Source organism: Acaryochloris sp. 'Moss Beach' (assembly GCF_021497025.1).
GTDB classification, from domain to species: domain Bacteria; phylum Cyanobacteriota; class Cyanobacteriia; order Thermosynechococcales; family Thermosynechococcaceae; genus Acaryochloris; species Acaryochloris marina_A.
Genome location: NZ_CP071717.1, coordinates 2,247,371 through 2,478,056, shown reverse-complemented (window position 1 = coordinate 2,478,056; position 230,686 = coordinate 2,247,371). Strand labels below are relative to the sequence as shown.

The 230,686-nt window shown below is 47.5% G+C and carries 208 protein-coding genes, 2 tRNA genes, 12 pseudogenes and 2 riboswitches (2 of these 224 cut by a window edge); of the genes and pseudogenes, 93 read left to right on the top strand and 129 right to left on the bottom strand.

The genetic code is table 11. The features are described from left to right. Nucleotides 1-1,816, bottom strand: partial view of a bifunctional serine/threonine-protein kinase/formylglycine-generating enzyme family protein gene (locus HRE53_RS11475; protein WP_235110574.1) — the 5' portion only. It extends 89 nt beyond the left edge of the window; only the first 1,816 of its 1,905 coding nucleotides appear in the window; the start codon lies at nt 1,814-1,816; its stop codon lies off the left edge, out of view. A gap of 341 nt (nt 1,817-2,157) precedes the next feature. Here HRE53_RS11475 and HRE53_RS11470 point away from each other — a divergent pair, with 341 nt between their 5' ends. Next, nucleotides 2,158-4,224, top strand: a complete 2,067-nt coding sequence (locus HRE53_RS11470; RefSeq protein WP_235110572.1) for an NACHT domain-containing protein — start codon at nt 2,158-2,160, stop codon at nt 4,222-4,224. A gap of 3 nt (nt 4,225-4,227) precedes the next feature. Here the strand turns inward: HRE53_RS11470 and HRE53_RS11465 are convergent, their stop codons facing one another. Continuing rightward, nucleotides 4,228-4,833, bottom strand: a complete 606-nt coding sequence (locus HRE53_RS11465; protein WP_235110571.1) for a hypothetical protein — start codon at nt 4,831-4,833, stop codon at nt 4,228-4,230. Between the two features lie 64 nt (nt 4,834-4,897). Between HRE53_RS11465 and HRE53_RS11460 the strand changes: the two genes are divergently transcribed. Beyond that, the gene (locus tag HRE53_RS11460; RefSeq protein ID WP_235110570.1) at nt 4,898-5,125 is read left to right on the top strand and encodes a DUF167 domain-containing protein; all 228 of its coding nucleotides are present in this window, start codon (nt 4,898-4,900) and stop codon (nt 5,123-5,125) included. Nucleotides 5,126-5,285: 160 nt separating this feature from the next. On the opposite strand, the gene HRE53_RS11455 is transcribed toward HRE53_RS11460, so the two are convergent. Further along, nucleotides 5,286-7,031, bottom strand: coding sequence for a glycoside hydrolase family 9 protein (locus HRE53_RS11455; protein ID WP_235110569.1), 1,746 nt, complete (start codon nt 7,029-7,031; stop codon nt 5,286-5,288). Beyond that, nucleotides 7,015-9,351 carry a glycoside hydrolase family 2 protein gene (locus HRE53_RS11450; protein ID WP_235110568.1) on the bottom strand — a complete coding sequence of 779 codons (2,337 nt, stop codon included), beginning with the start codon at nt 9,349-9,351 and terminating at the stop codon, nt 7,015-7,017. The genes HRE53_RS11455 and HRE53_RS11450 overlap by 17 nt, the downstream gene beginning before the upstream one ends. Before the next feature lie 13 nt (nt 9,352-9,364). Between HRE53_RS11450 and HRE53_RS11445 the strand changes: the two genes are divergently transcribed. The 3 genes from HRE53_RS11445 (at nt 9,365) to HRE53_RS11435 (ending at nt 12,126) form a co-directional block, all read left to right on the top strand. Then, entirely contained in the window at nt 9,365-9,691 is a 327-nt protein-coding gene (locus HRE53_RS11445) for a hypothetical protein (RefSeq protein WP_235110567.1), read from the top strand. Continuing rightward, entirely contained in the window at nt 9,603-10,700 is a 1,098-nt protein-coding gene (locus HRE53_RS11440; protein WP_235110566.1) for a TRAP transporter substrate-binding protein, read from the top strand. Before HRE53_RS11445 ends, HRE53_RS11440 begins: the two co-directional genes overlap by 89 nt. A 262-nt stretch (nt 10,701-10,962) precedes the next feature. After that, nucleotides 10,963-12,126: an NAD-dependent epimerase/dehydratase family protein gene (locus HRE53_RS11435; protein WP_235110565.1), complete on the top strand. Its 1,164-nt coding sequence runs from the start codon at nt 10,963-10,965 to the stop codon at nt 12,124-12,126. Nucleotides 12,127-12,224: 98 nt separating this feature from the next. Here HRE53_RS11435 and HRE53_RS11430 read toward each other — a convergent pair whose 3' ends face one another. Both HRE53_RS11430 and HRE53_RS11425 read right to left on the bottom strand, forming a co-directional pair. Further along, nucleotides 12,225-12,971 carry a PEP-CTERM sorting domain-containing protein gene (locus tag HRE53_RS11430; RefSeq protein WP_235110564.1) on the bottom strand — a complete coding sequence of 249 codons (747 nt, stop codon included), beginning with the start codon at nt 12,969-12,971 and terminating at the stop codon, nt 12,225-12,227. 112 nt (nt 12,972-13,083) lie between these two features. Further along, nucleotides 13,084-13,671, bottom strand: a complete 588-nt coding sequence (locus tag HRE53_RS11425) for a hypothetical protein (RefSeq protein ID WP_212663544.1) — start codon at nt 13,669-13,671, stop codon at nt 13,084-13,086. Between the two features lie 716 nt (nt 13,672-14,387). Here HRE53_RS11425 and HRE53_RS11420 point away from each other — a divergent pair. Further along, a complete protein-coding gene (locus tag HRE53_RS11420) occupies nt 14,388-16,715 on the top strand; it encodes a polysaccharide biosynthesis tyrosine autokinase (RefSeq protein WP_235110562.1) in 2,328 nt (775 codons plus the stop codon). Between the two features lie 188 nt (nt 16,716-16,903). Further along, complete coding sequence (locus HRE53_RS11415; RefSeq protein WP_235110561.1) at nt 16,904-18,106, top strand: glycosyltransferase family 2 protein; 1,203 nt, start codon at nt 16,904-16,906, stop codon at nt 18,104-18,106. Nucleotide 18,107: 1 nt separating this feature from the next. Here the strand turns inward: HRE53_RS11415 and smc are convergent, their stop codons facing one another. Continuing rightward, nucleotides 18,108-21,770 carry a chromosome segregation protein SMC gene (gene smc, locus HRE53_RS11410; protein ID WP_235110559.1) on the bottom strand — a complete coding sequence of 1,221 codons (3,663 nt, stop codon included), beginning with the start codon at nt 21,768-21,770 and terminating at the stop codon, nt 18,108-18,110. Between the two features lie 224 nt (nt 21,771-21,994). After that, the gene (locus tag HRE53_RS11405; protein ID WP_235110557.1) at nt 21,995-25,351 is read right to left on the bottom strand and encodes a zinc-dependent metalloprotease family protein; all 3,357 of its coding nucleotides are present in this window, start codon (nt 25,349-25,351) and stop codon (nt 21,995-21,997) included. Nucleotides 25,352-26,276: 925 nt separating this feature from the next. On the opposite strand from HRE53_RS11405, the gene msrA reads away from it, so the two are divergent. From msrA to HRE53_RS11385, 4 genes are all read left to right on the top strand, one after another. Further along, nucleotides 26,277-26,933: a peptide-methionine (S)-S-oxide reductase MsrA gene (msrA, locus tag HRE53_RS11400; RefSeq protein ID WP_212663539.1), complete on the top strand. Its 657-nt coding sequence runs from the start codon at nt 26,277-26,279 to the stop codon at nt 26,931-26,933. Nucleotides 26,934-27,209: 276 nt separating this feature from the next. Beyond that, entirely contained in the window at nt 27,210-27,779 is a 570-nt protein-coding gene (gene hemJ, locus HRE53_RS11395; RefSeq protein WP_235110556.1) for a protoporphyrinogen oxidase HemJ, read from the top strand. Between the two features lie 14 nt (nt 27,780-27,793). Continuing rightward, complete coding sequence (locus tag HRE53_RS11390) at nt 27,794-29,203, top strand: cell wall metabolism sensor histidine kinase WalK (protein ID WP_235110554.1); 1,410 nt, start codon at nt 27,794-27,796, stop codon at nt 29,201-29,203. 30 nt (nt 29,204-29,233) lie between these two features. After that, nucleotides 29,234-30,067 carry a prohibitin family protein gene (locus HRE53_RS11385; RefSeq protein WP_235110552.1) on the top strand — a complete coding sequence of 278 codons (834 nt, stop codon included), beginning with the start codon at nt 29,234-29,236 and terminating at the stop codon, nt 30,065-30,067. Between the two features lie 78 nt (nt 30,068-30,145). Here the strand turns inward: HRE53_RS11385 and HRE53_RS11380 are convergent, their stop codons facing one another. From HRE53_RS11380 to HRE53_RS11350, 7 genes are all read right to left on the bottom strand, one after another. Then, a complete protein-coding gene (locus tag HRE53_RS11380) occupies nt 30,146-30,631 on the bottom strand; it encodes a CYTH domain-containing protein (protein ID WP_235110550.1) in 486 nt (161 codons plus the stop codon). A 17-nt stretch (nt 30,632-30,648) separates the two neighbouring features. Further along, the gene (locus HRE53_RS11375) at nt 30,649-31,029 is read right to left on the bottom strand and encodes a response regulator transcription factor (protein WP_212663534.1); all 381 of its coding nucleotides are present in this window, start codon (nt 31,027-31,029) and stop codon (nt 30,649-30,651) included. A gap of 476 nt (nt 31,030-31,505) precedes the next feature. Then, complete coding sequence (locus tag HRE53_RS11370; RefSeq protein WP_235110548.1) at nt 31,506-32,363, bottom strand: PilZ domain-containing protein; 858 nt, start codon at nt 32,361-32,363, stop codon at nt 31,506-31,508. Then, a complete protein-coding gene (locus tag HRE53_RS11365) occupies nt 32,320-33,636 on the bottom strand; it encodes a glycosyltransferase (protein ID WP_235110547.1) in 1,317 nt (438 codons plus the stop codon). Before HRE53_RS11365 ends, HRE53_RS11370 begins: the two co-directional genes overlap by 44 nt. A 486-nt stretch (nt 33,637-34,122) precedes the next feature. Further along, the gene (locus HRE53_RS11360; protein WP_235110545.1) at nt 34,123-34,404 is read right to left on the bottom strand and encodes a hypothetical protein; all 282 of its coding nucleotides are present in this window, start codon (nt 34,402-34,404) and stop codon (nt 34,123-34,125) included. Nucleotides 34,405-34,448: 44 nt separating this feature from the next. After that, entirely contained in the window at nt 34,449-34,988 is a 540-nt protein-coding gene (locus HRE53_RS11355; RefSeq protein WP_235110543.1) for a hypothetical protein, read from the bottom strand. Between the two features lie 220 nt (nt 34,989-35,208). Then, nucleotides 35,209-36,174, bottom strand: a complete 966-nt coding sequence (locus HRE53_RS11350) for a protein kinase domain-containing protein (protein WP_235110542.1) — start codon at nt 36,172-36,174, stop codon at nt 35,209-35,211. A gap of 222 nt (nt 36,175-36,396) precedes the next feature. Between HRE53_RS11350 and HRE53_RS11345 the strand changes: the two genes are divergently transcribed. Beyond that, nucleotides 36,397-37,752, top strand: coding sequence for a GH1 family beta-glucosidase (locus tag HRE53_RS11345; RefSeq protein ID WP_235110541.1), 1,356 nt, complete (start codon nt 36,397-36,399; stop codon nt 37,750-37,752). On the opposite strand, the gene HRE53_RS11340 is transcribed toward HRE53_RS11345, so the two are convergent. The 4 genes from HRE53_RS11340 to HRE53_RS11325 all read right to left on the bottom strand — a co-directional run bounded on the left by HRE53_RS11340 (nt 37,749) and on the right by HRE53_RS11325 (nt 40,434). Next, on the bottom strand, nt 37,749-38,651 hold the full coding sequence (locus HRE53_RS11340; RefSeq protein ID WP_235110540.1) for an alpha/beta fold hydrolase: 903 nt from the start codon (nt 38,649-38,651) through the stop codon (nt 37,749-37,751). The two genes, HRE53_RS11345 and HRE53_RS11340, sit on opposite strands and share 4 nt — an antisense overlap. A gap of 323 nt (nt 38,652-38,974) precedes the next feature. Further along, complete coding sequence (locus HRE53_RS11335) at nt 38,975-39,259, bottom strand: hypothetical protein (RefSeq protein WP_235111312.1); 285 nt, start codon at nt 39,257-39,259, stop codon at nt 38,975-38,977. Further along, nucleotides 39,210-39,512 carry a type II toxin-antitoxin system HigB family toxin gene (locus HRE53_RS11330; RefSeq protein WP_235110539.1) on the bottom strand — a complete coding sequence of 101 codons (303 nt, stop codon included), beginning with the start codon at nt 39,510-39,512 and terminating at the stop codon, nt 39,210-39,212. Before HRE53_RS11330 ends, HRE53_RS11335 begins: the two co-directional genes overlap by 50 nt. A gap of 313 nt (nt 39,513-39,825) precedes the next feature. Continuing rightward, nucleotides 39,826-40,434, bottom strand: a complete 609-nt coding sequence (locus tag HRE53_RS11325) for a TetR/AcrR family transcriptional regulator (protein ID WP_235110538.1) — start codon at nt 40,432-40,434, stop codon at nt 39,826-39,828. Between the two features lie 111 nt (nt 40,435-40,545). Between HRE53_RS11325 and HRE53_RS11320 the strand changes: the two genes are divergently transcribed. Continuing rightward, entirely contained in the window at nt 40,546-41,619 is a 1,074-nt protein-coding gene (locus HRE53_RS11320) for a ubiquinone biosynthesis protein COQ4 (RefSeq protein WP_235110537.1), read from the top strand. Here the strand turns inward: HRE53_RS11320 and HRE53_RS11315 are convergent. After that, nucleotides 41,558-42,025, bottom strand: coding sequence for a type IV pilin-like G/H family protein (locus HRE53_RS11315; protein ID WP_235110536.1), 468 nt, complete (start codon nt 42,023-42,025; stop codon nt 41,558-41,560). The genes HRE53_RS11320 and HRE53_RS11315 overlap by 62 nt on opposite strands. A gap of 483 nt (nt 42,026-42,508) precedes the next feature. Beyond that, nucleotides 42,509-44,236 carry a succinate dehydrogenase/fumarate reductase flavoprotein subunit gene (locus HRE53_RS11310; RefSeq protein WP_235110535.1) on the bottom strand — a complete coding sequence of 576 codons (1,728 nt, stop codon included), beginning with the start codon at nt 44,234-44,236 and terminating at the stop codon, nt 42,509-42,511. A 128-nt stretch (nt 44,237-44,364) separates the two neighbouring features. Then, a riboswitch (cobalamin riboswitch) is annotated at nt 44,365-44,568 on the top strand. A gap of 32 nt (nt 44,569-44,600) precedes the next feature. Between HRE53_RS11310 and HRE53_RS11305 the strand changes: the two genes are divergently transcribed. Together HRE53_RS11305 and HRE53_RS11300 are read left to right on the top strand one after the other, a co-directional pair. After that, nucleotides 44,601-45,230 (top strand): HupE/UreJ family protein, encoded by a 630-nt coding sequence (locus HRE53_RS11305; protein ID WP_235111094.1) that lies wholly within the window; start codon nt 44,601-44,603, stop codon nt 45,228-45,230. Between the two features lie 126 nt (nt 45,231-45,356). After that, on the top strand, nt 45,357-45,584 hold the full coding sequence (locus HRE53_RS11300; RefSeq protein WP_235110533.1) for a hypothetical protein: 228 nt from the start codon (nt 45,357-45,359) through the stop codon (nt 45,582-45,584). 142 nt (nt 45,585-45,726) lie between these two features. On the opposite strand, the gene HRE53_RS11295 is transcribed toward HRE53_RS11300, so the two are convergent. Beyond that, nucleotides 45,727-46,440, bottom strand: coding sequence for a trans-aconitate 2-methyltransferase (locus HRE53_RS11295; protein ID WP_235110531.1), 714 nt, complete (start codon nt 46,438-46,440; stop codon nt 45,727-45,729). Next, a complete protein-coding gene (locus HRE53_RS11290) occupies nt 46,421-47,338 on the bottom strand; it encodes a PRC-barrel domain-containing protein (protein WP_235110530.1) in 918 nt (305 codons plus the stop codon). The genes HRE53_RS11295 and HRE53_RS11290 overlap by 20 nt, the downstream gene beginning before the upstream one ends. Nucleotides 47,339-47,440: 102 nt before the next feature. Here HRE53_RS11290 and HRE53_RS11285 point away from each other — a divergent pair, with 102 nt between their 5' ends. Then, the gene (locus HRE53_RS11285) at nt 47,441-48,295 is read left to right on the top strand and encodes an alpha/beta fold hydrolase (protein ID WP_235110529.1); all 855 of its coding nucleotides are present in this window, start codon (nt 47,441-47,443) and stop codon (nt 48,293-48,295) included. Here HRE53_RS11285 and HRE53_RS11280 read toward each other — a convergent pair. Continuing rightward, on the bottom strand, nt 48,278-48,904 hold the full coding sequence (locus tag HRE53_RS11280; RefSeq protein WP_212663517.1) for an acyltransferase: 627 nt from the start codon (nt 48,902-48,904) through the stop codon (nt 48,278-48,280). The genes HRE53_RS11285 and HRE53_RS11280 overlap by 18 nt on opposite strands. A gap of 150 nt (nt 48,905-49,054) precedes the next feature. Here HRE53_RS11280 and HRE53_RS11275 point away from each other — a divergent pair, with 150 nt between their 5' ends. Further along, on the top strand, nt 49,055-49,246 hold the full coding sequence (locus HRE53_RS11275) for a hypothetical protein (protein ID WP_235110528.1): 192 nt from the start codon (nt 49,055-49,057) through the stop codon (nt 49,244-49,246). 254 nt (nt 49,247-49,500) lie between these two features. Here the strand turns inward: HRE53_RS11275 and HRE53_RS11270 are convergent, their stop codons facing one another. Together HRE53_RS11270 and HRE53_RS11265 are read right to left on the bottom strand one after the other, a co-directional pair. Next, the gene (locus HRE53_RS11270) at nt 49,501-49,977 is read right to left on the bottom strand and encodes a type IV pilin-like G/H family protein (RefSeq protein WP_235110527.1); all 477 of its coding nucleotides are present in this window, start codon (nt 49,975-49,977) and stop codon (nt 49,501-49,503) included. A gap of 456 nt (nt 49,978-50,433) precedes the next feature. After that, on the bottom strand, nt 50,434-52,329 hold the full coding sequence (locus tag HRE53_RS11265) for a heavy metal translocating P-type ATPase (RefSeq protein WP_315876439.1): 1,896 nt from the start codon (nt 52,327-52,329) through the stop codon (nt 50,434-50,436). Nucleotides 52,330-52,501: 172 nt separating this feature from the next. Here HRE53_RS11265 and coaE point away from each other — a divergent pair, with 172 nt between their 5' ends. Beyond that, on the top strand, nt 52,502-53,104 hold the full coding sequence (coaE, locus tag HRE53_RS11260) for a dephospho-CoA kinase (protein WP_235110526.1): 603 nt from the start codon (nt 52,502-52,504) through the stop codon (nt 53,102-53,104). A 35-nt stretch (nt 53,105-53,139) separates the two neighbouring features. Here the strand turns inward: coaE and HRE53_RS11255 are convergent, their stop codons facing one another. The 7 genes from HRE53_RS11255 to HRE53_RS11225 all read right to left on the bottom strand — a co-directional run bounded on the left by HRE53_RS11255 (nt 53,140) and on the right by HRE53_RS11225 (nt 59,426). After that, entirely contained in the window at nt 53,140-54,132 is a 993-nt protein-coding gene (locus HRE53_RS11255) for a pentapeptide repeat-containing protein (RefSeq protein ID WP_212663513.1), read from the bottom strand. A gap of 5 nt (nt 54,133-54,137) precedes the next feature. Continuing rightward, nucleotides 54,138-54,905 carry a hypothetical protein gene (locus HRE53_RS11250; protein WP_235110525.1) on the bottom strand — a complete coding sequence of 256 codons (768 nt, stop codon included), beginning with the start codon at nt 54,903-54,905 and terminating at the stop codon, nt 54,138-54,140. Nucleotides 54,906-55,101: 196 nt separating this feature from the next. Then, nucleotides 55,102-56,886, bottom strand: a complete 1,785-nt coding sequence (recN, locus tag HRE53_RS11245; protein WP_235110524.1) for a DNA repair protein RecN — start codon at nt 56,884-56,886, stop codon at nt 55,102-55,104. Between the two features lie 367 nt (nt 56,887-57,253). Next, nucleotides 57,254-57,766, bottom strand: coding sequence for a hypothetical protein (locus HRE53_RS11240; protein ID WP_235110523.1), 513 nt, complete (start codon nt 57,764-57,766; stop codon nt 57,254-57,256). Nucleotides 57,767-57,936: 170 nt separating this feature from the next. Continuing rightward, the gene (locus tag HRE53_RS11235) at nt 57,937-58,341 is read right to left on the bottom strand and encodes a hypothetical protein (protein ID WP_235110521.1); all 405 of its coding nucleotides are present in this window, start codon (nt 58,339-58,341) and stop codon (nt 57,937-57,939) included. A 148-nt stretch (nt 58,342-58,489) separates the two neighbouring features. Next, nucleotides 58,490-58,837 carry a hypothetical protein gene (locus HRE53_RS11230; RefSeq protein ID WP_235110520.1) on the bottom strand — a complete coding sequence of 116 codons (348 nt, stop codon included), beginning with the start codon at nt 58,835-58,837 and terminating at the stop codon, nt 58,490-58,492. A gap of 28 nt (nt 58,838-58,865) precedes the next feature. After that, on the bottom strand, nt 58,866-59,426 hold the full coding sequence (locus HRE53_RS11225; protein WP_235110519.1) for a Uma2 family endonuclease: 561 nt from the start codon (nt 59,424-59,426) through the stop codon (nt 58,866-58,868). Between the two features lie 32 nt (nt 59,427-59,458). Between HRE53_RS11225 and HRE53_RS35150 the strand changes: the two genes are divergently transcribed. Together HRE53_RS35150 and HRE53_RS11220 are read left to right on the top strand one after the other, a co-directional pair. Continuing rightward, nucleotides 59,459-59,518, top strand: a complete 60-nt coding sequence (locus HRE53_RS35150; protein ID WP_396133450.1) for a hypothetical protein — start codon at nt 59,459-59,461, stop codon at nt 59,516-59,518. Between the two features lie 125 nt (nt 59,519-59,643). Next, a complete protein-coding gene (locus HRE53_RS11220) occupies nt 59,644-60,180 on the top strand; it encodes an ATP-binding protein (protein ID WP_235110518.1) in 537 nt (178 codons plus the stop codon). Here the strand turns inward: HRE53_RS11220 and HRE53_RS11215 are convergent. From HRE53_RS11215 to acs, 7 genes and pseudogenes are all read right to left on the bottom strand, one after another. Then, entirely contained in the window at nt 60,177-60,899 is a 723-nt protein-coding gene (locus HRE53_RS11215) for a pyridoxine 5'-phosphate synthase (RefSeq protein ID WP_235110517.1), read from the bottom strand. The two genes, HRE53_RS11220 and HRE53_RS11215, sit on opposite strands and share 4 nt — an antisense overlap. A gap of 39 nt (nt 60,900-60,938) precedes the next feature. Continuing rightward, complete coding sequence (locus HRE53_RS11210; RefSeq protein ID WP_235110516.1) at nt 60,939-61,523, bottom strand: N-acetyltransferase; 585 nt, start codon at nt 61,521-61,523, stop codon at nt 60,939-60,941. 18 nt (nt 61,524-61,541) lie between these two features. Then, the gene (locus tag HRE53_RS11205; protein ID WP_235110515.1) at nt 61,542-61,910 is read right to left on the bottom strand and encodes a c-type cytochrome; all 369 of its coding nucleotides are present in this window, start codon (nt 61,908-61,910) and stop codon (nt 61,542-61,544) included. A gap of 87 nt (nt 61,911-61,997) precedes the next feature. Next, the gene (locus HRE53_RS11200; protein ID WP_235110513.1) at nt 61,998-62,495 is read right to left on the bottom strand and encodes a GTP pyrophosphokinase; all 498 of its coding nucleotides are present in this window, start codon (nt 62,493-62,495) and stop codon (nt 61,998-62,000) included. 142 nt (nt 62,496-62,637) lie between these two features. Then, the gene (locus HRE53_RS11195) at nt 62,638-63,183 is read right to left on the bottom strand and encodes a hypothetical protein (RefSeq protein ID WP_235110510.1); all 546 of its coding nucleotides are present in this window, start codon (nt 63,181-63,183) and stop codon (nt 62,638-62,640) included. A 43-nt stretch (nt 63,184-63,226) separates the two neighbouring features. Next, on the bottom strand, nt 63,227-63,511 hold the full coding sequence (locus HRE53_RS11190) for a YkvA family protein (RefSeq protein WP_212663503.1): 285 nt from the start codon (nt 63,509-63,511) through the stop codon (nt 63,227-63,229). A 126-nt stretch (nt 63,512-63,637) separates the two neighbouring features. Continuing rightward, nucleotides 63,638-65,616, bottom strand: a pseudogene (gene acs, locus HRE53_RS11185) (acetate--CoA ligase). Nucleotides 65,617-65,991: 375 nt separating this feature from the next. Between acs and HRE53_RS11180 the strand changes: the two are divergent. From HRE53_RS11180 to HRE53_RS11160, 5 genes are all read left to right on the top strand, one after another. Further along, on the top strand, nt 65,992-66,705 hold the full coding sequence (locus HRE53_RS11180) for a hypothetical protein (RefSeq protein ID WP_235110509.1): 714 nt from the start codon (nt 65,992-65,994) through the stop codon (nt 66,703-66,705). A 339-nt stretch (nt 66,706-67,044) separates the two neighbouring features. Then, nucleotides 67,045-67,326 (top strand): hypothetical protein, encoded by a 282-nt coding sequence (locus tag HRE53_RS11175; protein WP_212663500.1) that lies wholly within the window; start codon nt 67,045-67,047, stop codon nt 67,324-67,326. A gap of 222 nt (nt 67,327-67,548) precedes the next feature. Continuing rightward, nucleotides 67,549-68,892: an FAD-binding oxidoreductase gene (locus HRE53_RS11170; protein WP_235110507.1), complete on the top strand. Its 1,344-nt coding sequence runs from the start codon at nt 67,549-67,551 to the stop codon at nt 68,890-68,892. Then, nucleotides 68,892-70,292 carry a (Fe-S)-binding protein gene (locus HRE53_RS11165; RefSeq protein WP_212663498.1) on the top strand — a complete coding sequence of 467 codons (1,401 nt, stop codon included), beginning with the start codon at nt 68,892-68,894 and terminating at the stop codon, nt 70,290-70,292. The genes HRE53_RS11170 and HRE53_RS11165 overlap by 1 nt, the downstream gene beginning before the upstream one ends. Nucleotides 70,293-70,322: 30 nt before the next feature. Continuing rightward, nucleotides 70,323-71,483 carry a DUF58 domain-containing protein gene (locus HRE53_RS11160; RefSeq protein WP_235110504.1) on the top strand — a complete coding sequence of 387 codons (1,161 nt, stop codon included), beginning with the start codon at nt 70,323-70,325 and terminating at the stop codon, nt 71,481-71,483. A gap of 85 nt (nt 71,484-71,568) precedes the next feature. On the opposite strand, the gene HRE53_RS11155 is transcribed toward HRE53_RS11160, so the two are convergent. Next, the gene (locus HRE53_RS11155) at nt 71,569-76,626 is read right to left on the bottom strand and encodes a C39 family peptidase (protein ID WP_235110502.1); all 5,058 of its coding nucleotides are present in this window, start codon (nt 76,624-76,626) and stop codon (nt 71,569-71,571) included. 416 nt (nt 76,627-77,042) lie between these two features. Between HRE53_RS11155 and HRE53_RS11150 the strand changes: the two genes are divergently transcribed. Then, entirely contained in the window at nt 77,043-77,357 is a 315-nt protein-coding gene (locus HRE53_RS11150; RefSeq protein ID WP_212663495.1) for a hypothetical protein, read from the top strand. A gap of 82 nt (nt 77,358-77,439) precedes the next feature. Here the strand turns inward: HRE53_RS11150 and HRE53_RS11145 are convergent, their stop codons facing one another. From HRE53_RS11145 to HRE53_RS11130, 4 genes are all read right to left on the bottom strand, one after another. Further along, on the bottom strand, nt 77,440-77,913 hold the full coding sequence (locus HRE53_RS11145) for a gamma-glutamylcyclotransferase family protein (RefSeq protein WP_235110499.1): 474 nt from the start codon (nt 77,911-77,913) through the stop codon (nt 77,440-77,442). A 14-nt stretch (nt 77,914-77,927) separates the two neighbouring features. After that, entirely contained in the window at nt 77,928-78,440 is a 513-nt protein-coding gene (locus HRE53_RS11140) for a pentapeptide repeat-containing protein (protein WP_235110497.1), read from the bottom strand. Nucleotides 78,441-78,511: 71 nt separating this feature from the next. Next, nucleotides 78,512-78,841, bottom strand: coding sequence for a YbjQ family protein (locus tag HRE53_RS11135; RefSeq protein ID WP_212666425.1), 330 nt, complete (start codon nt 78,839-78,841; stop codon nt 78,512-78,514). A 97-nt stretch (nt 78,842-78,938) separates the two neighbouring features. After that, nucleotides 78,939-79,415 carry a hypothetical protein gene (locus HRE53_RS11130; RefSeq protein ID WP_212663492.1) on the bottom strand — a complete coding sequence of 159 codons (477 nt, stop codon included), beginning with the start codon at nt 79,413-79,415 and terminating at the stop codon, nt 78,939-78,941. Between the two features lie 519 nt (nt 79,416-79,934). On the opposite strand from HRE53_RS11130, the gene HRE53_RS11125 reads away from it, so the two are divergent. Beyond that, nucleotides 79,935-80,405 (top strand): NADAR family protein, encoded by a 471-nt coding sequence (locus HRE53_RS11125; protein WP_235110495.1) that lies wholly within the window; start codon nt 79,935-79,937, stop codon nt 80,403-80,405. On the opposite strand, the gene HRE53_RS11120 is transcribed toward HRE53_RS11125, so the two are convergent. Together HRE53_RS11120 and HRE53_RS11115 are read right to left on the bottom strand one after the other, a co-directional pair. Next, on the bottom strand, nt 80,395-81,168 hold the full coding sequence (locus HRE53_RS11120) for a pentapeptide repeat-containing protein (RefSeq protein ID WP_235110492.1): 774 nt from the start codon (nt 81,166-81,168) through the stop codon (nt 80,395-80,397). The two genes, HRE53_RS11125 and HRE53_RS11120, sit on opposite strands and share 11 nt — an antisense overlap. A gap of 123 nt (nt 81,169-81,291) precedes the next feature. Beyond that, nucleotides 81,292-83,142, bottom strand: a complete 1,851-nt coding sequence (locus tag HRE53_RS11115) for a DUF3685 domain-containing protein (protein ID WP_235110490.1) — start codon at nt 83,140-83,142, stop codon at nt 81,292-81,294. Between the two features lie 132 nt (nt 83,143-83,274). On the opposite strand from HRE53_RS11115, the gene HRE53_RS11110 reads away from it, so the two are divergent. From HRE53_RS11110 to HRE53_RS11095, 4 genes are all read left to right on the top strand, one after another. After that, nucleotides 83,275-83,967, top strand: a complete 693-nt coding sequence (locus tag HRE53_RS11110; RefSeq protein WP_235110487.1) for a rhomboid family intramembrane serine protease — start codon at nt 83,275-83,277, stop codon at nt 83,965-83,967. Between the two features lie 23 nt (nt 83,968-83,990). Beyond that, nucleotides 83,991-85,199, top strand: coding sequence for a hypothetical protein (locus tag HRE53_RS11105; RefSeq protein ID WP_235110485.1), 1,209 nt, complete (start codon nt 83,991-83,993; stop codon nt 85,197-85,199). Between the two features lie 374 nt (nt 85,200-85,573). Next, nucleotides 85,574-85,999: an endonuclease domain-containing protein gene (locus HRE53_RS11100; RefSeq protein WP_235110483.1), complete on the top strand. Its 426-nt coding sequence runs from the start codon at nt 85,574-85,576 to the stop codon at nt 85,997-85,999. Between the two features lie 227 nt (nt 86,000-86,226). After that, nucleotides 86,227-88,533: a GUN4 domain-containing protein gene (locus tag HRE53_RS11095; RefSeq protein ID WP_235110481.1), complete on the top strand. Its 2,307-nt coding sequence runs from the start codon at nt 86,227-86,229 to the stop codon at nt 88,531-88,533. A gap of 95 nt (nt 88,534-88,628) precedes the next feature. On the opposite strand, the gene HRE53_RS11090 is transcribed toward HRE53_RS11095, so the two are convergent. Then, entirely contained in the window at nt 88,629-89,408 is a 780-nt protein-coding gene (locus HRE53_RS11090; RefSeq protein WP_235110479.1) for a transposase, read from the bottom strand. A gap of 170 nt (nt 89,409-89,578) precedes the next feature. Continuing rightward, the gene (locus tag HRE53_RS11085) at nt 89,579-90,286 is read right to left on the bottom strand and encodes an HlyD family secretion protein (RefSeq protein WP_235110477.1); all 708 of its coding nucleotides are present in this window, start codon (nt 90,284-90,286) and stop codon (nt 89,579-89,581) included. 119 nt (nt 90,287-90,405) lie between these two features. Between HRE53_RS11085 and HRE53_RS11080 the strand changes: the two genes are divergently transcribed. The 4 genes from HRE53_RS11080 to HRE53_RS11065 all read left to right on the top strand — a co-directional run bounded on the left by HRE53_RS11080 (nt 90,406) and on the right by HRE53_RS11065 (nt 93,659). Then, the gene (locus HRE53_RS11080) at nt 90,406-90,954 is read left to right on the top strand and encodes a PadR family transcriptional regulator (protein WP_235110475.1); all 549 of its coding nucleotides are present in this window, start codon (nt 90,406-90,408) and stop codon (nt 90,952-90,954) included. A 255-nt stretch (nt 90,955-91,209) separates the two neighbouring features. Further along, entirely contained in the window at nt 91,210-92,175 is a 966-nt protein-coding gene (locus HRE53_RS11075) for a hypothetical protein (protein ID WP_235110473.1), read from the top strand. Nucleotides 92,176-92,464: 289 nt separating this feature from the next. Then, the gene (locus tag HRE53_RS11070) at nt 92,465-93,412 is read left to right on the top strand and encodes a transposase (RefSeq protein ID WP_235108014.1); all 948 of its coding nucleotides are present in this window, start codon (nt 92,465-92,467) and stop codon (nt 93,410-93,412) included. A 10-nt stretch (nt 93,413-93,422) separates the two neighbouring features. Further along, entirely contained in the window at nt 93,423-93,659 is a 237-nt protein-coding gene (locus tag HRE53_RS11065; protein WP_235110471.1) for a hypothetical protein, read from the top strand. 168 nt (nt 93,660-93,827) lie between these two features. Here the strand turns inward: HRE53_RS11065 and HRE53_RS11060 are convergent, their stop codons facing one another. Genes HRE53_RS11060 through HRE53_RS11050 form a run of 3 tightly spaced genes read right to left on the bottom strand, consistent with a single transcriptional unit; the run spans nt 93,828 to nt 96,294 of the window. After that, nucleotides 93,828-94,307, bottom strand: a complete 480-nt coding sequence (locus HRE53_RS11060; protein ID WP_235110469.1) for an NADPH-dependent FMN reductase — start codon at nt 94,305-94,307, stop codon at nt 93,828-93,830. 42 nt (nt 94,308-94,349) lie between these two features. Then, nucleotides 94,350-95,018 (bottom strand): CIA30 family protein, encoded by a 669-nt coding sequence (locus HRE53_RS11055; protein ID WP_235110467.1) that lies wholly within the window; start codon nt 95,016-95,018, stop codon nt 94,350-94,352. 55 nt (nt 95,019-95,073) lie between these two features. Continuing rightward, nucleotides 95,074-96,294: a cation:proton antiporter gene (locus tag HRE53_RS11050; protein WP_235110465.1), complete on the bottom strand. Its 1,221-nt coding sequence runs from the start codon at nt 96,292-96,294 to the stop codon at nt 95,074-95,076. 241 nt (nt 96,295-96,535) lie between these two features. Between HRE53_RS11050 and HRE53_RS11045 the strand changes: the two genes are divergently transcribed. Both HRE53_RS11045 and HRE53_RS34790 read left to right on the top strand, forming a co-directional pair. Continuing rightward, nucleotides 96,536-96,862: a zinc ribbon domain-containing protein gene (locus tag HRE53_RS11045; protein ID WP_235110464.1), complete on the top strand. Its 327-nt coding sequence runs from the start codon at nt 96,536-96,538 to the stop codon at nt 96,860-96,862. Between the two features lie 99 nt (nt 96,863-96,961). Then, nucleotides 96,962-97,582, top strand: a complete 621-nt coding sequence (locus HRE53_RS34790) for an FHA domain-containing protein (protein ID WP_304518425.1) — start codon at nt 96,962-96,964, stop codon at nt 97,580-97,582. A gap of 39 nt (nt 97,583-97,621) precedes the next feature. Here the strand turns inward: HRE53_RS34790 and HRE53_RS11035 are convergent, their stop codons facing one another. Next, nucleotides 97,622-98,794 carry an MFS transporter gene (locus tag HRE53_RS11035; protein WP_235110463.1) on the bottom strand — a complete coding sequence of 391 codons (1,173 nt, stop codon included), beginning with the start codon at nt 98,792-98,794 and terminating at the stop codon, nt 97,622-97,624. A gap of 2 nt (nt 98,795-98,796) precedes the next feature. After that, nucleotides 98,797-99,426 carry a bifunctional phosphoribosyl-AMP cyclohydrolase/phosphoribosyl-ATP diphosphatase HisIE gene (hisIE, locus tag HRE53_RS11030; protein ID WP_212663477.1) on the bottom strand — a complete coding sequence of 210 codons (630 nt, stop codon included), beginning with the start codon at nt 99,424-99,426 and terminating at the stop codon, nt 98,797-98,799. A 161-nt stretch (nt 99,427-99,587) separates the two neighbouring features. Continuing rightward, nucleotides 99,588-99,671: riboswitch (Glutamine riboswitch) on the top strand. Nucleotides 99,672-99,763: 92 nt separating this feature from the next. On the opposite strand from hisIE, the gene HRE53_RS11025 reads away from it, so the two are divergent. The 3 genes from HRE53_RS11025 (at nt 99,764) to HRE53_RS11015 (ending at nt 101,301) form a co-directional block, all read left to right on the top strand. Beyond that, complete coding sequence (locus HRE53_RS11025) at nt 99,764-99,991, top strand: DUF4278 domain-containing protein (RefSeq protein ID WP_235110462.1); 228 nt, start codon at nt 99,764-99,766, stop codon at nt 99,989-99,991. Then, nucleotides 99,976-100,161, top strand: coding sequence for a hypothetical protein (locus HRE53_RS11020; RefSeq protein ID WP_235110461.1), 186 nt, complete (start codon nt 99,976-99,978; stop codon nt 100,159-100,161). The genes HRE53_RS11025 and HRE53_RS11020 overlap by 16 nt, the downstream gene beginning before the upstream one ends. 243 nt (nt 100,162-100,404) lie before the next feature. After that, nucleotides 100,405-101,301 carry an FHA domain-containing protein gene (locus HRE53_RS11015; protein WP_235110460.1) on the top strand — a complete coding sequence of 299 codons (897 nt, stop codon included), beginning with the start codon at nt 100,405-100,407 and terminating at the stop codon, nt 101,299-101,301. Nucleotides 101,302-101,322: 21 nt separating this feature from the next. On the opposite strand, the gene trxA is transcribed toward HRE53_RS11015, so the two are convergent. Both trxA and dnaG read right to left on the bottom strand, forming a co-directional pair. Then, nucleotides 101,323-101,640: a thioredoxin gene (gene trxA, locus HRE53_RS11010; RefSeq protein ID WP_235110459.1), complete on the bottom strand. Its 318-nt coding sequence runs from the start codon at nt 101,638-101,640 to the stop codon at nt 101,323-101,325. A gap of 143 nt (nt 101,641-101,783) precedes the next feature. Beyond that, the gene (dnaG, locus tag HRE53_RS11005) at nt 101,784-103,838 is read right to left on the bottom strand and encodes a DNA primase (RefSeq protein WP_235110458.1); all 2,055 of its coding nucleotides are present in this window, start codon (nt 103,836-103,838) and stop codon (nt 101,784-101,786) included. A gap of 613 nt (nt 103,839-104,451) precedes the next feature. Here dnaG and HRE53_RS11000 point away from each other — a divergent pair. From HRE53_RS11000 to HRE53_RS10980, 5 genes and pseudogenes are all read left to right on the top strand, one after another. Then, entirely contained in the window at nt 104,452-105,582 is a 1,131-nt protein-coding gene (locus HRE53_RS11000; protein WP_235110457.1) for an HlyD family efflux transporter periplasmic adaptor subunit, read from the top strand. Nucleotides 105,583-105,593: 11 nt separating this feature from the next. Then, nucleotides 105,594-106,847, top strand: coding sequence for an FtsX-like permease family protein (locus HRE53_RS10995; RefSeq protein WP_235110454.1), 1,254 nt, complete (start codon nt 105,594-105,596; stop codon nt 106,845-106,847). Between the two features lie 3 nt (nt 106,848-106,850). Further along, nucleotides 106,851-107,087: pseudogene (locus HRE53_RS10990) on the top strand (ATP-binding cassette domain-containing protein); the annotation flags it as partial. Nucleotides 107,088-107,148: 61 nt separating this feature from the next. Next, nucleotides 107,149-108,387, top strand: a complete 1,239-nt coding sequence (locus HRE53_RS10985; protein ID WP_235106803.1) for an IS256 family transposase — start codon at nt 107,149-107,151, stop codon at nt 108,385-108,387. 37 nt (nt 108,388-108,424) lie between these two features. Then, nucleotides 108,425-108,874: pseudogene (locus HRE53_RS10980) on the top strand (ATP-binding cassette domain-containing protein); the annotation flags it as partial. Between the two features lie 72 nt (nt 108,875-108,946). Here HRE53_RS10980 and HRE53_RS10975 read toward each other — a convergent pair. Both HRE53_RS10975 and HRE53_RS10970 read right to left on the bottom strand, forming a co-directional pair. Beyond that, nucleotides 108,947-109,159, bottom strand: a complete 213-nt coding sequence (locus tag HRE53_RS10975) for a type II toxin-antitoxin system HicA family toxin (protein WP_235110453.1) — start codon at nt 109,157-109,159, stop codon at nt 108,947-108,949. Beyond that, a complete protein-coding gene (locus HRE53_RS10970; protein WP_235110451.1) occupies nt 109,156-109,362 on the bottom strand; it encodes a type II toxin-antitoxin system HicB family antitoxin in 207 nt (68 codons plus the stop codon). The genes HRE53_RS10975 and HRE53_RS10970 overlap by 4 nt, the downstream gene beginning before the upstream one ends. A 135-nt stretch (nt 109,363-109,497) precedes the next feature. On the opposite strand from HRE53_RS10970, the pseudogene HRE53_RS10965 reads away from it, so the two are divergent. The 3 genes and pseudogenes from HRE53_RS10965 to lepB all read left to right on the top strand — a co-directional run. Then, a pseudogene (locus HRE53_RS10965) lies at nt 109,498-110,028 on the top strand (ATP-binding cassette domain-containing protein); the annotation flags it as partial. 218 nt (nt 110,029-110,246) lie between these two features. After that, nucleotides 110,247-110,921, top strand: coding sequence for a hypothetical protein (locus tag HRE53_RS10960; protein WP_235110450.1), 675 nt, complete (start codon nt 110,247-110,249; stop codon nt 110,919-110,921). Next, nucleotides 110,863-111,402: a signal peptidase I gene (gene lepB, locus HRE53_RS10955; protein WP_235110449.1), complete on the top strand. Its 540-nt coding sequence runs from the start codon at nt 110,863-110,865 to the stop codon at nt 111,400-111,402. Before HRE53_RS10960 ends, lepB begins: the two co-directional genes overlap by 59 nt. A 105-nt stretch (nt 111,403-111,507) precedes the next feature. On the opposite strand, the gene HRE53_RS10950 is transcribed toward lepB, so the two are convergent. Continuing rightward, nucleotides 111,508-112,833: a tetratricopeptide repeat protein gene (locus tag HRE53_RS10950; protein WP_235110448.1), complete on the bottom strand. Its 1,326-nt coding sequence runs from the start codon at nt 112,831-112,833 to the stop codon at nt 111,508-111,510. A gap of 95 nt (nt 112,834-112,928) precedes the next feature. After that, nucleotides 112,929-114,182 (bottom strand): DUF4331 domain-containing protein, encoded by a 1,254-nt coding sequence (locus HRE53_RS10945; protein ID WP_235110447.1) that lies wholly within the window; start codon nt 114,180-114,182, stop codon nt 112,929-112,931. 211 nt (nt 114,183-114,393) lie between these two features. Between HRE53_RS10945 and HRE53_RS10940 the strand changes: the two genes are divergently transcribed. The 3 genes from HRE53_RS10940 to HRE53_RS34340 all read left to right on the top strand — a co-directional run bounded on the left by HRE53_RS10940 (nt 114,394) and on the right by HRE53_RS34340 (nt 115,907). Beyond that, entirely contained in the window at nt 114,394-114,960 is a 567-nt protein-coding gene (locus tag HRE53_RS10940) for a sigma-70 family RNA polymerase sigma factor (RefSeq protein ID WP_235110446.1), read from the top strand. Nucleotides 114,961-115,112: 152 nt separating this feature from the next. Next, a complete protein-coding gene (locus HRE53_RS10935; RefSeq protein WP_235110445.1) occupies nt 115,113-115,721 on the top strand; it encodes a cupin domain-containing protein in 609 nt (202 codons plus the stop codon). Between the two features lie 54 nt (nt 115,722-115,775). Beyond that, nucleotides 115,776-115,907: a hypothetical protein gene (locus tag HRE53_RS34340; RefSeq protein WP_255801378.1), complete on the top strand. Its 132-nt coding sequence runs from the start codon at nt 115,776-115,778 to the stop codon at nt 115,905-115,907. 2 nt (nt 115,908-115,909) lie between these two features. On the opposite strand, the gene HRE53_RS10930 is transcribed toward HRE53_RS34340, so the two are convergent. The 3 genes and pseudogenes from HRE53_RS10930 to HRE53_RS10920 form a co-directional block, all read right to left on the bottom strand. Then, nucleotides 115,910-117,361 (bottom strand): ATP-binding protein, encoded by a 1,452-nt coding sequence (locus HRE53_RS10930; protein ID WP_235110444.1) that lies wholly within the window; start codon nt 117,359-117,361, stop codon nt 115,910-115,912. 48 nt (nt 117,362-117,409) lie between these two features. Next, nucleotides 117,410-117,532, bottom strand: a pseudogene (locus tag HRE53_RS34335) (PAS domain S-box protein); the annotation flags it as partial. 45 nt (nt 117,533-117,577) lie between these two features. After that, nucleotides 117,578-118,210, bottom strand: coding sequence for a PAS domain S-box protein (locus HRE53_RS10920; protein WP_235110442.1), 633 nt, complete (start codon nt 118,208-118,210; stop codon nt 117,578-117,580). A gap of 343 nt (nt 118,211-118,553) precedes the next feature. Here HRE53_RS10920 and HRE53_RS10915 point away from each other — a divergent pair, with 343 nt between their 5' ends. After that, nucleotides 118,554-119,114 carry a TetR/AcrR family transcriptional regulator gene (locus HRE53_RS10915; RefSeq protein ID WP_235110440.1) on the top strand — a complete coding sequence of 187 codons (561 nt, stop codon included), beginning with the start codon at nt 118,554-118,556 and terminating at the stop codon, nt 119,112-119,114. 190 nt (nt 119,115-119,304) lie between these two features. On the opposite strand, the gene HRE53_RS10910 is transcribed toward HRE53_RS10915, so the two are convergent. The 3 genes from HRE53_RS10910 to HRE53_RS10900 form a co-directional block, all read right to left on the bottom strand. Continuing rightward, nucleotides 119,305-120,669, bottom strand: coding sequence for a tetratricopeptide repeat protein (locus tag HRE53_RS10910; protein WP_235110437.1), 1,365 nt, complete (start codon nt 120,667-120,669; stop codon nt 119,305-119,307). A 612-nt stretch (nt 120,670-121,281) separates the two neighbouring features. Next, entirely contained in the window at nt 121,282-121,620 is a 339-nt protein-coding gene (locus HRE53_RS10905; RefSeq protein WP_235110435.1) for a hypothetical protein, read from the bottom strand. 16 nt (nt 121,621-121,636) lie between these two features. After that, nucleotides 121,637-122,998: a transthyretin-like family protein gene (locus HRE53_RS10900; RefSeq protein ID WP_235110434.1), complete on the bottom strand. Its 1,362-nt coding sequence runs from the start codon at nt 122,996-122,998 to the stop codon at nt 121,637-121,639. A gap of 574 nt (nt 122,999-123,572) precedes the next feature. On the opposite strand from HRE53_RS10900, the gene HRE53_RS34330 reads away from it, so the two are divergent. From HRE53_RS34330 to HRE53_RS10890, 3 genes are read left to right on the top strand one after another with little or no spacing between them, the layout of a single operon-like run. Then, nucleotides 123,573-123,707, top strand: a complete 135-nt coding sequence (locus HRE53_RS34330; RefSeq protein ID WP_255801375.1) for a hypothetical protein — start codon at nt 123,573-123,575, stop codon at nt 123,705-123,707. Nucleotides 123,708-123,716: 9 nt separating this feature from the next. After that, the gene (locus HRE53_RS10895) at nt 123,717-124,784 is read left to right on the top strand and encodes an Ldh family oxidoreductase (protein WP_235110432.1); all 1,068 of its coding nucleotides are present in this window, start codon (nt 123,717-123,719) and stop codon (nt 124,782-124,784) included. After that, complete coding sequence (locus tag HRE53_RS10890; protein ID WP_235110431.1) at nt 124,781-125,866, top strand: sugar MFS transporter; 1,086 nt, start codon at nt 124,781-124,783, stop codon at nt 125,864-125,866. Before HRE53_RS10895 ends, HRE53_RS10890 begins: the two co-directional genes overlap by 4 nt. A gap of 42 nt (nt 125,867-125,908) precedes the next feature. On the opposite strand, the gene HRE53_RS10885 is transcribed toward HRE53_RS10890, so the two are convergent. Together HRE53_RS10885 and HRE53_RS10880 are read right to left on the bottom strand one after the other, a co-directional pair. Continuing rightward, a complete protein-coding gene (locus HRE53_RS10885) occupies nt 125,909-126,685 on the bottom strand; it encodes an ATP-grasp domain-containing protein (protein ID WP_235110430.1) in 777 nt (258 codons plus the stop codon). Then, nucleotides 126,685-127,485: a class I SAM-dependent methyltransferase gene (locus tag HRE53_RS10880; protein ID WP_235110429.1), complete on the bottom strand. Its 801-nt coding sequence runs from the start codon at nt 127,483-127,485 to the stop codon at nt 126,685-126,687. Before HRE53_RS10880 ends, HRE53_RS10885 begins: the two co-directional genes overlap by 1 nt. Before the next feature lie 589 nt (nt 127,486-128,074). On the opposite strand from HRE53_RS10880, the gene HRE53_RS10875 reads away from it, so the two are divergent. From HRE53_RS10875 to purF, 5 genes and pseudogenes are all read left to right on the top strand, one after another. Continuing rightward, complete coding sequence (locus HRE53_RS10875) at nt 128,075-128,773, top strand: glutathione S-transferase family protein (protein ID WP_235110428.1); 699 nt, start codon at nt 128,075-128,077, stop codon at nt 128,771-128,773. Nucleotides 128,774-128,844: 71 nt separating this feature from the next. After that, a complete protein-coding gene (locus tag HRE53_RS10870) occupies nt 128,845-129,783 on the top strand; it encodes a HEAT repeat domain-containing protein (RefSeq protein ID WP_235110427.1) in 939 nt (312 codons plus the stop codon). A 45-nt stretch (nt 129,784-129,828) separates the two neighbouring features. Then, nucleotides 129,829-130,461, top strand: coding sequence for a Uma2 family endonuclease (locus HRE53_RS10865; protein ID WP_235110426.1), 633 nt, complete (start codon nt 129,829-129,831; stop codon nt 130,459-130,461). Between the two features lie 111 nt (nt 130,462-130,572). Continuing rightward, nucleotides 130,573-132,925 (top strand): annotated as a pseudogene (purL, locus tag HRE53_RS10860) (phosphoribosylformylglycinamidine synthase subunit PurL). Between the two features lie 84 nt (nt 132,926-133,009). After that, nucleotides 133,010-134,521: an amidophosphoribosyltransferase gene (gene purF, locus HRE53_RS10855; RefSeq protein WP_235110425.1), complete on the top strand. Its 1,512-nt coding sequence runs from the start codon at nt 133,010-133,012 to the stop codon at nt 134,519-134,521. A 208-nt stretch (nt 134,522-134,729) separates the two neighbouring features. On the opposite strand, the pseudogene HRE53_RS10850 reads toward purF, so the two are convergent. Then, nucleotides 134,730-135,563: pseudogene (locus HRE53_RS10850) on the bottom strand (formylglycine-generating enzyme family protein). A gap of 480 nt (nt 135,564-136,043) precedes the next feature. On the opposite strand from HRE53_RS10850, the gene HRE53_RS10840 reads away from it, so the two are divergent. Next, nucleotides 136,044-136,322 carry a hypothetical protein gene (locus HRE53_RS10840; protein ID WP_212663450.1) on the top strand — a complete coding sequence of 93 codons (279 nt, stop codon included), beginning with the start codon at nt 136,044-136,046 and terminating at the stop codon, nt 136,320-136,322. Between the two features lie 307 nt (nt 136,323-136,629). On the opposite strand, the gene HRE53_RS10835 is transcribed toward HRE53_RS10840, so the two are convergent. After that, a complete protein-coding gene (locus HRE53_RS10835) occupies nt 136,630-137,073 on the bottom strand; it encodes a hypothetical protein (RefSeq protein ID WP_235110424.1) in 444 nt (147 codons plus the stop codon). 143 nt (nt 137,074-137,216) lie between these two features. Here HRE53_RS10835 and HRE53_RS10830 point away from each other — a divergent pair, with 143 nt between their 5' ends. Further along, a complete protein-coding gene (locus tag HRE53_RS10830; RefSeq protein ID WP_235110423.1) occupies nt 137,217-139,343 on the top strand; it encodes a dynamin family protein in 2,127 nt (708 codons plus the stop codon). On the opposite strand, the gene HRE53_RS10825 is transcribed toward HRE53_RS10830, so the two are convergent. The 10 genes from HRE53_RS10825 to HRE53_RS10780 form a co-directional block, all read right to left on the bottom strand. Continuing rightward, complete coding sequence (locus HRE53_RS10825) at nt 139,340-139,990, bottom strand: Crp/Fnr family transcriptional regulator (RefSeq protein WP_235110422.1); 651 nt, start codon at nt 139,988-139,990, stop codon at nt 139,340-139,342. The two genes, HRE53_RS10830 and HRE53_RS10825, sit on opposite strands and share 4 nt — an antisense overlap. Nucleotides 139,991-140,707: 717 nt before the next feature. Beyond that, complete coding sequence (locus tag HRE53_RS10820; RefSeq protein ID WP_235110420.1) at nt 140,708-141,736, bottom strand: LamG domain-containing protein; 1,029 nt, start codon at nt 141,734-141,736, stop codon at nt 140,708-140,710. A gap of 465 nt (nt 141,737-142,201) precedes the next feature. Continuing rightward, the gene (locus tag HRE53_RS10815) at nt 142,202-142,573 is read right to left on the bottom strand and encodes a polysaccharide biosynthesis C-terminal domain-containing protein (RefSeq protein WP_235110418.1); all 372 of its coding nucleotides are present in this window, start codon (nt 142,571-142,573) and stop codon (nt 142,202-142,204) included. Between the two features lie 22 nt (nt 142,574-142,595). Further along, complete coding sequence (locus HRE53_RS10810; RefSeq protein ID WP_235110416.1) at nt 142,596-143,639, bottom strand: oligosaccharide flippase family protein; 1,044 nt, start codon at nt 143,637-143,639, stop codon at nt 142,596-142,598. Nucleotides 143,640-143,714: 75 nt separating this feature from the next. Continuing rightward, nucleotides 143,715-144,713, bottom strand: coding sequence for a sulfotransferase (locus HRE53_RS10805; protein WP_235110414.1), 999 nt, complete (start codon nt 144,711-144,713; stop codon nt 143,715-143,717). Between the two features lie 186 nt (nt 144,714-144,899). Next, nucleotides 144,900-145,181: an acyltransferase gene (locus HRE53_RS10800; protein ID WP_235110413.1), complete on the bottom strand. Its 282-nt coding sequence runs from the start codon at nt 145,179-145,181 to the stop codon at nt 144,900-144,902. Nucleotides 145,182-145,510: 329 nt separating this feature from the next. Next, on the bottom strand, nt 145,511-145,753 hold the full coding sequence (locus tag HRE53_RS10795; RefSeq protein ID WP_235110412.1) for an acyl carrier protein: 243 nt from the start codon (nt 145,751-145,753) through the stop codon (nt 145,511-145,513). Between the two features lie 14 nt (nt 145,754-145,767). Next, nucleotides 145,768-147,390 (bottom strand): HAD-IIIC family phosphatase, encoded by a 1,623-nt coding sequence (locus tag HRE53_RS10790; RefSeq protein WP_396133426.1) that lies wholly within the window; start codon nt 147,388-147,390, stop codon nt 145,768-145,770. Nucleotides 147,391-147,737: 347 nt separating this feature from the next. Next, the gene (locus HRE53_RS10785; RefSeq protein WP_235110410.1) at nt 147,738-148,721 is read right to left on the bottom strand and encodes an NAD(P)-dependent oxidoreductase; all 984 of its coding nucleotides are present in this window, start codon (nt 148,719-148,721) and stop codon (nt 147,738-147,740) included. Nucleotides 148,722-148,825: 104 nt separating this feature from the next. Then, nucleotides 148,826-149,287: a hypothetical protein gene (locus HRE53_RS10780; RefSeq protein ID WP_235110409.1), complete on the bottom strand. Its 462-nt coding sequence runs from the start codon at nt 149,285-149,287 to the stop codon at nt 148,826-148,828. Between the two features lie 124 nt (nt 149,288-149,411). Here HRE53_RS10780 and HRE53_RS10775 point away from each other — a divergent pair, with 124 nt between their 5' ends. After that, a complete protein-coding gene (locus HRE53_RS10775) occupies nt 149,412-151,016 on the top strand; it encodes a DUF6399 domain-containing protein (protein WP_235110408.1) in 1,605 nt (534 codons plus the stop codon). On the opposite strand, the gene HRE53_RS10770 is transcribed toward HRE53_RS10775, so the two are convergent. From HRE53_RS10770 to HRE53_RS10750, 5 genes are read right to left on the bottom strand one after another with little or no spacing between them, the layout of a single operon-like run. Next, on the bottom strand, nt 150,990-151,406 hold the full coding sequence (locus tag HRE53_RS10770; protein WP_235110407.1) for a hypothetical protein: 417 nt from the start codon (nt 151,404-151,406) through the stop codon (nt 150,990-150,992). The two genes, HRE53_RS10775 and HRE53_RS10770, sit on opposite strands and share 27 nt — an antisense overlap. A gap of 12 nt (nt 151,407-151,418) precedes the next feature. Next, the gene (locus HRE53_RS10765; protein ID WP_235110405.1) at nt 151,419-151,955 is read right to left on the bottom strand and encodes a metal-dependent hydrolase; all 537 of its coding nucleotides are present in this window, start codon (nt 151,953-151,955) and stop codon (nt 151,419-151,421) included. Nucleotides 151,956-151,957: 2 nt separating this feature from the next. Continuing rightward, nucleotides 151,958-153,661 carry a glycerol-3-phosphate dehydrogenase/oxidase gene (locus HRE53_RS10760; RefSeq protein ID WP_235110404.1) on the bottom strand — a complete coding sequence of 568 codons (1,704 nt, stop codon included), beginning with the start codon at nt 153,659-153,661 and terminating at the stop codon, nt 151,958-151,960. Between the two features lie 43 nt (nt 153,662-153,704). Beyond that, nucleotides 153,705-154,352: a glycosyltransferase family 4 protein gene (locus tag HRE53_RS10755; protein WP_235110403.1), complete on the bottom strand. Its 648-nt coding sequence runs from the start codon at nt 154,350-154,352 to the stop codon at nt 153,705-153,707. A gap of 22 nt (nt 154,353-154,374) precedes the next feature. Then, complete coding sequence (locus HRE53_RS10750) at nt 154,375-154,890, bottom strand: glycosyltransferase (protein WP_212666419.1); 516 nt, start codon at nt 154,888-154,890, stop codon at nt 154,375-154,377. A gap of 334 nt (nt 154,891-155,224) precedes the next feature. Between HRE53_RS10750 and HRE53_RS10745 the strand changes: the two genes are divergently transcribed. After that, nucleotides 155,225-156,226, top strand: coding sequence for a glycosyltransferase family 2 protein (locus tag HRE53_RS10745; RefSeq protein ID WP_235110401.1), 1,002 nt, complete (start codon nt 155,225-155,227; stop codon nt 156,224-156,226). A 177-nt stretch (nt 156,227-156,403) separates the two neighbouring features. Here HRE53_RS10745 and HRE53_RS10740 read toward each other — a convergent pair whose 3' ends face one another. From HRE53_RS10740 to HRE53_RS10720, 5 genes are all read right to left on the bottom strand, one after another. Further along, nucleotides 156,404-157,012 (bottom strand): peroxiredoxin, encoded by a 609-nt coding sequence (locus tag HRE53_RS10740; protein ID WP_235110400.1) that lies wholly within the window; start codon nt 157,010-157,012, stop codon nt 156,404-156,406. Nucleotides 157,013-157,197: 185 nt separating this feature from the next. After that, the gene (locus HRE53_RS10735; RefSeq protein WP_235110399.1) at nt 157,198-158,391 is read right to left on the bottom strand and encodes an NAD(P)/FAD-dependent oxidoreductase; all 1,194 of its coding nucleotides are present in this window, start codon (nt 158,389-158,391) and stop codon (nt 157,198-157,200) included. Between the two features lie 72 nt (nt 158,392-158,463). Next, on the bottom strand, nt 158,464-158,967 hold the full coding sequence (locus tag HRE53_RS10730) for a 2'-5' RNA ligase family protein (protein WP_235110398.1): 504 nt from the start codon (nt 158,965-158,967) through the stop codon (nt 158,464-158,466). Between the two features lie 55 nt (nt 158,968-159,022). Continuing rightward, nucleotides 159,023-159,259 (bottom strand): 50S ribosomal protein L28, encoded by a 237-nt coding sequence (gene rpmB, locus HRE53_RS10725; RefSeq protein ID WP_212663429.1) that lies wholly within the window; start codon nt 159,257-159,259, stop codon nt 159,023-159,025. 32 nt (nt 159,260-159,291) lie between these two features. After that, nucleotides 159,292-159,380, bottom strand: a tRNA-Ser gene (locus tag HRE53_RS10720). A gap of 193 nt (nt 159,381-159,573) precedes the next feature. On the opposite strand from HRE53_RS10720, the gene HRE53_RS10715 reads away from it, so the two are divergent. After that, the gene (locus HRE53_RS10715) at nt 159,574-160,206 is read left to right on the top strand and encodes a sigma-70 family RNA polymerase sigma factor (RefSeq protein ID WP_212663428.1); all 633 of its coding nucleotides are present in this window, start codon (nt 159,574-159,576) and stop codon (nt 160,204-160,206) included. 1 nt (nt 160,207) lies between these two features. Here HRE53_RS10715 and HRE53_RS10710 read toward each other — a convergent pair whose 3' ends face one another. The 4 genes and pseudogenes from HRE53_RS10710 to HRE53_RS10695 form a co-directional block, all read right to left on the bottom strand. Beyond that, nucleotides 160,208-160,813 carry a CPBP family intramembrane glutamic endopeptidase gene (locus HRE53_RS10710; RefSeq protein ID WP_212663427.1) on the bottom strand — a complete coding sequence of 202 codons (606 nt, stop codon included), beginning with the start codon at nt 160,811-160,813 and terminating at the stop codon, nt 160,208-160,210. A 79-nt stretch (nt 160,814-160,892) separates the two neighbouring features. Further along, nucleotides 160,893-161,908, bottom strand: a pseudogene (locus tag HRE53_RS10705) (DUF3326 domain-containing protein). A gap of 41 nt (nt 161,909-161,949) precedes the next feature. Next, on the bottom strand, nt 161,950-162,138 hold the full coding sequence (locus HRE53_RS10700; protein WP_212663426.1) for a hypothetical protein: 189 nt from the start codon (nt 162,136-162,138) through the stop codon (nt 161,950-161,952). Nucleotides 162,139-162,179: 41 nt separating this feature from the next. Further along, nucleotides 162,180-162,500 (bottom strand): 2Fe-2S iron-sulfur cluster-binding protein, encoded by a 321-nt coding sequence (locus tag HRE53_RS10695; protein ID WP_212663425.1) that lies wholly within the window; start codon nt 162,498-162,500, stop codon nt 162,180-162,182. Between the two features lie 344 nt (nt 162,501-162,844). Between HRE53_RS10695 and HRE53_RS10690 the strand changes: the two genes are divergently transcribed. Continuing rightward, nucleotides 162,845-163,600 (top strand): FHA domain-containing protein, encoded by a 756-nt coding sequence (locus tag HRE53_RS10690; RefSeq protein WP_212663424.1) that lies wholly within the window; start codon nt 162,845-162,847, stop codon nt 163,598-163,600. Nucleotides 163,601-163,604: 4 nt separating this feature from the next. On the opposite strand, the gene HRE53_RS10685 is transcribed toward HRE53_RS10690, so the two are convergent. Next, nucleotides 163,605-164,039: a ferredoxin gene (locus HRE53_RS10685; protein WP_235110397.1), complete on the bottom strand. Its 435-nt coding sequence runs from the start codon at nt 164,037-164,039 to the stop codon at nt 163,605-163,607. 534 nt (nt 164,040-164,573) lie between these two features. On the opposite strand from HRE53_RS10685, the gene HRE53_RS10680 reads away from it, so the two are divergent. Then, nucleotides 164,574-165,464: a M23 family metallopeptidase gene (locus HRE53_RS10680; protein ID WP_212663422.1), complete on the top strand. Its 891-nt coding sequence runs from the start codon at nt 164,574-164,576 to the stop codon at nt 165,462-165,464. Here HRE53_RS10680 and HRE53_RS10675 read toward each other — a convergent pair. The 4 genes from HRE53_RS10675 to HRE53_RS10660 form a co-directional block, all read right to left on the bottom strand. Beyond that, entirely contained in the window at nt 165,461-165,880 is a 420-nt protein-coding gene (locus HRE53_RS10675; protein ID WP_235110395.1) for a TerB family tellurite resistance protein, read from the bottom strand. The two genes, HRE53_RS10680 and HRE53_RS10675, sit on opposite strands and share 4 nt — an antisense overlap. A gap of 124 nt (nt 165,881-166,004) precedes the next feature. Continuing rightward, on the bottom strand, nt 166,005-167,477 hold the full coding sequence (locus HRE53_RS10670; RefSeq protein WP_235110392.1) for a WecB/TagA/CpsF family glycosyltransferase: 1,473 nt from the start codon (nt 167,475-167,477) through the stop codon (nt 166,005-166,007). 806 nt (nt 167,478-168,283) lie between these two features. Next, the gene (locus tag HRE53_RS10665) at nt 168,284-169,843 is read right to left on the bottom strand and encodes a DUF5691 domain-containing protein (protein WP_235110390.1); all 1,560 of its coding nucleotides are present in this window, start codon (nt 169,841-169,843) and stop codon (nt 168,284-168,286) included. Between the two features lie 6 nt (nt 169,844-169,849). Beyond that, nucleotides 169,850-171,163, bottom strand: a complete 1,314-nt coding sequence (locus HRE53_RS10660) for an SWIM zinc finger domain-containing protein (protein WP_235110388.1) — start codon at nt 171,161-171,163, stop codon at nt 169,850-169,852. Between the two features lie 203 nt (nt 171,164-171,366). Between HRE53_RS10660 and HRE53_RS10655 the strand changes: the two genes are divergently transcribed. From HRE53_RS10655 to HRE53_RS10645, 3 genes are all read left to right on the top strand, one after another. After that, nucleotides 171,367-171,439, top strand: a tRNA-Thr gene (locus HRE53_RS10655). A 25-nt stretch (nt 171,440-171,464) separates the two neighbouring features. Then, the gene (locus tag HRE53_RS10650; protein ID WP_235110386.1) at nt 171,465-172,466 is read left to right on the top strand and encodes a sulfurtransferase; all 1,002 of its coding nucleotides are present in this window, start codon (nt 171,465-171,467) and stop codon (nt 172,464-172,466) included. Between the two features lie 118 nt (nt 172,467-172,584). Further along, the gene (locus tag HRE53_RS10645; RefSeq protein ID WP_315876438.1) at nt 172,585-173,751 is read left to right on the top strand and encodes a cysteine desulfurase family protein; all 1,167 of its coding nucleotides are present in this window, start codon (nt 172,585-172,587) and stop codon (nt 173,749-173,751) included. A gap of 167 nt (nt 173,752-173,918) precedes the next feature. On the opposite strand, the pseudogene trmFO reads toward HRE53_RS10645, so the two are convergent. From trmFO to surE, 7 genes and pseudogenes are all read right to left on the bottom strand, one after another. Continuing rightward, nucleotides 173,919-175,314: pseudogene (gene trmFO / locus HRE53_RS10640) on the bottom strand (FADH(2)-oxidizing methylenetetrahydrofolate--tRNA-(uracil(54)-C(5))-methyltransferase TrmFO). A gap of 77 nt (nt 175,315-175,391) precedes the next feature. Beyond that, nucleotides 175,392-175,574 (bottom strand): hypothetical protein, encoded by a 183-nt coding sequence (locus HRE53_RS10635; RefSeq protein WP_235110385.1) that lies wholly within the window; start codon nt 175,572-175,574, stop codon nt 175,392-175,394. A 70-nt stretch (nt 175,575-175,644) separates the two neighbouring features. After that, nucleotides 175,645-177,177, bottom strand: coding sequence for a family 10 glycosylhydrolase (locus HRE53_RS10630; RefSeq protein ID WP_235110383.1), 1,533 nt, complete (start codon nt 177,175-177,177; stop codon nt 175,645-175,647). Between the two features lie 287 nt (nt 177,178-177,464). Next, entirely contained in the window at nt 177,465-178,394 is a 930-nt protein-coding gene (locus HRE53_RS10625; RefSeq protein ID WP_212663416.1) for a MoxR family ATPase, read from the bottom strand. Between the two features lie 19 nt (nt 178,395-178,413). Continuing rightward, on the bottom strand, nt 178,414-179,346 hold the full coding sequence (locus tag HRE53_RS10620; RefSeq protein WP_235110381.1) for a bifunctional riboflavin kinase/FAD synthetase: 933 nt from the start codon (nt 179,344-179,346) through the stop codon (nt 178,414-178,416). 34 nt (nt 179,347-179,380) lie between these two features. Next, nucleotides 179,381-180,331 carry an MBL fold metallo-hydrolase gene (locus tag HRE53_RS10615; protein ID WP_315876437.1) on the bottom strand — a complete coding sequence of 317 codons (951 nt, stop codon included), beginning with the start codon at nt 180,329-180,331 and terminating at the stop codon, nt 179,381-179,383. 77 nt (nt 180,332-180,408) lie between these two features. Further along, complete coding sequence (gene surE / locus HRE53_RS10610; RefSeq protein WP_212663414.1) at nt 180,409-181,200, bottom strand: 5'/3'-nucleotidase SurE; 792 nt, start codon at nt 181,198-181,200, stop codon at nt 180,409-180,411. 131 nt (nt 181,201-181,331) lie between these two features. Here surE and HRE53_RS10605 point away from each other — a divergent pair, with 131 nt between their 5' ends. From HRE53_RS10605 to HRE53_RS10595, 3 genes are all read left to right on the top strand, one after another. Then, nucleotides 181,332-183,335 (top strand): cation:proton antiporter, encoded by a 2,004-nt coding sequence (locus tag HRE53_RS10605; protein WP_212663413.1) that lies wholly within the window; start codon nt 181,332-181,334, stop codon nt 183,333-183,335. Between the two features lie 95 nt (nt 183,336-183,430). Then, on the top strand, nt 183,431-184,774 hold the full coding sequence (locus tag HRE53_RS10600) for a DUF3370 domain-containing protein (RefSeq protein WP_235110379.1): 1,344 nt from the start codon (nt 183,431-183,433) through the stop codon (nt 184,772-184,774). 13 nt (nt 184,775-184,787) lie between these two features. Further along, nucleotides 184,788-185,294, top strand: a complete 507-nt coding sequence (locus tag HRE53_RS10595) for a hypothetical protein (protein ID WP_212663411.1) — start codon at nt 184,788-184,790, stop codon at nt 185,292-185,294. Between the two features lie 116 nt (nt 185,295-185,410). Here the strand turns inward: HRE53_RS10595 and fusA are convergent, their stop codons facing one another. After that, nucleotides 185,411-187,495, bottom strand: a complete 2,085-nt coding sequence (fusA, locus tag HRE53_RS10590) for an elongation factor G (RefSeq protein WP_212663410.1) — start codon at nt 187,493-187,495, stop codon at nt 185,411-185,413. 391 nt (nt 187,496-187,886) lie between these two features. Here fusA and HRE53_RS10585 point away from each other — a divergent pair, with 391 nt between their 5' ends. The 3 genes from HRE53_RS10585 (at nt 187,887) to HRE53_RS10575 (ending at nt 190,729) form a co-directional block, all read left to right on the top strand. Then, complete coding sequence (locus HRE53_RS10585; RefSeq protein ID WP_235110378.1) at nt 187,887-189,182, top strand: tetratricopeptide repeat protein; 1,296 nt, start codon at nt 187,887-187,889, stop codon at nt 189,180-189,182. Nucleotides 189,183-189,314: 132 nt separating this feature from the next. Further along, a complete protein-coding gene (locus HRE53_RS10580) occupies nt 189,315-190,007 on the top strand; it encodes a hypothetical protein (RefSeq protein ID WP_212663408.1) in 693 nt (230 codons plus the stop codon). 5 nt (nt 190,008-190,012) lie between these two features. After that, nucleotides 190,013-190,729, top strand: coding sequence for a hypothetical protein (locus HRE53_RS10575; RefSeq protein ID WP_235110376.1), 717 nt, complete (start codon nt 190,013-190,015; stop codon nt 190,727-190,729). A 20-nt stretch (nt 190,730-190,749) separates the two neighbouring features. On the opposite strand, the gene HRE53_RS10570 is transcribed toward HRE53_RS10575, so the two are convergent. From HRE53_RS10570 to HRE53_RS10545, 6 genes and pseudogenes are all read right to left on the bottom strand, one after another. Further along, nucleotides 190,750-192,150 carry a protein kinase domain-containing protein gene (locus HRE53_RS10570; RefSeq protein ID WP_212663407.1) on the bottom strand — a complete coding sequence of 467 codons (1,401 nt, stop codon included), beginning with the start codon at nt 192,148-192,150 and terminating at the stop codon, nt 190,750-190,752. A 4-nt stretch (nt 192,151-192,154) separates the two neighbouring features. Then, nucleotides 192,155-192,922 (bottom strand): FHA domain-containing protein, encoded by a 768-nt coding sequence (locus HRE53_RS10565; RefSeq protein ID WP_235110374.1) that lies wholly within the window; start codon nt 192,920-192,922, stop codon nt 192,155-192,157. 345 nt (nt 192,923-193,267) lie between these two features. After that, entirely contained in the window at nt 193,268-193,999 is a 732-nt protein-coding gene (gene pgl, locus HRE53_RS10560; protein ID WP_235110372.1) for a 6-phosphogluconolactonase, read from the bottom strand. Nucleotides 194,000-194,003: 4 nt separating this feature from the next. Beyond that, a complete protein-coding gene (locus HRE53_RS10555) occupies nt 194,004-195,563 on the bottom strand; it encodes a DUF3370 domain-containing protein (RefSeq protein ID WP_235110370.1) in 1,560 nt (519 codons plus the stop codon). A 656-nt stretch (nt 195,564-196,219) separates the two neighbouring features. Next, a pseudogene (gene cbiT / locus HRE53_RS10550) lies at nt 196,220-196,820 on the bottom strand (precorrin-6Y C5,15-methyltransferase subunit CbiT). Between the two features lie 25 nt (nt 196,821-196,845). After that, nucleotides 196,846-198,300 (bottom strand): aminotransferase class I/II-fold pyridoxal phosphate-dependent enzyme, encoded by a 1,455-nt coding sequence (locus tag HRE53_RS10545; protein ID WP_235110369.1) that lies wholly within the window; start codon nt 198,298-198,300, stop codon nt 196,846-196,848. Nucleotides 198,301-198,425: 125 nt separating this feature from the next. Between HRE53_RS10545 and ychF the strand changes: the two genes are divergently transcribed. After that, a complete protein-coding gene (gene ychF / locus HRE53_RS10540; RefSeq protein ID WP_212663401.1) occupies nt 198,426-199,517 on the top strand; it encodes a redox-regulated ATPase YchF in 1,092 nt (363 codons plus the stop codon). A gap of 92 nt (nt 199,518-199,609) precedes the next feature. Here ychF and HRE53_RS10535 read toward each other — a convergent pair whose 3' ends face one another. Then, the gene (locus tag HRE53_RS10535) at nt 199,610-199,708 is read right to left on the bottom strand and encodes a PetM family cytochrome b6-f complex subunit 7 (RefSeq protein WP_212663400.1); all 99 of its coding nucleotides are present in this window, start codon (nt 199,706-199,708) and stop codon (nt 199,610-199,612) included. Between the two features lie 205 nt (nt 199,709-199,913). Here HRE53_RS10535 and HRE53_RS10530 point away from each other — a divergent pair, with 205 nt between their 5' ends. The 8 genes from HRE53_RS10530 (at nt 199,914) to bioD (ending at nt 203,865) form a co-directional block, all read left to right on the top strand. Then, on the top strand, nt 199,914-200,258 hold the full coding sequence (locus HRE53_RS10530) for a rubredoxin (protein ID WP_212663399.1): 345 nt from the start codon (nt 199,914-199,916) through the stop codon (nt 200,256-200,258). Nucleotides 200,259-200,366: 108 nt separating this feature from the next. Continuing rightward, entirely contained in the window at nt 200,367-201,380 is a 1,014-nt protein-coding gene (locus HRE53_RS10525; RefSeq protein ID WP_212663398.1) for a photosynthesis system II assembly factor Ycf48, read from the top strand. Between the two features lie 130 nt (nt 201,381-201,510). Next, entirely contained in the window at nt 201,511-201,762 is a 252-nt protein-coding gene (psbE, locus tag HRE53_RS10520) for a cytochrome b559 subunit alpha (protein ID WP_010476188.1), read from the top strand. A gap of 8 nt (nt 201,763-201,770) precedes the next feature. Then, on the top strand, nt 201,771-201,905 hold the full coding sequence (psbF, locus tag HRE53_RS10515; protein ID WP_010476187.1) for a cytochrome b559 subunit beta: 135 nt from the start codon (nt 201,771-201,773) through the stop codon (nt 201,903-201,905). 9 nt (nt 201,906-201,914) lie between these two features. Continuing rightward, a complete protein-coding gene (locus HRE53_RS10510; protein WP_010476186.1) occupies nt 201,915-202,031 on the top strand; it encodes a photosystem II reaction center protein L in 117 nt (38 codons plus the stop codon). Nucleotides 202,032-202,122: 91 nt separating this feature from the next. Then, on the top strand, nt 202,123-202,239 hold the full coding sequence (locus tag HRE53_RS10505) for a photosystem II reaction center protein J (protein WP_010476185.1): 117 nt from the start codon (nt 202,123-202,125) through the stop codon (nt 202,237-202,239). Nucleotides 202,240-202,700: 461 nt separating this feature from the next. Then, on the top strand, nt 202,701-203,147 hold the full coding sequence (locus HRE53_RS10500; protein WP_212663397.1) for a phosphate-starvation-inducible PsiE family protein: 447 nt from the start codon (nt 202,701-202,703) through the stop codon (nt 203,145-203,147). Between the two features lie 22 nt (nt 203,148-203,169). Beyond that, nucleotides 203,170-203,865 (top strand): dethiobiotin synthase, encoded by a 696-nt coding sequence (gene bioD, locus HRE53_RS10495; protein ID WP_235110367.1) that lies wholly within the window; start codon nt 203,170-203,172, stop codon nt 203,863-203,865. Between the two features lie 8 nt (nt 203,866-203,873). On the opposite strand, the gene HRE53_RS10490 is transcribed toward bioD, so the two are convergent. The 7 genes from HRE53_RS10490 to HRE53_RS10460 all read right to left on the bottom strand — a co-directional run bounded on the left by HRE53_RS10490 (nt 203,874) and on the right by HRE53_RS10460 (nt 211,775). Next, a complete protein-coding gene (locus HRE53_RS10490) occupies nt 203,874-204,377 on the bottom strand; it encodes a hypothetical protein (protein WP_235110365.1) in 504 nt (167 codons plus the stop codon). Between the two features lie 160 nt (nt 204,378-204,537). Continuing rightward, the gene (locus tag HRE53_RS10485; RefSeq protein ID WP_235110363.1) at nt 204,538-204,735 is read right to left on the bottom strand and encodes a hypothetical protein; all 198 of its coding nucleotides are present in this window, start codon (nt 204,733-204,735) and stop codon (nt 204,538-204,540) included. 107 nt (nt 204,736-204,842) lie between these two features. Further along, nucleotides 204,843-205,325 (bottom strand): hypothetical protein, encoded by a 483-nt coding sequence (locus HRE53_RS10480; RefSeq protein WP_235110361.1) that lies wholly within the window; start codon nt 205,323-205,325, stop codon nt 204,843-204,845. A gap of 116 nt (nt 205,326-205,441) precedes the next feature. Further along, nucleotides 205,442-207,538, bottom strand: coding sequence for an FAD-dependent monooxygenase (locus tag HRE53_RS10475; RefSeq protein ID WP_235110359.1), 2,097 nt, complete (start codon nt 207,536-207,538; stop codon nt 205,442-205,444). Nucleotides 207,539-207,780: 242 nt separating this feature from the next. Beyond that, the gene (locus HRE53_RS10470) at nt 207,781-208,950 is read right to left on the bottom strand and encodes a pyridoxal phosphate-dependent aminotransferase (protein WP_235110357.1); all 1,170 of its coding nucleotides are present in this window, start codon (nt 208,948-208,950) and stop codon (nt 207,781-207,783) included. Nucleotides 208,951-209,104: 154 nt separating this feature from the next. Next, nucleotides 209,105-210,682: a bifunctional pantoate--beta-alanine ligase/(d)CMP kinase gene (locus HRE53_RS10465; RefSeq protein WP_235110356.1), complete on the bottom strand. Its 1,578-nt coding sequence runs from the start codon at nt 210,680-210,682 to the stop codon at nt 209,105-209,107. 196 nt (nt 210,683-210,878) lie between these two features. Further along, a complete protein-coding gene (locus tag HRE53_RS10460) occupies nt 210,879-211,775 on the bottom strand; it encodes a peptidoglycan recognition family protein (RefSeq protein WP_212663389.1) in 897 nt (298 codons plus the stop codon). A gap of 429 nt (nt 211,776-212,204) precedes the next feature. Here HRE53_RS10460 and HRE53_RS10455 point away from each other — a divergent pair, with 429 nt between their 5' ends. Beyond that, nucleotides 212,205-213,119 (top strand): retropepsin-like aspartic protease, encoded by a 915-nt coding sequence (locus tag HRE53_RS10455; RefSeq protein ID WP_235110355.1) that lies wholly within the window; start codon nt 212,205-212,207, stop codon nt 213,117-213,119. 9 nt (nt 213,120-213,128) lie between these two features. On the opposite strand, the gene HRE53_RS10450 is transcribed toward HRE53_RS10455, so the two are convergent. From HRE53_RS10450 to HRE53_RS10440, 3 genes are all read right to left on the bottom strand, one after another. Continuing rightward, the gene (locus HRE53_RS10450) at nt 213,129-213,557 is read right to left on the bottom strand and encodes a peptidylprolyl isomerase (protein WP_304518423.1); all 429 of its coding nucleotides are present in this window, start codon (nt 213,555-213,557) and stop codon (nt 213,129-213,131) included. Nucleotides 213,558-213,643: 86 nt separating this feature from the next. Beyond that, entirely contained in the window at nt 213,644-213,835 is a 192-nt protein-coding gene (gene rpsU / locus HRE53_RS10445; RefSeq protein ID WP_010476171.1) for a 30S ribosomal protein S21, read from the bottom strand. A gap of 168 nt (nt 213,836-214,003) precedes the next feature. After that, nucleotides 214,004-214,291: an RNA-binding protein gene (locus HRE53_RS10440; RefSeq protein ID WP_235110354.1), complete on the bottom strand. Its 288-nt coding sequence runs from the start codon at nt 214,289-214,291 to the stop codon at nt 214,004-214,006. Between the two features lie 285 nt (nt 214,292-214,576). On the opposite strand from HRE53_RS10440, the pseudogene HRE53_RS10435 reads away from it, so the two are divergent. The 4 genes and pseudogenes from HRE53_RS10435 (at nt 214,577) to HRE53_RS10415 (ending at nt 222,874) form a co-directional block, all read left to right on the top strand. Continuing rightward, a pseudogene (locus HRE53_RS10435) lies at nt 214,577-217,916 on the top strand (valine--tRNA ligase). Between the two features lie 4 nt (nt 217,917-217,920). Continuing rightward, the gene (ylqF, locus tag HRE53_RS10425) at nt 217,921-218,796 is read left to right on the top strand and encodes a ribosome biogenesis GTPase YlqF (protein ID WP_212663384.1); all 876 of its coding nucleotides are present in this window, start codon (nt 217,921-217,923) and stop codon (nt 218,794-218,796) included. A gap of 961 nt (nt 218,797-219,757) precedes the next feature. Then, nucleotides 219,758-221,188, top strand: coding sequence for an alpha/beta hydrolase (locus HRE53_RS10420; protein ID WP_235110353.1), 1,431 nt, complete (start codon nt 219,758-219,760; stop codon nt 221,186-221,188). A gap of 501 nt (nt 221,189-221,689) precedes the next feature. Continuing rightward, a complete protein-coding gene (locus HRE53_RS10415) occupies nt 221,690-222,874 on the top strand; it encodes an AAA family ATPase (protein WP_235110352.1) in 1,185 nt (394 codons plus the stop codon). A 173-nt stretch (nt 222,875-223,047) separates the two neighbouring features. On the opposite strand, the pseudogene HRE53_RS10410 reads toward HRE53_RS10415, so the two are convergent. Next, nucleotides 223,048-224,287: pseudogene (locus HRE53_RS10410) on the bottom strand (IS256 family transposase). Nucleotides 224,288-224,595: 308 nt separating this feature from the next. Between HRE53_RS10410 and HRE53_RS10405 the strand changes: the two are divergent. Continuing rightward, a complete protein-coding gene (locus HRE53_RS10405; RefSeq protein ID WP_235110351.1) occupies nt 224,596-224,919 on the top strand; it encodes a hypothetical protein in 324 nt (107 codons plus the stop codon). A gap of 185 nt (nt 224,920-225,104) precedes the next feature. Beyond that, complete coding sequence (locus tag HRE53_RS10400) at nt 225,105-226,301, top strand: nuclear transport factor 2 family protein (protein WP_235110350.1); 1,197 nt, start codon at nt 225,105-225,107, stop codon at nt 226,299-226,301. Nucleotides 226,302-226,325: 24 nt separating this feature from the next. Here the strand turns inward: HRE53_RS10400 and HRE53_RS10395 are convergent, their stop codons facing one another. The 4 genes from HRE53_RS10395 to HRE53_RS10380 all read right to left on the bottom strand — a co-directional run bounded on the left by HRE53_RS10395 (nt 226,326) and on the right by HRE53_RS10380 (nt 230,155). After that, a complete protein-coding gene (locus tag HRE53_RS10395) occupies nt 226,326-226,859 on the bottom strand; it encodes a peroxiredoxin family protein (RefSeq protein WP_212663379.1) in 534 nt (177 codons plus the stop codon). 180 nt (nt 226,860-227,039) lie between these two features. After that, a complete protein-coding gene (locus HRE53_RS10390; RefSeq protein ID WP_255801367.1) occupies nt 227,040-228,305 on the bottom strand; it encodes a Y-family DNA polymerase in 1,266 nt (421 codons plus the stop codon). Beyond that, nucleotides 228,302-228,733 (bottom strand): LexA family transcriptional regulator, encoded by a 432-nt coding sequence (locus tag HRE53_RS10385; RefSeq protein ID WP_235110348.1) that lies wholly within the window; start codon nt 228,731-228,733, stop codon nt 228,302-228,304. The genes HRE53_RS10390 and HRE53_RS10385 overlap by 4 nt, the downstream gene beginning before the upstream one ends. 291 nt (nt 228,734-229,024) lie before the next feature. Then, on the bottom strand, nt 229,025-230,155 hold the full coding sequence (locus tag HRE53_RS10380) for a sugar phosphate nucleotidyltransferase (protein ID WP_212663376.1): 1,131 nt from the start codon (nt 230,153-230,155) through the stop codon (nt 229,025-229,027). Nucleotides 230,156-230,664: 509 nt separating this feature from the next. Between HRE53_RS10380 and HRE53_RS10375 the strand changes: the two genes are divergently transcribed. Next, nucleotides 230,665-230,686 carry the beginning of a hypothetical protein gene (locus tag HRE53_RS10375; protein WP_212663375.1) on the top strand. 458 nt of this gene lie beyond the right edge of the window, so the window shows 22 of its 480 coding nt (coding positions 1-22); it begins with the start codon at nt 230,665-230,667; its stop codon lies beyond the right edge, outside the window.

Sequence of the window (230,686 nt, the reverse complement as noted above, 5' to 3'; positions counted from 1 at the left end):
AGCTGTCGGGGGCATCATACCAAGACCCACCTCTCCAAGGATGGGGAGCCTTGCCTGCGATGGCATCGTCGTCTGGGGTGAACCAAATGCTGCCATCTATGGGAGCCCCTTGATAGTTGGCATGCCAATCATCGGCGCACCATTCCCAGACATTGCCATGCATGTCGTGGAGGCCAAAAGCATTAGCTTGAAAACTGCCTACAGGAGTGGTTTGGTTGCGATACTGACCTCTAGGGGCGGATCGATAGGTTTTCATGCCATGAAAATTAGCATGATCAGAGATGAGGGTCTCGCCACAGTGGAAGGGGGTGGTGGTGTTGGCTCGGCAGGCATATTCCCACTCTGCTTCGCTGGGTAGACGGTAGAGTCGATTGAATTTGTGGGTGAGACGGTCGCAAAACTCGACAGCATCTAGCCAGGAAATGCCTTCAACGGGATGATCGGCTCCTTTGAACTGTGATGGATCTAAGGAAAGGTCATGGTTGATGGCGGGAAGAGTAGCGATGGCTTGCCATTGAGCTTGCGTGATCAGGAATTGGCCCATGTAGAAGGAGGCAACTGAGACTTGATGTTGAGGTCCTTCAAATTTGCGTCTTGATATTTCAGTTGACGATGAACCCATGAAGAAACTTCTGGCCGGGATAACGAGCATCGAGAGGGAAATTCCGTCTCCTAGTTCTTCGAGATATTGTTGGGCGGTAAGGGTCTGAACCAAATGAGTTTGCCCCCTTACATCGAGGGTTACTACTTCAAACTGTGTTGTTTGTAAGGGTGGGTGTAACGCGGCAGAGGCGGATGAAGTCGAGATATCGCTTGTTGGTTCCCAGATGACGGCGGTACGGTCAGTGGTTGGAGCTAACTCAAGCTTGGGTTGTGGATGGGCAGGTGGCTGGCTGTGAGCCACGACTTGATTTTTGGGGGGAGAAGTTTGGGTGAGGGCTAAATCTTTGAGCACTGCTGCAACAGAGGTATAGCGATTCTCTAGTTGCAGTTGGAGCAGGGTGTCAAGAACTGAGGTGAGTTCAGGGCTGAGGGGCTGGGTGAGATGTTGTTGCCAGTTTTGGGTCCATGAATAACCGACCTGAAGCTGGAGTGATCTTGGATCATGGCCTGTCAAGAAGTGAAAACAGCTCACCCCCAAACTATATAAATCACTCGCGGGATGGGCCTGACCATATTGAAGTTGCTCGAAGGCGGCGTAGCCTTCGCTGCCTAAAACAGTGCCTGTGAGGTCTTGAGTATTGACTTGCTTGGTGACGCCAAAGTCGATGATGAAATAGCGATCATCGGCGGGGCGATACATGATGTTGTGGGGCTTGAGATCGCGATGAATGACGCCTTGGGTATGGATATAGTCTAGAACGGGCAAGATGCTACGGAGAAAGTGTCTCAGCTTGGATTCACTATATACCCCGTTGCTTTTCAGTTCTTGCAGAAGATTGGGACCTTCGATAAATTCTTGTACTAAATATTGATGCCCTTGTTCATGAAAGTAGGCTAACAGGTTGGGGATTTGAGGATGGGTGCCGAGCTGAAAGAGCTGTTGGGCTTCTTGGGTAAAGAGGTCTTGGACTTTTTGCTGCGATGCGAGGCTATCAGGGTTTTGATAGGCTAATTGTTTAACCACGCAAGTCTCGTTAAATCTCTCGATATCTTCGGCCAGATAAGTGATGCCGAATCCACCTTGTCCCAGTGGTTTGATGATGCGGTATCGATTGCGCAATATGCCGATCAGGGGCTGTCCGCATTGTTGACAGGTGTCACGCCCGTCTGGGTTTTGCGGATGGGTGCAAGAAGGGTTGAGACAATGGAGCATGCGGGATGGGGATAGAAGCGGAAATCTTGGGGTAGAACCTGAGCGAAACAGGTTGGCTGACCAATAAAAAGCTCCAACGTTACATCGCTTTATATTTAGGGTTCCCGTATCTTGGGCCTACTCACCTTGGTTGATAAATCTGGCTTACTGGGGAGGGGCAAGGGTGGTGTTGGATTATGCTGACCCAGGAGTTTGATTGGGCATGAGATCGTGCACCTAGATCGATCTCTGTCTTAACAAGAGCAACTCGGCAAAATTCTGGCTGGAAGGGATTTTTTATATAGATTGTGCTTGCAGTCTCGTTTATAGTCGGTTACAACTGCTTATTCTCGTAAATATCGATGACGCTTCAAGAACTGCTGAATGATCCAAATTTTCAGACGGTTGTGGTGCCTTTATTTATGGCATTGGTTTCCGTTGCGTTAGTTTGGTGCCTAGGGCAGATACCTGCTGTACAGAAGCAAGCCAAACGCTGGCGTCTATTCAAATTAGCTGTCGAGTCATCTGTTTTGGGGTTTATTGGCAAACTCTTTCCAGATGCAATGGCTACCTTTAAAAGTGATGCAGCTACAGCGAAGGTCATTGGATTGCTGTATGCCCTTGCACTGGTCGGCGTATTAGTCTTGATGGTGGCGGATGTTGTTCAACTTTTCAGTAAGCCATCAACGTTGACGGCGACTGAAATGGATGAGGCCCGGTGGCAAGACAATCGCCAAACCTTGATGGATAAGGCGGGGGTGAAATGGATTGATGGGGTGCTGAATAAGTCTCTCTACCAGCAGGCCCGAATTGCAGTGGGGTTGGAAGAGCGGCCTGAGATGGTGGGGGTGGAATGGCAAACGATGGGAGAAGAGAAACAGGTGTTGCCCCCTGGCACGCGGCTGTTAGATCGGTTTGCCAACTTGGGCGGCGGTGGGACATTGTTGGTACTGGGGGAACCGGGTGCCGGGAAAACGACGTTGCTGTTGGAGCTGGCTCAAGATTTATTGGAGGCCACTGATTTCCAAGAGCTAAAACAGCCTATACCGATTGTGTTGAATGTGTCAGCTTGGGGAACTCAGCAGTTTCCTGAAGATGGGACGCTGGCTTTTACCCAATGGCTGTTGGAGGAGCTATGGCAGCAATATCAAGTTCGCAAAGAAGTAGGACAAATTTGGCTGGAGAAAGAGAAGTGGACGTTACTGTTGGATGGATTGGATGAAGTCAAACCCCAATATCGCGATGCTTGTGTAGAAGCATTGAATCAGTTTCGGCAGAAATTTGGCAATATCGAAATCGTACTGTGCTGCCGGATTGTGGACTATCAGAAACTGAACACTCGCTTAGAAGGATTTCAGGCAGCAGTGTATGTCCAACCTTTGACTGATGAGCAAGTGGATGAGTACTTAAAACAGGGAGGGGGAGCGCTAGTTGGTATTGCCGCTGCTTTGGAGGTAGATTCTTCACTGCGGGACTTAACCCATACGCCGCTTTTTCTCTGGATTCTGACGTTGGCCTATCGCAATCGCCCAGCCCAGGAATTGCTGAATCTACCTGAGAACAAACGATTAACACTCCTGTTTGATCGCTATATCGAACGAATGTTTGTTCAACGACCTTTGTCTTCTGAGGAAGAGCAGCAACAAATGTTGCGCTGGCTGCAAGAGATAGCCAAGAAAACAGGATCGGGGAAAGAGTTTTTGATCGAACGAATGCAACCTAAAGATTGGCTGGAGACTGCTAGAGATCAATGGCTTTACCGGCTAATTTACGGGCTAATTGTCGGGCTAATTGTCGGGCTAATTTACGGGCTAATTGTCGGGCTAATTGTCGGGCTAATTTACGGGCTAATTGTCGGGCTAATTGTCGGGTTGATTGGAGGGCTAACTGGAGGGCAGAGCAATATTGTTCTAGTAGAAGCTTTAGAAATTTCAATGTCCCGCGAAGCAGGACGAGAGATGTTGATTTCCTTTAGAAGCTGGCTAATTGGAGGGCTAATTTTCGGGCTAATTGAAGGGCTAAAAGTCGATATTCCAGATCGGACTTTTCCTAATCAAGGTATTTGGGGATCTTTAAAAACGATGGTGATAACGGTTATAGTGTCGCTTGCTTTTACGATTATTCTTTATTTTCCCCTGGCAAATATTTTACCTTTGTTTCTAGAACCATTTTTAGTGAAAGCCATTATTAGTTCAGTCATCGGGTTACCAATCTTGTTTGGCATCACCAAAGGAGGAGGATTTGCCTGTATTCAGCACTTTTCAATGCGCTTAGTCCTCTTCCAAACCAAGCAAATCCCCTGGAACTTCGTCACCTTTTTCAAGCAAGCGGAAGATCGCCTATTTATCTACCGCACAGGCGGTAGCTACGTTTTCGTTCATCGCTACCTCCAAGAACATTTCGCCAACCTATCCTTCGACGAAACCTAACCCTCAAGCATTCCGTGCCCGACAAATTAAATTAGGCAGCTGTCTCCGCAAAAATGTATAGCCAAAGGTAAACCAGTAAAATCCATTCACCAACACCACCAACCCTTGGCCCCAAATATTACCCAAAATCGGAAACGTCAACACAGAAGTCCCCAACACCAGCAGCATCTCTACAAACGCCACTTGCCGACCGTAATGCTTTGGGTCCCAATAAGATAGGGGACTAATTAGTCGATATGAACTGAGGGGCAGAAAATGCTTATGGGCATCGTCATTATGAACGGGCAAATCTCCCAAAGAGTGGAGAATCATGCTGATAAAAAACAGTGCCGCAGGCATCCAGCCCAGTTGCCAGCAGCCCCAAGCCGCTAGCCCCGCCAATGGAATGGAATGGCATAAATCGATGCAGGTTTGCCAAAAAGGATGATAGTAAGCTTCCGTCCAGATTTGACCTTCTGGTAACTTCCGAATCCCCTTCACCCAGACATAAAACACAAACATGGGCAGATCTGGGGCAATGGCTCCCGCCGTCACCGCCAACACTGCTGGCTGCTCCGTCACATTCATGAGCAGAGCAAGGTTGATAATCGCGTGGCTAGGCGTATTCACAGTACTTTTGGGTTCGAGTATGCTTCAAGATAACATTTGGTGAATTGGCGCTTCACAGCCCCTGATGAAAAAGCGGGTCAAAGTTAAACCCAATGCTAAACAGCAGCGTCTGATCTATGCAGAAGATGGCAGTTTGACCGTGCATCTTAAATCTCCTCCGGTAGATGGCAAAGCCAATGCTGAGCTGATTCAATACCTCGCTCAAGAATTTGGAGTGACCAAAGCTTGCGTCAGCATCAAATCAGGTCATGCTTCTCGCCAAAAGTGGGTGGAGATTCAGGTAGAGGATTAGGAAAGATCTGGGGTTAAGGATTCACTTACCGCATTTGGCGCTCATTCAGCTAAGTCCACGTCGAAGCTCGGCCCCAATTCTGGGGGAGAATGCTGGGTTCTATCGATTTTTATCCAGAATGTCGCCTTCGGCACTCAAAAGAAAGGGTGTACGAGGTCAGCTAAGACGTTTCTAACAACATTCCCAAAAGGGTAATTAGGGGTGCGTTGTAGTCAATGGCATATTCATTGGTGGCATAGGACTTTTCGCTATCGAGATAGCTGCGAATGCCTAACCCTTTGGGAGCAATATTATCCTGGGCTCCATCATTAGGGCCGCCTACGACTAACCCCGGAATTTTAATTTTCTTGGCCCTAGCAAACAGATGGTTCACATTTTCTACGGGATGGGTGCCCACATCCGTGACAAAGGTTTGATCAAAATGATTGCGGCCCATCATGTAGTGGAGCTGATCGAGGGCGGCGGCTTTATATTTTGCGTCTTGGGTCAGGCGATAGGCATGGATTAAGGTAATGCCTTCTTCGACGGTCATTTTGTTGGAACCCCAAATAAAGCGATGGTTGGCGAGGCGATAGCCACTTCCTTCGACCCGTTCCATAATTTGATTGGCACGGGCGAGGAGCTTTTTGCGAATTTGGGGTTTGAGCTGGTTGGGGTCTGCTTTGGCATAGAGCAAATAATCCACCATCCCTAGGGTTGAGGCATCCTTCCACTCATAGAGGTTAAAGGGCATTTGGTCGAAATGGTCCACCAGGTATTGCTCATATTGTGAGTCTCCGGTGGTGAGGAATAATTCGGCGGCAGCCCAGTATCGATCGTCGATATCGGTTTTAAGACTGTCTTCGATGTCAATCTCGGACTGGAGATACTTGCCGGAACCGCTATCATCACCATCAATCCAGTTCTCTTGCATTTTGTCTTGGGTCTGCAAATAGTCCCAAGCCAGACGGGCTGAATCTAGATACGTTTGGGCTAGTTTGGGTTGGCTCTCTTCGTAAATCCGACCCGCCATGGCCATCACCGCCGCAAATTTTCCGGTTTCAGGCGTAGATACACCATATAAATAGCGGGGCTGCTTGTCTTCATGGGGAGCTTTGCCGATCGGCCATGCTTTGCCTGAGAGCTTGCGATAGACGCCGCCATCTTGGCGTTGAGTGGAGAGTAGCCAGTCCAGACCCACCTTCATCTCGTCTAGTAAATCGGGAACCTTGTTACCGCTTTCGGGAATATCTAGCTGACCATCCGTAAAGTTCTGGGGATATTGTTCGTATAGGCTGAATAAGCTACCAATGGTGACGGTTGTGGTCGCCACATACTTGCCATAGTCTCCTGCATCATGCCAGCCGCCCTGGCTTTGAACGGTGTCGCCTGCTTTGTGGAAGGCATCATCATGGGCTAACAAGGCATCTTTGATATGGCAGGGGGGGTGATAAATCCCGGTAATGGGGTCAAAGATAACGGTGCCGCAGCGCTGTAAATAATAGGTGCGCAGGAGTTTGGTAAAGGTGTCTTGATAAATATCTTTGCCAATTTGGAAGGGAACGGATTTTAAGTCCCCTGTTTGCAGGTAGTATTCACCGGATCTTTTGATCTTGGAGAAGTCTAGAGTTTGGATGCGATCGCGACTTTGTTCATCTAATTCAGCAGACCCAGCTTGGATCGTAGCCACGGTTTTCCCGGATTGGCGGTTAATGACCTTTGTTTTAATAGGTGCATTGTCTTCCGCATTGAGTAAAAAGGCCACCTTGTCCCAATTGGCGCGATATCCAACTTGGTTGAGGACAATTTTAGGTGCAAAGTCTTCAGCGAGCTGCTGGCTACAGACCCATTTGGCAATCCCAATCGTGAGGGCGACTGAGGCGACAAAACAGATCAATAGGGTCCTTAACTTACGACGACGACTCATTGGCTTGATCCCCCCGATCAATCACATCAAACGTAAACTGGTTTTCTCCTAATACCGTCCCTAACCGATCTTTGATGGTGGCTGTGACGGTGTAGTTGCCCAAGGTCTGGGGCTGGAAAAAGATCTTATCTACGGGCTGACTGCTATCCGCCGCTAAATCAATCCGACTTTTGCCAGATTTAAGGCGGTTTTGGCCTTGGCGGAGAGTATAGGTATAGGTGGCCTCTGGATAGTCCTTCCATAGATCGTTGATGGCCCAGAGTTCCAGCTCTACCGTTTCCTCCAAAGTCCAGGTCAGTTGAGGCCACGCAATGCTGGGTAAGACGGGCTGATAGGCCCATTTCAGGGCTTCATGACCGGGTTTGGGCTGTCGCCAGTAATCAACAATGCCCCAATTTACAGAAGGCCAATCCTCCACAAACATAAATTGAAAAATCGATGAGACGGGCTGATAACGCTGGCGGCGATAGGCTTCGGCGGCAAACTGAATCAGTTGAGATTGGTACTGCTGGGTATTATCGATAAACTCCTGGGTCGTATTCCCCATGGGCACCTTGGCAATATTGAAAGTTTCATGACGCTGAAAGTTGTGATACAGCCACTTGTCCCATTCCGCTTCTGTATCCGGCCATAGCTCGTCTTCCGTAAAGATGCGCCGTAGGGACTCTAGATGCGGTAAAGCTTGAGCGCCAAATTCGGAAATAATGGCTTCTGTGGTTGGTTCTGCATATTTATAGAAGGTGTTGGAATACCAACCAAACCAAGGATGCTCCCCGACGGTAGACACGGGATGTAAGAGGCGGGTGGGGTCTTCTCCCTGCAGGTTGGCCAATAGCTTGGCGTCTAACTCGCGATTTTGCTCTGGATCGTAGGTCTTGTATTTGTACTTCATCCAGTCCGCATCCCAGGGCGGCTCATTATGCAGACTCCAGGCCAGGATTGAAGGATGGTTATAAAGGTAGCCAATCATGTCCTTGGCTTGGCGGGTGGCTTCTTTGAGGAATTGGGGGGTATCTTCGTAACCCCACTGCAACGGAAAGTCCTGCCAGATGAATACGCCGTTGCGATCGCACAGCTTATAAAAATCCTTGCCGATAATATGGGCATGGACCCGCACCGTATTGATATTGGCCTCTTTCATCAGGTCAATATCCGTCTGGTACTTCTCCGGCGTCATTTCACTCAGCCATTGGGTGGCAATGTAATTGGTGCCTCGCAAAAATAGGCGGCGACCATTCAGTCGCCAGATCTTCTCTTCCGGGTCAAACTGAATGGTGCGAAATCCAAATACATCAGACGCCTTATCTAGCAGTCGACTGCCATCGGCTAACTGCACCGTGAGGCGATATAAATTAGGGTCTCCATGCTCCCAGGACCACCATAGCTTCGGATCATCTACTGGAATCTGGAGTGTCAGGTGATTAGCCCCTTGATGCAGGGTGCGTTTCACGCGAATAGGTCCAATGGGTAACCCCGAAAAATTCTCTGGCACCAACTGCACATGGGCATCAAGATTCGTCTTGCCCAGTCCTGGAGAATTGACTACTAGATCCACCTTAGCCGTGGCCTGTTGGTAGTCGGCGTCTAACTCCGGGGTGATTTGAATCGTTTCAATGGCGACCTGATCGGAGACTTGCAAAAATACCGGGGCCCAGATACCTCCGGTATTTTTCTCTTGGCCGCGATCGGTCCAAGCTCCACCTGGACGAGTATCGTGGTGACTAAAAATGCCTTTAATTAAGCGTTTGCGGAGGGACCAATCCTGGCCTTGAGGCTCCAAAGGGCTATTGACCCGCACCAGTAATTCATTCTGGCCCGTAAACATCAGAGCCTTAGACACATCAAAGGAAAAGGGCTGAAAGTAGCCCTCATGAAAGCCTAAATACTGACCATTGAGCCAAACGTCTGCGGTGTAATCGACCCCCGAAAACACTAGACGAGTCAGCTTCTGACGCCATCGCTCATTGGCGCGAAACTGATGGCGATACCAGACCACCCCCGATACATCTTGCCCTTGTAAGTACCAATTGGAGGGCACTGCAATCTCTTGCCATTGGCCCTGGGGAATAGGTGGAATATTGGGGCCACTGGGCTGCAGCACCAGCTTGTCGGCAGGGGGCTGTGGGTCAGCTTGAAATTCCCAGGTGCCCGCCAAAGAAGTTTGATCCACCGTCTGAGTGACGGTTGGAGTCCAGTAGGCTTGGGCATGGAACAGGTGAGGATTGGCGATCAGCCTAGGATGGGTGGCAGTTAAGAATCCTAGAAATATGCCAATCGCAAATAAGAGTAAAAAGGGTCGGTATCGTCGACTTTTCGACATCTGACTAACAGAGATGGGTCTATTTATGGCCCTAGAATGCCCTTCGTCTGGAATGAAGCGACAGTCTTTATTTACTCTTCTGCCTAAAAAATCAGTGGAATTGGGCGGGAATGACAACATTCTGTTGCGTTTTCCGGTAGCGAATCCATTTATCGGTAGGATTGGAGGCGGTCATCTCCCTACGGATTACCCTAAAGTCCGTCTGCATAACCGTTGCCGAGATGATACACGTAGGGTTCAGGAGCGAAAAGTTGAAACGACGCAAGTTATTACGGAATTCGGCAGTCGGTGCGATCGCAACCACCACCCTTGCGGCCTGTCGACGCTCCACTACCACTAGCTCAGGTTCCCTTCCCCGAGTTCGCTGGCGGATGGCCACCAGTTGGCAAGAATCCTTAGACACCATTTATGGTGGTGCCAAAACCATTAGCGATCGCGTCAGTGCCATGACCGATGGTCGGTTTCAAATTCAGGTGTCACCCGGTGGCGAAATTGCCCCACCCTTAGAAGTTTTAGACACCGTCCGCTCCGGTAGTGTCCAATGTGGCCATACCGCCAGCTACTACTACATTGGCAAAAACCCCGCCCTGGGCTTTGCCACTGCCGTGCCCTTTGGCCTTACCGCTCAGCAGCAAAATGCCTGGCTCTATCACGGTGGTGGTCTGGAAGCCATGCAAAAAGTCTATGCAGACTTTGGTGTGATCAACTTCCCCGCGGGTAACACCGGAGCCCAAATGGGAGGCTGGTTCAAACGCCAAATCAAAACGGCTAGCGATCTGAAGGGACTCAAAATGCGGATTCCTGGCCTTGGAGGCGAAGTGATGCGGCGGTTAGGGGTAAATGTCCAAGTCTTACCAGGGGGGGATATTTTCCTGGCTTTAGAGCGGAACACCATCGATGCCGCTGAATGGGTGGGCCCTTACGACGATCAGAAACTCGGCTTGCAAAAAGCAGCAAAATACTACTACTATCCCGGCTGGTGGGAGCCTGGCCCCACCTTAGATGTCCTAGTCAATCGCCAAGCTTGGGATAAATTGCCTAAGGAATATCAAGAAATCTTCAAAACCGCTGCCTACGAAGCCAATATCAATATGTTGGCCGCCTATGATGCCTTAAATCGTGACGTGATCTCTCAGCTGGTGGCGGGGGGCACGGAACTCACCCGCTATAGTGACGATATCCTCCAAGCTGCCCAGAAAATCTCTTTTGAGATCTATGAGGAGAACGCAGCAAAAGAAGCGAGCTTTAAAGAGATCTACGAACCTTGGAAAGCCTTTCGCGAGAAGCTTTACCAGTGGAATCAAGTCAACGAACTGAGCTATGCCAATTTCGTCACCCCTAAGGCCTAAAGTGGAAGTGGCGACTAGAAGCTGAACCTCTTCATTTTCAGGACTTATCTTGTCCCAGCTCTATACCAAAATACGATCTGATCATTGTCACAACCCCAAATCGTGATGGTCCCCGATTTGAGATATTCTTAAAGACTATGAAGCTGTTGTAAACGAGTAGCGTATCTAACGATTGCTGGGAAGGGTGTGTCGTTGACTGACTAGCAATTCTGAAGATTCGAATTCTCGTCTGTAATTGAGACATTCGGTTTAGGGACAAAGCATGAACATTGTAATATTGGGCGGTGATGGGTTCTGCGGCTGGCCAACTGCGCTACATCTATCCAAACTTGGCCATGATGTTGTTATTGTGGACAATTTATCCAGGCGCAACATTGATAACGAGTTAGAGACCAACTCGTTGACCCCCATTAGTCCGATTTCGATTCGCCTAAAAACCTGGCAAGACTTAACAGGCAAACATATTCAGTTCTATAACTTCGATATTGCGGCGGAATATGATCGGCTCTTAAATTTGCTGTGCACCTATCGTCCCGATGTGGTTGTGCATTTCGCTGAGCAGCGGGCTGCCCCGTATTCCATGAAGTCGTCTCGGCAAAAGCGTTATACGGTTAATAACAACCTCAACGCAACCAATAATGTTTTAGCCGCCATTGTTGAGTCTGGCCTGGATATCCATGTGGTTCACCTCGGCACCATGGGTGTTTACGGCTACGGTACTGCCGGCATGAAGATCCCTGAAGGCTATCTTGATGTTCAGGTGGTGATTGATACCGGTGAGGTTGTTGAAAAGCAAATCCTCTATCCTGCAGATCCGGGCAGTGTCTATCACATGACCAAAACCCAAGATCAGCTCTTCTTCTACTACTACAACAAGAATGACAAGATTCGAGTCACCGACTTACACCAAGGTGTGGTCTGGGGCACAAACACAGAAGAGACCAAACAGGATGAACGCCTGATTAATCGCTTTGACTACGATGGTGATTATGGTACGGTTCTTAACCGCTTCTTGATGCAGGCTGCCATTGGCCATCCTTTAACGGTGCATGGTACGGGTGGCCAAACCCGAGCGTTTATTCATATTCAGGACACGGTTAAGTGTATTCAACTGGCCGTTGAGAATCCCCCTGAAGCTGGAGAGCGAGTCAAAATCTTTAACCAAATGACCGAAACCCACCGCGTTAGAGATTTGGCCAAAATTATTGCAGATATTACTGGGGCTAAGATTGACCACTTAGAGAATCCCAGAACAGAAGCAGCAGAAAACGAATTATATGTTGAGAATAAGTGTTTTATGGATTTAGGCCTGCAACCGACTAAGTTAGATGTTGGCCTGATGAAAGAAGTGACTGAAATTGCAGCGAAGTATAAAGATCGGTGTGATCACTCCAAGATTCTCTGTACGTCTAAATGGCGTAAATAGATAGATTACCTGTTATCTAACTGAATTGAAACAAATAGCGACGGCCTTTCAAAAGCCGTCGCTATTTGTTTAAGGAGTAAAGCTAGCTTCCTTAATCGCTAGTCTTTTGATTTCTTTCTCCGTTTATAGATGCCGAATATAGCACCGCCAATGAGTAACCCAGCCATTGTAGAAGGCTCAGGTACTTTCTCTGGAGGCTTGGTAGGAGGCGGCGTTGGAGTGGGTGTTGGAGTGGGAGTCGGCGTGGGTGTTGGAGTGGGTGTCGGAGTGGGTGTCGGAGTCGGTGTCGGAGTTGGAGTTGGAGTCGGAGTTGGAGTTGGAGTCGGAGTTGGAGTTGGAGTCGGTTCCGGATCTCCACCCGTTGCTATAAAAGGAACTGCTGCTGCTGGTGCTAAAGCGGCCAGTACAGGAAAAGGAAAGCCACCCGGTGCAGCGCCTCCTGCTGGAGGTACGCCACCCAGTCCGCAAAATGCAGCATCCTCAAAGGCCGAAGGTCCACCAATGGCTGTGTCTCCAACCACACAGCAATCATCTAGGATGGATTGAGCAACTAAGGGCGACTCTGATGTGAATAAACCCGCATCATTCGCTGTCGCAATATTATTAGCAATGAGATTCGGTCCCAAGATGAGGGTTTGGGACGGATTAGAGACCCCATGATTAGACTGAGACGTTAAATTTGGATCCGGCTCTTGGGCACAGTTACTAATGGCCTCAGGAGTCGTTAGACTGCCCTCAGTTTCTGGCTGGTCAAAGTTGAGCTGAGCTGCATGCAGGGGCAGTGTCTGCATGACTCCTGCTAGGGTAATGGCGAGGCCAATCGTTGAAGATGGATGTCTACTCATTTTGTTCATTTGCTTGTACTCCCTGCTCCCCCAGGGTAAATCTGAAGAAGGGCTATAGCTTGATGGACAGACAGGCCTCAGCTGTTGCTTGAGGCGTTGAGGAGGAGTGAGCCTACCATAAGGCTGGGATGGGTTGAGGCGGTGCAGCAGTGGGTTCCGGGGGTAGGAGCACCGGAGGCTGTTGCGTAAACTTAGAAATACAGCATACTTTAGTAGCGCTCAGGCCCTCGTATTGAGTCACACTTAAGCCCTTTCCAGGAGATAGCTCTAGTCGATTAATGGAGTTAGCCGCAACGGTTGTGGTCAAAGAAGAACCGTCTGGAGCAACAACCGTAATTTGATTCCCTTGAATGTTAGAGATAGTCCCTTCAAAGATGCGAGCAATTCTAGGGGGCTGAAGTTGCGTTAACGTACCGCTGGCATCAGCATTGTAAGCGACAAAATCGCCTGGGCTCAGGGCCATAGAAGCCGTTAAATCGCTAGAAACAGAATAGGTCCGATAGCCACCACTCAAATGTCTAATTTCAAGAGTGTTAAGGCCTGTCGATCGAACAATACCGTAATTCTGAGGGGCTTGTCCTACTGCAGTCGTAGGAGAAATAGACTCTGCAGAGGCTGCTTGAGGAGTAACAATTGCTGGGCACAGGGAAACAACACCAACCACAATCGACAATTTAGCCACTCTTCTTAATTTATCCATGAGTGCTCTCGCTTGTAGAAAATATAGGTTTTAGTTAGGATGCCCCCCCACTTCTGTTTTGTAAAACAAGAAATGCTGTGATCTAAATTACACTCCATAAGGATAGCCAAAGAAAATAGAAGTGGCAACAAAAAGGAAATCAAATGAAAAGATTCTATCGAATGGAGTAATTCTAATATGAATCTTAGGGAAAAAAAGAAGTTAGATTCACTAAATAGTTTATACCCTACTTCCACACTCAATAAAATACCTTGTCACAAAACTACTCCCAGGGCATGAGATGTTTACTGATAATGAGTTGAGACAAATTATAGAAGTCTAAATATAATATTATTCACAAGAATTAAAAAATTTTCATTATGGATTATTGCACTGAGCATAAGGTGAGAAGTCTTAACCCATAAGGCTTTTAGAAATTTTAGTGGTTTTACTCTCTTGAAAATACCTCGTTATACTATGCATTAAACAATTAAGGGACACCTTTATCTCAGAAAGTAAGGAGCCAAGGGTAGACACGGGTAATGTTGAACCCCATCAAAGAAATATTCTCTCCAGAAAGACTCTAAGTGTTGATGTAAGCTGCGTGGAAACAGCAGATAAATCCTAAAATATGGTGTGCAAGAACTAACTCAGGCTTGTAAATTCATTTCCCCATCGCTTTGCAAGTTAGTATTTTGATGTGTGCAGGGTCCTGAGCCTTCTACTTTGAGGTCACGATGAAATCTGAACTTGATGAACAATCCTTATCTTTGATGCAGGCCTATGAGCAGTCAGAGTATACGCCTCTAGGAAGTCCAGAGAATCATCAATCTGGTGGCAAACAGGGACTGAATGTTCGTCCATTGTGGCGCTTGATCCGTCGCAATATTTTGCTGATTGGTGGGGTTAATGTCTTAGTGGCTGGGTTGACCATTTATTTAGTGCTCAGTCGCCCCTTGACCTATGAAGGGGAATTCCAGCTTTTGGTGGAGCCGGTGACGGCAACGGGTAGGCTGACAGATCCCTCTGTTTTGTCTCGTGATGGCAATATCCCCAATGAAGAAGGATTAGATTATTCAACCCTGATTCGAGTGCTCAGAAGTCCCAAAGTCTTGGCGGGCATTTTGAAGCAAATTGAACCGAAATATCCAGTGAGCTATAACGCCCTTCTGAAGGATATGAAGGTTGAGCGCATTGGTCAGGACGAGTTTGATAAGACAAAGCTGATTCGAGTCAGTTATGAGTCAGCCGATCGGATCAAAATCATCTATGTGCTCGAACAGCTAGCCAACGGGTACCTCAAATATAGTCTGGAAGATCGTAAAAGCCGCATTGGGGGTGGGGTGGCCTTTATTGAGCAACAGTTGCCAGAACTGAGGCAGCGGGTGAATAGTCTGGAAGGGCAGTTGCAAACTCTGCAACAACAAGAGCGTATTAGCGATCTTGAAAGTGAAGGCGTGGAATTGGCCAAGCAGGCGAGAGAACTAGAAACCCAGCGCCTAGAAACTCAGCGGAACTTGCGAGCCCAGCAAAAACTGTATGCCAATCTGCAAAAACAGCTCGGTCTAGCGCCCAATCAAGTGATTGCTGCATCGTCTCTCAGCGAAGATCCTCGTTATCAAGAACTTCTTACTCAGTTGAAGCAAATTGAGACTCAATTGGCGCAAGAACGGGCACGTTTTACGGATGCTAACCCGGTGGTTCAAGAATTGCGGGAACGGCAAAAAAATCTGCAGGCTTTGTTGAATCAGGAAACGCGTAAGCTCGTCAGCCAAAGTCGGGCTAGCACGTCTGGTGCCGCCTCTTTACCTCAGTTTCAAAATTCTATTCAACGATCTTTAAGTCAGCAAATGATCGATACGTTGAATGAAATTCAAGTCTTAGAAATACGCAATCAAGCATCGGTTCAAGCTGCGGCTACGGTGGATGCTCAACTGCGCCGATTTCCTGCGGTTAAGCGCAAGTATGAGCAACTCAGTCGTCAGCTAGAAATTGATACCACAACCCTGAATCAGCTGTTATTAAAACGAGAAGCCCTCAAAGTTGAATCAGCTCAAAGAGAAATTCCTTGGCAAATTCCGACTGAACCGCAGCTGAGAACCGATGATGAAGGGAACTTAGTCCTTCCGGAGCAAAGTCGGACTAAAAAAATTGCCTTAGGGGTAATGGGTGGCTTTTTGTTAGGTTTAGGGGCTGCGCTGCTGAGAGAAAAACATCGAGATGCCTTTTTCAGTATTGATGATTTGACGGATCAAACTCGGTTACCGTTATTGGGAAGTCTACCGTTCAACCAAGCAATTGAGGCGATTGATAAGAACCCGACTGGCAGTGAGTTTGGGGAAGCCTCGGTGGCGAATCATCAAAACCAAACCTTTTTGCAGGCAGCAGAGGCCTTGTATACCAAGATTCGGTTTTTGCCGATGGAACCGCCTGTACGATCCTTGGTGATCAGTTCTGTGGCGGCTCGGGATGGCAAAACAACGGTCGCTCTCTATCTGGCCCAATCCGCAGCCCGAATGGGACAACGGGTGTTGTTGGTGGATGCCAATACAGCGTTCCCCCAGCTCCATACCCGCTTAGGTGTACCCAATGCAGAGGGATTAAGTGATGTGATCGACAGCAATCTGGATCCAAATCAGTTGATTCAACGGGTGCCCTATCAAAAAAATCTGTCGCTGCTGACGGCGGGACAAACTGCTTCCAAGGCCAATAAGGCATCGGCCTCGAATCAGATGAAGTATTTAATGGAGCAACTCCAGAGTACGTTTGATTTAGTCATTTATGACACGCCTTATCTCCAGGGACATGCAGATGCTAATTTCCTATCGATCAATGCTGACGGGTTGTTGATGGTAGTAGGAATTGGCAAAACACAGCAGTCTAGCCTGATCAAAATGTTGAAGGAGCTACAGGCTTCGCGGTTGCCGATCCTGGGACTGGTCTCTAATTTCTCTGGCGAAGATGCGAGTGGTGACTCCCAGGAAGAATATGTCGATGATGACTATTTTGATGCTGAAGAACTGGAAGATGAGTTTGATATTTTTCGAGTCAGTTCTCGACAGTGAGGTATATCGTTGTTTGGCGGGTGTTCAGTGCCCTCTACCTAAATGAGAGAGGGGTAAATTGAGCGCCAAGGGCACACTAGGGGGAAGTCTCGTCTCAGAGACTGTTTGTTCTTCATTCATAAGGCGAAATTACTGTGTTGTTGAGCAGGCTGATTGCTCTTTTTAGTCATCTTCTACTGTGGAGTAGTGTGGTACTCCTTGTCATTCCCAGTATCGTTTTTGCTGTGGAATGTTTCGTCGGAGCTGCTGCAATCCAGCATGGGGATAAGGATGAGGGTGAGGTTCCGCCTCCACTTGACCTCAATATTCTCGTGCCAGCTCATAATGAAGCGGACAATATTCGGTCTACTCTGGAAGATCTGCTAGGGCAAGTTGCAGAGGCCTCTCAGATTATTGTCATTGCGGATAATTGTTCGGATCAAACCGCCACGATAGCACGCTCCTGTGGGGTTAAGGTTTTGGAGCGGGAGGACTTGATCTGTCGGGGCAAAGGATATGCCTTAGATTTTGCAGTGAAGCATATACAGGCGAATCCCCCAGAAGTGGTGATTATTTTTGATGCTGATTGTCGGCTGACGCTAGGAACGATTGCCCAATTAGCTCAGCAAGGGGTGCAGCAACAGCGCCCGGTTCAGGCGATCTATCTAATGGATGTGGAAGCAGAAAGTGGCATCACAGATCGTATCTCTGTCTTTGCCATTAAAGTACGGAATTGGGTGCGGTCGGTTGGCATTACTCAGCTAGGCTATCCCTGTCTTTTAGCGGGCTCGGGAATGGCCTTCCCTTGGGCTATTTTGGAGCAGGCTCCGTTGGCGGGCAGTAAGTGTGTGGATGATATGCAGCTGACGATCGATCTTGCGATCGCAGGTCATACTCCCGCTTATATCACCACTGGCCAAGTCACCGGACGGTTGATGCAAAACCAGGCGGCTCAAAGTCAGCGGTCTCGCTGGGAACATGGCCATTTAGAGGTGATTTTTACTCAGGTTCCGAAGCTGCTTGGGGAAGCATGGCGACAGAAACGATTGGATCTCGTGATGCTGGCTTTGGACTTATCCGTGCCGCCCTTATCTCTGTTAGTTCTGTTGTGGTTATTAACGTTTAGTCTTTCTGGCCTGTTCTGGGGGCTAGGTCTCGTCTCATGGCTCCCCCTTCTGGTGTTGGCTGTTGCTGGTAGTCTACTTAGTCTTGCCCTAGGTGCAGCCTGGATGAAGGTTGGACGAGAGGATTTGCCCGTATCGACTCTTTTATCTATTCCGGTCTATCTTCTGTGGAAATTGCCGATTTACTTCAAGTTTTTTGTTCAACCTCAGACGCAATGGCTCAAAACTGAACGAGATATTGAGCCGGAGCCCACAAAGAAAGCAATAGGCGTCTCTGATGATCTCTAATTTATGAGGCTTCTACAGGGGTGGCGGGTTCGGTTGCTGTAGGGCGAAGCTGGATGCCGATCACCTGAGTATGTGTTCCTCTAGCTTGAGTGACGCCGATGGTGCGATCAGAGGCTTCAATCATGGGACGACGCAGACTAACCACAATAAATTGCGCTTGCTTGGCCTGCTTTTGAATCATGCTGGACAAGCGTTCCACGTTAGCACCATCCAAGAACATATCGACTTCATCAAAGGCATAGAAAGGAGAAGGCCGATACAGCTGTAGAGCAAAGATAAAGCTGAGGGCAGTCAGAGATTTCTCTCCTCCAGACATGGATGCTAAGCGTTGGACGGGTTTGCCTTTGGGGTGGGCGACTAAATTGAGACCACCCTGAAAAGGATCTTCGGGGTTATCCAGCTGTAAATGTCCATCGCCATCGGAGAGTTCGGCAAAGATACTCTGGAAATTGATGTCAATGGCATCATAGGCTTCACGAAAGGATTGATAGCGCAGGGTGCGGAAATTCTCGATGCGCAGGAGGAGTTCTGTGCGTTCGGATTCCAGGGTCGTCAGCTTGTCCGTTAACTCAACCAGCCGCTCTTGGGTCCGTTCGTATTCCTCGATGGCCAGCATATTCACCGGCTCCATGGCCTGGAGGCGCTTTTGCAGCTTTTGCAATTCCTCACGAAGCTGCTCCAGGGTGAGGTCATCCGGAATTTCTGGTAAAGGATCGGGGAGTTCTGTTGCTTTGGCCTGCACTTGGATTTGTAACTGCTGAATCAGCTCCTGTTGCTCCTGCTGCTTATCTTGAGTTTTTTGGATTTGCCATAGCAATTGTTGATGGGCAGCGGTGCGTTCTTGTAGATGGGTCTCGACGCGATCGCGTTCTTGTTTCTCACTCCCTAAGCGCTCTTCCAATTTACCCAACTCGGTGCGGAACGTGGCGATGGTGGCCTCGATTTTCTGTTGCTGTTCTTGATTTTCGGTTTTTTGGGTGACCTGGGTTTCGGTTTGGGTGTGCAGGGTTTGGAGGGTGACCTCGGCCTGTTCTTGTTTCTCGTGCAGACGTTCTTGCTGGCTAGTCAGCTCTTGAATCTTTTGTTGGACTTCGCGCAGAGCCTGTTCTCGTCCGGCCACAATCGACTCTTGGCCCTGAATCTGGTTTTGTAGGGTCTTCCATTCACCGTGGGTTTGGGACTGTTCCAGTTCTTCTAGGGATTCTCGCAGCTGTTCTAACTCTGTTTCTTGTTGAGGCAAATTGGTTTGCAGAGTCTGGAGGCGATCCTGAGCGCCCTTTAAATCTAGGCCATAGGTTTGCTGCTGCTTTTCTAGGTGGGCTTGTCGGTCGGCCAACACCTTGAGTTCTTTCTGCAACTGTTCCGTTTTGAGCTGGGCCTCACGATGCTGTTGACGCAGGCCGCTTAACTCTTGATGTTTACTGGTTAATCGAGCTTGGGTCTGCTCAATTTTGTTTTCAATGGGCTGTAGCAGCGTCGCAATTTCCGACAAGCGTTGCTTCAACGCCATAATGGCAGCTGATTCTCCTGCTTCACCCGTACCAAAATGGAGGGTGTTATGGCGATTGCGGCTGCCTCCCGTCATGGCACCCGTGGGTTCCAGAAGTTCTCCATCCAGAGTCACCATCCGGTATTTACCGATATGGCGACGGGCATCATTCAGGGTTTTGAAGACAACAGTATTGCCAAATACAAAGGCAAAAATCGGTTCATAAATCGGGTCAAAATCGATCAGTTCGATGGCAAAATCAATGGCACCTGAGGCAGTTAAGGAGGGCAGACCCTTTGGGGGGCGCATTTTATTCAGGGGCAAGAAGGTCGCTCGTCCCCCTCGCTCTCGCTTTAAGAGGTCAATTCCGGCTGAGGCGACGGCGTCATCATCGACGACTAAACAGCCAAGGCGACCGCCCGCAGCAATTTCTAAGGCGGTCTGATAATGGGCGTCTACTTGCCCCAGTTGAGCCACTAAACCATGGACTCCTGCCAGTTTGGCTTTACGAATGATATGGGTGGCATGAGTGCCCTGTACTTCTTGTTGGGCCTGCTCTTGGGCTTCTAGTTTGTCGAGCTGGCGCTGCTTCTCTTGTTGTTCGCGCAGCAGTCGATTGTGAGTTTCTTGCTGGGTATTGATATCGTGATCCACTTCTGAGATCGCACCCGCACAATCTTGCACCTGCTCTTGTCGTTGTAAGACCTCAGCTTCAGCTGCCTCTAGCTGTTCTTGGGTCTCCGTCAACTCTTGGGCGATCTGCTGAACCGATTGCTGCTGGAGATCGCTTTGGCGATCTAATTGCTGGACCCGCTCTTGTAGTTGAGCTTGTTCGGCCCGCTGGGGTTCCAAAGCTTGCAGAACCGTTTTGATTTGCTGATTTAAGTGGGATTGCTGCTCGATCCAGGCATCAGCAGATTGGGCAATGGCCTGAGCCTGTTGCCGGGTGGTATCCAGGGCTTGCTGGGCCTGTTCACGAGCCTGAGTTAACCGGGCAACTTCAGTAGTGGTTAATATTTGGTGTTGTTCACTAACCTGCTTAATCTCAGCCTGGAAGGTTTGCAGTTGCTGTTGCGTATGTTGAATGGATTGGGCGACTTGCTGTTGCGATTGCTCCAGTTCACCTTGCTGGCGCTGGAGCTGCTTGAGTTCAGCTTCCTGGGTGGCAATTTGAGCTTGGAGGGCGAGATGTTCTTCTTCTCCTAGAGCTTTGACTTGGGCATTGAGGGTTGCCAGCTTCTGGGAGATTTCTTCTAATTCCGTGGCTAATACCGTTGTTTCGGTCTCTAGCTTGGCTTGGGTTTTCTGTTCCGTGGCGAGTTGTTTTTGTTTCTTGTCAATCTGGGCTTGTAAGTCACGCCAGGCAAGCACCCCTTCCCAGGCCGCTTTCGATTGCAGTTCAGTGCGCAGTTTCTGATACTTTTCCGCTTTGATCCGATCACGGGCTAGGCGTTCGCACTGATCATTGAGTTCCTGCTCGACGATGCGGGAACGCTCTTCTTGATCTTTAACGGCATCTAGCTTATCTTTGGCCTGATTAATCCGTCGGTCAAAGTTGGCAACCCCGGCCAGCTCATCAATAATTTCTCGGCGTTGCCGGGCGTTCATGGAAATAATGCTGGTGACGTCCCCTTGGAGGACGACGTTATAGCCCTCTGGATAAATCCGACGGCGATTCAGCTGCTCGTGGAGCTGGGTGAGGGTGCAGGACTCGCCATTAATGGCATAGGACGAGGTATAGGTGCCTTGCTTGGTCACCCGCAGTTTGCGAGTTACCTGCCATTCATTGGGGGCTAGAGTGGATTCCGTATCCGGTTTTGGTATCGCTGATACCGTCGTGGTGTCGGTGTGTCTTTCGGCTTCTTCGGCCTCGGCCGCTTCCGCTGCTGCTAACTCTTCCAGCTCTTGGGGGGATAGTTCGAAGGTGACTGTGACTCGGGTCTCTGCGATCGCATGTCCCCGCTTAATTTGGGCATGATTTACCAAGTCTGGCAAACGCTCCGCCCGCATTCCCCGTGACCCTGCTAATCCCAAGGCAAACAACAAGGCATCTAATAAATTAGATTTACCGGAACCATTCGGTCCGCTAACAACCGTAAACCCTGGCAGCAAAGGAATCGAAGTGGTGCTACCAAAAGACTTGAAATGAGAAAGCTCGAGTTGTTTTACGTACACAAATTACTTCGGTCGAACTAATGTGGCGCTCATCTAGGGAAAGCTAATTCCAAGACAAAATAATTAGAATTGCCAACAGGGTAGCACGACTGTTACAAGTTGCTAGATTGACTCTTTAGAAATTTGTGTTTCTTAGTACTTAATGATGTGAGGATTATCAACCCAATGAAAAATAGCTCACATCAAAGCACAAGTTGAATATCTTAAGGAGATAGCCCAGGCCTTCAGCTAAGAGTAGCAATATGGATAGAAGCGATGCCATCTATACCGTCAGCATCATAGCGTAAATATCCCGAAAGCTGATCATACAAAAAACTTTCCTGGTCAGGGGTTGCCGCAATCCCTAATCCAAATTGTTCACTGGCTAAATGTACATCACCCACTAAATCCCTGCCAAAGTCTGCAGCAGAGATCTGAATCAAATCTTTGCCAGGTAGAACAGTAATCGTATCAATACCATCCGTGGGATTCAAAAAAACAAATTGATCTGAGCTATCTCCTGCTATTAGCAAATCATTCCTAGCATTCCCCACCAGCATCTGATCACTAGGACCACCTAGTAATAAATCACCATATCTTAAATTATGAGCGAGAGAAGCTTGCTCAATTCTCTGATCACCATTGAGATCTTGCTGAAAAGTCGGTTCTAAACTAGTGAGTTCTGTTTCACTGATACTTTGAGAACTCTGATAAGTCCCATTTGCATCCACCCGCCAGTCTAAATAGCGTCCATCAACATTTTTCCACAGTAACTGATACCCTTGCCCTACGCGCTCTACACCAATAGCAGACCAGCCGGAGAAAGTGTTTTCGCTGACCACATTTCCGTTCAACCGAAGAAACTGAGCAGCAGCTCCCTGCCCTTGCAGTTGATAACCAACTGCCGTTGTTGTTAAGGAGGCAGTCCCAACCGTTTCTATCGCCGTTGATGCCCATCCAATCTCTTGATCACCATTGAGATCTTGCTGAAAAGTCGGTTCTAAACTAGTGAGTTCTGTTTCACTGATACTTTGAGAACTCTGATAAGTCCCATTTGCATCCACCCGCCAGTCTAAATAGCGTCCATCAACATTTTTCCACAGTAACTGATACCCTTGCCCTACGCGCTCTACACCAATAGCAGACCAGCCGGAGAAAGTGTTTTCGCTGACCACATTTCCGTTCAACCGAAGAAACTGAGCAGCAGCTCCCTGCCCTTGCAGTTGATAACCAACTGCCGTTGTTGTTAAGGAGGCAGTCCCAACCGTTTCTATCGCCGTTGATGCCCATCCAATCTCTTGATCACCATTGAGATCTTGCTGAAAAGTCGGTTCTAAACTAGTGAGTTCTGTTTCACTGATACTTTGAGAACTCTGATAAGTCCCATTTGCATCCACCCGCCAGTCTAAATAGCGTCCATCAACATTTTTCCACAGTAACTGATACCCTTGCCCTACGCGCTCTACACCAATAGCAGACCAGCTAGAGAAAGTGTTTTCGCTGACCACATTTCCGTTCAATCGAAGAAACTGAGCAGCAGCTCCCTGCCCTTGCAGTTGATAACCAACTGCCGTTGTTGTTAAGGAGGCAGTCCCAACCGTTTCTATCGCCGTTGATGCCCATCCAATCTCTTGATCACCATTGAGATCTTGCTGAAAAGTCGGTTCTAAACTAGTGAGTTCTGTTTCACTGATACTTTGAGAGCTCTGATAAGTCCCATTTGCATCCACCCGCCAGTCTAAATAGCGTCCATCAACATTTTTCCACAGTAACTGATACCCTTGCCCTAACCGCTCTACACCAATAGCAGACCAGCCAGAGAAAGTGTTTTCGCTGACCACATTTCCGTTCAATCGAAGAAACTGAGCAGCAGCTCCCTGCCCTTGAAGTTGATAACCAACCACCGTAGTGAGTAATGAGGCACTCCCTGATGCTTCAATTATTCTCGCGGAGAGTGATTCAACATTGCCAAGGATTGAATACTGGCCCAAACTGCCATAATCAGAATAGCCTTGTGATCCACTGACTAAGGGATTATCTTTGCCCACACCATCAATGCGGATAAAGTAAGTTCCTGCAGTAAGGGACAAGTCTAAACTTGCAGTTAAAAGATTGCTCGGGTTGGAAGATGTTAACAATGTGCCATTGGAGTTGTATAGTCCCGCCAAGATATCGAGATTAGCGCCTTGAGCATCTAAGTATTCAGTGGCATAGCCACCGCTACCATTCCCAACGAATGCTTTTGATGTAGGAGTAATTGTAAATGAAACGTCGCCTGCTCCTATCGTGAAGGAAAAATAGTCAACATCTGTATTCCTTTCAATAATGCCGAAGGAACTCATTTGACCGGCATTGTTTAGGGATAGTGCTGAAGCATTGGCTTGGCTATTGCCATGATCGTCGGAGCGATAATCAAAGCCATTTCTTGTGGTGATGATGGCAAGGTCGTCTTCAGTGTTATCTGCGTTGTAGTAATCTCCTTTACTCCATTGCGTCAGATTTTCCTGAAAAGGGGCTCCCATGATAGTGCCCCAACTCGTGGCACCGCTGCCATGGCCAGGATGGTAAGCGGTCTGGCCACTGATACCATCGTGCCTGAGATATAAACTGTGCCCAACTTCATGACTTGCAGTGACGGCAGCAGCTCTAGCCCCTTTATTAAAAACAAAAACGGCCTGATCAACATTGCGATTAAAACTACCGACATAGGCAATTCCTCCTGCGCCTGCAGCAACTGCCGTGCCATCTATCTCGTTGCGGTTATCAGTGAATAAAACACGAACGCCCCATTGACTGTCGCTGCTACTTGTTCTGCTTAAGGCTGCAGCGCCTGGGTCTTGGGTCGTGACGTTGACATTAAAAGGGGCAAAATCCTCAGCGACCTGCTGCCAAATCGACTGAATTTCTAATAATTCACTTGTACTGAAAGACGCGCTATTACCGTCTCGATTATAGGCGGAAGATCGGATGGTTCCCCCATTGTTCCACCATGTTCCGGATGTGGTATGTCCGTCAAAGTCTAAGTAAATCGTGTGTTGCGCATTGGGATTGCTGTGGAGTTGAAATGTATTGCTAACAGCTAGAGAAGAAGATGGGTTGATATTAGCTGAAGTGTTAGCTGTATTCCATACAGGGAAGTCTCCCTCTAAACCATGAGCATGGTGTGACGTATGGCCATGATGGTGTGACGTATGACCTTCATGGTAATGAGGGTCGTCTTGTTGCTGGGTCCGGTTAGGTGAACAAGCGCATCCCACTTGACCACAGTTTAAACAGCTTGCTTGTTGCTCTGCAGGGTTAAGTAGAGAGGTAAGATTTGGAGAAAGAGAAAAAGTTTTGCTGTTAAGATACTCGTCGAAACGATATTGTTCAACGGAATCGTTTTGCTGAGAACTTGCCCCTTCAATTGATAAAGATTCTAATGCTTCAATGGAAGGTTGTGGTGGCTTTGTTTCATCTTTAAACAGATGTTCGTCTTCTTTCTGGTCGCTTAAGAGAGTTGAATTGTTGCTAAGCGAGAATTCTATTTCAGAAGTTCTATCATGATCAAGATCAGAGCTTATAACATCACGAGATTCTTGAGAATTGGCTGGGTTGGTCATTGCACTGGATGTTATTTAAGATCTGAAAAAGGAGTGAAGAGATCTCGTGGATTTACTTCTAATATTTATTGGTTAGGCGATATTTTTAGATATTTTCTTGGCTAATTAATTTGCGAATTAATCAAGGAATAGCTTTTTGATTGATTCTTTGGGTTTGATGATATGGCTTTCATGAATATGAGTGGCACCGCAATGTACTTGTATTGATATATCAGGTCATATATCAATGCTGGCACTGCTATGTATGAATTGACGTCATTAAAATTCTTCTAATGTATAACTTAATTAGAAGTGAAACAATGAGCCTTTATGTGATTTGATCTGTAGATTTTTGGTTTGTGCTTGTATTTTTAGCCTGATTGTATGAATGGATTGATTGTAAAAATAGCCTCCATTGATGGAAGCACTGTAGATGTGAATTTAGTTTGTTGATTAATAGCTGCTTTATTGATTGTTTGTTAGAATTTTTGACTTTGTCTATTGCGAGAAAATACGGAATATTTTCTTTGGGGAGAATTCTATAACTAGCGTAGCTACTTCAGAAATATGGCCACCTCAGTAAAAAACTCTGATATTTATACTCTGAAAATAAATTAATACTGAGAGGAGTCAGTGTTTTCCGGTAAAACTCTTTGCTTTATCTATGAAAGTGAAAGAAATTATTTAATATATGGCCTGCTGCTTCAACTGATTTCTAAAGTTATTCTTGGTGTTTTTATCTATATAGTTAGTTGTGGGTTGTCGTTGTAAATTAGGCTTTTGGAGATGTAATGAGGAAATGGCTATATGATTGCGTTCTTTATTTTTCAATCTCGTAGAGACTAGATATATCGTTCTATGTATGCCAGGGTAACCTTGCGTTCTTATGGATTCGTTACCCTGAAGGTAGTATCTCTCTGTCCTTCATCAATTAATTTTTGGCACTATGGCTCTTTTTGGATTATTTGGGAAAAAGCTTACCTTACCGACTTCAGAGGACGCATTAGCAGGGCGGGCAAAATCGATGCCTGTTCCTGAGAAGCACTTTGTCAATGGTCATCCTCTCAAACCTCCTTTTCCTGAAGGGTTGGAGCAAGCCATGTTTGGCTTGGGTTGTTTTTGGGGGGCTGAACGACGTTTTTGGCAACAGGAGGGGGTGTATGTGACTGCTGTGGGCTATGCCAGTGGTGTCACGCCTAACCCCACATATCAAGAAGTCTGTTCAGGAATGACGGGGCATAACGAAGTCGTGATGGTCATTTTTGACCCCTCTAAAATTAGTTACGACAGTCTTCTGCAAGTTTTTTGGGAAAGCCATAATCCAACCCAAGGGATGCAGCAAGGGAATGATGTGGGCACGCAATATCGTTCTGGCGTTTACACCTACTCGGAGCAGCAAAAGGCACTAGCATCGTCTTCCAAGGGTATTTATCAGGAAGCTTTAAAAAAAGCTGGCCTAAATGAAATTACGACTGAAGTGTTGGATGCTCCCGAATTTTATTATGCGGAAGATTATCACCAGCAATACTTGGCTAAAAATCCGGGTGGCTATTGTGGATTAGGGGGGACTAGTGTGACATGCCCTCCTTTGGTAGAAGCATAAATCTGCGGTGCAATCTCTTATGAATGACATCTCATGTCTGGAGCTATTGCCTGGCAAGAGAGATTGCACTTTCAATCTTGCCACTCAGGTTAAGCCGAGCCCATGTTGAAGCGAGAAGGCGATTGCTGATGTCTGTTTCAGACTTATTGGAGCTGACTTGAACTGAGTTTTGATGCTCAATCTTTAAGGAAGATGACGCAACGCCTAGTAACTCTCTTGCCATGGCAAGGGTTAGTTTAGGATGGGTTTTAGGTCTTTTGAAGTGTTGGCAGGTTCATGGCTTACTTTTGGTTTAAAGCATTTCATATTATTGGCGTTGTTGTTTGGTTCGCTGGACTCTTTTATTTAGTCCGCTTATTTATCTATCACGTAGAAGCCAACGATGAGCCGGAGCCTGCACCTGCTATTCTCAAGCAGCAGTATATGCTGATGGAAAAGCGTCTCTATAGCATCATTACCAGTCCTGGGATGATGGTGACTGTGACGATGGCGATTGGGATGCTCGTGACTCAGCCTGATCTGCTGAAGCAAGGATGGCTACAGGTTAAATTAGGGTTTGTAGCATTGTTGCTGGTGTACCACTTCTACTGTCGTCGGCTGATGAAAAAGCTGGAAGAAGGAACTTGTGGGTGGTCAGGGCAGCAACTGCGGGCATTGAATGAAGCGCCAACCTTGATGCTAGTGGCCATTGTGCTGTTGGCGGTCTTCAAAAATAGTCTGCCGACGGATACAACCGTATGGGTGATTTTTGCCATGGTGGTGGCGATGGTGGTGACGATCCAGCTCTATGCCAAGAAACGGAAACGAGATAAGGAAAAGTTGGCTTTAGAAACGGCGTCAGAATAAATAGTCTCTACGGCATGTTCCAAAAAACTCGACGGCGATTAGCACTCTGGTATACAGGGGTCACTGCAATTTTACTGCTGGTATTTGCCAGTGGTTTTTATCTGTATGTGCGGGGCACGCTGATTGAGCGGGTGGATGATACCTTGAGCCATGTGGTGGAGGTGGTACAGCGCTCGTTAGTCGTCGAGGCGAGTAATGCAGATTTCTCTCCTCTAGACTCTCCGTTTATCGTTAATTTAGAAGCAAGCTTTGGTGATCCGCCAGATGCGGTGGATGATGACCGGATTGATCTGGAATGGTTTAATTCAGACGGTGATTTGCTCTGGTCAACTCTATCTGAAACCTTGGAGGTCCCCATTCGGTTGGGCTACCGTGGTGAAACCGTTGAAATTGCAGACGATTACTTGTTGCGACAGCTCACCCAGCGGGTCATGTTGAATGGCAATGTGCTGGGCTATCTAAGAGTTAGCCATCCTTGGTTTGAGGTGACGAAACCCGCTCGCCAACTGTTTATTGACCTGAGCTTGGGGACGAGTTTGTTAGTGGGGTTAGTGGCAATGACGGGTTGGTTTCTCTCGGGGTTAGCCATTGAACCGATTCAAGACTCTTATCAACATCTGAAGCAGTTTACGGCGGATGCCTCCCATGAGTTGCGGAATCCGATTGCCCTTATCCAAACCAATGTGCAAGTCGCTTTAGCAGATCCTGAACTGGAGATGCCTGAGCAACGGCAACAGTTAGAGGTGATTGAGCGGCTGACTCAGCGCCTTGGACGCTTGGTGGATGACCTGCTGTTTTTAGCCCGCCAAGACAGTGGCATGCTCCAGATTGACTACCAGCCTTGTCCGTTGGATGCTGTCTTGATGGAAGTGGTTGAAGACCAACGGGCTTTAGCGACGAGTAAGGGGGTGCATCTATACCTGAATTTAGAAGAGACGGGGGCAGCAACGGTACCCGGTGAAGAGTCCTTTTTTGTGATCGGAGACTACGATCAGCTGGTGCGGTTGTTTACCAATCTGGTGAGTAATGGTATTCAATACACCCCTGCGGAGGGTAGGGTCAGGGTGACCCTCAAACAGTCTCTTCGACAAGGTATACCTTATCTAAAGGCGATAGTTGAAGATGAGGGACTCGGGATTCCGGCGGAAGCCATCCCCCATGTCTTTGATCGGTTTTATCGGGCGGATCCGGCTCGACAGCGGTCGTTAATACCGGCGGCTCAACCCGTTTCCTCTGGCAAAGTGATGGGAACGGGATTGGGGCTTGCGATCGCACAAGGGATTTGCCACAATCACCAAGGTCAAATGAGTGTCAGCAGTCGGTTGCAGCAAGGTACCCTCTTTACGGTGACACTCCCTCAGCAGCTTCCTAAAAAGATTGAAGCTAAATCCCTGCCCTTGGAAGAGATAAATCAGCTACCCTGAGAAAGGCAAGATTACCAAAAAGGCTTAAGCATGAAGGATTGGAATCCAGCAAATCTCGGAATTATCATTGCGTTATTGGTACTGTTGGGCCTCAATGCTGTTGTGATTATCAATCCCGGTCAAGCTGGCGTGCTCAGTATTTTGGGAAAAGCGCGGGATGGAGCGCTCCTTGAAGGCATTCATTTCAAAGCTCCCTTTGTTTCTAGAGTCGATATTTACGATTTGACGGTCCAAAAATTTGAAGTTCCTGCCCAAAGTTCTACCAAAGACTTACAGGACCTCACCGCCCGTTTTGCCATTAACTTTCGGCTCGATGCAACGGAAGTGGTAGAAGTAAGACGGAAGCAAGGTTCTCTTCAAAATATTGTTTCCAAAATCATTGCGCCCCAGACTCAGGAGTCTTTTAAGATTGCTGCCTCTCGCCGCACAGTGGAAGAAGCTATTACCCAACGGGAAGTCTTGAAATCCGATTTTGACGATGCTTTGAGTAAGCGACTGGAAAAATACGGCATTATCGTTCTTGATACTAGCGTTGTAGATCTCGACTTTTCCCCAGAATTTGCTCAGGCCGTTGAAGAGAAACAAATTGCCGAACAGCGCGCTCAGAGAGCGGTTTATGTTGCTCGGGAAGCTGAGCAAGAAGCCCTGGCTGAAGTGAACCGTGCTAAGGGTAAGGCAGAAGCCCAACGTCTATTGGCAGAAACCTTGAAGGATCAAGGGGGCAAATTAGTGCTGCAAAAAGAAGCGATTGAAGCCTGGAGAAAAGGGGGTTCCCAAATGCCCCGTGTCTTGATTAGTGGCAGTGGCAAAGATAACGGACAGGTGCCATTTCTCTTTAATGTCAACGCAGATAGTAAGGGATAAAGACCGGCCTAATTTGCGAAGCGATTAGCCCTCATGCCTTAAGCATGAGGGCTAATTTAATGGTAATTTCTAGCCTGATTATGGATTGGAGCTTGGCTTATGGGGCCAAGTTTTATAGGGATGAACCGCTAGGTAAGAATTGAAATATCTCGGATCATCCGAGACTTCTAGGCCGATCCAATCGGGTAATGGGACAGATTGCTCAGGAGAGGTCAGCTCTACTTCTGCCAGGACTAACCCTTGATTCTGGCCAGCAAACTCATCAATCTCCCAAATGAGGTCTTCTATCGGAATCTTGTAGCGGGTTTTTTCAACGACTCTCGGATGGCAAAGATCCATCATAGCTTGAGCATCAGCTACAGGGATCTCATATTCAAACTCCTGTCTCGTCAGATTTTTGACTCTTCCTTTAACGGTGAGGAAGGCGATGTCTCCGGCAATACGAACCCTGGCGGTGGCCTGATTACTTCCTGCTAAATACCCTTGAATGAGAGGGACGCTATGGCCCATGGATCGCCATGCTTCTCCTGTAACGAGAAACTTACGCTCTATCTCGATTCCCATATTGGCTGACCCAACCCCTAGGACTCGGCCCGGGTTTTGAGTAGCTTACGAATGAGATCGAGCATTTCTGAGGGGTTAAAGGGTTTGGTAATGTAAGCGTCTCCCCCTTGCTTCATGCCCCAATGTCGATCAAATGCTTCACCCTTGGTAGAGCACATAATCACGGGTAAGTTGCGGTCGGTTAGGTCATTTTTGACCCAGCGGCACAATTCATAGCCGTTCATGCGAGGCATCACAATATCTGTGATCACCAAGTCTGGATAGCTACTGGCCTGCAGCATTGTTTTAGCTGCTAAGCCGTCTTCAGCTTCAATGACCTCTAGACCATTGCGCTGTAACATATCCGTTAGCATGGCACGCATGGTGGGGCTGTCATCAACTACCATTACTGTTGTCATGTCTCTCTTCCCTTTTACCTCCATGAGACCCACAGCTCTTCATTACAAGGATTCCCTATTAAGACGCTCTAGCTAACTCTGAATACTCCGTATTTTTACGAGAGTTTCACTTTAAATCAACAAGGTGTCATCATCTTGGGCTCTAAGTTGAGCGGGCCAAAACTATAATGAGTACCAGGAAATTGATCAAGAGTATCTTTACCTTGATTGGACTAGATCATAGACAACGTGAGTTATTCAAATGGTCTAAATCTACCTTTTTTAGGTGTAATCTTTATCTTAAACGAAGTAAGAACAAGACTCCTGTTTACCTAGGCACAGCATAATTCATGATGTGTCTTGAGCAAATCAGGGGAAACACTTAGATCGTAGTTGATCCGTCCGATCTCAATAGTACACAGGTGTCGCTCAAGAATGACGGTTCAGGTGCATTTAATTTTATGAGGGAGTGCATTTATCGGTGACTGTGGCGATGGCTAGCGTGGGTTGATCCTACAGGATACTTTCAGGTTGCGAAAAGGGTAGAGGCCGTATAAGCCAGATGCGATCGCACGGATCGTATCCCACTCGGTCGGAATTCGAGGCAGTTTCCAGTTTTGAGGATTGCAATAGGTAAAGTTAACGACTTTCCAGAGGGTGACCGCGTCTACATCCTTAAACATGCAGCCATATACCGTGCCGTTTTTCTGCTGATTGCGGATCTCAGCCATCATTCGTAAGCTGGTCCTGGGTACGGCTAATTCAACGGTCTCATTCAATTGCAGTGCGGTAGGATTCTGGGTGCGAAAGCGACAGCCTGCTTCCGAAATATCTATAAATTGACCCATGGCACTTTGTCCTGTTTGGGTCGTTACCTGGCAGACCTCATCCGAAAAGACCCGAGGGTGTCCCCGATCATGATCGGCACTCACTCCCGCAATCAGGGCTGCTGCTAAAAAGATCAGATTCACTTGGGCCCAAATGAGATTGATGATATATAGATCGTCACCTGTGGGATGGAATAAGCCATATATGATCGTGAATAGAGTGAGTCCTAAAAGTATGAAAATATGCGCCAAACTATGAAGATTGAACTTTATACCAAAGCTATCTAACTGTTTATTCGTGACCTGGAAGGAATCAGAGATTTGAGAATATAAAAATATTTTCAGTACAACTTTGAAAATATGAAACCCTTGCAAGAGATTATAGATAATCAATAACAGGACGCTGCCTCGCATCCAGCTCATCACAATCATAGAAAGAGAATAGTTATAGAAGGTATAGGTGCTGGCTTCCCCTAACGTGATGTCAATGCTTTTGAATCCAAACAGCAAGTAGAAAAGAGGAGCCAAAAAAGCTCAAGGTTTTCAGCATCTCTTCCAGCCAGTACAGGGTGCCCGCAGCATAGGTAAACCGCTGTATAAAGTTGAGGCCAGGCAACCACAGAGGATTACGTTTGCTAATCACCATCCTCAAGGTGCCTTCCGCCCAACGCATCCGTTGTTTGAGATATTCATTAATATTGTTGGCGGCACAGCCGACACTCAGCAGTTCATTTAAATAGACGGTCTTATAACCCCGAGATTGCATTAAGATGCCCGTGGCATAGTCCTCAACAATGGTATCTAGAGGAATGCCACCAATGGCATCTAAATGCTGGCGTCGATACAGCACAGAACTACCCGAACAAACCACAGCATTGACAGAATCTCGGGCGGGCTGAATCACTTGGTAAAAATCAGTTTGCTCATCCGTAATAAACCGCCCGCCTAGGTTTTTTTGAGGAGGGTCGGGATTGTAGAACTTTTGAGGAGTGACGACCATGGACAAATTATCGTCTGCTTTGAAAAATCCAATGGTTCGTTCCAAAAAGTGATTGAGGGGGACAAAGTCAGCATCAAAAACCACCAAAATTTCGCTACTGACATGCTTTAAAGCATGATTGAGGTTTCCTGCCTTAGCATGGTCATTAATGGGCCGAGTGAGGTAATTGCATCCCCATTTTTGGGCCAGCGCTTTAACATCGGGTCGTTGTCCATCATCCAGTAACCAAATGTGTTTTTGTTGTTTAGGGTATTTCAGGGATTTACAACCAATCAGCGTCCGTTCCAACATTTTGTGGGATTCATTATAAGTGGGGATCAAAATATCGACGCTGGGCTTATAGGTCTTTTGCACCCACTGACTATATTGATCGGCTTCGAGACTGCGATTGGGAGACCGTAAGATTAAATAGTTATTGGTCCAGCTATTCAGAATGCTGAGCAGTTCATAAGCAAAGAGACCGATGCAAAATACACCATCTGGCCCACTCAAAATTAGAGTATGGGTTGCCCGCCACAAGAGATATCGGGCTTGCACAACAAACAATAAAAAAACGAATAGCCCTTGAATCCATTTGGGTGGACGTTGGGGTAGAAAAATTCTTAATGCCCCTAATATCAGCAGTGAAGAACAGATCGGTAAAGCGGGTAAAACAGTGCGAGATAGGGATCCGATCTTGGGGCCAATTTCAGTTAAATCGTAGGCAATAAACCCTAAGGTAATGAATGCTAGAAAATATTTACTATAAATAACTCTATAGTCTGTTGGTAGTGACCGTAGGTAGTTGGCTACGGTTTGCATTCACTAACTCCGTAGTCGCTTAAAAGATGGATAGTGCATGGGTTGTAGCCATGATGTCTGGATTTTTTGGATTAATCGTTGCTGGTGTTGGCGTAGAAGGTAATCGCAATTGAAGACAAGGATTTGAGTATTGGCTTAGAATTCCCCAAAAAGAATGAAAATAGACAAGATAACGTCCTCTATCTTGTTTATTTTTGACTGTATAAAATCTAGAGTGAATTTACGGCCAATATCAATCAGGCTGTGAGCTGCTGATAGGCGTGTTTTGGAGTTGGCTAGAGGCAAATTATAATGCTTGCTTTGGGAGTTCTCTCGATGACGGATACCGATGCAATCTATCAAGCTAGCGGCTATGAGGGAGGGAACTAACGGAAGCTAGTTCAGTTCATCGTTGGCGTCTATTGTTGAACATGTCGTGCTGGTGGTGCATGCAAGATAAATAGTACGCGACGAATTTTGCAACAGAGTCAGACCAAAATCAATCCCTTAACCCAGTAGAGATTTCAGTAACTCCAACATCATTGCACCCACTATGCCGCCTACCATACATATGGTGAAGCAGACGACCTTACCCATTGATCCTTTGAAGGATTCGGTGAGGCGATCAAAGCCTGCCTGAAACATAATATAAATAATTGCGCCAACAGGGAGAGTGATGAGAAATAGCCAACCCGGTAAATTGGCAGTGAGCAAAGGGATAAAGATCAGCGCACATAAGATGGATAGGCCGAATAAAAAGAAAAGTTTATGCAGGTAGACTGCTCCCATGATCAATGGCTTCTCATGCTTGGATTGATTGGGTGGCTGATGTTCTAGCTGGCTTCAGCGGAGTCTTCAGCATAGTTGAGGATCATTTCAATGGTATTGAGTTCATGCTCAATACAAGTCATCTCAGCATTGAAATCCTGGTTCTGGCTGCTGTTGTAATCAAAGATGTCATGGCCAGGGCGATAGTCTGTCTGAGCGCAGCGGTGATCGAAAGATAGCTCTTCTAGAATGGCTAACCCAGCTTGCCAGCGCTGTAAATCAATCACTCTAATTTGCCGAATCCAGGCTTGCTTGACATAGAGGGGTAGAAAGCTAGATAGCTGAATATATGAAACTAGACGGTGGCAAGAGAGGGCGATCAGCTCTCCTAGAGAGGGGGTGTCGGGCGTGGTGCTTAAGGCTTGGAACAGTGAAGATCGAACATCAGTAGAACGTGCAACTTTACCGTGATCGCGTTTAGGTGAGGTGGCTTGCAGGGTTTGGGTTGAATTCACCCATGTTGTTTGCAGGGCTGCGCCGCTTTGTTGAAGATGCCAACAGGTTTTGGAGCGTTGAGTGTTTTTGTTTAAGAAATTGCTAACCATTTCATTTTCTCTCAGTCATCAATACCCTCATTTGGGAAGTAAACCCGAGTTGCAAACCCTTTGCGGAACCATGGGTTCTTCTTTTTGGGGGATATGCATAGCATCCCAGATCTAAAAAAGGTCAGCGATGAGAATCATCACTGACCATGACTGAGAGCTATCACGCTATGAACGTGATGGGTATCACCCAAAGCAAACTCAAGATGTTGGGAGGGGAGGACTACCCAGAGTAGGAATTGAGGGGCGGCTCAGAGGGATTTAGACTCAGGAGGCATGAATCTAAATAGGCTCCCATTTGCTCCACTAGAGTGGAGTGCACCGAGAGAGATTGTTGAACGAATTGCCCTGGAGCAGCCAAAGCCTTCATCATTTGCCGAGCTGTCAGGAATCGCTCTCCGGGGAATCGGGCAATCGCCTTGTTCAAAATGGCAGCAAAGGCTGAATCTTGGGCTAAGGTCTGGGTGTTCCAATCACAGGACCCGGTGTTGAGGTTAAACAGAGCGTAGGGATCTTTCCCGGTCAACAAATAAATACCGATCAGACCCAGGCTGTAAAGGTTGCTGGAGTAATAGTGTTGATCGAGGATGACCTGCTCATGGGGCAAGAAGCCAGAGGTGGACATCCAAGGGTTGGGCCGAATATTGTTTTCCAAAAATGTGTTGGCAATGACCTGATTTAACATGCCGCCATACTGAAGGACGGGCTTGTTGTCATCTTGCCGCAACACGATATTGTTGGGTTCCAAGGTGCAGTGGACGATTTGATTTTGATGGAGATAATCGACCAATGACAGGAGCTTGGTCATGATCTGTTGAACAGTGGCTTCGTCTAATGCGCCTTGTTCTTGCACGGTTTGGGTAAGGGTCAGTCCTGGTACCCATTCTTCCATGAGATAGACTTGGCCCGTACTATCGGCAAAACTGGATAACCAAGGAATTTGGTCATGGATGCCGCCTAGCTTTTGCCAGATTTCGATTTCGGCTTGGATGCGATCGCAAAGCTGTTTTTGAATGTCTGCATCTGTGGTGAGGGGTTTGACCTGGCGAATAATACATTGCCGACGAGAAGGCAGCTGTGTATCTTCAGCCAACCAGGCAATACTCCAGGGCCCGTCCTCAAGGATGCGAACAATCTGATAGCGATTATTGAGTAAAGTGGGTGTCGGTGCGATACAAGTGCTAACCATCTTGGGTATTCCCCAGAACATCTATGTCTAGACAATGCCAGCTTTACCCAGGCGACTCAGTGACATGTCTCACATGAATAATTGAACCTAGTCACAAGGATTTTCCTAACCCCCTCAGTGGAGGGGATCGTAAGGGGATCGCCATGATGTTGGGGCTGTAACATACCGCAAACAAGGGTGGTCTATGCTGAATCAGGTTTGTTGCAATGCAAGGAGACAAAGATGCCATTTCCTGAACAGTTTGTCTGGGGGGCTGCTGCTGCAAGTTATCAAATTGAGGGAGGGGCCGAGGCAGATGGCAAGGGCCTCTCGGTTTGGGATGTGATGTGTCGCCAACCCCATAAAGTGGCCGAGGGGCATACGGGAGAGGTTGCCTGTGATCACTACCATCGGTATGCAGAAGATATTCAGTTGATGGCTGATATTGGGTTGCAGGCTTATCGTCTATCTTTATCCTGGCCGCGCATCTTGCCGGAGGGCATTGGGCCGGTGAATGAGAAGGGGCTGGACTATTGCGATCGCATCATCGATACTCTGTTAGAACACCATATAGAACCTTGGGTAACGCTCTTTCACTGGGACTATCCAGAAGCCTTATTTCAAAAAGGGGGCTGGCTGAATCGGGACAGTGCTGATTGGTTTGCGGAATATACTCAAGTCGTAGTAGATCGGCTATCAGACCGAGTCACCCACTGGATGCCCCACAATGAACCCCAATGTTTTATTGGCTTGGGCCACCAATCCGGAGACCATGCCCCTGGCCTTAAACTTAGTTTTAGTGAAGTACTGACGGCAATTCATCATTCCTTGCTGGCTCATGGGAAAGCAGTGCAGGTAATTCGAACCCAGGCCAAACGTTCTCCCCAAATCGGAACGGCTTTAGTGGGGATTGTCTCCATCCCTGCTACTGATCATCCTGACGATATTGCTGCAGCCCGAGCCAGTACCTTGGCCGTCAGCGGTAAGCACTGCTGGAACAATACCTGGTTTGCCGATCCGTTGATCTTGGGGCACTATCCTGAAGATGGCATGGCCCGATTTCAGCAGATCATGCCCACTATTCAATCGGGTGATTTAGAAACAATCTGCCAACCTCTGGATTTCTATGGTCTCAATATTTATCAGGGTCAGACCGTTCGTGCGAATTCAGACAAGAGTGCGACCTCTATAGTCCACCCATCAGGGGGACCCCGAACCACTATGGATTGGCCTGTTACTCCAGAAGCCCTGTATTGGGGGCCTCGGTTTATCTATGAACGGTATCAATTGCCCATTGTGATTACAGAAAACGGCATGGCGAACTGTGACTGGGTTCATAGGGATGGCCAGGTCCATGATCCACAACGGATCGATTTTCTGACTCGATATCTGCAAGCCTATGGCCGAGCTATTGATGATGGCATTGAGGCCCGAGGCTATTTTCTCTGGTCGGTTATGGATAACTTTGAGTGGGCCTTTGGCTATGACAAACGGTTCGGCATTATTTACGTGGACTACGAAAGCCAACAGCGGACCCTAAAAGATTCGGCTCATTGGTATAAACAAGTGATCGGTAGTAATGGTCAGACTTTGGCTTAGGCCGCCTGTAAGTTTTTCAGCCAATTAATAATCATGGGATTGATGACGTCGGGACGCTCATCATGGGGACAATGCCCAGTTTTGGCAATAATTTCAAAGGTGACTTTAGGCTCGGCATTCGGATCTTCACTCAAATCTCGATAGACCTTGGCTGTGCGCAAAGCGGCCCAGGGATCGTCTTCGCCCCATAGTAGGAGTAAGGGTTGTTTAATTCGCGGGAGCAACTCGGTGGGACGAGGTCCGGGAGGTCCAGTCAAAACAGATAGAAAAACCTGACAGGCTTCTTCCCGGCAAGACGGATTGTGAAGCATCTCCACTAACTCATCGGTAATGGCTTCTTTGTTGCCATAAATCTGGGACAGGGAGTTGCGAATGGCGCGTTTGCCTCGGACTTGATTGAAGAAAAACGGACCGAACAGCTTGGAGCGCATCATCATCCGCATGGGACCCATGACCATCCGCAGGGGCAAGATCGCTTCTTCTCGGCGAATATTCATACTGCCAGCGGAGTTGAGCAAAACACCACTGGTGCCCATTTGGGGATGATTGGCTAACATCATCAATACCAAAAGACCCCCAATAGAGTTCCCCACCCAGACTGCAGGTTCTTGGATAAATTCTTCCCAAAAGTCTTTGAATAGGTCTTGCCAGACTTCTAGGGAGTAATCGATGGCAGGCATATCAGAGTCGCCAAAGCCTAGTAAATCTAAACTCCAGACCTGGTATCCGGCTTCGGCCAGCTCAGGAATATTTTTGCGCCAGTGCCCAATACAAGCGCCAAAGCCATGAATCAAAACCATCGGTTGTCCGGTGCCTTTGACGGTGTATTTGATCTGGTTACCTCGCCAAATCCAAGTTTTAATTTCAAGTGGTGGGCTGGTGGGTACCTGAGTGGTCATGGCAAATAATGAAGAATACTATCTTAATGTTCCTTCATAATAAGCCGTTCTTTGGCCAGTGAGGTTTTCGTTTATAGAAATCATCAACCCAAAGTCTAGATTCTCTTAGGGGTATCCCTTGCCTCCATAGAATTTAGGCTTTCTATAATAGTAATAAGTGCTAACTTTTGAGAGGGAAAAAAGCTGCAGGAGACACCGCAAAATACTCCGCTAATTCCTGTATATGCCTGGTTGTGAGTTGTCTACGTCCCTTAAAAATATCTGAGATGATTGATTCAGCTTTAAAAATAGGTACTAGATCTTTTTGTCTGAGTCCTCTGTCTTCAACTAAAACTTTCAGTAAGTCCACCCCCATAGATATCGGGAATAGCTTCTAAAGTTTGCTCATATTCCCAGACGAGAGTGCCTAAAAGATCCAGATAGTCCGTTTCATCAGGTGTGAGTTCACGCTCTAAATCTATCAGGGTATCAATTCTAGTTTGAACAGCTTGTAGCTGCTGATCGGTGTGAATTGGTCGGGGTATAAATTCTTGTACCAAGTTTTCATAGCTCGCTGCATCATTTGTTCCAAGAATCATATTTCCACTTGCCTTTGTCGTATTCGGCATGGGTTAAAAAATGACGGATATATATCCTACTTTTTCGGTAGTTGATTAGAGTGATCAGTCGATAGTTGTTCCCGGCGATATTAAAGACGGTCAACTTACCTACTAGATCAGCGTTTGGAAAAGTCTGACGTGTATCTTCAAGGGCTTGCCAATTGGCGAATTTTGTAATCTTGATCCACGCTCTGACACTGGACTGAGAATTAGGGTATTTTGCGGAAGCTGCTCGTAGGCGAGAGTCTGAAATAATTCGCATGTCGATTTTGTCGAAAAATATATTTCATTGTTTGGCTCTAGTTGCAGTCACTGATAATCTTATCATATTGATAAGTTAACCTACTTTTGGCTTGATTATAGAAATGACCAAACGTTTGTTGAGAGAGTGAAAACGTGACAAGCTAGCAATGAAAAAATCATCCTGTTTTTCAGTAGGGCTCTTAGCCAAAATTGAGAGTGAGCAAGTTTGGGAAAATTTCTTGGAGACTATAGCGAATACTGAACAGGATAAATAAGTTAGAGTTCGTTAAAAATTTAGGTGGGCACCATTGTGTCAGTGTTGAAACCACTGCTTAAGTTTTGATATAAGCGCGGACCATATCCTCTAGTACTTGGACTTGAGCTGTAAAAAACTTCGGTTGAAGGTGGAACATACAGTAGTGGGTGGCCATCCCATCTAAGGTACTCACCAGCATGCGAGCAAAAATGGGAGCCGAGAGAGTAGATGAGATTTGCCCTTGGGCTTGACCGGCTTGAATGTGAGTAATAAAGAACTGATTTAAGCACTCCATCCACTGTTCAAAGTCTTCACTTAACCCAATTGATCGATCCAGCTCCTTGTTACCCAGAATTTCGAAGACTAAGGGGGTGATATAGGCGAACTCATCAAGATCCTGAAAACAGAGTTGAATTCCTGCCATGATGGCCTCAACTGGATCGGAATGAGCTTCCTCTAGTTGCGAAATTTGTTGATCGAATTCCTGGAGCATTAGACCAAAGAGACTTTTGGGGAGTTCTTCCTTGGTGCGGAAATACTCATAGAGGGTGCCCTTGCCCATCTCAGCTTTACGGGCAATATCGGCCATCTTAGTGGAGTGATACCCTTTCTCTGCGAAGACTGCGATCGCAGCGGCCAGAATCGCCTGTCGTTTGGCTTCTCGGTCAACAATTTTGGGACTCATGGCGTCATCATAGCTGTTCCTGTGTCTGTTGCTGTAGGCATTTCATCTTCATCCTTGACATTTGACCGACCAGTCGGTCAATATAAAGATATCGCCATTAGGGTTTCAACCATGTCGACTATCGCTACGCCCGTCAGCCCTACTTCTTCTGCCACTCAAGTACCGAGTCAACCTTATTTTCAAGGAATGAGTTGGAATGAGCACCAGTCAGTCACACTACTATCCAGCCTGAAAACCGTTGCCACCCTTCAAGGCCAACGGTCCATGCATCCCTTAGCCCAAGACATGATGCAGTCGATTCAAGACCATCTGCTCCCATGGCAAGGGTCGATTGAGGACCTACCTATTATTAGTCCAGAATTGCTGGGACGTGAATTAATAGGTAGGTATCAAGAGCTGGCCCTGCAATTTTTGATCTTGATGCCCTACCTGTCCATGGAGGTTGAGCAAGCCGAAGTGAACTTAGTGCAGCAGTTTGCCCAAGGTTGCCTGCATGAACCCCATACCTTGAAGAGCCTAAAGCAGGTGTATTCTGGACAGTTGCAAGGGTTATTTTGGGATTACTCAGTGCGATCCCTAGTCAAACTCTTGCCAGGTGGATGGTGGCAGAAACTGAAGTGTATTTTCAGTGCTATGCACCAATATATCGGTGATCCTGAAACGGCCCGTCAGTATCAAGTTTTAGAAGATTTACCTGCTGGAACCTTGGGGAAAGAGCTGTATCAGTACTATCGCGATCGCAACTTTCCCTTACCCGGCGAGCAGAAAAGCTTTAGCGATATCCTGGTGCCTCATGATCTGATTCATTTGTTATCGGGTATTGATACCAGCCCCGTCGGCGAAATTGTGGTGGCGGGTTTTGAAGCGGGCATGAGCGGCAGTCAATTTGGGTTTGAGCTGTTGCTTGAAGTGGTGTTGGATTTCCACCTGGGTTTAGAATTCACAACTCTTGGTGTTTTGGACCCTAGTCAAAATAATTTTGTCCCGAGTTTAGTGATCCAGGCATTTGTGCAAGGAACTACTGTGCGGCAAGACTTGTTCAGTCCCTACTGGTCCTTTACAGAACTGCTTGAGCAGCCGATCACTAGGATTCGGGAACATTACAACATTCAAGCGCTAGATCTTAACAGGATGGTGGAACCGCAGGAGCAGCTCCTGCCCCAGACTGTTCTAGGATCGTGCTAGTTGTGGTTGCAGATGAACCCGCAACAATAGTGGCAAACACACAGCCTGTGATCGCATCTAAATCATTGTTATTGGGTATTGCTTGGAATTCTCCCAGAGTAGAGTTCGTAATTCCAAATTGGAAGGTGTATTGATCTGAGATGAGTGGCAAATCAATCTCTAAATTGGCCATGGTGTTGGAAAATACTGGAAATTCTAGTCGGTAGGTTTGCTGAGCGCGATTGACAGAGCCAATATAGCTTTGAGCGACAGCTTGTTGAGCTTTCAAAGATTGCTGCAACATGGATGGCACGGCCACAGCAGACAGAATACCCACAATAACGACACTGACTAATAGCTCTAAAAGGGTCACACCTTGTTCGGGATATTGCCGGAGGCTGTTATAGCTAGGGATGAACGAAAACATGGTGCTTGTAGAAGTGATGATCAGAAGCAACTCAATGCTGGGCAATATAGTCCAAGAAATGGGTAGAGCAAAGCTTTGAGTAAAGAATAAGTTGCCAAAAAACTAAGCCCCATATAGTTTGCAAACAACAAACTTCATGGGGATAAAAAACAGTTGCTAACAGCTATCGGTAACAACATGAATTCAATGTTAGTTGTTAACAATCTGGAAAACGATTTAACTACGTTGGGTGACGAGCAAAGAGATAACGCAAGCTTCAAACCCTCTAAAAATAGTGTTGCTATGGTCAACCTAACATTGAGATTGGGGTGAACTGTCCGTATATTCACGGACAAAAGCACAACAATTTGTGACCCATTTTTTTGCTGCCAACAACTAGAGAGATGAGGTGAAAGGTCAGCATCTTAAAAAGAAGTATTTTCAAGTAAAAATGATGATTGATGACAATAAAGCTTATAAAAAAGAAACTTTTGTCGATAGAGATCAGTATTTTCTCTCTTGAGGCTCAAATTGGTTTAAATTGACGGGCATATATTTCAGCTCGATTCCGGCTGTGGAAAAATAGGCTAAGGTATGTTGCAGAAATTGATCGTCATTTCGAGTGGGAAAATCTTCACGAGAATGAGCACCACGGCTTTCTTGGCGTTGCAGGGCACCGGTCATGATCACTTCACCTACGACCATTAAGTTACGTAACTCCAGGGCTTCGATAATTTCGGTATTCCAAAGATTGTCTTTATCATCGAGGCGAATGTTTGGATACTGCTGTTTATAGGTTTGGAGTTGTTCTAAGCCTTCTTGGATAATGTCTGCAGTGCGAAAAACACCGCAATGTTGACTCAAGCAATCTTGGACTTGTTGGCGAATATCGTTAATGCGGATGTCACCGGATTGAGCGAGCAATGCTTTGATCTGCTGGTGGGCTTCTTGGAGATATTGTTGTTCATCTATATGAGGGAGGGATTGGTCTTGCACGTAGGTTGCGATCTCACCACCAGTTCGCCGACCATACACCACGCACTCTAATAAAGAATTACTGCCTAAACGATTAGCACCATGAACCGATACACAGGCACATTCTCCGGCTGCAAAGAAATTATCCACCAAGCCGTCGGCACTATTGCGAACCCGTCCATCGGTATTGACCGGAATACCCCCCATGGAATAGTGGGCGGTGGGTCGCACTGGGATTGGCTCCGTGACTGCATCGACCCCTGCTAGGCGGTGGGATTCTTCCCAGCAAAAGGGGACACGGCTCATGATTTTTTCCCGCCCCATATGACGCAAATCCAAGTAAACAAATGGTCCCCCTGCACTACCATCGAGATGTAGACCACGGCCTTGGCGAATTTCTGTGGTGATGGCTCTAGACGTAATATCGCGAGGGGCTAGCTCCATTTTGTTGGGGGCATAGGTGGCCATAAACCGCTCCCCTTCACTATTAATGAGATAGGCCCCTTCTCCTCGAACGGCTTCAGAGATCAAAACGCCAGCAGGATATAAGCCGGTGGGATGGAACTGGACAAATTCCATATCTTCTAAGGGCAAGCCAGCTAGTGCCGTCATGGATAGACCATCCCCTGTAGAGGCAAAGTCATTCGAGGTGGTGTTGAAGACTCGACCATAGCCACCCGTGGCAAACATCACGGCCTTGGCCCGTAGAACCTGTAACTCACCATCCAAAAGGTGATACATAACCACACCCTTGGCCCGGTTGTCTTCAAGGATTAGCTTCATCACGTACCATTCGTCGTAGATGGTGATGCCGTAGCGGCGAATATTGTTGTACAGCTCGTGGAGAATGGCATGGCCGGTTTTGTCAGCGGCGTAGCAGGTGCGGTTATGGGTATGGCCTCCAAAGGCACGCTGGGCGATTCGACCATCTTCCAGGCGAGAAAACAAAACGCCAAGATGTTCTAGGTCAATAACGACGTCTGGGGCTTCTTGGGTGAGGAGGGCGACGGCGTCCTGATCGGCTAGATAATCGGAGCCTTTGACGGTATCGAAGGCATGGGCTTCCCAACTGTCTTGGTCATCCACATTCTTGAGGGTGGCGGCAATGCCTCCCTGGGCAGCAACAGAATGGGACCGAATGGGATGGGTCTTGGCAATCATTGCCAGATTAAGGTCGGGTGCCTTTCGAGCAATTTCTAGGGCAGCACGGCACCCTGCCAAACCACCCCCAACGATTACAACATCATGCTCTAACATGGCAGTTTCTTTACAGCTTCGAATACGTTCCAAATCTATCGCACATATTCTTTATGAATCCTTAGCTACAGGGTTTTGTAATAGTGATATACTCACCTCACAATCAATGAATTGGAGGGCTATCTGCGGCCAATCAGGTTGTTGTCAAGGTTGTTATAAACCTGTCAAACAACTGGGGAAAGTTCGGTGTAAGCCCGTCGCTGTCCCGCAACTGTAAGTTGTTCGTGCATGTTGGGTGCAAGGTGTTTAGCCATCTTGAAGTTGCAAGATGCCCTGCGCAAGACTATTGCTCAACGACAAGCCAGAATACCCTTGATTGCATTCTTCTCTACAACATATCTGCGAGGTACAGATTGTGAATAAGATGATTCGTTCCCTGCGATGGACGAGTAAGAGCATTCGATTATCGCAACTTTTACTGCCAGGGCTGTTGCTAGCTATTGTGCTAATGCCTGTCAGCGCTCAAGCCCATTTTGATGGCAGCCATGGCATCGGTTTTATGCATGGATTTACCCATCCAATAGGTGGGTTAGATCACCTCGCTGCAATGGTAGCGGTAGGCCTTTGGGCGACTCAGATGGAACGTCGGGCATTATGGGCCGTACCGTTAACCTTCGTGTCGGTCATGATCTTAGGTGGCTTTATTGGCACGACGGGGATAGCCGTTCCGTTTGTTGAGCAAGGCATTGCTTCTTCTGTGCTGATGTTAGGGGTCTTGATTACAGCTGCCATCCGTCTTCCCATGGGTCAGAGTGCTGCGATTGTTGCTTCATTTGCCCTGCTTCATGGTTTTGCTCATGGTGCAGAAATGCCAGCCTCGGCTTCTGGTCTACCCTATGGATTGGGCTTTGTAGTGGCTACAGCGTTGCTGCATTTGAGTGGCGTTGGGCTTGGATTATTTTGCCAGCAGTTGTTTCAACGCCATGCTCGCCTAGCTCAACTCTTTATGGGTGGCTTTGTGACCAGCTTGGGTGTCTATCTTTGCGTTGCTTAACAGCGGGTGTTTGATACCTGACAACTGAATAAGTGCCCCACCTGTTTTTAGGGTTGATTGGGCAATATATGAATGCCGTTTCGTTTGATAACGGCATTCTTTGTTGTTTAGAGGCATGAGGTAACTGTGGAGAAAATTCTATTTGCCGTTTTGTTGTTCTCGACTGGCTATCTGCTGTGGGATGGATTTACCTCTGGCTCGGTTTGGGTGCGAGGGGGGCGACGCACGTTAGAGTTTGGTAAGTGGGCCCATAAAAAACACCGTAGCCAAGAGCCGATCTGTTACTGGATTGCAATGGCGTTTTATGGTGGCTCGGCTATCTTCTCGCTTTATGCCCTGGTCTTTGTCAGGTAACTGGGTAATGGACTGGGGAGAAGAACCCATACCCAAGTTGAAGGTGCAAAAATCTCTATCAGTTTTCCACGCCTTAATGAGAAATCAGTAGTTTTTGGTTTGGAAACAATGAATATGTGAATTTAAACTTCAGGTCGCGATACTAAAGTTGGCCCCAGATAATGAGATGGCGATCGCTAACCGCACGCATCTGCAAACCACCTAACCCAGCTTGTACTAGTTGATCTTTCACCTCATCCACTCGATAAGCTGCCAACAACGAATTAAAGAAATCTTTCCGTAGGACCTCTGGTTCATCTTGCGCATAGAGATCGACGAAATTCCTTGCTGTCTCTCGCTTTGTGGGTCGCATCAAATCCATAATAAAGACCGCCGTCCCTGCCCCCGATTGCTGTTTTACCTCTGTCCAAAGAGCCATCGGATCGGCCAAATGATGGAGCAAACTATTCGAAAAAATTAGAGGAAACGATACCGTATCACTTTTGGTATCGCTGACCGTATCACTTTGAGGTACATATACTTTTTTGAGGGTAATGCGGTCTTGCAGTCCTGCTGCTTCTACGGCCTGATAGCCATAGTTCAGCATGGCCTCCGATGCATCCCATCCTTCCACTGACCAGGCTGGAAACGCGTGGGCAAAGCGCAGGGTAATATCCCCAGGACCGCAGCCTAAGTCAAGAGCGTTTCCTGATTGGGGTAACTGAGGAAAGGTCTCTTGGAGAAGCTGAACAAAATGATTGTGGGGTTCTGCAAAATCAGCTTCTGCATAGGCACGAGCCTGATCATCATCATCCATTAATTCTGGTTCCGGCACCCGCGTTAGCAGGGCGCTGGCGTCAGATCCAAGGTTCATCATCCTCTAAATCCTCAATGGGAATATTTTTAATCACCTCTTCCTGGGTAACCGGCTCTACCTTGGGGCGAGGACGGGATTCATTCGGGCTGGCTAGTTCTTCCGTGAGGTTAAAGGCACCATCTTCAACTCGTTCCCATAGGGCTCGACCTTTTTGTTTGGCTTGCTGCATCAGCTTTTGCGATTTTTCCTGGAGCTGCTGGCTGAAGTCTTCTTCGTCTTCATCGGTTTCTTGGCTAAAGGCTTCCACCTGTTCATTGGCCTGTTCCGCTAGCTTTTGCAGTCGTTCTTCTGCCTGTTGGGTTAGCTTTTGAGCCCGAGACGTGAGGGAGTCGAGTTCTTGGGTATAGCCAGACTTGATGCGATCGCTTACCTGTACCAGTCGATCTTCTAGTCCCTCTTGAAATACTTTGAGGTTTTCACTGACCTTAGCCGTGACTAGCACTTTTTTACGGCCAAAGCTCATTACGGATCGAGGTGGCAGTTGGTAGACCCCACTGGTAAAGCCTCGCCAGCCCGCTGACTTGAACAAATAGTGGGTGATATTGCCCGTTTGCTGATCAAAGAGGCAATCGATAATCCGGCCTAACCGTTCTCCGGCATCGGTCCATAGCTCTAGGCCAATCAGAGTCTCTAGTAAGGCAACTTCTTTGGCATTGGTTTCAGCGGCCCCTGCAGAGACCAAAATACTCTCAGGGCCAATCCGATAAAGCTGCTTGAGGTTAAAGGCATAGCGCTGCTTGGTCATAAAGCCAGGTTTACAGATAAACCCCATGACTCGATGGGCGGGGGGATGCATCCAGACCACATCGATCCGACCCAATTCTTCTGTGGTGTCGCGGTCAATCACCAATCGGTTCAACAATTGGCTATGGCGCATGATCTTTGCAGAGTCTGCCATTGGCTCCTAGATATTCTGACTTATGCTTTTTAGTGTAGCGTAGGGGGTTCGCCGTCTTTGGCCAATAGACAAAGCCCCCCATTCTTAGGGATGATTGAGCCTATGGAACCTATTCGGAAAACCCTAACGCTCCCCCATATTCAACTCTCCTACTTGGAATGGTTTACAGGGCCTGAGCCTGTGCTGCTTCTCCATGGGTTGGGGGATCATGCCCGTGTCTGGTCTGATCTTGCGATCGCATTAGGCAATCACTATCATCTGGTGGCCTTAGATATGCGAGGACATGGGGAGAGCGACAAACCGACTCAAGGCTATACGTTTACTGAGTTGATTGGCGATTTAGAAGCTCTCTTAGATCACTTGGGCTGGTCCCAGGTCCATGGAATTGCCCATTCCTGGACGGCTAAGCTGCTCCCTATTTGGGCCACTGCTGCCCCCCAGCGTTTATCCAGCATGGTTCTTGTTGATCCCTTTTACATCAATAAGATGCCTGGATTTGTGAACTTTACCTTTCCCTTGCTCTATAAAGTGTTGCCCTTTTTGCAAGGCATGGGGCCGTTCTCTAGTTATGAAGTGGCAGAAGCGAAAGCGCAAACTCTCAATCAGTTTCAAGGCTGGAGTCCCCTGCAGCAACAGGTCTTTGCTGAGGGGATTGAACAAAAAGCGGATGGCAGTTGGGGCAGCAAGTTTACAGTGCCTGCCCGCAATGAAATCTTTCAGGAATCCGTTGCTATCTCCGGTTTAACCGCGCCAATCGATATTCCGACTCTGTTAGTTCAGCCCGAGCAAGGAATTAATCGCCGTGCCAGCAGCTTAAAAACCTACCAAACCTATCTCAATCAGCTTCAAGTCGAACGATTGCCGGGTAACCATTGGCCATTCTTAGTCGAAGCGGAGCGTTTTAACTCAGCTGTACTTGAGTTTCTCCACCTGCATCCTTTATCCAATGGCAGATAGAGAGATGGGTAGGCTGTCGGCGGGCCTTTCCAATTCCGCCATTAACTCTGCTTCCAATTTCAGCAGCCGTTTAGATCTGTTTTTCAGCTTTTTGACTGGACTGCCGAAATATACGCCCCAAGGGTCTAAGCTTTTTGTAACTAAGGATAGTGCCCCCACGGCGGTGCCATCGCCAATGGCAACTTTGGGCAGAATAACGGAGCTGGAGCCAATGATGGCATGGCGGCCCAGGGTAATCGTTCCCCCGACGATGCCAGTGTATTTCTTGGGTACGGTGGGATTAGTTAAGAATTTGCCCGTGTAGTCATCGGTTCTGCTGTAGAGATGGACCCCTTGAGAGAGACCGCTAAAATCATCCATCCGGATGCCGTCTCCAGCAGATAGGAGACAATAGCCGCCAATATGGATAAAGGAGCCTAATGTGACCCAGCCTTCCTTATGGGCAAAGATGGAACAATAGGCATCAATGCGAACGTTGTCACCGATCGCGATATTTTCAAGGCCAACAATGGTACAGTTCTTGGCTATTTGAACGTTCTGGCCAACGGATTTGAAACCAAAGTCTCTTAGCTCATTTTCCGTGTAATAGCCTGGATAAAAAGGATTCATGGTGGTATTGCTTTCTCATCAGTCGATTTCTCCAGCAAACGGCCTCACCTATGGTTAGGATACTCTTTTACTCGTAAAAGAATGGTGAGGTGGGTTACATCTGTAATATTTTTTTTTCAGAGCGGGAATAACTGATGGAATATAGAGGGTATGAAGTTGTTATTCAGTTGGATGCTGAAGATCGAATCTTCTTTGGCCGGGTGGGAGGATGTGATTGCCTTTGATGGAGAAACCGTTGATGAGTTAGAAACCTCTTTCCGTAATGTGGTTGAAGACTATTGGGAGGGTTGCCAACGGATGGGTAAAGATTCAGATAAACCTTGCACTGGTCGTTTCACTTGAAGCATTGCTGCCGAACTGAATCGCCAGGTTGTGATTTGGGCTCAGGTGGATGGAGTGAGTTGGAATATGTATGGAGATTGCTATCGCAACCCACTGACACCAAAGTGACTCGCTGTAGCGGTGAGGGCCACAGCACTCTGCAACACTAAAATGCCCATGTTATCCGCATAATTCAGCACCGTTCAAAGATTGCACCGATACAGCATATTCCCAAAATAACCTGCTTAAAAGTTTCCGCCAGATTAAACGTGATATTACTTGCAATCTATCGGCGGCGGAGTTTGAGATGCAGATTTTGTTGCACAGATTTTAGCTGTGGTTGTGCCGTTGGCATTAATGACTACACCACTGAAGCTCTTGAAGTTAGGTTGCTTTGCACTTGCTGTTAAATAAGCGCGACCCGCATCAGCTGACACAATCTGCAGATCATAGAATGCATCAATTCCAAAATCTGGGCTAAGACCCAGTGCACCGAAGGAATTTGCAAAAGTTGAGTTTTCAAGTAAATGAATTTGCTGTGCTCTATTAGTGGCTCCAATAGCGCTTTTAGCAATCGTTTCTTTCTCTTTGGCGGCTTGAAGAGCAGCAGATATAGCCTTGTCTGGTGAATTCGCATCACCACTTTTTGATGGACTGTCTGACGAACAACCTGCAAAGAGCATGAAAGCTGTTGCTAAAATACCCAAACATAAATTGTTGGAGATGACAGTTCGAAGCAATTTAAAGGTCATAACTAATTTACCTGAGAGCCTGAAATAGGCTATTTAGCATAGCTTTCCCTTGCTTGTAGAGATTTTGAACAAACCCCAAAGCTTTTGTATTTACGAGGTGTGTAGGGATTAGGTGTAACCATTGCTCTGATCTTTGCATCATTATGATGATCCGCAGAATCTGTTCAAAGCAAAAAGCGTGGCATATCAAGATCTGTCCATTATTGATAAGCCTTGCAAATATTCGGATGAGTCAAATTCCTAATTGCAATATATTGATTGCACTAGTTTTAAAGGCAAAAAATATGAGTCAGAATATTTAAATAGCCTGAAGCTATTCTCTGCTGAAGCACAGACATTGAGAGGCTCACATGCACCTGGGCTGTTCGAGGCTTGCCCCACTTCATCTTGGTAATTACCTCTAATACTTATCCGGTAGCCCTTGAGTGAAAGTAAAAAGATTTGGCTTGCTGCAGACTACTTCAAGATACGTCCAGCATTGAAGATGGCTAGTAGAGCAACGCCGACATCGGCAAACACAGCTTCCCAAAGCGTGGCGATACCCATCGTGCCCAGGAGCAGAAATAGACCTTTGACTCCCAACGCGACCGCGATATTTTGCCAGACAATACGGCGAGTTTTATGGGCAATTTGGATCGCTGTCACCACTTTGGTGAGCGTGTTCGCCATAATCACCACATCTGCTGTTTCAATGGCTGCATCTGAGCCGATACCACCCATGGCAATACCGACATCTGCTCGTGCGATCGCAGGAGCGTCATTGATGCCATCGCCAACAAATGCGACCTTTTGATGGGCTTGCTGCCAGAATCCCTCTAGTGCTGTGACCTTATCTTCTGGTAACAGTTCAGCCCGATAGTTCGTTAGCCCCAATTGGTGAGCAATTTTTTTGGCGACGGTCTGATTGTCTCCCGTTAGCATTGCAGTTTTGATTCCCTGGGTTTTGAGTGCTTGTAGCACATCAGCAGCATCGTCTCGGACCTGATCGGCAATCAGAATCCGTCCTGTATATTGACCCTCAACGGCTAAGTGGGCCACTGTGCCATCTACTGTGCAAACATCGTGGGGGATATTGTCATGATGCAGGAGTCGATCATTGCCTACCAGGATGGTGCAGCCGTTGATCTGGGCTCGAACGCCGTGACCGGCAATTTCTTCATGGGTTTGGACAGTGGACTCGTCCACCGGCTGCCCATAGGCCTGTCGAATGGATTGGGCGATGGGGTGATTGGAGTGGGATTCAGCATGGGCGGCTAAGGCTAATATTTGACGGTCACTGAGACCATTTTCAGAAACCACCTCGGTAACTTGGAAATTGCCTTGGGTTAGGGTGCCCGTTTTATCGAAGACGACAGTTTTGATCTGGGTGAGGGTATCTAGATAGGTAGCTCCCTTGACCAAAATGCCTTGCTTCGCAGCCCCGCCGACGCCACCAAAGTAGCCGAGGGGAATGCTAATCACCAGACCACAGGGACAAGAAATCACTAGCAGAACGAGGGCGCGATAGGTCCATTGGGCATGGGTTGCCCCAGCAATGAATAGGGGAGGCAAAAGTGCGATCGCAACTGCAATCAACACCACCATCGGCGTATAGTAGCGAGCAAACTGAGTGATGAACTTTTCAGTTGGGGCTTTTTTGTGACTGGCGTTTTTGACTAGGTCTAAAATCTTGGCAATCGACGACTCGCTAAAGGGTTTGGTGACCTTGAGAGTCAATACCCCGGACTGATTGATCATGCCTGCTAGAGCTGTGTCTCCTGGGGCAATGCTGCGCGGCATGGATTCCCCCGTCAGAGCTGAGGTATCCATTTGGGATGTGCCGGATAGAATCTCGCCATCTAACGGTACTTTTTCCCCTGGCCGCACCTGAATCACTTTACCTACGCTGACGGTTTCAGGTGCAACCTGTTTAAACTCGCCGTTGACTTGCAGGTTGGCGGTATCGGGCCGGACTTCTAGGAGGGCCTGAATGGAACGCCGTGATCGCCCCACAGAATAGCTTTGAAACAGTTCTCCTATCTGAAAAAACAGCATCACGGTGACGGCTTCAGGGAGCTCATGAATTGCGATCGCACCCAACGTCGCAATCGTCATCAAGAAGTTCTCGTCAAACATCTCTCCCCGGAGAATGTTGCGGCCTGCGGTGGTGAGGACCTGACGGCCGCTAATTAAGTAGGCGGGAATAAGGATGGCATACTCTGCGATCGCAAATGGCGTATTGTGCAGCGGTTCGTTGCCGAAGATACCAATGAGTAGTAGTAGGGTTGCGATCGCAATCGGCGTTGCAGTTTGCCTCAGATTGAATGTTTCGGGTGGGTGGTGGCCACAGCAGTGGGTGGGAGAGGCGGTCATATCCGTTCACTCAATCCATAAATATATGAATAGGTATTCAGGTAATATCATAGCCAATCTTTGATCTCTGTTTGGTGAATGACCAGATGCGAGTCGTGTTGAGATAGTTGGATAAATTCCTGAAGCCACCCTTTAAAATCTAGCAAGAGGTCTGGTTGGTAAAGGGAAGGAAATGACACAGCGAATCATTGGGTTGACGGGAGGGATTGCGACGGGAAAATCTAGCGTTGCTGCTTATCTAGAAACACGCTATAAATTGCCTATTTTGGATGCAGATATTTACGCCCGCGATGCTGTGAAACCAGGGTCGGTAGCTTTAGTCAATATTGCCCAACGATATGGAGCAGAGATTCTGCTTGCAGATGGCAACCTAGATCGGAAACAGCTGGGCAATATTGTCTTCCATGATGAGTCTGAGCGAACTTGGCTTGAAGGCCAAATTCATCCTTATGTACGCGATCACATTCTGTCTGCTCAACGACAGCTCACAGATCTAATTGTGGTGGCGGTGGTGCCATTGCTGTTTGAAGCAAAGATGACAGATTTAGCCTCGGAAATTTGGGTGGTGGTTTGTGATGCTGAGCAGCAGTGTCAGCGGTTAATGGAGCGGGACTCTATATCTAGATCTCAGGCGGAAGCTAGGATTGCTAGCCAAATGCCTCTTATAGACAAGGTTCACCGGGCTATAGTTGTGATTGATAACAACTCTGATCTAGCCCACTTATATACCCAAGTTGATCAGGCGATGAATATTGAAGCAACTCCTCAAACCTAACACTGGGTTAGCCGTTAAGAGTGTGGCGACGATGGTCAAGTTTCACAGGCTGTACCGTCGGGTAGTGTCGCTCCCGTTAAGACGGTTCTGGTTAGAATTGCACTACTCCAATCTGAACGGGTTAGATTGGCACCTTGGAGATTCGCATCCGTGAGATCTGTTCTGGCTAAAAATGCTTGAATCAGAAATGCTTCTTGCAGGTTAGCTGCCGTTAGGTTTGCCCGACTGAGATTGGCCCGATTCAGCCGACTGCGATATAGCATTGCGCCTTGCAAATTGGCTTGACTGAGGTCACTCTCCACCAAGGTGCAGTCGCTTAAATCACTGTTGACAAGCTGAGCCATCTGGAGATTCACTCGCTCTAGCTTTGCATCGGCTAAGGTGGCGTGACTCAGATTCGCTTGCTGGAGATTGGCCTCAATCAGCAAGGCTTGCTCAAGATTAGCGCCCTGCAGATCGGCCCCGGCCAAATTGGCTGCTCGCAAATTGGCATTGCGGAGATTTGCTCCTTGTAAGCTAACTTTGCTCAGATCGGCTCCATGTAAATTGGCCCCTTGAAGATCGACTCCATCGAGGACAGCTCCTCTAAGATCTGCGCAGTTGCGATTTTCTTCACGCAGGTTGGCACTGCGTAGACAAGCCCCCGTGAGGTTGGTACTGCGGAGTGTGACTTCCCGCAGATCGGCTTCCATCAGATTGGCATCTGTTAGATCTGCCAAGGTCAGATCGGCTTTGAACAAGACGGCGCGTTGTAGATTCGCCCCATGCAGGGCTGCATCCGTGAGGTTTGCTTGGCTTAAGTTGGCCTGAGCCAAGGTAGCCCCGCTCAAGTTGCTTTGGGTCAGGTTGCTAGTTTGCAGATCCACTCGATTCAAGTAGGCCAAACTCAAATTTGTATTGCGTAGGTCCGCTGCTGATAGATTGATGCCAATCAAGTCAGCCCCTGCTAGATCTACGCCTGCTAGAGTTTGACCACTGAAGTCAAAGACATTGTCAGCATATTGTTTAAGTAGTGCTTTAGCTTTCATATCCTTCAGGAAGCCTGGGTCACTAATTGGCAAGTGAGCATATCATCTTCAATTCCTAAGTCGTCGATTGCAGTCTGGATTAACGGTTCTGGCCCTGGTTTCTCTAGCGTGGCGAGGGATTGACCTCGGTATTGGGGGAGGACGGCCCGTAATAGGGCATGAACCACTTGTTGACTCTGATCGAGGGTGTCTAGCTGATCGGCCGTTTGCATCAACTTCTGTTCTAGGGCCGCAAAGCTGGGATAGGTGGTGAATAGGGTTTGCAGTAATTTATCTAAGGAGCGTTGCTTTAGGTTCAACCAATCTTGACGTCTGAAACTAAAGGGATGATAGAGAGCTGAAAAGATCAGGATTTTTGCTTTCAGCGGGTTGGTGGACTGCATTAGGGCTGCTTTTAGGTCAAACAGACTGTAGATTGCTCCTGCCCCGATGGGAGATGGACTGAGTGCTTCAGGCACCCCATAGTCTGGCATGGTAGGCGTGGACTGACAGAGGGGAGCCAACGTTTGACTAATGGCGTCGGCAATGGGCAGATAGGTTTTGGATTTATTGAGCTTGGCAGCTCGCTTGGATAACAGATGACCTAAATCTTGAGCGGTGGTCACTTGGGCGAGCAAGATCGGAACTAAGACATCGAGCTGCATAAGGTCTTGCGGAATGAGATCGCTAGGCCAATGCTGATGACTGACAAAATAAATTAACTTTTTGATGCGACGGTGTTGAGGATGATGTTCCAAAGCCTGGATGGCTTGTGACAATCGTTCAGAGACCATGAATATTCAGCGGCAGAAAATATCGATCGATTCATCAACCCAAAAGAGTGTTTTCTCTGGGCTGAGTCGGGAAAAGTCACACGTAAAACTGGGCAGCGGGTTCGTATCTTTAAAGTGCCCCGAATGTTGGCATCAGGACTCATAGCCGTTACAGATGGGTGGCTTTCGTTACGAGCTTCTAGACCTTTTACAAAACCTAAGCAGAGTTAACGGCTCGCTTTTTGGCTTTTTTGGTCTTGGTTGCAGTTTTGCCGTTGGCATAGCTTTGCCGCACTTGCCCCGCCTGTTGCAAGAGTGAATCTACAAAGGTGAGGGCTTGCTGAGTGGTTTGACCCCCAGCAATTTCTGCCAATTCCTGCCGTCGCTGTTGGTCATTCAAGGACGTGACTTGAACTACTGTCCGCTCGGCGGCTTGGGTGCTGGCTGAGTTTGCCCTCTGAATCACAACCTGTTTTTGCACCTGGAAATGGGCATCGGCCATGGCGGCAATCATGGGTTGATGGGTGACGCAGAGAACCTGATGGTTTTGACTGAGGTGGTATAGCTTGGTGGCAATGGCCTGGGCGACATGACCCGAGACTCCTGCGTCAATTTCATCAAAGATCAGGGTGCCCACGCCTTCCCCTTGGGAAAAGCAGGCTTTGAGAGCCAGCAAGAATCGACTCATTTCACCCCCTGAGGCGGATTCAGAGAGGGGCTGTAAGGCTTCACCAGGGTTGGCGCTAAAGAGAAACTGAATTTGATCCGCGCCATTCTGGGTGGGCGAGAGAGGCTGTAATCCGACCTGAAACTGCACCTTATCTAAGGCGAGGGGTTTTAGCTCTTGTAAGATACGAGCTTCTAGCTGCTGGGCAGCTTTCTGGCGCAGGGCCGTTAGCTTGTCACAGGCTTTCTGCAGCTTGGCTTCACAGTCGGCAGCGGCTTGCTCTAGCTCATCTAGGGATTGGCCTTCGCTCGTGAGGTCGGCATATTGGGATTGAATGGTATGGTGATGTGCGATCGCATCTGCCAAACTCGGCCCATACTTGCGACAAATCTGCTTCAGCTCCATCAGTCGCGCTTCTACGGACTGCAGTTGTTCAGGATCTGTTTCCACAGTATTGCCATAGGCATTAATTAAAGATCCGGCCTCTTGCACCTGAGTCAGGGCCTGCTGCACCAGCTCCAGCATCGGCTCAAGCTGCGAGTCGTACTGGCTCATATCCACCAAGATGGATTCGGCCTGACCCAACAGATCGCCACAGGCCTCTCCTTGGTCTTTTTCGTAGAGGAGCTGGTAGACCTGATAACTTTGCTGTTCTAGTTCAACACTATGGCTGAGGCGCTGCAGTTCCTGTTCTAAATCCGTTTGCTCGTTGGGGTCGGCGAGATTTGCGGCATCGAGTTCCTGCAGCTGATACCGGAGTAAATCGATATTTTGGAGGCGCTGCTGTTCGTTTTGGCGAAAGGTATTGAGTTCTGTGGTGAGTTTTTGCCAGCGGGTGAAGGCAGTGGCAACCTGCTGTCGCTGCTTGAGAAGTGGTCCCCCACCAAATCCGTCCAGGCATTGTCGTTGGCGATCGACTCGGCCTAACTGCACGGCTTGGCCTTGGGCAGTTACTTCGATCAATTGTTCCCTGAGTTGAGCGATCTGCTGTTTGTTGACGACAACGCCATTGACCCGAAAGCGACTGCGCAAGGTGCTTTGGGTCGAAATTTCGCGACTGCACACCAGCAAGTCATCTAAGGGATCGATATCGGTGGCGGTCAGCCAAGTATTAAGCGCTGGAGTGAGACTAAAGCTGGCTTCTAGTAAGGTACGAGATTCGCCTGTACGGAGCATGGAGCTGAGGGCTTTGCCCCCTAAGATCAAGTCGATGGCATCCAGTAAAATGGACTTCCCGGCTCCGGTTTCTCCCGTCAGCACGTTCAATCCATCCGTAAAGGTCAGATCTAAGGTGTCGATCAGGGCAAAATTTTCGATGCGGAGGGACAGCAACATACTGGAACGGCCAACTCAGATCCTATCTATCTTACTGATCTGCAGGTCTTCTGAAAGGGAAGGCGGAAAATAATGACTGATGTCTAACGGATTTTTATTCGGCGTGAATCAATGCCAGAGCTAGGCCAGATGTGAAGATGGTCTCTCCCGTTAGCATGGGTGATGCGTCCAGAAGAGACGACTCACTGCATAGATATGGCACTTCACTGCAGCCCACTTATGCCACGCTTAGAGAATTGGGTACAAGAATGATCCGATACTTGCTTAAAGATTTGCGAGAATCTGATTCCGCAAGACTGAGTTTGTCTAATGCTTGGGACGAGGCGGCTAGATTGACTGCTAGCCTCCCATGAGATGTGACATACCATCAATCTAAATAACCCATCAAATTCCCGCTTGGAGAAGAGTTGTTCTCGGCAATGGGGCGATTGCCTGGTAAAGAGTCTGAGGGAATGAGGGATGAATCTAAGCTAATCACAGGACGATCGCCGACCATCGCCACGATGTTCAAATCACTTTCAAAGACAGGACGATGTTGAGGTAAATGATCAAAGCTACTCACCTGACGGGTTCCGACCAGTATAGGACGGCCACCGGGTAATGTCTCAGAGGGGACTAACGCTAGATTCCCTGTAGTGATAGGACGATGATTCGGTAGTTCGGGTGGCGAATACTCAACTAGGGTTGCACTTGAGTGGCTTGCACTTGTTTTGGCTAACTGAGGTTTGCCAAATCCCCATCCTTTTTCAGGGAGTGGTGGAAAAGGTTCTCCTTTTACGGCAGTCACTTCGTATCCTTTGTCTCCACCTCTAGGGCCAACAACGGGATACAAACCACTTTCTTCAACAAGTTCACCAGGACTAAAGATTTTTTGGCCCATCACATTAATCTCACTAAGGGTAATTCTAGAATAGCTAAGTGTGAGTGAAAGCTTCTAATCTGAGCTGCAAATAGTAGTGGCAAAGGTTCACTCGCTCAAAGATTTACCCAAAAATACGACGGAATCTTCGGGAATGTTCACTTTTTCGAGTAAAGGCCATAATCCCAGCGTTAGCTGGGTTGAACAGCCCGAAATATCATTTCTTGTACCCACACATAGCTGAAATCTTCAAATTCTTCTCCAGGCGAGATGAGTGTGGTTGATCCTTCCTGCTTCTCAATAAATTCTTGGCGCCATAATTCCCAGGCGTAGATGGAGGGCAGTTCTAAATTGGCGCAGTATTCAAACCAGCAATCTCTCTGAAATCGAGAAGTATCGCAATAGACCCGACTGGATTGTACTTCGAGTAAGCCTAGGTCAATCATCTCTTGCATTAAAGGAGGATGATCGCTGGGGGGTTCACCCTGACCCATGACGGGGGATTCAAAGGATAGTTGCAGCATTTCACCATCATTCTCTTTCGCGAGGCGAAGAATTTCTAATTGCACCTGGGTTAGAGAAGGGATATGGGGCATGGTCTATGGGTTTTTTGCTGAAACGTCATCACCATAAAAGGTCCAGATTGCTTGAGAAGATAATAGACCTCTTGCAATATTCGTTTCATGATATGTTACTCACTCGATTTATGCCGATCCTGGCATTAAGCACAATCGCACCTTACGGTTAGATTGCATTCAAAACATCTTTTCTATTGATGGCCATTGGTGACGCAGCTTTGATGATATCTCGGTCGAGTTTCATCTGAACCCAGAGAAAAGGATTGGGAAGATGAAAAGTTTGAAGACCATCGTTGGATGGTGCGTAAAGGTGCCAATATGTTTTGGTTTCTGCGCGAAGTCTGTCGCTAGGGCTCAGACTGTCTCCTCCTTTCATCCAATAGTGTGCGTTAACCATTGGTAAAAGACTTAGCACTAGCTTTGCAACATGATGCATCTGAAGGTTGAGGCGAGGGTGAGAAGTATGCAGCAATCCGTTCTTGGTTTTGAGAGTGATGGGACGGAAGGCACTCATCCACTTAACTCTGGAAGGCTTATTTGCTCTATCCAAAGATTTGGTTTACCTCTATAGGAACATCAGGAAATGCTTGAATGTTCAGTGTTTCTCCCAGATTAAAAATTTGGAATTGTTGATAGGTGTTCGCTATGGGTTGGCGATAACATTCAACCTGGGTATCGTTGAGATTAACCAGCCAAACTTCAGGAATCTGTTCCTGAGCGTAGATAGGGACTTTCACATCTCGGTCAAAGGCAATCGTGCTATCTGACACCTCTATCAGGGTAAAAATATTGTCAGGTGTGGGATGCCCTGCATGATAAAAATCTTCTCTCCGTTGCAGGATAGAGAGATCTGGCTGTGGTTCAGAGTTATCACTCAGGAGAATGGGACTTTGGACTCGAATCAACGCTTGTCTGAATAGCTTTAAGACCAATAGCTCAGTGAGTCGATCGATACAGGCGGCATGGTGTCTGCCAACGGGCGACATTTCAATAATTTCTCCCTGAATGAGTTCCACATGATCTCGGTCAGTCAAAATGCCAGACTCAATCATCTGGTGATACTGTCCTACCGTGAATTTTTTTCGCAGAATTTGGACGGTCATTTTAAGGGATATTCCTAGGCCTGGAATTTTAACTGAGAACTACATGGGCAAATGTTTTGAGGGTATTTACGTCCAGTATAGTTCTTGTCTGATGTTGGGTCGGAGAAAGTCCAACTAGAAGTGCGAGGTTGCTTTGCAGAAAATATTGCATGAATGTTCTCACACTATTCAGTCTTCAGTTAAGGTGGTTATCTTAAATTAGATCCAGAGCAAGCCTGTGGATAAACGACTCTGTCATTTTCTAATTGGGCTACCGGGTGCTGGCAAATCTACCTTTGCCCAGGTATTAATCCAGATTAATCCCCATAGTGTCTGGATTTGCCCCGATCATATTCGCGAACAGCTCTATGGCGATGCATCCATTCAAGGCACTTGGACCGAGATTCAGATCATGATTGACCAGCAGTTTGACCAGGCTATTAAGGCTCAGCATCCTGTGATTTACGACGCTACTAATGTCAAAGCCCAGTGGCGACGTGATTTCTTGCAACGCTATAGCCCTCCTGGTATTCAGTGGTTAGGCTGGCAGCTCAATGCCTCTGCCCAAGACTGCATCCACCGTAACCACCTGAGATCGCATGCCGTTCCCCTAAAGATCATTCTCACCTATGCCCAGTTTCTCAAGGATCAGCCCCCTTCAATTGCCGAGGGATTCCTCCAAATCTTGCCCGTTCCCCTTAACCGCCAAGGCCAAGTCAATATTAAGCAAATGCAGCAGTTGATCGTCGTGGCTCAGCAACGGTTGTCAATTTAGCCCTGACCCGCAATCACTGCTTTCATTTCTCGCACAGCTCGCTCTATGCCTACCAACACCGACCGACTGATAATGGTATGACCAATATTCAGTTCTTCCATGCCGGGGAGACAGGCCACGGGATAGGTATTCCAGTAGGTCAGACCGTGTCCCGCATTGACTCGGAGCCCTAATGCAAGGGCGAGTTCACAACCCTGTTTCAACACGTCCAACTCTTGAGCCTGCTGAGCTTCACCTTTCGCTTCCGCATAAGTTCCCGTATGCAGTTCGATAAACTTGGCCTGCACTTGAGCCGATGCTTCAATTTGGGCGGTGTCAGCATCAATAAATAGACTAACGGGAATATTGGCAGCTTGTAAGGTCTTGACCACATCGGCCATATGGGCTTGCTGTCCTACAATGTCTAGCCCTCCCTCTGTCGTCACTTCCTCCCGCTTTTCCGGCACCAGGGTGACATAATCGGGTTGGATACGAAGTGCTATGGCAACCATTTCCTCTGTTGCCGCCATTTCCAAATTCAAGTGGGTGCGGACGGTTTTTCGCAACACCTCGACATCCCGATCCTGAATATGCCGCCGATCTTCCCGCAGATGCACGGTAATGCCATCAGCACCCGCTAATTCTGCTAAGACGGCTGCTGCCACTGGATCTGGCTCAACGGTTCGACGAGCTTGGCGAATAGTGGCTACATGATCGATATTGACACCAAGGGTAGGCACGATAACGCTCCTGGCTAAGGGGAAGATTAATTATAGGGTTTATTGTGGCTGTCTGAGCATGGGATAGAGGGTTGGTGAATTCCCTGCCTGAACTGTACCCAATACTTCAAAGCCATGCTTTTTATACAGGGCAACATTACGAGGGTTCGTCGCTTCTAAATACACCAGCTCTTGCCGTTGATCGCAGATCGCAAGGGTATAGGTGAGTAATGCAGATCCACATCCTTGCCCCTGACAGATCGGATCGGTGCCGATAATCGCTAAATGCCAATGGGGTTCTTGGGGATGGTGCCCACCGAGCTGTTCCAAAATAGAGGTGAGGGCGGGTTGTTGGCTGGCCTCAACGCCTTGCTGAATCAAGGTCATTAGAGCTGCTTCATCCGGCTGAGCAGTCGGCGGTAGCCAGAGGGCAACCGCCCCAAACCCTTCTGTATAGAACGCAGTCCCCTGTTGAAATGCTGCGCCGCCAAAAGCTTGGGCAAATAGCGGTAAACCTTGGGCATATTGAGTGGGCTGTGGAAACATCCACCGGATGGCTGGATCATTGCAGAAGGCTAAGGTCAGAACCGTTAGACAGTCCTCTGCTTCTGCTGGAGTGGCGATTTTGATATTCAAAGGTGTCAAGGGCCTACTCCTAAAGTCTTATTTCCAGTTGTGGTTAGCCTGTTCTAGAACAAACTGGGCCACGGTCTCAACTTGAGCATTATCGAGCTTATCTGCAAATCCGGGCATATTGTTTTGGCCCTCAGTGACTATACCAGTGAGGGGTTCCAGGGTGTCATAACTATCTCGTTTGAGAGATTTTAGTTTTAAGGTTTTACCGCGACGAATAATATTGCCGCCTTTGGGATGGCAGCCTGCACAGTAGTTCTCAAAGAGCATCGCTCCATCCGAGGCCTCAGGCGGAGTAGCCCAGGCAGGGGAGAGATTGATCCCTAACCACACCCCGATTAGACCCATCCATAAGCCAGCTTTTCGGCTAAAAGCAATCAAAACAGAAAATAACTTCACTCAAACATCGCCTAATTCAGCGTTCAACTCTATTGTTGTGTTCTATTGACTAGGCAAGCAACCTGCTTTGCTAATCTTTACGCCGTTTTAATCCCTGCTCTTGCTGCAGCCGTGCAGCCGTAGTCGCGGCAGGATGGTTTCATATTTTTTCAATCTGGCCCAGTCTTGATCTGTTGGCTGGGCAATGCGGCTGATATCCATGTTGTCTGTCATATCTGCAATTTTGACCCGTAGGGCGATGGAGTTCGTCATGACTCTGCCTAGGTAAGTGTCATAGGGTTCATCCTGGCGTTTGGTAATTGCATCAATGGCAGCCACAATCTCTGCGGGAAATCCTGCCTCAGTGAGCGCCACCAGGGTTAACTCTGAGTCTTCCACGGCATCATGGAGGACACCCATAATTTTCTCGGGGAGGATATTGCCCGCTCCCATCACTCTCAGGGGGTGATCAATGTAGGGTTTGCCTGCTTTATCGAATTGGTTTGTGTGTGATTGGGTTGCGATGGCCACAGGCCGGTTGGAAACCATCGCAATCGCCGTAACCAACAACTCTTCTAAAGAACGGGATTGGATCAGGGAAGCCATAATCTATGATCACTCAAACAAAGAAAATCCCTCCAGACTTGAAGGGAGTCTCAACTCTATCCTAGCGGCAGAGTCAGGTCTTTCAAGATCTGAAGAGGGAAGTGTAGTGAGCGACTTAGGGGCTGAATCCATGCCCACAGATTTACTGAACCGGAGCCTCGATGGGGGAGGCGACCACATCCACCGTGACGTTGTCAGGGGACACCACAGTTAGGGGCTGGGTGGATGAATCAGCAGGGGTGGCAGCATCCGTAGCATTGACGTACCAGTTTTTAAGAGACTGGAGTCCGTGCTTTATGGATGTGTAGGAGCCACCATACTGGTCAGTGAATTTGGTATCGACGCGAGTGGCCTGTTTTTGCAGGGGAGGAGCGAAGGTCTTTTGAATCGCGTTTGCCATGACCTGGAAGACTCTTTGCAAACGCTCCCAGGTTGACTTTGAGTCCGTCTCTTTACCCCAGGCTTCTTGGAAGTTACTAGAGGCTTGATGGCGCTTGTCTTTTAAGTCTGCAGCGACCGTGGCAGACATTTCAGCAGCTAGGGGGCGAACAATGGTATACCCTTCTTTCAATTCTGCTGATGTTTGAGTAAAGGCATCCTTAAGGATCTTGCCAATCCGCTGGCTGCGAGTCCCACTTTCAGTTTTAATTTGGTCAAATGTAGAGTTCATGGGGGTGGTGTTGTCCATCTGTAAAAATCTCCGGCGCTGCAAGTTTGTAAGGGTGGGGCGACTAAACAACGGGGTTCGCTTCAATATCAATTGCGGCTTCAAACGTGTCTTCTGAGGTGCCGTTTTTCTTGTTCTCTAACATGAGCTGACAGACTTCAGAAATCAGGAAGGTTACCAGTACACCGTCATCAATCCAACCCACGATAGGTAAAACATCAGGGGCAATATCTAAAGGGCTGACCAGATAAAATAGGGTGCCCGCGATCAGAGCCCAGCGATATTTTGGATGACGAATGCCTTGGCGAAAGGCGTCTTGAAACAGCTTAAACAAGGAGGGTTGTTTCATTGAAGGTCCTGTACTTCAGTGATTTCATTCTCCCAGACCCACCCAAAAAAATCTGGTGTAGATTACCCGCAGAGATGGGGTAAAACTACACCGAATAGACCGTATACGGTTTTCCTCTTGCAGGCGCTAGGATCCTTGCCGGAGCTTGTCTAGAACACTTTGGTCTTCCATAGTGGACGCATCGCCAGCAATGTCCTCACCGCTAGCTAAGTTCCGCAAAAACCGCCGAATAATCTTGCCAGAGCGGGTTTTGGGTAAGGCATCAGCAAAGCGAATCTCGCCGGGACGAGCAATTACGCCAATCTCATTGACCACATGCTTCTTGAGTTCAACTTTGAGATCGTCACTGGGGGGATGGGTATTTTCTAAAGTGACAAAGGCAAACACATCTTCCCCTTTGAGGTCATCAGGACGACCGACAACGGCGGCTTCTGCTACGGCTGGATGGGATACCAGAGCCGATTCAATTTCCATTGTACCCAGGCGATGACCGGACACATTGATCACGTCATCGACGCGGCCCATGATCCAGAAGTACCCATCTTCGTCTCGGCGGACGCCATCTCCAGCAAAGTAAACATACTTGCCGTCTTTGGGAGGGATATGTTCCCAGTAGGTGCGACGGAACCGATCGTCATCCCCATAAACCGTGCGCATCATGCTGGGCCAGGGATGGCGCACCACTAAATAGCCCCCTTCATTGTCTGCAACAGGATTGCCGTCCAAATCCACAACATCCGCCAAAATCCCTGGGAAGGGACGAGTTGCTGACCCCGGCTTGGTTGCAGTTGCACCCGGTAGGGGCGTAATCATAAAGCCACCGGTTTCTGTTTGCCACCAGGTATCAATGATCGGGCATTTGCCGCCGCCGATCACCTGCTGATACCAGATCCAGGCTTCCGGGTTAATGGGTTCACCGACGGTGCCTAAAATCCGTAAGGAAGATAAGTCGCGGGCTTGGGGATGTTGATCGCCCAATTTAATAAAGGCTCGGATGGCGGTGGGAGCGGTATAAAAGATATTGACCCCATATTTTTCCACCACATCCCAGAAACAGCCTGGATTGGAAGCCCGAGGAGCCCCCTCATACATGAGGGAGGTAGCGCCATTGGATAAGGGACCGTAGACAATATAGCTATGGCCAGTAATCCAGCCGACATCAGCTGTACACCAGTAGACATCATTGTCCTTGAGGTCAAAAGCCCACTTGCAGGTCATGTGGGTGTAAAGGTTGTAGCCGCCAGTGGTGTGCACCACCCCTTTGGGGCGTCCGGTGGTGCCGCTGGTATAGAGAATGAACAGCATATCTTCACTGTCCATGGGTTCAGGAGGACAGTCTGCCGAGGCGGCTGGGACTAACTCATGCCACCAATGATCGCGATTGGATGCCATCGTCACATCGGCTTTGGTGCGCTGCACCACCAACACGTTTTTAACGCTGGGGACACCATTGTCGGCTAATGCTTTGTCGACGGCTGTTTTTAAAGGGACGGCTTTATCTTTGCGGAAGCCACCATCGGCGGTAATTACTAGCTTGGCTTCGGCATCGTTGAGGCGATCTTTGAGGGCTTCCGCACTGAACCCCCCAAAGACAACCGTATGGGGGGGGGGCACCGATACGGGCACAAGCCAACATTGCGATCGCAGCTTCCGGTACCATCGGCATATAAATGCCCACCCGGTCGCCCTTGCCCACTCCCAGCTGCTTGAGAACGTTGGCGGTTTGGCAGACTTCCCGATGGAGTTGGGCATAGGTCAGGGTGCGAGAATCCCCTGGCTCTCCTTCCCAAATTAGAGCGGCTTTGTTGCGTCGCCAGGTTTTGAGATGTCGATCCAGGCAGTTATAGGTGATATTGAGCTTGCCCCCGACAAACCATTTGGCAAAGGGGGGGGGGCTGCCAGTCCAGCACCGTATCCCATTTTTCAAACCAGTCCAGTTCCTTCTCTGCAAGTTCAGCCCAAAATGCTTGAGGATCAGCTTCTGCCTTGGCATAAAGCTGCTCATATTCCTCAGCACTTTTGATTTCGGCCTGGGCCGCCAAGTCTGCAGGTGGTTGAAAGAGGCGCTGTTCTTGCAGGATGGATTCAATCGTGGGTTGTGACATAGCCCTTGTTTACCCGTGTCTGGAGCAATCTAGCAGAGGTGAGAAGATCTCGAACTGCTGTGTTGCTAATTAAGGTCCCATAAAATGCGATCCCATTTCTTTAAGCTTTTGTGATCAGTTTGTAAAAACTCCAAAAATCAGGGAACCCCGAAATTTCGAGATAAACCTGTAAAAAATGAATTCCAATCCCAATTCCGCTGTCTGCAGACCGCATAAGTCCCTTGCTGTTATTTTATTAAATAGGGTATTCTTTTGATATAAAAAAATTGCTTCAAGTTCGAAAAATTGAGGAATTATTAACAATTTCTCCCTCGCAAAATTCAGTTTTATCGCAATTTTTAAGTAAACCTTTAAATTGGTCAAGGCGGCAAAGAAATGCTGGTAAAATTCCTCGCTTCATCTTCCATCATTTGCCTCACACTGATCAGTGCAACCCTAGCCAGCCATGCCCAAGCCAGGGATCTGGTGACAGAGGACTCAGCGTCCATTGCCAACAATTTTTCTCGCGATGCCGAGGTCTTGGGACCGTTTGAGCCAGTGACGATACCGGTCAATCCGCCAGAAGCCGCTCCCGACACCACCCAAACTGCCTTAACGACGCCCTCCGTTAGACCCACCGAAATTTTGAGTCAATATGGATTAGTCCGTTCCTTGAAAGGCGATCAGCTGTCGGTGCGCTTGATGGATGGTACGGCCCGAACTTATAAAGTGGCGGCCAACGGTGCGACTCAAACCTTCCGCCGTGGCAGCTTGGTGGGGTTTGATGTCAATGGCAATGACCAGATCGTTAAGTTAGACTCAGCCCGCGTGCGCCGGGTCTTTGAAGGGACGGTGATTGTGGTGGAAGAAAATAAGTTGGGTCTGGTGTCCCCCACAGGTGAACGATTGGTCACCAGCTTGTCTAAAGCCAAAATCGACCGCATGAAAATTGAGCCAGGCCGGACATTGCGAGTGACCCAGTATGTAGGGACTTGGGCGACTAAGGTGTGCTTACCTGCTGAAGAAGATGATGTTGCGGCCTTGTCTCAAGTTCTGCCGGGGGATCCGTTAGCTCAGCCTGATGTGAATGCTGACTTTAACTATCCCTAAAGTAGCTCAAGTCTTGATGAAATCAGCTTTGTAGGCTCTATCTCTGAAAGAGGTAGAGCAGAGTCGCTTTACATGTCTTGCCTTAGATTTACTTTTCTTTACATCCATGCTGATATTTGTTGCCTAGATTACATGGCTAACTCAGTTGACGATAAGCTTTAGGTACGATCAAAGCTAAAGTGTTCTGTGCTATTTCTTATCTAATTTAATGAATGAAATGGCTAGATGCTTAAGTTTTTTGGTCAGAGAAAAAATTTAAGGTTTATGAGTCCTTATTATCTCGGTTGAGGTGTTGGGCCTTATTGCTTATCGTTACTTCCTACTGAGAAGGGACCTGTCATGAAATTCACGATGCTTGCCCTGGCTAGTCTAGCCCTTGTGTGCTTACCCACTGCGGCGGCTGCCCAAACCCAGGTCGTTTTTGGTTTCCCTACCAATTCAGTCTCGCCGATTCCCTTCTTTATTCCTTCAGCGGGTTTCTTCAACAGTAGTTATCCCCACCCCGGCTTTTATCACTACTACCTGCTGAATGATGAAGCCTTTAACCCAGATTATGAATATACGTTAAGTGGCGATCTTCAGTATGAGTTCCCCCTGGTGGGCAACTTTCAATACGAATAACGGGGCTGGATGTGAAAACCATTCAAGTCTAGGGGAATGACGTTTTAGTGGTGGGTAAGGCTGGCTAAACAGGATGACCTAGACGATCTCTGGGTGCTAAGTCTGGCCGCTGATCCGATTGGGCAGGTTAATTGATTTGTCTGCAGTCTGGGATACCGTTTATGGTGGATAAACAGTTTGATTAAACTGCTCAACTCCCGCTGACTTATCACGCCGTTTATTGTGGTTCTATCAACTGCTGCACTTTCCCAACAACTGATCCCGATTGTTGGCCCTGAGCAGGTCTTGCTGTTATCTGAGACCGCCTTGCTCTCTCCCTCCGAACAGATTTTTGATCAAGCTCCCCTGCCGACCCATATTGTTTACCCTCGAACCCAACCCGAATTAGCTGCCGTAATGGCGGTTGCCCATCAACAGCGCTGGCGACTATTGGTCTGTGGTCAAGCCAGCAAACTCCACTGGGGTGGCCTCACCCAGCAGATTGACTTGGTGGTCTGTACCCAGCGCCTCAATCGAGTGGTGGCCCATGCGACGGGTGACTTAACCGTAACCGTGGAAGCCGGACTCTCTCTGGCCACCCTGCAGGCTGAATTAGCGACGTTCCGACAATATGTTGCCCTTGATCCGGCCTATCCTCAAACGGCAACTCTGGGAGGACTGATCGCCACCCGTGATGGCGGCAGCTTACGGCATCGCTACGGCAGTTTAAGGGATATGTGTATTGGCATTACCTTTATGCGGGCGGACGGACAATCGGCCAAGGCAGGCGGTCGAGTCGTCAAAAATGTGGCCGGTTACGACTTAATGAAGTTAATGACTGGGGCCTTTGGCACCTTAGGGGTGATTTCTGAAGTCACCCTGCGTCTCTATCCCCTGCCGGAAGCGTCATCAACGGTGGTGGTTGGTGGCACTGAATCCCAAATTACCGAGCTGACCCGAACCTTACTCAGAAGTACCTTGACCCCGATGGCGGTGGATTTGCTCTCTCCTGCAGTCTTGCCTCCAGGGACGGTAGACGGTGAGCTGGCCTTAGCAGTGCGCTTCCAAAGTTTAGAAGAGAGTGTGGTAGCCCAATGCGATCGCATCCTGCAACAGGCCCAAGGATTATCTAGTATCACCCTCTCCGCCGACCCAGATATAGACTTTTGGCAACAGCTCACCCAGCAGTTTTGGCAAACGCCTCAATCATCAGCCCTAGTGTGCAAATTTGGTGTGCTGCCTGCTCAATCCTCCCAATTTCTGGCTCAGTTTGATCGGTACTGCCAACAACAGAAGATTGACGGTTGGGGACGAATTTATGCGGGGAGCGGCACGGGCGTTTTGCGATTAGAACAGGAAGGCATCGGCAAGGACCCCTCCCCTGGGGTTGAATGGATCCGGGAGTTGCGATCCCACTGTCAAAATGCCCAAGGATTTTTAACGGTTTTAGACGCGCCGCCAGCACTGAAGCGCAGCCTGGATGTATGGGGATATCCTGGCAACGCCCTCGCCAGTATGAAACAGCTCAAGCAGCAATTTGACCCTCACAATATTTTGAATCCCGATCGTTTCGTTGGTGGAATTTAATGACTACTTCTGAATCACCCAGCTCTTTGCAGGTGACTGCTGCGAACGTGGATCGGCCCGAGCAGCCAGCGAAGCCCTCTGCATCCCCTGAACAGTCTTTGATCGATAGCTGTGTTCATTGCGGGTTTTGTCTGTCCACCTGTCCCAGCTACCGGGTGATTGGCAAAGAAACTGATTCTCCTCGGGGGCGAGTCTATCTAATGAATGGCCTCAACCAGGGCGACTTTACCCTGACGGACGCTGCCGTTGGCCATTTTGATACCTGCTTAGGCTGTTTGGCCTGTGTGACCACTTGTCCATCTGGGGTCGAGTATGACCAGCTGATTACCTCAACCCGAGCCCAGATTGAACAGAACTATCAACGTAGCTTGCCTCAGCGATTACTGCGGAAAATGCTGTTTTCGTTACTGCCCTACCCTCAGCGATTACGACGACTGTTAGGACCATTGCAGCTCTACCAGAAACTAGGCTTGCAAACGATGGTGCGCCAGTCGGGGCTGTTGGAACGAGTCTTGCCCAAATCCCTCGTGGCGATGGAGTCCCTGCTTCCTCAAATTGAATCCCAAGCGTTTGCGGATCCAGAACCTGAAATCTTTCCTGCCCAGGGAAAACGCCGCTATCGTGTGGGCCTGATTTTGGGCTGTATCCAGCGGCTCTTTTTGTCTGAAGTCAATCGAGCTACCATTCGCGTGTTGACGGCAAATGGCTGCGAAGTGGTGATTCCCAAAAGTCAGGGTTGTTGTGCTGCCCTTCCCCACCACCAAGGCCAAGTTGAGCAGGCCCAAGATTTGGCCCGGCAGATGATAGATAGTTTTGCTGATACGGACTTGGATGCTGTGATTGTCAATGCGTCGGGCTGTGGCCATACCCTCAAGGAATATGGCCAAATCTTGCAGGACGATGCCGCCTATGGCGAACGCGCCCAAGCCTTTGCCCACCAAGTCAAAGATGTCCAAGAATTCCTGGATGAAGTAGGCTTAACCACCTCTTTGTCTCCCCTGCAGTCAGACCCCCTGGCTGTCGTCTATCAAGATGCCTGCCATATGCTGCATGGCCAGAAAATTCAGGCGCAGCCCCGCCGTCTCCTGCAGCAAATTCCCGGTATAGAACTCCGCGAACCCCGGGATGCCTTTCTCTGTTGTGGCAGTGCTGGGGTCTACAACATTCTCCAACCGGAAATCGCGGAAGAATTAGGGCAGCAAAAAGTGCAGAACCTCACCCAAACGGGGGCCACCTTAATTGCCTCAGCTAATGTGGGCTGTACCATGCAGATTCGCAAACATTTAGATGAACAGGACCATACGACTCCTGTGCTCCATCCTATGCAGCTGCTAGATTGCTCGATTCGGGGTGTTTCTTGGTCAACGGCTGTAGGGAATGCTCAAGACAGGACCCTTTAAACTGGCCTGATTGCTGCAGCCCCCTTCCCTATGCATCTCATCCATAAACTCGCTTCTTGGTTAGAAACCCATTGGGCCGTGCCAGCCTATGCGGGTTGGGTAATCTTGGGCCTCACGACATTTTTTTTGCTAGCTGCGGCGAATACCCTAGCGGGATGGTTATACGTTCTAGGGGGACTGGGGTTAGGGCTGTTATTGGTCTCTGCCGTTTTACCGATTAAGTCTTTGCAAGGGTTGGAGGTGGAGCGACTGCCCCTAGTGCCCGTTAGTGTGGGTGAATCCCTGAATTTAGGGTTAAAGCTGTCTAACTCGACCAAATCTGCGAAGTCCCTGTTACAGGTCCAGGACCACCCACCCAAAAATCTGGGAGCCGTCACCGCTCACAGCATTGCTGATATTCCTTCCCAAGCGACCCACACCTGGACCTATACCCTTCAACCGCAACAAAGGGGGGTCTATCGTTGGCAAAATGTACAGTTGCGAAGTGCGGCACCCTTAGGACTGTTTTGGTGTCGCCGGAGTCGCCCCGTCAAGGCCAAGGCGATTGTCTATCCCCAAATCTTGCCCTTACAGCAATGCCCCCTGCTAGATCATTCAGGTCATGAGCAAGATCGCCAGCGCCAAGCCCAACAGATTGGTCCCCACAACAATAATGAAGGGGTAACTCGGTCAATTCGCCCCTATCGCTGGGGTGACCCTCTGCGGCTGGTCCATTGGCGCACCAGTGCCCGTCATAATGAACTGCGCATTCGCGAACTGGAAATGTTTGCGGGGGGACAAACCTTGGTCATTGCTTTGGATAGTTCTGGTAGCTGGCAGGCTGATCAGTTTGAACAAGCGGTGATTGCGGCGGCGTCTCTCTATGCTTACGGCCAAAAGCATCAAGATCAGGTGCAGCTATGGACGGCCCAGATCGGGTTGCAAACGGGCCGACAAGCCATCTTAGAAACCCTCGCCCAAGTGCAAGCCGGAGAAGTGACGGTTGCGCCGCTTCCCCAACAGTCTGTTGTCTGGCTGACGGCTGATCCGAGTGGTATATCAGCATTACCGCCAGGAAGTTGTTGGCTATTTTGGCCGCATCCTAATACTGCAAATGGTTACCAACAGGGAGGCCAAGGGTTAGTCATTGAATCCGATCAGCCTTTACAAGCTCAGCTGCAAATCCCTATGACTGCTGCCCAGCGATACTGATCTGCCATTGATCCTGCCACCGGACTAGCTGATGTATGCCCTAGGGATTGTGCCAGGGCCAAGGGGTAGGAGGCAACTGCCGAATTCACGGATTCATAATTTTGAGGATGAGAAAAAAGAACGTTCCCAGTAGATAGATAATGGCCCAGAAGATATCGGGTGGAATGCTTTGGGAGAGAGCCCAGATATAACCGCTGATACTTTGACGCCGTTTAGCAATTCTCCACACGCTATTCGAAAAAACATGCTGCCAATAAAAACGACTTCGAAACTCGGGATGCACAGCCATCGCTTGCTGGACATGTAACTTGGCTTGCTCCATACGCTGATGGCGGGGCAGTTCTTGGCAGTCAATCGCCAGATTGGCTTTCACTAGATATTGAAGAAACAGATATTCCTTTTCCAAATATTGTGGATTAATGTCCTGCAAATATTGACTGGCTTTGGCAGTCTGCCCTTCATAGCTCGCTGCATAAGCTAACCAGAGCCGATGGACTGGGGTGCCATCATCGTCTGGGAGTGTGAGTGCATATTGACTGACTGGGATAGCGTTAGCAGGATCCTTGGTTGCTTGGAACGATTGAACCAGATTGAGTAGCATCCAAGGCTTTACCTCGCTTCGTTGTTTCCAGTCAGATAACCATTTGAGATTGATTTTGTGCTCTCGCCGTTCCGATAAGGCATAACCCACGATGCCCCAGGTTTCCGTGTGAGATCGCAAGACGTCACGGTTCGCCCTAAGAAACTTCATCAGGGGAGCGGAAGAATTGCGATAAGACAAAATTCGGATATAGGTGATCAGTGCCTGTCTTTGGACTGGATTTTCAGGATGGAACTTACGTAATTGCTTCTGGCAAAATTTCTGCTGCTTCAGCTTGACACAACAATAGACCCAGTGATGCCCGACCTGTGGATAGACCTTGGGCTGAGGGAAGGCGTCAAATAAAATGGTTTGGGCTTGAGTGGTCCAATTAGCCGCAATCATAGTCTCAACGGCTGTGCTCAAGGACCATTCAGAGTCGCAGGGATAGAGACACAGTTTCTCTAAGGTTTGAGTGGCAGTACTAAGGTCATTTTGTCTGGCTGCTAACTGGACAGTACGAGCCAAGACAAATTCATCATTATCCTGCTCCCTTAATTGAGCTAGGGTCTTTGCTGCTGCCTCAGTCTCCAGGCCCTCTAATTCCAGATCAAATAGACTCAACCCTGCAAAGCTATATTCAGGATCTAGTTCAAAGGCTTTGCGAAAATCTGCTTTCGCGCCTAACCGATCCCCTGTTTTGTGTTTAGCGTCTCCCTGATATCCCCACGAAATGGCATCTTTGGGAGCTAGCCGCACCAGCTGTTGCGCTGCAGTTAGATATCCTTCTAGGTTGTTTTGTTGCCGATACCAATCTGCCAGGGTATACCATCCCGCATAATAGCCAGGGTCTTTGGCAACCACAGCCTGCATGTCTTGGATGGCCTCGTCAAACTTGCCTTGCTGGTACTTAATCCAAGCGGTTCGAGCTGCCAAGGACACGGGTAAGTCATCATCTAATTGGGTGGGAGTACAGGTTGCGATCGCATCTTCAAATCGCTCCGCTGCTGCCAATACCCTAGCCTTCAAATCATAGGCATCCCAATAGCAAGGATTTAGCTCAATGGCATGGTCTACAGCAGCAAGCCGTTCATCCAGCGTGTCTTCCTCGGCCAGATGCTCAGCTAACCGCAACCAGGATTGGGCCTCTCCCGATCGAGTGACTGTTAGCTCCCGAGCCAGATCTGCGGTGAGGTGCAGACGCTCCAATGCTTGAGCCCATTCTCTTAACTTGTTCCATCCCCAGTCATAGTTAGAATCAAGGCGAAGGGCCTTCTGTAAGTGCTGCAGTGCAGTCTCTTGGTCATCCAGTTTCCACAGTGCATCTGCAAGATAGCCGTGAAGATAGGCCTCCAGGGGTGAATGCATCAGGGCTGTTTCTAACAGGGCTTTGCATTTGTCTAGAGCATCAGTGCGGTCATAAAGATCCGCCAACTGTTGAATGGCGCTGTCCCACCCTGGATTAATTCGTAAAGCGGTTTGCAGAGCTTGTTCTTCTGCCTCATCATCCTTGCGGGTACGATGCACGATCGCTAAATCCACCCAAACTCTGGGTAAGAGGGGAAAGCGCTCCGCTGCTTCCCCTGCAATTGCTAAGGCTTCCGTTGTTCGGTCACTGCTGAGGAGCTGCCGACTCCTGACGGTCCAGGCCTGCCATAAATCGGGTCGAGCGGCATGAACTTCTTGTATGCGTTGATCAAAGTCTGCGGGCGTCAAGACAGTGCGAGCGTATTGATAAAAGGTAAACAGGCTATCCCCCGTAATCACCTGTTGCTGAAACTCTTGAAAGATAAAGTCGAGAACGTCTTTTTGTTCTTCTATGGACTGGCAAATATCCATCAGTTCTGAGATGGCTCGGCTAGAGTCTACAGACCGTTGAATCGCCTCTTTAAACGCGGTCTTAGCGGTGGGCATGTCTTTTGCCAAAATGCAGAGACACCCATAGATGGTGAAATAGGCCGTGCTGTGAGGATCTAGGTGCTGAGCGGTTTCGCAGGTTTCAAATGCTGCCTCTAGCTGCTGTTGTCGACCCAATTGCCAGGCAATCTGTCGCCAGGACCAAGCATCTTTAGGGTTAATCTCCACCAGTCGCCGCAGCACCTGTTCTGCGACTATCGGATCTCCCTCTTGCACCTGTTCATACCAGAGGTGATGTAACCCGGCATGGTCAGGGAAGGTGCTGCAGGTGGCTGCTAAAAACTCACGGGCGGCAGTGACTCCTTCCTGTTCTGCTAGCAGTTGACTGACGGCGCGATTCGCCTCGATATCTAAAGGATCGGCTGTGACGAGCTGTTGCCATAGGTCGAGGGCTCTGTTGGGCTTGTATTCAAACTGCGCGAGTTTGGCAGCCGTACTTAACCAATGACTATGGGCTGTTTTGGCTTTGGCCTCGTCTAGCAGGGTATGGGCTTGGGCAAACTGACCATGCTCGCCCAGGTACTTGGCCCGATATAACAGTAAATCGCCATCGTCCGGGTGCCAGGCTTGGGTTTGTTCCAAAACCTCTATGGCTTCGGACGGGCGATCTAAATGGTCATAGGCGATAGCCAAAGCATAAACAGGACGGGTCGACTGCTTTTGGTCCCGGTGCCACCGTTGTTGTAAGAGCTGTAAGGCCACAGACGTTTGTCGACAGCCCCGAGCTGCCAGAAAATAGCTGTGGCCATAGGTTTGCTCCTTATCTTCTAGACAGGCTGCAAACCGATATAAGTCCAGGGCTAAGTCAAACTGGCGTTGTGACCAATACAGGTTAGCCAATAAAAAGTAGTTATAGGCTTCCGTCGGCATTGCACCGATAGACCGCAGCAGCAGGCTGATGGCTGATTCACTCGCCTTGGCATCGTCACTGAAGAGTTTGGCTAGCCGAGTCCAAAAAATGGGATGGAACTGGTCCTGCTCAATCACATGGGCGAGCCAATCGAGGCAATCTTGGCGGCTGGCCAGTTCCTGTAAGTATTGAAGTTTCTGCAACATTAGCTGTGGGGCAGCAGGAAACTGCTCCAGCATTTGTTCTATGACGGTCAAACCACTGGCTTGGTCAGAATCATAGTAAGCCAGCTCGAACTGAGCCTGGAGGGCAAGGCGATGGTGAGGAGCGACCCCATTCATCCGTTGGCTCCAGTCACTGGCTGTGGAGCGATCATGTTTGAGCAGCGCTGCTTGTAGATCGTGGAGCTGATCGTAAAGACGGCTGTCAGGAAGTTCTAGGGTTTCTAGTAGTCCCGCTTTCTCGGCAGGAAGAATGACCATGCCTCGGGGACCGGATGCCCGATATCGCTCTAGAAATTCCTCCGCCCAGGGTTCAACGATACCCCGGTGGTAAGGGTCACGAATAATGAGGGTTTGCAATCGGCTGTCATAACCAATCACGGCCTGTAAGTGGGCTGATGTGGCTTCAACGGTACTGAGGGTAAAAGGAACGCCTGCATCAATCAGTTGGATAATGCTGTCCCAGGTAACCGTAAATTCGCAGACCGCCCATCCTTGTTGACTGGCCCAGTCCCGCTCACTATAGCTAGACGTACCGTTGTAGCAGATGCTGTCCACAATCTGATGGTGATCCACCGAGATGCCCCAATAGGCACAAAGGGTGGTCAATGTGGCGGGGGCACAAGTCATGTGGTGTTGGCGCACAAAACCGACGGGCAAAATCACCCGTTTCCCCTCGGGTAAATCCAGCAAGCGTTGGGCTAAGGACTGGTAGTAGGGGTACTCCGCCAATTTCTGAGCCAAGTGATGGGCGTGATTAAAATCCGCCATCTGATAAGCAATGTCAGCTTGGGCGGACCACAGTCGGGCTTGCCCTGCCTTCTCTAGGAGTGGGCAGGCTTGTTCATATTGCTGATAACTGTGTTGAGCCTGGGCATACTGCCCTAACTCCAGTTGAAGTGAAGCCAATTGGGCCCAAAGCTCACCACTTTCGAGCTGAGTAGTGGCCTGCTGTAGTAGGTGCAGCGCCTGGTCATCTTGGCTTAAGAGGGTATGTAAATGGGCTGCTGTCAATACAGCAGGGCGATACCAGGGGCGCTGTGCCAAGGCCTGTTGGGTCATGGCCAAGGCCTCTGGATATTGATCTTCTTGCTCCAACAGACGAGATCGTAGAAGGGTGATCCAAGGATCGTCTGGGGCTAGGGTTTCTGCCTCTTGGAGATAGGCATCCGTTCGATCAAAGTCTCGGAATTCTAAAACCACCTGGGCTTTTAACCCCAGCCAATGGGCTTGTTGGTCCGGTGTGAAGCGCTCAAACTGCGGTTGGTACTTTTGGATTAGACGATAGGCCGCTAAGGGACCCTGCCGCCAAAGCCTTGTACTGATGTAGTAATACAAGGCGTCTGGATCGGTAGGATTCTGTCGCCAGGCTCGAAGTAATACAGCAGCTCGCTGTCGGGGTGCCCCCAGATACCCGACTAGTCGGCCTGCCAAAATTTGGGTCGCTGTGTCTTGCCGGGTCGAGATCAGGTCAACGGATTGGCAGAAGTCATAGGCCTGGAGATAGAACCCTTGCTCCATTAGGGCAAATAGACGATCAAAGACAGACTGGGAGAGTTCTACCGATGTTTTCATTAAGGTCTAGACAAGATAAATGATGGATAGGCTGATCCTTCGCCCCTCCAAACTGACAGACTGCAATCGTTTGAAGAGAGGTTTGGCCACCAGCTATGGGTAGACCGTAATCAGGCCTTCTATATCGTTATGATTCCCACTCTAAAGTCAGCTTTCGACGCTTAATTGCAGGGTCTAAAGGGGAGAAAAACAGCTTGTCGACAAAAATGCTGAATACTGCTGAGAATGGGTCAGATTCAAGATTTTATCTATAAAATGATGTCAGTCCTGGCTGCTCTCTAAGCGCTTACTTTGGGGGGTAACAGTAAACTTAGATAAAGTAAATTAGTATAATCTAATACATTTTTCAGGCTGATCTCAGCTAGGAATTCCATACTGTTCCCATAAGCAAATGAGACTATAAGTAGGTCAGGAAGATGAACACGAAAGCCTTACTTCATACCGCATTGATTTTTGGTTCTTTAGCCAGCGCATCAGCCCTAGCACCAACCGCCCATGCAGGGACTTTAGTGACCTGCGGTCCCAATGGTGCTGCGTCTATTGTCAAAGTCGTACCTGCGGGTTGCCGACATCTGTCCGCAACCTCTGCTCCTAAGCATTCACCGGATAATTCTGTAGAAGAAGCTCGTTTGGGCTTTACCTTCAAAGCCTCGGCCCCTGAAGCTCAAGAAACTCAACCCGTAGCGGTTGATCAGAAGGCTCAACCAGAGGTCGTTGCGACCCAGCAATAACCCTAATTGGGCGTTTTTTAGAGATCCTCATGTCTGACTCAGTCCTCTGGATGCTTCCCCCTAGCCCAGAGGACTGATTTTTTTAAGGCTCTAGATCCCAGGTATCCTGTTCATCGGCTGCAGGGGATGGACTGAGAGAGTAGTCATCCATCCAAGCGTGGACTTGGACTAGAAACTGGGGTAGATGTGAGGTGCGAAACTGTTCTGCATTCCACGATCGATGGGATAACTGATTTATTTGGCTGAGGGGAACAACATAGGTATCGGCATATATGGTTGAGTGCTCGGGCAGAACGACCGTTACGGCTTGTCGGCTATACAGATCCCCTTCGAAGTAATCGAGGCGGTGGAGGGAAATGGGATCGATATCGAAATAAATTCTACCAAGGGTGGACTGTTGACCGGTTTTGATGATGCCTGGGTAGAGTTGCTCCACAAGACAAAACCGCTCATATCCAGGCAACCAAGCGTTCGTTGCTGGAAAGCGTTGACCTGTAACCGCTTGCATGACTTCAGGAAAGGTGAGCGTTCCGTAGGTGAAAAGGTGGACGGTCACCAACCCAATTCAGGTTAAGGATTCTCAGGCAGCGTATCTTTGATCAGCGACTCTTCTTGTTGAACCTCTGCTTCTGAAGTGCTGGGGGGTGGGGAAGTTGGGCAGTCGTCTAAATCGACGTCAGCATCCGTCAAGTCCGTCCCGACAAGGGTGGCAGTACAAACATCAGCGCCTTGCAATTTGGCACTCCGCAAAACAGCTTGGGTAAAGTCAGTGCTGGTGAGCTGGGTGTTTTCTAAATTGCTGCCGTAGAGATAGGCGGCGGTGAAGTTAGCATTTTCTAAATTGGCATTCTCTAAATTACTCAGCAGTAAAGAGGTATTGCGGAGGTTGGCTCCTTGCAAGTTAGCATTGCGAAGATTGGCACGGATCAGAATTAATCCACTTAAATCAGCGCCACTGAGATCGCAGCCTTCGCAGGAATTAACTTGTTTAAGTTGAGCAACATGTTTAGGGTCTGCGGCGAGAGCAGAGCTACCTACAGTCACCCCAAGGGTGAGTGCAATCGCAAAAACACCAAATCTCATGCGTTTTTCTTTACTTCCGTCGCGACAGCTCCAAAACGTACTGTAACAGATTCAGCTAAATGGGACGAGTCTTAACGGGCCATTTTTACGGCTGTCCCAGCTGCAGTGATTAACAGTAAAACTCCTGTTTCATCAATATTAATGGTGTCGGTACTGACCCGAACACCGATGACAGCATTCGCGCCTAATCGATCTGCCCGTTTTTCTAGCTCAGCAATGGCATCCTGCTGTCCCTTTTCAAACACTCGTTCATAGCTGGCGGTGCGACCGCCGATAATATCGCGAATGCCCGCAAAAAAATCTCGCAGGGCATTACTGCCATACACAACTTCAGCTGTGACAATGCCGCAATAGCTTTCGATAACAGCGCCCTGAATGACATCCGTTGTGGTCACTAACATGTTGATCTTTCCCATAGGTTGAAGTCTGGTGTTTGGATGATTATCTAATAACTGAGTAGCACAGGGATATAGAAAATAGGAGAGCTAAAAATGGAGGCTAGTCCGTGGGGATGGGGTTAACGATTTGCCAGACATTGTAAAGGGCTGCGGCCAGGAAAAATATAAAAGCTCCCCAAAAACCCAAGCCATATTCTGCATTGAACCCCACATAACCTGCCCCTTGTTTGGTCAGCTCTTGATCTAAACCAGACTTGATGGACAGAATTAAAAACGCCCCTAATCCACCTGCACAAGCTGGTAGAACTTTATTGTTACGGGTTTGCTTGATTAGACTGCTGCCTAATCCCACTGCACAACAGGTAAACGCGAATATTGCTTTGCCATCTGCAGGGATTTTCTTAGACTCGGCTGGCCCGGCAAACGATGGCGTTTCCACCGTCGTCCCTGTTGTCATCTGTATGCCCGATAACTCCAATACCGGGGTGCGATCGCAAGAAATCGTGATGAAGGGCAAGAAGAAGCAAATGAGAACAATCGCAAAAAAAGAACTAGAAATTTTTCGGGAGGTAGGCATTGACTCATCCTTTCGTCATTATTTTTCGCAAACCCGTCATCGTGAAAAATATTGGGCTTAAGATGTATAACCCCTCAGAAAAATATCTTTTTTTGGAAGCTTTAACCTAAATCTTTCAAAAATTTACAGGTATGACGATCTGAACGGATTGAAGCGCTTGGTGTTGGGGCCATACGGAGTAAAGCGATGGCAAACCTGGCATCACCGGAAATGGGCATAAGATGCTCAGGGCCATTGTTGAGCATGGGTTGATCATCTGAAAACAGGAACCAGCGGTTTGAAGCAGGACCATGAGCTGTGTGCTCGGGATGGGTGCTATCCCTTTGGCAATATGGTCTAGCCCGTCTGGATGTGCTGATCCTTGGGCAGAGTCAGGAGGGACTCATGGATGTGCAATTTCAGTCGTTAGAAGTGCACCCTTTCCAGTGTGGAGTTTGGCAGTTGTAGGAAAAAGAACGTTCTTGCTAAGTCAGGTTTGCTGTCATCATAGAAATAGATAGTCGGGTAAATTAGCTGAGGATGACCATTTTCTTCTACAAAGTCCAGGATCCTTACGGATGTTTTTCCAATTTTTCACTTTATAGTATTGACCTGCAAGGACAGACCTGGCCCACCTCAGAACATTACTATCAAGCCCAAAAATACCAAGGTACGCCTCATCAAGCCTTGTGTGAAGAGATTCGACAGACATCGACCCCTGAAGCTGCTGCAGCCATAGGGCGTAATCCCCTATATGCCGAGCAGGACAATTGGGATGTGATCAAGCCTGAGATTATGTATGCTGCTGTGCGCGTTAAATTTTTAACTCATCCGACGATTCAGGCCGAACTGTTGTCCACGGGGGATGAACGGATTGTCGAAAATTCGCCCTTAGATTCCTATTGGGGCTGTGGTGCCGATGGCAAGGGGCATAACCAGTTGGGAAAAATCTTAATGCAAGTTCGCCAAGAGATTCGCCAGTTGATTCAAACGGGGGCGATTAGTGGGTGACGCTAACGGCCATCGCTGGAGTGAGATTGTTGACTACTCGCTGATCCGGCAGGATGGTTCGAGACAAGATGGCGTCTTGCAATCTTTGTAGCTGGACTTGGGCATAGGCCAAATTAGTGCTGCTTAAGTTGGCCTGCTGGAAAATAGCGTCCGTCAGTTGGGCAAACTTCATCCGGGCTTCGCTGAGTTCTGCCATGCTCAAGTTGGCGTGGCTGAGGTTAGCGCGATCTAGACAAGCACCAATGAGGCAAGCACCACTCAAATTCGCCCCTTTCATGGAGCTATCTTGGCAGTTCGCTTCGCTGAGATCCGCGAACATTAAGGTTGCAGAATCTAAGTTAGCACCGGTGAGATTGGCATCCCGCATATCGGCATGGTTGAGGGTGGCTCCCCATAAATAGGACCGTTGCAAGTTGGCCCGTTGTAAATTGACTTTACTCAAATCTGCTTTGAGGAGATAGGTGCCTCGGATATAGGCATCACTTAAGTTGGCCTCGGCGAGGACACTACCCTGAAAATTAACGCCCCATAGATTGGCACCACATAAAAGAGCACTGGCTAAGTTGGTATCGGCGATGTAACTATGTTTGAAGTTGACCCCATACAAGTAAGCGCCCTCCAAATTCATATGGCTGAACTTGGACTTAATAAAGGTCGAGCCGGACAAATTCTGCTGGCTTAAGTCCGCATTTTTTAACTCTATTTCACAAAAATCTCGTTCTCCGGCGGCGTAGCGCTCCAGTAGCTCGGCTACTTGCATCATGGTTCAACCTATTCAAATCCTTAGCTTTGATCTTAGTCATTGGCTTCTGGAAGTGAGAAGAGTGAATATACCGATCACGAGAGAATTTTAGGGAGCCCCGATGGTGAATCTACGGACCGGAGGCTATTTTTCTTGATGGCTTTTACGGCTGACGAAAATGTCTTGCCAGGTGCCGCCGACCCCTTGCAAGATGCCGCGACCAATTAACCCTAAACCCCGCCCAACCACTTGGGTAAGGATATAGACGACCCCTCGACCCAGGAAGGTAAAGGTGGCCTGTAGTGGGGGTGCGATCGCATCCCTTCCCTCCAAAGCCAAGGTGACGAAAAATCGAGTCCCTTGGAGCTGTTTCAGCTCCTGATCACGGGAGCCATAGACGGCGATTTTCTGCAGTCCAGCTTCACTAAACACGATTAATCCATACTGACTTTCAAAAATTTCTGTGGGCTCTTTAAACAACCGCCGAGAACGGTAGTGATTGGAGAGGGCATTGCGAAACCGCTCGATGTCGCGGGTAGAAATTAAAGACCGGTCGTAGAAGCTTTGTTTAATCGCTTCATTCGTAGCAAAGCGATTGAGCAACGGCTGCAGCACGCCATTAGCGACACTCACCACGAGGTTGCTCAAGAGGGCTTCTGCCTGGAGCATGGCTTCGGGAGAACCGACGGCGGACAGGGTATTGTCAACCAGTAAAGGGGCTTTAAATAGGAGATGATCCAGCAGTTCCGTCACCAGGGGGATTTTGTCGAGAATTTCCGCTTCGACAATGGCCTGATCTTGTTGGAGCACACTGACAATTTCAATATCCTCTAGGCCTTGAGTATTTACAGATGAGGATAAAGGGATGGTCAAATACTTGCCAAAAAAGTCGGCAGTGGACCCGAGCCACAGGTCTTGCAGAAGTTTGGCTCGTTTGGATACGAGTTGCGATCGCGTCACTTGGGAATAACTCAAATCCTCAACCACGGTTTCAAATTGCTTGAGCACAATCAGAAATAAATCCTGGCGCTTTTGGGCTTTGAGAATATCAATCTCTAGGGGATCTTGGGTGCGATTGGAGAGGCTAGTCGGTAGCTTAGCCAGCAACCCATCCAGCAGCACGGTGGTGATTTCTGGCTGAGCAGCGAGGTCACCCCCGTCACTAATTTCGGTAATCCGCGAGGGGACCGCCGTTAACTCATCGGTTTCCCACGGATCGACATTAGCCCAAGAAAAGGCAGGCTCCTCGGGTTCTAGAGGCTCTTCATCAGAGTCATCACTTTGGCGTTCCATATACTGGCGCACCAACCAGCTCACGGTTTGTAGTTCCCGCTCTCGTCCCTCATTAATGGTTCGCTGCCATTGGGTAAGGGCTTCTCCTTGGCGACGGCTTTGGAGCTGCTCCAGGGTTTGTTCAATTTGCTTTAACCCCGTTTGCATAAACACTTGCCGCAACAGGGTAAAGGCCGTCACATTTTGGGTGGCTATCTGGGGGGTGGCAGCGGGCTGCTGGACGATCTGGGCCTGGGCCTTCTGGGCTGAATCCCAAACTCGCTGTCCTTGGCTGGCTCGCCGGAGCTGCTGAATTAAGGTGGGGGTGTCCACACTGCCTTTGCGGCAGAAGCCTTCCACCCCTACTTGCCACAGCTTGGTGAGCTGATCGGGTTCGACGGTGGCCGATAAAACAAACAGGGCTAGATGGGGATAGCGCCTCTTCAACTGTTGACAGAGAAGGCCATTCGCCTCGACATCTGCAACGCGACTGATATCGAGAATCAGTAAGTCCAGGGATTGTGGATCGACGTCTGGGCTGGTGTCTGCTTCGGGCTGAGTCGAGAACAGCTGTAAAACTTGGGCGGGATCTTCTGCTTCAGCCACTATCTGAATATCCGGCACGGCCTCTAGGCACGCTTTTAACCCGACCCGAAAGATCGGATCGGTATCCGCTAACATGAACTGAAGGGGTTGTGTCTGTGCTGCTGCCTGCTCTGTCATGCCCTGTCCGGTTTTTAGAGCCTATGCTCCTGAAATCGCTAATCCTGGTCAGACCCATCGCTTAGTTCAGGAGAGCGACTTGGCCCCATGTAGAGAATAGTGCACTTTTAGTGGAATCGATCAAAAAAAACTGTGGTACCCCTACGCGATAATAACCCCACTCGGATTACGCCCTTTGTTACCTATGTTCTGATTGCCCTTAATGTGGTCGTTTTTCTCCATGAATTGCGCCTAGGGCCAGAGCTAGATGCCTTTTTTCGCCTATGGGCGGTGGTTCCCCGAGACTTGACCGCTAGTTTTCAGGGGCAACCCACGGGATTGCCTCATCCGGCTTGGATTACCCTGTTTACCTCCCAGTTCCTGCACGGGGGAATTTTGCATATTGCCGGGAATATGCTGTTTTTATGGGTGTTCGGGAATAATATTGAGGACCAGCTGGGCCATGTAAAATACTTGGTATTTTACCTCAGCTGTGGTGCGCTAGCTGCCCTCAGTCAATGGTTTTTTAGCGTCAATTCTGATATTCCTTCCTTGGGAGCTAGTGGTGCGATCGCAGGGGTGATGGGGGCCTATATTATTCGCTTCCCCAAGGCGCAGGTCTTGACCCTGATTCCCGTAGGATTTTTCTTTTGGACGGTCAATCTGCCTGCAGTCTTCTTTTTAGGGTTCTGGTTTGCCCAGCAGGCTTTTAATAGTGTCGCTAGTCTGAATGCACCCATGAATATGGGGGGCGTGGCCTATTGGGCCCATGCTGGCGGCTTTGTGTTTGGGGCATTGCTGGGACCATTAATGGGGCTGTTTGATAACGATCGGTCCCGCCGTTAACGTGTGAGTGTGAAGCTGCTTTTATGGTGAATATTGCTCAATCCGTCAAACTGATCGGGCTGATCGGTTGTTCAACGCTGTTGGTGAATTGCACCCTCTTGCGTAAGCAAGCCGCCGAACCCGATGCCTTTCGGTTAGAAGCAATGCCTATTGAGTATGAGTCTTTAGCCTCTAAGCCTGCTGTGCCTTTGAGCAAGGTGTTTCAGCTTTCTTTTTATGACTATGACTTTAACTGGAAAAAGGTGATCAAAACCGTTGACGTTGCGCCCCTTCAGTATCGCGGCAATGAACCCCAGTTCGCCCTTGATAATAACGGTCGAGAATATGTAACCTATCCTGTTCCCGGTCGCACCAAGGTAGAAGGTAAATCGGTGCTAACGGATACGCCGCTGAATTGGTATGGCCAGGGTCCGGCGATTGTGTTTGAGCCTAAACCGGGCACGGTGATTTTGCCCCTATTGCCCGATCACAGCTATAAGACGGTTAAAGCGGAGGTGGAGAGCACGGGGGGCAAGGTGCTGGGGATTTTTGGCACGACGTTCAAGGGCTTTACTAAAAAGAAGGAATCGATTCCCCTTAGCTATGCCTATTTCAATCCCAATCGGTTGCCGAAGAATGCGGGTAAAACGGATTTACCTGTTTATCGTTCTTCCAAGATTTCTGGGCAATCTGCCCCCAATATTCTGTTGTCGGGGCTGGTGACCTATGCCGATGGGCGGTCGGCTTATCTGGATTTCAGTGATCTGGAAGGGGAGGGGAAGACCAGTAATGAGCGACTGGATGATATCAAGGGGCAAATTCGTAAGGAGCTAGAGCAGCTTGAGGCCCAACCAGATGTGGCGATGGTCACGATTGATACCCACGGGGTGATTCGCCAGCCGGAGGATATTGCGGCGGTGTTGGAGCGGGGGGAGTATAAACGGGGTGGTCCGTTTTTGCTGCATGAGACCCAGTCGGTGGCGCGAGGGATTCGGGTGTTTGATGAGGAAACCAAGGCCTATGTGGGGTCGATGATTACGCCGTCTTTGTTGATGAAGGATTGTTTGGCGGTGGCGAAGCAAAGGTTTGGGGAAGATGCGGTGATTCAGTTTTTGGATGGGGATGCGCCTGCTGCGGCTTATTTTGAGGACTATGATCCGACTGCGGAGTTGGAGTTGAAGGATCCGATTGTGTTGAATGCGTTTCGGTTGAGGGGGGCGAAGGGATTGGAGTTGGTTGTTCAATACGATTGAGCAGTGCCCTCAGTTACAGGATAAAAATTGAAGCCATCACTCTCTGTCGTCATCATGAGTCAGGTTGAGAAGTTGGTTTGGTAGCCCGCTTTAACTCTGCATTTGCCCCCTAAATCCCCCATTTTGGGGGACTTTGAGATTTATGATTATCCTAGATGGGAGACATGCAGGAGATAGCTAGAACACAATAAGGCAGTGCCCTCAGTTACAGGACAACAATTGAAGCTATCACTCTCTGCCGTCATCATGAGCTGGGTTGAGAAGTTGGTTTGGAAGCCTAGTTAAACCCTGAATTTGCCCCCTAAATCCCCCATTTTGGGGGACTTTGAGATTTATGATGATCCTAGATGAGAGATAGGGTTGGGGGTAACAAGATGCGAGAGAAGCCAACGCAACACCACCGCATTCGCGGCACGACTCCAGCAGTCGTTGCCGCCGCACGACGACTAAGACTCAATCTGACCCCAGCCGAACAAAAGCTGTGGAAAGCACTACAAAAACGTCAACTCAGCGGCTTGAAATTCCGCTGTCAACACGCCATTGGTTTGTTCATTGTCGATTTTTACTGTCCCCAATGTCGATTAGTGATTGAGCTAGACGGCGACATCCACAATCAGCAGGTGGAGTATGATCAAGCCCGTACCGAGCAGCTCAACCAGCTAGGTTACCGAGTGATCCGATTCCATAACTCAGACGTTATGCACCACCTAGATCATGTACTTCAGCAAATCCGATATGCGAGTGAGCAAAGCATTGATCGACAATCAAAGTCCCCCAGAATGGGGGATTTAGGGGGCTAATACAGAAGATGTTGGCAAAATCAGGCATGCGAGTAAGAAAAGCATTATCGATAGTCAAAGTCCCCCAGAATGGGGGATTTAGGGGGCGAATGCAGCATAATTGAGACTGTTGACTAGAAAAGCATCGGATCTAATTGTGAGGAGTCGTGCTCTCCTAAAAAACATACCCCTAGCTAGCTTGCAAAAGTTTTGTCTTGTACTAAAGGCAGTGCCATATTTCTAGAGCCATGACCAAGACTGACAAACCTACTTCAAAACCTAAAGCTAAGGTTTCTCTCAGTGACCAGATTGCGGATGTTGTGGTTAAAGCAGTACGGACAGGTGGGGTGACGGTTGGTGGAGCAGGTGCGTTTTGGTCCTTGTTCAAAGAGAGTGATATCCCCAAAGCTGTTGCATCTGGAGTCATCGGTTTAGGGATTACCTATGGAGCCAGTTTGCTTAACCCGGTTCATAAGGGCAATCATATTCGTCTGAATCGTTGGGGAGAAACTTTAGATAAAGCCATTGACCATCTACTAGCCAAGTTCATTGGAGTGGAAAAGCGATATTTTCGATGTCAGGCTTTGGCTTGCCGTCGCCAGAAATCTGAAGGGGTGATTCAACACGATGGTATTTTCTTGCCCCTACTGGAAGAAATTTATGTCCCTCTAGAGCTGGATGCTAGCTCCTTACCAGCAGGTTGGCGGAAGTTACCTGATCAGCCTCTTGAAAAGTCTGCTCGTGATGGGGGTTGTGGGCGCAAAATTTGGGACTTACTGGGAAAAACTAAGCAAGAAATAACCTTCCGACAAATTGTGGTGTTGGCCTGGGGTGGGTATGGCAAAACGACTTTGCTCAAACATATTGCCCATACCTATGGCATGGATCAACAAGAAGATAAGTATGGTGTACCGAGACGAGTACCGTTTTTACTGGTGTTGCGGAAACATCGGGACCGACTCGCTCAGGAGCAACCGCCAACCTTACCGGAGTTGATTAAAAATCACCATATTCCAGATTTACCGGATTCGGCCAAGCTCGCCGATTTACCAGAGGATTGGGTCCAAAAGAAGCTCAATCGAGGTGAAGCGGTGGTAATGCTAGATGGCTTTGATGAGGTGGCCTCCGGGCAACGTCCGGCAGTAGCCCGATGGATTAATGACCAGATGCGCCATTACAGCAAATCAGTCTTTATCGTTACTTCCCGCCCTAAAGCCTATACTGAGCAGGAACCCGCCGACCGTCTTGAACTCTCGACCCGTCTTTGGGTGCAAGACTTTAATGCAGCCCAGCGCCGCGAGTTCGTAGAGCATTGGTATTTGTGTCAAGAACGCTATGCCAGGGGTGGGGATACAACCCCTGATGTTCAGAAAGATGCGCAAGATGCAGCAGAGGAACTCCTGGCACAAATTGAGGCGCGGCGAGAGCTGAAAGATTTAGCCAAAAATCCGCTGTTGCTGAATATGATTGTGACGTTCCATCGGCGATTCCCAGGTGTGGAATTACCCAAGCGTCGGGTTGAACTCTACCGAGAAATTTGCACATTGCAGCTTCGAGATCGACCGGGTGCGCGGAAACTGGAGACTTGTCTCATCAATTGCGAAGCCCAGCTTATCTTGCAGCGGTTGGCTTTGTCGATGATGGAAGCCCATGAAGAGCGTTTGGATCGCACTGCCCTATTAGATCGCATCGGCACCTATTTGGTACAGCAACGGGAAAAAGTTCAACCCCAGGATTTTTTAGCGCAAGTGGTACAGGTTAGTGAATTGCTAGTGGAGCGGGAACCGGGTGAATTTGAATTTGCTCATCTCAGTTTGCAAGAGTATTTGGCTGCCACTCAGATTGCTGATGATAAGCAAGAATTATTGCTTTATAAACATCTCCAGAATGATTGGTGGAAACAGACGATTTTGCTCTATGCCTCCCAGGTCAACCCTACGCCATTAATTCGGGAAGCTTTGCGCCAAGAGGCCATTGATTTGGCCTATACCATCCAGCAAGACACTACTAAACGGCTGGATTTAACTGCAGAGGAATTGGCTGCATTTGAAAAAACTACTTCCCAAGTGGAAACGTCTCGATATGCCAACTTAGAGAAGCTTCTACAAACCCAACAATGGCGTGAAGCCGATCGGGAGACCTATCGGTTGATGATTACCACAGTGGGAAAAGACGATGGGCAATTTTTGAATAGCGAGGACCTAAAGACTTTTCCCTGTGAAGACCTACAAATACTGGATCGTCTGTGGGTTAAGTATAGCGACGGAAAATGGGGCTTTAGCGTTCAAAAGCGGATTTGGGAAGACTGCGGAAGCCCGACGAGGAATGATGAGTTTGTGGATAAATTTTGTGATCGCATCGGCTGGATAAACCATGGCAATCGGCAAGAGCCAACATACGATCTCCAAAATTCTCGTACCGGAGAATTACCCTGCGTTGGTGTCAATGGTGTCAATCGTGCGGGTCGGTTAGTGCTTGGTGTTGGTGGGTGGTTTGGGGTATCTCTTTCTTCTCTCGCGCAAAGACTTGTAGACTGTAGCACGAGACAGTCCTGAGCATTTTTTAAATTTCATTTCCACATTCAGATCAACATAAAACCCGTCCTTTTAGCGATTTCTTACCTGGCACCTAGCAAACCCAATTTTTTTATCTATAACTGTATAAAATCAGGCTCATATCGAGTCTTCACCACCTCCGGGTTTAAGCAATTTGCCAACACAAACTTCATCGCCACTGCCTGAATCTCTGGGTCTACCCCATCCCAATCATCCCAAGGCAACCGAGTTTGTCCAGGGGATGGTTTATGGACTTTCCGCTTTAACCTCAACTTCGCCAATAGGTTCGTGCCCCAATAAATGCGCTTGGGTGGTTTGGGCTTGGGCTTGTACCGCTGGCAAAAGCGCCGATAAGCCCGAGCACAAATTTCAATTGTCGCTCCCAACGCCAGAAAAGCTGGATGCCATTGGCTAATTCCGTCATTGGTTAGCCGCTCATAGCTGCCATAGTTGCTGTAATCATAGAAAAAGCCCTGCTGCATCTTCGCCGCTTTCGGGTTGGCATGGATATAGCGCAGGGTATTCAAAGCCCGTCGCTTATCCGTATTCGGAAACCCCGTGCTGTGATATCGCTTTTCCCAGAAGTGCCCACTGCGATTGAGCATCCGGTTAAAACACATGGCCGTATACCAGTTCAGCCAGTGCATGATTTTGGGCAGGTCCTGGGGCTGGGCAGGTTCCAACAGGTAATGGACATGGTTGCTCATAATGCAGAGGGCATACAGCTTAAAACCATATTTGACCTGGCATTTATGAATGGCATACAGCAAGACATCACGGCATTCCTCTCGCACTAACCGGAAGTCACGATTATTGCAGCGGGTGGTGATGTGATAGCAATAGCTAGGTATCAGCGTTCGCGGATGACGTGGCATGGAGCATCTCTAAGTAACGTCTCTAAAGACGTAACAGTCACCTCACTGGCAATCTAAAACAAAGTGTTCCGCAGGTCTAATAGAACCTACTGATTTGAGATGTTGCCAAGATAAATGTCGAGCTGGTTCAGACCCCCATCCCAGCCTTGGCCAACCTGCCTCATTCATCCCTAAGCTGAGATCGCAACTACCGTCTCAGGCTGATATTGACGAGAGTTTTGAGCTGACTTTTCCTGCTCCACCCGTGTCCCCGCTAGCAATTCTTCTAACCGTTTGCGAGCTTGGCCCTGGCGTTTTTTCAATGCTTGAGCGGCAAAATATCGTTCTTCAAAAGCCTCGCGGGAAATAGCCCCTTTTTCATAGAGTTCTTGGCGGCGTTTACTTTGCTTTTCTGCCAACAAGTGCTGCTGTCCTAAATCTTCAACGGCAGCCCGAGCCGCTCCAATCTCTTCAGCTCTCGGTCCCGTCTTCAACTCTCGCAACTGGGCTTGGGCCTGGGCTTTTTGAGCCAAAAGCTGCTGGCGTTGAGCGGCTAAGCTACGAGTATCCAAACGAGCTAGGGGCATACCTTGCTGCACCCAATCCCCTTCATCCACAGCAATCTCAATCAAGGTCCCCGTCAGCTCAAACCCCAATTCACTGGTGCGATTTGCCTGGACTTCCCCCGCGTAGGTGCGCTGAATGTCATAGAAGGTAGACGGCTGCAGTGCCAAAGTAGTCACAGGCAAGATGGCCTGCCTAGGAGCAGGTCCAGTCTGAGGCGCACACCAAGTTTTTATGCCAATCGCCACTGCACTCACTCCCAAAACCACCCATCCCAAGGTTCGTGGTGATTTCCAAGAGCGAAGTCTAAAAGAAGATTGAGCGCGTTTGGGCAACGAAGGTGAGGATTGAGTTATCGTTCATATCCAACTTGTTGATATACAATTTGTTGAGTATTCAGCAATAACTTATACTCGCCTTGTTGGATATGTCAACGCCACCCCATCACCATTTCATGACTCTAGCCCACACGATTTTGACGGTTTTATCTGAGGCTCCCCACAGCGGCTATGACCTCAGTAAACGCTTTGAGGAATCGGTGAGCTGCTTTTGGAAAGCCAGCCAGCAACAGATTTATCGAGAGTTATCCAAAATAGAAACCCAAGGCTGGGTGACCTATGAACTGGTTCCCCAACAAGGCAAGCCAGATAAGAAGCTCTATCAGATCACAGATGTGGGTAAGCAAGAGTTGCTGGACTGGTATGCTCAGCCTTCCACACCTACGCCTATTCGCGAGGATCTCTTAGTCAAAGTACTGGCAGGCCCCTACGTACCCCGTTCCCTGCTGATTCAACAGGTCAAAGCGCGTCAAGCCCTCCACCAGAAAAAATTGGACCGATATCTAGAGAAGGAAATCTGTTTCCAACAGTTAGAAGCTCCAGAGCCAGCTATGCAATTCCGGTACTTGACCCTGAGACGAGGGATTCGATATGAACAAGAATGGATCGATTGGTGTCAAGAAGTGATTGATACTTTACAAGCAGATACCAGCAAAAGTTCCTAATCGAGCCGATGAGCTACTTGATGATTAGCTCAGTGACAACCCCAGCACCAAGGATGTTCTGAGTAATTTTTAGTTCATTAATGATAATTGATATACTCACATACAGTCTCCACTACCATTAGGTGACATTTCTAAAATTGGATATTTGACATCTTTAATAATAGTCCATAAACAATGTCATAATCCTCTTGAAAACATCAAAAAAGTGACCATTGTTGGGCATTTTAAGAACATCATAAATTCAGGACTTCAATAATGGGTCTGGGCTTGAGAATGAACCATAATAATTCTATTTCAAAACTCTTGGTCTGTTTGGGGCTGATTGCCGTAACGAGTTGCGCCAAAAGTCAAGCCTTAAAGCCACCATCCGGGTTGAGTTTAGATACTTGGCCAAAACGATGCCGAGCATTAAAGCTAGGTTTATCAATAGAATCAGCTACAAATAATACCTTAGAATCAGTTATAAATAATACCTTTCAACCCCGCCCAGACAACATCGCTATCAACACTAGCTGGAAACTTAACTGGTTTGAACAACAGGTTCCTATTCCCGCCACTGACTATGCTGAGGTACGGATAAGCGATCACGGTGATGATGAGTATAGTCTGATGCTGCTCAACAAAAGCAAAACCGTATTTATTATTTTGGGACAACAGCCCAATGATATTTTTACGCTATCGTCTGAATCAGAATCGGCTTCGCCAGAAGAAATAGCTCTCTTGAAAAAACAATTCGGCGGGCGAGTTAGTTTTGGAAAAATGATGAATTTGGGATATCGCCATACTTTGGATGACTTAACCTGTACTGAAGCTCGTGCGGAACAGGAAAGTCTTATCGCCATTGCTTTAAATTTGAAGGGAATCGGTTATGGTTCTACGGCAACTGTTTATGATCTGAATTCTGGCGTTGGCGCATTGCATCATTTCCCAAATGATTCAAAGGACCAGTGGATGTTTCAAGTAGATGACGGCAAATACGATTTAGAAGTATTTCTCAAATTGCCCAAGGAACATCCTCATGGCGATCTGGGGCTATTCATAGGGCGAGAAGATTGGCAGGCAGCACAAGGGGTGCCCTTATGGCTGACTCAATTAGAAACTGCATTCGCCAATCCAAGCCGGAAAAACTGGCAGGCCCTACAAATAGCTCTAAGAGAAGCCAACATGTCATCTGAGAGTCTTCAGATGATACAGGAGCTGATTGATAAATCCCCAGACTAAACCTTGGCCGATCATGGCTTAGAGTAGCTGATCGCCATTCGTCCAATCTGAAGGCCCTTTCAAGTTGACAGATCAGGAGCCGAGGGAAAAGATGCAGTCCTCCTCAGGTATCAAAGCCTGAAGAACCGATCGCAAGGCTATCTTTGTAGAGGTATCAGTGAGTTTACCCTCAGCATTGATCTTTCACGACTTGGCAAAGTTTCCCATTGAGGCCATCAATTTATGTCGCTAATGGTGTTAGTTGCGTCATGCTTGTTTCAGGTTTGTAGCGTAATGAGCAACGTCAACAATGCTTCCTTTTGTCGGCATCCCCAACACGATTAAGCAGGGCATGAGCGCTTACCGCGACTTATTTCCTCGACAAGCCGGATTTGAGCATGTGAGCCGATACCTCAGTGGCTTACTACTCAGTGAGAACAAAACATTGCAAGGGATTCACAGTCAGTTTGTCTCGACAACCGAGCAGCCCCTTTCAGGTCGTCGAGCAATGCACGCCGGGGTGTTTGAATCGCCATGGGAGCAGGAGGCATTGATGGTGCGCCACCGTCTACAGGTATCACAGCATTATGCCCCCAGAGCACGTGTAGTGATTAGCCTAGATTGGACACTGGGACATCACGAACGGAGCAAACAGATTTTTGGGGTCAAACGTCAGTACGATTATGTTGATAATTGCATGAGCTGTTATCAGACGATTCTGACCGCAGTGGCGGCAAATCGAGTGCGACAAGATGGGATAGGCGTCGCCGTGCAAGCGGCCCAGTGGGAAGCCGCAGAACTGGAGTATCTGAAGATGACCCGTCAAGGCGAGTATGAAACTATCGCAGCGGCGATGGAGCGATTGAGTGAGTTGGTGGCCTACCAGCATAATCGTGACGCCTATCAAACGCGAACGGAACTGCTGAGTGCCATGATTGAGCAAATTGAAGGGGAAGGGCAGTTTCCGACAGCGGATTATGCTTTTGATGCAGGCGTATGCGCAGCGGACTTAACGACCGTCATTGAAGGATTCGGCAAGCATTGGGTGAGTGAGCTGGCGTGTAATCGTTCCGTGCTTTGGTTCAACCAATGGACTCGCATTGACGCAGTGGCTCAACAACTTCGTAGCACCTCTGGCCAGTCGTTTCGGCACTACCGCATTCATCAACGCAATGGCGAAGTGAAGGAGATTTGGGCCTTTAGCAAAGTCGTACGCCTCAAAAAAAATCGGACGCAAACGGATTGTCATTGTTCATGAAACGGAGGATTTGAATGATACCCCTCGCTTTTTAGTGACTGACGCGCTGCACTGGGATGTCTCGCGCATTGCCATCACCTGGAGCTATCGCTGGCCCTGTGAAGTTTTTCATGAGTTTACCAAAGGCATCTGTGGCCTGGAATCGGCTCAGCTACGCAACGAGGATGCGGTCAAACGCCACATCGCTTTAAGTTGTCTGGCGCAGTCGTTGCTCCAGGATGCGCCTGTCGCTGGGGGGAACATCTGAAAAATTTAGCTTTGCAAGTAAAACGCCAAGCATTGGCCAGAAGCTCTACGGATTGACTCGTGAGGTTTTGCATCCGCTCGTACAGTTTTGTCAATCACTCTTTGAACAAGGCCAATCTGTCGAGCAAGTTGTGGAGGTAATAATGCCAGCCTAGACCTAATTATCCCTCTATAAAAATAAAGAAGTTTGCCAAGTCGTGATCTTTGCCGATATGGCTGGAATGCAGAGAATCGCTTCCTCTTGGATATTCGCCATCATCACCCGCAAAGTTTGTACCAATGATGCATTGGCTTTATCCCCGCCATCTGGGGATGGAGAAGCACTGATGACGGCGGTGGGTTTATGCATAAATTCGCCTGAAGACACAATCCAATCTAGAGCATTTTTCAAGGTCCCCGGCACACCATGGGCATATTCGGGCGTGCAAAACAGGACACCATCCGCGGCTTGTAACTGAGTCCGCCATTGCTCCACGGCTACAAGATCTGGCTTGCCTTCCAACTCAGGATTGAAGTGGGGCAATTGAGCAATACCGTTATAAATTTCGACCTTGACACCTGGGGGCGCTAAGCCAACGATGGCCTGGACTAGGCGCGTGTTTGAAGATTGCGATCGCAAACTCCCAGAAACTGCCAATATGGTTGTCATAATACTTGTTGCTCAACCGGCTGGTGAATGAGCACAACCCACTCAATACACACCAATCGTTTTAATCATCAGTTGAAACTCACCTGGACTAAACCGAGGATTCAAAGCCCCATCATATTCAAACTTACTCAACATCATTTGCATGGCTCGAATTTGTTGAGACTCAATCAAAGGCGCATCATTCACCGTCTTGGCCCGAAACACAGGGGTGAGTTGGTTAAAGGGAATACGAACCGTAATCCATTGTTGAGCCACCGTATCAAAAGAGTGGGAGTAGGCAATACTATCCCATCGATCCTGATCGCGCAGCAAAAACTTGTAGCGTTGGCCGTCCCCTTTCACCTGTAGCTCAATACCTTGATGGGCCGATAGGTTTAGGGACGGATCAAAATTGCGCGTGCGTACCGAGGCAAACCCACCGGAATTAGCCGTCGAGACATTCCCCGTAAACAGAGCAACTCCTGACTCTTGCCGCAAACCACTATTGCTCACCCCTCCCATAACCACATCATCCACCGCTCCCCAGAGCTGGCTAATATCATTGGCTTGGCTAAAGTCAAAAATGAGGTTGGCTTGAACAGGAGGTGGGGCAGGGGGCGTAAATCCAGGCATCATTTTTTGAAACCAGTTGAGAACAGGAATTTCTTCAAAGTAGGACAGAGTTTGCAGGAAGCGGCCTGCATCCCAGGATTGGCGGTTAGGTTCAGCCATAGAATTGCTAATCAGCCCAAGAGAGGTCCGCCTTAATTGTAAGCAAGAACTCCCGTTAGCCTTCGAGTTGAGTGGCCAATTTTTGCCCAGCCCATTCCGACAAAATCGGTCCTAATAGGCAAGTGACGACAATATAGGCAATCACTGCATTAAAGATATTGTCATCCACTAACCCCGCTTCTTTGCCAAATAACGTAATCACCAACACTAAGGCTGCCCGGGGAATCGTCAAGCTAAAGAGGGTCCATACTTCCATCGGTTCATAGTCAAACCAGCGACCGATCAGCCAGGCCGATATCCATTTAGACGCGACTGCTCCCCCAATAATGACCCCAGCAATGCCTAAACTGCCGGGTGCTGAAACAAATACTTTTGGATTAGCCAATACCCCCACCGACACCATAAACGCCGGAATAAAAAGACTATTGCCGACGAAATCAATCCGGTTCATCAGATCACTCTCGATGGGAATCGAACGATTTAGGGCCAAACCGGCAATAAAGGCCCCGACAATCGAATCCACCCCTAACCCCTGAGTAGCAGAGGCAATCACAAATAGCGTCGCCACCACAAAAATAAACTGTAGCCCCAGGGGAACCTCTGCTGTGGGATTAAAAAACCAGCGCCCCAGTTGCGGAACGCCCCAAAAACAGAGAGTCGCCAACAACGGTAAGCCCCCCAATAATTTCAGCCATAACGCCAACCCAATCTGCCCCTCGGCCATCGCCTGAATCAATGCAAAGCCCACTAAAGTGAGCATTGCCGTTAGCACTGTGCCTCCCACCGCGACCCCAATGGATTCTCGCTGGGCTAACCCCAAACGGGTCATACTCGGATAGGCCAACAAAGTGTGAGGCGAATACAAGATCCCCAGTAGCGCAGCGGCCAACCCACTCGACCCAGCAACCGCGATGATTCCCATACTGATCATCACCTGACCGGACACGATTCCCACAGCGAAGGGCAGGCCAAAGGTGAGCAACCCAAAAATAAGCGCTCGCATTCCCAAACGCTGTAAGTCGCTCAGATCCATTTGCAGACCCGCCAGCAACATAATGTAGAGGAGACCGACCTTTTCTAAAAAGATCAGCTGAGCATCTCGGGCAATAATGCCGAGGCCATTACTTCCCAACAAACACCCTAAAAGGATCAGCACCACCAAAGCAGGCAGCTTTAAGGGCTTGGCGATCAGCGGGGCTAGGAGCAAAATCACCAGCAGCACGCTAAAGGCATAGACCGGATCTTGTAGGGGTAGAATCAACGTCGCGATGGACATGCAAGCAATCATCCTGAGCAGGGTTTAAATTATTCTGAACTTCTGAAACCACCCGAATTCCCTTGGGTTAAAACAGCCAGTTCGTTTTGCGTTGTCGCCAATTTTACCGAGTTTTGGTAGGCAGGGAGTTTGGGCTCAAACCCCAGAATCCACCCCAGCCGGTAGGACTGTGATCAATGACATGCTAAGGCTGGGTTGTGCAGTGTATCTTGGATGAAGTGATGACAAAGTTTGGAGATCTATGATTACCTGCACCAACTGCGGCCACGCTAACCCAGAAGGGGCCATTACTTGTGAAGCTTGCTATGTGGAGCTACCCAAAATGTCTTCTTGCCCCAGTTGCCACGCTCAGGTGCCAGAAGACGCCGTTTTTTGCTCTCAATGTGGAACCTCACTGGAGCCAGGTGTTGAAGTCCCCGGTCTAGACATGGCCACTGCTCCGACTCAAGTCAATGCAGGTGCAGGAATTCCCGCCACCGATGTAGTCAGCTTTGAGACTCCATCCGCAATTCCCGCCACCGACGTCGTGGTGCCCTTGCCCGATCCCCCCAGCAATGACACCGCCTGACCAAGTCGAAATGACAGAATTTCCCGATGTGGACTTGGGATATGCCCCCCACGGAAGTGACTCCTCCGGGCAGTCTTCCCCCCTCCCCTAGCCGTCGAAATGAGCGAGCAGCCCACGGAAAATGTGATTCCTCCCTCTTCTCTGCCGACACCGCCAGAATTAGATTTCGAAGCACCGGCTCCGCCCATGCCCCCTGAAGCTTCACAACCCCCGATGCCGCCTGCGGCTCCGCCCATGCCGCCTGTGGCTCCGCCCATAGCGTTTACCCCTCCTGCACCAGAAGCTCCTCCTGCTCCTCCAGAACCCATCATTTCCGCCGCGCCGCAACCGACCACAACGCCGATTCCCGAACAGCCCAAGCCCATGCCCGTTGGTGCTACCCAACTGCAATTACCCGTGGCACGACTGTTGCATGAGCGGTCTAACTCGAATCTGGATTTACCCACCAATCTCAACTTGGTGCATATTGGTAAGCCCAATGATCGGATTCCCCCCGATATTGATGTGTCTGGCTTTCCCGATAGTGATGTGGTGTCCCGAGTCCATGCTGATATCCGGGTTGAACCAGATGGCTACTACATCGAAGACACGGGCAGTGCGAACGGCACCTATGTGAATAATCAGCCGTTACGTCCAGGCGATCGCTATCGGTTACGGGCAGGCGATCGCATTTCCCTCGGCAAAGAAGATAAGGTCGGCTTTATCTTCCATCCCGGCTAACGTCCAAGGATTAATTTCAGCAAACAGAATGCCCCCAACTCAACTGGGGGCATATTTTGTGCGGGTCTGCACTGCCACCAGTAACACCAATAAGGTGCACCCGCCTGCCAAATACAGAGGATAGCCATAGCTCGCCAAGTTGGACTGGCGAATCAGTACACCCGCAATCACGGGGCCAATACCATTAGAAATGCTGAGATAAGACGAATTCAAGCCCATCACCATACCTTGCTGCTGAGGATTGGCATTGAGAGAAATGAGGGTATTAATAATGGGTTGAACTAGGGAATTAAAGACCGAAAAGAAAATGGTGATGGAGACAAAATAGATCAGATTGGGCCAGATGGGCATTGCCAGAAAGGCCAAACTGCGAATCAGCAATGCCAAAAATAAGATCAACAGCAAGTTAAATCGTTTCGTCAGGCGGGGCACTCCGAAAGTTTGCATCAATACCCCGAGTACCCCGTAAACGATAAACATCAGGGCCAAAGACTGGGGATTTTGGTCAAGCACATTGATAAAGTAAGGCTGAAACGCGTAGGTGAAAATCGTAAAGGTCGTGCCGATCAAAAAGTTAATAAACAAAAGAATGCCCACTTTGGGAATCGTCAAGCCTGTGATTAATTTGGCCAACCCCAACTCCAACCGATGGGGTTGCGGTGGCCGCTCTTCTAAGGTTTCCGGTAAGAAAAAGTAGGTCACCCCTAGGGCGATCCCGGCGATCAAAGCCGACACCAAAAAACTAGCCCCGAGGGAAATCTCTTGGGCTCCCAAACTAATAATGGGACCGAGGACAAAGCCAACGCCAAAGGCAGCCCCAAACAGACTAAAACCGCGAGCCCGATTCGCAGGCTCGGTCACATCCGCAATCACGGCTTGAATCACGGAGTTATTGCCCCCGGTAATCCCATCTAGAAATCGGGCTAAGAATAATACCCAAGCCACTGTTGCCATACCCGCCATCAAATTAGCCAGCATGGTCCCTGCCAAACTGACAATTAATAGGGGCCGTCGGCCCCAACGGTCCGAAAGCTGTCCAATGACGGGGGTCGCCAAAAATTGGGCAATGGAAAAAATCGAGAATAGGAAGCTGGTCTCAAAATCATTCAATCCAAACTGCCGACCGTAGGGATATAGGGTCGGCAGCAGAACGGTAAAACTAAGGGAGTTGACTAAGGCAATGGCAGAGACGATCCAAACTTCGCGCTTCATGCCTAGCGTCGCCGCTCTTGGAGTTTGCGATAGACGTCTTTGATATCTACATCATGATGAGCCAATGCCACTAGGCTGTGGTAAATCAGATCGGCCACTTCTCCGGCGATTTCGTCAGCATTGTCGTCCTTACAGGCCATCACCACTTCTGCGGATTCTTCGCCAATTTTCTTGAGAATCTTGTTATCACCCGCAGCAAATAGCTGGCAGGTGTAGGAGTCGGGGGAGGGATTGTGTTTGCGATCGCAAATCACATCAAACACCTGGGACAAAGTATCAGCAGGCGGGGCAGAAACCTGGCCCTCCACCTGATGGAAACAGCTGCGCTCACCCATATGGCAGGCAATATCGCCAATTTGTTCCACCCCGACCAAGAGGGCATCACTATCGCAGTCATACCGCAGGGACTTCACCTCCTGCACATGGCCTGAAGTTTCGCCCTTCGGCCATAATTCCTGTCTGGACCGACTCCAAAACCAAGTCCGCCCCGTATCCATGGTTTTCTGCAAAGACTCGGGATTCATCCAGGCCATCATCAACACCGTGCCATCTAAATAGTCTTGAACGATGGCCGGCACTAGCCCTTGAGCGTCATATCGGATTTTGTCTACTGGAATTGCAGGAGAAGACATGAAGGAGAGCAGCAGAAAACGACTCTTTAGATTATCACCTGGGGAAGAACGATACGGATATATTCATTCTAAACGGCACTTTCAATAAGTAATTCTAATGATTACTTTTGTGAAATGGCCCAAATTCTACTTAAAAATGTTATGGTTGATACAGAAATTAAATCGTTCATCCCTTAAATCGTTTTTTAACCCTGTTCTTAGTAATCAAGGGACGGAAGTAGAGCCTTCGCTCGAAGGAACGCGCCTCAAATCTATACCCATCATTATGATCGGAGGCGAATCATGAATCTTACCTATCGCGGTGTTAGCTACGAATACAATCCCCCCTGAAGTGGATATGACTTCTAGTGAAGAAGTCGGTCAGTATCGAGGATTGGAGTGGCGCTTTAGAAATGCTCACAAAACCCCGGTAATGCAACCCAGTCTTAACTTGGTTTACCGAGGCGTCGCCTATGAAACAGGCACCCCAGAGTCAGAAGTGACCCCCCACCTATACCCCAGCACCTACTACACCTGTATCTGCGCCTGCTGTCTTGACCGTCCAAAAATATGGCTCGGTCCTTGATGACATCCCACCACCGCTGGATCAAAAATCGCCAACAAGCCTTGCTCAGTCGCTCTGCAGCTGAAGTCGGGTTAGGTGCGGATGCGGCTCAATACTGGAATCATATTCAAGGCAAAGTCCATCCTAGTTTCCGCAGGAGCTATGATCGCTCCCATGCGGCCCTCAGCTAATCTCCACAGCTTTTCTTTTTAGGGATCCATTCCTAAAACAATCACTGATCTCTTCACCTTCCCTAGGGAGGTGATTTTTTTTGACAATTCTACGTTGCACTACCCGATCAAAATGGAGCATGGCATAATTAATTCTCACCCGCAAAAAAAACTGACTGTTGTTAAACTCAGGGCAATTAAAAATTCTTAGTATTACTGTGTTCCAGATATGTAATCTTCTATTGAAATAAGTGCTTTACCATCGTGTCATCAGCTCCCAAGCCCCAACTGTTTATTCCTGCCAATTCCTGTCTTTCCCATCAAGCCCTAACAGAGGGTGGCTTTTGGACTCCATCCGTCTCGATGGCACGGTTTTCACCCTATCCCCCCCAAGGATATTACCGGACCCTAGTGGGGCAGTCTTTATGGACCCTGGGACGAGAAAAAGCTTGTTCTATCGCCTTTGACGATGTCACCCTGTCGCGCCAACATGCCCTGATTTTCACGACCCCTCTGCAAGAGTATTACTTGTCAGACCTGGGCAGCTTGAATGGCTCCTTTATCAATGAACAACGGGTTCTCCATCCCACCTGCTTACAGCATGGCGATCAGGTGAAGTTAGGCCAACTGGGTATGGAGTTTCAGCTGGCCTCATGTTTGGAGCCGTTTCAACCCCATATCCATCAAAAGCTCGTCTTAATGATCCAGCCCTCTGCCACCCAAGGCAAACTCTGGCAAGAGCTGCTTATCTACCAGGGGGTCACCGTCATTTGGGAGAAGCTGACCACCAGTGAGGACCTGAGAATCTGTCTAGATAACTATGCGCTCAATGAAAGCCGATTGCCGGATCTTCTGCTCATCGAAGCAGAGACCCTAGAACCCAATCCCTATGAGTTCTGCCGCTGGTGCCATGAGGCCTATCCATCAGTGAAGGTGGTCCTCACCTGTCGGGGGCGAACTGAAGTTCTTCCCTCTGAATTGCGGTGGGCCAAAGAACAAGGAGCAACGGATTTACTCCCGGCGTTCCGGGAAGATAATATGCTGACTCGGGTGGTGGATATGGTGGCCCAAGTCAACATTGTTCTCAAGCTCCTCGGCAGTCAAGAACTCGAACAACACACTGTAGCCACCGACTTTTTCTCGTTACTGAAAGATCTCTAAGCCCTGCTGCCGCAGCCTGGGCTAGAGTAAGGGCTGTACTCGACTGACAATATCTTCTGGCGGCAAGACCCCTTCGATCCGTTCTACGGGCTGACCATCCTTAAACAAAACGAGGGTCGGCAAAGCGTGAACATGATATTCCGTTGCCAGCTCTGGGTAACGCTCTGTGTCAATTTTGACCACCTGTACCTTGTCTTTCAACAGAGCGCTGACCTGATCCAGGATGGGCACTAACATTCGGCAAGGCCCACACCAAATTGCATAGAAATCGACCAGTAATGGTTTATCTGATCCAGCTAAGAGCTCGGCAAAATTTTTGTATTGCTTTTTCGTGGCCATAGGAAGAGTCTACGTAGGCATCTCCTCAATCCTAGCCCCAGAGTTTAGTCATCGGCAGCGATACCGTCATTCATTTCAGGTTTACAAACATTCTGCTGCAAATCTCGATCTCAGGCTTGCAGCGTCCCTAAAGTCTCTTGCCTTTAGTTCAAATTGAGCTGGGGATTTTCCATCAACTCACTGAAATCATTTAGAGCTACACAGCGTTGTTGATCCAGCTGTTGCAAATAGCGCTTTTCTTGGTAGTACAGCCGTTTGATTTCATCCAGCTCTTGCAAGCAAAAGGATTCTTCCTCTAGTAAACTCTGGGCCTGTTCCGATTCATCCATCAGCATTTGTTGCAGATAGGTGTTGAGGATTTGCCGCTGGCCCAGTTCTTTTTTCGCAGACTTCATCGCCGATTCCCACATTTGTAGCAGATGCCGACAGCGCTTTTCACAAGCAATCCGCTCTAAGCTGGCTGCAGCTGCCCGAATCGAGAGGTTGGGTCGGAGAATATCCAGTTCCGTTTTTTCGTTGAGCTGAATCAGGTGGTAAACCTGCTGAATTTCTTGCGAATACTCGGTACACAGATCCTGCACCACGGCGATCAGATCAAAGGCAGGGGAGTCAAATTCAGCATGGACGGGCTCTAGCTTGGCTTGATCCTCTTCAATGGCTAAGATTTGCCGCCATAGAAACCGATGGTGGGAAAAACTAAATTCAATATCCCGCTGCTTCATGGCGTTGTGAATATCTTGCCGAAACTGTGGTCGATGCAAATAAATGCGAAGGATCTGGGCTTCAGCTGCTTCCCGCAGGGTGTAGTCTGCAGGCCGCTGCCATTTTTGGGATCGCCCATGCCAGCGCTGGCCGCGAACCTGCTGCCGTAGGGCTTCTTCTAGCTGCAGGGCTAGGCGAGAATCCCCCTGACTGAGGAGCCCCGCACAGCGATGGGTATAGTGGGTGCGCAGGGTGGCATTGGGCAGCTTGCCCAAAATAGCCGCAATCGCTTCCGTTGCCGCCTGGAACTGCTCGGCTTGCTGCAAATCGCGATCCTTGAGGGCTCGCTGGATTTGCCAATCTAGCCAGAGAGGAGAGGTATCGAGTAGATCTAGATAGTCTTCTGCGGTGTATTCCTGAAGATATTCATCCGCATCTTTGCCATTGGGCAAATTCAAGACCCGGAGCTGCACTTCCCCCCGATAGGCTTGATCTTCCACTTCGGTAATGGCTCGCTCTGCGGCTTTACCTCCGGCAACATCCGCATCAAAGTTAAGGATGACCTGCTTGGATTCGGTATAGCGCAGCAACTGCCGCATCTGATCCAAGCTCAGGGCTGTTCCCATAGAGGCGACGGCATTGGTGATGCCCACGGAATGGAGGGCAATCACGTCAAAATAGCCTTCGACCACCACCGCCCGATCGGCTTTAACAATGGTTTGACGGGCTTTATCAAGGCCAAATAAGAGTTTGCCCTTGTTAAAGAGTTCCGTTTCTGGGGAATTGAGGTATTTGGGTTCTTCCCCCGTTAAAGTCCGGCTACCAAATCCCACCACCCGACTTTGGGCATCGTGGATCGGTATCATTAAGCGATCGCGAAATCGATCATAGAACCCACCCCCAGACTTGCGAGGCAAAATCAAGCCCGCCTGCTGAACTAAATCAGGGGTAAAGCCTTTCTCTTGCACCAATACATCATGAAGGGTACTCCAGCCCCCAGGGGCATAGCCCAGTTGAAAGGTTTGAATGGTGTCATCGCTTAGCCCACGCTGGTCACGAGTATAGCGGAGGGCAGATAGACCTGGGGGTTGGCGGAGGGAATGTTCGTAATACCGACTTGCGATCGCAAGAATTTCATACAACTGCTCACGCAAGGACAGCTTGCGGGCCAGCTTTTTCTCTTCATCCTTGGCCAGGGTTTGAATCGGTACTTGGCTGCGCTGCGCCAGATCCAGAACAACTTCCCCAAAGGACCGCTGCCCGATCTCCATCAAAAACTTGATGGCATTGCCCCCAGCCCCACAGCCAAAGCAGTAATAGAACTGTTTTTCCGGGCTGACGCTAAAGCTGGGGGTTTTCTCATCGTGAAAGGGACAGCATCCCACCATGTTGCGCCCCTGCTTACGCAAGCTGACATGCTCGGAAACCACATCGACAATGTCTGTGGCTTGGCGAACCTGCTCAATCGTATCGGGGTGGAGGCGGGGGGTAGTCATTCAAGTTGAGAACGCAATTTGACACCCATTCCGTAGCAGAAGCGGGAAGTTGAGGCAGTGAGGATATTAAAAGTTGGACATCAACAAAAGTGATCTTTCTACGGCAAGATCAACAGGGATTAACACTTTAAACTAAGAACATTACCTACTAGTTCAAGCATACTATTTTATGATTCCCTGTTAGAGCACTCGGTTTAGATTTTAGCAGTTTATTTCTGAGGTGCTGAGGATTATTGCAAAGGCTTATCCCTTGCTCCTAAACTACTCCACCTACTCCAAACCCTCTCATATCAAAGCATACAGCCAGCCTGAAGATTCTGCTTGCTGTATTAAAGAGGATGATCCAATTGAGATGACAGCTCATCAGCCCTGGGGCGCAGCAAACGTCAATATGAGTTAATTTTCTAGCCAATTTTGCAAGAACCTGCTGTTCTTCTAGGCAAAGCACCAGGTTTCCATCGAGTTTTCCAGCATTCTTATTGGCATACTCAATCAACTAAAGAAACAACAACTTGAGAATGTAAGTCTACAATTGAAGCAAGTTGCTTGATGCTTCATTGACTTAGAGGTATGCATGACGGTCCCAGGAGCAAAGCGACGAGACTGCAAACAGATGATAGTCATCCTAGGAGCCTCATTCTTGATGAGTTCCTGTGGATTACTGCAAGCTCAACCCACCCCTACTCCCACTCCCAAAACCATTAAATCCAACCGAGTGGTGGCTCGGGGCAAGATTATTCCTGAATTTGGCGTGATCAAGGTATCGGTCTCCAATGCTGAAGACAGTCGAGTGAATCAGCTTTTGGTCAAAGAGGGAGACCGCGTGCGCAAGGATCAAGTGATTGCCACCCTCCAAGGGGCCGATCGGCGGCGAGAGGATTTGAAAGCCGCGCTAGCTAACGTCAAACTGTCACAAGCACGTCTCATCAAAGCTAAACAAGGGGATGCCAAACCCGGTGGCATCGCTGCCCAGCAAGCTGTTGTAATACGGCTGAAAACTCAACTTCCTGTCGAGATTAAACAAAAAGAAGCCGAGATTGTCAGTGCTCAAGCCTCTTTGCGGGAGGCAGCACTGACCTACCAACGTCGACGACAACTCTATCAACAGGGGGCCATTAGTCGGGCAGAAGTAGACACCGCTCGCGAAGAATTTGAGACCACTCGCGCCACCCTAGCGGCCCAAATTGCTTCTTTGGAGCAAACCGTCACCACTTTAAAAGCACAAATCCAAGAAGAAAAGGCCCGGTTAGCCGAACTCCAGCAAATCCGTCCGATTGATGTCACCATTGCTCAAGCCGAACTACAACGGGCCTTAATTGAAGTGGAGCAACGGCGGGCAGATTACGACGACACCCAAGTTCAAGCCCCAATTCCCGGACAGATTCTCCGGATCAATACCAAAGTCGGGGAGCAGGTGAATACCCAGCTTGGCATCGTTGATTTAGGCCGAACAGAGCAAATGTATGTCCTGGCCGAAGTGTATGAAACCGATATTACCAAGATTAATAAAGGTCAACGAGCGACTATTCTCAGTGAATATGGTGGATTTAAGGGAGAAATTCAGGGGGTTGTGGATGATGTTGGTCTCCAGATTGACCCTCGCACCTTGTCCACAGGAAATAACAATCCAACCACGGATGAAAATGCCCGGATCGTGAATGTTTCCATCCGCATCGATCAGGACGATAGCCCTATTGTCGCTGGCCTTACAAATATGCAAGTCAGAGTCACGATTGACCTCTAGGAGACAACTAGATGAAATGGGGACAACTCCGAAATTTAACGGCTGAACGCCCCTTGGCTTGGGCACAGCTTTCCCATAAAAAGGCTCGTTTGGCCGTCGCCCTGACGGGGGTAGCCTTTGCCAATATTTTGATGTTTGCCCAACTGGGAATTCGGGCAGTGTTGTTTGATGGCATTACTTTGGTTCATGAGAATCTCCAGGGCGATCTGTTCTTGATGTCTTCCTACTCTCGGGCGTTGGGGTTTCAGACCTTTGCGCAGATTTATCTCTACCAAGCCAATGCGGTTCCAGGTGTGGCTACAGCCTACCCCTTATACATCATGGGACGGGTAGACTGGATCAATCCTGAGCAACTGCCCGCCGAACATCCTATTCCCCCGGAGTTGCTGTCTCCCCCAGGCCAAGCCAAGTCAGACAATAAAGAGATAGACATCTTCCCTGATAGGGTCAAGATTCTGGCCTTCAACCTCGCTCAACCTGCCTTTACCCTGCCTGAAATCAATCAGCAACTGGACAAGTTAAAAGAACCCGATACGATTCTCTACGACCGGCTGTCTCAGGATGGCTTGGGACCTATTCCAGCTTTAATCACTCAAAAACCACAGCTGACAACCGTAATGGGGAACCGTCGCACTCAAATTGCAGGCTTGTTTACGTTGGGAAGCACCCTATTCACGAAAGGTCACGTCATTATGAGTGACTTAAACTACTTAGCCCGCAACGGTCCCGAGAGTTTAGACAATATCAGCTTAGGGTTAGTAGGTTTAGATGCAGGGGCTGACCCATTGCAAGTACAAACGCAACTCCAACAAGCTTTACCGTCGTCTATCCAGGTGTTGACCCGTGAGGAACTGATCCAGAAGGAAGTGGCTTTTTACGAAGCGGATCCGAGTGGTATTGTCCTTAATTTTGGGGCGATGATGGGCTTTGTGGTGGGGGTAATTGTGGTGTATCAGGTGCTCTATTCAGACGTGCTGGAACATCTGCCCGAGTATGCCACCTTAAAAGCGATAGGGTTTGCTGATAATGCTTTGCTGCGTGTTGTTCTGCAGGAAGCATTGATTTTGGCGGTGTTGGGCTTTGTGCCCGGATGCGTGGCATCCATTGGGGTGTATAGCCTGTTGAGTTCTCTAACGAAAATCCCCTTGAGCTTGCGTCCTGATGTGATGGCACAGGTGTTTATTTTGACGATCGTCATGTGTATGGGGGCGGGGGGAATTGCGACCCAGAAGCTGCGCCAAGCTGACCCTGCGGATGTGTTTTAACCGATGGACCCGATTGTTTCGATTCGCCATCTAAATCATGCCTTTGGCAAAGGGCAGTTGCGGAAGCCTGTGCTTAAGGATATTAGTCTGGATTTAAATCCCGGTGAGATTGTGATCCTGATGGGACCGTCGGGGAGCGGAAAAACCACACTTTTGACGCTGATCGGGGCGTTGCGATCGCAACAGGAAGGCAGCCTCAAATTCCTGGGCCAAGAACTGTTGGGTGCCCCCAAAAAAAAGCGAGACTGATCAGAGTTTTGTGTAAGCGGTCTAGAATCCAAACACACCAGGAGACCGCATCATGTCTAGAAAGAAACAAGTACCCAATCGAGTTGATGAGCTATTGGATGAACTCATTGGAGAGAATCCACAGCCAGAGGATATTCTGGGCGAATCAGGACTGCTCAAACAACTCAGCAAACGCCTAGTGGAACGAGCCTTGGCAGGTGAATTGACTCATCACCTGCATCAATCCTCCGTCGATGAGCGTTCTCATGGCCCTAGAAACAGTCGCAATGGTTACTCGAAAAAGACCGTCCAGACTGAACAAGGAGAGATGGACCTATCGATTCCTCGCGACCGTTGCAGTGAGTTTGAGCCTGTCCTCGTGCCCAAAGGCCAGCGACGTATCGCGGGACTCGACGAGAAAATCATCGCCTTATATGCTCGTGGCATGACCACTCGTGATATTCGAGCTCAATTGGTGGAGCTGTATGGGGCCAATATCTCTGAGGGTCTGATTAGTGACGTCACCAATAGTGTCATGGAGGAGGTTAAAGACTGGCGCTCAAGACCATTGGATGAGGTGTATCCGATTGTCTATCTCGATGCCCTGTATGTGAACATCAAAGTCAATGGCCAAGTCAGCAAGCGAGCCGTCTATGTCGCGCTAGCGGTAACTGTGGAGGGAAACAAAGAGCTGTTGGGATTATGGATAGGGGCTGCCGAGCGGGAGGGAGCAAAATTCTGGCTTTCAGTGCTCACAGACCTTAAAAACCGAGGCGCTCAGGATATCTTGATTGCTTGCTGTGATGGTCTCAAAGGCTTTCCCCAGGCGATTGAATCGGTCTATCCCGATACTCAAGTTCAAGTTTGTATCGTTCATCTCATTCGCAATAGTTTGCGCCATGTGCCTTGGAAGGAAAGTCGAGCCGTAGCTGCAGACCTCAAGCCCATTTATCAAGCGGCCACTTTGGAGGAATCTGAGGCTGCCTTGGATGCGTTTGCCAACAAATGGGACCAGACGTATCCTGGCATCAGCCAAATCTGGATACGGCATTGGGATAATATTGCTCCGTTGTTTAAGTACCCAATGGCCATCCGAAAGGTTATCTACACCACTAATGCCATTGAGTCGCTCAATCGCTCACTGCGAAAGGTGATTAAGACCAAAGCTGTCTTCCCGAATGAAGAGTCTGTCTACAAATTGATGTTTCTGGCGATGAGGAATATCTCGAAGAGATGGACCAGACCAATTTTGAATTGGAAGGCGGCACTGTCCCATTTTGCTATTCTGTTTCCAACACGATTCAACTATTGAATACGTTACGGCTTACACAAAAATCTAAACACTCTCAAAAAAGCTGGTCAAGCTCCGTCAGCAGATTGGTTTTATCTTCCAATCCCATAATTTGTTGGATTGTCTGACGGCTCAAGAGAATGTCCGCATGTCTTTGAAGCTGCATACTCATCTATCGGTGGAGGAACGTAAGGGGCGTGCGATCGCAATTCTCGAATCCGTGGGTTTAGGAGAACATGTCAACTACCATCCCGCAAGTCTATCGGGGGGACAAAAACAAAGAGTTGCCATTGCTCGCGCCCTCGTCAGCTACCCCAAACTCGTCCTCGCCGATGAACCCACTGCTGCCCTTGATAGCAAAACAGGTCGAGATGCCGTTGAAATTATGCGAAAGCTGGCTCAAGAAGAAGGCTGTACAGTCATGTTGGTCACTCACGACAACCGTATTCTAGATATGGCAGATCGGATCCTGCAGATGGAAGATGGTCAGCTATTACAGACTGACTGATGCCCATTGTTGCATTGACGAAGAATGATTGAGTGTTGAATCTGCTAGTCTTTCTGCAAATTTGACATCCCATTAAATGTCACGAGGCTCAAGTCCAGTTTTCTTAGAAATCCGTGCCAGCATGCGAGGACCAATTTCTTCTCCGTCATGGAAAGCGAATACAAAGTCTGGCCAGCCGTCACGGGAAAGAATACGGTGAGAACCAGATTGACGTTTAACGGTCCAGCCAATTTTGAGTAGGGCTACCAAGACTCTCTTGGATTTAGTGCTTCCCCACTGACTCATGCAGCGTTAAACGTAACACTGACCAATTCAGGCTCAGTTTCACCACTTTCAATACGTTCAGCAAGCACCCTGAGTGCCAAAGCCTTTACTTTAGCTTTTGCTTCTTCTGGGGTTTGGCCATAGAGCATTACTCCAGGTAGGCTTGGAATCTCTGCAATCCAACGCCCATCTTCTTCTTGCTCAATTTGGATATCAAAAATCATGGCTGTAGCCACTCAATCACTATGCCTATAGTAACAAGTGCAGCTTTCACAAAGCCTGACGAATAAGTCCACCAAGTGACAACGAACGACTACTAACTTCGCCTCCCTTGTTGACGGCCGCTCCGATGCACCGAATCGCAACAGGAAGGCAGCCTTAAATTCCTGGATCAAGAACTCCTAGGAGCACCCAAGAAAAAGCTGGTCAAGCTCCGCCAGCAAATTGGTTTTATCTTCCAATCCCATAATTTACTGGACTGTCTGACGGCCCAAGAAAATGTCCGCATGTCTTTGAAGCTGCATACTCATTTGACCTTGGAGGAACGTAAGGAGCGTGCGATGGCCACAGGCCGGTTGGAAACCATCGCAATCCTCGAATCCGTCGGCTTAGGCGAACATATCAATTACTATCCGGCCAATCTATCCGGGGGCCAGAAACAAAGAGTCGCCATTGCTCGCGCCCTCGTCAGCTACCCCAAACTCGTCCTCGCCGATGAACCCACCGCGGCTCTTGATAGCAAAACAGGTCGAGATGCCGTTGAAATTATGCGAAAGCTGGCTCAAGAAGAAGGCTGTACAGTCATGTTGGTCACTCACGACAACCGTATTCTAGATATGGCCGATCGTATTCTCCAGATGGAAGATGGTCAGCTATTGCCCTCAGACTGATGCCCATTTTTGCGTTTACGAATAACAATGGCATATTGAATCTGATAATCTGCCTGCAAACTTCACATCCCACTCAGAAACATCTGCTCCAGCAGACTCACTTCCTAGATGGTGTTCAATAACGGATACCCCTTATCTAACTGCACAATTTCTTCATTCGAAAGCATGCCCATGAATCTTATACTTTGACCTAAGTTAGCCAGTATTTGGAGGAGAACATGCTTGATAAAGAACCAGAGACTAGCGGTAAGCCATCCTCCAAAGAGCCTTGGCTCGCAGTCAATTGGTCGATGATTTTACCGGGATTAGGACATCTTTATGCTGGCAAACCCTTACAAGGGTGGGGCATCATTGTTACGTACTTAGCCCTATTTGTGCTGTCCCTTGTCTCAGTCATTACGGCCCAAGAGACTGGGCTGATCGGTTTTGGTGCAATAATCCTATTCCTATTATTGGGGTTTGGAAGTTGGATCAGTGCCTATCGAGCTGCAATTCGCACCAACGATTCAGCATTTGAAAATCATCGCAAAACGCTCAAAGATCCTTGGCTTGCCGTTTTCCTGAGCCGTTTTATATTAGGCGCTGGCCATCTTTATATGGGCAAATGGATTCTAGGCTCAATTCTAATTGTGGCTGAAATCCTAACTTGGATTTATGCTCCGGGGTTCGTCTTCTTGGGGCTGTGGTTTGTGTTACCCTTTGTCGCTAACCATGCTTATCAAGCTGCCTCAGATCAACGTAAAAGCAGCAAAAAATATCATATTAAAATTATTTCTACTGCTGATTATTGCCCCGATCGCCCTATCTGTCATATTCGCCCTCGCTATTCGTTCATTGATTGTCGAAGCTCGGTATATTTCATCTGGCGGAATGGAGCCAACTCTAAAGATTAATGATCGTATCGTTGTAGATAAAGTGAGTTATCTCTTTCAAACTCCAAAACGAAGAGATATTATTCTGTTTAAACCCACTCAGGCATTAAAACAAGGTGGCTTTGAGAATGCTTTTGTCAAGCGGATTATTGGCATCCCAGGTGATGTAGTTGAGATTAAACAGAATGTTGTCTGGCTTAATAATCAACCCTTGCAAGAGCCTTACACAATGTCGGGAACGACAGAGAGTCCAAGCCCCGAAACTTGTCGTTCCAATTATGTAACGATGGACGTAGAAAGCAGGCCCATTGATCCGCCTATCCCCATCTATTTATCCCAACCTCAAACGATTCCTCCCGATCACTATTTGGTATTAGGAGATCACCGGGCTAATAGTCTCGACAGTCGATGCTGGGGGCTGGTTAAACGAAGTGAAATTATTGGCCAAGCGACCAAAAGATTTTTCCCATTTAACCGTATAGGTCGTTTGGATAAAAAGTAGTTGTTGTCGATAGGTTGTGACTATTTTCTGAAGCAGATTTTCACTGTCTCCATTGTCATACTTTCCCAGACCTTGATTGCCATTCATCTAGATCTAGAAATCACCTTATCCTCCCAAAGCCAATAAGGATCTTGCTCGGGTATCGAAATTGGGGTCTATCGCTAATGCCTTTTGAGTATAGACATCGGCTTGAGGCTGATTGCCTAGGGCCGCTTCTACTAAACTGGCTCGATAAAACAGACTGGCATCTTGAGTGCCGAGTGCGATCGCATCTTGCAATACGCTCCGGGCCTCACCATACCGTTCCAACCGCGACAATGCCCAGGCCAAAGTTTTCAAGGTCTCAGAATCGCGGCGAATGTTGACTTCCGTCTGCATCAGGGTCAGTGCTTCCTGCAAATCGGCTTGACGACCTCTCGCCAACAGTAGCTTCGCCAAATCCCGACGATGACCAAAATGATCCAGATCCTGATGATCGCGAAACTCATGTTCTGCTTCGGCCCAGAGTTGATTGGCTTCAGCTAATTTCCCTTCTAAAACTCGCAGTTGGGCGAGTCCCTGCAGAGCCACATGGTCTTGTCCATGAGAAGCTTCTGGATGCTGGAGTAAGTGCTTGTAGAGGGTTTTTGCAGCACCATAATTGCCTTGGCGGGTTTCTAGTTCTGCTAGTTTGACCTGGGCAAAGGAAGAATGGGGTTGCAGATGTAAGGCCTCTTGATAGTACTGTTTCGCCACTGGCAGTTGACCTCGATGGGCATGATAGCGACCTAGTAATGTGCGGGTCCAGGCGGCTTGAGACGGTTGATCAGGTTGTTCCAACGCCAAGGCCTGTTGAAAATCTTGGAGAGCTGCTTGATCTTGACCTTGAGCGACTAGCACCAAAGCCCGGAGGGTATAGCTGACCAAAGTCGGGGCTTGCTCCACCAGTTGATCGGCGACTTGTCGCGCTTGAGGAAGCTGTCCTTGGGCCAACTTGCTGGTAACGATAATTGAGAGGGCTTGCTGATGATTGGGATTTTCCTGCAGGACTGCCTCGGCGAACTGTAGAGCTTCCGCAAACTGATGCTCAGCTTGGGCCACTTTTGCGAGAGCAAGCTGGGCTTCGAGGTTATTGAAGGGTAAGTTAGCCAAAGACTGAAGCGCTGTTTCTTCTGCTTCGTGATACCAGTGGGTGTTACCAGTGGAGGTCGCTAGCTGCAGGTAAAGGGTAGCAAGAGCGGCACGGTCCAATCCATCTTTGGGATTGGCTTGAATCCGATTTTGGTAAAAGGCAATCTCGCGACGAAGGGCATCCGTTACCGAATGCTCGGCGGTATGGGTATGGGATTCACCTGCTTGGGCGGGCTGGTCAACGCTCATCCCCAGAACTAGGGTCAACGTAACTCCTGAGAGAAAGGAGGTACGGGACCATTTCCAGATATTCAAAATCATTGCAAAACCTCATGGTGGACAAGTAAAACTTTCATCCCTTGCGAGCGAGGGCCGAGAGATCCGCAAAGGATGAAAGCAAGCGGCTCTAGGAAGACTTAGTTGGGAAGAGCTAGGTAAGGAAACTGGGTTTGGAGGGGACTGTGGCCTTGGGAGGGATTGCCAGGGGTGCCGTCGTAGGAAACGTTATCCGTGGTGATGGCCCCGTTGGTCAAAACACTCAGGGTGATATCTATCACGTCGTCTTTGAGTAAGCGACCACGAATAGGACTGCCTTTACTATTCAGAGCATTGCCATAACCACTGGCATCCGTGGTATCAATCCGCATCACGTCGGGCAAGAAGGCTTGGAGCAAGGTGGTAGTACGCTGGTCATCGTTGCCAATGGCTTTTAGAGTTTGAGCGGCTTCACTGACGATAGGACCTGCAACTTTCGCAGCAGGCTTTTGTCCGGCTAGGGCAGCCGCCTCAAAGTCAGGACCGACACTATTGAGAGCATTGAGGAAAGCATTGGAAACAATCAGCCCTTCGTTTACTGCTGGACGAGCCAAGCGTTCCACCTGCCGATATTTGCCGCCTTTGCCTCGAACAGAGATGGTTTGCCAAACGTCAAAGGTGGTGTTGGCAGACTTGTTTTGAAGGAATTTGATGGGGATACGAACTGCGATCGCATTTACGTTATACCCGGTGGTAAAGTCCACAGCCTTGTCAGGGTCCCGGAAGCCCACCGCAGGACCTTTGCCTAATGCGCCAGCCCGGACCCGGAAAAACTGCTCCACATCAAAGAAGAAAGGATCTTCTCGTAGTCCCGCAAAAACGGAGAAGTTCTGATCACCCATGGGGACTTGGGCCGTGTGGGGTTTGCTATTTAGGGGGGTGGTCACCGCCTTGCCTACATGGGAACTGCCATCTCGAATTGTGGTGATTTTGATGGTCTGCGTCTGATTGGGCTTGGGTTTACTAAATTCAAACCGCAGCGTCACGTCTGGCTTGCCCGTGGGGGTAGCGTCGTTATCGGTTGTACGAGCAATATGGAATTCGTAGCGGGCCTTGTTATTGAAATAGTATTGCTGCCGCGCCACTGAGCGGGGGTTGGTATTCATAATCAGAACCAAATCATCGGTGGAGGCGTTGGGATTTTGATCGCCTTCCCGGAACACATACAAGTCAGTCAGATTCAGATTGCGGCTTTTAGTGTTAGTTTCACCATCATCATGATCCGAAGCCAAGGTAACGGGCGCAAAACTGCCCAAGGTCAGGCCCATTCCTAAAACAACGCCACTGAGCTTTAATAAGGATTTAGCCGAGAAACGGCGGGTTTTTGCCTGATTTTGACGAGGGTTCAATAGCATGTCTATCTCCTGCGAGTACATAGATGCGTTGACAGCAACCAGAAAAGGCTGCAAATTGACTGATAATAGGCAACAGAAGCTTGTCCGCCCTCGGGCAGACTTCGCCATCAACATCCTTTTATTCAGCAATCTGTAGGGGTATACGCTAGGGGTTGGTGATTGGATCTGTTTCTCGAAAAATTTGTTGGAATCAAGTGAGTTTAAATCGGGGATGACCGTCCAAAACACCAGTGAGGACTTGGTTTTAATCCACCAAGTGGCTGAACATAATCAAGGGGCACTCTCGACCTTGTATGACCGATATGCGGGTATTGTTTATGCGATCGCATACAAAATGCTAGGGTCCGTCGAAGAAGCCGAAGAAGTCGTCTTAGATGTCTTTGATCAAGTCTGGCGCACCGCCTCTAAATATGATCGCAGCCGCAGTCGAGTGGATAGCTGGCTATTTATGCAGGCCCGCAGTCGTACTTTAGATCGTCTCCGCAAACGACAGCGACAGGCCAAGGTCGTGGAAGCGTCCACGGTAAACGCCCCCATCGAGTCTGACACCAAAATGGCCTTGCCTGAAGAACATGTCCTGATTCAAGAGCGGCGCGCCCTCGTCCAAGTCGCTATGGCCCAAATCCCCCCCGAACAACAGCAAGTCATTGAGCTGGCCTATTTTCAAGGGTTATCCCAATCAGAAATTGTCAAACAAACAGGCCTATCCTTAGGCACCGTCAAAACCCGAATTCGGTTGGGCTTAAGTAAATTACGTGGCATTCTCGATCAACGATAAGGAGCAAAAACGCCAGAAATATACCGATAGATAGATCCAAAGTCTGATTGACAACGTAATACTGGTATAGGCTCTTTATCAACTCATCTCAGCGAATCCGCTTCGCCCCTCTCTATAAAGCATCTCCATCAACCACAGGCTAAGATGTAGCTATGAATCACCCAGCCCCACAATCCAATTCTGAAGAGCTTTCTAACTGGGCGGCCTTGTCGGCAATGGGTGCCTTGGATGATGCGGAACAGCAGCCAGTGGCAAAATATTCAGCCGAGGAACTCGCACCTGAAATTGCCGGGTTTGAAGATGCGGTATCTGCGATCCCATACAGCGTTCCAGCCATACCCATGTCACCCAATCTCAAAGATCGGCTGTTCCAGCGCATTGACGCCACAACGCTCAAAGCATCTGAGCTTTACCAGCTCATGTCTACACCGATTGATGAACTCATTGAGTTATCCACCCAAGTGGAATGGCAGGATCTAAAGGGTCCGGGTAAGTTTAAGCATGCGGTGTACCAAACCAACACCCTCCATCGTGAACTAGCTTTCTTTGTGAAGTCTGACCAAGAGGGACTATTTCCCAAACATCATCACGCAGCCGGAGAAGAAATCTTAGTTTTGGCTGGTGATCTAGTGGTCGATGACCAAGTGTATCAACGGGGTGATCGGATTATTTCTGCCGCCGATACTATCCATCAGCCTTCTACCCGCAACGGCTGTCTCCTCTTTTGCATGGCATCCATGGACAATCAGTTTGTCTCATAAATCTATCCATTTAATCTTGATACCATCTGCATATCTTTTAGCTGTTTCCGACCTGTGACTTCTAAGGCTGATCGAGGGGTGAGCAAACCCATCAGAGATGGCGCATCGGTTATGGCTGTTCCTCAAAATCGCTATGCATGGTCCATCAGTTTGATGGTACTCACCCCTCCCTTTAACTTGCCGTGATTCTAGTTCGTTATGGATCTCAACGCAGCCTGGGCCTTCTCCATGATGGTGTCATATTGATAAGTGGTGATTAAATACTCCAGTGAAGATATCAACGTTTGTTGAGGTTGGGGAATGTCTTGAAGCAAACGACCCAGGCTATCTTCATCCAACCGAATTGCAGCATCATGGAGCTGCTGAACCCATGCTGGCGACATTAGAGCTAAGGTCTTGGCAGTGAGGGGAACAGGGGCTAGGGAATGAACAGAGTGATTTTGCGTTTTATAGTAGTAAGTAATGTCCAGATGCTGAGCCATTTTTTCAAAAATTTGGGCTGCTTGATAGGGTTTACGGACATAGTCATCACATCCGGCTTTCAGGGCCTTTACCTCATCTGATTCCAGGGCTTGAGCGGTTAAAGCAATAATGACCGGTGGATTGGGATTATTAGCCTTAATGAGCTGAGTCGCCTCTAGACCATTTAAGAGGGGCAATTGTAGATCCATCCAGATCAAATGAGGCTGCCACGTCTGGTTCAGATCTAAAGCTTGCTGACCATTCTCGGCTTCAGCAACCTCAAACCCAACGGCTTCTAAAATCATGACGAGGATTTGGCGATTATCAGGATGATCTTCCACGACGAGGATCCGATAAGGGGTTTGATTTTCTACTAAACCCACAACCGTAGTTTGCGATTGTTGGGGCGCTTGTTGAGTCTCGCCGGGTTCAACTTGAATATAAAAACTGACACATGTGCCTTGGCCTTCGACACTGTCTATTGTGATTTCTCCCTGCATCAATTTGATAAATCTTTGGCAAATGGATAACCCTAACCCCAAACCGCCAAACTCCTCACGGGTTAAAGAGTCTTGGATAAAAGGATCAAATAGTTTAGGCAGCAACTGTGGGGAAATGCCTGGGCCCGTATCTTGGATAGTGAAACATAAATCATGGGTCACCGCTTCCGGGGTAGACGGTCGCCAGTGCACCAAACATTCAACACGGCCCTGCTCCGTAAACTTGAGACCATTTCCAATCAGATTGATCAAAATTTGCCGAAGTTTTTTGGCATCGGTTTTCACAAATTGGGGAATATCTGAATCCAGGTGAATGTGAAACAGAAGATCCTTAGAGGTCGCCTGAATGGCAAATAAGTCTTGTAGTCCCTCACAGAGATGGGGGAGATTCACATCTTTAATCTCATAGGTGAGGATGCCTGCCTCAATTTTGGACAAGGTGATCACTTCATTGACTAAAGAGAGCAGGTGTTCCCCACTCCGATGAATCACATTAAGGCTCGATTGCTGATCGGGGGCAATCCGACTATCTTGCAGCAAGAGTTGGCTAAACCCCATAATCCCGTTGAGAGGGGTGCGAAACTCATGACTCATATTGGCTAGAAACTGACTCCTAGCTCGATTAGCAATTTCTGCCGTTTCTATCGCTTGTTGTAATTGACTCGTACGCTCCAGCACAAGCCGCTCAAGATTAGTGTTGAGTTGCTGTAAATCAGCGACTGCGTGTTTGCGTTCAGAAATATCTTGTATTTGGGCAATGCAGCATGTGCAATGATCTTGCGGTCCATCTAATCGAGAAACCGTGAGGGATACCCAAACATAACTCCCTTGTTTATGGATACAACGCAGTTCTAGAGGATAGTTGTCTATCTCTTTAGCGATCAGCCCTTTCCGCTAACGGCTCTCGATCTCTCGATCGTTAGGATGAACGATCGTTGATAAGGTCAGGGAAAGTAACTCAATGGGAGCGTAACCCAACAGCTTTGATAGAGAGTCATTGACCCTAATGCACTGTCCATCAGGGGAGACTAACGCCATGCCAATGGCCGCAAAATTGAATGCTGCGGAGAATCGGGCTTCACTGACAAACAAAGATTCTTCAATCTCTGGTTGGCTGGAGATATTTTTACCAATTCCCAAAAAACCGATCAAATTTTCGGCGTCATCATGCAAGGCTGTAACAGATAGACGCACCAAAAAACGACGTTTATCTTTGCAGATATAGGTCCAAATATTCTCATCCGCGATGCCCAAGCGAGCCTTGGCGACAAAGACTTCGCAGCCTGGTTCAATAGGGCACCCCAATTCTATAGAGAGCTGTTGGGCTCTTTGTTCTACTTCATAAGGATCATGGATAATTGCAGGGGTAACCTTGCCAATCACTTCTTCAGGCTCATAGCCGAGTTTGCGAAGGGCCTCACCATTAATGGTCTGAATAATCCCATCCAGATCCGTGGAAATAATAGTGAAGTCAGCACTATCTAGAATGGCTTGCTGCCAAGCAAAAGATGGTAATTGTTCCGCCATAGCTGAATTTCTTTCCCCCGTGATCTGAGCTGCTCACAGGCCTTTATCACTAAAGCCCGTAAACTCAAGCCCACCAAAGACCTCAGCATATTCAATCGATTAGAAAGAAGAATCCTAGCAAATTCTGCAAATGCCAGACCTACCATCACCGTCATATCTATTCGAGACACGATAGGGATTGGAGACAACCTTGTATTTGCTAATTTTTAAGGAATCTTGTCTAAAGTAGTGAATACGCCGTCAATCCTAAATACTCGGCTAATCCATCTAACGCTCGTTAGTCAAACCGTATCTAATACTCGCCTGGTTTGTCAACCCTGGTTGGACGTTAGATAATGAATCTATGACTCGCCCCCATTATTCTGAAAAAGCTCTCGAAATTCTTGATGCCGCTGAAATTCGAATGCGTCGAGGTGGCTTTGATGCCGTTAGCTATCGGGATCTTGCAGCCGATGTGGGCATCAAGGGATCGAGTGTTCATTATCACTTCCCTAAAAAGTCCAATTTGGGCAAAGTAGTCGTAGAACGCTATACCGAACGCATCCTTACAGCCCTCGGTGCCCCTGACGATCCGCAGGAAGACGTGCAAGACCGCATTCATCGGCTTTGTCTGATCTATCAGGATGCCTTGATCGAGGATGGAGTCCCCTGTCTATGTTGTGCATTAGGCTCTGAGACGTTAGATCTGCCGTCTCCAGTCGCTGAAGCCGTCAATCATTTTGTAACGTTCTTGATGGATTGGACAACCATTGCCTTAGGACAGAACCATAGTTCTGCTGCCATGGCCCGCCATATTATTGGCGCATTGCAAGGAACAACGCTTTTGGTACTGGTTATGAAACAACCTGATCTATTCCAAGAGACAGAAACAGTCTTATTGAAATTGATCGCAACGGAAGTTTAAATTTTACTAACGACCTTATCCCTACCAAAGTGGACATTTCAATCAAGGACAGGGAGATAAACAATAGAGCGATCGCATCGTGTCTGCCACCGATACTATTCATCAACCTGCCACCCGCAACGGCTGTCTCCTATTCTGCGTTAATCAGTTTGTGTCTTGAGTAACAGCCTGTTGCAAGTAGATGGCATCGTTAGGCTTTGGCATTCTCCTGCTTGGCATCTCTAGTTGCTGAGAGCCGTTCTTGCGCTTCAGCGACCCATTGATTCACTTCTGGTTGTGTCTCCAAGACAATTGGATTTTTTTGGGCTTTAATCAGACACTTTTTCCAATCGGGTAGTGCTTTTTGCTTCTCATTCTTCGCTTCAGATAATTTAGCCAGCATACAGAATGAATCAGGTGCTTTGGGTTCCATACGGGCGGCCTGTTTGAGATAATTCTCAGCTTCCGAGAAAAACGTTTGATTTAACCGTGCCCACCCTAAGTTCTTGAGAAGGTTATATTTCAGCTGTTTACTCTTTGGCGTCACCTCATTTCCCTGTTGTTCTAGCTTCCGTAACCCTGCCTGCAATAGCGGAGCCGCTTTACCATACTCTTCATCGACAATATCCAGCTCAGCCAGATTGTTATGAGCCTGGAGCCAAATCATCAGATCATCGCAATGGTCAGCATTGGCAGCATTACAATTTACAAGGTCTTTCTGGGTCACCACGAGTTGGTACTGTGCTTTCGCGTCTTCAAGCTGCTGCAAATCTTCATGGACCAAGGCCAAATTGAAATGAGCCTTGGGAAAGTCTTGCTTCAGCGCAATCGCCCGACTAAAGTCTTTACGAGCACTGTCTAACTTGCCATTCTGATAGTGAGCTTCACCATTCTGGTTGGCCATTTCCGCAAATCCAGGCAATGCAGAATGGATGCCTGCCAAACTTAAAACCAGGAGCAGGGCGAAGGTAAAACTCGCCTCCTGCCAATAGTGCTTATTGATCCGTAGCCGACTGAGAAGACGCTCATAGGCTTGTCGCCCCGCTTGAGTTAAAGCTCCTCCACCCGCAAGCAAGGCTAATAGGCTTTGCCCCGAGATCACTAACGTTGAGCCTAAGTCGATGCCACCCGAGAATAGACGGGTAGCAGTATCGGTAATTAAACTGGCTGAGATAGTCAACACAACTAGTGTTCCAGCATTAAACAGCCAATCATATTCGTTCCACCAATGCCTGGGTTCTGGAGCCCTGAGAAACCACCACCAAGAGGTGCGGGGCGGATGAACCAACTGCTGCCAAGCTTCTAAATCAAGGTGAGTGGCAATCAAGACCTCATATTTTTTGAGATAGCAATCTAAATCAGCTAGCCGCAATAACTGCTGTGAACTCAGCAAGGATCGCTCTGTCATATGGACCTGGATCTGATCACGACAGGTCAAAAGATTGAGAATTTCTTCGGGCTTAAATTTTGCCTTGGGGCGATCAAAGATTTGCAAGCTGATGCGATACTGATTCAGTAACATATTGAACTCAGATAACTGAGCAGGCTCGTCAATAGGCACAGTATTGGTATACATCTTTCAATCAGAATTTAATAACAGCATTCAAGATTCAGGAGCAATCAATTTATCTACCAAAAGCTGGAAATTATGCCATCAGCTCTTGCAGGAAATATTGTTTTTATCATAAAAAATAAGCGAGAATATCTACAGTGAGTCTGGTCACTATTACTCATAGAATCTAATGAATTATTGAAGAGTATAATTAGCAAAGTATTTCGCTTAAAATACTTTTGCAAGAAAAAATATTTAATGATATCAGATTTTTATTAGTAGTTTTAATGCTTTTATTTGATGGAATAATTCTATCTAAATACTGATTTCTTGAATATAAGTAACGCTTGTTATTTTATTTTATAAAAAACACATGGTAGTGACGTACAAACACCCATATTATTCCGAAATAACTGATGGTTTTACTTGACATTATGGTTGGATAACTGTCAGGAAGCCTTTTCTAGGGTACGGAAGGGGTGACATTGCTGATTCGACTAGATTCAACCACTTCGATATCTTAGGTTTGGGAGAATTGACCAACTCTAAGGCTATACTGCTCAAGCCTAACTCTCATTCCAGTCTGCGATAGACAGGCTATAGATTAGAGAGTTAGGCCCAAGATATTCCTATGATTTAGATATTGATTCGCGATCGTAAATCTCGCAAATCATAACCAAGTTCTTCAAAGTTTTCACGCTCTCTCTTCAGAATTGCAATAAATTCTCTAGGAATATCGTTTTCTTCATTCTTCGTTAAATATCCATGCTTGACATCTACTAGAATATTGACGATAAACAGCTGAAAAGCAGCATCTTCAACAGAGTAATCAAGTGCTAAGCGAGCATAATCAATTTCTCCCCCATAATTAGCTTGATTATCATTTCGCCAATCATGCCAAATCGTTGCATGATAAATCGCGTAAGCACAGGCTTGTTTGAGATTCTGGATATCCTGGTCACCAGGATGAGTCATCGTTTCTGTGATAGGACTAATCGCTTTTTTGATTCGCAGGCCTATCAACACTAATTTCATTATTATCAACATACTGTTCTCCATCTGCTATGGATGGAGGAACAAATGGAACACTGTGATTGACTAGATCTTTTGAGAAATAGTAAATTTCTTTCCAATCTAATTTTATTTTGTCTTCATACAGTGAAAAGAACTTATCGACGTATTCATTCAGAATATTCCAATACAGATTCTGAATCTTTGCATAAGAGTGTTGTCCTGTAGTATTCACCTCATTTCTGGGTGACCAGCTCTTCCAATTACATTGACCCAGATCATCTCTCATTACATCAATTAAAGATGCTGAGTTAAGGGGGGAAAGGGCTAATACTCCTTGCTCCCCAAAGATAATATCTTTCCCAAATGTGTTAATTGCGGAAACACCCTTTAAATGGGGATGGAGTAGTTTCAGGATTGGACTTTTTTGAATATTCCGATAGAGGGAGATAGCATACTGCCCTACATTTAAATGTCCTCTGCCTAAATGCCCCTTAACCTGTCCATCAATAAATTCAGCAATACGGAAATACAGCTTAGCTTGTTCCCACTTTGCCCCTTCTCCAGGTTCAGCCGAACCATCCTCAACAAATTCAGGAGGGAAAGACGCAATTTTTCTGAGCTTCCATTCAATTTTTTTGGGAATAAGATTACGATTAGCATCTTTCACCATTGTTAAATGCACACTAGGTGCTTGGTGAGTTTCATCCCATCTATATTGATCTAAGTTGTAGCGAACATGAAATTGCCCATTGCCATCTTGGGTCAATAGCCCTGGCGCAAAACCATTTAAGGTTGCATCAATAAAGAACTTATCTCCCCTAGATGCATCATTCTGAATGGTGCGATTGTCCGGAAAAATGGTTTGTGCTGCTTTGATTGAATTCTGTTGTCCAGCATCTCGTCTTTTCAGACTCCATGGGACTGCTTTGAGCAGTATTTTACGAGTCTGTGGTGCGACAAAGTTCTGGGGAGAGGCAAAAATACCTGCTCCTTGGGAGCGTATTAGTGGCACTGCATAATCAGGATCATATCCCCAATCAGCAATCGAAATTGGCCCAAAATCATAATCTCCTTCTACATTCCTGGGACCATCTTCCTCGTAGATCACATGAGGCTGACTTTGATAGTCCAAGCGGATAACCTTAACGGTTAGATCCGGGGTGTCACCAGCATCATCCGTATCATATTCAATGTTGAACTCACCATTATCATTGGTTCTCCCTGAACCGACTAGGTCATCTAGCCCAAAATCTCGGTCCCAAATTTCAATTAATGTATCTCTAAATGGTGATTGATCAAATTGTCGAGAAATTTTGCCGGAAACAGTTTGCTTAACCATGATAGGAGGCAGTAGTTCTACATATTACTCATCATTTATATTCATGGGTTTTATGCATAATTATCAATAATTAATACGTTGGAGTTGCTCTAATATTTCATAGGAGATCGCTATTTTTTCAAGCATAAGCTTGACAGAATATTTGGCCAGCTCGGGTCAGATTAGTAATCATTGAATCATCACCTAAGGTTTATGAGCACTGAGCCCTAGACTCCAGCGGTGACAAGTCGTGGTCAGAATTAGCTTAATGAAGTGTGCATAGGTCAGATTTTGTGATTGGGCGATTTGAGCTAGCGATCGCAAAAAATGTATCGTCGCATCAGCCTTCACATCCACTAAATAGTCTTACCCCTGTTGATCCATGCGAAAGTCAGTGACTGCATAGTCCAGAAGCTGCAAAGGATTCATCAGCTTCAAGGCTGTAAATTGCAAGGACTGTAAGTTCGCATCGGCGGCAGCTTGGTGCTGATGCGCATTTGCCAGAAGTGAGGAATCTAGGCCAAGGTCGCTAGTACATTATCAAGACGGCGGGTACTGGATACCCATTTCTTTCACTATCTCGCTAAACTCTGAGGTGATCCAACCGTTAACTGTCCCCGTAGATGGAACTCCAGACTGGCGGGTACGCACTCAGCGATGGGTCAAACAACCTGAATCACCAGAAACCCTCACCTCCCAGGCCGAAGATACCTACCAACCCTTTGTTTAGCGAACCTATATGCCTTCATCTATTCAGGTTTCTGCCTCTCAACTTCGCACTTTTCTCACCGCTGTTTTAGCCAACTATCCCCTACAACCAGAGACTGTCACCGCTATCACAGACCATCTGGTTCAAGCCAATCTATGGGGGATGGATTCCCACGGTGTGCAGCAGATTATGGGGTATGACAAAAGTCTTCGTAGTGGTCGAATTAATCCTCAGCCCAAGTTACAAATTCAGACGGATCGCCCTACCATGCTTCGTATTGAAGCCGATCGGGCTCCTGGCCAATATGCCGCCCAAGTCGCCATGGAACAGGCGATCAAACAGGCTCGTGAAATGGGCATGGCCGTGGCTGGAGTCTCAAATAGCAATCACTTCGGCATGGCTGGCTACTATACGCGCATGGCCGCAGCAGCCGGGATGATTGGCTTTGCCACCAGTGACACTAATGTGGTGGATTTAGCCCCCTATGGCGGTAAAGAGGCGCGGTTGGGCAATAATCCTTTTTCCTGGGGTATCCCTAACGGTGAAACGCCTATCGTGTTGGATATGGCAGTGGGAACGGTTAGTGGCGGTAAAATCAAGCATTTCGGCTATCAGGGACTTCCTATTCCGTCAGAATGGGGGTTAACAGCAGCAGGTGAGACCACCTCGGAGGCTCAATCCGTAGCCGTCAATCAAGCCACTTCTCCCAAAGGAGCAGGCATGGCTCTGATTGCAGATTTGCTTTGTGGTCCTTTGTTAGGGACGGCGGCTGCTCTATTTAAAACCAAGTCCAGACATGATCAAATGAACGGTATGGGACATTTTTTCGGGGTGATCGATCCGTCCGTCTGGTCTGACCCAGAGGAATTTGCGGAGCGTGTGGGGGATGCGATCGCAACTCTAAAACAAACCCCACGCCTCGACCCCCAACAGCCCATCTATTTCCCCGGCGAGTTGGAAGTTGTTACAGAGCAAACGCGATCTCAACAGGGCATTCCTGTGCCCTATGCTCTCATTCAGGATTTGGAGCATCACTTTGGCTCAGACTTAGTGACCCAGTATTTGACGTCTGACCTCTTACTGTCTCAACACTCTTGATCGAATCCAGCTCTTCTCCAACCCACCCCCGAGGTCGCTTAACAGCAGCTGGATTTATCGGCCTGTATCTCCACGGTATTGTGGTCGCCATGCCTGGTGCCTTTCTGCAGCAGTGGACCGACACCTTTGGCGCAGGTGTCAATATTGGCCTTTTTTACACCCTCTTTTTGATCAGCAGCTTAGGGGGGTTAATCTGGGTCTCTCGGCAAAAATATCGCCATCCGGTGTTCACTTTAGCCTTTGCTGCCATTGGGATCGCCTTTATCGCAGCAGCTTGTGCCCCTGGATTTGGGTGGATTGGTGGTGCTGCCCTTCTCCTAGGTTGGGGGGACGGCATTCTCAACTTCCACTGCAATAACTTGGTCGGAGAGTTACACCCTCGCCGTAAAATCACCGTCTTAAATTGGGCCAATGCTACTTTTGGCGTCGGTGCCCTCAGTGCCCCATTAATTAGTGCAGTATTGCCCTGGCGCTGGGCATTTGGCTTAGTAGCCATAGGTGCTATTCCGGCAAGTGCTCTGGCATGGCAAGCACCCTCCGTTCAAAATTTTCAACCTCGCCAAGATCGAGTTCAGTGGAGCATCGCTTGGCCTTTTCTGCTGGTGATTTTGCTTTATGTCGGCTTGGAAAGCTCGATTGGCACTTGGAGTGGCTCTTACCTCAGTAGTATCGGGTGGAGTAAGGGCTGGCAAAGTGCTTTGCTCTCTGCTTACTGGGGTGGTTTAACTCTAGGCCGCTTAACATTAGGGGTTTGGGTTGGCCCTCGCCCAGTGCAACGGTTACAGATGTTGTTTTTGATAGGCTTAGTAGCCATTGCACTCACGTTTTTCTCTAGTTTCGGCTTTCTGTTTCCAGTTGCTGCGGTTCTCTATGGCCCTACATTTGCAACCATATTTGCTCTCCTGCAAGAGCGTTGCGGCCATGTAGCTTTAGGCTATATGTTTTATGCTGCCTATCTAGGCAAAACCTTATTCCCTACCGCTTTGGATCAAATTCCTTATCCCATCGATCTTCGCCTTGGATTTCTCTGTCTTGCCTTACTTCTCTACTTCAGTAGCCTTTTACTGAAAGGTAAATCATAAAAGGCGATCAACACAGGGCCTCTTGCAAATAGGCGAGAAATCCTACCAATTGTCTTCTTGAAATCTTGAAACTCTATCTACAAGCCTTGTGACATCAGATAAGTAAAATCGACTCCAGTTAAAACAGTTGCATTCAATAATGCGCCACTGCCGATCAACCCGCCCAATATCCAGGACAAAGACATCAGCCGGGGTCCAGCGCGCAATACACTGAGCTGCAAAATCTACAAGCTCTTGAGGTAGAAAGGCTTCTGCAGTAGGGCGATACATCGATCCTGTAACCACCTCACCATTTACAACAAAAAGTCGCCATTCTGCGTCCACTTCATACCACTGTCCAACCACAACATTTTCTGACTGGTGGTGAGGTGCATCTAAAAGTTTTTGATGCATGTGTCGAATGTCTTCATAGCGAGCAACGCAGCCAGTAAATGCCTTGAGATCATCAGGAGGTTTGATAAAGAACGCAGCAGACGTAGCAGTCGCCATTTTCAACAATGATGACCAGTCAAGCACCTGAGCATCGTAATTGAGGTAGGCATTACCAAAGCCTTTTGTGTAGGCAGCATGAGTAAAATTCTGAGGGTCGTAGAAGACACCTTTATGACATTGAGCATCTTCCCTTGCTCGGAGAATCAGCGTCGTGACACCGTGAAAGACAAGGGGTGGATCAACCTCAGACAGCTCTGGTAGATGCTTCTGCCCTGGTTGAACCATCACTGGATAGAAAGGCTGCTCCAATTGCTCGCAAGCATCTTGCAAAAGCGATACAGAATCAGATTTAGGAATGTTGGATTGTACAATCCAAGTCGTTTTCACTATGCCTGCAGTTTCTGAGCAATAACGCCTACCGTCGCATAGTAAATCGCCCAAGCATTTGGATCTTCTGCAAATCGGCCATAATGATCGATGTCTGCCTGAGTCACTGCACCCGTTGCAATATATTTCTCCGCCAACTGTACAGTAGACATTGCCATCATGGTCGCGATGCCCGAACCACCTTGAGAGAGATGAGTATCCACCTCTACAGAGAATGACTGCAAATCATAGGGTTGTAATAGAGCAGGCAACTTAGCACCGAGGCCATAATCCATCCCCCTCGCCGTAAACATCTGCTCAATAGCCCGGTTCACATTATTCACAGACTGACAAGCAGAGTCTTCACCTGCAATGGCCCTCGCAGCCGCAAAGTCAGGTTCCTCTAAAACAATCCATCCACCCGGTTTTACTAAATCCAACAACCTCGATAGCACTGCATGAGCATCGGGATTATGGACCAAAACATAGCGGGCATGGACCAAATCAAATGAATGTTTTTCTAGGGGAAGATGCTGGATATCGCCTTCCAAGACCTCAACATTACTGGATTCAAGATTAGCGACAAATCGGGTATCTAGATCAACCGCAACCACCTGGCCACTTTCTCCAACTGCGCCCGCCATCCATTGTGTGATTGACCCCGCTCCTGCCCCAACTTCCAAGCATCTCCAGTTCGTCGTTATGCCTGTCGACTGCAATCGTTGATGGCTGGTTGGATCAAAGATTTTTTCAATGGCCTGGAGCCGCTCTAGTTCTTGAGCATATTGAGTCTCAGTGAAAATGTAGTTAGCCGTTGACATTTAGTCCTCCGCTCAGCCATCTAGCTCTAGATAATCCATGAATCCACTGGGTGCACCCATAAGCCGTATCTCTTGCCCGCCCATAAGTACATAGCAATGACCAAGCTCAGTGCAATACCTCAATATATCTATTGCTGCATCTCAATGGCGTGTTGCATACCACCTCCAAATAGCCTGACCATCCTCTCGGCTTAAGCTTGAGCAGCATAGACTGATACCAAGTTGTACCTGGAAGTGTAACTCTCAAATTCGTGCAACCCAATACTGAATTGGCTTAGCAAATAATCAAAACTACACTCTTAGGTGCTGATTGGTATGACCATAAGCCAAAGCATTCATAAAATCGTAGGTGACTGCAAAAGACAAATCTCTTGATTAATAGATAGTAATTATGTACTATACGATTCAGGATCGGTTTATAACCAATTCCCTCTACTCACCACCTTCCATCCCTCACCAAAGTACCCGCCCACTTTTCACTCCTCTTAAGTGGGTTTAGAATCATCCCCTCCTCCTTCCGTTTGCAAAATTAATATCCTGTTTTCCTGCCCACTCCATTAATTGGGCTGTCGATATTTAAGGAACTCACATGCTGACGCTTTACCAGTTTGAGCCCGCCTGGGGTTTGCCCAATGCCAGCCCATTTTGCATGAAGCTAGAAACCTATTTTCGGATGGCTAACCTGGACTATCAGGTCGATACCAGTGCTGATGTGCGTAAAGCACCCAAAGGTAAGCTGCCTTACATCGAAGACAAGGGCCAGATTATTGCCGACTCTAATCTAATCATCGAATATCTCAAAACCACCTATGGTGATCCACTAGATAGTCATTTGAGTCCTGCTGAGGCTTCTATTGCTCTCGCCATGCGACGACTCATTGAAGAGAATCTCTATTGGGCATTGGTCTATACTCGCTGGATTGACGAAGAGAATTGGCAGAAGACTAAAGCCGTCTATTTCTCCGATTTACCCCTTCCACTCCGCCTCTTAGTGCCCAAGATTGCCCGCAATACCGTCACCCAAAATTTGCAAGGGCACGGCATGGGCAGGCATGCCGAATCAGAAATTTACCAGATTGCAGCCTTGGATATCCAAGCCCTTTCGGATTTCTTGCAAGACAAACCCTACTTTATGGGTGATCAGCCCACAACCCTGGATGCTTCTGCCTATAGCTGTCTTGCCAATATCCTTGATAAAACGCTGACCTCACCTTTAAAAGATAAGGCTGCGCAATTAGAGAACTTGGTATTGTATTGCGATCGCATGCATCAAACCTACTACCCTTAAAATTTCCGAGAAAACGCCTCCTCCTTTCTGAACCAAAACCAGAATGAAGCAAGATTCAGGCATTTAAGACTATGGCCCGCTCACGTCAATTGGAAGAAAACCAAATTCTCCTAGCTGAACTGCGGGAGTCTGAACTAACCCCTGAGACGGTAGAGCGATGGCGTCAAGTACTGCGCGACCCTCATGCTTCAACCATTACCCAAGCGGCTAAAATCCTGGGCCAACGGGGACTGACTGACCTCAATACCGAACTCGCAGAGACCTTCACCCGGTTAATGCAAAAACCCGTAAAACGCGACCCCAATTGTTTAGCCAAAGCCGCTATCGCCGACACCCTCTACCGCCTAGAATCCCATAATCACGCTTTGTTTCTCCAGGGGATTCGGCATGTGCAAATGGAGCCAGTCTGGGGTGGGGCTGTCGATACTGCAGCGACCTTGCGCGGCAACTGTGCCCTAGGGTTAGTACGGATGCATTACCCTAACGTGATAACAGAGCTGGCCGATTTACTCGCTGACCCAGAAGGTGCAGCCCGGATGGTAGCCGCGAAAGCCATCGCCTATACCGAAGATCCCCAAGGCATTCCACTCCTGCGATTACGGGCCAAGATAGGCGATGAACCACAAGTCTTGTCCGAGTACTTGGCAGCCTTACTAAAGTTGGCCCCACAGCAGTCTATGGCTTTCGTCTCAAACTTTCTGAGTGATACCAATCAGCAAGTGCAGGAGTTGGTGGCTCTGGTATTAGGCGAGTCTAGACAACCAACAGCACTAGAACCCCTCCAAACCTGGTGGAAAGGGGTCCAAGATCCTGAATTACGCCTCACCGGACTCCTCGCCATTGCCATGCTCAGAACCGATGAGGCATTTCAGTTTTTGCTAGATCTGGTTGCAGACGGTAGTGACAAAACGGCCCAAGAAGCAATCCAAGCCCTGGAAATCTATCGCCAAGATCATGATCTCTGGCACCGGGTCTGTGATGTACGAGATAATCGGGGTAAGTCTCTATAAAAGCACTGACTGCCAATATCACGGATAGGTGTTCATTAAAATTTTATGGTTACAACGTTTCGGAGATGCGATCGCATTCTCCTATATGACATTAGTTGGCAACAATTTGAAGCTCTTCTCCAAGACTTAGGAGATCATCGTGCCGCTCGTCTAGCCTACGATCGCGGAACTCTAGAAATTATGACGCCTCTACCAGAACACGAATATTACAAAGAAGTTCTCAGCGAGGCCACTAAAGAAATAGCCGATGTCCTGGAACGAGATTATGAAAGCTATGGTTCGACAACTTGGCGGCGGCAAATCCAAGAAGCAGGGCTAGAACCAGATAACTGCTTTTATTTCCAAAATGAATTTAAGGTTCGAGGAAAATTATCGTTTGACCTAGATCGTGATCCTCCCCCTGACTTATCGTTAGAAATTGATTTAACCAGCAAGTCATTAAACCGCTTACCCATTTATGCTCGGCTGGGTGTCCCTGAACTATGGTGTTATGACGATGGACAGATAACGATTTACCATCTGCGCCAAGAAGCGTATGTAGAAGCAGCTAATAGCTTAGTGTTTCCACAGCTCCCAATTCGAGAACTACCACAATTAATTGAGGAATATCGTCAGCAAGGAAGACGGGCACTTCGCCAAGCCATTCGGGCATGGGCACAGACACATCTACAAAATTAAATCATCCTAATTGGCAGCAATCTGATCCTAAATCTTCATCCTTGAATTTGTAGAAATCTATGGCTCAAATCAACCTGTACAATGGGGACTTGTGCGATTGGTATAGAGTACATGGCAAGCCCTGGATCTTCTCCTTTTTCCCCTAAAGAAATTGCTGCTGAAGGGCTGAAGCCCGAAGAATACGACGATATTGTTCAGCGCTTGGGTCGTCATCCTAATCGAGCCGAACTCGGCATGTTTGGCGTCATGTGGTCCGAGCATTGCTGCTATAAGAATTCGCGGTCCTTACTCTCGCAATTTCCCACAGAAGGAAAGCATGTCTTAGTAGGGCCAGGTGAAAATGCTGGAGTCGTGGATTTGGGTAATGGCCTACAGCTTGCTTTTAAAGTAGAGTCCCACAACCATCCCTCTGCCGTTGAGCCCTTCCAAGGAGCTGCAACTGGAGTAGGGGGGATTTTACGGGATATCTTCACCATGGGCGCCCGCCCTATTGCCGTACTCAATTCTCTCCGATTTGGCGATCTAGATGATGCCCGTACCCGCCGCCTATTTAGTGGAGTAGTTGCCGGGATTGCTCACTATGGCAACTGTGTCGGTGTGCCGACCGTTGGCGGTGAAGTGTATTTTGACCCCGCTTATAACGGCAATCCTTTGGTCAATGCCATGGCCATGGGGTTGATGGAAACCTCAGAGATTGTTAAAGCAGGAGCCGCCGGTGTGGGCAATCCAGTGCTTTATGTTGGCTCTACTACTGGGAGAGACGGCATGGGTGGGGCCAGCTTTGCCAGTGCAGAACTGGATGCCACCTCTGAAGTAGAAGATCGTCCTGCCGTTCAGGTGGGCGACCCCTTTTTAGAAAAATCTTTAATTGAAGCCTGTTTAGAAGCCTTCCAAACAGGGGCTGTCGTCGCTGCTCAAGATATGGGAGCCGCTGGCCTCACCTGTTCTACCGCCGAAATGGCGGAAAAAGGTGGCGTGGGCATTGATCTAGATTTAGATCTGATTCCCAATCGGGAAACGGGGATGGTGCCCTACGAGTATTTGCTCTCCGAATCCCAGGAGCGAATGTTGTTTGTAGCGGAAAAAGGCCGGGAACAGGAGCTGATTGATATCTTCCATCGTTGGGGACTACAGGCGGTTGTCGCCGGTTCGGTAATCGCCGATCCGATTGTGAAGATCCGATTTCAGGGAGAAGTGGCAGCGGAAATTCCCGCTACGGCCTTATCAGACAATACGCCGATTTATAAGCATGAGGTTTTGGCAGAACCGCCTGAGTATGTACAGAAAGCACGGGAGTGGAGTTGCGATCGCATCCCCAATTGCACCGCCGAAGGCATCGAGCTTCAAGGCCAGCAACACTCCTGGTCAGACATTCTCCTACAGCTCTTACAAGTACCAACGATTGCCAGCAAACGCTGGGTGTATCGCCAATACGATCATCAGGTGCAAAATAACACCGTCGTCTTGCCCGGTGATGCGGACGCCACCATCGTGCGCCTCCGTCCTGTCGTCAATCAAGAAACCCCCGATCCAGACGTAGACACTCAAATTGCCGTCGCTGCCACCATCGACTGCAACTCTCGCTATGTCTATTTAGATCCCTACGAAGGGGCCAAGATGACCGTAGCAGAAGCCGCTCGAAATTTAAGTTGTGTCGGAGCAGAACCCATTGCCGTCACCGATAATCTCAACTTTGGTAGCCCAGAAAAACCCGTTGGCTATTGGCAATTGGCAGAAGCTTGCCGGGGACTTTCAGACGCCTGTCGCCATCTCAGCACTCCAGTGACTGGCGGCAACGTGTCCCTCTACAACGAGACCTTTGATGCCGAGGGTCAACCTCAGCCTATCTATCCCACCCCTGTGATTGGCATGGTGGGTTTAGTCCCCGATCTCACCAAAACCTGTCTCCAAGGTTGGCAAGCAGAAGGCGATCTAATTTATTTACTGGGGATTCCCATCGAAGCCCCAAGTGACCTCGTCACCTTAGGAGGCACTGAATATTTAGCCAGCATTCATCATCAGGTTGCGGGTGAACCCCCCCATGCTGATTTAGATCTAGAAGCCCAAGTCCAAGCCACTTGCCGTCACGGCATTCAACAGGGCTGGCTCCACTCTGCCCATGACAGTGCAGAGGGAGGGATCGCCGTGGCTCTAGCCGAATCTTGCATCAGTGGAAAACGAGGCGCTGAAATTCAGGTTCCTACCGGTCCAAACCGCTGGGATCAGATCTTATTTGGAGAAGGGGGGGCCAGGATTATCGTTTCTGTGAGCACAACTCATCAAGCCGCCTGGGAATCCTATTTACAAGAACATCTGCCTCAGTATTGGCAACAGATAGGAACAGTCACCACCCCCCAATTCAGAGCTCACCCTCACAACAAATGTTCACCAAACCTTAATCAAGGTTAGGATTGAGGAGGCCACTCAACGATGGTCTCAAGCCATTGAGTCCAAGCTAGCGTAAATCTAGGCTGCTTGTGGCTAGAAGGGACAAACGTTTGTAATGTGTCAGTTTTTCTGGTTTATTCCGTTTACTTAATGACTTAATATGTTTCCTGCTGCTTCTGTTCCATCGAGTCCAACTGGTAACGATCCTGTTGATCCCCACCTTTCTGCTGAATCGTGGTCAGACGACAAACCAGAAGAAGCTTGCGGGGTGTTTGGCGTATTTGCGCCGGGCATAGAAGCCGTAAAGCTCGCTTACTTTGGTCTCTATGCACTCCAACATCGGGGTCAAGAATCAGCTGGAATTGCCACCTACACAACGGATGGCCAAATTCACTCCTATAAAAATATGGGTTTGGTGTCCCAAGTCTTTTCAGAACCAATTTTGAATGACTTACCGGGTTATATTGCCGTTGGTCATACCCGCTACTCCACCACCGGATCGAGTCGGGTCGCCAATGCCCAACCCGTAGTAGTTGAAACGTCCCAAGGCTCCCTAGCACTAGCCCATAATGGCAATCTGGTTAACACCGTCGCTTTTCGAGAAAAGTTACTGGCCAAAAACTGCCCCCTAGAAACCACCACAGATTCTGAGGTGATTGCCTATGCCATTAGTGAAGCGATCAAAACTGGTAAGGATTGGCATCAAAGTGCGATCTCAGCTTGTCAACAAAGTGAAGGGGCGTTCAGTCTAGTCATCGGCACCCCCACAGGCATTCTCGGGATTCGTGACCCCCAAGGGATTCGCCCCTTAGTTCTGGGCACCATTGAGAATGAAGATAACCCCGACAAGCCCCATTACGTCCTCGCCTCCGAAACTTGTGCCCTAGATATTATCGGAGCCACCCATGTTCGTGAGATTGAGCCCGGTGAGATTGTCCATATCACCGCTGACGGTATAACCTCAGAGACTTGGGCCGCTAAACCAGAGCGGAAGTTGTGCATCTTTGAGATGATTTACTTTGCTCGCCCTGACAGCCATATGAAAGGCGAAAGTCTCTATAGCTATCGCTTGCGCCTCGGTCACCATCTCGGCAAAGAATCTCCCATCGATGCAGATATGGTGATTGCGGTTCCCGATTCTGGTGTTCCTGCAGCCATTGGATATTCCCAAGCCAGCGGCATTCCCTATGCAGAAGGCTTAATTAAAAATCGCTATGTGGGCCGAACCTTCATTCAACCCACCCAAGCCATGCGCGAAATTGGCATTCGTATGAAGCTCAATCCGCTGCGGGATGTTCTGGAAGGAAAGCGGATTATCATTGTCGATGATTCGATTGTCCGAGGTACGACTAGCTACAAAATCGTCCGCGCCCTCCGAGAAGCAGGCGCCACAGAAGTCCATATGCGGGTCTCTTCACCCCCCGTCACCCATCCCTGCTTTTATGGCATTGACACCGATGATCAAGATCAGCTGATTGCAGCTACAACCTCGACCGCTGACATTGCTGAAAAAATTGGGGTTGACTCCCTCAACTATCTCAGTTGGGAAGGCATGTTAGCCGCGACAGGCCGTAATCCTGAAAATTATTGTTCAGCCTGCTTTACAGGGGATTATCCCATCTCCATTCCTGAACCTCTCAAACGCACAAAGCTGATGTTGGAAAAAGCTTAATCCTACTTGCTTCCAAAGCTTCAGGTCCTGAAAACGGCCAAAATCTCGATCATCTAATGTCCAAATATTCACTGCCAAGAGTCTAGCCATCACAATAATAGATGCCTCTTGAAGCGTCCCTAGTTCTAAGATTAGCGACCTTCTAGAATGATGGTTGTGTTCAAGAAATCCGCAGGAATCGCCATTGGTGTATGAAACAAGAGGGTAGCTATGGAAGCGTACTTGACCCAACCCAAGCTACTCGAAAACCGAGATTGTAGTTGCGGAAGCCAGCAGTGAACCTGAAGCGCTCTGCACAGCGACAGTTCCCTGGAGGGTTGAGCCAGGAGCCACCGCGAATAATACGATCATCAGTATCATTCTCATCTATTCAAGCACTTCCATCTGTCGGTGCTCCAGTGTATGTTTTATGGGGAGTGTCATGGCACCATTCCCAGACATTGCCATGCATGTCATATAGACCAAAAGCATTTGGAGGAAAGCTACCGACGTTAGTCGTCTGTTCTCGATATTGCCCTTTAGGACCAGCATTATAGGTAAAAGTACCATCGTAATTCGCGAGCTTAGGGGTAATTATTTCCCCCGTATAGAAGGGAGTAGTTGTTCCCGCTCGACAGGCATATTCCCATTCTGCCTCACTAGGAAGATGATATATTTGGCCACTTTTCTGGGAGAGTTTCTGGCAAAATTCAAAAGCTTTGTACCAGGTGACTTGCTCAACTGGTACAAAGCTTTTGAAGTGAGAGGCATTAGAACCCATAATGGCTTGCCATTGAGCTTGAGTCACAGGATACTTACCCAGATAAAAATCAGGTAAACTCACCTCATGCTGCGGCCCTTCATCCTGATTCCTTTCTGACTCACTTGAGGGCGAACCCATTGTGAAGGTGCCTCCAGGTATCAACACCATCTCTAATAAGGTGTTGTTGTCGAGATTTTCGGTAAAAGTTTGTAGTTGAGGGAGACGGCGGCGGTTAACGGTACGGCCCTTAGCATCAACTGTCACAATTTCATTGGACTCACAAGAGGTCAGCAGTCCCATTGCTCCTACTCCTGCAAAGCCCAATAAAGCTAGAAATGCGCGTCGCGTCGTGGCATCAGACAAGAAGCGATGTTGCGATCCCTGAGATGGTGAGAACGCTTGAGAAGGCACGGCCTGTAAGATTTGCTGAACTCTCTCATCAGCAACAGGGGCTTCACAAAGACAGCGAGTTTCGTCTAGAAATTCTTGATACCAGCGGTTGAGTAGACTGGGGTGGAGTTTGTAGGTCCAACACAACTCCATTGCTGTTTTGTCGCCACTCAATAGTTGTAAAACCACCTTAGCTTTGAAACTAGCGCTGAATGTACGACGTTGGAAGGACATAGCTTTTTCTCATTCGGTACAAGATTACGACACTGAGGTACCTATGCGAATGTATGGAGGCATCACCAAAACGTTGCCCAGGTCATTCTGAGTCAATCCTCTTCTTTATGAGATCATGAGGTTAGGACTATTGATATTTGTCTAGAAGCTTTAACCATGAGTCAGTTAAATATTGTTGATAAAGACTTTTATGCGATTTATGAGCAGGACAATGGTAAACCTCTTGTTCGACATATAAAAGCTGAAGATCCTGATAATGCTTGGGACATTGCTGAGACTTTGGGTAAGAATCTCATGGATGTTGTAGATATCCCTCCCACAGGTGATGTCGAGTTTGCCGAAGAAGAAATCGTCCCTAAAACGTGGCAAATGGATCGGCAGGAATTAGACGTTGATTGGAATGATCGGATCGCTGACAAGATTGATGGGGCATAACGTTCGATTCAGACTTTACTGCCAATCCACCTCTGAGTCCCATTCATAAGTGAGTAAAAAAAAGGCCCCCGTTCACGCTGAGGTGAAGGGAGCGGTAACTACTCATGCTTGGATTATAGGAGGAATTGAGGAGTGATATTATGCCTGTCCGGGACTAATCCGAATTTTGTATCAGCGATTTAAACCTCGTCTAGTATGAAACTCGTAGTTTTTCCTTCTCTGATTTAAGCCGAGTTGTAACCCATAAACGGTCCGATACCGCGATGGGTTGCGATATTCAGGTGAAGCAACAAAGCATTACAGTAAATTATTCGTCCTTCACAAAAGAGATCCAATCCTTGGTGCCTTTTCTGGGCTTAACCACAGCATCTTCCCGATCGAGGCAAGATGGCTTTAGGCTCGTGAAATCTCCTTTGTGTCTCAGATGTTCGGCAAAGGCAACGACCGATTGATCCTTTACAAACACCAACAGATTAATTCCATCATTTTCTTTAATAGACGACTGGCTTTCGAAATCCCAGTTAAACCCCAAGATTTTCGCGCCTTCTGTGTTGGCTGTGTATGGATCTAGTACACAAATCTTCTGCCACTCATCCGAGCCAAGGGTCCCTAAATCGAAGGGTTGATCGGGTTGGGTTTGTAGATGGTCAGCAATAGCTGCAGTCACATTGACCTTGGGATATTTAGAGCCACCGCACCCTGTACAGGTCATCAGCAAGCAAAAACCAACAAAAAACAGAGACTGCTTCATTTGCAATATATGGATGGGTTCAACTAGCGCTAGTCTAGCCCTGTGCTCCGATTCTGCTAGTGCTCTCGCTCACTGCGGTCCGGCACCCCTCCTCAACTGGGAATACTGAGAGTCAGTAGTGCCATCAGCCATTGGCTATCGCTATGATGGAACGGTCAGCGCCTGCTATTTCAGACTTCAGTCCTTTCAACCTCCAATTCATGAGTAATCCTGTCAACCTCTCCCAACCTGCGGGATATTTAGATGATTTTGACCAAGTTCGTCGTGTTCGAGAGCAGGTTGCCGATCATTTAGAACAAATTTCTCAGAGTTTGATCCAATCTGAACTGGAAGGAGCCAAGGCTTCGGGACCGTTAGGTTTTGAGCGCCAGGTCACCCTGGTCAAAACAGCCAGTGACCATCTGCGGCAAGGCGTCTTTCGACTAGTGGTGTTGGGGGATCTCAAACGGGGAAAAAGTACCCTGATTAATGCCATTGTGGGAGAGCGACTGCTGCCTAGCGATGTCAATCCCTGTACTGCCATTCTGAGCGTGCTCAAATATGGTCCTCAGAAGCAAGTCACCATCCACTTTCGCGATGACACCCCGCCCCAGCAGATTGATGTCGCCACCTTCAAATGGAAATACACCATTGACCCGTCAGAATCCAAAGCGCTCCAGGAAAAAGATGAGCAAGCCTTTCCCAATGTCAGCCATGCGGTGATCGAATATCCCCTGCCTCTCTTAGCTAAAGGGATTGAACTCGTTGATACCCCTGGATTAAACGATACAGAAGCCCGCAACGAGCTAGTACTCAACTATCTCAACGACTGTCATGCGGTGTTATTTGTCCTCAACACCACCCAGCCCTGCACCCTAGATGAGCGGCGTTACTTACGCAACTTTCTCCAGAACCGAGGGCTAACCATTTTCTTCCTCCTCAATGCTTGGGATAAGGTGCAAACTAGTCTGCTTGATCTGGACGATAAAGATGCTTTAGCAGAAGCAGAAGCAAAGCTCCGGCAAGTCTTTCAAACCCACCTTTCCCCCTATTGTTCAGTCAATGGCGAAGATCGCTATCAGCAGCGGGTCTTTGAAATTTCAGCGTTGCCAGCGTTAAGGTCTCAACTCCACGACCCCAAAGCCCCATTAGACGATACGGGTATTCCCGCCTTTCTCGATTCCCTGACCCAGTTTTTAACCCGAGAGCGGACCAATGCCGAGTTAAATCATGCGGTGCACCAGGCTCGTTCTGTTTCTGGCCATGTGCATGAAGCCGTTGCACGGCGAATTCCTTTGTTAGACGAAGATATCGACAACCTCAAGGCAAAAGTTGCCTCTGTCCAGACCGAGTTTGACCAACTAGCAGGCGTCTCCACAGACTTTCAAGCTGAAATTCGCAAAATCCGTGATCGCGAAGCTCAAGCCATCGCCGATTCGTTTCAGGGCTATATGCTGCAGCTAGAAAAAACCTTTGAAACGGACTTTGTGGCTTCCCAGCCCGATCTAGAGTTTTTAGACTTTCTCAACAAGCAGAACCGGGCCAAGTTCCATGAATCTTTTAAGCAAGCCTTTGAGCGCTATCTCACGGATCAATTGGCCAACTGGGAAATTCAGGCCACTCAGCAATTAGAAACCGCCTTTGCTCAGGTACAGGTTGTGGTCGATCAATATCGGGCAACCTATACCCAAGTCGTGGACGTGATCAATGCCAAACTGCTGGGGCAGTCCTATGTGGCATCTGGTCATTCCTACAATGCCACTGAAACCTGGACCGATACTGTCTTTGAAGTCTTAGATGCCATTCCCAACTCCCTCAATGGGGTAGTCGGTCGCTTAAGTCCTTTTTGGCGACGGGTGATGCAGGCGGTGTTCACCTCCCTCTGTGTCACCCTGGTGGTTCAAATGGTTGGCCTTGTGTTTTCAGCGATGGCTTTGAATGTGTTTCTAGTCATTGTCGCTGGAGCTGGTTTGGTTGCCGGGCAAGCCGAATATGTTCGTCAAACGTTTCTGGCCACCACCCGCCAAGAATTTGCCAAATGTCTGCCCCAAATTGCCCAAGAGCAGTGGCAGGCGGTATATGACGCGGTTGAGTCCTGCTTTAATACCTACGAGACCGAGATTATTCAGCGCTTGAACGATGATATTCTGGCTCGCCAAACGGAACTCACCCATTTGGTTACCCAAAAAGAGACTCAAGATATTCAGCTAGAGCAAGAGACCGAGCGCTTGCAACACCTAGATCAAGGCATTGCTGAACAAGTCAACCAGTTAACAGCCTTACTCAGTTAGGCGTTGCGTTTCCCTTTGGCGCGATGTCGGGCCATGCTTGTGACTCGATCAGGGTGACCCGAGTTGAATTGCAGCAGCATTTGCTGTTTAGGCAACCGCATTAGTTTCCCTTCCCGCTCAAATTCGTTCAATAACCGGGTAGCAGTCACTCGGGTAATGCCAGTGATTTCAGCCATGAGCTGATGGGTTAATCCCAAATCTAAAATACGCCCCTGATCTACATGACGACCAAACCGATCGCCTAGCCAGTCTAGAAAGCGCAATAACCTCTGTGGTGCTCGCTTATAGCTGATGATGCTGAAGAGTTCTTCCATGTAGCGGAGGTGCGATCGCATCACCACACCCAAATCTTGTCCTGCCAAAGGTAAGGGCTTCACCTCTACAGGGCTTAAGCACTCTATCTGGAAAGGAGTGATTTCAGATAATAGGCGACCCACAGAGTCACCAGCGCCCCATAGCCCCAGAGTAACTAAGTCACCCTCTTCATTCCAAGTTAAGGTGCGCACTAAGCCTTTCTCAATATGCCAGAGATAATCAGACTGCTGTGGAACGGCTTGGCCCGGCCTTAGACATAGACTTCGAGAATCATAGAGGGAAGTAACCGTATTAGAAATAGATTGCGGAGTGAGTGAGGTTGATACTGCCATTAGCTGCGTACCTGCGAAAGACTGAATGAAACTTTGCGTCAGACTCACCGAAAAGAATTGCCTTAAGTCTTAACAAGGGATGTAGGCAATTACAGTTCATGAGCCAAGAAGTAGTATTAGATACGTGATACTAATCACTAAAAAATGAAATTAACAAATAGTATCAAGTACAAACACTCATATGAATAGTAATAGGCTTCCGTGAAAACTCCGTGAAGTTTAGATTAGAAAAATCAACTATCGAACTGCATTCTAAAGAGAGTACAAATCGCTAGCTATTTTCTTTCCTTCAATCGAAAAATACATGCCAATAGACGCTCTGAGTGGCCTAAAGTTCCTCAATATGGTGATCAGTCGTTATTCCTTAAGTCTTGCTTAGCTGCAGTTCCAGCTTCTCAGATATCGGTGTGATACCCAAACCTCATCGACCATCATTGAATCTTTTTTGGGTATAATCACCGCTGATTGCAGCAAAGAGATTAGCTCACAATCCACTTCGTAGGAAACTCCTTTCATATCCCGACTGCTTCCAGCGAAGGAGTTGAATAGGCACTGGCACCAGGATCGTATCGATATTGGCCTATCTTGTGCCGCACCCTACCGTATACGAGCTGCTAGGAGGCTGCATCAATGCCATCCAATCAAGTTTGAAGAGGCTGATTCTCAATACTCAAGCGTTCTGGCTGTCGCAGTGCTCTATTTAAGCAGTGCTCTATTTCAATAGCCTATTAGAGATACTCTTATGCTGCATATAGAAAGCAGAGGCTTAAAATGAGGATGGGCAAAGCGAAGGTAATATAAAAAAATAATATTTAGAGAACTCAGAAAACTGCTTTCTGGATAAATAAAGTTTGGAGTAAAAACAGGGAAGTGAGGCAGATCATTGAGGCTCCAAAAGAATTTGGCCGCAAAGTTAAAAACAACAGTATCAACGGAGCGACTATCATCAACATAAAGTTTGGCCTGTTTGGAGTTATAAGTATAGGCAAGATAATGGCTATTAGTATCTACAAAAATGTCAGGGAAAACAATAGAAGGTCTAGCTGCATTTCCTCTAGTAAAAGGAGTTCTGGTTCTGACGATCAGATCACTCCCTTTTTGGCCTAACGTTATATTTCGAGAAAATGGACTTTTGGATATTGAAACGATCCGAGCTGGCCCTTCTTGAACCAGATTTTTGGTAGATATATTGGTGATAATAGATAGCTGAGAACTTTTTCTCATTTCATCAATTAAAGGAGTCACGGCAGCTGCAGATTTGAGCCAGTGATCACCATCCAAAGAAACCCCGTTAGCTTGGTCAATGCTACTTGTTTTGTTCTCATCAAACCAAGTTAATGGTGGAAGATTAGGAATGGCATATTTATAATCAGTGGAATCTCGAAAATCCACTGCAACTAGAAGAGAGGGTGGAAATACCAATGATTTTCTATCTGACTTGATAAGGTCTTCAATTTCTTCTGCACTAAGTTCTCGATTAAAAATATATAATTCTTTTATAAATCCATCCCAAGGTCTATCACCTGTTAGCTCATTGCCAATTACCAATGGAAAATTTGAATCCCATCCATTTAAAACTAACCAAAAAAATTTAAATGAGTAGTTAAAGATAATACAAAAAAAGCAATAGCTAATCATCAAAATTATTATATTTCTTTTCTTAGATATAAAGCCCAGCATTGCTCTAGAAAAATGTCTAATGCAGTCTAGTGTCCTAGATCCAGCTTTTTTTAAAATAGAAGACATCCAATATACCCCCCCTAAGCTATTGGAAATAATATCAATTAGCGTAGGCGTTCTTTGTGGTAAAAAATAGCTGAAGTATTTCTACAGTCAAAGAAAACAAAAAAACTGGACACAAAAATCGACAGAAATAATCTTCGTTTTTTGTGATTTCTATTTAAGAAAAGTAGGCTTAGTGTAAAAGAGAAAGGAATAAATAAAATAATATTTCTGAAGCAATCTTCAACTGAAGACACTGAAAAATCAAGATTTAAATTAAATTGATTAAGGGGATAAGGAAAATTAAATTTAAAAGGGCTTAGGGTTGCAAAAACAATAGAAAAAGCACTTATCAAAAAGGCAACAACTACAATCGTTGTTACATATCTACTAATAATAGATTTGTCTAAACTTGATCCTTGCATAAAATGAAATTACAGTATTTGTTTTAACTTGTTTGCTTGTTGACTGATCAAAATCTTATCGTCTTCATCCATCGCAAAATAGAAGAAAATCAAAAAAATAAACAATGATCATGATAGATGTAGATATGAGCATTGAAATTATATAAAAATTATCTTTAAGAAGATATTGAACAAAATATCCAGATAAAGCAGAAATCACTCCGCAAAGAAGAACCTTTAAATAACGGAATGAATATGGATATACATGTAAAACATACTTAACTTGAAGAACCCGTACTATATTGATGCCAGCGATACTAGCAGCTGTCGCAATAGCTGCACCAAGAGGACCCCATAAAGGAATCAATACAACATTCAAAATAATATTAGTGATCGCTAAGATAATATCACCATAAAGTTTTAAATATTGATGGCCAGACATCGCGAGCATATGCATGGATAAACTCCCTCCTCCTGCCCTAGTTAATTGACCTGCAGCAAGAATGATAAGAACTATCCAACCTGCCTGAAAATCTGTACCAAAAAACTCTGAGTATATTTTGGCTAGATACAATTAGTACAATAAACAAAGGTAGCGTCAGGGCAAAATTCCAGCGAGAAGAAGTCTTGAAAAGCTGTTTAGCTTCCTCTAAGCTTCCTTGATTGAATAGGCTGGCAATGGTGGGCGCAAAGATTGTAACCAAAGAACGATCAAATAGGATCATCAAAAAAGCAGTTTGAGAAGCTGCTCTATAGATTCCTACTTCTGATGCCGTGTTGTAGAAACCCAGCATCAAAATGTCAGTCCAAATTAAGAGAAGCCATAAAAAAGTACCTAGTGATAATGGCAAAGAAAAACTGATCAATTCTTTGAGCTGAAAAATAGGTTTTACTTTAGTTGAAATAATAGAAGGAGCGAGTCTCCAGATATAAAATAGGGTCAGTATAAGACCGAGGGATAACGCTAATACCCAAGCAATAGAAGCACCAAATAATTTGAAACCCATTAGCCCCAAACAAACTGCTAGTAGTAAGTTTGTGAGTGGGACAATTAAATCAAATACGAGCACTCTATATAAAGTAGTTTGGAAGCCTGTCGTAGCAAATAGGCCAGTTGTCATACTGGCACCAACAGGTATAGCCAGAGAGAATAAACGCAAAACAATCGTTAATTCAGGCTTGTGAAAGATATCAATTGCGACAGTATTTGCACAGAGAAATAGCGTTATTCCTAGAACACAGCCTAGGATAAATGGAATGCAAAGTATACTAATGAGTACACCTTTTAATTTGGATAGATTTGCCGAGCTTTGATGAATAGAAACGTAGCGTACTGCTCCTAATTCCAGACCCATTCGTGCTATCAAGTCACAAAATTGGTAAATAACCAGACCAAGAGTATAAAAGCCAAAAGATTCAGCACCAAAAATCCAGGCGAGAGATGCTTGGGTTAAGTATTTTAAACCGGTGCTTAATACTTGGCCAATAAAGGAAATTCCAGCACCCTTTATAAATTTACTCATTCCACTTGATCAGGATCAAGATTTAAGTTTGCCAATTGTTTCATACTCAACAGTGACTCAAAAATGGATATAACTCTATAGTTTGGTAACAAGACGAAGATAAATGGCTAACCGACGTAAACCATCAATATGCCCTTTCCTATTCTTGATCATAGATAGAATCTTTCTTGGAGGATGTTCAAGATATTTGATGAACAATTTTTCAGAGGGAGATATGGTTGGATTACTGACAGCCCTTTCATACCCATAAGATTCTAAATAATTTCCAGCAATAGCCTCAAAAACTCTTAAATCTCTTGGGGATAAATGGCTTTTCCATTTATTTGAATTGCTAGAAATGATGGGTTGAGACAAATTTTTAAGGTTTGCCTTGTCAGTAGGATAAGGATTGCTATTGGTATGAAAATCAAGCATTCTTTCAGAAAACTCTTCACCAATAAAATCACATATTTCTTGAGACTTCTGAGCTGGATCTAGCAATAAATCTTCGTAGCGTATTTCAAAGAAAGAATCACTATCAACCTCTGCCTTTAATTCATCAATAGTTTGTAAGTACTGAACCCATTTTTTGGCTAAATAATAATAATGTTTAGGCCCAAATCTTGCATTCTTCCAAGATAGCGATGAGTCACGTCCATCACGAACAATATGAATGATTTTACAGTTTGGGAAATCGCTAATGATATCACGCCAAAAATAAGCATGCCAAGGAGTTTTTTCTCCCCATCTTTGTTTGCCTTGATCAAGAGTCCATGATCTAATCAGGCCATCAACCACACCACCAAAAGTATAATCAGATATTTCACTTAGAATACGGTTTCGGTCCGGCTTCGGGGACCAGTCTCTCATACATTCAGTGTTTAAGATATCATCGATTAACTGCTCTCTATTTTTTTCTATTGCTAAGTCACCATAGTATTTTATCCAAGGAATAAAGGTGTCATATAAATGGGATTCAAAAGGTACTGAAATCTTAGGATGAGAGTTGATGATTCGACTTAAAAGAGAAGTCCCTGAACGGGCAGAACCAAAGATAAATATAGGCTCAGAATGACTTGATTTAGAAGCAGACATAAAACTTAGATTGACGTATAACGATTATTTGGAGACACTACCAACGATATATAAAAAATATTGTGGTTGAGTGCACTAGGGTAATACAGATTATATCTATTCTTTGGTTGAATAATAATGCTTCATATTGAGCTAGAGAACTAAATGAAGCTAAGAGATAAAGATAAGTTCATTGTTCAAGATTTGTCATCTACGCTTAAAGATCACCTTAGCTGGTATGCCACTCGCAATCGTACCAGAGGGAATCTTTGAGGAAACAACTGAATTCGGCGTAATGATAGTGTTATCACCGATGACTGCTCCATCTAATACACTTACACCGGCCCCAAGCCAAACATTTCGGCCAATTTTTATGCCTTTCGAAACTATTCCTTGTTCTTCCAAAGGCACTTTTATCTGGTCATAGTTGTAATTATTACCAACGATGGAGACGTTTGGCCCAATTAGACAATGATCTCCAATTTCCACTCCACCTGTATGAGAACTAATAAAACAACTGGTGGAAATTGATACGTGTGAACCTATCTTTAATGGCCCATCTGAGGCTTTAATCTTTGTAAAAAGAACTCACAACGGACTTGTCACCAATTTCAAGGTATTGACTGAGTTCTACTTCAGCTTTTGGGCTAACTTTTGCACCAGACTTGAATAAGTAATAAAAAGTAATGACTGGTGCGGGCACCAGAAAACGACGAATAACTTTGCCTAAGTCCACCTCAATATTTTTTCCTATAATAGGGCCTGTTGAATTTAGAACTTTAAGTAGGAAAGGATTCTTGATCAGGTTTTGATATAAGTCATAGACTTTTTTGACTGATCATTGCTGAAATAGCTTCCATATTAGTCATGCTACTGATCTCTTCCATAGAGAATTTTATTTTAAATGCCTTTTCTAAAGCAGTAATCATGCGGAGGTTATTCATTGAATCCCAGCTATCACAATTTTCAGGACTAAAATTGTTTGAGATCTGATCTTCATCAATATCAAGAATATCAGCAATAATTTCTTTTGCTTGAATTTCTATCTCTTGATTTGCCATGATTTTGGTCTTCCTTAAACAATAATTTCAAGCCATGGACATGGGATCTCTTGAGCATCCTTGGAGAGTAATTCATAATATTTTTTGCCATCGATACTTTCATCGATCAACTTAAGGCCTTGAGCCTCAAGAAAAGATTTGATTGGCAAATTCTTCTTGCTAGGGATATAAGTCCCTACCAGTTTCACAGAAGTATGCCCAATCAGATACTTCTTTTTAATGAAATTGATAAGGGCCGTTTCTATCCCCCTGCCCATAGCTCTACAACTGAGAATAAAACTATCCACTTCGATTACTTCACTACTTAGCTTTAGTAAACATTGACCAATCGTTCCTAACTGGCCAAATTTATCTTGAGCTGCAACAGTAATAAGTTGATAAGTATCACTTTGATAGAATTTCTCAATATCTGATACTGAATAACGAATAGTTGTTAAATTAAACTGATTGGTCTTTGAGAAAAGCTGATGTACTCGACTTAAGTCTTGTTCAGATACTGTCTTGATAGTTACTTTCGATTCTAAACTATATAAATAGGAATTTAAGTCTCCAATATTATCATGGGCTTGTTGCCGCTTTTTGTTTTGAATATATTGTTCTGTTTTGACTAAGTCATCACTTCGTACATCTAACTTTTCTAATGCTAAAATTTGATCAACAGTGCTGATATATGAAGCTGAATCAGGAGGTAATAAAATAGTGGTAACTTCAGGAAGCATTTGCTGAACTAGACTACATTCAGCTGGATTATCATCTATAAATACCAGGCTATCTGTACCAATATTCAGAGTTTTAGCAATTTTTTGGATATTTAAGTGTTTTGCATCCCAATTTATCTCTGATGCTGAAAAATCATCAATTTTTAGAGGCATTTCTGCCTTTTTTTGAAAAGCTTCGAGTGCATCGTCAGGATTATTCTTGCTGCAAATTGCAAGTATAACTCCTCTATTTTTGATATCAACAATTTTTTGTTGGAAGGCTAAGAAAGCTTCACTGATGGGATCTCCAATACCGATCTTAATGCCTTCTATACCATCTTCACCGATTACACCTCCCCATAATGTATTGTCTAAGTCAAGAACAAGGCATTTCTTCGATCGACCTAAAATTCCGATTGCATATCTGATGAATTCATTGGCAACGATCGCGAAGAACTCATCAGTCCACAGCATTTTAGCCATGTACAACATTTTTGGATCGCTAGCCCGATCTTTGCCAAACCGGGAGGCTAAGCGGTCTATGTCAAAAATGTAAGCTCTAGAGTGATGCTTGAATTTTTTACATAATTTCAAGTTGAGTTCTATATAGAACTCTAATTCACCAGAGTCTTGCTGTAGATCAGCAATCCCATAGGAAGGAAAAGTTGGGATTTGGAAGTTGCTGACTAAAACGGTGGCATCTGTTTTTTGTAGTGCCAGATCAACCCAGTTTTCAATATGTGTCAGAATGCGTTCTTGACAATTTTGCTTGTCTTGGTCACTCAAGCTAGAAAATTGCTGACATACAAGGGGCTCCAGTTCATGTAAGGACAACAATAGAAAGCAAATATTCGGTTGATATTGTAGGAGTTGAGAACCTGGATTCAGAATGTCTTGATAATGCTGATTGTACCCTCCTATATAAGTCGTGGAAGGCATTCCATGAAATGCACAATAGACATCGATATAGGAAGGTAGGGGGTTCTACCGTATAGTTGGCAGAAAATGCAACTTTTAGCTTGGGCTGTTTTTCTATCTTATTCAGATATTTACTTAGAAAGTGAAAATCAGACCCATCCAGCTGATTGATGTCAATTGTATGCAAAATCTGACAGAATTCATCATAGTTGTCTAATGCTTTTAGCTGAGATTTTAACTCTCGATTGATCATGAGTTAATGATAGTTGAATGCAATAATATAGAATCTTTCACTGATAAAAAATAATATTCCTTGAAGGCTAAGTCTGGTACTGATTGGGCTTGATTTGGAATTTTGGTTTACTAAGTTATATCCAACCCCGCGCAACATACCCATTTAGCGTTTCACGAATACAGTCTTGGATAGAGTATTGGGGTTCGAAATCTAAGACTTGTTTAGCTTTAGCAATGGAAAAAGCACGGTTATTTTGAAAAAAGCTGACTCGCCGTCGATGCAAAGGTGGTTCTATGCCAAAGGGTTCGCAGGCTTTTTCGCAGATAGTCGCTAAGGCTAAGACAGGAGCCATTGGCAATCGAAGACTGGGAGGTTTGACCTTCAGCTCGTCTGCAATGATTTGGCAAAGCTGATTTAAAGAGATGTATTGCTCTCCTCCGACAATGAAAGCTTCGCCGTAAGCTTTGGGGTTTTCGATACAGGTCAAAAACCCTTTAACTGCATCATCTATATAGGTGGGATGAAATAGAACTTCACCACTGCCAACGATAAAGAAATTACCTTTGTTAATCATGCGAAATAGCTTTAACATGCGCCTATCATCAGGACCAAATAAAGAGATAGGTCGAATCACAGTAATAGGTAGATTATGATCTTGGTAAAATTTCCAAACTTTTTGCTCAGCAATGAGTTTAGTCTCTTGGTATAAATCTGTTGGATTGAAGGGAGTAGACTCATTTGCAGGTATTTCAAGTACTGTGCCATGAACGCCAATTGTGCTGCAGTGAATTAAGTGGCGAACATCATATTTGGCAGCTGCATTCAATATATTTTCGGTGCCTTGAACATTGACGGAGTATGCTTCTTGGTTATCTGATCCGCCTTTCCTAAAGTTAGAGACGACATGAATAACAACATCAACACCATTAACAGCTGTTTCTACTGCCTCACTATCCCGAATATCTCCGTAAAATATATTGATGCCTTTAGCACTATTGTTGGTTGACTCTTTACCCGGACGTGCCAATACTCTTACTTCTTTGCCTTCTTCTAAGAGTTGGGTCACAATGTGACTTCCTAGAAAGCCTTGACCTCCTGTTACTAATACTTTTGTCATAGAAACTCACTTTAGGTAATAGATGTATAGAATAGTCTGTTGGTACAAGATCTATATTAGAGGGGCTTGTAAAGGATAAAAGAATTTATCGATCTGTTTTCTTCTTAAAATCGAATTTTGAGCTGGTTTTGTAAAAATATCAATGGATTTTCCAGAGCACCATAAGGCTGAATTTGTATGGTTGAGTCTAACAATATGTCTTTGAGACTAGAGCCAGGTGTATCGAGATCGAGAGTTCCTTGTATCTGGAAGCCAAAGCGCCCAGGACGAGATGCTTCTTTTACTAAGGGCAATGGATCTGTACCGGGTAGTATTTTGATGGCTTGTTTACGGGCTTGTTTGAGATAAACAGGGTTGATCCAGAAGTTGGGCCGATTGCTATTATCACCTAGTAATAGGGGGGGTGTTTCACGAGCCTGAATCAGTTGATGAATGATTTTGCCTCTGCTACCGAACCATTTGCCAAATCCCCAAGGTAAGACAGGAATACCTTTCGCAGCTTGGATCGCATGAATAGTATCCAAGACAGTCATACCATTATCGATAAATTGATCGGCTCCCAGCATAAAGCGGGAAAAGACCTGAGTATTTCCAGATAGGATCGCACTCCTTTGTAGGTGAAATAGGAAAGAGTTCTGCGATTAGTCACAGAGAGCTGTATCGTACCTTTGCAAGTCAACAGAGGAAACGATGAGCCTGACAATACGAGAGCGCTGCCAAGCCGTCACTGATTGTCTGTTCGAACAGGGAGTAAAAGGGATTGCGAAAATTGCTGCTGCGACAGGTCTATCAAAAAGCAGTGTTCATCGTCATCAACAGGCTATCGCTCGGCGTAACCAATATCCAGAGTCACTATGGTGGGAAACCCAGACAGGGAGTCAATGGCTCAGGGTGATGGTCTTAGGAGTGGTGTACTATTTCGGCATCAAACATGGGGTGGGAGCTGAGAGTCTATCAGAATTTTTTACAGCGATTCACATAGATGCTCATGTGGGCGTTTCAGCCAGCTCCCTTCGGCTGTTGAAACGCAAGATGCGAGACGCGATTATCGCCTATGATGTTGCGCAACAAGAGCATTGCCAACCCACAGAAGGTCAGGGCATCTGTGTCGGTGGGGACGAAACCTTTTTTGGGTTGCCTATCTTAGTGATGTTGGAATTGGCTAGTGGCTTTATCTTCACAGAGGTGGAACGTCCCAACCGTACTTATGCCACCTGGCAAGCCCAGATTCAGCAGTGGTGGACCCGCTGTGGATGGCATTGTCATTTTATGGTGAGTGATGGTGCTCCAGCCCTGATTAAATTAGCTGTATCAGGCTTAGGCTGTGTCAGTGTTTCTGATTTATTCCATGCCCTGAGTGCCTTAGCCCAACCTATCGGCAGTGATATGGGTCGTCAAATCAGTCAGTTGAACAAAAAAGCGACTGTACTTCAACAGCAACTTCTCAACGTTCGAAGTGAGGCTAAACAGCAACAACTCCAACAATCAATAGCGGAGATTTCTGCTCAGCAGCAGTCTCTGGAGCAGGACAAGACGGCCTATCATCAAGTTCTTCATCGCCTTACCCAAGTCATTCATCCGTTTAATATCAAGACTTTGGAATGGCAACTGTTTGATGATCTATCGGCTGAGCTGAAGGCTCCCCTCGCCCAGATGTCTGCTCTAGCCAAAACCTATGGTGCTCAGAAAGGGAGTAAAGCTATTGACTCATTCCAACAACAGATTCCATCAATGGCTCAAGGGATTCATGCTTGGTGGCTATGGGTGACTCAAGCGCTAAAGGGAGTCACAGATGATCTTGATGTACAGAACTGGGTACTCATGTGCCTATTGCCCTGGGCTTATTGGCAACAGCAAACGGACAAAACCCGGAATCCTCTACTCAAGGCAGATTATCGAAAGGCGACTGAACAAGCTTATGACCAGTTGCTTAAGCACCCCATAACTCAACAGATGGACTCTCAAAAAAGCCAGGAGTGGGTAGACTGGGCGCAATGGATGAGTACGAAGTATCAACGAACTTCCTCCGCAGTTGAGGGACGGAATGGCTATCTATCCCGATTGCATCATGCAGCCCGAGGGTTCTCGGAAGAATCCTTGAAGGTACTCACCATCATCCACAATTTTGACCTCAAAAGAGCAGATGGCACTACCGCAGCACAACGGCTTTTTGGGCATCCTTTTCCTGATGTGTTTGAGTCAGTTATTAGCTCTATGGGGGAATTGCCAGTGGCACGTCAGTCTTCAAAAACAAAACGGCCTAACCCTTTAACCCAAGCTATTTTCCCGGCTTAAATTGATACCCAATTGATCTGAAATGATTGATAATACTTCTATATTTTCTTGGGTGACAACTTGATGTCCAGCTAAGAGGAGAACTTTGTTCCCAGATGCATGGTGTGCATATAAAGACTCTGATTCATGCGTCTTTTGAAAGGTCCAGTCGCTGTCTTCAAGGCTATGCCCATTTTCGAAGTGGCCACTTATTTTCTGAAAACAGCTATTTTTACCAATCTCAGTTAATATCAGTACTCCTAAGTATTGTGATGAACTAATATTAGCTTTGTGAGCAGCCGTCTGAAAGTTTTGCAGTGATGAATCTAAGACATCTGATAGTGCGAAACATTCATGGATATGAACATGGGAATCAACCAGGATATTAGGAGGTGATTGAGAATTATTCATTAGATATATTAACTAAGTGATTTTATTTCTTCTAGATTTAAAAATGATATTGAGTATCGTCATTAAAAAGAAGCTATAGATTGTCTCAAAAACAATGAAGATAATATGACCTGAATAAAATAAGCCTTCAGAATGTCTCACGCTTGGGAAAAAAGATACTGAAGACATAAAATAGCTATTGGTAAATGGCCAAAATAACTTCATACCTGCTCCACCTGCAGTCCAATAATCTAAAAATAGATGTGAAGTATAGATGCCAAGTGTTATTAGGAATAACTGTTTTACTTGGGGCTTGTTAAAGGCATAGCAAATAATTGCAACACTAAAACTTATCAGGAAAGCTAAACTCAAGCTATGGGAAGGTCCCCTATGAAATTTCCCCTCTAAGAGTAGTTGAGGGATAAAGTCTAAATCCGCAACATTGCCAATCAAAATGATGTAAGCAAGATCCTGCCAGCGATGTCTTCCTAAGAGTGTTGATCGACTATTTAGAGAAGTAAGCTTGAAAATGAAATATGCAGTTGTAGAGTGAGCAATAGGAGAAGGCATAATTACATTCCATGAAATGTTGCTGTTTTGCCCCCCATGAAAGATGGGCTATCCAGAACCCATTTAGATTTCACCTCTTTTAGCTCTTGTTGGGCCTTAGATTCTTCCCAAAGGAGTTTTGTCTTCATTGCTTCTACACAGGTTTGTAACTCTGCTTCCATTGGCATGCCTGCTGCGCCGATTCCAGTTCTTCTAAAAACAACATCGCTAAGGGTTTGGGCCATCTCTTCTTCAAGTGCATAGGCCACTTGTGCTTTTAATAGGTTTTGGCTAGAAAGTGGTTGTGAGTCTTGTTCTAAATGTTGGCATACAGATGGATAGGCAGTGCCGTAACTATAAAGAAAATGATTGATGGACGGTTTGTCAGCTATAGCATCTAATGTATGGCGTCCTTCTTCTAGAAAGTCACTCAGATTCTCGATGTTTCCACCATGTAAAGGTTGATGAGCAGATTGAGAGGGTTTAGCTATCGTTCCTAACATGGACACTGCTGCATCAACTGCATGAATTGCAACGTTTCTTGCAGTTGTATATTTGACTCCAGTGACTGATATGAGGCCTTTAAATCCTGCTTGCTGGTAGTCTTGAATTTGGTATTGCTTCGTTAACTGTACATTGGCAGTTGGTGCTGTTTGGCTACTGGGTAGTAGACCTCGATGTACGAAGTAAACGTCTTGAGTGGTGAGTTTCGCGGGTGGGTAGGCATGATTGATTTCATCAATAAAGCTTTGGACATCTTGCTCAGGAACTGATAGGTGATCGGGGGCTCCATTGTAGTGGGAGTAAGTGGTACCCACTAGAGAGTAACCTTGCCAAGGTGCTATGAAGAGTAGCCGGTTTTTGCGCTTCAGAATGGCATCTTTATCGGTGTAATTGGCTTTACTGTAGATGCCGACGGCATAGTCGTGATCAAAGAGAGAGCGCGTAACGATGTTCATTGCCAACGCAAAAGGCTGAGGTAATGACAGAGGTTGATCTAGCAGTCCCAGGACTTCATTAATCCATGGCCCGCTGGTATTAATGATTGTTTTGGCTTGAATATCAAAGGTGGTTTGAGTTAGAGCATCCGTTACTTGAGCGCCAAGGATGGTATCTCCATCTTGTAAAAAATCAGTGACTTTAAGATAGTTGGCAGCTTGTAACCCAAGCTGAGTCGCAGACTGTAAATAGGCAAGCACTAACCGCTCGGAATTGAACACTTGAGCATCGTGGAAAATAGCTCCCCCAGTGAGGCCATCTGCGGAAATGCCTGGCATGGTCTGTAGGCATTCGGTCGCAGATATTGTTCGACCGGCAGGGATATGTTGTTGAGGATCGGGCAATCCGTGGTTGCGATCGCAACTCACCCAATCATTAATTTTTAGTGCCACCGTCATCGCTTCTATGCCTTTCAATCCATGCCCATAGGTCGGCACCAACACAGGCAGGGGATGCACGAGGTGAGGCGCAATTTTCATTAATGTGCGCCGCTCATAAATAGACTCTCGCATCCGCTTAAAGTCAGCATGCTGTAGATATCGCAGGCCACCATGGATGGTTTTTAGGCTATTAGCTGAGGTCGCCCCACAAAAATCTTGTTTTTCGACCAAAGCAACGGATAAGCCTCTTAGGATTGCTTCATAGGCAACACAAGCCCCATAAATGCCGCCGCCTATGACTAAGACGTCAAATTTAGTGTTGGATAATTCCTCTAGATTTCGTTGCATAAAACCAGTGGCATCCTAACGCTTTGGCTGAAAATAGAGCATATTATTGATCAATTGAGGCAGCATTGTTGAACTCTAACTGTAATGAATCATATAAGCTATTGAGCTGCTGCTTATAAGCAGAAAATGAGTGCCTTTGTTGCACCATTTTCTTGGCGGCGACTGCGAGGGTTTGTCTAATTTGAGGATGGTTGGCTAGGTGGATAATTCCCTGGGCAAACGCTTCTGGGTTAGGCGCACTGAGCACTGCCACCTCATTATCCAGAACCCAATTATGCGTTGGCAAATCAGTGGCGAGGACGGGCTTACCACTATCAAGATAAGAATACAATTTCATTGGCGTATTTCTTCCTTTAATGCGAGGAGAGAGCAGGATGTCTGCTTGGGCGAGATAGTACCCTAGATTCTCTACCGAGCGTTGCCCTAAGAATAAAACTTGGTGGTCAATGCCGATATTTTTCGTTTTTAACTTATATTTTGCAATGTCGCCATCTTTACCGCCGATAATGACGAGCTTTAAAGGGACATTAAGAGCAAGATTCTGGGCTACTTTAAAGCCATCCAGCAGCAAATCAATCCCCTGATAAAGCTCTAAATTACCGACATACATCAGAATGAGCTCATCAGGCTGACAGTGCTCTCTGATATTTTCGTTGATATTATCCATATTGGACGGGTGAGATTTCGTCATTGCAGATGATTCTATTCATCAGTTATGCCTTTTTATTCGGGGCAGAGTAATCTAAAAGCGAAATGTCTGGTAAAACAACCACTCGCTTCGGTTTGTAGACTTGAATATCTTCAGATAAGGTTTCGCAAACAGGTATCACCACTTTGGCTTGTTGGACGGCCAGTCTTTCAAAAGCATTGAAGAGAAAGCGCAAAGACGAGAGAAATGAAAATTTCTCAATCATTTGCTGTGCCAGGGATGAGTCCATATCATAGATATAGGGTGTTCTAAACACGACTTTAAGAACCAACGCGATAAAAGCCGATTCTTCAACCGAATGGACGATATCATATTTATACTTCAAACAGAGGTTAATAGCCTGGATCAGCATAAAACCATCACAGACCAGTTTTTTCCCAGAAAAACCTGGACTGATATTTTTAATAAATGGTAATTTAGGAGTCCGATAGATCCGCACGTTGTCATAGACAACATCATCCCCTTCTGGGAAAGTCAGCATATCAACCTGATCTCCCCTCTCTGATAGCACTCTGAGCATAAGATCAACTGCGATCGGTGTACCACGGGTCTGGAAAAATGGATGTGGAGCTAAGAGTAGAATCCTCATGTGGTTCTCTAAGACTAAAGGTGTTAGGCCTTCAGGTAAAAAGGCTTTAATGAACGTTATTTGGTATTGCTAAGAATTTAGCACTCAAGTATTTTACCCAAGTTTACCTTCTAGAAGAGGCGAGTATTGGTCCTAAATAATGTTAGTTATAGAAGGTATTTGAGCTTTGCCTGGGTCGTTGAGTTGCGAAAAATGCTCTAAATACCGTTCTTGGCAGTTTTCTTGAATGAAGTCCTCTGAAGTGAGTTAATGAATAGCGAGTGAGATGAAATTACCAATGCTAATGCAAGACCAAAAAGCCAAGATCACTCAGCCCGAAATATCGGTCATTATCCCCATCTATAATGAGGTCGAAAGCCTGGAGCATCTCATTTGTAGAATTTCAGATACCCTAAATGATACTCAGGTCAATTATGAAATAATCTGTGTAGATGATGGCTCGGTAGATGGTACGACTGAGTTGTTAAGAAAACAAGTGGATCTATACCCCCGGCTACGGGGAGTTGTGTTGCGCCGGAATTATGGACAAACGGCTGCCATGTCTGCTGGATTTAACCATGCCCACGGCGAGATTTTTGTCACCCTTGATGGTGACTTGCAAAATGAGCCAGCTGATATTCCATTGCTGTTGGCCAAAATGAATGAAGGATACGATTTGGTCAGTGGTTGGCGTAAGGATCGACAAGATGCTGCGTTGACGCGCTTGCTCCCGTCTAAGATTGCCAACTTGATGATTGGGTGGATTACAGGGGTTAAGCTGCATGATTATGGTTGTTCCCTGAAGGCCTATCGAGCAGAGCTGATTGCTGATATGAACCTGTATGGAGAATTACACCGATTTTTACCGGCGTTAGCTTTTATTGAAGGTGCCAGAATTGCGGAGCTGCCTGTGCGTCATCATGCCCGCCAATTTGGTCAAAGCAAGTATGGACTAGATCGGACTTTCCGGGTGGTCATGGATTTGTTGACCGTATCCTTTATGAAAACCTTTTTAACTCGTCCCATGCATGTTTTTGGGCTTTTGGGGATTACCTTTACTAGCTTAGGGGTCTTGACGGGTGGCTATTTAGTGTTTTTAAAGTACGGCTTGAGTGAAGGGATTGCCGACCGCCCCTTGCTGATTTTATCCGCTGTGCTTTTATTGACAGGGATTCAGCTCTTTTCAATTGGATTGTTAGCAGAGCTCTTAATGCGAACCTACCATGAGTCGCAAAGTCGCCCTATCTACCGGGTAAGAGAAGTTGTCCAAACAAATTCCACAGACTGAAGGCATAAGCCAGGTGATAAGCATATTGCCATCTATCAGGTTGTTGAATCTGGTTAGCAATCTCGGTAAAGCAAAGGCTTGTATGATCTATGAAGGGCCAACGATATAGCCCTCAAATACGCAAGCTCTGTGAGTATTTGAGGGCTATGTTGCAACTTAAATGTTGCCTAAAATATGTTAGATGGATTCGAAGTAAACCTTAGATTTCACTGGATCAGGGTTCATAGTCTTATCCCCTGGCTGCCAGCCTGCTGGACAAACCTCATCGGGATGAGACTGAACATGTTGAATAGCCTGCAAGGTGCGCAGGGTTTCATCAACGTTACGGCCGAAGGCGAGGTTGTTAATGGTGGTATGTTGTACAACGCCTTCTTTATCAATGATAAAGAGACCTCTTAAGGCAACACCAGCATCTGGATCTAGAACGTTATAAGCAGTGCTAATTTCTTTTTTAATGTCAGAAACCAAGGGGTAGTTGAGGTCGCCGACTCCTCCAGATTTGCGGTCGGTCTGGGTCCAAGCTAAGTGGGAGAACTCGCTGTCTACAGAAATACCTAGAACTTCAGTATTTAAGTCCTTAAAAGCATCATAGCGATCGCTAAATGCTGTAATTTCCGTCGGACACACGAAGGTGAAATCAAGGGGATAGAAAAAGATGACAACGTATTTACCCCGGTAATTGGAGAGTTTGACTTCACTAAATTCTTGATCGTAAACAGCCGTTGCTGTAAAGTCAGGTGCGGACTGGCCGACCCGTAAACATTCATGCGCTTCGTGTTGCGACATAACCAAATTACTCCTATAGGGTGTTGATTGCAGATACTGATACCTGCAAAGGTCAATCGACTGCGTGCAAAAAAACGAGTGTATCTATGGCATAAATCCAGTTACACCCCAATCACTATACCGCAAACTCAGAACCGTTCTGATTTGCTTTCCTGTCTTGCTTGTAGGGACTAACTTTACCGCTTCTATCTAGCTGTGTTGAGGGCGGATAAAATAGGTTTGAACATCCAGTTAAACCCAATTTTAAGCTGATGGTCGAGGGTGGGCATGCGGTAAAGATAAATCAAACGTCGAGCCATAAATGCGAGGGGGCCATCGAGCTGTACGCCCAGTCCAGACATGGCAGCTGAGTCTTCTCCTAAGGTCAGCATTTCTCCCAGATGAGTGTAGTGAAACGGCAGTAATGGCCGTTGGGTTAAGGAAGCCCACAGGTTCCACCCCACACAATCTGCTTGTTGAATAGCCACTTGGGCCGTTTTGGGATTCGGCTTTCCTTGCGGATCACGACAGTCTGCTAAATCACCCAAGGCGAAAATATTAGGTGAGTCTTGGACCTGCAGGGTTGGGTCAGTTAAGAGTTGGCCGAGGTCATTATGGAGAAGAGGTAAGGCTTGAATCGGCTGTGCGATCGCAGTTCCCACCGTCCACAATACCAAGTCTACGGGGAGCGTATCGGGTTTATCCTTATACCTAAGCGTCATTTGCTTGGCTTCTAGGGATTCAATATTGGTCTCTAGATCCGTCCAAACTTGTCGTTTTTCTAAGGCTTTTTCGGCCGCTGCTTGATTGAATTCAGGGGCTGATTTGAGAATTTGATTATTCCGTTCGATCAGCCGTATCCGACCGCGATCGCCTAAACGATCCGCTAACTTACAGGCGAGTTCCACGCCACTGGGACCTGCCCCCACCACTGCCACTCGAATTTTTGGCGCTTCGGATGTTTCTAAGGTTCGTAATCGATCTTCAAGGCGATAGGCATCTTGCACCGTCCGAAACGGCAGGGCATATTCCGCCGATCCAGGAACTTGGTGTAGAGGCGTTTCTCCTCCTAGGGCTAGGACTAAGCGATCGTAGGAGATGGATTGATCAGATAAGGTAACCTGCTGCTGAGCTACATCAATCTCCTTAACACCGCTTTGAATAAAACGCACTTCTGTATTGGCTAGAAGTTCGCTGTAGGGTGGGGCAATTTCCCAAGACTGGAGTTCTCCTGTAACCAATTCATACAGTAAGGGTGAAAACAGAAAATGATCGTTCTGATCCACTAAAATAATTTGGGGTTTCAGCTCATTCCAGGGGAGCTGGCTCAAGCGAAGAGCGGTATAAAGTCCGCCAAAACCACCTCCTAAAATACAAATTGTTGGCTGATGTTCAGTCATGCAATCACCCTTCAAAGGAAGATCTCGATACCTTAAGGATACCAAGGGATTTTAAGTCGGAGGTGGAGAACATTAGGCTTCAAAGATGGCTTGAGAAAATGTCTCCCAGCGTTGACCATTGTGTTGGAGGAGGGTCAATGTGGTAGCGATAAAGTGATGCTCAAACGGACGATCTTGGCAATGGGGCCATGATGCATAAAAATTGGCCCGTGTTAAACCGCGAAAGGCCACTGTCATATGGGGAATGAATGAGCGAGACTGAGATCGAATGTCTTCGATGTCCCAAACTTTTTCACAATAGGTTTGTAGCTGAGCCTGTAAGGCCAGGAGAGCTGGGGTGCGTTGTATATGGATATAAATAACGCGAGGTTCAAAGACTCCAAACCCCGAGAGCCGAATTGACAGCGGTTGCAGAGCATTAGTCCATGCAGTTAACCCTTGGATCAACGCTGTAATGCTTGGATGATAAGTGTTAGAAGCGGGTGGCCAGTCAAAAGGAGATTGCAGAGTAATGTGAGGTGGAGAATTTAGTGCTTTGCGGCTTTGATACTGCTCCACAAATTTTTTTGTATACAACAAACTTCCTCCTGAATAGCTTCGGGAGGAAGGAGAGCTAAAAAATATCGAGTCACTATACCTGGTTAAGGTTAATCCCAGCTTCGCGAGCGAAAGTAGCGAGACCTTTTTTCTCAAGAGTCTTAATCGCTTTAGTCGATATTCTGAGCTTGACCCAGCGTTTCTCTTGGGGCCACCAGATTCTTTTCCACTGCAAGTTTGCTTCTTGCAACTTGTGGGTTCGGCGGTGGGAATGGGAAACAGCAAAAGCATTATTTGCTTTTTTTCCCGTTAATTGGCATTTTTTGCCCATGAAACTTAACTCCAACAAAAAGCTGCAAAAAACGGAGAGGGAGGGATTCGAACCCTCGGTACGGAATTCACCGTACAACAGATTAGCAATCTGCCGCTTTCGACCACTCAGCCACCTCTCCGGGTGAGCAAAACTGATCATAACAGATCTCACTGATGACAGCAGGGTTCTCTGGTCTAGATTGTGATATTTTTGTCGAAGTTTATAAATGAGCCAACTTCCACCACCATCAAAATCACTTTGGTATGAGTTGAGCCTCTATAATATCGAGATCAATTTCTCACGCCAGGCTGAGGAGATATGGAATATCCGTTATGAAACTGCCAGACTTCCCAGAATCCAATCATCCCTTGGTGCTGTCGTTGCAAAATTACAGTGACCAAGAGCTAGTGCAAGGGTTTCAGCAACACCCTGATGAAGGCAAGTACTTTATCGCTCTTTTTTGTCGGTTTGGCGCGATGTCTTATGCTCTCCTGCGCAATATGGCAAGATCCCACCTACAAGTCGATTATCTTTTTGCCCGAGTGTGGCGCAATATCTTTTATGAACTCAATCATTTGGTGATGGAGACAGGAGGACCGAGTTTTTCATTACAGGCATGGATGACCAATAAGGTTGCTGCCTGTATTACGGAAGATCAGCTCCCGGCGGTTGAAACGATTCAATACACTTTGTCAACCGCTCCCCCACCCCTATGGTGCTATATCCAAATTGCTTTGGATCATGTGCCACCCTTACCTAGGCTGATTCTAGTCTTGTCCCAAACCTTCCGTTGGCAAGACCCTCGGATTGAGGCAGTTTTGCAGGCAGAAGGGCAAGACATCACGTCTGATGATATCAACCAATATCGACAAGACGCCTATCAAGATCTGCAAAACGCATTGCCCCAGGATATTCAAGAGATTTACTTCAGTGGGTCGTCACAAACATCTCTATTCTCTTCTTAGGCTAGGTCTTCCCCAAGGGATGCTGGGGAGGGTGCGTGATTTTCCACGACACTCCCGTGATGATATTGGTGGTGAGATGGGCAATAACGGGCACCAGCAAATTGCCTGTACTCCAAGCGCTATAACCGAGGACAAAGCCAACGACGGTGACCCAAACCACATAGGACCATTGTTGGGGACTATTGAGATGCAGTACCCCAAAAACGATGCTAGATAAGATGAGACCCACCCAGTTCAGGCCTACCCACGGGAAGATTACACCTCGAAATAGTAATTCTTCACTCAGGCCTGGTAACAGCCCTAACCAGATTAAGTCTGTCCAGACGAGGGGCTGAATGACAAGCTGTAAGTATAAGGATGCAGATAACCGATACTGGGGCCATAGCTGATAAATAACAGCACTAGCAGCTGTAATCCCTAAGCCAATGCCGATACCCAAAACAGCATTTTGCAGTTGCCAAGTCATGGGTAAGGTTGCAAATGACCCAAAATATTGGATAACCTTAGCCAAAAATAGTAACAGTAATGCTGTCACTCCCATGGCAATCAAGACTTGTGTGCGAGTCAGGGACTCTAGTTCAGGCTGCTGATTAGGGCGATCAACCACAAAGATATCAAAAGTTTCAAATACCTCTATAACCTATCAGTTATTGCGAAAGGCCGCATAGTGTAGGTAGAGCCGCAGATTAAAGCAGGTTATGAGGGACGAGGGGGAGAATAGCTGGACGCAACGTTCTTGCATCAACTCCTGCTTTAAGAGCTGTGAGTACACCCACGGCTTCGGCATAGGACTGCACAGGGATACTGTCAATGCCCAAGCTCTGAGCCGTTGCATTCATGGTAGTGGTATTGTCAGTCACTGTAATGATTTGAGCTGAGGTAGGGTTCAAACTCAGAATAGTGCCGCTACCGCAAGCGCTGGCTGGGACAACAACTGCATCAACTTGATCCTGCCAGAGATCCGTGGACTGGCCGGAGTCACTAATAAATTGAGGGGCTCGCGATAACCCAACTAAAACGGAAGGGAGAAAGGTATAGCCTAATTCTTCGGCGGCTGCCCGGGGATTCAAGTGCGGATCTAGGGGGTAAGGGGGGAGAGGGCAGGGGCATGGGCGCAGGGAATTCGAAACTGCTGGACGACCAGATGGCTAATGACAGCCTCAGCACCCGCTAAAGCATCAACCCCTTGACCTTGACGATAGGCTTGAAGTGCATCGCTGTCTAAGTCATCTGGGAACCGGGCGACGACTGCGATCGCACTAGCGTTACGGTCAGTAATCAGGTGTTCAACGGCTCTTAGCAAACTGTCTGGATGATCCAGGGTGCCCCAGGTAGCACCAGAATCAGCGGTTTTAAGAGTTACCCCTAAAGGCGTATCAGTGATACAGACATCCGTGATGCTCACTCCTAAAGTAGCGCGGGCAGCATCAATAGCCTGCAAATGACGCAGGTGCAAATCAGGTTCGATGGCTTGGTCTAGAACGACGCCAATGCGGTTTTGGTGGACAGGTCGTAGCCCCCACCGTCCGGCAGCAAACTGATCTAACCCATAGCCTTCTACATACCAGGTATTAGGGATGGGCCAGTAGAGTTGGGCCCCATTGAGAACATTGGGATGAGTGATGATGCGATCGCAAACCACTGACAAGGTCCGAGCGACCGGAATGGCATCCCCTGCATAACCACCGATCGCTGCTCCAATGCCTGTTGGTACCAATAAGACAACGGTAAAAGGTCGAGAGGCTAGCGAGATGAGACGGTTTCCTCTGACTTTAGAACCACCGCTTCAACGGTAGCCGTCTCAGACTGGACCTCTGTGACGGCCCAACGTAGAGGCTCACCTTGTTCACGGAGCTTGGCTTCAATATTGGCTTGCAACTCTGTGGTTGAAGCATCTAGCTCAATTTCAGCTTCAATAAAATGAGTGGTCATGATGTTTATCTCCAATGTTGACGGTAGTGCAGCGGACCCATTTACTGAGCTTGCCCAAACTGCAATTTGTATACCAGTTCTTCTTTGTTAGATTCAAGCTTGATATCGGACCGTGGGTAGGAAACACACAATAGTGCATATCCCTGATCCAATAAATCGGGCCCTAAGCCCATCGCATCTTCTTGTTCTACTTCACCTTCCAAGATCAGAGAAGCACAAGTGGTACATACGCCAGCACAGCAAGAACTGGGTAAATCAACTCCAGCATCCTGAGCAGCTTGCAAAATTGTAGTGTCTTCAGGGACGCTCACCGTATGGACGGCGTCTTGATGGTGAATCTCTACGGAATAAGTCTGTGACATGGAATCAGCAACCGTAACCTTCTATTGGCTCATGAGTGATTAGCCTCTATTGTTTCATATTCTTTCCCTAAACCAAGGGAGTGACGCTTGAAAAGGTGTAGAGGTTGGGAATCCTAGGTATAGACAACTTCAATTTTGAGAACAGGTAAAATCTTGACTTGCGGTTCCTAAGTCCGGGAACTTCTTTGCTGCAAGATTTTAACCCTGGCACCCTCATTCGCATAAAGTCTAGTAACTGTTGCTACTAACTAGTGAGACGGTTGTTCGGCCATCCGAGATGAGGGAAGTTAGCGTTGATGTCTTATGTAGACTGATTTTACGGTTTCCTCAGGAATTCCCCTAACATGCACGACCCTAAATACGATTCTGCTGAACGGCACGTTCTGGTTATTAACGATGGTAAACGTCGTGCAATTGCCCTGGACTCGGCAGCCTATTCCATTGGGCGGGATGAGTCTAATGCTATCGTGCTGGATTCTCCCACGATTTCCCGTAAGCATGCCATCCTCCTCCGCTTGCCTACTCCTGGAAAAAGCAGCTATCGTTACCGATTAATTGATGGAGACTCTGAAGGCAATCGCAGTGCTAATGGTGTATTTGTAAATGATAAGCGGTGTAGCTCTCAAGAGCTAGCCGATGGTGATCGTCTTGGCTTAGGACGAAAAATTAAAGCGTCCTACCTTGTGGTATCTATGGGCGAAGCAGAATTTATCCGGTATTTGGAATCCACGGATTTTCAGAGCCTCAAATCTGATGCTGTGAATCCTAAAGCAACCGTGGTTGCTTCGGAAGCAGAATTGTCTGCATCGCCTACGGCCAAAACCCGGCTTGCCCGAGACCCTGCTGCTATCCTTTCTCAAGCGAATTCAGGCCCTGCTGCCCTGGACACCATGCCCGAGTCCACTGCAGCAGGCTCTAGGCAGCAAAGAGCAGATGATGGGCGACAAAAACAAACCCTTATTGTTCGCCAGCAACCTCGGCTATGGATGCTGAGTGTGCCAATTGTGCTGATTATTCTGGCTGGACTAGGCGGATGGTATTGGGTTAGCCAACAAGAGGCTCAACAACCTTCTCCCACATCAACGACTCAAAGTGAATAAAGCGCTATTCGGTCTCTAACGAGTTTGCCGGTAAAGGATGCTGAAGGAACAAAAATTCTGAAACGATTTGGTTCTTCAGCAAATGTTCTTGAATAATCCTTTCAATGACGGTTGGTGTGGCGGAATGGTACCAAACGCCATCCGGATAAATCACGATAATTGGACCTTGCTGACAAACGCGTAGACAATTGGCTTTGGTACGAAAAACGCAGCTGCCGTTTGGCTGATCTAACTCCAGCTCTTTCAATCGCTGTTTTAGATACGTCCAAGCTTCTATACTGGCCGCCTTATCACAGCATTTATCTACTGTTTGATCGGCACAGATAAAAACGTGACGCTGGATTTTTGCCAAACCCAACGCCTTCACTGTTTTTTGTAAAGCAGACTCTTCTGGATGAGCAGTGTCAAATGCTGCATCCTTGGGGGACTTCTTAGTCATTCGTGAAACTAACTCAAGGGATCAAGAATACTAATGGGCAGAGCCATTGCCATGATAATCATCAGAATCGTAAAACCCATTCCGGGTCCCGAAAAATAGGCACAGTACGATAAAAATGGGTGTTAATCCAACTAGGATTATCTTGATGTCCATAATTCTAAAATGATGTATTGAGCTAAGAAAAGCTGTTCTTAGGATATATCAATCCACGGATTCTGTGGATCTGAGGATTAGCTGAGTGTGGTAGTTGTTGTATCAGCCCTATTCTCATCATACCCATTCACGGCTGGCCCTCTTCCGTATGAGTAAAAGCGTGTAAAAATGTCTGCTTGAGAGATAAAATGTTGGCGAGCAGAGATTCTTCAATATTGCCTGAAATTTCGTTCAGATCTGCTAGTACGGTTAACACGGTGGTCTGCCAAGAAATTTCTCTATGCCCCAAATGCAGTAACTGCCTTGTTTTTTTTAAGAAATATTTAAGATTGGTCTCATAATTTGATATGATTCTTCACGAATCCTTTGTGTTGGGCCTCTATGCGTTCTCTTCTTCCGATCCCGAAGCGCTTTCGGATCTTGATTACCCTAACAGGACAACGTTCCATTAAGTTCTCGGTTAGCCCTATCCTGATCATTTTGGGCTTATCAATGGCTGCTGTTCCTGCGGTCTGGGCGGGTAAGACCTTCCAGGCATTGCAGCAGATGCAGCAAAGACATGATCAGTTGTCAGAATCAGCCGCTGAGGTTTTAGAAGAGTTAGAAGTATTAGATGAAGAAGTCGAAAAACTTCGTCAGCGAGCGGGATTATCTACTGCAGAGCGCCAGCAAGTCAATGTAGAAGACAAAGGCGGAAAAGGCGGTGTTTCCGTTGTTGTAGATGCGGAGCAGCAGCTCCAGTTTGCGAAATCACGCTTACCTGCGTTGGCATCACGTCTCAAGCAGCAAGTACAGCCAGCGTTAGAAAAGACGTTACAAGCAGAAGAAGCCCGCAACGCTGCCCTACCTCAAGGTAAGCCGACCAAAGGTAATAGTCCTATTTCTTCTGATTTTGGTTTGCGTCCCGGTCCTTTTGGGGGTAGTGCAGAGATCCATGACGGCATAGATTTGTTGGGCGATTATGGCGCTCCCATTTACGCAACAGCCCATGGCAAGATTGAACGGGCTGGATACTCTGGTGGTTATGGGTATCACGTCGTCATTCAGCATGGGTATGGATACCAAACTTTGTATGCCCATCTTTCCAAATTAGCGGTTAAGCCCAATACTTCCATTAAGCGAGGACAGTTGTTGGGCTTTATGGGAAGTACAGGGCGATCGACAGGGACGCATTTGCATTACTCGATTTATCGTAATGATAAGCCAGTCGATCCAAAGCCCTATATGGTGTCTAAGCAGCTTCGGGACCAGGCGTTTACCTCTGCACCTTAAGGTAAGCTGGCAAGGGTTTGCAGTGCTTTGTTCACGTAAGAGCCAATATTTCTGACTAAGTTAGTAATGTGATTCGGGTCATCAGGGATCTTAGCCATTAAGGCATGATACTCATCTAGGAGGTCATGCTCTATCTCTGACACTACATCATCTGCAATTAATAAATTGCCAATGGCTGCTAAAAGCTTAAGCCGTTCCTCTTGGTTTGTTTGTCTCAAAAACTCAACGATCCAGCGTTCAGTTTGTTGAGGAAGAACAGGCTCTTGGAGGAGGCTCTGTAACTCGGTATCCTGCGTGAGATGGTAGCGATCTAGCACCTTTTTGAGATAGGTAACCTCAGGTTCACTGAGGGTATGGTCTACCCAGGCTGAACCGATCAAAATTTGCAGAGTTAAGCGTTGATGTTCTGTATCCATAAGGGTTGCATAACAACTGCTTTCATCATGGCCTGTGCAGCCGGACAATACAACCCACTGCTCAACAGGTTAAAAGATTGGATAGGGTGGGTTAGATCTCTGCTAGAAAAGGGTGACGGAAGAATTAGCGATGAAACTTTTGATTCAAGACTAACTTCAAGAATGGCAGATCATTAATTAAATAGCGCTTCCAGAGGCGTCTTGGTTCGCCCATCAAACGAAAGAGCCACTCTATGCCAATGGTGCTGACAAGCTTTGGAGCCCGTTGTTGAGTACCAGCTTCAAAGTCCAAGGTCCCACCAATGGCAAAAATAATATTCACGGACTCTGCTAGCTGCTGACGATAACGGTAAATCCACCGTTCTTGTTTGGGAGATCCGACCCCGATGGCGAGAACTGTTGCTCCAGAGTGATGGATCCGTTCGATAATCTCTGCACATTCCTCTGGATTTTGCTCAAAGCTATAGGAAGGGGAGTAAGAGCCAACAACGATGTCACGACCCACGCGAGCATTGATATTTTGTTGCGCTTGAGCGGCAACACCTGGAGCAGCGCCTAACAGAAAAATCGTGATGTCTGGATTATCTTTGTGATAGGTGTAAAAGGCAGGAAATAAATCTGAACCCGAGATTTTCTCTTTAATCGGTGAACCGAGGAAATGGGAGGAAAAGTAGAGAATTTGGCTATCGCAAATTTTGTAGTCGGCAATGTTGTAAGCAGCCCGAAACTCCTCATCCTGCTTCAGGTTCATCACGTGGTCAACATTGGGAGTAAAGACGATACCCGATTTCAGTTCTTGGAGCAGTTCGTCTTGGGTCACGTTATCGATGGGGACACCCAAAATGTCGACTTTGCTCGTGAGCCAAGGGTGATCGCTAGGAGGCTGGAAGTGGTATCCCTGAGCAGATTGAAAGCTTAGATTGACCAAGTGACGAGAGGTAGAGTAAGCGTCTACGGAAGTTGCGATCGCAGGCTGTGCCAATGAGTTACTGGTTTCAATGATGGCTTTGGCCAGTCGCGTTTGGGGCGAGTCTTGTTTGAGGTCGCGAATCAAAGACGGGTCAATTTTAACCGCATCAACCCCTAGTTTTTCCCATTGCAGAAAGGTGAGATGTTGGTTGGCAAAATTGTCTAAGGTGACGGCGCACCCTAGTTCTTTTAGATCTCGGATTAAAGCGACTGAATCCTGAAAATTTTTGGCCAGACTGGCTTCAGATACTTCGAAGTGAAGCTGATGAGGTTGAACACTATGGTTGACCAGCAGATCGTAAATGTCTTCGGCAATAAAGCGATCTTCAACGATCCGCTTCGATAAGTTGATGGAAAGCTTGAGGTGAGCGTGTTGCTTCAATTGGGCAATGGCCTGCCCTGTCACATAGCGATCTAACCATTGCTCGGCATCCGCACTTCTAACCGCTGGCATGAATTCTTTCGGCCGATGGATAAGTCCTTGGGTATCCCGCCATCGTAAGAGCACTTCATTCTGAAGAACGTTACCTGAAGAAACGTCATAAACCGGTTGATACCACAACTCAAACCCACGGGGATTAATGGTAAGTGGCGGAGAAGGCAGGATCGTTTGAGACTTGGCCAGCATAGGTTGAAGAGAGAGATAAGCTATCGAAACATGAAAAAGTGGCTAACAATCACTAGTCAGTAACAAAAAATGATCAAAAATTTTCCAAGCACTCTGAGCATTAACCATAAGGTTGGTTAATGATTTTCCCTCACTAGCAATTATTCTAACTATCTAAATATCAGGGTGCTTGCGTGTTATTACGGATAATTTTTTGTGCTGTCAACTTGTTTTTGAAGCGATGACATCAAAAGCACTCACCAGATGGTTGATAAAATTTTACTCCTCCCCCCAACAATTTATAAATATCTAAAACTATCCCTATGAAGTTGGGTAAAATACCCAAGCCTTATAGAGTGAAGCACTTCTATATTATTGATAACGCATAAAGAATATCAGTATTCCGTGATGCAAGATTTACTCTTTTATAGCATCAAAATAGATATGAATTATTAATTTATTTTGAGGTATTGAGAACAGCTTTTTAGGTTGAAATTAAAAATTTCACAAATAAAAATAATTGCTATTTTCTTGTGGGAGGAGATAAATATTTGCCTTTTCGATAGCTTATTCAAGCTAAAGTTTTTTTAAGCCAAAACTCTTGATTTAAGCTTTATTAGTAAAAAAATTTTTGTTATAGAATTGCTTATACTCCTGTAATCTCTATTTATCGCTATATTTTATAGCTTTAACTTCCTTGGTATTGAGATAGCCTGAATGAAGCTCAAGCTAGACATCAATGTAGAGTACGGTTTGTATGCTGAAGACTTTTGTAGAAGTGATGAAAAAAATCACTTGGTCTGAATTGATCTAGAAGCTAAGGAGTTTTAAAACTCTGCCCAGATAGATTTACGAAATTCAAGGGTGTTTTGCCATAGCATCAAGCTGTTTTGTTGATAGGTCGAGAATGAATCGCTATTCAAGTGGTTGAGGTAAGCAATGACATCATCTGCAATGATGGGATGCAGATTGAAAGACACGGTCTCGAACAGCGATAGCAACGTTGCAAAAGGTGATCGTGCCTGGGAAGAATTTGAAGTGTTGGCAAGTAATAGGTTGAGGTCAGGCTCGAGGGTTTCCCACCAGACTTGACTGAAATTAGGACTAAATAATGGGCCCCACTTGGCTAATCTGATATATTTCGTGGCTTTTTCTGCTGGAGAGCTGGATTCGGCTAGGTATTTTAGAAATAGCGGCTCAACCTGTTCAGCGGGCAACCGTTTAATCAGAAAATCAATAGGGTCATAGGTTTGCTTCTCGGTAGGATTGCTGAGCCAATAGCCCATCATTCGTTGGATCCACGATGGATTGGCTTGTCTCTGGGCTGCGATGGTCCATCCTTGTAATAGAGCAGCACCCTGTTGGTGTGTCTGGGCGGTTTGGATCAGAGCATCTATATCGCCTGACCAAAAGTTTAAGGGAACGCCTGCTACGATTCGCATTAGCAGACTCCCTCGCCTTCCTAACTGACTTGATTGGGAGTAAGAACGCTCAGTTTTCCAGGAGCCATCATCTTTGGGGAGTGTAATGGAGAGGGTATTGTCCTCAAACTGAACATAGGTTTGTACCTGGGCAGTCATGCGCTGGCAATATTGTGAATCGGGCAAATGGGCTAGCAGGCCACCTGCACAGGTGCGGACTTCCTGGGCGCGATCATGTAATGCTATCTCTAGAAAGGGTTCATCTTCTACACTGAGATGCGTGGTGAGGATGGCGAGAAACGTTGCTCGATCTTTCGCCTTTTCTTGTTTCCATGTGGTGCTCAACATCTCTCGAGCGGCTTGAGGATTAAGACTTCTGAAAGTTTTCAACAGATCGATTCGGAGGGCGTAATCAGAAGTTTTCCACAAGTTTTCCACAGCCTCTTGGTCGATTTCCCCAGCCTGGGTATAAGGCAAAGGTTGACCTGCTGCATAAGCCCAAGCTGAATTATATTGTGCCAACCAGCGACCCCGTTCACCGATGACTGCTTGGATATTGGATCGTAATGGGGTGTGCCCACGACCCTGATCTAATAGGGCAGGTAATGTTTCTGCCGGAACATACTGGTGAGCTTGGGCTATGAGATCCAATAGTTCGAATAAAACGTCTTTGTATTCACCATTAAGAATGATTTGTAGATGTTGATGGGTACGGTCACTGCAGCGGGATAAGGTTTCGGCTGGACAAGGCTTAGGCAGTTGTTCCACCTGAGAGTAGGTACATTGTCCTGCTTGTTGATAGCTGGCTAAAATACCTGCAGATTGTAAGAGCATGGGCTCAGGCTCTGTAGGCACTTGGCTCAGCAATCCTTCGAGTTTCCCTTCGCCCGTTGGCTGCTGTGGAGCTTGGCGATCAGTACCGATTAAGGCATTGGCGACTAATGTTTCCCAAGGGGTTGGCATCATGATCTCTTAGCAGGGGACAAAGCGGTTGTCAGACCAGAGGCTGAGGGGGAGGAGGCTGTGGCCATTCCATTCTCCAAAGACCATGACTGGATGTCCACCACTTAAGGCCAGCAGAGACCAAGCGTCAAATCCTGCCCGGAGTGGCAATTGATGTCCATGAGTATCAGCGATTTGCCATTGTTGATCCCTAAAGTTTGGAATGACCTCTGCCAATAGCAACGGAAACTGTTCTAACCAAGGATTGGTGGCCATTGCTGCTCCGTAATGGGCGATGGCCTCCGCAATGTTGACTAAACCTCCGGTCGGAGGGATGAGGTCAACGCCAGGTTTTCGCTCTTTGACCAATGCCCGTAGGGGATAGAGCCCTGAATAGAACACCAACTCTGCCGATATCTGAGTGCCGGGTATCAAACTGGTGTCGAGGGGCTGATTTTGATAACCAAAACTGAGAATGAGCGCGGGTCGTTGATGGGTGATTCCCCAGAGCCAAACGCGCTGAACATTTAAGTTTTCTTCGGGGGTGATCCGTTTGCCCAGGACTGACCAGGTATCCTTGACCACTAGAGGGGAGGGGCTAGTGAGCAGATCCTCTTGTTTTTGGGTCCAGCCGATTTGCGATCGCAATTCTGCTTGCACGGCTTCTGGTAAAGTTGCCAGTCGCTGATAGCCTTGCACGAGTAAATAAAGCTTGCCCAATTCAGCTAAAAGACGAGACGGCCAATTGCCCCCTGTGTGGGGAATACTGGCCATTGCTCGCAAGCGGTGGGCGAGTCCGGGGGCTTGGGCATCGACCATGCGGGCAGCGGCCTTTTCCCAAAAGCTATAGGGTTGAGTTTGGGCAGTGGCTAAACCCTGACGCATAAAATCTTGGAGCCACTGGTCTAAATCCGTTAGACCTGCAAGGATTTTGGTTTCTCGTTGGGCGATACGCTTGGTTTGGGCCTCTGGATCGACAGTGGCGGCCTTGGCCTGCTTACGTGATGCAGTTTGCGATCGCTTCTCTAACCATTCCTGGACCCAATCAGGTGGATCGGCGGCGGTAAATAAATCAACTTGGTTGGCGAGCAGTAAAAACAGTGCCAGGGAATGTTTGCAGGGAAACTTGCGACTGGGGCAACTACAGCGAAAGGCGGGTTCACTCAGGTCAATTTGGGTGCGGTAAGGTTTTTTGCCACTGCCGCGACATTCGCCCCAAATGGCCTGTTGATTCGTGCCTAAGGTTTGCCATTTACTGGCAGTGGCTAAACTTTTACCGTTTTTTGTAGATTTATCGTCCGGAGATAGAGCAATCACTTGCTCAACCGTCCAATTCATAGTCATGAGCAGGGCAAAATCAGGGATTACGGCAACCTTGCTACCAGATCAGAGCAGGGCAATGGCTATTGTCCAACGGGTGCTTCCCTACAATCTACAGAGAATTTGCCACCATTTATGAAAAAGTGGGAATATCTGAATTATCATAGATGAGCTAGTTTGATGGGTATGGGCGTTTTGGCCATAACGCTTATATAATGTCTAAGCACGCTGGTGTAGCTCAGTTGGTAGAGCAGCTGATTTGTAATCAGCCGGTCGCATGTTCGAGTCATGTCACCAGCTTTTTGGTTTCTATCCTACTTATAGGATGATGCGTAGTCCTGTTCCTGCAAAGGTGATACGAGCTGCAGTTCTGGGAATGGTGCTGTTTTTAGGTGCGATCGCATTCAAAAACACTATAAACATTACTTCTCACACAAATTCGCCGCAAATTTCTTACACGCTGCGTTCCCAGCTACCTCAGCTTGAACAAACTTGGGTGGTCAGTGCATTAGAAGCTAAGGCTTTAGTCGATCAAGGCGCTACCCTGCTGGATGCCCGAGGGAATCAGTGGTTTGGTATCAATCGGTTACCAGGTAGTGTGCCAGTCCGATGGCAAGATTTTTCTCCCTCTAATAAAGTCCGCAAAGGAACGCTGCTAGAGAGCGATGCAGTTTTAAACCAGAAACTCAGGAAGTTAGGAATCTCCCAAGAGCGGCCTGTGGTTGTTTTTGCCAATCCACCGCAGGGTTGGGGAGAGGAGGGGCGGATAGTTTGGATGTTGCGATCGCTCGGTCATCCACAGGCGGTGATGGTGGACGGTGGGTATTCAGCCTTAGTGTCATTGAACCTGACTGCTCCCGACATGCCGAAACAGGGAGATTTTGAGGTTCAAAGAAATCTCACCTGGCAGATTCAGAAATCGGAATTAAAAGCGGCTCTTGATCAACCCAATCTAGTGTTAATCGATACACGCACTCCCAAAGAGTATGCAGGAGCGACTCCTTATGGAGAGAAACGGCGAGGGCATGTGCCGGGGGCTATTTCCCTACATTTTCAGGATCTATTAACGTCCCAGGGACAGCTTTTACCCCGAGATCAGATTGTGGCAAAACTCGCTAATTTAGGGATTACCCAAGAGACTGCAGTGGTGGCTTACTGTACTGGAGGGATTCGCTCAGGATGGCTGACGGTTATTTTGGCTGACTTGGGGTTTCAGGTGCAAAATTATGCTGGTTCCATGTGGGAATGGTCAGCGGGGTCATCTGCAGAGTATCCGCTGACTGTCTGGGCTCAAACGTCTAAGGCTGTTGGTGATGTGCCAGAGTAAAGATGTTCGAATTAATAGGTGTACAAATTACCCTTATTGCACCTATTAATTCGAACTGTGTATACCTAAACTGATACACCCGTAGAAAGAGTTTGCAGTCCTCTCTGGCGACATTTGAATGATGCCCTCTTTGCCTGAGCGCCCAATTTATCTAGACTGCCAAGCGACAACCCCAGTAGACCCGAGGGTAGTGGAGGCAATGCTGCCCTACTTTACGGACTGTCCTGGCAATCCTTCTAGCAATAATCATCTCTATGGTTGGGAAGCGAAAGCAGCGGTTGACCTAGCCCGTGAAACGATTGCTCAGGCTATTGGTGCGGAACCTAAAGAGATTGTGTTTACCAGTGGTGCAACGGAAGCCAATAATCTCGCAATTAAGGGGATAGCAGAAGTCTATCTCAGTAAGGGACGGCATCTAATTACGATGCAGACGGAGCATAATGCTGTTTTAGAGCCCTGTAAATATCTAGAAAAGCTAGGGTTTGAGGTGACGTATTTGCTTCCTCAACCGGATGGGCTGCTAGATATGGAGTGTTTGGAACAGGCGATACGAGCCGATACGATTTTGGTGTCGGTGATGGCGGCAAATAATGAAATCGGAGTATTACAGCCCATCGCTGAAATAGGTCATATGTGTCGTCACCATGATGTTCTGTTTCATACGGATGCGGCTCAGGCGATTGGCAAAATCCCGTTGGATGTGGAGGCGATGCAAATTGATTTGCTGTCAATCACGGGGCATAAGCTCTATGGCCCTAAAGGGGTTGGGGCGCTATATGTTCGCAGCCGTCATCCCCATGTGCAGGTTGCTGCTCAATTGCAGGGAGGTGGGCAAGAACGGAATGTGAGATCGGGTACGTTGCCGACGCCTCAAATTATCGGTTTAGGGAAAGCGATTGAGCTGGGATTAGCGGAGCAAGCAACAGAGGCAGAGCGTTTGACAGAGCTTAGAACTCATCTTTGGAAGATGTTACAGGTGTTAGATGGGATTCACTTGAATGGCCATCCTCAACAGCGATTGCCGGGGTGTTTATCTGTGAGTTTTGCTGGTGTGGATGGTGCAACGTTGTTGTTGGGAGTGCAGCCCTATGTAGCACTATCTTCAGGATCTGCGTGTGCGTCTAGTAAACCCTCTCCTTCCCATGTGTTGACGGCTTTAGGGATGTCTTCTCAACTGTCTAAAGCAACACTGAGATTTGGATTAGGTCGATTCACAACTCTAGAAGATGTTGAGCAGGCAGCTCACCATGTGATAGAAGCTATCCAACAATGTAAGCATCAATAATCACGATGAACTTCTTATTTTAAAGATGCTGAGCTAAAAAACTGGAAATTGTGTTCATAAGTTTGACGTTTACACCAACCTTGGATTTTCCGACATGGCAAGGAATACCCCCGCAGCCAGATACCCAAAAGAATGCCCCCTACTTCTGACAACTTAGATCCTCAGACTTAAACGGTTGTCTGAGCCATTATTTGATGATAAACAGCAGGTTCCGTGATCCAATCCGTTAAATCTGCCAGCGCACGATCGCGATAGACCCCATAGCGTTCCCGCTTATTCCGAACCCGCTGGGGCAGATCAGGAATAATGCCAAAGTTGGGTGGCATCGGCTGAAAATGCTTTGGTGTTGCTGAGCTAATGAACTCAAACAGAGAACCACTCATGGTGGTCGTTGGTAGCACTACAGGTTCCAAGCCTTGGGCCAACCGCACTGCATTCGTCCCGGCTAACCAACCCCCCAGCCGTCGCTGCCGTATAGCCTTCCGTACCGATCAACTGTCCCGCTGCCAGTAAAGTAGGCCGTTGCTTAAACTGCAAAGTGGGATGGAGTAACTCCGGTGCATTGATAAACGTATTGCGATGCATGACGCCCATGCGTACAAACTCTGCTGCTTCCAGCCCCGGAATCATTTGAAATACTCGCTTTTGTTCGCCCCAGCGCAAGTTAGTCTGAAAACCCACTAAATTCCAGAGTTTTCCAGCTTTATCTTCCTGACGGAGTTGAGCTACCGCATAAGGACGGTATTGCTGGTTCTCAGGGGCACGGAAATCGCCGTAGCGGTCGTTATCGAATAAGCCCACAGGCTTGAGAGGACCATAGCGCATCGTATCTTCCCCCCGGCGTGCCATCTCTTCAATAGGTAAACAACCCTCGAAAAACTTAGCGGTCTCTTTGTCAAAATCCTTGAGTTCAGCTTGTTCGGCAGCACAAATTGCCTGCAAAAAGGCTAAATATTGCTCCCGATTCATGGGGCAGTTAAGATAGGCCGCTTCGCCTCGGTCGTAGCGAGAGGCCAGGAATGCCACGTCTCGATTAATGGATTCGCCCACGATGATAGGGCTAGCGGCATCAAAAAAGCTGAGATACTCTTGCCCCGTAAATTGATGCAAACTCTCCGTTAAAGCCGCACTGGTCAATGGCCCAGAAGTTAACACCACAATGCCGTCTGCGGGTAAGGCGGGCACTTCGCCCCGACGCAATTCGACACAGGGATGCTCCGCTAACGTTTCGGTCAGATTGCGACTAAAAACGCCTCGATCGACTGCTAAGGCTCCTCCGGCAGGAACTTGATGTTCATCGGCTTTGCTAATAATGATGGAGCCAAGCTGACGCAGTTCGGCATGGAGCAATCCGGCGGCGCGATCGCTAGATTGTGCACCAAAAGAATTACTGCAGACTAACTCAGCTAGCTGATCCGTATGGTGAGCGGGCGTCAGCCGTTCTTCCTCTACAGAGCGCATCTCATGCAAAATTACGGGCCATCCTGCTTGGGCAATTTGCCAAGCTGCTTCAGTCCCTGCTAAGCCTCCCCCAATCACTTGAATGGGTTGTTGATGGTCCATATTGGTTATCTGCATGCGTTGTCTATACTAGGATAATCAATCAGAACCCATAAGACTCTGGTTGGTCTAAGGGGCTGCTAACAGATTTTTACGCTCCTACTCAATAGCTGATCGATCAAGTTTTTAGTGGATGAGTCAAGTCGCTGTTGCTGAGGGGCTTCCACAAACTGACGGCCACAGGTTTTACATGGGTGGCTTTGCTTGCCATGATGGATTGATAATGTTTTGAGTACGACCGCTAGGCAGGTCAATGTCGACATTGCTGGTCCTGAAATGTGGATATACTTATCCTTACATCTGGCCAACTCTCTTCTTTGGTTCTACCTCTGGCTAGGGAACCCTAGAGGACTGTAAACTATCCTCTTCTGGCAGCAAGGTCACCCGACAAGAACGGCGGGCATTGGCAAACTGTGGATCTTGCCAAGAGAAGTCAAAATGACTGACCGTACGTACTTGAGGGGCAACCCGACGAATGGCCGACATCTGAGCTTCTAAGGAGGGGCGATTGCGGTAGGTGCGACCCCATTGCCCTGCAATCACAGGCTTGACCTGGGCACCCGATGATCGCTGTAAGACTCGCTGCACCTGTTGAACAATACAGCTCGTATCACCACAGGTGCCGTAGGACATGGCATGCCATTCAATATTTTTAGGGAACCGATGCCAGGGCTGCATTCTAGAGTCATAGCCTTTACCCACCTTACGGTTCGCATCTGGGAAAAAGGCGGCCCCGGCAGGAACGCCTTGACGCATAGAGGTGGTGGCGAAAATCGAGAGGTAATCCACAACCCCTTGGTATGCATGGGCGACACTCAACAACCACAAATCCCGATTCAAGCGAGTAGTCCGGATACCGACTGAGGGAAGTTTGCCTTTAGGAATACTGCGCCCTTGCCAAAGAGCTGCTTTCTCCTTGGGATATTGGGTGTCAAAACTTTTTAACGTGCCTGCAGAAATCGAACCCTGCTGCAGATAATGTTGAATCACAGCCTGTCCCTTTTTGTTAGTGGCCCGATTAATCAAGGATTGACGGGACGAATTACCAAAAATCCATAGATCGCTGAGTTTACTGCTGACTGAAGCCCCTCCGGTTTGCCGAGGATAGCGAATATAGTCAAACAGGACGCCATCGGGTTTGCGCTGTAATATCGCTTGCAGCATCCGGGCATAGTCTTGGCGGGCTTGGGCGCTATAGGGATCGACAAAGGCCCGATCAATATCGCCATTGTCGAGATTGATATTGGGGTCAGCATAGTCCAACAGGGTCAGACTCGTTTTGCCTTTGCCGTTTCGGGCCAATACAGAGTTGCGATCGCTCCGTTGTCCATATTGATGGCCGTAATTGAGGCTAAACATCCAGGCATAGACCTTCAGCCCCCTGGCCCGCCCTTTTTTAATCGCCTCTGCCAGCAGATCACGCTTGGCATACTTGGGGTTGCGAATCTCTGAAGCCCAAGTGGTCGGGTTATTGGCAGACGGTAGAAGTACCCGACCGTTATAAAACACCTCCACATAGACTTGGTTATAGCCTCGACTGACAATCCGGTCCAGGAGGGTGTCGAGGACACCAGGTTCTAGGTCACACTCATGTAACCGCAGCCAAATTGCCTGATTCTGAGGCCAATTGCGGGATCGGCATTGTTGGAGTTGGCGAGCATCTGCAGCAACTTGTTGGTTGTAGGCTTGCTGAGCAGCCGCATCTCCTGCAATGGATGCCCGCAGGAGTTTGAGTTTGGCTTTGGCCTCACCCGGCGGGGAATGGCAGAACCCCGGCACTTGTGCTTGCGCAGGCGAGGCACTGAGGCTAAGGGGTAGGGCCAGGGAACAGAGCGCAAGATGCAACCAAGAAAATTTCTTTGTCATAGGGGCAGCAGAGGAGGGAGGAAAAATAACGTCCAAATTTCACCAAATCACGAACCACCAATCCTGAAATCGATGGGATGGATAGCTTTTGGCAAAGGCATCTATCCCCACTTATAGAATGCTGGGGGATCGATTGTGCGCTGACTTAAGGATGAATCAAGCTTGGTAAACCCGCGAGAATCATCGGACTGCACATATCGAGATGCTATTCTCTCTGACGCAGACTTATTCTGGGCGGTTCCAAGAAGGGTGCCCGATGGATTGAAGTTGAAATAATAGGGAGACGGTTAGGGAATTGCGATCGCATTCAGTAACTGCTCGACAATCCCTTGGGCAGAATGTCCGGCAGCAGGGATGAGGCGATGGCGAAGTACGTGGGGAGCCAGGAACTTTACATCATCTGGCAGCACGTAATCTCGTCCGTTTATTAGCGCTAGGGCTTGACTAGCTCGCTGGAGAGTCACCGTCCCTCTAGGACTGATACCTAGAGTAATATCATCATGCTCCCGCGTGGCGCGCACCAACGCCAAGATATAGCGCTGGACTGAAGATTCTACTTGAATGGCTAGACAGTCTTGCTGGAGCTGTTTGACCTCAGCCAAGGTAATGCAGGGCTGTAATTTCTGAAAAGATTTGCCAGACTTCAAACGCTCTAGCATTTGCAGTTCTTCTGCTTCTGAGGGATAGCCCAAACTCAAAGCCAAGGCAAACCGATCCAGCTGGGCTTCGGGTAAAGGAAACGTGCCTTGATATTCAACAGGGTTTTGGGTCGCAATTACAAAAAACGGATCGAGGACGGGATGAGACACCCCATCAATGGTGACTTGGGCCTCTTCCATCACTTCTAGCAGAGCAGACTGAGTCCGGGGAGTGGCCCGGTTAATTTCATCCGTGAGCAGCACATTGGCAAAAATTGGACCGGCTAGAAACTCAAATTTTCCTTCTTGGGGATTCCAAATATTGGTCCCGGTTAAATCACTCGGCAGCAAATCTGGCGTGCATTGAATTCGATGAAACTGACCATCAATGGAGCGGGCTAAAGACTTAGCCAGCAAGGTTTTACCTACTCCAGGCACATCTTCTAACAGAGCATGTCCTCCGGCCAGTAGTGCCACTAGCACCAACTGAATGGCCTCATGTTTACCAACAATGGTGGTCCCGAGGTTATCTTGCAGTCGCTTAACTTGGGGCCTGACACTGGTAAGGGTATTCACCATAGCTACCTAACTGGATGGGTTAGACAACCGCTGCGAGGGACGCCCGAGCTATCTCACAATCGGCCTGAATTTGGGCTTTGAGAGTCTCTAAAGAGGCGAATTTTTGTTCCGATCGCAGAAATTGCTGCAAATGCACAGTCAAAGTATGCCCATATAGATCCCCTGACCAATCGAGCAGATGCACTTCTAAGCTCGGTTGCTGACCGTCTACCGTGGGTCGGCAGCCCCAGTTCATCACCCCGCGTTGGGGTTGAGACCAGAGTTCGCTGGTGACGCTAACGCTATACACCCCGGTGCGGGGGCAAAATTTATTCGTGGGCACTTGCAAATTTGCCGTGGGAAAGCCTAAGGTCCGTCCTAACTGCTGGCCCGTGACCACTGGCCCAGTCAGGTCATAGGCCCGTCCCAACATTTGGTGGGCTTTTTCTAAGTTCCCTTGGAGTAATGCTTCGCGGATAGCCGAACTACTAATGGGTTCTGAGCCGTTCGTTTGCGGTTCAGTGATGGAGACGGGGATTTGATGCTGACCTGCGATCGCAACCAAATCTTGGGCTGTCCCTGCTCGCTTATAGCCAAAAAAGAAATTAAACCCGACGCTAATATATTGCGCCTGGAGCTTGGCGACTAAAATATCTTCTACAAAGGCTTGGGGACTGAGATTGGCTAACGCTTGATCAAAGGGAATCAGCACCAACTGATTAACCCCTAAATCCTCTAGCAACTTTACTTTCTCAGGCAGTGGCGTGAGCAGAGGCTGATCTTGACCCGAGAAGAAAGCTTGGGGGTGAGGGTTAAAAGCAACCACCGTTACTTCAGCGGGGTGTGCTTGGCCTGAACGGGCAGACAGCAAAGATTGAATGACCTGGCAATGTCCTTGATGAATGCCATCAAAGTTACCAAGGGCGACTACCGTTGGCGTTCGAACTGTCTCTAATGATGAAGTAACCCACACAAGTCAAATTTTGACACAGTTTAGGACCGTCCACTTAATCATGCACGGAAGAAATGGCACGACCCAGTTCGGCATACTGCAAAGATGATTGACCATTCGGTGTCAGGGTGATGCTTAAGCCTTCTTGGGCAATAATGGCATTATTAAATCGATGGCCCGCTTGACGCCCGATATCATCCAAGAAAACATCATGGTGAAGCGGATCATGGTGGAATAGAACGAGCTGATCAACCTTCGCCGCTTGCGCAATTTTAATCGCTTCTTGCCAGGTGGAGTGGCCCCAGCCGACCTTGCTATTCCCCGATTCATGATACTCAGCATCGGTATAGGTAGCATCGTAGATCAACACATGGGCGCGATCTGCCAACGCCAACACATTGGGATCTAAGGCCTCGGGGAAATGCTCGGTATCGGTGACATAACTTACGGTTAACCCCTGCCATTCCAACCGATAGCCCACAGACCCGCCGGGATGGTTGAGGATGGCATTGCGGATGGTAATATCTTCGACTTCTATCGTCTGGCCCACTTCTAAATCACAAAAATTTAGACTTCCCCCCATAATTTGCAGCGGTACGGGGAAATTGGGATGCAGCATCTGATCCGTTAAGCGTTTCTCGATGTTCTTACCGTCAGATGCTTTGGTGCCGTAGATATGGAAACGATTGCCCGGCATAAAGGCCGGAGAGAAAAACGGAAACCCTTGGATATGATCCCAGTGGGTATGGGAAAAAAGGATATGAGCTTCGATGGGTAGGTGTTTGAGTAGCTCTTGCCCGAGGACTCTAAGTCCTGTACCGCCGTCAAAAATGAACTTATGGTGTCCGGCTTGCACTTCCACACAGGGAGTATTGCCACCGTAACGAACGGTGTGTAGCCCTGGACAAGCAATACTGCCCCTGACGCCCCAAAAGCGAACGGTAAGCTTTTCTTGCATAAATGGCTTGCGGATGGCCTGGACCGAATCGGCCGTTAGTCCAATCATATCGAAGCAGTGAAACTTCTGCGGGTTTCTGTGAATTTTAGCCCAAATAAGAACAATTCGTGTGATCAAATCACGAATTATCGTCTCTGAAGAGGTGTAAGCCAGTTCAGGAGAGGATTGAGGCTATGGGTTGCAGTGAGATTATATTGCAAAGGTGTGATGGCAATCAGTCGTTGACGGATCGCCTGAACATCAGTGAGGATATCTAGATCGGCACTTCCACCTTCCAAATCTTCCATCACTTCTCCCGCCAGCCAATAATACGTTTTCCCTCTCGGATCAATGCGTTTCTCGAATAGGTCATGGTAACGACGAATGCCCTGCCGAGTGAGCGCCACCCCCTGAATCTGGTTCGCAGGCAAAGCGGGGACATTCACATTCAGCAACATCGGCTCAGATAAAGGATGCTGAATCAGGTGATCTAATAGCTGCTTACCGAAGTTTGCTGCTGGCTGAAACTGCTGTTCAGTAAAGCTGCCATAGCTAAAGGCAATACTCGTAATCCCTTCAATGACCCCTTCCATTGCTGCTGAGACAGTACCCGAGTACAGCACGTCTGTGCCCAAGTTGGGACCTTGATTAATCCCCGACAATACAAAATCCGGTGGACTCTCTAGGAGTGCTCCCAGAGCCAACTTGATACAGTCAGCAGGGGTGCCGGAACAGGCCCAGGCGGTCACCTGATCCACAAACATGGATTGGACTTTTTCTGCGCGAATGGGCTGATGAATCGTTAGCCCATGCCCGGTGGCTGAGCGTTCTCGATCTGGGCAAACGACGGTGACCTCATGGTCCAGGGCTAGAGTATTGGCTAAGGCCCGCACGCCAGGGGCAAAAATACCATCATCATTGCCGACTAAGATTTTCATGGACCTCCGATCAAGGCAAAGACAGCTCGATTGCGTGTGCAGAATTGTATATTAACGGTGTTGCTTGCATCTTACAGACATTGCAGACTGCTGGATTGATGTTAGAGTAGCCTGTCTTCAGAGAGTGACCTATGGCTGCAGAACTTTCTCTTATTGTCGATATGGTAGCGGTTTTAGGCACTGCTGCTGTTGGTGGCTATCTCACCACTCGACTTGGACAACCTGCCTTATTAGGCTATTTACTAGCGGGGTTAGCCGTAGGTCCATCTGGCTTAGAAATCGTTAAAGCTGAAGGCGCGATTAACTTTTTCGCAGAGATGGGAGTGGTGCTGCTGCTATTTGCCCTGGGAGTAGAGTTTTCCTTTAGCAATCTTTTAAAAGTCCGCAAAATTGCCTTGGGAGGAGGCACCCTGCAAGTACTACTCACTACCCTTTTGGGGGGTGGATTGGCCTACTTTACCCACTGGGTAGACACCTTGCCCCAAGCGATTTTTCTGGGAGCGGTGCTTTCCCTATCATCAACGGCTGTAGTGCTCAAAAGCCTAATTGAGCGCAATGAAATGCAGACGATGCATGGCCAAGTCATGCTGGGAATTCTGATTATCCAGGATCTGAGTTTGGGACTGATGCTGGCAGTGTTGCCGATATTGACCCAACCAGCCGCCACTATTGGCCAAGCCTTGCTGGTCGCTGTACTCAAAACCGCCTTGTTTTTTCTATTAGCGGTTGTTGCCGGACTGAAAATTGTCCCGACTCTGATGAAAAAGGTGGCCCAGACGGGGTCGCAAGAACTGTTTGTCCTGAGCGTGGTTGCCCTCTGCATGGGGGTTGCCTTGGCCACAGCCTCCATGGGCTTAGGCATTGAAATGGGGGCATTTGTGGCAGGTTTGATGGTGTCTCAGGTGGAATATGCAGACCATGCCTTGCAAAGTATTTTGCCCATGCGGGATGTCTTCGCCACCTTGTTTTTCGCCTCCATTGGTATGCTGATTGACCCCGTGTTTTTGGTTGAAAATTTGGGGACTCTGCTCAGTTTGGTGGCGATTGTGATGGTGGGTAAGGCCCTGATCGTCACGACCTTAGTCGTGATCTTTGGCTATGGCTTTAGCACTGCCCTCAAGGTGGGTCTAGGGATTAATCAGATTGGTGAATTTTCCTTTGTGCTCGCGGGTGTCGCCGTGGATCTGGATCTGTTCTCTCCTCGGTTATATGGCTTGATGGTGGGAACAACGGCCATTACCTTACTGATTACCCCCTTTGTCTTTAAGCTTTCGACTCGTCTCCCGAATTATCTTGAGCGCATACCGGGTATTGGACGGTGGTTTATCTATACCCAACGTCCGAAAGAAGTGGCGATTCCGGATGGGTTAGCGGGACATTGTGTTGTTGCTGGTTATGGTCGGGTTGGCCAAACCTTGGTACGGATGTTGCGATCGCAAGAACATCCTGTCCTAGTGATCGAAAATAATGAAGCAACCTTACAGACCTTGCGAGACCAGAAAATCCCCTATCTATTTGGCGATGCTTCCAGTGAGTTGGTATTGCGTAAATCCAAATTAGATCGAGCCCGCGTCCTTGCCATCGCCCTTCCTGACCCCTTGGCGACCCGGCTGACCCTAAAGCGGGCTTTAAGCATGGTTCCCGGATTAGATGTCACTGTTCGCGCCCACGCCATCCAAGAAATTGATGTACTCTACCAACTTGGCGCTAAAGAGGTGGTGCAGCCCGAATTTGAAGCATCCCTAGAAATGGGAGCCCATGTATTGCTCAATTTAGGTGACCCCATTCAGCAAGTCCAGACCATTGCCAATACCTATCGGGCAGGCCACTACCGTGAAATTGTGCCCAAACAGTTGGGGGATCGTGTTCCCCCTGAATTAGGCAAAGTTGTCGAAGGACTTGAAGGCCGTTGGTACACCCTGAAGCCCAACTCTCCCTTCATCAATCAAACGATTTCCCAGACTCAGATTCGTAGCCGTACGGGGGCAACCATTATGGCCGTGCGGCGGGGCCAGCGCATCTTTCGCTATCCCCATGCTTTTACGCTCTTAGAAACTGGCGATCGGTTACTTTTAGTGGGCAGTCCCCATGAACGGCGGGCCTTTGAAAACTTACTATCGCAAGCTATTCCCTAAGGATGGGTCATCTATCAAAGCGGCCCATTGGTCTTCAATGTGGGGATCATGGGCTGGTAGAATTTATTCGCTCAATTGTATTGATTGATTCATTCATGTCATTTTTCCTGTCTACCCTACTTCTCGCTCAAGCAAGTACGATTGCCGCCGCACCCGAAGTGCTTGTTCCCCAGGAAGTGAGGGCATTGCCGGGAAAACTGGATCAATTTCCTGTTTTTAATAGCAACAGCCCAGAAATTGTTAAATCTGAAGGGATTCTTCTCTCTACGTTTCCTGAGTCTGGTAAACAGTTCCCCGAAGCCCATTTGAACTATGCCTTGACCGGTCGGTTTGATGTATTTGCCCATCATGTCACCCGGATTGATTCTAAAAAGGGAAAACGACCCTTGTATTTGGGGGTTTTGTTGCATAATCCTTCTAGTAAGCCTGTAAAAGTGCTGGTCTTGCAGGCCAACAGCTATCTCAGTCAGTCTCAGGCCCCATTTGTGGATCTTCCCGCCCACTCTGCGGATCAAGGCGGCAAAATCTATTCGGGGCCTGGTAGTCGAACGGCGGGTGAAGTTCTTCGTCGCAAACGACAGGCGGGTTGGGCCACCAATCTTGTCATTCCGCCGGGTCAAAGCAAGATGCTGGTGAATTTGCAACTTCCCCCCAGCAATAGCCGCACCACTTGGCTACGGTTATGGACCAACGGCAAGCTCTACGCCGCCAGCATGACCCGTTATGCCCGGTCTCCATCGAAATGGAAATTTCAGGCCCCGCTTTTAGAAGACTGGAAGCAGACCTTGGCCAAGGGAAACTTGGTTAGTCCAAGGGATAAAGCCCCGACTCCTCCCGACTCTGACACCGACAAATTCTTCTATGGGCGAGTTGCGGGCGTGTCCAAAGGCTCGGAATGGAAAGCAACGATTGCCAATAAGCCTGGAGCGGATAGCCTAGATATCCCTAAGCCGGGTGAAGCATTTTCCTACGCAATCAATACCCTAGATCGCGGCACCTTAGGCACGGATCAAATCCAAAGTGCCCCCATGTTGGTTCGGTATGAAGATACTGCTTACAAATCCCACGGCAATTATGGGTTGCGGTACAAGCTGGACTTACCCCTCAAGAACAACACCGATGATCCACAAAAGGTGACCCTGTCCCTGCAAACACCGATCAAGGAAGATAAGCTGTCTGACAAGGGCTTGCGCTTTTTAAAATCTCCTGGTGGCCCTGCTTTTTTTCGAGGGACGCTGAAGCTGAGCTATACCGATGGTGCGGGCAAGTCCCAAAGACGCTTTTTCCACTTAGTACAGCGGCGGGGAGAGCGGGGCAAAGCGTTACTGACCTTACCGATTCCGCCCAAGAAAAAGCAATTGGTGAATGTTGAATTTCTCTATCCCGCTGATTCTACGCCACCCCAAGTCTTGACGATCAGAACGATCAATCCTAAATAGTGGCTGAATTGTTATGACTTCTGGCGCTCGAGCCTCACAACAGTCCCAATCCAGTGCTTATCTCAGGCTGGGGAGTATGGCGCTGATAGGCTCATTGCTGCTTGCGGGTTGCGGTGGACCGACTACCCCTGTAGGACCTTTAGGAACTCCTCTGGAGTTGTCTGAGGGTTTAGATCAGCACAATGATTCTCCTTCGGTCCCTGTTGTTGATTCGTCACAACGCCATCAAGCTACCTTTAGTCTGGGTGATCCGGCAGCAAAGCTGCGCTTAACGTGGACAAATCTTGAGAAGGACAATCATCTATTTCTTGCTTCTGCTGCGGTTGAAGTGTTGGAAGCTGCGCCAGGTGTTAGTCTGCAGTTGGATAGTGCCAGTAACCCCATCAATATCGGTACGTCTCAAGCCGCCATTGAGCAACGTTCTTTCTTACTCACTTGGTCTCGCCAAACCTTTCTCAAAACTCAGCGGAGAACCGTTCAAGTTCGTTTTGCGGCTAACGGAAAATGGTCAATGGAATGAGTCATCTGCGTTGAGATTATTGAGGATATCAAAGCAAACCTCGCGAACAAGAGCCAACAAAAACGGCACCTTCCAAAAGTAGAAAGTGCCGTTTGTTGGATTACTTTAGTTTGTAATTACTTGGCTTCTTGACGTTCCTTGGCTTCCTTAATCACCTCTTCCGCCACATTTGTGGGGCAAGGGGCGTAATGGGAAAACTCCATGGAGAACTGACCGCGACCAGAGGTCATGGTCCGCAAGTCGCCAATGTAGCCAAACATCTCACTCAAGGGCACATCTGCTTTGATCCGAGATCCCATGGGATTAGAGTCTTGGGACTTAATCATGCCTCGACGACGGTTGAGGTCACCGATCACATCCCCCACATGATCGTCAGGGGTGAAGGCATCTACACTCATGATCGGTTCCAGTAATTGAGGACCGGCCTTAGGAATGGACTGACGATAGGCTGACTTGGCAGCAATTTCAAAGGCAATGGCAGAAGAGTCAACCGGGTGGAAGGAGCCATCCGTCAACGTTACCTTGATATCAACACAAGGGAACCCTGCCAGTACACCTTTATCGATACTATTGCCAAATCCTTTCTCTACCGCAGGCCAGTATTCACGAGGAACGTTACCCCCTGTGACCTTAGATTCAAACTGGAAGCCTGAACCTTGTTCGCCCGGCTCGACGACATAATCAATCTTGCCGTACTGACCCGAACCACCCGACTGTTTCTTGTGGGTATAGCTATCTTCAAGACGCTTAGTAATGGATTCTCGATAGGCCACTTGGGGTTTACCGACTTCCACTTCGATACCATGGGTGCGCTTAAGAATATCCACCTTAATATCAAGGTGAAGCTCGCCCATCCCTTTAATGATGGTTTCACCACTCTCTTCATCCGTTACCACATGGAAAGAGGGATCTTCTTGCACCATTTTGCTGAGGGCCATTCCCATCTTTTCGTCTCCGCCCTTTGTTTTGGGCGCAACCGCGATTGAAATCACGGGGGCAGGAAAGACCATGGGTTCAAGGGTCGCAGGCTCTTTCGGATCGCAGAGGGTATGTCCTGTCTGCACATTCTTGAGACCGACAATAGCGATAATGTCGCCCGCTTGAGCGGAAGTAATTTCCTCGCGAGAGTCGGCATGCATCTCCACAAGACGGCCAATCCGTTCTGTTTTACCGGTGGCAGTATTGAGAACCGTATCGCCTTTAGAAATCGTGCCGGAGTAGATACGGGTAAAGGTCAGCGCTCCAAATCGGTCATCCATAATTTTGAATGCCAAGGCCCGCATGGGGTTATCTGGATTGACAACGGCAAAGTTACCTGTTTCATTACCTTCCAGATCAACTTCTGGTTGAGGTTTGACTTCTTTGGGGTTGGGCAAATAGTCAACGACTGCATCCAGGACGAGCTGTACACCCTTGTTTTTAAAAGCAGATCCACAGTAAGTGGGGAAAAATTCCAGATCACGGGTTCCTTTGCGGATACAGCGCTTCAAGTCTTCGATGCTGACTTCTTCGCCTTCCAAATATTTTTCCATGAGGTCGTCATCTTGCTCGACCGCTGTCTCGATTAGCATCTCGCGGTAGGTGGCAAGATCGTCCTTCATATCTTCAGGGACGTCTTGGATTTCATAGTTCATGGGCTCGCCGGAATCATCCCAAACCCAGGCTTTTTCCGTAAGCACATCCACGACACCGATAAATTCGTTTTCGGTGCCGATAGGCAGAGTCATGACTAAAGGCCTGGCGGCCAGGATTTTTTCAACTTGGTCAACAACGCGGTAAAAGTCAGCCCCGGTGCGGTCTAGTTTATTGACATAGATAATCCGGGCGACTTTAGAGTCGTTCGCGTAGCGCCAGTTGGTCTCGGATTGAGGTTCTACCCCACCAGAGCCACAAAATACACCGACGCCGCCATCCAAAACCTTGAGGGAGCGATAAACCTCAATGGTGAAATCAACGTGTCCAGGGGTATCAATAATGTTGAGCTGGTGATCGTTCCAAACACAAGAGGTGGCAGCGGACTGAATCGTAATCCCCCGCTCTTGCTCCTGCTCCATGAAGTCAGTGGTGGCCTCACCTTCGTGCACTTCACCAATCTTGTGGATTTTGCCGGTTAACTTCAAGATTCTTTCTGTAGTGGTGGTTTTACCAGCATCTACGTGGGCAAAGATACCAATGTTGCGATAGCGGGTGAGGTCTTTCATCTTTCTTCTCTAAGGGATAGTGCTACAAGCTTTGACAAACCATCAGGGGATGGATGACTGTTAGATTGCCCGTGTAGCAAGGGCGGGCGACCAAAAAACTTTGTATTAAACTTCTAAAGTCTTTGTTAATTATGCCCAGGGCAATATTGCTGATTGTAAAGTATCTTGACGCGAAGTTGTAAGGATCTCTAGAAGTAAAAACCGAACTCAGGTTGAGTTAAGAAAATTTTCGTAAAAGGATTGGAGATTTTCTGCTACCCAAAATCTGCCAACATAAATGAAATCACTCAAGACAACGGTAGGGGTTGAGGTTATTAGTTAGGATATTAATCCCGTCCAGCGGTGTAACCCGTTGTTTTGAGGTCTACATTGCATCATCATCAGAGTGCCCATGAGTGCCCCGTTATTTCAACAAGGACAAGCGCAACTTCGGCAAAAGCAATACGCAGATGCGATCGCAACCTTTACCCAAGTCCTGGAAGCTGAGCCATTTTCCGTAGATGCCTACTGCCAACGAGGGTTGGCCCACTATGATTCTGGCAATGTCTATGCCGCGATTGAAGACTATGGTAAGGCCCTAGAGATTGACTCTAAATCAGCCAAAGCCTATTACTGCCGAGCCTTAGCACGACTCTCCTTGAAAAATGTGCCTGGGACGATGGCTGATGTTGAGCTGGCGATTGGTTGCGATCGCACCTATGCTGCCGCCCATAAACTGCGCGGTATTGTCCATCGCAAGCAAGGAGATATCCAAGCTGCGATCTCAGATTTTAAAGTGGCTTCAGGACTCTATCTCGATCAAAAAGATGCGGATGGAGCACGTCAATGCATCGACAAGATCGAAGAAATTCGGCCAAAAACGCCTAATCCTACTGCTCCAATCACAAAGGCACCCGCAGTGCCACCCCCTGCCCTATCAGAAAAAGATTACTTTACGCAAATCCTCGATCGGGCCAAAATCGGCCAGCTCAGTCAGGCTCTCTCGGACATTAATTGGGTCTTGCAGGCCGATCCACAGGATGGCAAAGCTTATTGCTGCAGGGGATTGGTCTACTGTAAACAGGGCAATTACCAAGCTGCGGTTGCAGATTTCAACCAGGCTCTCACCCTCAAATTTGAAGATGCTATTACCTATCGAGGACGGAGCAAGGCCCGCCTGAATCTCAAGGATCCCCAAGGGGCGATTTCTGACTGCAATCAGGCCTTATTCTTATCCCCTGAAGATAGTGACGCCTATGTTGCTAGGGGCAATGCCTACCGAGGAATTGGACATAATCTGGGAGCTATCGAAGACTATGCCGAAGCTTTACGCCTGAATGGCAACAATGCCGATGCTTTTTATCAGCGCGGCCTGACCTATGCGGGGATGAAGGAAAATCCCCAAGCCATTGCCGATTATCAGCGGGCCATTAGCCTGTTTTGTGCCCAAGAAGAATGGTTCAACTATCAGCAGGTTCTAGCCCAACTCAATAAGCTGCAACCCTCTGCTCAAAAAGAATCTTATACTCCACCTAAGCCGCCGCAAACCCAGCATGAGCGCTTATGGCAGCGACTCTTGGAATTACTGGGTGGCAACCAAGATTTAGCGCGGGGGATTGTGCGGAGTACGAAGTCACAATATCCCGGGCGCTCCGAAGAGTGGTACTTGGAAACCGTGATTCTAAACCTGGAAGAACATATGAGATAAGGGCCAGTCTGGGCCATCAACCCGACCTGACCCGACTTTTTCCCAAAAAACTCCCGACTTCAGCCGACTGACAGGACAGAAGTGGCAAAGCTAGGCTGAGCTTACTTTCACGCTGCCCTTGCTTCCTTGTCTATGAACGCTGTTGCTATTTTTATTGCCCTGCTCAAAGACCGACAAACCTTTCTCCAAGAAATTCATGAGGGAAAGCGATTATCGGTCAAAATTTCCGCCCTGCTGATCTGTAGTTTTTGTAGTTTTGCCACCTATGGCGCTATCGTCGGCTCCTTTCACAGTCCGCTGCAAGCCCTGTCTTCAGGCTTAAAACTGCCGACCCTTTACCTGATCACCTTACTGGTTTGTTTGCCTGCCCTGTATGTGTTTAATGCCTTGTTTGGATCTCGCCAAACCATTGCTCAGCATTTCACCTATGTGTTGAGTGCGGCTGCCGTCATTGCCTTACTGCTCGTGGGCTTTGCCCCGATTACTTTGTTTTTCGTGATCACCATTTCTCCCGTGCAGGATTATTCGTTTTATCTGCTGCTGAATGTGGTGGTTTTTGCCCTTACGGGCATGTTTGGGGTGTCTTTCCTCTACCAGGCCATGCGTCCTGTGGCCCAGTCCGATACGGATACTAATGTGCAACTCCGCTCTACGGTGCTGCGTTTTTGGCTTTGTCTGTATGGGTTTGTCGGTAGTCAGTTGGGCTGGACCTTGCGCCCCTTTTTTGGTTCGCCAGGAGCCTTTGAGCTGTTTCGATCTCGGGAAGGTAACTTTTGGACCGGTGTCCTTGATGCGATCGCAAATCTGATGCAGGGTGCCGGATAAAGCCCATGAGTCATCCCCCTGATTTTGAAAAACTACAAACTTTACAATTAACGCCTGAAGATATTGAATCCCAAACAGGCTTTATCACCAATGGTTGGTGGGTAGGGAGTTTATTCGGAGGGGTATACCGCCGTTCTGCCTGGCATCAACCGCAATATTGGCTGCATATCTTCAGTGTAGAGATGATTATGTTAGCCTTCATCGGTATGCTGTCTGTGCCCATCGGACTCATTACCTTACGGGATTCAGCCCCTCAACAAACCCACCGATTTCTCCAGGTGACGGCCACCGCAACAACACTGATGTTCTCTGGCTGGCACTTCTATCTATGGCATCGGACTCGCACCTTACGCATCCTGATGCATATGCTGGATGACATCGACCAATACAATCAGCTTGTGGAGACTGTGATGGTTCTCAAGGGTTTGACCCAAGCCCATCCATCGACTCAAGTGGAAGATCTAACATCCATTTTGTCAGCCTTACAGGTGAGTCGGACCCATTTAGTTACTGCCTTAACCCTAGAGACTCAGATCCGCCGCCATCGCCGCCTTCTTCACCGCCATCAAGCCTTAGGGCAAGACTTAGACCAAGCGCTGATAGCCCTGCAAGCCTTAGAGGTGCAAGAGCAGGCCCAGGAGTATCAACAGGTTATTCATCAGGCGATACAAATTAGCATGAGAGTGCAAACTACCATGGGACAACTATCCACCAGGCATTGAAGCGTTTTATTATCGCTTACTCAAATCGGTGCCGGTAGCAGTTCTCTCATGGCTTCAGCGACTTGAGATGCAGAGGAATAGCGGTTTTGGGGTTGTGGATGGGTGAGGCGTTGGATCACATCTGCCATCTCTGGGCTGAGTCGAGGAACATCTTCGACATGGAGTCGAAATTCTTCATCTCCCAATCGGTAAAAGGCATCGGGTTCTTGCCCGGTCAAAATGTAAACCAAAGTCGCGCCTAAGGCATAGAGATCGGAGGCTGGCGCTGCTTTACCGGCTTGTAACTCGGGTGCCGTGTAGCCCACAGAACCAATGAATGTGCCTGCTTCAGGGCTCAGAAGCTGCATCTCGCCAAAATTAACCAAGACCACTTCCTTGAAACCATGGGGAATGGTAGGGCGCAAAAAATTGGCTGGTTTGAGATTGCGGTGAATAATAGCCGGGGACTGTTGATGTAGATAATCTAAAACTTCACAAATATCTGAAATCCACAAGATGGTCTGTTCTTGGGATAGGGGACCTCGCTCCGTCACCCATTGCTTAAGATTTTGCCCATAGATCATCTCACTGACGAGATAAGGTTGTCCCTCTATCTCAAATGCTTCGTAGATTTTAGGAATTCCGGGATGACTGGTCTGACAGAGCTGAGCTGCTTGGTCTTGGAAGGCGATCAACGCATCTTCATGGTCCAGCCACTCCTGTTGGAGGGTTTTGAGCACCACCATGTGACCATCCCGCCAGGCAATAAAAGTATTATCCCCGGTCCCTAGAGGCTTAAGAATATGGTATTGGCCGATTTGTCGCCAGACTTTGAGCGGTAAACCACAATCGGTACAAACCAACGATCCCTTGTTCGCAGGTGAATTTTGACAGTTGGCAGCAGGTTTTGATCCGTCATTCGTACAGGGATACTGAAAGCGACTCTGTTCATCTTGAGGGTGTTTAGGAAAGGGCGTCTGGCCCGTCACTCGAAAGCCTTCTTCGGCATTCTGCAGTGAGGGACTCATCTCTGCTGAAGGAGGAGCAGCGCCTTGGGGTTGTGGGGGTTGGGCCTGGATGCTGGGTGAGTTGGGAGCAGCCGTCACATCAGGTTGACTATACTTGCTGCCACTACTCCCACTTTCATCAATATGGATTTGAATATTAGGGCCAGAACGGGCGAGGCGCATGATGTTGCCATCTGCCAAAGGGGCTTGATGGACGCGTTTGCCGTCCAAGTAGGTGCCATTTGTACCGATGTTGACGACTTCCCACTGGGCGCCCGTTTGTCGAAGTTCGACGTGATAACGGGAGACAACTGCACTGTAAAGCACAACATGGTTGTCCACAGCTCGACCAATGCGGATGACTGGATCTTGCTCAAAGCTCCAACTTTGAACGGGAGTGGATTGAACAGGATGCAAGAGCGTTAGAGTAATCACGTTATCAGTTAAGTTGGAATAGAAAAGTGACTAGATTGCCTTTGCCAAGGGCGATGCGGTCGCCGATGCGTAGGCGATGCCGATTGCCGGGTAACAGAGGAATGCTGTTGATGTAAGTCCCATTTGAGCTACCGACATCTTCAATAAAATAATGACCCCCTTCGACCCGAATATCAGCATGAACGCGAGAAACGACTTCAGCATTCGGGAACCCTGACACGTCAATGTCGGGGGGAACTCGATCGTTGGGTTTCCCCATATGGATCCGATCAAGGGTCGGGGATAGATCAATCACTGCGTTGGTCTGAACATGGACTAACTGAATCGTCTGCTGTTGGAGTTGAGTTCTGGGCGTACCCGGCGAAGCGGTTTCAGGATAAGCCGGAGCGGGAGATAGAGGCGCTTCGAATGGAGGCAGCTCATTATCTAGGGAAGGTAAGTCAACGGGCAAGGGGGGTATTACCGCTGGTTCTGGCGGCATCAGATCCGGCATGACTAAGGGATCTGGGGGTTGAGGATCGGGAAAAATAAATGGATTGTTGCTGGAAGCGGGTTCAGCTTCTGGTGTTTCGGTGGTGAGAGCGATGATTTCATCTAACTCATTGGGGGCGTCCAACAGATTGAATCCACATTGGCCACAAAACTGTGCCCCAACTTGAATGGATGCTCCACAGTTGGGGCAGCTACTTGTAGAGGGCAAGGCACTCTGGCAAGCTTCACAAGTCGTAGCACTATCAGGATTTTGGTGGAGACAATTGGGACAAATAATCATAGGTTGTAGTTATCTCCCCCGTCAAAAAATTCCCCGATCATAGTCAAATTAAGGCTGCCGATAAGACTTATCGAATCGTTAGCTCAATAGGTGATAAAACGTCCCAGTAATGTCTATACAAGAGAGGCTTTTTAAGATATAAAAATACCGCTTTTCACATAGTACACGAGATATTCATGGCAACTATGGTCTGCAACATGGGTTGTTAACCCCTACAGCAACCCAGCAACCATGATTTCAGACGGTTTGATCTTGTCTCATTGAGTGTACCCATTTGTGGCACTTAATCTGATCCTCTGATTGGATGCGGATTCTGGGGCCAAGGCGGTTAGGATCACCCATGACTTATATGTACTTCTGTAGAGGTTCTCCTGCTGCAGCATCCAGTAGCCATGAGAGTTTGCCATTCATAGGCTGGATTAAGCGAGCGGGATAGTGGGTGGCATCAGTAGTCTCTGCAAAAATCTCAGTCAAGGCGTCTTGCTTATTCGCGCCTGTTGCTAGAAAGACAATGCATCGAGCTTGGTTAAGAACGGGGACGGTTAAGGTCAGTCGAGGTTGACCGTCTTTGTTGCCAACGGTGACGTTGCGATCGCAAACCTGTAGCGCATCGGTATGGGGAAATAGGCTGGCGGTATGGCCATCAGGTCCCAAGCCTAGCAATACGATGTCAAAGCTGGGAAATTCCTTGGGGCCAGTGCCAAAAAAAGTCTGTAGCTGCTGGTCATAGGTTTGAGCCGCCTCCGTTGGATCGGCAGCTTGGGTGGGCATAGGATAAATATTGCTGGGGGGAATAGCCACATGGTTGAGCCAGGCTTTGGTGGCCATGCCCGCATTACTTTGCGGGTCAGAAATCGGAACATACCGCTCGTCTCCCCAAAAAATGTGGATATTTTGCCACGGTAGGTTTTGTTGGGCGAGTTGTTCATATAGGGGCTTAGGTGTGTTTCCCCCGGCTAAGGCGATGGTGCAGCATCCTCGTTGTGCGATCGCATCTTTGATTTCAGCGAGGGTCAGTTCTAGAGCGCGTTCTATTAACTGTGATCGATCTGCAAAAACTTCAACATTAGGTTTCATTCAATTAGCTCCGACTGCCAAAGAAAAGATCCGTTTTAACCGTTAGCACTTGAGGAGGAGTGGCATCGGGTGGATAAACATAGTCCACCTGAACCAACCGCCGTTCATCTGGTTTCAGTTTTAACGTCACCAGAGATTGACTTTTTTCGCCTTGTTTTTGAACCAGGTGAAAATAACGCAACTGGGAATTGCCTTCATCGTCTTTGTATCGTACCCGTACCGTGCCCCGGAAAAAAACTGGGGCTGTTTTTGATCGCCAAAAATTAAGACCTACCCCTTTGCGGTCATGTTTGAGAGGCGTTTGAATAGCAATATCGACCTGTCGAGGCTTTTCGCTGGGGTTATGGAAGGGTAAGGTTAAATCGTAATGAACCCCATAATTCCCATGGGCTAAATAAGCTGTATCAGGATATCTCACTAGCATCGGAGCACTTTGGACCTGTCCTGTCCCAAAGGTTCCTCGCTGTAGCGTGCTCAATCCATAGGCAAACGAGCGACCGGGCCTAGGAATCGTTAGTTCTTTACTGGTGAGATCATCTGTGACTTGTGCTTTCCAGAGGGATCCGCGACTGACGCCAGCGACCCGACCATAGAAAAATGGATCGGTTCTTTGATTTAAAGGAGAAGGAGGCTTGTCCCGAGGAGAGAGCAGCTCACCATTAATCAAAAGTTTTTCCCAATCTTTCTTCGTGGGAATTTTTTCGGTTCCATTGCGATTGAGTGGGGCTAGCATGGCCATACTGGCGGCATATACTGGCCCACTACTCTGCAAATGAGCCAGAGTGGAGCGAGTATTTGAGGATGGCGCAATATTTCTGAGGGGTAATTTAGCTGCACTCAGCTTCAGTAATTTTTGAGCTTTGGGACCCCGGACGGGTTTTTTAGCCGATAAGCTGGGAACCGGAATCGGTAGGTTCATCAGCATTTTGCTTTGTCCAGGGCGTAAATAAATAACAGGGGGCCAATGGGTTTGACGGCGTCTTCTCAGAATCTGATCGACCACTCGTCCACCCGGTCCCGAAAAAACCTTGCCCAAATCATTGCTGACTTGAGGGGGGAGGGCAATGTAGGGCGCATCAGGATTGCCCAGAAATGTCGCTGAATGTAAGACTTTAATCGTAATACTGCGGGTTCGGCTGGGATTATATAACAGGATGCCTTTATAAAACGTGGGGGTATCATCCGGCCGATTGGTCTTGGCAACGTGATGGGCAAAAATATCAAATCGACCGTTGAAAGCAAAATTGAGATGAGCTTTGGCTTGACGCTTACCCCGAGGTGGAAATGTAGAGAGCAAAATTCCGGACCGTCTGACCACTTCAGGACTATTGCTGTTGAAAACAGGCACTGTATCGAGCCTGCCAGGCAAGGTGCGAAACTCAATCCCTTGCCGTGATGCTTGTCGATTCGTTTGGCGTTTTAAAGAGGGGCGAGAAGCTTGGGCGACCCATCCATCCCGATCTGAAGAGAGTTGAGGCTGGACAGGCGTCTGGGATACAGAATGAGGTGTCTCTAAAGATAAGTTCGGCTGTTGGATCCATAAAGTTGCAAACAGAGGCAGCATTCCGTCAACGATCTCAGAAACATCAATCCCGGCATTCTTTCTATGGATACATAGAAGTTTTAATTGCCTTGACAAGTATAGCTCAGAACAATTTTCAGCAGCACCTATTTGAATAAGTTTACTACTTATAAATCCTAGTAGTTTTTTCAGTATTGATAGGAAGAACGTATCTCTGCATTTATAGATTTCGATGCAGATAGAAGAGATTGTATAGGCATCTCTATGGGTACTCGCGACGAAACTTCAGTGACCTATTATTGGGTCAGTATAAAGAAGCATTCTGAAGCAGAGCCGTGGTTAAAAAGGGATAATAAGGATTAAGATCGCTGAATATCCTTGTAAATAATTATTTCGGGCAATTTTTAGATATTAAGATGCTCAAGAAGGTCATACATTCCTTCTATCGCACATATTTAGCTGCCATCATCGCTTGATTCTGCACTATATCGATTCTATCGATATCTCATTGTGGTCAGATATAATTGCAGTTTATTGATAGCCAAGAGAGCTAAAAGAATTAGATTGAAGAATATATTATCAGAGGATAAAAACTGACATAAATTTGGCCGAAATTATATTTCTATATGCCAAAAGTAAATTATTTTAAGTTTCAAGCTTCTTGAAAGAGAAAAACTATACTTTAAGTACGGTCAGATTCAAAGTTTCTCACCGCTCAAGATAAACATAGGATCGACAGCAGCAAACAATTGGCGCGTGCCACGTGTCTCCAAACGATTGATGACGGACTGAACGACTTCAATGTTGCGAGCATGAAGGGAAGAAAAGGTTTCAGAAATGATATACAGCGTTTCTAGACTAGATGCAGATGCCACCAATCGTCCATTAGTTTGCAGATGACTCCATGCTGTTCTCAACAGTTCTTGCATGGGATGTCCCCCCTTCTATACAAATTCGAGTGGGTTGAGGTTGGAGGTCATCCAAACAGCCTGGAGCATTGCCCTGAATAATATCGACATTCTCAACTGCGAATCGATCACAATTCGCTTGAATGAGATTAACCACTTCTTCATCCCGCTCGATGGCAATGATTTGTCCCTGGGGACAGAGTAAGCCTGCTTCAATGGGAATGGTGCCAGTTCCTGCACCAATGTCCCACAGTACTGTATCCGTCGTCAGCCGCAATTGTGAGATTAATAATAATCGGGTATCCCGCTGCGTCATGGGGATTCCAGGTAAACGCTCAAAGAGTTCATCTGGGATGCCAGGACTGGTATAGGGCCAAGGAGGGGAGGGCATAGGTTGTCGCTGTTTGCTCACGCTACTACTCTCTCACAACCTTTAAGGTATTAAAGCTCAAATCACTCCCCCCTGTAATCACTCCCCCCTCTTGTTGAAGTTGTAAAAGCCAGTCTAAATCTTGCTGCTGGATTCTTTCTCCAGGGAGCAGTGTGGGGATGCCAGGTGGATAGGGGCAAATACTCTCAGTACTGACCCGGCCGACAGATTCCATGATCGGTATGGCCTCTGATGGATGCCAATAGGCTTCTCTAGGAGATAGCACAGGTAAAGAGATAGGCGGCTTAGCCTTTGGATAGGAATGCGGATATGGCTGTAAATGAGGTTGGTAAAGATCTTGCAATGCTAGGAGTAGTTGATCAATATCAGCATCCGTATTGCCTAACGTGATCAAGAAGGTGAGATGGTCTGGTGTGATGAGTTCAGCCGAAATCTGATAACTGTCGATCAGCATTTGATCCAGGTCATATCCCTGGGCACCAAATGGATAAGTCGGAATGGTGAGACGTGTCTGATCGAGTGCAATACAGCCGGGGGTGCTGCCAACTGGATTCCATTGGTGATAGTTGGGCAAACACTGCAGTTGAGTATGTGCTTTGTTCGCTAGGACTAAAACTTGCTGCATTATCTCAAATCCAGCATAGGCTAGCTGGTGGCGAGCGGCATCCAAAGAGGCCAGCAGTAGATAATTAGGACTGGTGGATTGCACAAGCTGTAGGGTTTGGCTGAGCCGTTGCCGATTGACGAGATGACCTTGAACATGGAGCATAGCTGCTTGTGTCAATGCTCCCAGCATTTTGTGAGTGGATTGTATGGTTAGGTCTGCACCAGCTGCGAGAGCAGATTGAGGGAATTGAGGATTAAAAGCAAAATGGGGTCCATGGGCTTCATCGACGATCAATGGGATGCCGTGATCATGGGCAAAAGTGGCGATGGCCGATATGTCTCCGCAAATCCCTTCATAGGTGGGATGGATCAAGAAGATAGCCTTGGCCTGAGGATAGACCTCGAACGCGAGCTGAATATCCTGCACCGATAAACTATGGGCTAAGTTGAGCTGCTGATCCAAAGCCGGTTGCACAAAAATAGGAACTGCGCCACAGAGAACCAGACCAGAAATGACGGATATATGAAGATTGCGCGGCACGATGATCTGATCGCCTGGACCGCAAATGGCTAGCAATGCTGCCAGAATCCCACAGGTCGAACCGTTGGTGAGAAACCAGGTTTGCTCAGCCCCAAAGAGTTGTGACGCTAGTACCTGAGCTTCTAGAATGGCCGCTTCGGGGGCAAAGAGATTATCTAACTCGGGGAGTTCAGGTAGATCAACTGAGCCTAGAAAGGAGCCGAGATGCTGAAGAATAGCAGCAGGTAGCCCACGTCCTCTTTTATGACCAGGGGTATGAAATGCAACTTGGCTAGACTGGGCACAGTCATATAGGGCCTGCCAAAGGGGAGCTTCCTGTTGATTAGTGCTCATGTAAAGGGTTCATGCATGTTTTAATGGCAAAGGATTATGAGTCACATTCGCATCGCTTCTCAAGATGATCTGAATGTGTTGTCTTCATAATGTCTTTGAGCCCATGATTTGAGTCATCCCTTCCCATGTTAAGAGCTGGTATTGTTGGGCTACCCAACGTTGGTAAATCAACCTTGTTTAATGCCTTAGTCGCTAATGCCAAAGCTGAGGCCGCTAATTTCCCTTTTTGTACCATTGAGCCCAATGTAGGCGTTGTCTCTGTTCCTGATCAGCGCTTACAAACTTTATCTGAATTGTCTAAATCTGCCAAAACGGTTCCCACACGGGTTGAGTTTGTGGATATTGCCGGGCTAGTCCAGGGCGCGAGTCAAGGGGAAGGGTTGGGCAATCAGTTTCTGGCCAATATCCGTGAAGTCGATGCCATTGTCCATGTGGTGCGCTGTTTTGACAGTGATGACATTATCCACGTTGCCGGTTCTGTTGATCCTGTGCGAGATATTGAGGTGATTAATTTGGAGCTGAGTTTGGCAGATTTAGCCCAAATTGAGCGACGAATGGAGCGAACCAAAAAGACTGCTCGTAATAATAAAGAGGCGCAAGCCGAACTAGAAATTTTAGAAAAGCTTAGAGCCACGCTGGATGAAGGACAACCCGCCCGTCAGGCTGATTTAAGCTCTGAAGAGCAAGAAATAATTAAGTATTTGGGCTTGCTAACTCTGAAGCCAATTATTTATGCCACCAATGTGTCCGAAGATGATTTGGCCACGGGGAATGAATGGGTGGAACAAGTGCGTGGGGTTGCAACTGCTGAATCAGCCGAAACCGTGATTATGTCAGCCCAAGTGGAGTCTGAATTAGTTGAACTAACCGATGAAGAGCGCAATGACTTTCTTGAAGCCTTAGGGGTGGAAGAAGGGGGCTTAATATCCCTTATCCATGCCACCTATAAACTTTTGGGGCTACGAACCTATTTTACATCTGGCCCCCAAGAGAGTCGAGCTTGGACCATACCCATCGGCACCAAAGCTCCTCAAGCTGCTGGGGTGATTCATACGGATTTCGAGCGGGGATTTATTCGAGCTGAAACCGTTGGTTATCAAGACTTAGTCGATAATGGATCCCTCACTGCTGCTAAGGAAAAAGGATTAGTCCGCAGTGAGGGTAAAGATTATCTCGTTCAAGAAGGAGATGTGATGCTCTTCCGGTTTAATGTCTAGACCAATACAGCGTCTTTGATGTCTTGTGCTGTCAGCTCAAAGGCAAGATATAAAGACAAAATCCAAAAGTTCTAATTAAAAGCGTGGCAGATCTAGTCGGGGGCTACCTTCAGTAGTAAATATCCCAGGCCAATACCCACTAATATCAGCGAAAAACAAAGAAATGCTGTAGTGAAAATTTCTCCGCCCATAATTAATCGATCCTACAAACTTGTTCCAAAATCATTACTCAATATTTAGTTAAGCATACTCAGGTGTCATGTTCTCAGGTCTGGGCTGAGGAATGAGGGTTAAATTTTGGGTTCAGGCATAGAAGCCTGAGCAAGGTGATTAAGTTCCATGTCATAATAATTCACAAAGATTTCTAGGATTGTGGAAATTCCACGAGTTTAGGTCATGTCTACTGAGACGGATTCAAATGAAGAAGTAGTATCTGTGGATCGATTTGAATGTCGATCTTGCGGATACATCTATGAGCCTGATGAAGGTGATAAACGCCGTAAGATTCCGCAAGGGACTTTGTTTGATCAACTTCCCGGTGACTGGAAATGCCCAGTGTGCCGAACTCCTCCGGAGCAATTTTTCAACATTGGACCCGTCGGTGCTCCCTCGGGTTTTGCTGAAAATCTAGGCTATGGCCTTGGGGTTAATTCACTGCCCCCAGGCAAGAAAAACCTGCTGATTTTTGGCGCGTTGTTATCGATATTTCTGTTCTTACTCAGCTTCTATTCTTCTGGCTAAGTTGTAACGATTCGTTCCCTTGCCCATCCGCGAAGAGATGCTTTGTGCCAATTGCAAAATTTCTAATCAACCAATTGGCTAGTACGCTATCGCCCGTTCAAAAACAAGATGATAAAAGCAATTCTAAAGACTTCAAGGCAATGGATATCCATCGTTGCCGCCTTATTTTTCTTAACTGCCTGTAACAGTCTGCCAGTGTTGGATTCCCTATCTTGGGAATCTGTCGCGTTGCCGACTGACTCCGCCGTCTTAGATGTCAGTTTTGCTTCCCCAGAGCATGGCTGGCTGGTGGGAACTAACTCTGCGCTCTTAGAAACCTTTGATGGGGGTAAATCTTGGGAGCCACGTCCTCTTTCCCTGGGAGACTTAGACTATCGCTTTTCATCCATCAGCTTTTCTGGGGATGAAGGTTGGATTGTGGGTGAGCCTTCCATTCTGCTCCATACGACCGATGGTGGAAAGTCTTGGTCACGAGTGTCGCTGAGTACTCAACTACCCGGGACTCCCTATCAAGTCACTGCTTTAGGTCCTAAGTCGGTGGAGATGATCACCGATCTAGGTGCCATTTACCAAACTCGGGATGAAGCCCAGCATTGGACTGCTTTAGTGGAAGAGGCAACGGGAGCAACGCGTAACATTAACCGATCTGAAGATGGTCAGTATGTCGCAATTTCCTCTCGGGGTAGTTTCTACAACACTTTTGATCCAGGTCAAACCTCCTGGCAAAGCCATGATCGAAATGGTGCAAGACGAATTCAAACCATGGGATACGATCCGAGTGGCAATCCCTGGATTTTAAACAAAGGTGGCCAGGTTCAATTCAGTAACGGTTTTCTTGAAGATGGAGACTATGCCTGGGATGAAGCATTTACTCCTGGCAATACTAAAATTGGACTCTTAGATTTGGCTTACCGGACTCCTGAAGAAGTTTGGGTGTCAGGGGGCAGCGGCACATTACTATGTAGCCTAGATGGTGGCCAAACTTGGCAAAAAGATACGACGGTAGAGGATGTACCATCCAACCTCTACAAGATTATTTTTGTTTCTTCTGACCAAGGGTTCATTATTGGGCAATCAGGGACGCTATTGCGTTTTATTGCTCCCCCTAAAGCATCAGCTTAAAGGGTACTAAGTCCTCCGCTTTCCTCTTGTTTGGACGGCTAGCGGAAGTAAACTTCAGGTTTTACTTGTGGGACGTCCGATGGTTTCGTATGATTAAGTATCATGACTGTGTTCATAGGAGGTGTTTGAATTGTCTGGTAGAACTGGTGAACGACCCTTTGGTGATATCGTTACAAGCATTCGTTATTGGATTATCCATACCATTACGGTGCCAATGCTGTTTTTAGCAGGATGGCTATTCGTAAGTACAGGTCTGGCTTATGACGTGTTTGGAACGCCAAGACCTAACGAGTACTTTGACCAAGCTCGACAAGGGTTACCTTTGGTTACTGATCGTTATGAAGGTAAGCAACAAATTGATGAATTTACAAAAGGATTATAGTTATAACAATGACCAGTAGACTTTCAAAAGAACCGGTTACATATCCAGTTTTTACAGTGCGTTGGTTGGCTGTTCATACCCTAGGTGTCCCGGTTACCTTCTTCCTGGGTGCAATCGCAGCTATGCAGTTCATTCAGAGATAGGAGACGTTAATGGCAACACCCAATCCGAATAAGCAACCCGTAGAGTTGAATCGTGCATCGCTCTTTATTGGCTTGCTACTTGTTCTTGTTTTAGCTTTATTGTTCTCAAGCTACTTTTTTAACTAACATAAAATTCCGTTTATCCATTTGATAAGCGTTTTTGAGAACAAACTATTCTATGCATAAACTTTGCTAGTAATTTTAGGAGGAAAAGTCTGTGGCAGATGGAAAAGTTCCATTATGGCTAGTAGGGACAGTCGCAGGGACCGCCCTCATTGCAATTGTAGGTCTCTTTTTCTATGGAGCATATGCAGGCTTGGGTTCTTCCCTGTAAGCTAGCATTTTTGCGATACCTAAAAGGGGAGTCAGTTAACTGACTCCCCTTTTTAATTAGGATGCTTGTTATGACTTCTTGCTATACGAAGCCGTCCATTAAGCAAGGTCGGCTATGTGAAATGCATAGAATGAGTTGATGGATTAACCGCCATCAATTAGCCTTCACGTTCAACATAATAAAAGAAGGCTGTCATAGCAGCCCCACCACCGATTAAAACAACCAGAGGCGTCATAATTGCGGGTAAAATGTCGCTGATCATAATCAGATTCCTATGAAAATGGGCAAAACGATAATACAGATTACTTAGCAAACTTAGCAAAAATAGGCTAAGAGTCTAAGCAAAAATTTACTGTATTACTCCAGCTTTTTCATTATCTGGTGCCAGTGCTACTGAATCAAGTTTCTGTAATATGATTCATCGTTCACTTTGATAACCCAGCAGCCCTTCAATATTCCCCATGAAGCGAAACAATCGATCTATTGCTAAAGTTTTCAGTGATGCTTCCTTTCTCCGGCTATTGCATTGGTTTGAAGGAACTGTTGCCAAGATTTTATCCATTGCATTGGTCATTGTTATTTTCTTCTCCCTGTTCGATCTGGGATTTAATGTGATTCGTGAGTTGTCAACGGAACCGATTGGATTCTTTCAGTCAACGGTATTAGAGATTTTTGGTCTATTCCTCAATATCCTGATTGCTCTAGAGCTTCTAGAAAATATTCAAGCTTACCTCGATCATCAGGGAGTGCAGGTTCAGTTGGTGGTTGCAACGGCTTTGATCGCTGTAGCACGTAAACTGATTATTTTTGACTTTGCAAAATCATCCGGTTTAGATCTTGTAGGGCTGGCGGTGGCAATCTTTTCACTATCCATCAGTTATTGGTTAGTCCGCCAACATAAGCAATAGTCAGCGTAAGGATAATAGTGCTGTGACACAGACTCTTTTAATTAGTGGTACAGATACAGAAATTGGCAAAACAATTGTTACATCAGCCTTGGTGGCTTATTGGCAGATGTATCGGCCACATGAAAGGATTGCGGTCTGTAAACCGGTGCAATCTGGGCTAGGAGATCGGGAATGGTATACCGAGGTTTTTGATCTAAATCAATCTCCTGAAACCTTGAACCCTCTGTATTTCGAACAACCGCTAGCCCCCCCATTAGCAGCAAGGCGGGCAGGTCAGGTGGTTGATTTATTACCCGCTTGGCAAGCGGTGCAACAGTTGCAGGCTCAGTTTGATTGGGTGTTGGTAGAAGGTGTAGGCAGTTTAGGCTCTCCAGTCACAGATGAGTTGATCGTTGCTGATATTGCTAGGGATTGGCGGTTTCCCATTGTATTGGTTGTGCCAATTCGATTGGGGTGTATGGGACAGGCCGTTGCCCATGTAGCTTTAGCACGACAGTTTGGGCTGGATATCAAGGGCATCATTTTGAATGCCACGGGTGTATTATCCACAGAAGAAATACAGCAATGGGCACCGATCGACATGATCCAAGCCCTGACTCAGGTGCCAGTGATTGGGCAGGTGCCTCATTTGTCTGATCCGACTAATCGAACAGTACTTGCTGAAGTGGCCTCTGGGTTGGATTTAGAGGTATTAGGGGCTTTAAGCTATGCAGGGTAAGATTTGATTCAAGATTGCCATCGGAACTTCCAGGATAGGTAGAGCGGCAATTGGTAAAACTCTGCCAAAATCCATAAGGCGATTAAGCCATGGGTTAAACCGACGATGCCGATCCAAAGTAACGGAAATGAATGGGCAGAGTTGTCTAATGGCGGAAACATGTGGTGCATGATCCACAGAATCGTTGGGGGTAACACAGTAAGACCGCTACAAAGGAGCCAGATTCCCAACGGAAAATCAATGTCAGGGTGATGAAGAGGGTGCCAATGCTTGCGCGCCCAGCGCCAACCAATCGCTGGAGTACGATCTGCTAAACAAATGGATTGCTGGTTAAGGTTGGCTGAAAAGATATGATTGCATGTGCTACAGGCAAAGGCATCCATTAAAATTAGGCGATCTAATTGGCCATTACGACAGACAGGACAAGGATAGCTCTGTTCATAATCAAGTGTTGAAGGGAAGACTTGAGCCATTGTTATGGTGGCAGGATGCCAATAAAAGGCCAACAACAATATTACACCTATCCTTGATTTACATATGCCCCATCAGATACGGAATGTAACGTTACCAGGCTGCCTGCTCGCTTAGAGTGAAAACTAGTTGATATAACTGTCTATGAGTATTAAGCCTGCAATAAATAGTTTTTATGGAGTTTTTCTCTGTTTTAGAGGATTAAGCTTGCATTTCTGTCTGAATTTGCTGCAATAGCGACTCGATTTGGGCTTTAATCTCTAAGTACTCAGCTTGGTGATCAGATTTATAGACATGCTTGACGGTCTCAACTAGGCGAGCGTCGTTGCTGTTCGTAGAGAGGGTGGGAACAGACTGCTGAGCTGCGGCTGGTTGAGAAATAATTGTTTGACTAGTCATTTATACTCATCTACCTGCTGCTTTGGGCTACCATTCTAGACCGAAATCTTCCCTAAATTAAGAGACCTATAGAACACTTTCTAAATTGCCTCATGGAGCTAAAGCTTTCATGAAATTTTAGAAGGAGTGGTATCGGAGGAGGAGGTGGAAGTGTCCCTAGAACCTTCGAGGAGGTGGGTGTCGGAACCGTTATGGGCAATCAGGGTAGTGAGTTCTAAGATTAACTTCTCTTGTTCTCGGTGATGATGATCTAGACGTTTTAAGAGGGTTGAGACTTGCTCAGTGCTTTTACCCTTAGACCATTTGTTGGACTTAGGAGGATTTAAGGGGGCTGCAGTTTTTCCTAATAGCCATCGCACCAAAGAATAGGGAGATTTGAAGATTGTAAATAGAAGATGTCTGATGCCACTGCTAATCCACCCCAAGAGGATTTGAATAATGGCTAATAGTACTAAGAGGCTGATAACGGCCAGGATAGGATGACCTACCATCCAAGAGAGTGCAGGATAACTGGCTGCTAAACTTTGAAACCACCTGTCTAAGGCAGTTTGTACAGGATTGATGGCGAAGCTCAAATGCTGTAAACCCATACCAACTCCTCACCTAGGATATCTACAGTGATGTTGCGATAGTCGTGGGAATTAGCCTTACTATACGGCGTGGATACCGACAACTCCAAATCTCTGGCGGTGAATGCTTTGCTGATTTAACCAGAGAGACTGGAGACGGTTTCACTGGTGGGCACTTTGATCTCAGAATCGGATGGAGAATCAGTAAGGGGCGGCAGACGTAGGAGGAGTTGGGGTTTACCCATTCCATAGGTTAACCGATAACACCAGCTTAAGAGCTGCAGCCAGAGATGAGGCCAACGTTGAGATAAAGGAGTTTGCCAACGCTGTAAAAGCTGGGGTAACCAGCCACTAAAGAAAAAGGCGAGGATGGTGGTCCAGGTAAAGGTGAGGTAAGTGGGGACCCAGTTGAGCAGTTCTTTCAGGCCAATAGCACGGGCTACCCACCAGGGGATTTGGGGCATGCGCACGCCCGCTTTCAGAATGGTACGGGTCATAAATAGCCAGCCTCCGCGATCTTTGATGAAGTCATCGACTTGATCGGGGGGTTCAGTACTGAGAACGCCAAAGAAAGCATTGAGGATGGCGTTAATCCAATAGGGCGGTAAGGTGCTTTGCGGTTTAGCCATCATTCCACGAGAGAAAATCCAGGTGGCGGCTAGGTTGTCTTGGTAGGCATTGACCAGTCCGAGAGCTTCGCCTGATAAGAGGTTATTTTGTAAGGCGGTATGCAATAAATGGGTGACCCGAGGTAGGTTGCGAACTAAAGAGCCGAACCCGGTGAAGATCAGGGGAGAATTTAAGGACGCTGCATCGCCAATGGAGAGGATGCGATCGCACCCCGGTAACCGATCTTGGGCATTGCGGCTAAAGCGTCCTGGAATATAGCCAAAGGCAGCTTTTCGCCATTCCAATTGATCTAAATCGCAGCGGCGATAGTCCGGTAAACAGGCAAAGAAATCTTCAAAAAGCTCTAGTAAAGACCCTGGATTCTCTGGGGAAATCTGATGGTAATAGAACAAATAAATGGTGATATCGTTGCCTTCGCCAGGAAACATTTCCCAGATCAGCTGGCGACCACGACTGGTATCGCCGTTGGTAAATAGAGGCTCCCCATAATTTTGGTCCCACACGCCCGGAGCAAAACCATCTTTAACCACACCACCAATCGTTGGACAAACACTATCAAAGGCCTGTCCGCCATTAATCTGTTGGGCAATTTGCGAGGCAGTACCCATGGCATCGATCAGCAGTCGGGACTGCATATAAGACACTTGATCGGTACTTAAGTCTCGCACCTGCATCGTCACAGAGTCTGCTTCTAAATAGGCTTGCTCAAATTCTGTGCATTCAAAGATTTGGCCTCCAGCGGCCAACAGTTTTTCCCCACAAAGCTGCAGCAGCCGATCACAGTCCATGGCAACATTGAGAACGGTTGGTGTATAGAGAACGGAAGACCGAGCTGCAGGTGGATTATTGCCACTAAAAAACTGATTAAAATTATCTTTGTATTCGCGAGCAATTAACGTTTCTAGCTCTTCTGCTGTCAACAAACCGACATCAACTAGGGTTTGTAGTTCACTGCGCGAAATATTCCACTCCCGGTTCATGCGACCAAATTTAATGCGCTCCACTAAGGCCACTTTGTAGCCTAAGCGAGCCATCATGGCTGCGGTCAAAGCCCCTAGGGCACCGCCCACAATCACAATATCCCAGGTTGAATCCGGTTCTGCTGGTGGTGCAGTATGCATAATGGGCTGAACTTTTGGCGGTTGGGGGCCGAGTTTTACGGTGTCTCGCCAGCGTTTTTCCCACCAATAGGCGCGCTGCAAGTCTGCCTCACCATTAGGAATGTTTTGGAAGTATTTTGCCGTTAATGGGTAATAGGGGGCTAAGGCTGAAAAAATATCAGTTTGGGACAGATCAATTTCTGGGAAAGGTTTGGGAGCGTAGGGGAAAACGGATTTGAGCGTAGCTTCAAAGGTATGGATCCACTCTTGTTGTCCTGATAATGGCTGATCAGACCATTGCATGACTTTCAGATAGGTGGTGTTGAGATGTTGCCACAGAAACACGACGAGTTTCGCGGGACCTGTTGAAATATGTATCCCTGACGGGGTGGATGTCAGAACGCTAGCACTTAAGCCCAGCGTTTCTGCGGTTTGCTGATGCAACCAAGTTTGAACGGCTGCTAGATCCGACGTGGGAATTTCCAGGTAAAGAAGTTGTTTCATGAGTTGGGCAAGACCCTAAACAGCACAGCTCTAAGGTTGCTCGCGGAAAGGATGAAAGGCGAGCATTTACCCCCAAGATGTGAATGGGCAAAGCAGTTATCCATTATTCAGTGAATCTTATGCAAAGCATACCGTTTCATCGGAAACAACGGCTGAGATTGCTAAGCTTTGACACATTTATTGGGGCTTGATGGCTGTGCGCGAGCCACTTTCAGGCAGATAGGGTGTTACAAGAAAAGGATCTAGGGGCTAACGGTCGTAATGAACTGGGCAAGCCGTTCTATACCTTGCTCAATACTCGTTTGATCAGTTGCGTAGGACAGCCGAATACATTGATCGGCCCCGAAGGCGACGCCGGGAACAGCTGCTACATGACACTGTTCAAGCAAGGCTTCACAAAAAGCGATGGATCCTAAGCCCGTAAAGCTAATATCTGGAAACATATAAAATGCCCCTTGGGGTTGGGGACAGGTCACACCAGGAATATCCGTCAGGAGCTGAAACATCAGCCGACGTCGTTGATCAAAGGCTTGGCGCATAATGTCTACGCAATCTTGGGAGCCTTCCAGAGCGGCGATGGCACCATATTGAGCGAAGGTACAAACATTAGACGTACTATGGCTTTGCAGTCGTCCCACTGCTTGAATGAGTTCCAAGGGACCTGCTAAATAACCAATCCGCCATCCTGTCATCGAATACGCTTTGGCAAACCCATTGCTGATAATGGTTCGTTGAAATGCTGCCTCACTAACTGCGCCGATGCTGAGCTGTTCAGCACCATCATATAAAATTCTCTCGTAGATTTCGTCAGACACGACCCAAATGTTGGCTGCGACAATAATCTCAGCTAGTGCCGCAATCTCGGCAGGGGTATAGACCATCCCTGTGGGATTGGAAGGAGAATTGAGGACTAATAGGCGAGTGTGCGGTGTAATGGCTGCTTGGAGCTGGGCAGGTGTGATTTTAAATCCGGTTTGGGCATCGGTGGCTAAGGTGACCGGGACTCCCCCAGCCAGTTTCACCATCTCGGGATAACTGAGCCAATATGGCGCTGGAATTAAAACCTCATCACCAGGATTGAGGAGTACCTGCATCAAGTTGTAGAGTGATTGCTTGCCCCCATTGGTAACGAGCACATTCTCAGTTTGGAAATTTAAGCGATTCTCGTGCTGTAATTTATGGGCAATCGCTGCTCGCAGTTGAGGCTCGCCTGGGGCCGGGCCATATTTGGTTTTCCCTTGATCTAATGCCTGTTTGGCAGCGGCTTTGATGTGCTCAGGGGTGTCAAAATCGGGTTCGCCAGCACTAAAGCTTAAGACATCAATACCGTCAGCCCGCATTGCTTTTGCTTTTGCTGAGATGGCTAAGGTCAAGGATGAAGACACCTGACCAATGCGGTCTGCCAGTTTCATGCTGACTCCGAGATTGAGGACGGGGAACTATTTGGAATAGCATACCGCACCCTCTTAAGAAGCAAATCAGAATTCCCTCTTAAGAATTTAATCTTCTCCTGAAAGGCAGTGGATCGGCAGCGAGAGATGGATAGTGTCAATGCAAGCAAGAGATTTATGCTTGGGCTGGAAATCGCTCTTGGTAAAGGGTCGTGATTTGGGTGATGACCTGCTCAATCGTCATGCCATCCGTGTTGATTTCTATGGCATCGTAAGCCTTGCGAAGGGGGGCAAATTCTCGTTGACTATCCTGTTGATCGCGACTGGCAATCAGGTCTTCTAATTCAGATTGGGTTGGGGAGGGTAAGTTCTGATCCTTTAAATCCTGTTGGCGACGACGGGCGCGTTCTTCAATAGAAGCCGTTAAGAAGATTTTGAGTCCCGCCTCAGGAAAGACATGGGTGCCAATATCTCGACCTTCGGCAATCAGGCCACCCTGGCGACCTAAGCGTTGCTGTTGTTTGACGAGGGCTTCTCGAACTGGGGGTTGAGCGGCAACCGCTGACACCTGGGATGTCACTTCTGGGGTGCGAATGGCTTGGGTGACCTCCTGTTGGTTCACCCAGACTTGGGGAGGTTGTTGAGGGTCTGGATGGGGTTTGAGTTCGATATTGCAATCTTCTACAAGCTCTGCGATCGCAAACGTGTTTGAGACCTCAACTTGCTTGTCTAGGGCCAGCCAGGCTATGGCTCGATACATAGCTCCTGTGTCTAGGTATTGCAATCCTAAGGCTTGGGCACAGCGGCGGGTGACCGTTGATTTGCCCGCACCTGCAGGCCCATCCATGGCGAGGATAGGCCTGCGGGCATCCAAAAGTATATTGTCGATCAGCCGAACAGAGCCAACGCGGGCGGCAACCGCGACCAGGCCTTGGGTAGTGATGTGCTCTAAAGGCTGCAAAGTTAAAGGATCGACCAGATCGATATAGTCCACCTCAACCTGGGGTTCTTTGGCTAAGGTTTGGGCCACCGTAGTGAGGACGGAGTTGCGATCGCAACTTCCCCCCTGAAAAGTGTGTTGAGCCGCTTGCAGGCTATGGTGCAAAATGGTTGCTTGTTGTGCTTCTTGAGGATTCAAATACTGATTGCGAGAACTCAAGGCCAGGCCTGTCGCTTCACGAATGAGCCTGCAGGGGACCACCGTGACATCTAGATTTAAATCCTGGACAAGACGCTGAATAATGGTCAGCTGTTGGGCATCTTTTTGGCCAAAGTAGGCCCGAGTAGGCTGGACAATATTCAACAATTTCAAAACAATGGTCGCTACCCCTGTGAAATGATCGGGGCGATGGGGGCCACAGAGGTTCTCTGTGAGGGAGGCCGGTGGAATTACTTGGGTGAGGGGATCGTCGGCGAGAATCGTGTCTATAGAGGGGGCAAAAATAGCATTTACACCCTGCTCTTGGCACAATGCTTGATCTTGATCCAAGGTTTGCGGGTATTCTGTCAGGTCTTCATGGGCAGCAAACTGGAGAGGATTGACGAAAATGCTGACAATCACACATTGATTTTCTTGGCGAGCCCGCTGAATCAGGCTGAGATGCCCAGTATGCAACGCCCCCATGGTTGGCACCAAGCCGATCTGACCAATGACTGTGCTGGAGGGGCTTGCGCTTTCATTGAGGTTGCTAGGAAAACAGTGCAAGAAATGACGAAGTCCTGACACCGTTCGAATAATAGGCACATTGTCCATGGCAGTTAGAAAAAAGGGGCAGACGGCAGAGCCAGTGCTTTGGCAAAGCGGACCGATGATAGGCGTGACTGGCTTTGAAGCTAGTGTATCGTCTGGCGGTTGACGGTGTCGTCAGTCTAGGGTCTAGCAGAATAATAGGGTGGCTATATTTAATGCCTTGCTATATCGGGGCTTCACGCGGGGTTGAATGGATGAATTAGGACCGTGCGTAGAACTGCTGGAGCATGGAGTTGAATTTAGAGAAGTCAAAGCTACGGGGATCGGAACGCTCGCCAGAACGGTCAACGCCTGCATGGGTGGTGACGCGTTGGCTGGGAACCCCAGTGCGGGCAATCAACCAGGCGAGGGATTGGTATTGGGCCTCTGAATAGCCCCTATGGCTTGGGCCATTGTGATTCCCGTCTGGAGGGGTCTCCAGGGCAATGTGATAGGCAAAGTTATTGACGGAGGCTGGTAAGTCTGGATTGGTTTTGACGGCTTCAGGACCATTAGCTCCTACAAATACGGAGTTGCCTGCACCAAATGCTCGATTCTCAGGGGGGACAAGATAGACGATGGTGCCATCGAGAAAAATTAAGGCATGGTAACTGGCTTGATCTTCATCCCGAGGATGAGGGGTTTGAAAGTGACGGATGGCACTCATGCCGGAGCCAACGGTCTCATGGAGAACGATCAGCCAGTTATTTTGTACCGGTTGTCCTTGAGCGTTGTTAACGAACCGTTGTCCATAGTTGGTTGGATGAACGGTGGCTTTAACTTCTCTAGGTTGAGGGTAGGAAGAAGAAACGCTGGTCAGGGGACGCTGGGGAACAGGAGGCGGTGGCGCAATGGGAGCTGGATTATTAGGGGTCGGGGCAGTTGTCAGGGGTGCAGTCGGTGGCACGACCTCTGGATCAGCTAGGACAATATCTGACTCCACCTCTGGCAGATTCTCAGGTGTTGGGGCAGGAAACCCTGAGGGGGCAGGGCCTTTTTGGGCTGCTGAAGTGGAAGCAGACTCTCTTTCAGTCACACTCCAGAAACCGAAGGCACTGGTGATCAGGCCAGCTGCAACCGATAACACCAGGGTTAGGAAAACGTTGCTTTTAGTCATGGTTGATAAGGTCTTCCCACCTGAATTTGGATAAATAAGGGGCCAACAGCCATATTGAACCGGGTAAATCCCTTGAGAATGACTTCAATTTGTAGACTCTAAATTTCTACTTATAAAGATCATATACGTCAAGAAACTATAAAAAAAGTCAACAATATCACTTTTTCTTCAGATGAAGCGCTAAAAACGACCTAGGCTCCATATCTTGTATGCCCATTTTGCAGAGGTAGTGCAACGGGTTGGGCAGGATGGATGTAGCCCATCAGGATGTAAAGAATGAGGTAGCAATGAGTTTGAGGAAAAAATGGGTTTGCATGGCCCTGTGTCTATGGGGGAATCTCTGTAGCATGGGTTTGGCCCAGCCTATTCCCCAAGTGGAGATGGCTGAACCGGTGGGGGTATCAGCAAAAGGAGAGGACGAAGACTCACGTGGATCCCGCCCTGGTCTCTGCCATTGTTCAGCTACAAGGACTGAAAGTACCTGAGCCTCGGGTGCAGGGTGCAGCTCGACTGCCCCTGTTCACTTTGCCGGGAACGTCGGTGTATACCATCAATGCCCAATTGCAGGGGCTGCCCACCCGATGGTTAGTGGATACCGGGGCATCGACCTCGATGGTGGCCACGCCTGTCGTAGAAGCACTGGGCCTCAAAGGGAAACCTATCCCTAATCAACGGTTGTCCTTTGCGGTGGCGGGGAATGACTGTCCTAATATGAATGCGACGCTTCAGCAGTTACCCCCACTAGAACTGGGAAAGCTCCAAGTCAAAGAACTGCATAGTCTCCAGTTTGCCAATACGGTCATTCCCGCAGAATTGTCTGGGGTATTAGGGATGGATGTGCTGAGTCAGTTTGATCTACATCTGCATCCCGGCAAAGCAACCCTGAGTTTATTACCACCCACGCCATTGCCTGTCGATGCGATCGCAGCTGCAGTTCCCCTAGAGCAAAAACTAGGGGTGATGGTGGCGCAGCTCCACATCAATGGTCAAGGTCCATTTCGGGTATTGTTAGACACGGCTGCGGATAGTACCTTTATTTCTGAGCCGGTGGCGGCAAAACTTAAATTAGATGTAGCGACGTTGAGTCCAATTCAAATTCGAGGGTTTTGTGGCTTGGAAAACGCGATGCGATCGCAACTGGATTCCGTCACCCTCCATCGATATCAGCAGCGCAATCTAGATGTAATCGTCTTATCTTCCAGCATTCTCAAAGTACTGAAAGTAGACGGTATTCTAGGTCAGAACTTTCTCCGTCACTATCAGCAATATTGGCGATTTAATTCAGGTGGAGAGCAAGGCAGCTTGTTACTGGTGCCCCTTGTCACCTCAACGTCTCCCCGCTAAGGCCGCTGATTAAGCAATGCTGACCAATTCAATCTCAAACGTTAAATCTTCTCCTGCTAGGGGATGGTTGCCATCTAGGGTGACTTGATCTTCAATGATCTCACTGACCATCACCGGAATGACTTGTCCCTCAGGGTTTTTGATCTGCAACTGTTGACCAACTTCTAAATCGAAATCGCTGGGAATTTGCTCTCGGAGGACAGTAACCACCATATCTTCATGGCGGGGTCCATAGGCTTGATCGTAGACAATCGTCTCAGTCTTAGAATCACCAGGATTCATACCAATGACAGCTTGCTCAAACCCTGGAATGACTTGTTGTCCACCAATGGAAAACTGCAAAGGCTCACGCTCTAAGGAAGAATCGAAGACGGAACCATCATCCAGCTTTCCCGTGTAGTGAATCGATACGGTATCTCCGACTTTGGCTGCTGCCATGATTATGCTCCTGAGATGAATGAACGGCACCAGTGGACTAACACGTTATTGGCCCACTGGGTCACAAGCGTAATGAACACCTTTGTCTACCTACGACCACGCATTCTACGTCGTTCTCGGTGTCTGGCAGTCATTTTCCGCTGTCGCTTTTGAGCGGGAGTCTCAAAATGGCGGTTCTTTTTCATGTCGGCAAAGATGCCGGCTCTAGATACTTTCCGTTTAAATCGACGCAGCGCGGATTCTAATTGCTCATCGTCTCCAAGGACCACTTGGGTCATTCAATATTCTCCAACTAATAGGGTTAAACGTCTGGATGCCAGGAATTACTGTATACCCAAATATAAAAGCAGATAAGAGAGAATGGGTTGCTACCCTTATCTGATAAAACTTGCAACGGTTACTGTTGCTAGGCTTGAGCTTACCTCAACCCTATGAAGATATTGGGGTTAATATCTTTGGCTGCTGCCCCAGCCACTGCTAGTCGGTCTGGGGGTGCGAGGCTTGGCTTTGTTGACCTTTAGAGTCCGTCCCATCCACTCAGCACCATCTAACTCTTCGATGCCTTTGTCTTCGTTAGCTTCGTCCTGCATTTCTACGAATCCAAAACCACGCTTGCGACCTGACTCACGATCTACAGGAAGCTTGACTTGTTTGACCTCCCCATATTCCGCAAAAACTGCGGTCAAATCGTCCTCTGTAACCTCATAAGATAGGTTACCGATGTAAACTGTCATACCTTACCTTCAAAAATCAAATGAACAACGTATCGAGATTGGGATGCGGAGGTAAGTCAACTAACTCAGGACGAAAGGATAACTTTTCTTGAATCTAGCCAAAACTTGGCCTACCGACGTTTGGTCTCTCCGGTTATTCTAGCGTTACTGCCGCCAAGTTCAAAGAGGCAAATGATCGATCCTTGTGAGGAAAGACCGACAGGCAGAGGTAAATATGGCAGAATTTAATCTAATGATGCCTTAGTGTACAGGCTTATATTCTCATCTTTAAAATATTTTAAGTTTATGATTGCCACCGCTCCGTCCCTATCTAGCCAATATGATCCCGCGGCAACAGAAGCCAAATGGCAAGAAAATTGGGAAGCGAACGACGTATTTAAAGCTGATCCGAACCATGGGGGGTGACCCCTACTGCATCGTTATTCCCCCACCGAATGTGACGGGCAGTCTGCATATGGGCCATGCCTTTGAAGCGGCGCTCATTGATGTGCTGATTCGTTACCATCGCATGATTGGTGACAATACCTTGTGGTTACCGGGGACGGACCATGCCAGTATTGCCGTGCACACGATTTTAGAGAAGCAGCTGCAGGCGGAAGGCAAAACCCGCTACGACATTGGCCGCGATGAATTTTTAGAACGGGCTCAGCGTTGGAAAGCTGAATCCGGCGGCAGAATTGTCCATCAGCAGCGACGGTTGGGAGTCTCTGTCGATTGGACCCGTGAGCGGTTCACGATGGATGAAGGACTATCTAAAGCAGTTAACAAAGCCTTTGTGCAAATGCATGAAGAGGGGCTGATTTACCGTGGCAATTATATGGTGAATTGGTGCCCTGCTAGCCAATCTGCGGTCTCCGATCAAGAAGTAGAGAATAAAGAAGTGGATGGCCATCTCTGGCACTTCCGCTATCCCCTCAGCGACGGCTCTGGCTTTGTTGAAGTCGCCACCACTCGCCCAGAGACCATGCTGGGGGATACGGCAGTGGCGGTGAACCCTAAGGATGAACGCTATCAAGACCTGATTGGCAAAACTATTAAGCTGCCGATCACGGAGCGCGAGATTCCGGTGATTGCCGATGAATTAGTAGATCCAGAATTTGGAACGGGTTGCGTCAAAGTTACCCCTGCCCATGATCCCAATGACTTTTCTATGGGGCAGCGGCATAATTTGCCTTTCATTAATATCCTCAATAAAGATGGTTCTCTGAATGAAAATGGCAATGTTTTTGCGGGATTGGATCGGTTTGAAGCCCGTAAACGGGTGATTGCTCGCTTGGAAGAAGAGGGCTGTTTGGTGAAAACAGAAGCGTATCGTCATAGCGTTCCCTATAGCGATCGCGGCAAGGTACCGGTTGAACCCTTGATCTCAACTCAATGGTTTGTGAAAACGGACCCCTTAGCTAAACGGACCTTGGCATTCTTAGATGATCAGACATCGCCCGAGTTTGTCCCTGAGCGCTGGACCAAGGTGTATCGGGATTGGCTGGTGAATCTTCGAGACTGGTGTATTTCCCGCCAGCTCTGGTGGGGACACCAAATCCCAGCTTGGTATGCCATCAGCGAAACTGAGGGCGAAATTCGAGAAGATACGCCTTTTGTGGTGGCCGAAAATGCAGAGTCAGCGCAGCAAAAAGCGGTGGAACAGTTTGGCTCTGAGGTGCAATTGCTCCAGGATCCAGATGTTTTAGATACCTGGTTCTCGTCAGGATTATGGCCCTTTTCCACCTTGGGCTGGCCGGAGGAAACGGCGGATCTTTCGACCTACTATCCCACCGCCACTTTGGTGACCGGTTTTGACATTATTTTCTTCTGGGTCGCCCGGATGACTTTGATGGCGGGCCACTTTACTGGAAAGATGCCTTTTAAGGATGTCTATATCCATGGCTTGGTGCGGGACGAAAATAATAAAAAAATGTCGAAGTCGTCCAATAACGGGATTGATCCGTTGATCTTGATCGACAAATATGGCACTGATGCCCTCCGCTATACCCTGATCCGCGAGGTGGCTGGTGCAGGGCAAGATATTCGCCTGGAGTATAACCGCAAGACCGATGAATCTACTTCTGTAGAAGCTTCTCGTAACTTTGCCAATAAGTTATGGAATGCTTCTCGATTTGTGTTGATGAACCTGAATGGGCAAACGCCAGAACAGCTTGGGCAGCCTGCGATTGCTGATCTAGAACTCGCAGATCGTTGGATTTTGTCCCGATATCATCGCCTGGTGCAGCAAACCCGCAATCAGGTGGATGCCTATGGTTTGGGTGAAGCTTCTAAAGGTCTGTATGAATTTATTTGGGGTGATTTCTGTGACTGGTATATCGAACTGGTGAAGCCCCGACTGCGTCAGGAAGGTACTACTTCCCAGCGTGTGGCCCAGCAAACCCTTGCCTATGTATTAGAGGGAACGCTGAAGCTCTTTCATCCGTTTATGCCCCATATTACGGAAGAGATTTGGCAGACCCTGACTCAACCGACCTCAGAACAATATTTAGCCAGTCAGCCCTACCCAGAAGCAGCTGATATTCAATTAGTGACAGAAACGGTGCTGCTTTCTCCAGATAGTGCTGATGTCCCTGTAGAAGAGGCAACGGCAGATCCTGAGCCATCTGCTGCACCGGAGACAGAATCGACCGCTCAAGCGAGGGATGAGACCTTGGAGCCAGACCCTGAAGTTCATGACTTTAACTGGCGAGATGCCGTCCATATCTTTGGCGAGTTGCCAGCGTACCTCGGCCGTTTTCTAGATGTGAATCAAACGGTCTTACTGTGGGTCTGTGTCTTCTTCCTGGGTATTATCAGTCTTGCGGTTACGGCAGCAGTATTAGGTGCGATTAATCACGTCCCTCTATTAGGCAGCGCCTTTGAATTAATTGGTTTAGGCTATTCTCTGAACTTTGCCTATCGGCGTCTGCTCTGGTATGACGATCGCCAAGCCTGGGTCGAATCCTTGCAAAAGAAGAAAGATGAAATTTTGCCATTGCTGAGTGATCCCAAGACTTTGGAGACAACGGCGGAAGCCTTAGGTGGGGATTTGGCTTTGGCAGAGCCTGCGGCAGTCGAACCAGAGCTCCACGACGAAGATGACTTTATACCTAAAAATTCACAGCCAGAGCCAAATTCCGCTGATTTCACAGCCTGGGTTGATCCGGGGCTAGAAGAGCAGTTCGAGCTAGTCATTGAGACCATTCGCACCATTCGCAACTTACGAGCAGAAGCCAGCATTAAGCCAAAGCAGCCCATTAAAGTGATTTTGCAAAGCGAAAGCGATCGCGAACGACAAATCCTCACAGCCGGTCAAACCTATCTCCAGGATCTGGCGAGAGTAGAGTCTTTGAGCATCACTCCAGCAGTAGAAGGGGAAGTTAAACAAACCATCATTGGTGTGGTTGGTACGGTCCAAGTCCTTCTACCTCTTAGCGGTGTAGTGGACGTTGAGATCCTGAAAGCCAAGCTAAATAAGGATCTGAAAAAAGCAGACGCAGAAATTCGGTCCAGTAGTGGTCGGTTGAACAATGCCAATTTTGTGGAGCAAGCCCCACCCGCAGTGGTTCAGGGCGCTCGTGATACCCTGGCTGAAGCCGAAAAGCAGGCTGAGATTTTGCGCGATCGCCTAGAGCGACTCTAGGGCTATGTCTACTCCCCCCATTCAGTGGTATCCCGGTCATATCGCCAAGGCTGAGAAAGCCCTAATTGAACAACTCAAAAAAGTTGATGTGGTTCTGGAGGTGCGAGATGCTCGTATCCCCCACTCTAGCCACCACCCTCAAATTCAGAGATGGATTGGGGAAAAGCCTCATGTATTGGTGTTGAATCGGATTGACTTGGTTACGCCGGTTTCCCATCAGCTTTGGCTCGATGCTCTGAAGGCAGAAGGTCTAGTGCCTCACTGTACAGATGCTCAGCATGGTAAAGGTATTAAGGCCGTGATTACAGCAGCGGAAAAAGTAGGGGTCAGTATTAATCAACGACGGCGAAGCCGCGGTATGCGACCTCGCCCAGTGCGAGCAGTGGTGCTGGGGTTTCCCAATGTGGGTAAATCTGCTTTAATCAATCGCCTGCTGAAGCGACGCATTGTTGAAAGTGCTCGCCGTCCAGGGGTAACCCGTCAGCTTCGTTGGGTACGTGTGTCTCCAGATTTGGAACTTTTGGATACCCCCGGTGTATTACCCGCTAAATTGGATAATCAAGCAGCGGCCTATAAGTTGGCTATTTGCGATGATATCGGCACTGCCGCCTATGAAAATCAGTTGGTGGCGACTGCTTTAATTGAGCTGATCCAAGCGCTAGAGTCATGTGATCCTAAGCGTGGATTTTTGCCTGACAAGATTCTGCAAAACCGCTATCAAATTGACCCCACATCCTTGACTGCTGCAGATTATTTGGAAACAGCGGCTGAACAACTGCATCAAGGGGATCTAGAGCGCATGGCCCAGAAAGTTCTGAACGATTTTCGCAAAGGTCTTTTGGGGAAGGTTACGCTGGAGTTACCACCTGCTAGTCTTTAGCCTTGGCTTTTGTTGCAAGATGTAGCGTAATTTCAGCAGAGGTACTAGAGCATCCGGTAGCCTAGTCACTTTTTCGTTGCTGCTTGCATGGGGCAAGCAAAAGTGGCGAGGCAAAGATGCCTCTCAATTATTCAAGTTAGTCGGCATCTTCGTTCATTGATACATCAGAAGGGGTATCAATGAACGAAGATGATTACCATTGATGTCACGTCTCATTGTTGATGCGAGCCTTTTCATAGCTATTTTTCATCGACAAGACACTCAGCATCATTATTGTGTAGATCGCCTTAAGTTTCTCATTGATGAGCAGCACAGTTTGATTACGACTTTTCCCGTGCTCTGTGAAGTACATAAGCTAATTCAACGGTATACCAACCCAATCCTTGCTCAACAAGCACTCTTTGAACTGGTAGCAGCGTTAAATATTTTTCCTAGGACATTTATATTGACCGATTTGAGACAGGGACGGAGCTGACTGCCTGACATAAGTACCTCAAAGCCTTTAGATACGTAGCTTTTGGATGCTGAATAGCAGGGTGTATAAGGCTAGCTTTTGGCATTGTTCACACGTCAAACGCAACCTAAACGTATTACCAACTCTCTTGCCTTAGGGGCAGCGTTGCTATTCTTACAGTGTAAACCCTTACGAAGAAAAGGCTTTCAGAGATGTGTCAGGCAGTCAGGGGACGGAGTGTTTTCTATGACTTGAAATTGATGAAGCTCCATCACACTGAACCTTGAAACATATCTAACAAAAATGATGCTTGTTGAATAGGGTAGTAGCTGTTATTAACGGACGAGAGAAGACACATAGACTTTCCCAGAAGCATTAATTCTCAACCAAAACTCATCTAGCAAAATAGCATCCTTTCTTCTCTTGTCATAAAGTGCAATATTGAAAAGACTTGAGCAACAATTTTCTGTGATTTTTATTTTTTTTGAAAATTATTTAATTTACTATATGAACAGCCTTATTTTGCGTCAAAAGATAACGTTAACGGTTATTCGTGCTGGAGTAATAGGAATAGGTTTATCAGCATTATTAGCCGTTGATTTTCGTCATCAAAAAGCGCATGCCAATCAGCTTGAACCTTCCCATATGACTCAGCCAAGGATTCATGTGAATCCCAACATGAATGTAAAAGAAGACAATGATGGGTGGTTGCATCAAAGTTTCATTGTTGAAAGAAGAGATTCTGACCATGTCAGGGCAGGGACAGCTATAGATAAAAGTGCGGGTAAGGGTAAAAACGTAATCAGTAATAGATCCTTAACAGGTGAGCCTGACAATGATCTGTGGCTGAGTATTTTTGAGATTGCTGAACATCCGGATTTTTTAAGTGATTGGATGTTCAAAGATGGTCCTGAGACACTGAGAGTGCTTAAGCCTGGAGAAACAAGCACTCTCACGGGGATCACAGCTCAAAAGATCAAAAGTCGAAGAACTTTAGCTAACGCTTCACCTGTCTTACCTGCCCCCCTCTTTTCTGAGATTCAGCAGTTAGAGACGGTGATTACGCCCAGTGGGGATGCCGCAGATATCTTTGTTCCCCATTGGGCCAAATCTGATCCGAGTGCTAAACCTTTTCCTGTGGCTCTGTTGCTTCAGGGAGCCAATGTAGATAAATCTCACTACTCCGAATATGCCAAAGTGGTTGCGAGCTATGGCTTTGTAGTGGTCATTCCCAATAACTTAAGAATTTGGCCTTTGCCACTCCCTGCGCCAACCACAACAGGGTATTACCCTGAATTGAAATTGATTAATGAGGTCTGGACTTTCATCAAAGATCCGACGGTTTCTCCTGTGGCCGAGGTTATCAACCCAGAGCAATTGGTACTGCTAGGCCATTCGTTAGGAGGGGCTGCAGGATTAAACGCTGTGCAGGGAGGATGTTCTATTCCTAAATGCCTTTATGGTGAATTCAAGCAGCCGGAAGAATTAGTTGCTGCTGTTTTCTATGGCACTCACCTTAAGCCCTATACGGGTGATTCTGTTCCCCCTATAAATAACGACACGATTCCCACGGCTTTAATCTTTGGTGAAAAGGATGGGCGATCGTTTCCCGAGAAGACCAAAGAAACCTATCAGCAGTTAAGGAATCCGCTGAAGGTGCTGGTATCTATCACGGGGGCCAATCATTTTGGCATCACGAATAGCAATGCACCTAAGAACCCAGTCAATACGCCTGCTGTTGTTCCAGCTATTTTCCAAGATCCTAAAGTGCAAGACCTTTCTCAAGCGCTGGCAATCCAAACGATTGGAACTTGGACAGCATTATTTCTCCGAGCGACGGTTCTCGAAGATCCAATGGCCTTGGATGTGATCTTCAGTGGTGCTGGAGATAAAGTAGATAACAATGTCAAGGTCCTGATGCAAGGTCCTTTGCCGTAAATTTGCACGATCTAAAACTTAGCAACTCCAAGCTATTATTCGGTCTTCGACCTGAAAAATTACACTGACAGAGTTCCATCTCAGTTTGGGCAATCTAGAAATGAACCCTAGGCTCTGCCATTGAGAAAGATGTTGAATATGTAAATAAATGGGTTAGAAATGGCGACCACCTAACGTCTATTTCATGGACCAGAATATTCACTTGACACTCTTATCTTGTGCCTTGCTAGTGGCATTGGGCTGCTGCCTAAATGGCGAACATAGTCTTTTTAGGGTGCACAGCATAATATTTCTACCCAAATCGAAAAAATCAGTATGAATTCTTTTTATGATTGAAATCCTTAGGGTTTATGGAGGAATTATGCTGTTTACTCAGTCAATCTACAGCCTTAACTTTTCGGGAATTATCTATTGTTAGACTGATTAAATTTTTCATGAATTTGGGATTAATCAGCCATATCCCAGGTGATGAAAAATCCAATTTATGGGAAATTCGTGCAAATGCGTCAAGACGTCGACCAATATCTTTCTGTACTGATTCGTCAAAAACTCAACTTATGTCTTTCGGAAGGCTGGGTTTATGGACAATTGAAACAGGAGTTTGCGCTTGAACAGGATGAATTGGAAGAGCTTACCAGACGTTTAGGGTTTCAGAAAGGTTGGAATCCAGGTCTGAAAGACTTACTGGAATACCAATGGTCTAAGGATCAAGAAACCGTTCGGACTTTGGAGAGAATTCGGGGACAATCTTTAGTCCCTAAGCCACCCAAACGCACCAATCGCAATCCACCGAGTCAAAAGAGCAAGGCTGCTGAGATTGCTGCCGATCAGAAGCGAAAACATAGTCAGCAAGATGAACTGCAACACGCTCTCAAACAACTTCATGCCCTAACTGGTTTAGATACGGTTAAATCTACAGTTCAGGAGTTAGTCAATATCGCCAAGGTCTCTCAGATGCAGGCAAAAGTCGGCATCAAGTCTCCTGCGATCACGAGACATTTGGTATTCACAGGCAATCCTGGAACAGGCAAAACCACGGTCGCGAGGCTGCTGGGGGAGATTTATAAGCATCTAGGTGTGGTTTCAAAAGGACACTTTGTCGAAGTTGATCGCAGTCTTTTAGTGGCTGAATATGTGGGGCAAACAGCGCCTAAAACCACAAAAGTGATCGAATCGGCCTTGGGAGGGGTGCTTTTTATTGATGAGGCTTATGCACTTGTTGCAGATGGTCGTGGAGATGCCTTTGGGCAAGAAGCAATCAATACACTCCTCAAGCTGATGGAAGACCACAGAGAAAATTTGGTGGTGGTGGTGGCAGGCTACAAAATAGAGATGGCTCGTTTTATTGACTCCAACCCGGGTTTAAAGTCCAGGTTCTCTAGAGCAATCCATTTTGAAGACTATGCACCATCTGAATTAGCCGATATTTTTAAGGCGAGTTGTGAACAGCATGGCTATCTACTCTCGGATCAAACCTTGAAGTCTATGTGCCATTTAATTGGGCAATTTGAAACCCAAGTCGGTGAACTGGGTAATGGTCGATTTGTGAGAAATATCTTTGATCGTTGTGTGGCAATGCAATGTAGCCGTTTGGCTGCTTTATCCAGACCGACTAAGGACGATTTAAGGACGTTTCTTCCTGCCGATATTCCCACTCAAGAGCAACTCACCCAGTCCCTTCTATAAAAGCAACAGAGTTCAGTCATAGGAGGATACTAGAGCCAAGCTGCTACTGCTAGGATTGCTGATAACCCAAAGCTGGTTTTTGCTGCGGTGTTGGGAAGATTAGCTTATGCAGATACAAGCTGCGATCGCACAATAGTGAGAGTGTTTAGATTTTTGTGTAAGCCGTAACGTATTCAATAGTTGAATCGTGTTGGGAACAGAATAGCAAAATGGGACAGCGCCGCCTTCCAATTCAAAATCGGTCTGGTCCATCTCTTCGAGATATTCCTCATCGCCAGAAACATCAATTTGTAGACAGACTCTTCATTCGGGAAGACAGCTTTGGTCTTAATCACCTTTCGCAGTGAGCGATTGAGCGACTCAATGGCATTAGTGGTGTAGATAACCTTTCGGATGGCCATTGGGTACTTAAACAACGGAGCAATATTATCCCAATGCCGTATCCAGATTTGGCTGATGCCAGGATACGTCTGGTCCCATTTGTTGGCAAACGCATCCAAGGCAGCCTCAGATTCCTCCAAAGTGGCCGCTTGATAAATGGGCTTGAGGTCTGCAGCTACGGCTCGACTTTCCTTCCAAGGCACATGGCGCAAACTATTGCGAATGAGATGAACGATACAAACTTGAACTTGAGTATCGGGATAGACCGATTCAATCGCCTGGGGAAAGCCTTTGAGACCATCACAGCAAGCAATCAAGATATCCTGAGCGCCTCGGTTTTTAAGGTCTGTGAGCACTGAAAGCCAGAATTTTGCTCCCTCCCGCTCGGCAGCCCCTATCCATAATCCCAACAGCTCTTTGTTTCCCTCCACAGTTACCGCTAGCGCGACATAGACGGCTCGCTTGCTGACTTGGCCATTGACTTTGATGTTCACATACAGGGCATCGAGATAGACAATCGGATACACCTCATCCAATGGTCTTGAGCGCCAGTCTTTAACCTCCTCCATGACACTATTGGTGACGTCACTAATCAGACCCTCAGAGATATTGGCCCCATACAGCTCCACCAATTGAGACTCGAATATCACGAGTGGTCATGCCACGAGCATATAAGGCGATGATTTTCTCGTCGAGTCCCGCGATACGTCGCTGGCCTTTGGGCACGAGGACAGGCTCAAACTCACTGCAACGGTCGCGAGGAATCGATAGGTCCATCTCTCCTTGTTCAGTCTGGACGGTCTTTTTCGAGTAACCATTGCGACTGTTTCTAGGGCCATGAGAACGCTCATCGACGGAGGATTGATGCAGGTGATGAGTCAATTCACCTGCCAAGGCTCGTTCCACTAGGCGTTTGCTGAGTTGTTTGAGCAGTCCTGATTCGCCCAGAATATCCTCTGGCTGTGGATTCTCTCCAATGAGTTCATCCAATAGCTCATCAACTCGATTGGGTACTTGTTTCTTTCTAGACATGATGCGGTCTCCTGGTGTGTTTGGATTCTAGACCGCTTACACAAAACTCTGATCAGTCTCCAATAGTTCCATAACATTGGCGTTTCACTCTATTTGAATCTGAGGTTATGAGGCTAGAACTGGTTCTTTTTGTATGGCTCATCATCATCTCATCCATTTATGCCTTGTCTATACAGCTAGCCATTGTGCTGCCTGCATTTGACGTTTGGTTTCTATTACTGTTCGCTTCTAGCCTATTTTCTGTAACGCTACTATATTTCTGCAGATCTAAAAAATGGCACTATTTTCTACTGATCCAGCCTGTTGTTGTGCTGGTTGCGTTTTACTATGGGTCACCGATTAGGCCCTTTCTCAGCTTTTACTTTTCTCTGCAGCAAGAGATGACCCTGCCCCAGGTCAGAGCTGCCGTCAGACAGAATTATGAAGGTACCTCGTTTCCCTTGCCGAGTGAAGAGAACTGGAAATCTAGTGAAGAAGAGACGGAAGCCAGAATTTCACAAAAGCTCTATCTGGTTGAGCCTGGTAATTATCTACTTGATTGTGATGGAATCATCATCAGCTTTAATCCAGAGGGTCAAGTGATTGCTGCACGATATACGTCGCTTCTAGTGCCAGAAATAACTGGTTCCTAGCAAACTTCTAAGCAAGTCATTCATGAAGCACGAGTGGATCAGCGAACCTTGAGTAAAATGATATCTGTCTACATAGGTTGCTTTTTGCCAAGGGTTTGAGCAGGCATCAGTTTCAGAAGGTTAGCTTTGCAGTTAATTCGTCTGCTGCTAATACGGCCCATGTCCTCCTTTATCTACTGAACCCCATGACACTCCCAGCCCATCTCCTCATTCAGGCCATGTATGAGGCCATCAATGAGCGTAATGTCGCCCAAGCTCTGGAATATATTGATCCAGACTGTTGTTACCAAGACCTCAACTTTCCTACACCCTTTCAAGGGAAAGCAGCGGTGAAGGATCTATTTACTGAATCTTGTCAGGGAATGCCCGCAGATTTGCTATTTGTGGTGGACGATATTACGGAAGGCGACGCTCTAGCAGTGGGTGTTCTCTGGCATGTAGAGCTAGGCGGCATTCCCCTGCCCAATGGACGCGGAGTGAGCTTTTGCCGACTATCTGAGGAAACTGGCAAACTGATATTTGCACGAGATTTGGTTGAACCCGTTATCAAGCCTGGTAAGGGAGCCTTTGTGATTCTGCGGTTGATTGCTCCCTTGGTGCGCTTATTGCTCAAACCAATCACGGCAGAAGAACAAATAGCGTCCCAGAACTCAGCTAACAGCACAGAACTGCCTGCCCAACAGTTGTGGATATCGAGATTGCTATGGCTGCTGGCAGGAGCCTACATTTACATCTTGTTTTTATCGCCACCGGGACAGATTATGCCCGCAGAGCCGGTGTGGGCGATTCAATCAGAAACCTGGCAAGAAGTCTTGAATGAGTCCCTCAATTTCTTTTTCATTTTGCCTCTGACCAATACCTTAGGCATTCACTACTTGGAGGCTCCTGCTGTCCATCCTGTAGACCAAGCCTTTTTTAACTTTGCGATTGCTTGGATCTTTATTTTCTTACCCCTACTGCTGGCCGATATGCGCAGCCGCAAGCTACCGAAAGTGGCGATCTGGAGTATGGCTCTCTTTCTGACTAATGCTTTTATGATTCCGTATATGGCTATGAGAGCTGCCATGCCGATTCCCGAAGCAGTTCCCTCACCTGCGAAAGGATTCTTGGCTCGTGCCTTTGGCTGGACAGGGCTATTGGTCAGTGGGATTGCACTGTTCTGGTTTGGGTTTGTCGGACCAGAATTTGGCACTGTAGCCGAACGATGCCAATATTTCGGGACTCAGTTAACGACGAGCCGGGTCTCGGTGGCGTTTTGCGTTGACTTGGTATTCTTTACTCTCTTTCAGATTGTGCTATTAGGAGCCGTAGAAACAAGTCCTCAGAAACGTTGGCTGCGATTCATTCCCTTTTGGGGCTTAGCAACTTGGCTGATTATTTAAGTGCTAGGGCGATTAGGTGGTTCTCTACCGTAAACCCTCAAGCAGGGTGAGCACTTCATCTATTCCTGCATTGTGATCGACAAAAGAAAACATATGACGGAAGCGAATTTTGCCGTCTAAATCTACGATATATTGAGCCGGTAAAGGAGCACCTAGAGCTTGCCCTGCTCCATAATTGCGGAAACTCTCACATTTCGGATCATATAAAAAGGGGTAAGGCAGGTCTAAATCAGAAACAACTTGCTCACTCTGTATTTGATCCGTACTGGAGATCATGAGCAACTCTGCCCCCCGATCCATAATCTCTGAGTAGCGCTCCTTCAAATCTTGAATATGGGGATAGCAAAAAGGGCAAAAAAGTTTTTCGGTAAAGATACGAGTAAAGGCGAGGAACACAGGCTGCTGTCCACGGTAGTCCGAAAGTTTGACCAGGTTTCCCCCTACCTGAGGCAGTTCAAAGTCTGGCGCGAGCTGTCCAACAGCAGGTTCTCCTTTACCTGGCAGGGGAACAAAGTTGTTCACATAGCGTTGATTAAAGAACCCTGAACTTTGAGTCATTGGTCACTGCAACTAAATGGCCAAACGCATTGACGTTTTACCCATGAGTGTACGTTGTTTTCCAAATTTGGTGGGCTGCTTAGGTCTATAGAGTCCAATATGCGAAAACATTGCTAACTGCCTTGGAGGTTGGCACCTATCTAAAGTCAGTGGCGTGATCGCAACCTTAGATAGGTGCCCTCAACAACTCGCCACAGGTAACTCTGCCCAACAGGTTGTATACCTCGGCGATCGCCACTTGGACTGCATTTTCCAGGTCTGCTTCACCCCTGAAGCCGCAATGCCTATCGTGCCTCGGCCAAACCGATCATTCACCTCATCCATAATTGACATCAGCCGCTTGCGTTTCTCCCATCCCTCATCTTTTTCCCAGAGATGCCCTTGGATGGTTGTTTCGGGACAGAGACCCACCATTAGTACACCGGCCTTCTGAAATTCTCGCCCCGGCTCATAAATGCGTGCCATTGCTTTGCGGGCAGCCTCGACCATGGCGGGCGTATAGCTAGTGGCAATGGGGAACTGTACCGTTGCTGATTGGCGAAAATACCTCGACTTAAAGGGGCTGGTGCGGGCGAAGACGATCATAGCCTCTGCCACTTGCTGTTGATGGCGGAGCTTCTCTGCCACTCTGGATGCGTAGGTTGCGATCGCATCTTGCAAATCCGCCAACTCCGTCACAGGCTGGCCGAAGGAGCGAGATACACAGATTTCCTTTTTGGGTTTCGCTACTAGCTCCAGTGGCAGACAAGAAATTCCCCGTAATTCATGGATCATCCGCACACCGACCACCCCCATCTTCTGGCGGATCATCCCTTCATTTGCATCTCGTAGTTCCTTCGCTGTGTCAATTCCCTGGCTGAGCAGCCACTTATTGTATTGTCGTCCGATTCCCCAAATTTCCTTAACGGGAAAGGTTGCCAGAATCCCCTCAGCATTGCCCGCTGTGGCAAGGTCAAATACCCCGCCATACTGCTTCTGCTGTTTAGCAACATGATTGGCAATCTTCGCTAATGTCTTGGACGTGGCAACCCCAATCGACACAGGAATCCCTGTCCATTTCATCACCGTTTTTCGAATGTTATGAGAATAGGTCGTGGCCTCAGCAAATTCCGGTATGCGCATAAAGCACTCATCAATGGAATAGATTTCTTGTTCAGGTGTATGCTGCTCCAGAACCGACATGACTCGCTGAGATAGGTCACCATACAATGCATAGTTGGAGCTAAAAACTCGTACATCATGCTGCTGAATTAGGTCTTGAACCTTGAACAGCGGTACGCCCATTTTCAAGCCCAAGCCTTTAGCTTTAGCATTGCCAGTGACCACAACCCCATCATTGTTGGAAGCGATGACAACGGGTTTATGTTGCAAGCGAGGATTAAGAGCGATTTCACAGCTGGCATAGAAGGAGTTGCAGTCACACAGCCCGATTAGACGCCGTTTCAAACCTGCAACCCATGAACCACATAGGTAACCACACCCCACACCTGGAATTCCATCCCGGCTTTGACAACGATGGGCGTATAGTCTGAATTGGCTGCGGCCAATAAGATTGTTTTTTGCGATAACCGTAGCTGCTTGACTGTAAACTCTCCGTTTAAGACAGCAATCACCACGGCCCCATCGACTGGTGTCAGTGAGCGATCCACAACCAATAAATCCCCCGAGAAGATTCCGCAGCCTTCCATCGAATCCCCTTGAACGCGCATCAGAAAAGTCGCGGCTGGACGAGGAATGAGTGCTTCTTGCAAATTCAAATTGTTCTGCAAATGGTCATCAGCTGGAGAAGGAAATCCGGCTGAAATGGGGGCAGCAAGACAAGGCAGACAGAGAGAATCTGCCCAAGAGACAGCATGAACTGAGCAAATGAGCATATTTATAGTGCATATGTACTATAAAAGATTAGCACAGGTTTTCGGGGAATATCGAGTATTATCGGACCCTGACGAAGTTTTATCCGTTTCTTTCTTAAAGATGGACGAGGTCAAATGCGTCTCGTTCTCGAAACTTTGAGTACGACTCCGGTGAGAATGTCCCTCATCTTGACTAGCAACATTGAGAGATCAAGCGATAATCTCGGTAGTGATCAATTCGGTCAAAATCTGCCAGGGAATATCAATATCATGGAGTATCCTTGTCCACCTTTTTTGTGCGGTAGCACTGGCTTAGATCATCACTGGTGTGGGGCCATGAGAATTTTGCCGAACATCCGTAATCAGCCAATCCAAAGCTGCTGTGCGAACATCCAAGGACACCCCTGTTTTATCCACACAATAGCGACCGAACACCAGCTTATCGACTAGATTGGCTTCAGGGCCCAGACGAGAATATTCGAAGATCACGCTGTTGTCTACTGTTGCACCACTACAAATATGGCAGTTGGGTCCAATCATGGTTGGGCCAATAATTTTCACGCCTTCATCAATGCGAGTCATGCCACCAATGTACACCGGACCTTGAATATCAACCTTATCCCAGTTGATATCAACATTCAGGCCAGTATAAACACTGGGTTTCACTTCATGACCAGGGATAGCTACATTCTTGACCTCGCCCATCAATACGCTACGAATGGCATGCCAATAATCAGGAACCTTGCCAATATCCACCCATTGGAAATCCATCGCAACGCCATAAAAAGGTAAATTCATAGACACTAGTTTGGGAAAGAGATCACCCCCAATATCAAACTCTTCTCCAGATGGAATAAGGTCTAGAATTGCAGGCTCAAAAATATAGATACCTGTATTGATGGTATTGCTAAGGGCTTCATCAATTGTGGGTTTTTCTTGAAAAGATTGCACGCGGCCCTCTTCATCCGTGACTACAACACCATAACTAGAGACATCATTTGGATCGACTGTTTTCATGACGATAGTGGCAATGGAGCCTTTTTGCCGGTGCCATTCCACTGCAGCTTTTAAGTCCAAATCAATCAGGGCATCGCCACATAGCACAATAAATGTATCGTCAAAAAATGGAGAAAAATCTTGAATCCGCCGCATCCCTCCTGCTGAACCAACGGCATCTCCGATGAGCATGCCGTCTTCAATTCGACCTTCAAAGGAGTAAGCAATATCTACCCCAAATCCCTGACCATCTCTAAAATAGCTTTCGATTTCATCTGCCAAGTGGCTAACGTTCACCATGATTTCATCAAAACCATGTTGTCGGAGAAGATCGACTAAAAACTCCATCACAGGTTTCTGCATGATCGGAATCATGGGTTTGGGAATCGTGAAAGTTATCGGGCGAACGCGAGTACCTTTACCCGCCGCCAAAATCATTGCTTTCATAATTATTTATGTGTAGAGAACTAGCAACTTATCGAAATACTTAAATTTAGATTCTCAGAGGTTAATAGGAGTGTCTTTTTTATCTAATGGTCATGGCAGTATTTGTCATCTCTTAGATTACCCTTCGATTAAAAAAAAGTCATCATAGAGAAAAAAGCTTGTCTTGCAAATAATCGCATAGAAAGTCAGGAAATAATTTAGATTTAAATTGTTTTATGACATAAAAATATCTTTCTTTCTTGATATGATTTTCAAGGATTTTTTAAGTCTGCAATAATTGCTAAATAAGCAATGTGGGAACTCTGATAGCAAACTGATCAGATTGCCAAAGGCGGTTGACTAATAAGTCGCTTTTTTTGTTTAAATTGTCCTGAGAGTTTTGAGGCTGTATTGAGACTATCCATAAAAATTGAGAGGGACAACAGCAAATGCTCGCTTTCTCTAGAGGGAACTTGATGGATAGTCTGTGGGCATTTTAAAACTGAAAGACAATGAGGTCAGCTAATCCAATGCCGAAACTGGGACAAGCAG

Excerpts from the sequence above, each read along its gene's own strand:
- HRE53_RS10790 (WP_396133426.1), bottom strand. The coding sequence starts at position 147,390 with ATGCCTTCCACGACTTATATAGGAGGGTACAATCAGCATTATCAAGAC.
- HRE53_RS11275 (WP_235110528.1), top strand. The coding sequence starts at position 49,055 with ATGAAGTTGTTATTCAGTTGGATGCTGAAGATCGAATCTTCTTTGGCC.
- HRE53_RS10470 (WP_235110357.1), bottom strand. The coding sequence starts at position 208,950 with ATGAAACTGGCAGACCGCATTGGTCAGGTGTCTTCATCCTTGACCTTA.
- HRE53_RS10715 (WP_212663428.1), top strand. The coding sequence starts at position 159,574 with ATGAAACTGCCAGACTTCCCAGAATCCAATCATCCCTTGGTGCTGTCG.
- HRE53_RS10695 (WP_212663425.1), bottom strand. The coding sequence starts at position 162,500 with ATGTCACAGACTTATTCCGTAGAGATTCACCATCAAGACGCCGTCCAT.
- purF (WP_235110425.1), top strand. The coding sequence starts at position 133,010 with ATGTTTCCTGCTGCTTCTGTTCCATCGAGTCCAACTGGTAACGATCCT.
- HRE53_RS10760 (WP_235110404.1), bottom strand. The coding sequence starts at position 153,661 with ATGCAACGAAATCTAGAGGAATTATCCAACACTAAATTTGACGTCTTA.
- HRE53_RS10615 (WP_315876437.1), bottom strand. The coding sequence starts at position 180,331 with ATGATTGGACTAACGGCCGATTCGGTCCAGGCCATCCGCAAGCCATTT.
- HRE53_RS10940 (WP_235110446.1), top strand. The coding sequence starts at position 114,394 with ATGACCGTCCAAAACACCAGTGAGGACTTGGTTTTAATCCACCAAGTG.
- HRE53_RS11135 (WP_212666425.1), bottom strand. The coding sequence starts at position 78,841 with ATGTTAGTGACCACAACGGATGTCATTCAGGGCGCTGTTATCGAAAGC.
- HRE53_RS11375 (WP_212663534.1), bottom strand. The coding sequence starts at position 31,029 with ATGACAACAGTAATGGTAGTTGATGACAGCCCCACCATGCGTGCCATG.
- HRE53_RS10960 (WP_235110450.1), top strand. The coding sequence starts at position 110,247 with ATGCTTGATAAAGAACCAGAGACTAGCGGTAAGCCATCCTCCAAAGAG.
- HRE53_RS11160 (WP_235110504.1), top strand. The coding sequence starts at position 70,323 with ATGCATCTCATCCATAAACTCGCTTCTTGGTTAGAAACCCATTGGGCC.
- HRE53_RS10450 (WP_304518423.1), bottom strand. The coding sequence starts at position 213,557 with ATGGCAGCAGCCAAAGTCGGAGATACCGTATCGATTCACTACACGGGA.
- HRE53_RS11095 (WP_235110481.1), top strand. The coding sequence starts at position 86,227 with ATGACCAAGACTGACAAACCTACTTCAAAACCTAAAGCTAAGGTTTCT.
- HRE53_RS11385 (WP_235110552.1), top strand. The coding sequence starts at position 29,234 with ATGAAGGATTGGAATCCAGCAAATCTCGGAATTATCATTGCGTTATTG.
- HRE53_RS11295 (WP_235110531.1), bottom strand. The coding sequence starts at position 46,440 with ATGATGAACCTTGGATCTGACGCCAGCGCCCTGCTAACGCGGGTGCCG.
- HRE53_RS10595 (WP_212663411.1), top strand. The coding sequence starts at position 184,788 with ATGACTTCTGGCGCTCGAGCCTCACAACAGTCCCAATCCAGTGCTTAT.
- HRE53_RS10565 (WP_235110374.1), bottom strand. The coding sequence starts at position 192,922 with ATGATTATTTGTCCCAATTGTCTCCACCAAAATCCTGATAGTGCTACG.
- HRE53_RS10765 (WP_235110405.1), bottom strand. The coding sequence starts at position 151,955 with ATGCCTTCTCCTATTGCTCACTCTACAACTGCATATTTCATTTTCAAG.
- HRE53_RS11180 (WP_235110509.1), top strand. The coding sequence starts at position 65,992 with ATGCTGGTAAAATTCCTCGCTTCATCTTCCATCATTTGCCTCACACTG.
- HRE53_RS10915 (WP_235110440.1), top strand. The coding sequence starts at position 118,554 with ATGACTCGCCCCCATTATTCTGAAAAAGCTCTCGAAATTCTTGATGCC.
- HRE53_RS11430 (WP_235110564.1), bottom strand. The coding sequence starts at position 12,971 with ATGAGTAGACATCCATCTTCAACGATTGGCCTCGCCATTACCCTAGCA.
- rpmB (WP_212663429.1), bottom strand. The coding sequence starts at position 159,259 with ATGGGCAAAAAATGCCAATTAACGGGAAAAAAAGCAAATAATGCTTTT.
- HRE53_RS10625 (WP_212663416.1), bottom strand. The coding sequence starts at position 178,394 with ATGGTGAATACCCTTACCAGTGTCAGGCCCCAAGTTAAGCGACTGCAA.
- HRE53_RS11140 (WP_235110497.1), bottom strand. The coding sequence starts at position 78,440 with ATGAGATTTGGTGTTTTTGCGATTGCACTCACCCTTGGGGTGACTGTA.
- HRE53_RS10480 (WP_235110361.1), bottom strand. The coding sequence starts at position 205,325 with ATGGGTTTACAGCATTTGAGCTTCGCCATCAATCCTGTACAAACTGCC.
- HRE53_RS11320 (WP_235110537.1), top strand. The coding sequence starts at position 40,546 with ATGTCGACTATCGCTACGCCCGTCAGCCCTACTTCTTCTGCCACTCAA.
- HRE53_RS10400 (WP_235110350.1), top strand. The coding sequence starts at position 225,105 with ATGACACTCCCAGCCCATCTCCTCATTCAGGCCATGTATGAGGCCATC.
- HRE53_RS10670 (WP_235110392.1), bottom strand. The coding sequence starts at position 167,477 with ATGCTGGCCAAGTCTCAAACGATCCTGCCTTCTCCGCCACTTACCATT.
- HRE53_RS11165 (WP_212663498.1), top strand. The coding sequence starts at position 68,892 with ATGACTACTTCTGAATCACCCAGCTCTTTGCAGGTGACTGCTGCGAAC.
- HRE53_RS10935 (WP_235110445.1), top strand. The coding sequence starts at position 115,113 with ATGAATCACCCAGCCCCACAATCCAATTCTGAAGAGCTTTCTAACTGG.
- trxA (WP_235110459.1), bottom strand. The coding sequence starts at position 101,640 with ATGGCCACGAAAAAGCAATACAAAAATTTTGCCGAGCTCTTAGCTGGA.
- HRE53_RS11380 (WP_235110550.1), bottom strand. The coding sequence starts at position 30,631 with ATGGGAATCGAGATAGAGCGTAAGTTTCTCGTTACAGGAGAAGCATGG.
- HRE53_RS10600 (WP_235110379.1), top strand. The coding sequence starts at position 183,431 with ATGTCATTTTTCCTGTCTACCCTACTTCTCGCTCAAGCAAGTACGATT.
- surE (WP_212663414.1), bottom strand. The coding sequence starts at position 181,200 with ATGAAAATCTTAGTCGGCAATGATGATGGTATTTTTGCCCCTGGCGTG.
- HRE53_RS10820 (WP_235110420.1), bottom strand. The coding sequence starts at position 141,736 with ATGTCTTCTATTTTAAAAAAAGCTGGATCTAGGACACTAGACTGCATT.
- HRE53_RS11330 (WP_235110539.1), bottom strand. The coding sequence starts at position 39,512 with ATGCGAATTATTTCAGACTCTCGCCTACGAGCAGCTTCCGCAAAATAC.
- HRE53_RS11350 (WP_235110542.1), bottom strand. The coding sequence starts at position 36,174 with ATGGTTAGCACTTGTATCGCACCGACACCCACTTTACTCAATAATCGC.
- HRE53_RS11130 (WP_212663492.1), bottom strand. The coding sequence starts at position 79,415 with ATGCCTACCTCCCGAAAAATTTCTAGTTCTTTTTTTGCGATTGTTCTC.
- HRE53_RS11225 (WP_235110519.1), bottom strand. The coding sequence starts at position 59,426 with ATGACCGTCCAAATTCTGCGAAAAAAATTCACGGTAGGACAGTATCAC.
- HRE53_RS11075 (WP_235110473.1), top strand. The coding sequence starts at position 91,210 with ATGGGTCTGGGCTTGAGAATGAACCATAATAATTCTATTTCAAAACTC.
- HRE53_RS11150 (WP_212663495.1), top strand. The coding sequence starts at position 77,043 with ATGAACACGAAAGCCTTACTTCATACCGCATTGATTTTTGGTTCTTTA.
- HRE53_RS10910 (WP_235110437.1), bottom strand. The coding sequence starts at position 120,669 with ATGTATACCAATACTGTGCCTATTGACGAGCCTGCTCAGTTATCTGAG.
- HRE53_RS10870 (WP_235110427.1), top strand. The coding sequence starts at position 128,845 with ATGGCCCGCTCACGTCAATTGGAAGAAAACCAAATTCTCCTAGCTGAA.
- HRE53_RS11190 (WP_212663503.1), bottom strand. The coding sequence starts at position 63,511 with ATGAAACAACCCTCCTTGTTTAAGCTGTTTCAAGACGCCTTTCGCCAA.
- HRE53_RS11000 (WP_235110457.1), top strand. The coding sequence starts at position 104,452 with ATGATAGTCATCCTAGGAGCCTCATTCTTGATGAGTTCCTGTGGATTA.
- HRE53_RS10580 (WP_212663408.1), top strand. The coding sequence starts at position 189,315 with ATGAACGCTGTTGCTATTTTTATTGCCCTGCTCAAAGACCGACAAACC.
- HRE53_RS10920 (WP_235110442.1), bottom strand. The coding sequence starts at position 118,210 with ATGGCGGAACAATTACCATCTTTTGCTTGGCAGCAAGCCATTCTAGAT.
- HRE53_RS10975 (WP_235110453.1), bottom strand. The coding sequence starts at position 109,159 with ATGAGTCAGTGGGGAAGCACTAAATCCAAGAGAGTCTTGGTAGCCCTA.
- HRE53_RS11120 (WP_235110492.1), bottom strand. The coding sequence starts at position 81,168 with ATGATGCAAGTAGCCGAGCTACTGGAGCGCTACGCCGCCGGAGAACGA.
- rpsU (WP_010476171.1), bottom strand. The coding sequence starts at position 213,835 with ATGACCCAAGTGGTCCTTGGAGACGATGAGCAATTAGAATCCGCGCTG.
- HRE53_RS10675 (WP_235110395.1), bottom strand. The coding sequence starts at position 165,880 with ATGGATACAGAACATCAACGCTTAACTCTGCAAATTTTGATCGGTTCA.
- HRE53_RS10810 (WP_235110416.1), bottom strand. The coding sequence starts at position 143,639 with ATGAGTAAATTTATAAAGGGTGCTGGAATTTCCTTTATTGGCCAAGTA.
- HRE53_RS11425 (WP_212663544.1), bottom strand. The coding sequence starts at position 13,671 with ATGGATAAATTAAGAAGAGTGGCTAAATTGTCGATTGTGGTTGGTGTT.
- HRE53_RS11020 (WP_235110461.1), top strand. The coding sequence starts at position 99,976 with ATGGCTCGGTCCTTGATGACATCCCACCACCGCTGGATCAAAAATCGC.
- HRE53_RS10440 (WP_235110354.1), bottom strand. The coding sequence starts at position 214,291 with ATGACAGTTTACATCGGTAACCTATCTTATGAGGTTACAGAGGACGAT.
- HRE53_RS11270 (WP_235110527.1), bottom strand. The coding sequence starts at position 49,977 with ATGACCTTTAAATTGCTTCGAACTGTCATCTCCAACAATTTATGTTTG.
- HRE53_RS11310 (WP_235110535.1), bottom strand. The coding sequence starts at position 44,236 with ATGTTAGAGCATGATGTTGTAATCGTTGGGGGTGGTTTGGCAGGGTGC.
- HRE53_RS10460 (WP_212663389.1), bottom strand. The coding sequence starts at position 211,775 with ATGACTAAAAGCAACGTTTTCCTAACCCTGGTGTTATCGGTTGCAGCT.
- HRE53_RS10680 (WP_212663422.1), top strand. The coding sequence starts at position 164,574 with ATGCGTTCTCTTCTTCCGATCCCGAAGCGCTTTCGGATCTTGATTACC.
- HRE53_RS10380 (WP_212663376.1), bottom strand. The coding sequence starts at position 230,155 with ATGAAAGCAATGATTTTGGCGGCGGGTAAAGGTACTCGCGTTCGCCCG.
- hisIE (WP_212663477.1), bottom strand. The coding sequence starts at position 99,426 with ATGTCTTCTCCTGCAATTCCAGTAGACAAAATCCGATATGACGCTCAA.
- HRE53_RS10900 (WP_235110434.1), bottom strand. The coding sequence starts at position 122,998 with ATGGTTAAGCAAACTGTTTCCGGCAAAATTTCTCGACAATTTGATCAA.
- HRE53_RS11115 (WP_235110490.1), bottom strand. The coding sequence starts at position 83,142 with ATGACAGAGCAGGCAGCAGCACAGACACAACCCCTTCAGTTCATGTTA.
- HRE53_RS11365 (WP_235110547.1), bottom strand. The coding sequence starts at position 33,636 with ATGCAAACCGTAGCCAACTACCTACGGTCACTACCAACAGACTATAGA.
- psbF (WP_010476187.1), top strand. The coding sequence starts at position 201,771 with ATGACCAGTAGACTTTCAAAAGAACCGGTTACATATCCAGTTTTTACA.
- HRE53_RS10685 (WP_235110397.1), bottom strand. The coding sequence starts at position 164,039 with ATGACTAAGAAGTCCCCCAAGGATGCAGCATTTGACACTGCTCATCCA.
- HRE53_RS11235 (WP_235110521.1), bottom strand. The coding sequence starts at position 58,341 with ATGCCCCATATCCCTTCTCTAACCCAGGTGCAATTAGAAATTCTTCGC.
- HRE53_RS10475 (WP_235110359.1), bottom strand. The coding sequence starts at position 207,538 with ATGAAACAACTTCTTTACCTGGAAATTCCCACGTCGGATCTAGCAGCC.
- HRE53_RS10415 (WP_235110352.1), top strand. The coding sequence starts at position 221,690 with ATGCGTCAAGACGTCGACCAATATCTTTCTGTACTGATTCGTCAAAAA.
- HRE53_RS10535 (WP_212663400.1), bottom strand. The coding sequence starts at position 199,708 with ATGGGCGGAGAAATTTTCACTACAGCATTTCTTTGTTTTTCGCTGATA.
- ychF (WP_212663401.1), top strand. The coding sequence starts at position 198,426 with ATGTTAAGAGCTGGTATTGTTGGGCTACCCAACGTTGGTAAATCAACC.
- HRE53_RS10525 (WP_212663398.1), top strand. The coding sequence starts at position 200,367 with ATGATAAAAGCAATTCTAAAGACTTCAAGGCAATGGATATCCATCGTT.
- HRE53_RS10385 (WP_235110348.1), bottom strand. The coding sequence starts at position 228,733 with ATGCTCATTTGCTCAGTTCATGCTGTCTCTTGGGCAGATTCTCTCTGT.
- HRE53_RS11460 (WP_235110570.1), top strand. The coding sequence starts at position 4,898 with ATGAAAAAGCGGGTCAAAGTTAAACCCAATGCTAAACAGCAGCGTCTG.
- HRE53_RS10500 (WP_212663397.1), top strand. The coding sequence starts at position 202,701 with ATGAAGCGAAACAATCGATCTATTGCTAAAGTTTTCAGTGATGCTTCC.
- HRE53_RS11390 (WP_235110554.1), top strand. The coding sequence starts at position 27,794 with ATGTTCCAAAAAACTCGACGGCGATTAGCACTCTGGTATACAGGGGTC.
- HRE53_RS10665 (WP_235110390.1), bottom strand. The coding sequence starts at position 169,843 with ATGATGCCAACCCCTTGGGAAACATTAGTCGCCAATGCCTTAATCGGT.
- HRE53_RS11055 (WP_235110467.1), bottom strand. The coding sequence starts at position 95,018 with ATGGCTGAACCTAACCGCCAATCCTGGGATGCAGGCCGCTTCCTGCAA.
- HRE53_RS11435 (WP_235110565.1), top strand. The coding sequence starts at position 10,963 with ATGAACATTGTAATATTGGGCGGTGATGGGTTCTGCGGCTGGCCAACT.
- HRE53_RS10775 (WP_235110408.1), top strand. The coding sequence starts at position 149,412 with ATGAGCCTGACAATACGAGAGCGCTGCCAAGCCGTCACTGATTGTCTG.
- HRE53_RS11315 (WP_235110536.1), bottom strand. The coding sequence starts at position 42,025 with ATGTTTTCGTTCATCCCTAGCTATAACAGCCTCCGGCAATATCCCGAA.
- HRE53_RS11360 (WP_235110545.1), bottom strand. The coding sequence starts at position 34,404 with ATGGGAGCAGTCTACCTGCATAAACTTTTCTTTTTATTCGGCCTATCC.
- msrA (WP_212663539.1), top strand. The coding sequence starts at position 26,277 with ATGGCTCTTTTTGGATTATTTGGGAAAAAGCTTACCTTACCGACTTCA.
- HRE53_RS10770 (WP_235110407.1), bottom strand. The coding sequence starts at position 151,406 with ATGAATAATTCTCAATCACCTCCTAATATCCTGGTTGATTCCCATGTT.
- fusA (WP_212663410.1), bottom strand. The coding sequence starts at position 187,495 with ATGAAAGACCTCACCCGCTATCGCAACATTGGTATCTTTGCCCACGTA.
- HRE53_RS10395 (WP_212663379.1), bottom strand. The coding sequence starts at position 226,859 with ATGACTCAAAGTTCAGGGTTCTTTAATCAACGCTATGTGAACAACTTT.
- HRE53_RS10465 (WP_235110356.1), bottom strand. The coding sequence starts at position 210,682 with ATGGACAATGTGCCTATTATTCGAACGGTGTCAGGACTTCGTCATTTC.
- HRE53_RS11090 (WP_235110479.1), bottom strand. The coding sequence starts at position 89,408 with ATGCCACGTCATCCGCGAACGCTGATACCTAGCTATTGCTATCACATC.
- HRE53_RS10995 (WP_235110454.1), top strand. The coding sequence starts at position 105,594 with ATGAAATGGGGACAACTCCGAAATTTAACGGCTGAACGCCCCTTGGCT.
- HRE53_RS10905 (WP_235110435.1), bottom strand. The coding sequence starts at position 121,620 with ATGACTCATCCTGGTGACCAGGATATCCAGAATCTCAAACAAGCCTGT.
- HRE53_RS10545 (WP_235110369.1), bottom strand. The coding sequence starts at position 198,300 with ATGAGCACTAATCAACAGGAAGCTCCCCTTTGGCAGGCCCTATATGAC.
- HRE53_RS10880 (WP_235110429.1), bottom strand. The coding sequence starts at position 127,485 with ATGTCAACGGCTAACTACATTTTCACTGAGACTCAATATGCTCAAGAA.
- HRE53_RS11355 (WP_235110543.1), bottom strand. The coding sequence starts at position 34,988 with ATGGTTAGCAATTTCTTAAACAAAAACACTCAACGCTCCAAAACCTGT.
- HRE53_RS11345 (WP_235110541.1), top strand. The coding sequence starts at position 36,397 with ATGCCATTTCCTGAACAGTTTGTCTGGGGGGCTGCTGCTGCAAGTTAT.
- HRE53_RS10950 (WP_235110448.1), bottom strand. The coding sequence starts at position 112,833 with ATGATTTTGAATATCTGGAAATGGTCCCGTACCTCCTTTCTCTCAGGA.
- HRE53_RS10875 (WP_235110428.1), top strand. The coding sequence starts at position 128,075 with ATGCTGACGCTTTACCAGTTTGAGCCCGCCTGGGGTTTGCCCAATGCC.
- HRE53_RS10420 (WP_235110353.1), top strand. The coding sequence starts at position 219,758 with ATGAACAGCCTTATTTTGCGTCAAAAGATAACGTTAACGGTTATTCGT.
- HRE53_RS10740 (WP_235110400.1), bottom strand. The coding sequence starts at position 157,012 with ATGTCGCAACACGAAGCGCATGAATGTTTACGGGTCGGCCAGTCCGCA.
- recN (WP_235110524.1), bottom strand. The coding sequence starts at position 56,886 with ATGTTGCTGTCCCTCCGCATCGAAAATTTTGCCCTGATCGACACCTTA.
- HRE53_RS11230 (WP_235110520.1), bottom strand. The coding sequence starts at position 58,837 with ATGAGTGCCTTCCGTCCCATCACTCTCAAAACCAAGAACGGATTGCTG.
- HRE53_RS11325 (WP_235110538.1), bottom strand. The coding sequence starts at position 40,434 with ATGAGTCCCAAAATTGTTGACCGAGAAGCCAAACGACAGGCGATTCTG.
- HRE53_RS10825 (WP_235110422.1), bottom strand. The coding sequence starts at position 139,990 with ATGGCAGTATCAACCTCACTCACTCCGCAATCTATTTCTAATACGGTT.
- HRE53_RS11445 (WP_235110567.1), top strand. The coding sequence starts at position 9,365 with ATGGGTCTATTTATGGCCCTAGAATGCCCTTCGTCTGGAATGAAGCGA.
- HRE53_RS11155 (WP_235110502.1), bottom strand. The coding sequence starts at position 76,626 with ATGAAAACATCGGTAGAACTCTCCCAGTCTGTCTTTGATCGTCTATTT.
- HRE53_RS10485 (WP_235110363.1), bottom strand. The coding sequence starts at position 204,735 with ATGACTAGTCAAACAATTATTTCTCAACCAGCCGCAGCTCAGCAGTCT.
- HRE53_RS10630 (WP_235110383.1), bottom strand. The coding sequence starts at position 177,177 with ATGACAAAGAAATTTTCTTGGTTGCATCTTGCGCTCTGTTCCCTGGCC.
- HRE53_RS11125 (WP_235110495.1), top strand. The coding sequence starts at position 79,935 with ATGACCATTTTCTTCTACAAAGTCCAGGATCCTTACGGATGTTTTTCC.
- HRE53_RS10830 (WP_235110423.1), top strand. The coding sequence starts at position 137,217 with ATGATGGAACGGTCAGCGCCTGCTATTTCAGACTTCAGTCCTTTCAAC.
- HRE53_RS11105 (WP_235110485.1), top strand. The coding sequence starts at position 83,991 with ATGGTGAATATTGCTCAATCCGTCAAACTGATCGGGCTGATCGGTTGT.
- HRE53_RS11175 (WP_212663500.1), top strand. The coding sequence starts at position 67,045 with ATGAAATTCACGATGCTTGCCCTGGCTAGTCTAGCCCTTGTGTGCTTA.
- HRE53_RS10645 (WP_315876438.1), top strand. The coding sequence starts at position 172,585 with ATGATGCCCTCTTTGCCTGAGCGCCCAATTTATCTAGACTGCCAAGCG.
- HRE53_RS10690 (WP_212663424.1), top strand. The coding sequence starts at position 162,845 with ATGCACGACCCTAAATACGATTCTGCTGAACGGCACGTTCTGGTTATT.
- HRE53_RS11255 (WP_212663513.1), bottom strand. The coding sequence starts at position 54,132 with ATGAAAGCTAAAGCACTACTTAAACAATATGCTGACAATGTCTTTGAC.
- HRE53_RS11450 (WP_235110568.1), bottom strand. The coding sequence starts at position 9,351 with ATGTCGAAAAGTCGACGATACCGACCCTTTTTACTCTTATTTGCGATT.
- HRE53_RS11455 (WP_235110569.1), bottom strand. The coding sequence starts at position 7,031 with ATGAGTCGTCGTCGTAAGTTAAGGACCCTATTGATCTGTTTTGTCGCC.
- HRE53_RS11195 (WP_235110510.1), bottom strand. The coding sequence starts at position 63,183 with ATGGACAACACCACCCCCATGAACTCTACATTTGACCAAATTAAAACT.
- HRE53_RS11335 (WP_235111312.1), bottom strand. The coding sequence starts at position 39,259 with ATGCCGAATACGACAAAGGCAAGTGGAAATATGATTCTTGGAACAAAT.
- HRE53_RS10815 (WP_235110418.1), bottom strand. The coding sequence starts at position 142,573 with ATGCATATGCTCGCGATGTCTGGCCATCAATATTTAAAACTTTATGGT.
- HRE53_RS11100 (WP_235110483.1), top strand. The coding sequence starts at position 85,574 with ATGCGAGAGAAGCCAACGCAACACCACCGCATTCGCGGCACGACTCCA.
- HRE53_RS10745 (WP_235110401.1), top strand. The coding sequence starts at position 155,225 with ATGAAATTACCAATGCTAATGCAAGACCAAAAAGCCAAGATCACTCAG.
- HRE53_RS11280 (WP_212663517.1), bottom strand. The coding sequence starts at position 48,904 with ATGAATCCTTTTTATCCAGGCTATTACACGGAAAATGAGCTAAGAGAC.
- HRE53_RS10985 (WP_235106803.1), top strand. The coding sequence starts at position 107,149 with ATGTCTAGAAAGAAACAAGTACCCAATCGAGTTGATGAGCTATTGGAT.
- HRE53_RS11340 (WP_235110540.1), bottom strand. The coding sequence starts at position 38,651 with ATGACCACTCAGGTACCCACCAGCCCACCACTTGAAATTAAAACTTGG.
- HRE53_RS10795 (WP_235110412.1), bottom strand. The coding sequence starts at position 145,753 with ATGGCAAATCAAGAGATAGAAATTCAAGCAAAAGAAATTATTGCTGAT.
- HRE53_RS11045 (WP_235110464.1), top strand. The coding sequence starts at position 96,536 with ATGATTACCTGCACCAACTGCGGCCACGCTAACCCAGAAGGGGCCATT.
- HRE53_RS11240 (WP_235110523.1), bottom strand. The coding sequence starts at position 57,766 with ATGGGCCAAAAAATCTTTAGTCCTGGTGAACTTGTTGAAGAAAGTGGT.
- HRE53_RS10840 (WP_212663450.1), top strand. The coding sequence starts at position 136,044 with ATGAGTCAGTTAAATATTGTTGATAAAGACTTTTATGCGATTTATGAG.
- HRE53_RS11420 (WP_235110562.1), top strand. The coding sequence starts at position 14,388 with ATGAAATCTGAACTTGATGAACAATCCTTATCTTTGATGCAGGCCTAT.
- HRE53_RS10865 (WP_235110426.1), top strand. The coding sequence starts at position 129,829 with ATGGTTACAACGTTTCGGAGATGCGATCGCATTCTCCTATATGACATT.
- HRE53_RS10585 (WP_235110378.1), top strand. The coding sequence starts at position 187,887 with ATGAGTGCCCCGTTATTTCAACAAGGACAAGCGCAACTTCGGCAAAAG.
- HRE53_RS10700 (WP_212663426.1), bottom strand. The coding sequence starts at position 162,138 with ATGACCACTCATTTTATTGAAGCTGAAATTGAGCTAGATGCTTCAACC.
- HRE53_RS11070 (WP_235108014.1), top strand. The coding sequence starts at position 92,465 with ATGCTTCCTTTTGTCGGCATCCCCAACACGATTAAGCAGGGCATGAGC.
- dnaG (WP_235110458.1), bottom strand. The coding sequence starts at position 103,838 with ATGACTACCCCCCGCCTCCACCCCGATACGATTGAGCAGGTTCGCCAA.
- hemJ (WP_235110556.1), top strand. The coding sequence starts at position 27,210 with ATGGCTTACTTTTGGTTTAAAGCATTTCATATTATTGGCGTTGTTGTT.
- HRE53_RS10650 (WP_235110386.1), top strand. The coding sequence starts at position 171,465 with ATGATGCGTAGTCCTGTTCCTGCAAAGGTGATACGAGCTGCAGTTCTG.
- HRE53_RS11265 (WP_315876439.1), bottom strand. The coding sequence starts at position 52,329 with ATGACCGCCTCTCCCACCCACTGCTGTGGCCACCACCCACCCGAAACA.
- HRE53_RS11050 (WP_235110465.1), bottom strand. The coding sequence starts at position 96,294 with ATGTCCATCGCGACGTTGATTCTACCCCTACAAGATCCGGTCTATGCC.
- HRE53_RS11250 (WP_235110525.1), bottom strand. The coding sequence starts at position 54,905 with ATGGTCTCTGAACGATTGTCACAAGCCATCCAGGCTTTGGAACATCAT.
- HRE53_RS10945 (WP_235110447.1), bottom strand. The coding sequence starts at position 114,182 with ATGCTATTGAACCCTCGTCAAAATCAGGCAAAAACCCGCCGTTTCTCG.
- HRE53_RS10605 (WP_212663413.1), top strand. The coding sequence starts at position 181,332 with ATGGCTGCAGAACTTTCTCTTATTGTCGATATGGTAGCGGTTTTAGGC.
- HRE53_RS10555 (WP_235110370.1), bottom strand. The coding sequence starts at position 195,563 with ATGCTGCCTCTGTTTGCAACTTTATGGATCCAACAGCCGAACTTATCT.
- HRE53_RS11060 (WP_235110469.1), bottom strand. The coding sequence starts at position 94,307 with ATGACAACCATATTGGCAGTTTCTGGGAGTTTGCGATCGCAATCTTCA.
- coaE (WP_235110526.1), top strand. The coding sequence starts at position 52,502 with ATGACACAGCGAATCATTGGGTTGACGGGAGGGATTGCGACGGGAAAA.
- HRE53_RS11290 (WP_235110530.1), bottom strand. The coding sequence starts at position 47,338 with ATGGCAGACTCTGCAAAGATCATGCGCCATAGCCAATTGTTGAACCGA.
- HRE53_RS11285 (WP_235110529.1), top strand. The coding sequence starts at position 47,441 with ATGGAACCTATTCGGAAAACCCTAACGCTCCCCCATATTCAACTCTCC.
- HRE53_RS34790 (WP_304518425.1), top strand. The coding sequence starts at position 96,962 with ATGAGCGAGCAGCCCACGGAAAATGTGATTCCTCCCTCTTCTCTGCCG.
- HRE53_RS10575 (WP_235110376.1), top strand. The coding sequence starts at position 190,013 with ATGAGTCATCCCCCTGATTTTGAAAAACTACAAACTTTACAATTAACG.
- HRE53_RS10835 (WP_235110424.1), bottom strand. The coding sequence starts at position 137,073 with ATGAAGCAGTCTCTGTTTTTTGTTGGTTTTTGCTTGCTGATGACCTGT.
- HRE53_RS11305 (WP_235111094.1), top strand. The coding sequence starts at position 44,601 with ATGATTCGTTCCCTGCGATGGACGAGTAAGAGCATTCGATTATCGCAA.
- HRE53_RS10780 (WP_235110409.1), bottom strand. The coding sequence starts at position 149,287 with ATGCTGGGAGCCGATCAATTTATCGATAATGGTATGACTGTCTTGGAT.
- pgl (WP_235110372.1), bottom strand. The coding sequence starts at position 193,999 with ATGAAACCTAATGTTGAAGTTTTTGCAGATCGATCACAGTTAATAGAA.
- HRE53_RS10510 (WP_010476186.1), top strand. The coding sequence starts at position 201,915 with ATGGCAACACCCAATCCGAATAAGCAACCCGTAGAGTTGAATCGTGCA.
- HRE53_RS11035 (WP_235110463.1), bottom strand. The coding sequence starts at position 98,794 with ATGAAGCGCGAAGTTTGGATCGTCTCTGCCATTGCCTTAGTCAACTCC.
- HRE53_RS10660 (WP_235110388.1), bottom strand. The coding sequence starts at position 171,163 with ATGACTATGAATTGGACGGTTGAGCAAGTGATTGCTCTATCTCCGGAC.
- HRE53_RS10895 (WP_235110432.1), top strand. The coding sequence starts at position 123,717 with ATGCCTTCATCTATTCAGGTTTCTGCCTCTCAACTTCGCACTTTTCTC.
- HRE53_RS10735 (WP_235110399.1), bottom strand. The coding sequence starts at position 158,391 with ATGACTGAACATCAGCCAACAATTTGTATTTTAGGAGGTGGTTTTGGC.
- HRE53_RS10530 (WP_212663399.1), top strand. The coding sequence starts at position 199,914 with ATGTCTACTGAGACGGATTCAAATGAAGAAGTAGTATCTGTGGATCGA.
- HRE53_RS10750 (WP_212666419.1), bottom strand. The coding sequence starts at position 154,890 with ATGCTCAGAGTGCTATCAGAGAGGGGAGATCAGGTTGATATGCTGACT.
- HRE53_RS10635 (WP_235110385.1), bottom strand. The coding sequence starts at position 175,574 with ATGTCGACATTGACCTGCCTAGCGGTCGTACTCAAAACATTATCAATC.
- HRE53_RS11025 (WP_235110462.1), top strand. The coding sequence starts at position 99,764 with ATGACTTCTAGTGAAGAAGTCGGTCAGTATCGAGGATTGGAGTGGCGC.
- HRE53_RS10970 (WP_235110451.1), bottom strand. The coding sequence starts at position 109,362 with ATGATTTTTGATATCCAAATTGAGCAAGAAGAAGATGGGCGTTGGATT.
- HRE53_RS11405 (WP_235110557.1), bottom strand. The coding sequence starts at position 25,351 with ATGACCAACCCAGCCAATTCTCAAGAATCTCGTGATGTTATAAGCTCT.
- HRE53_RS11200 (WP_235110513.1), bottom strand. The coding sequence starts at position 62,495 with ATGGCTTCCCTGATCCAATCCCGTTCTTTAGAAGAGTTGTTGGTTACG.
- ylqF (WP_212663384.1), top strand. The coding sequence starts at position 217,921 with ATGTCTACTCCCCCCATTCAGTGGTATCCCGGTCATATCGCCAAGGCT.
- HRE53_RS10805 (WP_235110414.1), bottom strand. The coding sequence starts at position 144,713 with ATGTCTGCTTCTAAATCAAGTCATTCTGAGCCTATATTTATCTTTGGT.
- HRE53_RS10755 (WP_235110403.1), bottom strand. The coding sequence starts at position 154,352 with ATGACGAAATCTCACCCGTCCAATATGGATAATATCAACGAAAATATC.
- HRE53_RS11470 (WP_235110572.1), top strand. The coding sequence starts at position 2,158 with ATGACGCTTCAAGAACTGCTGAATGATCCAAATTTTCAGACGGTTGTG.
- HRE53_RS10785 (WP_235110410.1), bottom strand. The coding sequence starts at position 148,721 with ATGACAAAAGTATTAGTAACAGGAGGTCAAGGCTTTCTAGGAAGTCAC.
- HRE53_RS11080 (WP_235110475.1), top strand. The coding sequence starts at position 90,406 with ATGACTCTAGCCCACACGATTTTGACGGTTTTATCTGAGGCTCCCCAC.